The sequence below is a fragment of the Rhizobium sp. BK377 genome (genome assembly GCF_014193935.1).
Lineage (GTDB): Bacteria > Pseudomonadota > Alphaproteobacteria > Rhizobiales > Rhizobiaceae > Rhizobium.
The window spans coordinates 344,068-539,831 of record NZ_JACIAC010000004.1; the positions used below are offsets into that span (position 1 = coordinate 344,068).

At 60.0% G+C, this 195,764-nt stretch carries 172 protein-coding genes and 1 pseudogene (1 of these 173 running past the window's edge); 83 read left to right on the plus strand and 90 right to left on the minus strand.

Going from position 1 to position 195,764, the window contains the following annotated elements:
* Both FHT92_RS18750 and FHT92_RS18755 read left to right on the plus strand, forming a co-directional pair.
* Positions 1-1,477, plus strand: the final stretch of a protein-coding gene (locus tag FHT92_RS18750) for a DUF4082 domain-containing protein (protein WP_183748077.1). The gene continues 4,832 nt to the left of window position 1, outside the view; the window shows 1,477 of its 6,309 coding nt (coding positions 4,833-6,309); its start codon lies off the left edge, out of view; its stop codon occupies positions 1,475-1,477.
* 91 nt (positions 1,478-1,568) lie between these two features.
* Positions 1,569-2,753: a GTP-binding protein gene (locus FHT92_RS18755; RefSeq protein ID WP_183748079.1), complete on the plus strand. Its 1,185-nt coding sequence runs from the start codon at positions 1,569-1,571 to the stop codon at positions 2,751-2,753.
* Positions 2,754-2,763: 10 nt separating this feature from the next.
* Here FHT92_RS18755 and FHT92_RS18760 read toward each other — a convergent pair whose 3' ends face one another.
* The 5 genes from FHT92_RS18760 to FHT92_RS18780 form a co-directional block, all read right to left on the minus strand.
* Positions 2,764-3,945, minus strand: a complete 1,182-nt coding sequence (locus FHT92_RS18760; protein WP_183748081.1) for a M20 aminoacylase family protein — start codon at positions 3,943-3,945, stop codon at positions 2,764-2,766.
* A gap of 80 nt (positions 3,946-4,025) precedes the next feature.
* The gene (locus FHT92_RS18765) at positions 4,026-4,805 is read right to left on the minus strand and encodes an amino acid ABC transporter ATP-binding protein (protein ID WP_183748083.1); all 780 of its coding nucleotides are present in this window, start codon (positions 4,803-4,805) and stop codon (positions 4,026-4,028) included.
* On the minus strand, positions 4,802-5,743 hold the full coding sequence (locus FHT92_RS18770) for an amino acid ABC transporter permease (protein ID WP_183748084.1): 942 nt from the start codon (positions 5,741-5,743) through the stop codon (positions 4,802-4,804). Before FHT92_RS18770 ends, FHT92_RS18765 begins: the two co-directional genes overlap by 4 nt.
* The gene (locus tag FHT92_RS18775; protein WP_183748085.1) at positions 5,740-6,630 is read right to left on the minus strand and encodes an ABC transporter substrate-binding protein; all 891 of its coding nucleotides are present in this window, start codon (positions 6,628-6,630) and stop codon (positions 5,740-5,742) included. Before FHT92_RS18775 ends, FHT92_RS18770 begins: the two co-directional genes overlap by 4 nt.
* 47 nt (positions 6,631-6,677) lie before the next feature.
* Positions 6,678-7,649, minus strand: a complete 972-nt coding sequence (locus FHT92_RS18780; protein WP_183748374.1) for a nitrate ABC transporter substrate-binding protein — start codon at positions 7,647-7,649, stop codon at positions 6,678-6,680.
* A gap of 100 nt (positions 7,650-7,749) precedes the next feature.
* Here FHT92_RS18780 and FHT92_RS18785 point away from each other — a divergent pair, with 100 nt between their 5' ends.
* Positions 7,750-9,078, plus strand: coding sequence for a PLP-dependent aminotransferase family protein (locus tag FHT92_RS18785; RefSeq protein ID WP_183748086.1), 1,329 nt, complete (start codon positions 7,750-7,752; stop codon positions 9,076-9,078).
* A gap of 55 nt (positions 9,079-9,133) precedes the next feature.
* Here the strand turns inward: FHT92_RS18785 and FHT92_RS18790 are convergent, their stop codons facing one another.
* From FHT92_RS18790 to FHT92_RS18815, 6 genes are all read right to left on the minus strand, one after another.
* Complete coding sequence (locus FHT92_RS18790; RefSeq protein WP_183748087.1) at positions 9,134-9,337, minus strand: hypothetical protein; 204 nt, start codon at positions 9,335-9,337, stop codon at positions 9,134-9,136.
* Between the two features lie 141 nt (positions 9,338-9,478).
* Positions 9,479-10,198 (minus strand): TfuA-like protein, encoded by a 720-nt coding sequence (locus FHT92_RS18795; RefSeq protein ID WP_183748088.1) that lies wholly within the window; start codon positions 10,196-10,198, stop codon positions 9,479-9,481.
* Positions 10,195-11,349, minus strand: a complete 1,155-nt coding sequence (locus FHT92_RS18800; RefSeq protein ID WP_183748376.1) for a YcaO-like family protein — start codon at positions 11,347-11,349, stop codon at positions 10,195-10,197. Before FHT92_RS18800 ends, FHT92_RS18795 begins: the two co-directional genes overlap by 4 nt.
* 48 nt (positions 11,350-11,397) lie before the next feature.
* Positions 11,398-11,616: a hypothetical protein gene (locus FHT92_RS18805; RefSeq protein WP_183748089.1), complete on the minus strand. Its 219-nt coding sequence runs from the start codon at positions 11,614-11,616 to the stop codon at positions 11,398-11,400.
* A 10-nt stretch (positions 11,617-11,626) separates the two neighbouring features.
* Complete coding sequence (locus tag FHT92_RS18810; RefSeq protein ID WP_183748090.1) at positions 11,627-13,465, minus strand: peptide antibiotic resistance protein; 1,839 nt, start codon at positions 13,463-13,465, stop codon at positions 11,627-11,629.
* Between the two features lie 8 nt (positions 13,466-13,473).
* A complete protein-coding gene (locus FHT92_RS18815; protein ID WP_183748092.1) occupies positions 13,474-13,908 on the minus strand; it encodes a helix-turn-helix domain-containing protein in 435 nt (144 codons plus the stop codon).
* 595 nt (positions 13,909-14,503) lie between these two features.
* Between FHT92_RS18815 and FHT92_RS18820 the strand changes: the two genes are divergently transcribed.
* Both FHT92_RS18820 and FHT92_RS18825 read left to right on the plus strand, forming a co-directional pair.
* On the plus strand, positions 14,504-15,190 hold the full coding sequence (locus FHT92_RS18820; RefSeq protein ID WP_183748094.1) for a dimethylsulfonioproprionate lyase family protein: 687 nt from the start codon (positions 14,504-14,506) through the stop codon (positions 15,188-15,190).
* Between the two features lie 121 nt (positions 15,191-15,311).
* A complete protein-coding gene (locus FHT92_RS18825; protein WP_183748096.1) occupies positions 15,312-16,595 on the plus strand; it encodes a cystathionine gamma-synthase family protein in 1,284 nt (427 codons plus the stop codon).
* Positions 16,596-16,697: 102 nt separating this feature from the next.
* Here the strand turns inward: FHT92_RS18825 and FHT92_RS18830 are convergent, their stop codons facing one another.
* The 3 genes from FHT92_RS18830 to FHT92_RS18840 all read right to left on the minus strand — a co-directional run bounded on the left by FHT92_RS18830 (position 16,698) and on the right by FHT92_RS18840 (position 22,003).
* Positions 16,698-19,799, minus strand: coding sequence for an efflux RND transporter permease subunit (locus FHT92_RS18830; protein WP_183748098.1), 3,102 nt, complete (start codon positions 19,797-19,799; stop codon positions 16,698-16,700).
* A 9-nt stretch (positions 19,800-19,808) separates the two neighbouring features.
* Positions 19,809-21,053 carry an efflux RND transporter periplasmic adaptor subunit gene (locus FHT92_RS18835; protein WP_183748100.1) on the minus strand — a complete coding sequence of 415 codons (1,245 nt, stop codon included), beginning with the start codon at positions 21,051-21,053 and terminating at the stop codon, positions 19,809-19,811.
* A gap of 101 nt (positions 21,054-21,154) precedes the next feature.
* Complete coding sequence (locus tag FHT92_RS18840) at positions 21,155-22,003, minus strand: MipA/OmpV family protein (protein WP_183748102.1); 849 nt, start codon at positions 22,001-22,003, stop codon at positions 21,155-21,157.
* 223 nt (positions 22,004-22,226) lie between these two features.
* On the opposite strand from FHT92_RS18840, the gene FHT92_RS18845 reads away from it, so the two are divergent.
* The 3 genes from FHT92_RS18845 to FHT92_RS18855 all read left to right on the plus strand — a co-directional run bounded on the left by FHT92_RS18845 (position 22,227) and on the right by FHT92_RS18855 (position 24,858).
* On the plus strand, positions 22,227-22,976 hold the full coding sequence (locus tag FHT92_RS18845; protein WP_183748104.1) for a response regulator: 750 nt from the start codon (positions 22,227-22,229) through the stop codon (positions 22,974-22,976).
* The gene (locus FHT92_RS18850; RefSeq protein WP_183748106.1) at positions 22,969-24,279 is read left to right on the plus strand and encodes an ATP-binding protein; all 1,311 of its coding nucleotides are present in this window, start codon (positions 22,969-22,971) and stop codon (positions 24,277-24,279) included. Before FHT92_RS18845 ends, FHT92_RS18850 begins: the two co-directional genes overlap by 8 nt.
* A 285-nt stretch (positions 24,280-24,564) precedes the next feature.
* Positions 24,565-24,858 carry a DUF2934 domain-containing protein gene (locus FHT92_RS18855; protein WP_183748108.1) on the plus strand — a complete coding sequence of 98 codons (294 nt, stop codon included), beginning with the start codon at positions 24,565-24,567 and terminating at the stop codon, positions 24,856-24,858.
* Between the two features lie 162 nt (positions 24,859-25,020).
* Here the strand turns inward: FHT92_RS18855 and FHT92_RS18860 are convergent, their stop codons facing one another.
* The 8 genes from FHT92_RS18860 to FHT92_RS18895 form a co-directional block, all read right to left on the minus strand.
* Complete coding sequence (locus tag FHT92_RS18860; protein ID WP_183748110.1) at positions 25,021-25,833, minus strand: ABC transporter ATP-binding protein; 813 nt, start codon at positions 25,831-25,833, stop codon at positions 25,021-25,023.
* On the minus strand, positions 25,830-26,819 hold the full coding sequence (locus FHT92_RS18865) for an ABC transporter ATP-binding protein (protein ID WP_183748112.1): 990 nt from the start codon (positions 26,817-26,819) through the stop codon (positions 25,830-25,832). The genes FHT92_RS18860 and FHT92_RS18865 overlap by 4 nt, the downstream gene beginning before the upstream one ends.
* Before the next feature lie 2 nt (positions 26,820-26,821).
* Positions 26,822-27,679: an ABC transporter permease gene (locus FHT92_RS18870; RefSeq protein ID WP_183748113.1), complete on the minus strand. Its 858-nt coding sequence runs from the start codon at positions 27,677-27,679 to the stop codon at positions 26,822-26,824.
* A gap of 3 nt (positions 27,680-27,682) precedes the next feature.
* Entirely contained in the window at positions 27,683-28,687 is a 1,005-nt protein-coding gene (locus tag FHT92_RS18875) for an ABC transporter permease (RefSeq protein WP_183748114.1), read from the minus strand.
* A 115-nt stretch (positions 28,688-28,802) separates the two neighbouring features.
* Entirely contained in the window at positions 28,803-30,707 is a 1,905-nt protein-coding gene (locus FHT92_RS18880) for an ABC transporter substrate-binding protein (RefSeq protein WP_183748115.1), read from the minus strand.
* Between the two features lie 197 nt (positions 30,708-30,904).
* Complete coding sequence (locus FHT92_RS18885; RefSeq protein ID WP_183828147.1) at positions 30,905-32,413, minus strand: alpha-N-arabinofuranosidase; 1,509 nt, start codon at positions 32,411-32,413, stop codon at positions 30,905-30,907.
* A gap of 206 nt (positions 32,414-32,619) precedes the next feature.
* Positions 32,620-33,543, minus strand: a complete 924-nt coding sequence (locus FHT92_RS18890; RefSeq protein ID WP_183828150.1) for an ArsR/SmtB family transcription factor — start codon at positions 33,541-33,543, stop codon at positions 32,620-32,622.
* Between the two features lie 154 nt (positions 33,544-33,697).
* Positions 33,698-34,636 carry a LacI family DNA-binding transcriptional regulator gene (locus tag FHT92_RS18895; protein WP_246735520.1) on the minus strand — a complete coding sequence of 313 codons (939 nt, stop codon included), beginning with the start codon at positions 34,634-34,636 and terminating at the stop codon, positions 33,698-33,700.
* Between the two features lie 227 nt (positions 34,637-34,863).
* Here FHT92_RS18895 and ltnD point away from each other — a divergent pair, with 227 nt between their 5' ends.
* The 8 genes from ltnD (at position 34,864) to FHT92_RS18935 (ending at position 44,712) form a co-directional block, all read left to right on the plus strand.
* Entirely contained in the window at positions 34,864-35,778 is a 915-nt protein-coding gene (gene ltnD, locus FHT92_RS18900; protein WP_183828156.1) for an L-threonate dehydrogenase, read from the plus strand.
* A 269-nt stretch (positions 35,779-36,047) separates the two neighbouring features.
* Positions 36,048-37,034 (plus strand): D-erythronate dehydrogenase, encoded by a 987-nt coding sequence (denD, locus tag FHT92_RS18905; protein WP_183828159.1) that lies wholly within the window; start codon positions 36,048-36,050, stop codon positions 37,032-37,034.
* On the plus strand, positions 37,031-37,804 hold the full coding sequence (locus FHT92_RS18910; RefSeq protein ID WP_183748124.1) for an SDR family oxidoreductase: 774 nt from the start codon (positions 37,031-37,033) through the stop codon (positions 37,802-37,804). The genes denD and FHT92_RS18910 overlap by 4 nt, the downstream gene beginning before the upstream one ends.
* Positions 37,805-37,878: 74 nt before the next feature.
* Positions 37,879-38,946: an ABC transporter ATP-binding protein gene (locus FHT92_RS18915; protein ID WP_183828162.1), complete on the plus strand. Its 1,068-nt coding sequence runs from the start codon at positions 37,879-37,881 to the stop codon at positions 38,944-38,946.
* 144 nt (positions 38,947-39,090) lie between these two features.
* Positions 39,091-40,395: an ABC transporter substrate-binding protein gene (locus FHT92_RS18920; protein ID WP_183748128.1), complete on the plus strand. Its 1,305-nt coding sequence runs from the start codon at positions 39,091-39,093 to the stop codon at positions 40,393-40,395.
* Between the two features lie 81 nt (positions 40,396-40,476).
* The gene (locus tag FHT92_RS18925; protein WP_183748130.1) at positions 40,477-41,409 is read left to right on the plus strand and encodes a carbohydrate ABC transporter permease; all 933 of its coding nucleotides are present in this window, start codon (positions 40,477-40,479) and stop codon (positions 41,407-41,409) included.
* Between the two features lie 10 nt (positions 41,410-41,419).
* A complete protein-coding gene (locus FHT92_RS18930; RefSeq protein WP_183828165.1) occupies positions 41,420-42,319 on the plus strand; it encodes a carbohydrate ABC transporter permease in 900 nt (299 codons plus the stop codon).
* 275 nt (positions 42,320-42,594) lie between these two features.
* Complete coding sequence (locus FHT92_RS18935; protein ID WP_183828515.1) at positions 42,595-44,712, plus strand: carboxy terminal-processing peptidase; 2,118 nt, start codon at positions 42,595-42,597, stop codon at positions 44,710-44,712.
* An 85-nt stretch (positions 44,713-44,797) separates the two neighbouring features.
* On the opposite strand, the gene FHT92_RS18940 is transcribed toward FHT92_RS18935, so the two are convergent.
* Positions 44,798-45,121, minus strand: coding sequence for a GCG_CRPN prefix-to-repeats domain-containing protein (locus FHT92_RS18940; RefSeq protein WP_183748134.1), 324 nt, complete (start codon positions 45,119-45,121; stop codon positions 44,798-44,800).
* A 1,104-nt stretch (positions 45,122-46,225) separates the two neighbouring features.
* On the opposite strand from FHT92_RS18940, the gene FHT92_RS18945 reads away from it, so the two are divergent.
* The gene (locus FHT92_RS18945) at positions 46,226-47,149 is read left to right on the plus strand and encodes a hypothetical protein (RefSeq protein ID WP_183828168.1); all 924 of its coding nucleotides are present in this window, start codon (positions 46,226-46,228) and stop codon (positions 47,147-47,149) included.
* A 226-nt stretch (positions 47,150-47,375) separates the two neighbouring features.
* On the opposite strand, the gene betC is transcribed toward FHT92_RS18945, so the two are convergent.
* Entirely contained in the window at positions 47,376-48,890 is a 1,515-nt protein-coding gene (gene betC / locus FHT92_RS18950) for a choline-sulfatase (RefSeq protein WP_183828171.1), read from the minus strand.
* 408 nt (positions 48,891-49,298) lie between these two features.
* Here betC and FHT92_RS18955 point away from each other — a divergent pair, with 408 nt between their 5' ends.
* Positions 49,299-50,213: an alpha/beta hydrolase gene (locus FHT92_RS18955; RefSeq protein WP_183828174.1), complete on the plus strand. Its 915-nt coding sequence runs from the start codon at positions 49,299-49,301 to the stop codon at positions 50,211-50,213.
* 3 nt (positions 50,214-50,216) lie between these two features.
* Here the strand turns inward: FHT92_RS18955 and FHT92_RS18960 are convergent, their stop codons facing one another.
* Both FHT92_RS18960 and FHT92_RS18965 read right to left on the minus strand, forming a co-directional pair.
* Entirely contained in the window at positions 50,217-52,220 is a 2,004-nt protein-coding gene (locus FHT92_RS18960) for a CocE/NonD family hydrolase (RefSeq protein ID WP_183828177.1), read from the minus strand.
* A 21-nt stretch (positions 52,221-52,241) separates the two neighbouring features.
* Positions 52,242-53,822, minus strand: coding sequence for an ABC transporter substrate-binding protein (locus FHT92_RS18965; protein ID WP_183828179.1), 1,581 nt, complete (start codon positions 53,820-53,822; stop codon positions 52,242-52,244).
* A 121-nt stretch (positions 53,823-53,943) separates the two neighbouring features.
* Between FHT92_RS18965 and FHT92_RS18970 the strand changes: the two genes are divergently transcribed.
* Complete coding sequence (locus tag FHT92_RS18970; RefSeq protein ID WP_183828182.1) at positions 53,944-54,729, plus strand: helix-turn-helix domain-containing protein; 786 nt, start codon at positions 53,944-53,946, stop codon at positions 54,727-54,729.
* Positions 54,730-54,786: 57 nt separating this feature from the next.
* Here the strand turns inward: FHT92_RS18970 and FHT92_RS18975 are convergent, their stop codons facing one another.
* From FHT92_RS18975 to FHT92_RS19015, 9 genes are all read right to left on the minus strand, one after another.
* Complete coding sequence (locus tag FHT92_RS18975; protein ID WP_183828185.1) at positions 54,787-56,418, minus strand: ABC transporter ATP-binding protein; 1,632 nt, start codon at positions 56,416-56,418, stop codon at positions 54,787-54,789.
* On the minus strand, positions 56,411-57,238 hold the full coding sequence (locus tag FHT92_RS18980; RefSeq protein WP_183828189.1) for an ABC transporter permease: 828 nt from the start codon (positions 57,236-57,238) through the stop codon (positions 56,411-56,413). Before FHT92_RS18980 ends, FHT92_RS18975 begins: the two co-directional genes overlap by 8 nt.
* Positions 57,235-58,242 carry an ABC transporter permease gene (locus tag FHT92_RS18985; RefSeq protein ID WP_183828192.1) on the minus strand — a complete coding sequence of 336 codons (1,008 nt, stop codon included), beginning with the start codon at positions 58,240-58,242 and terminating at the stop codon, positions 57,235-57,237. Before FHT92_RS18985 ends, FHT92_RS18980 begins: the two co-directional genes overlap by 4 nt.
* 91 nt (positions 58,243-58,333) lie before the next feature.
* The gene (locus FHT92_RS18990) at positions 58,334-59,923 is read right to left on the minus strand and encodes an ABC transporter substrate-binding protein (protein WP_183828195.1); all 1,590 of its coding nucleotides are present in this window, start codon (positions 59,921-59,923) and stop codon (positions 58,334-58,336) included.
* A gap of 120 nt (positions 59,924-60,043) precedes the next feature.
* Complete coding sequence (locus FHT92_RS18995; RefSeq protein ID WP_183828198.1) at positions 60,044-60,826, minus strand: carnitinyl-CoA dehydratase; 783 nt, start codon at positions 60,824-60,826, stop codon at positions 60,044-60,046.
* Between the two features lie 6 nt (positions 60,827-60,832).
* On the minus strand, positions 60,833-62,887 hold the full coding sequence (locus tag FHT92_RS19000; RefSeq protein ID WP_183828201.1) for an acetate--CoA ligase family protein: 2,055 nt from the start codon (positions 62,885-62,887) through the stop codon (positions 60,833-60,835).
* Between the two features lie 3 nt (positions 62,888-62,890).
* Complete coding sequence (locus FHT92_RS19005) at positions 62,891-64,051, minus strand: acyl-CoA dehydrogenase family protein (RefSeq protein WP_183828203.1); 1,161 nt, start codon at positions 64,049-64,051, stop codon at positions 62,891-62,893.
* A 10-nt stretch (positions 64,052-64,061) separates the two neighbouring features.
* On the minus strand, positions 64,062-65,552 hold the full coding sequence (locus tag FHT92_RS19010; RefSeq protein ID WP_183828206.1) for a carnitine 3-dehydrogenase: 1,491 nt from the start codon (positions 65,550-65,552) through the stop codon (positions 64,062-64,064).
* A 7-nt stretch (positions 65,553-65,559) separates the two neighbouring features.
* On the minus strand, positions 65,560-66,462 hold the full coding sequence (locus FHT92_RS19015; RefSeq protein ID WP_183828209.1) for a 3-keto-5-aminohexanoate cleavage protein: 903 nt from the start codon (positions 66,460-66,462) through the stop codon (positions 65,560-65,562).
* A gap of 109 nt (positions 66,463-66,571) precedes the next feature.
* On the opposite strand from FHT92_RS19015, the gene FHT92_RS19020 reads away from it, so the two are divergent.
* Positions 66,572-67,555 (plus strand): GlxA family transcriptional regulator, encoded by a 984-nt coding sequence (locus FHT92_RS19020; RefSeq protein WP_183828212.1) that lies wholly within the window; start codon positions 66,572-66,574, stop codon positions 67,553-67,555.
* Here FHT92_RS19020 and FHT92_RS19025 read toward each other — a convergent pair.
* Positions 67,530-68,405 (minus strand): LysR family transcriptional regulator, encoded by an 876-nt coding sequence (locus tag FHT92_RS19025; protein ID WP_007822164.1) that lies wholly within the window; start codon positions 68,403-68,405, stop codon positions 67,530-67,532. The genes FHT92_RS19020 and FHT92_RS19025 overlap by 26 nt on opposite strands.
* 114 nt (positions 68,406-68,519) lie before the next feature.
* Between FHT92_RS19025 and FHT92_RS19030 the strand changes: the two genes are divergently transcribed.
* The 7 genes from FHT92_RS19030 to FHT92_RS19060 all read left to right on the plus strand — a co-directional run bounded on the left by FHT92_RS19030 (position 68,520) and on the right by FHT92_RS19060 (position 77,477).
* Entirely contained in the window at positions 68,520-69,425 is a 906-nt protein-coding gene (locus tag FHT92_RS19030; RefSeq protein ID WP_113116468.1) for a DMT family transporter, read from the plus strand.
* An 88-nt stretch (positions 69,426-69,513) separates the two neighbouring features.
* A complete protein-coding gene (locus tag FHT92_RS19035; RefSeq protein WP_183828215.1) occupies positions 69,514-71,556 on the plus strand; it encodes an NADH:flavin oxidoreductase in 2,043 nt (680 codons plus the stop codon).
* Positions 71,557-71,845: 289 nt separating this feature from the next.
* Positions 71,846-73,381, plus strand: a complete 1,536-nt coding sequence (locus FHT92_RS19040) for a sensor histidine kinase (protein WP_183828218.1) — start codon at positions 71,846-71,848, stop codon at positions 73,379-73,381.
* 231 nt (positions 73,382-73,612) lie between these two features.
* Positions 73,613-74,479 (plus strand): alpha/beta fold hydrolase, encoded by an 867-nt coding sequence (locus tag FHT92_RS19045; protein WP_183828220.1) that lies wholly within the window; start codon positions 73,613-73,615, stop codon positions 74,477-74,479.
* Between the two features lie 71 nt (positions 74,480-74,550).
* Positions 74,551-74,793, plus strand: a complete 243-nt coding sequence (locus FHT92_RS19050; RefSeq protein ID WP_183748169.1) for a hypothetical protein — start codon at positions 74,551-74,553, stop codon at positions 74,791-74,793.
* A 125-nt stretch (positions 74,794-74,918) separates the two neighbouring features.
* Positions 74,919-76,973: a response regulator gene (locus tag FHT92_RS19055; protein WP_183828223.1), complete on the plus strand. Its 2,055-nt coding sequence runs from the start codon at positions 74,919-74,921 to the stop codon at positions 76,971-76,973.
* 171 nt (positions 76,974-77,144) lie between these two features.
* Complete coding sequence (locus FHT92_RS19060) at positions 77,145-77,477, plus strand: helix-turn-helix transcriptional regulator (protein WP_183748173.1); 333 nt, start codon at positions 77,145-77,147, stop codon at positions 77,475-77,477.
* Between the two features lie 60 nt (positions 77,478-77,537).
* Here the strand turns inward: FHT92_RS19060 and catE are convergent, their stop codons facing one another.
* From catE to gcvA, 3 genes are all read right to left on the minus strand, one after another.
* A complete protein-coding gene (gene catE, locus FHT92_RS19065) occupies positions 77,538-79,676 on the minus strand; it encodes a catalase C (protein WP_183828227.1) in 2,139 nt (712 codons plus the stop codon).
* Between the two features lie 164 nt (positions 79,677-79,840).
* Complete coding sequence (locus FHT92_RS19070; RefSeq protein WP_183748176.1) at positions 79,841-80,698, minus strand: SDR family oxidoreductase; 858 nt, start codon at positions 80,696-80,698, stop codon at positions 79,841-79,843.
* 181 nt (positions 80,699-80,879) lie between these two features.
* Positions 80,880-81,767, minus strand: a complete 888-nt coding sequence (gene gcvA / locus FHT92_RS19075) for a transcriptional regulator GcvA (protein ID WP_183828230.1) — start codon at positions 81,765-81,767, stop codon at positions 80,880-80,882.
* A gap of 139 nt (positions 81,768-81,906) precedes the next feature.
* Between gcvA and FHT92_RS19080 the strand changes: the two genes are divergently transcribed.
* Both FHT92_RS19080 and FHT92_RS19085 read left to right on the plus strand, forming a co-directional pair.
* Positions 81,907-82,173: a hypothetical protein gene (locus FHT92_RS19080; protein WP_246735510.1), complete on the plus strand. Its 267-nt coding sequence runs from the start codon at positions 81,907-81,909 to the stop codon at positions 82,171-82,173.
* 12 nt (positions 82,174-82,185) lie between these two features.
* Entirely contained in the window at positions 82,186-82,638 is a 453-nt protein-coding gene (locus FHT92_RS19085) for a VOC family protein (RefSeq protein WP_183828233.1), read from the plus strand.
* A 123-nt stretch (positions 82,639-82,761) separates the two neighbouring features.
* On the opposite strand, the gene FHT92_RS19090 is transcribed toward FHT92_RS19085, so the two are convergent.
* Both FHT92_RS19090 and FHT92_RS19095 read right to left on the minus strand, forming a co-directional pair.
* Positions 82,762-83,541 carry an alpha/beta fold hydrolase gene (locus FHT92_RS19090; protein WP_183828236.1) on the minus strand — a complete coding sequence of 260 codons (780 nt, stop codon included), beginning with the start codon at positions 83,539-83,541 and terminating at the stop codon, positions 82,762-82,764.
* 261 nt (positions 83,542-83,802) lie between these two features.
* Complete coding sequence (locus tag FHT92_RS19095; protein ID WP_183748382.1) at positions 83,803-84,531, minus strand: endonuclease/exonuclease/phosphatase family protein; 729 nt, start codon at positions 84,529-84,531, stop codon at positions 83,803-83,805.
* A 98-nt stretch (positions 84,532-84,629) separates the two neighbouring features.
* Between FHT92_RS19095 and FHT92_RS19100 the strand changes: the two genes are divergently transcribed.
* The gene (locus FHT92_RS19100; RefSeq protein WP_183828239.1) at positions 84,630-85,601 is read left to right on the plus strand and encodes a lysylphosphatidylglycerol synthase domain-containing protein; all 972 of its coding nucleotides are present in this window, start codon (positions 84,630-84,632) and stop codon (positions 85,599-85,601) included.
* Here the strand turns inward: FHT92_RS19100 and FHT92_RS19105 are convergent.
* Complete coding sequence (locus FHT92_RS19105) at positions 85,539-87,044, minus strand: phospholipase D-like domain-containing protein (RefSeq protein ID WP_183828521.1); 1,506 nt, start codon at positions 87,042-87,044, stop codon at positions 85,539-85,541. The two genes, FHT92_RS19100 and FHT92_RS19105, sit on opposite strands and share 63 nt — an antisense overlap.
* Before the next feature lie 282 nt (positions 87,045-87,326).
* Here FHT92_RS19105 and FHT92_RS19110 point away from each other — a divergent pair, with 282 nt between their 5' ends.
* From FHT92_RS19110 to FHT92_RS19120, 3 genes are all read left to right on the plus strand, one after another.
* Positions 87,327-87,770: a gamma-glutamylcyclotransferase family protein gene (locus FHT92_RS19110; protein ID WP_183828241.1), complete on the plus strand. Its 444-nt coding sequence runs from the start codon at positions 87,327-87,329 to the stop codon at positions 87,768-87,770.
* A gap of 429 nt (positions 87,771-88,199) precedes the next feature.
* Positions 88,200-88,388 carry a DUF3008 family protein gene (locus FHT92_RS19115; RefSeq protein WP_183748385.1) on the plus strand — a complete coding sequence of 63 codons (189 nt, stop codon included), beginning with the start codon at positions 88,200-88,202 and terminating at the stop codon, positions 88,386-88,388.
* A 307-nt stretch (positions 88,389-88,695) separates the two neighbouring features.
* The gene (locus FHT92_RS19120) at positions 88,696-89,568 is read left to right on the plus strand and encodes an alpha/beta fold hydrolase (protein WP_183828244.1); all 873 of its coding nucleotides are present in this window, start codon (positions 88,696-88,698) and stop codon (positions 89,566-89,568) included.
* Between the two features lie 104 nt (positions 89,569-89,672).
* Here FHT92_RS19120 and FHT92_RS19125 read toward each other — a convergent pair whose 3' ends face one another.
* The 6 genes from FHT92_RS19125 to FHT92_RS19150 form a co-directional block, all read right to left on the minus strand.
* Entirely contained in the window at positions 89,673-90,788 is a 1,116-nt protein-coding gene (locus FHT92_RS19125) for a TRAP transporter substrate-binding protein (protein WP_183828246.1), read from the minus strand.
* Between the two features lie 71 nt (positions 90,789-90,859).
* Positions 90,860-92,440 carry a TRAP transporter large permease subunit gene (locus FHT92_RS19130; protein WP_183828249.1) on the minus strand — a complete coding sequence of 527 codons (1,581 nt, stop codon included), beginning with the start codon at positions 92,438-92,440 and terminating at the stop codon, positions 90,860-90,862.
* Between the two features lie 14 nt (positions 92,441-92,454).
* Positions 92,455-93,003 (minus strand): TRAP transporter small permease subunit, encoded by a 549-nt coding sequence (locus FHT92_RS19135; protein ID WP_183748193.1) that lies wholly within the window; start codon positions 93,001-93,003, stop codon positions 92,455-92,457.
* A gap of 117 nt (positions 93,004-93,120) precedes the next feature.
* Positions 93,121-93,765, minus strand: a complete 645-nt coding sequence (locus FHT92_RS19140; protein WP_183748195.1) for a response regulator transcription factor — start codon at positions 93,763-93,765, stop codon at positions 93,121-93,123.
* On the minus strand, positions 93,762-95,147 hold the full coding sequence (locus tag FHT92_RS19145; protein ID WP_183748197.1) for a cache domain-containing protein: 1,386 nt from the start codon (positions 95,145-95,147) through the stop codon (positions 93,762-93,764). The genes FHT92_RS19140 and FHT92_RS19145 overlap by 4 nt, the downstream gene beginning before the upstream one ends.
* Positions 95,148-95,427: 280 nt before the next feature.
* Positions 95,428-96,456 (minus strand): CorA family divalent cation transporter, encoded by a 1,029-nt coding sequence (locus FHT92_RS19150; protein ID WP_183828251.1) that lies wholly within the window; start codon positions 96,454-96,456, stop codon positions 95,428-95,430.
* Positions 96,457-96,990: 534 nt separating this feature from the next.
* On the opposite strand from FHT92_RS19150, the gene FHT92_RS19155 reads away from it, so the two are divergent.
* The 3 genes from FHT92_RS19155 to panB all read left to right on the plus strand — a co-directional run bounded on the left by FHT92_RS19155 (position 96,991) and on the right by panB (position 99,476).
* On the plus strand, positions 96,991-97,584 hold the full coding sequence (locus FHT92_RS19155; protein WP_183828254.1) for a transglutaminase-like cysteine peptidase: 594 nt from the start codon (positions 96,991-96,993) through the stop codon (positions 97,582-97,584).
* A 198-nt stretch (positions 97,585-97,782) separates the two neighbouring features.
* Positions 97,783-98,658 carry a pantoate--beta-alanine ligase gene (gene panC, locus FHT92_RS19160; RefSeq protein WP_183828257.1) on the plus strand — a complete coding sequence of 292 codons (876 nt, stop codon included), beginning with the start codon at positions 97,783-97,785 and terminating at the stop codon, positions 98,656-98,658.
* Positions 98,655-99,476: a 3-methyl-2-oxobutanoate hydroxymethyltransferase gene (gene panB / locus FHT92_RS19165; protein WP_183828261.1), complete on the plus strand. Its 822-nt coding sequence runs from the start codon at positions 98,655-98,657 to the stop codon at positions 99,474-99,476. Before panC ends, panB begins: the two co-directional genes overlap by 4 nt.
* Positions 99,477-99,521: 45 nt before the next feature.
* On the opposite strand, the gene FHT92_RS19170 is transcribed toward panB, so the two are convergent.
* Positions 99,522-100,472: an AraC family transcriptional regulator gene (locus tag FHT92_RS19170; RefSeq protein WP_183828264.1), complete on the minus strand. Its 951-nt coding sequence runs from the start codon at positions 100,470-100,472 to the stop codon at positions 99,522-99,524.
* 106 nt (positions 100,473-100,578) lie between these two features.
* Here FHT92_RS19170 and FHT92_RS19175 point away from each other — a divergent pair, with 106 nt between their 5' ends.
* The 7 genes from FHT92_RS19175 to FHT92_RS19205 all read left to right on the plus strand — a co-directional run bounded on the left by FHT92_RS19175 (position 100,579) and on the right by FHT92_RS19205 (position 106,989).
* Positions 100,579-101,778, plus strand: a complete 1,200-nt coding sequence (locus FHT92_RS19175; RefSeq protein ID WP_183828267.1) for an MFS transporter — start codon at positions 100,579-100,581, stop codon at positions 101,776-101,778.
* 366 nt (positions 101,779-102,144) lie between these two features.
* Positions 102,145-103,347, plus strand: coding sequence for an MFS transporter (locus FHT92_RS19180; protein WP_183828270.1), 1,203 nt, complete (start codon positions 102,145-102,147; stop codon positions 103,345-103,347).
* Between the two features lie 204 nt (positions 103,348-103,551).
* Entirely contained in the window at positions 103,552-104,112 is a 561-nt protein-coding gene (gene msuE / locus FHT92_RS19185) for an FMN reductase (RefSeq protein ID WP_183748212.1), read from the plus strand.
* A complete protein-coding gene (locus FHT92_RS19190) occupies positions 104,109-104,354 on the plus strand; it encodes a hypothetical protein (RefSeq protein ID WP_183828273.1) in 246 nt (81 codons plus the stop codon). The genes msuE and FHT92_RS19190 overlap by 4 nt, the downstream gene beginning before the upstream one ends.
* On the plus strand, positions 104,351-105,187 hold the full coding sequence (locus tag FHT92_RS19195) for a MetQ/NlpA family lipoprotein (RefSeq protein ID WP_183828276.1): 837 nt from the start codon (positions 104,351-104,353) through the stop codon (positions 105,185-105,187). The genes FHT92_RS19190 and FHT92_RS19195 overlap by 4 nt, the downstream gene beginning before the upstream one ends.
* 85 nt (positions 105,188-105,272) lie before the next feature.
* Positions 105,273-106,355, plus strand: a complete 1,083-nt coding sequence (locus tag FHT92_RS19200) for a methionine ABC transporter ATP-binding protein (RefSeq protein ID WP_183828279.1) — start codon at positions 105,273-105,275, stop codon at positions 106,353-106,355.
* On the plus strand, positions 106,336-106,989 hold the full coding sequence (locus FHT92_RS19205; protein WP_183828281.1) for a methionine ABC transporter permease: 654 nt from the start codon (positions 106,336-106,338) through the stop codon (positions 106,987-106,989). The genes FHT92_RS19200 and FHT92_RS19205 overlap by 20 nt, the downstream gene beginning before the upstream one ends.
* Here the strand turns inward: FHT92_RS19205 and FHT92_RS19210 are convergent.
* Entirely contained in the window at positions 106,980-108,341 is a 1,362-nt protein-coding gene (locus FHT92_RS19210) for an LLM class flavin-dependent oxidoreductase (RefSeq protein ID WP_183828284.1), read from the minus strand. The two genes, FHT92_RS19205 and FHT92_RS19210, sit on opposite strands and share 10 nt — an antisense overlap.
* Positions 108,342-108,546: 205 nt before the next feature.
* On the opposite strand from FHT92_RS19210, the gene tauA reads away from it, so the two are divergent.
* The 4 genes from tauA to scpA all read left to right on the plus strand — a co-directional run bounded on the left by tauA (position 108,547) and on the right by scpA (position 113,471).
* The gene (gene tauA / locus FHT92_RS19215) at positions 108,547-109,551 is read left to right on the plus strand and encodes a taurine ABC transporter substrate-binding protein (RefSeq protein ID WP_183828287.1); all 1,005 of its coding nucleotides are present in this window, start codon (positions 108,547-108,549) and stop codon (positions 109,549-109,551) included.
* Positions 109,552-109,613: 62 nt separating this feature from the next.
* Positions 109,614-110,408, plus strand: a complete 795-nt coding sequence (locus FHT92_RS19220; protein WP_183748220.1) for a taurine ABC transporter ATP-binding protein — start codon at positions 109,614-109,616, stop codon at positions 110,406-110,408.
* The gene (locus FHT92_RS19225; protein ID WP_183828290.1) at positions 110,405-111,235 is read left to right on the plus strand and encodes an ABC transporter permease subunit; all 831 of its coding nucleotides are present in this window, start codon (positions 110,405-110,407) and stop codon (positions 111,233-111,235) included. The genes FHT92_RS19220 and FHT92_RS19225 overlap by 4 nt, the downstream gene beginning before the upstream one ends.
* Positions 111,236-111,335: 100 nt before the next feature.
* Positions 111,336-113,471, plus strand: coding sequence for a methylmalonyl-CoA mutase (gene scpA, locus FHT92_RS19230; protein ID WP_183828292.1), 2,136 nt, complete (start codon positions 111,336-111,338; stop codon positions 113,469-113,471).
* Position 113,472: 1 nt separating this feature from the next.
* Here scpA and FHT92_RS19235 read toward each other — a convergent pair whose 3' ends face one another.
* Complete coding sequence (locus tag FHT92_RS19235; protein WP_183828295.1) at positions 113,473-114,633, minus strand: fumarylacetoacetate hydrolase family protein; 1,161 nt, start codon at positions 114,631-114,633, stop codon at positions 113,473-113,475.
* A 369-nt stretch (positions 114,634-115,002) separates the two neighbouring features.
* Between FHT92_RS19235 and FHT92_RS19240 the strand changes: the two genes are divergently transcribed.
* The 3 genes from FHT92_RS19240 to FHT92_RS19250 are packed head-to-tail and all read left to right on the plus strand — an operon-like array spanning position 115,003 to position 117,540.
* Positions 115,003-116,013, plus strand: coding sequence for a Gfo/Idh/MocA family protein (locus FHT92_RS19240; RefSeq protein WP_183748225.1), 1,011 nt, complete (start codon positions 115,003-115,005; stop codon positions 116,011-116,013).
* Between the two features lie 10 nt (positions 116,014-116,023).
* On the plus strand, positions 116,024-117,121 hold the full coding sequence (locus tag FHT92_RS19245; RefSeq protein ID WP_183828298.1) for a Gfo/Idh/MocA family protein: 1,098 nt from the start codon (positions 116,024-116,026) through the stop codon (positions 117,119-117,121).
* 8 nt (positions 117,122-117,129) lie between these two features.
* Complete coding sequence (locus FHT92_RS19250; RefSeq protein WP_183828301.1) at positions 117,130-117,540, plus strand: VOC family protein; 411 nt, start codon at positions 117,130-117,132, stop codon at positions 117,538-117,540.
* A gap of 41 nt (positions 117,541-117,581) precedes the next feature.
* On the opposite strand, the gene cydX is transcribed toward FHT92_RS19250, so the two are convergent.
* From cydX to FHT92_RS19285, 7 genes are all read right to left on the minus strand, one after another.
* Positions 117,582-117,704 (minus strand): cytochrome bd-I oxidase subunit CydX, encoded by a 123-nt coding sequence (cydX, locus tag FHT92_RS19255; RefSeq protein ID WP_183828304.1) that lies wholly within the window; start codon positions 117,702-117,704, stop codon positions 117,582-117,584.
* Between the two features lie 12 nt (positions 117,705-117,716).
* Complete coding sequence (cydB, locus tag FHT92_RS19260; protein WP_183828306.1) at positions 117,717-118,871, minus strand: cytochrome d ubiquinol oxidase subunit II; 1,155 nt, start codon at positions 118,869-118,871, stop codon at positions 117,717-117,719.
* Between the two features lie 6 nt (positions 118,872-118,877).
* Positions 118,878-120,458, minus strand: coding sequence for a cytochrome ubiquinol oxidase subunit I (locus FHT92_RS19265; protein WP_183748234.1), 1,581 nt, complete (start codon positions 120,456-120,458; stop codon positions 118,878-118,880).
* A gap of 78 nt (positions 120,459-120,536) precedes the next feature.
* A complete protein-coding gene (locus FHT92_RS19270) occupies positions 120,537-122,228 on the minus strand; it encodes an amino acid ABC transporter ATP-binding/permease protein (RefSeq protein WP_183828309.1) in 1,692 nt (563 codons plus the stop codon).
* On the minus strand, positions 122,225-123,931 hold the full coding sequence (cydD, locus tag FHT92_RS19275; protein ID WP_183828312.1) for a thiol reductant ABC exporter subunit CydD: 1,707 nt from the start codon (positions 123,929-123,931) through the stop codon (positions 122,225-122,227). Before cydD ends, FHT92_RS19270 begins: the two co-directional genes overlap by 4 nt.
* A gap of 4 nt (positions 123,932-123,935) precedes the next feature.
* A complete protein-coding gene (locus FHT92_RS19280) occupies positions 123,936-124,511 on the minus strand; it encodes a GbsR/MarR family transcriptional regulator (protein WP_183748239.1) in 576 nt (191 codons plus the stop codon).
* Between the two features lie 249 nt (positions 124,512-124,760).
* Positions 124,761-125,360 carry a HupE/UreJ family protein gene (locus tag FHT92_RS19285; protein WP_183828315.1) on the minus strand — a complete coding sequence of 200 codons (600 nt, stop codon included), beginning with the start codon at positions 125,358-125,360 and terminating at the stop codon, positions 124,761-124,763.
* Positions 125,361-125,604: 244 nt separating this feature from the next.
* On the opposite strand from FHT92_RS19285, the gene FHT92_RS19290 reads away from it, so the two are divergent.
* Positions 125,605-126,636, plus strand: a complete 1,032-nt coding sequence (locus FHT92_RS19290; protein ID WP_183828318.1) for a hydroxyacid dehydrogenase — start codon at positions 125,605-125,607, stop codon at positions 126,634-126,636.
* Here the strand turns inward: FHT92_RS19290 and FHT92_RS19295 are convergent.
* Together FHT92_RS19295 and FHT92_RS19300 are read right to left on the minus strand one after the other, a co-directional pair.
* The gene (locus FHT92_RS19295) at positions 126,633-127,643 is read right to left on the minus strand and encodes a Tim44 domain-containing protein (protein WP_183828321.1); all 1,011 of its coding nucleotides are present in this window, start codon (positions 127,641-127,643) and stop codon (positions 126,633-126,635) included. The genes FHT92_RS19290 and FHT92_RS19295 overlap by 4 nt on opposite strands.
* 81 nt (positions 127,644-127,724) lie before the next feature.
* The gene (locus FHT92_RS19300) at positions 127,725-128,183 is read right to left on the minus strand and encodes a YbaK/EbsC family protein (RefSeq protein WP_183748247.1); all 459 of its coding nucleotides are present in this window, start codon (positions 128,181-128,183) and stop codon (positions 127,725-127,727) included.
* Between the two features lie 222 nt (positions 128,184-128,405).
* Here FHT92_RS19300 and FHT92_RS19305 point away from each other — a divergent pair, with 222 nt between their 5' ends.
* The 6 genes from FHT92_RS19305 to FHT92_RS19330 all read left to right on the plus strand — a co-directional run bounded on the left by FHT92_RS19305 (position 128,406) and on the right by FHT92_RS19330 (position 134,027).
* Positions 128,406-129,407 carry a LacI family DNA-binding transcriptional regulator gene (locus FHT92_RS19305; RefSeq protein WP_183828324.1) on the plus strand — a complete coding sequence of 334 codons (1,002 nt, stop codon included), beginning with the start codon at positions 128,406-128,408 and terminating at the stop codon, positions 129,405-129,407.
* Positions 129,408-129,575: 168 nt separating this feature from the next.
* Positions 129,576-130,610, plus strand: coding sequence for a sterol desaturase family protein (locus FHT92_RS19310; RefSeq protein ID WP_183828328.1), 1,035 nt, complete (start codon positions 129,576-129,578; stop codon positions 130,608-130,610).
* Positions 130,607-130,918 carry a MocE family 2Fe-2S type ferredoxin gene (locus FHT92_RS19315; protein ID WP_183748253.1) on the plus strand — a complete coding sequence of 104 codons (312 nt, stop codon included), beginning with the start codon at positions 130,607-130,609 and terminating at the stop codon, positions 130,916-130,918. The genes FHT92_RS19310 and FHT92_RS19315 overlap by 4 nt, the downstream gene beginning before the upstream one ends.
* Before the next feature lie 72 nt (positions 130,919-130,990).
* Positions 130,991-131,938 carry a substrate-binding domain-containing protein gene (locus FHT92_RS19320; protein ID WP_183748255.1) on the plus strand — a complete coding sequence of 316 codons (948 nt, stop codon included), beginning with the start codon at positions 130,991-130,993 and terminating at the stop codon, positions 131,936-131,938.
* A 56-nt stretch (positions 131,939-131,994) separates the two neighbouring features.
* On the plus strand, positions 131,995-133,200 hold the full coding sequence (locus FHT92_RS19325) for an NAD(P)/FAD-dependent oxidoreductase (protein ID WP_183828331.1): 1,206 nt from the start codon (positions 131,995-131,997) through the stop codon (positions 133,198-133,200).
* The gene (locus FHT92_RS19330) at positions 133,197-134,027 is read left to right on the plus strand and encodes a sugar phosphate isomerase/epimerase (protein WP_183828334.1); all 831 of its coding nucleotides are present in this window, start codon (positions 133,197-133,199) and stop codon (positions 134,025-134,027) included. Before FHT92_RS19325 ends, FHT92_RS19330 begins: the two co-directional genes overlap by 4 nt.
* A gap of 95 nt (positions 134,028-134,122) precedes the next feature.
* Here FHT92_RS19330 and FHT92_RS19335 read toward each other — a convergent pair whose 3' ends face one another.
* Positions 134,123-134,305 carry a hypothetical protein gene (locus tag FHT92_RS19335; protein WP_183828337.1) on the minus strand — a complete coding sequence of 61 codons (183 nt, stop codon included), beginning with the start codon at positions 134,303-134,305 and terminating at the stop codon, positions 134,123-134,125.
* 582 nt (positions 134,306-134,887) lie between these two features.
* On the opposite strand from FHT92_RS19335, the gene FHT92_RS19340 reads away from it, so the two are divergent.
* From FHT92_RS19340 to FHT92_RS19370, 7 genes are all read left to right on the plus strand, one after another.
* Complete coding sequence (locus tag FHT92_RS19340; RefSeq protein ID WP_183828340.1) at positions 134,888-136,234, plus strand: extracellular solute-binding protein; 1,347 nt, start codon at positions 134,888-134,890, stop codon at positions 136,232-136,234.
* 63 nt (positions 136,235-136,297) lie between these two features.
* On the plus strand, positions 136,298-137,599 hold the full coding sequence (locus FHT92_RS19345) for a carbohydrate ABC transporter permease (protein ID WP_183828343.1): 1,302 nt from the start codon (positions 136,298-136,300) through the stop codon (positions 137,597-137,599).
* Between the two features lie 2 nt (positions 137,600-137,601).
* Complete coding sequence (locus tag FHT92_RS19350) at positions 137,602-138,444, plus strand: carbohydrate ABC transporter permease (RefSeq protein ID WP_183828346.1); 843 nt, start codon at positions 137,602-137,604, stop codon at positions 138,442-138,444.
* On the plus strand, positions 138,444-139,493 hold the full coding sequence (locus FHT92_RS19355; RefSeq protein WP_183828349.1) for an ABC transporter ATP-binding protein: 1,050 nt from the start codon (positions 138,444-138,446) through the stop codon (positions 139,491-139,493). Before FHT92_RS19350 ends, FHT92_RS19355 begins: the two co-directional genes overlap by 1 nt.
* A 3-nt stretch (positions 139,494-139,496) precedes the next feature.
* Complete coding sequence (locus FHT92_RS19360; RefSeq protein WP_183828352.1) at positions 139,497-140,270, plus strand: glycerophosphodiester phosphodiesterase; 774 nt, start codon at positions 139,497-139,499, stop codon at positions 140,268-140,270.
* Positions 140,254-141,261 (plus strand): LacI family DNA-binding transcriptional regulator, encoded by a 1,008-nt coding sequence (locus tag FHT92_RS19365; RefSeq protein ID WP_183828355.1) that lies wholly within the window; start codon positions 140,254-140,256, stop codon positions 141,259-141,261. The genes FHT92_RS19360 and FHT92_RS19365 overlap by 17 nt, the downstream gene beginning before the upstream one ends.
* The gene (locus FHT92_RS19370; RefSeq protein ID WP_183828358.1) at positions 141,261-142,076 is read left to right on the plus strand and encodes an inositol monophosphatase family protein; all 816 of its coding nucleotides are present in this window, start codon (positions 141,261-141,263) and stop codon (positions 142,074-142,076) included. Before FHT92_RS19365 ends, FHT92_RS19370 begins: the two co-directional genes overlap by 1 nt.
* On the opposite strand, the gene FHT92_RS19375 is transcribed toward FHT92_RS19370, so the two are convergent.
* The gene (locus FHT92_RS19375) at positions 142,077-142,931 is read right to left on the minus strand and encodes a glycerophosphodiester phosphodiesterase family protein (protein WP_183828361.1); all 855 of its coding nucleotides are present in this window, start codon (positions 142,929-142,931) and stop codon (positions 142,077-142,079) included.
* A gap of 236 nt (positions 142,932-143,167) precedes the next feature.
* Between FHT92_RS19375 and FHT92_RS19380 the strand changes: the two genes are divergently transcribed.
* On the plus strand, positions 143,168-143,335 hold the full coding sequence (locus tag FHT92_RS19380; protein ID WP_183828364.1) for a hypothetical protein: 168 nt from the start codon (positions 143,168-143,170) through the stop codon (positions 143,333-143,335).
* A 2-nt stretch (positions 143,336-143,337) separates the two neighbouring features.
* Here FHT92_RS19380 and FHT92_RS19385 read toward each other — a convergent pair whose 3' ends face one another.
* The 13 genes from FHT92_RS19385 to FHT92_RS19445 all read right to left on the minus strand — a co-directional run bounded on the left by FHT92_RS19385 (position 143,338) and on the right by FHT92_RS19445 (position 158,285).
* Complete coding sequence (locus tag FHT92_RS19385; protein WP_183828367.1) at positions 143,338-144,429, minus strand: pyridoxal-phosphate-dependent aminotransferase family protein; 1,092 nt, start codon at positions 144,427-144,429, stop codon at positions 143,338-143,340.
* Between the two features lie 11 nt (positions 144,430-144,440).
* A complete protein-coding gene (locus tag FHT92_RS19390) occupies positions 144,441-145,220 on the minus strand; it encodes an ABC transporter ATP-binding protein (RefSeq protein ID WP_183828370.1) in 780 nt (259 codons plus the stop codon).
* Positions 145,217-145,999, minus strand: coding sequence for an ABC transporter ATP-binding protein (locus FHT92_RS19395; RefSeq protein ID WP_183828373.1), 783 nt, complete (start codon positions 145,997-145,999; stop codon positions 145,217-145,219). The genes FHT92_RS19390 and FHT92_RS19395 overlap by 4 nt, the downstream gene beginning before the upstream one ends.
* The gene (locus tag FHT92_RS19400; RefSeq protein WP_183828376.1) at positions 145,996-146,826 is read right to left on the minus strand and encodes an ABC transporter permease; all 831 of its coding nucleotides are present in this window, start codon (positions 146,824-146,826) and stop codon (positions 145,996-145,998) included. The genes FHT92_RS19395 and FHT92_RS19400 overlap by 4 nt, the downstream gene beginning before the upstream one ends.
* A complete protein-coding gene (locus FHT92_RS19405) occupies positions 146,823-147,812 on the minus strand; it encodes an ABC transporter permease (protein WP_183828379.1) in 990 nt (329 codons plus the stop codon). Before FHT92_RS19405 ends, FHT92_RS19400 begins: the two co-directional genes overlap by 4 nt.
* A 40-nt stretch (positions 147,813-147,852) precedes the next feature.
* Complete coding sequence (locus FHT92_RS19410) at positions 147,853-149,463, minus strand: ABC transporter substrate-binding protein (RefSeq protein ID WP_183828382.1); 1,611 nt, start codon at positions 149,461-149,463, stop codon at positions 147,853-147,855.
* Positions 149,464-149,586: 123 nt separating this feature from the next.
* The gene (locus FHT92_RS19415) at positions 149,587-150,987 is read right to left on the minus strand and encodes an LLM class flavin-dependent oxidoreductase (RefSeq protein WP_183828385.1); all 1,401 of its coding nucleotides are present in this window, start codon (positions 150,985-150,987) and stop codon (positions 149,587-149,589) included.
* Positions 150,988-151,020: 33 nt separating this feature from the next.
* Positions 151,021-151,998, minus strand: a complete 978-nt coding sequence (locus FHT92_RS19420) for an ABC transporter permease (RefSeq protein ID WP_183828388.1) — start codon at positions 151,996-151,998, stop codon at positions 151,021-151,023.
* A 1-nt stretch (position 151,999) separates the two neighbouring features.
* Positions 152,000-153,019: an ABC transporter permease gene (locus FHT92_RS19425; protein ID WP_183828391.1), complete on the minus strand. Its 1,020-nt coding sequence runs from the start codon at positions 153,017-153,019 to the stop codon at positions 152,000-152,002.
* Positions 153,009-154,559, minus strand: coding sequence for a sugar ABC transporter ATP-binding protein (locus FHT92_RS19430; RefSeq protein ID WP_183828393.1), 1,551 nt, complete (start codon positions 154,557-154,559; stop codon positions 153,009-153,011). The genes FHT92_RS19425 and FHT92_RS19430 overlap by 11 nt, the downstream gene beginning before the upstream one ends.
* A 61-nt stretch (positions 154,560-154,620) precedes the next feature.
* Positions 154,621-155,631, minus strand: a complete 1,011-nt coding sequence (locus FHT92_RS19435) for a sugar ABC transporter substrate-binding protein (RefSeq protein ID WP_183828396.1) — start codon at positions 155,629-155,631, stop codon at positions 154,621-154,623.
* A 114-nt stretch (positions 155,632-155,745) separates the two neighbouring features.
* A complete protein-coding gene (locus FHT92_RS19440; RefSeq protein ID WP_183828399.1) occupies positions 155,746-156,804 on the minus strand; it encodes an ABC transporter permease in 1,059 nt (352 codons plus the stop codon).
* A complete protein-coding gene (locus tag FHT92_RS19445; protein ID WP_183828402.1) occupies positions 156,801-158,285 on the minus strand; it encodes a sugar ABC transporter ATP-binding protein in 1,485 nt (494 codons plus the stop codon). Before FHT92_RS19445 ends, FHT92_RS19440 begins: the two co-directional genes overlap by 4 nt.
* 234 nt (positions 158,286-158,519) lie before the next feature.
* On the opposite strand from FHT92_RS19445, the gene FHT92_RS19450 reads away from it, so the two are divergent.
* On the plus strand, positions 158,520-159,566 hold the full coding sequence (locus FHT92_RS19450) for a substrate-binding domain-containing protein (protein ID WP_183828405.1): 1,047 nt from the start codon (positions 158,520-158,522) through the stop codon (positions 159,564-159,566).
* Between the two features lie 77 nt (positions 159,567-159,643).
* Positions 159,644-160,852 carry an acyl-CoA dehydrogenase family protein gene (locus FHT92_RS19455; protein ID WP_183828408.1) on the plus strand — a complete coding sequence of 403 codons (1,209 nt, stop codon included), beginning with the start codon at positions 159,644-159,646 and terminating at the stop codon, positions 160,850-160,852.
* 71 nt (positions 160,853-160,923) lie between these two features.
* Here FHT92_RS19455 and FHT92_RS19460 read toward each other — a convergent pair whose 3' ends face one another.
* Positions 160,924-162,141 (minus strand): SfnB family sulfur acquisition oxidoreductase, encoded by a 1,218-nt coding sequence (locus FHT92_RS19460; protein WP_183828411.1) that lies wholly within the window; start codon positions 162,139-162,141, stop codon positions 160,924-160,926.
* A gap of 308 nt (positions 162,142-162,449) precedes the next feature.
* Between FHT92_RS19460 and FHT92_RS19465 the strand changes: the two genes are divergently transcribed.
* Positions 162,450-163,781 (plus strand): LLM class flavin-dependent oxidoreductase, encoded by a 1,332-nt coding sequence (locus tag FHT92_RS19465; RefSeq protein ID WP_183748311.1) that lies wholly within the window; start codon positions 162,450-162,452, stop codon positions 163,779-163,781.
* An 82-nt stretch (positions 163,782-163,863) separates the two neighbouring features.
* Here the strand turns inward: FHT92_RS19465 and FHT92_RS19470 are convergent, their stop codons facing one another.
* The 5 genes from FHT92_RS19470 to FHT92_RS19490 all read right to left on the minus strand — a co-directional run bounded on the left by FHT92_RS19470 (position 163,864) and on the right by FHT92_RS19490 (position 167,488).
* A complete protein-coding gene (locus FHT92_RS19470) occupies positions 163,864-164,193 on the minus strand; it encodes a DUF6665 family protein (RefSeq protein ID WP_183748312.1) in 330 nt (109 codons plus the stop codon).
* Between the two features lie 18 nt (positions 164,194-164,211).
* The gene (locus FHT92_RS19475; RefSeq protein ID WP_183748314.1) at positions 164,212-164,364 is read right to left on the minus strand and encodes a hypothetical protein; all 153 of its coding nucleotides are present in this window, start codon (positions 164,362-164,364) and stop codon (positions 164,212-164,214) included.
* A 129-nt stretch (positions 164,365-164,493) separates the two neighbouring features.
* Positions 164,494-165,135 carry a ThuA domain-containing protein gene (locus FHT92_RS19480; RefSeq protein ID WP_183748316.1) on the minus strand — a complete coding sequence of 214 codons (642 nt, stop codon included), beginning with the start codon at positions 165,133-165,135 and terminating at the stop codon, positions 164,494-164,496.
* 16 nt (positions 165,136-165,151) lie between these two features.
* Positions 165,152-166,255 carry a Gfo/Idh/MocA family protein gene (locus tag FHT92_RS19485; RefSeq protein WP_183828415.1) on the minus strand — a complete coding sequence of 368 codons (1,104 nt, stop codon included), beginning with the start codon at positions 166,253-166,255 and terminating at the stop codon, positions 165,152-165,154.
* A 33-nt stretch (positions 166,256-166,288) separates the two neighbouring features.
* Entirely contained in the window at positions 166,289-167,488 is a 1,200-nt protein-coding gene (locus tag FHT92_RS19490; RefSeq protein WP_183828418.1) for an ROK family transcriptional regulator, read from the minus strand.
* A 201-nt stretch (positions 167,489-167,689) separates the two neighbouring features.
* Between FHT92_RS19490 and FHT92_RS19495 the strand changes: the two genes are divergently transcribed.
* The 4 genes from FHT92_RS19495 to FHT92_RS19510 all read left to right on the plus strand — a co-directional run bounded on the left by FHT92_RS19495 (position 167,690) and on the right by FHT92_RS19510 (position 171,961).
* The gene (locus FHT92_RS19495; RefSeq protein WP_183828421.1) at positions 167,690-168,997 is read left to right on the plus strand and encodes an ABC transporter substrate-binding protein; all 1,308 of its coding nucleotides are present in this window, start codon (positions 167,690-167,692) and stop codon (positions 168,995-168,997) included.
* An 81-nt stretch (positions 168,998-169,078) separates the two neighbouring features.
* Positions 169,079-170,023, plus strand: a complete 945-nt coding sequence (locus FHT92_RS19500; protein WP_183828424.1) for a carbohydrate ABC transporter permease — start codon at positions 169,079-169,081, stop codon at positions 170,021-170,023.
* Positions 170,016-170,864 (plus strand): carbohydrate ABC transporter permease, encoded by an 849-nt coding sequence (locus FHT92_RS19505; protein WP_183828427.1) that lies wholly within the window; start codon positions 170,016-170,018, stop codon positions 170,862-170,864. Before FHT92_RS19500 ends, FHT92_RS19505 begins: the two co-directional genes overlap by 8 nt.
* Positions 170,865-170,887: 23 nt before the next feature.
* Positions 170,888-171,961 carry an ABC transporter ATP-binding protein gene (locus tag FHT92_RS19510; RefSeq protein WP_183828430.1) on the plus strand — a complete coding sequence of 358 codons (1,074 nt, stop codon included), beginning with the start codon at positions 170,888-170,890 and terminating at the stop codon, positions 171,959-171,961.
* A gap of 101 nt (positions 171,962-172,062) precedes the next feature.
* Here FHT92_RS19510 and FHT92_RS19515 read toward each other — a convergent pair whose 3' ends face one another.
* Positions 172,063-173,397 (minus strand): dicarboxylate/amino acid:cation symporter, encoded by a 1,335-nt coding sequence (locus FHT92_RS19515; protein WP_183748328.1) that lies wholly within the window; start codon positions 173,395-173,397, stop codon positions 172,063-172,065.
* A 206-nt stretch (positions 173,398-173,603) separates the two neighbouring features.
* On the opposite strand from FHT92_RS19515, the gene FHT92_RS19520 reads away from it, so the two are divergent.
* The 9 genes and pseudogenes from FHT92_RS19520 to dctP all read left to right on the plus strand — a co-directional run bounded on the left by FHT92_RS19520 (position 173,604) and on the right by dctP (position 186,153).
* Complete coding sequence (locus FHT92_RS19520) at positions 173,604-175,481, plus strand: sensor histidine kinase (protein ID WP_183828433.1); 1,878 nt, start codon at positions 173,604-173,606, stop codon at positions 175,479-175,481.
* Positions 175,478-176,845 carry a sigma-54-dependent transcriptional regulator gene (locus FHT92_RS19525; protein ID WP_183828436.1) on the plus strand — a complete coding sequence of 456 codons (1,368 nt, stop codon included), beginning with the start codon at positions 175,478-175,480 and terminating at the stop codon, positions 176,843-176,845. Before FHT92_RS19520 ends, FHT92_RS19525 begins: the two co-directional genes overlap by 4 nt.
* A gap of 641 nt (positions 176,846-177,486) precedes the next feature.
* On the plus strand, positions 177,487-179,430 hold the full coding sequence (locus tag FHT92_RS19530; protein WP_183748334.1) for a PrkA family serine protein kinase: 1,944 nt from the start codon (positions 177,487-177,489) through the stop codon (positions 179,428-179,430).
* Positions 179,431-179,467: 37 nt separating this feature from the next.
* Complete coding sequence (locus FHT92_RS19535) at positions 179,468-180,745, plus strand: YeaH/YhbH family protein (RefSeq protein WP_183748336.1); 1,278 nt, start codon at positions 179,468-179,470, stop codon at positions 180,743-180,745.
* On the plus strand, positions 180,742-182,307 hold the full coding sequence (locus FHT92_RS19540) for a SpoVR family protein (RefSeq protein ID WP_183748338.1): 1,566 nt from the start codon (positions 180,742-180,744) through the stop codon (positions 182,305-182,307). Before FHT92_RS19535 ends, FHT92_RS19540 begins: the two co-directional genes overlap by 4 nt.
* Positions 182,308-182,428: 121 nt before the next feature.
* Positions 182,429-182,860 carry a hypothetical protein gene (locus tag FHT92_RS19545; protein ID WP_183748340.1) on the plus strand — a complete coding sequence of 144 codons (432 nt, stop codon included), beginning with the start codon at positions 182,429-182,431 and terminating at the stop codon, positions 182,858-182,860.
* 208 nt (positions 182,861-183,068) lie between these two features.
* Positions 183,069-183,287, plus strand: a pseudogene (locus FHT92_RS29365) (alkanesulfonate monooxygenase); the annotation flags it as partial.
* A 24-nt stretch (positions 183,288-183,311) separates the two neighbouring features.
* Positions 183,312-185,138 (plus strand): TRAP transporter large permease subunit, encoded by a 1,827-nt coding sequence (locus FHT92_RS19550; protein WP_183828440.1) that lies wholly within the window; start codon positions 183,312-183,314, stop codon positions 185,136-185,138.
* Between the two features lie 16 nt (positions 185,139-185,154).
* Entirely contained in the window at positions 185,155-186,153 is a 999-nt protein-coding gene (gene dctP, locus FHT92_RS19555) for a TRAP transporter substrate-binding protein DctP (protein WP_183828443.1), read from the plus strand.
* 77 nt (positions 186,154-186,230) lie between these two features.
* Here dctP and FHT92_RS19560 read toward each other — a convergent pair whose 3' ends face one another.
* The 8 genes from FHT92_RS19560 to FHT92_RS19595 are packed head-to-tail and all read right to left on the minus strand — an operon-like array spanning position 186,231 to position 193,744.
* On the minus strand, positions 186,231-186,584 hold the full coding sequence (locus tag FHT92_RS19560) for a cupin domain-containing protein (protein ID WP_183748346.1): 354 nt from the start codon (positions 186,582-186,584) through the stop codon (positions 186,231-186,233).
* Positions 186,577-187,245, minus strand: a complete 669-nt coding sequence (locus tag FHT92_RS19565; protein ID WP_183828445.1) for a cysteine hydrolase family protein — start codon at positions 187,243-187,245, stop codon at positions 186,577-186,579. The genes FHT92_RS19560 and FHT92_RS19565 overlap by 8 nt, the downstream gene beginning before the upstream one ends.
* The gene (locus tag FHT92_RS19570; RefSeq protein ID WP_183828448.1) at positions 187,245-188,795 is read right to left on the minus strand and encodes an ABC transporter ATP-binding protein; all 1,551 of its coding nucleotides are present in this window, start codon (positions 188,793-188,795) and stop codon (positions 187,245-187,247) included. The genes FHT92_RS19565 and FHT92_RS19570 overlap by 1 nt, the downstream gene beginning before the upstream one ends.
* Positions 188,792-189,493, minus strand: a complete 702-nt coding sequence (locus FHT92_RS19575) for a cysteine hydrolase family protein (protein ID WP_183748350.1) — start codon at positions 189,491-189,493, stop codon at positions 188,792-188,794. Before FHT92_RS19575 ends, FHT92_RS19570 begins: the two co-directional genes overlap by 4 nt.
* A gap of 11 nt (positions 189,494-189,504) precedes the next feature.
* Complete coding sequence (locus FHT92_RS19580; RefSeq protein ID WP_183828451.1) at positions 189,505-190,521, minus strand: formamidase; 1,017 nt, start codon at positions 190,519-190,521, stop codon at positions 189,505-189,507.
* Between the two features lie 18 nt (positions 190,522-190,539).
* A complete protein-coding gene (locus tag FHT92_RS19585) occupies positions 190,540-191,466 on the minus strand; it encodes an ABC transporter permease (RefSeq protein ID WP_183828454.1) in 927 nt (308 codons plus the stop codon).
* Positions 191,466-192,596, minus strand: a complete 1,131-nt coding sequence (locus tag FHT92_RS19590; RefSeq protein WP_183828457.1) for an ABC transporter permease — start codon at positions 192,594-192,596, stop codon at positions 191,466-191,468. The genes FHT92_RS19585 and FHT92_RS19590 overlap by 1 nt, the downstream gene beginning before the upstream one ends.
* A 20-nt stretch (positions 192,597-192,616) precedes the next feature.
* On the minus strand, positions 192,617-193,744 hold the full coding sequence (locus tag FHT92_RS19595; RefSeq protein WP_183828462.1) for a BMP family ABC transporter substrate-binding protein: 1,128 nt from the start codon (positions 193,742-193,744) through the stop codon (positions 192,617-192,619).
* Between the two features lie 305 nt (positions 193,745-194,049).
* Between FHT92_RS19595 and FHT92_RS19600 the strand changes: the two genes are divergently transcribed.
* Both FHT92_RS19600 and FHT92_RS19605 read left to right on the plus strand, forming a co-directional pair.
* Entirely contained in the window at positions 194,050-194,757 is a 708-nt protein-coding gene (locus FHT92_RS19600; protein ID WP_183828466.1) for a GntR family transcriptional regulator, read from the plus strand.
* A gap of 176 nt (positions 194,758-194,933) precedes the next feature.
* Entirely contained in the window at positions 194,934-195,287 is a 354-nt protein-coding gene (locus tag FHT92_RS19605) for a DoxX family protein (protein ID WP_246735511.1), read from the plus strand.
* Positions 195,288-195,764 lie beyond the last annotated feature (477 nt).

Below are 195,764 nucleotides of genomic sequence, written 5' to 3' on the forward strand. Positions count from 1 at the left end.
GACCGCCACCTTCACCAACACCACGGCGAGCGGCTGGCAGACGGTGAACTTTGCAACAGCCGTCTCCATCACCGCCAACACCACCTATGTCGCCTCCTACCACACAACAGGTGCCTACGTGGCGACGAATAATTTCTATACGACCGCCGTCACCAGTGGTCCGCTGACGGCGCCGGCCAGTGGCAACGGCGTCTACGCCTATGGCGGCTCCGCCACCGCGGGCATTTTCCCAAATGCCACTTACAGCGCCGCCAATTATTGGGCCGATGTGGTCTTCCGTCCGTCGACGCCTGGCAACACAACACCGACGGCGGTTGCCGATACGGGTGACGCGACCGAGAAGGGCGGTGTTGCCAATGGTTCGGGTGGCGTGGTTGCAAGCGGCAACGTGCTGACCAACGACACCGATCCGGATGCCGGCGATACCAAGACGGTGACGGCCGTCACCTTCGGCTCGACGTCAGGCACGCTCGGTTCAGCACTGAACGGCACTTACGGCAGTCTCGTGCTCAGTGCCTCGGGTGCCTATAGCTATGCCGTCAACGAGACCAATGCCACCGTCCAGGCCTTGCGCCAGTCGACCAATACGCTGAGCGACGTCTTCAGCTACACGATGCGCGATGCCGCCGGGGCCACCGCCACGGCCAGCCTGACCATCACCATCCATGGCGCCAACGATGCGCCGGTGCTCGCCGTCCAGACGGCGACCCAGAACGGCACCGTCGGCTCCGCCTTCTCCTTCGTGCTGCCGACCACGACCTTCACCGATGTCGACAGCGGCGAGACGCTGACCTACACGGCAACTTCTGCCGACGGTACAGCGCTGCCCGCCTGGCTCGCCTTCAACGCCTCGACACGGACCTTCTCCGGCACGCCGACGACAGGCGGAAACTATGGCGTCAAGGTGACGGCAACCGATCTCGGCGGTCTTGCCGCCAACGAGAGCTTCAGCATCGCCGTATCGACAGCACCTGCGACCTACAGTCTGTTTAACGCCTCCAGTACGCCGGCTCAGACGAACCTCAACGACGGTCAGCAGCTCGAGCTCGGCGTCAAGTTCCAGTCGAACGTTGCCGGCGACATTACCGGCATCAAGTTCTATCGCAGTGCCAACGACAACGGCCAGAACGTCGTCGACCTGTGGAGTTCCACCGGCACCAAACTCGCGACCGCCACCTTCACCAACACCACGGCGAGCGGCTGGCAGACGGTGAACTTTGCAACAGCCGTCTCCATCACCGCCAACACCACCTATGTCGCCTCCTACCACACAACAGGTGCCTACGTGGCGACGGATGCCTTCTTCACCAATGCCGTGACAAATGGTCCGCTTACGGCTCAATCAAGTGCCGTCGCTGGCGGCAACGGCGTCTACGCTTATGGCGGCTCCGCCACCGCGGGGCTCTTCCCAACCAGTTCATACGATTCAGCGAATTACTATGCCGATGTGATCTTCCGCCCGCAGCTTGCCGCATGACGCATCGGGGATGGGCTACGCACGGGATTCGAATGAGGTTCATACGACATATACGTCAATTGTTCCGAGTATCCATATTCAGGACATGCCGATGAACAGGATCAAGCGGCTCCCGGTGAGCGTGCTTGCCGGCTTTCTCGGCGCCGGCAAGACGACGCTTCTCAGTCACGTTCTTAACAATCGCGAAGGCTTGCGAGTTGCCGTGATCGTCAACGACATGAGTGAGGTGAACATAGACGCAAACCTCATTCGAGCCGGCGACTGCAATCTCTCGCATACCACGGAGACATTGGTCGAGCTCAGCAATGGCTGCATATGCTGCACCCTGCGCAACGACTTGCTGACGGAAGTGCGGCGGCTGGCCGAAGAGGACCGGTACGATTATCTGTTGATTGAGGGCACTGGCATTGCCGAGCCGCGCCCCATCGCGGCAACTTTCTCCTTCCGCGACGAGAACGGGGTTTCGCTCTCCGATTTCGCCAGGCTCGACACGATGGTAACCGTGGTCGACGCTGCAAACCTATTAGCCGACTACAGTAGCGCCGATCTGCTCGCTGACCGCGGCCTGCAGCGGGATGGTGAGGACCGGCGCACCCTTATCGATCTGTTGGTGGACCAGATCGAATTTGCCGATGTCGTCGTCATCAACAAGATCTCGGATGCGACCAAAGAGGTTCGCGCGGAGGTCCGCAAGATAGTTGCGTCTCTCAATCCGGATGCGCGACAGGTGGAGACGGATCTCGGCAACGTCTCCCTGGCAACCGTCCTCAATACCGGCCTCTTCGACGAAGAAAAGGCTGCCGCGCATCCTTTGTGGCACAAGGAATTGTACAGCCCGGGTGACCATGTTCCGGAGACGGAGGAATACGGGGTATCGAGCTTTGTCTATCGCACGAGGCGTCCCTTTGATCCCAAGCGGTTTCGCGCATTCCTGGACGAGCCCTGGCCGGGAGTGCTGCGCGCCAAGGGTCATTTCTGGCTTGCCACACGCCCGCGTCACGTAGGCCTTATGTCGGCTGCAGGGGTGCAGCGACGCTGCGAACCCATGGGTCTGTGGTGGGCGGCCGTTCCGCGACAGGACTGGCCGAGCCATCAGCAGTTTCGTCAGCACCTGCAAAGCCAATGGGACAGCGCCTGGGGCGATCGCCGGCAGGAGCTTGTGTTCATCGGCGTTGGCATGGACGAGACGGGTGTGCGGACCGCGTTGGACGATTGCCTCGCCAGCGCCGATCCGCGCGACTGGGCGGCCCTCGAAGATCCGTTCCCGGCCTGGTAGGCGAAAGCCCTCAGTCGTCGAGATAGCGTTCGGTCAAGCGCGCCCACATCGCAGAGCCCGCCGTCAGGGATTTGTCGGCAAAGTCGTATTTGGCGCTGTGCAGGATCGCAGATTCCACACCATTGCCCAGCCGCAGGAAGCTGCCGGGTTTGTGCTCGAGGAAATGGGCGAAGTCCTCACTGCCGGGGATGAGGTTGCAGAGGGCTACCTTGTCGGCACCGACAAGCTCTTCTGCAACCTTGCGGGCGAATTCGGTCTCCGCCTCCGAATTGACGACCACGGGATGTCCGCGCGTGTATTCGATTTCCGCGGTTGCGCCGTAACCGTCGGCAATGGTCTCAGTAAGCCTGCGGATCCTGGCTTCCAAGGTGTCGCGCACCTTCGGATCGAAGGAGCGGATGCTGAGCAGCAGTTTTGCACTTTCTGGGATGACGTTTGCTGCCTCGCCGGCGTGGATTGCCCCGACCGTGACGACGGCGGTCTGTGTCGGATCGATGCTGCGGGAGACGACCGATTGCAGGCTGATGACGAGGTTGCAGGCAACGACCACCGGATCGACGGTCAGATGCGGCCGCGAGGCGTGGCCGCCCTTGCCCCTGATGACGATCTCGGCGCTGTCGGCAGCGGCCATCAGCGGGCCGGACCTCATCAGCCAGGTACCTTCGGGTGCGCCCGGATGATTGTGCAGGCCGAAAATGACGTCGAAGGGAAAGCGTTCGAACAGTCCGTCAGCGATCATGGCCGGCGCACCACTCACCGCGCCTGCTTCCTCGGCCGGCTGGAAAATCAGATTGACGGTGCCGTTGAAGCGGCGCGTGCGCGCCAGATATTCGGCCGCGCCAAGAAGGATCGTCGTGTGGCCGTCATGTCCGCAGGCATGCATCTTGCCGGCAACCGTGCTGGCATAGGGGCGGCCCGTTTCTTCGGTGATCGGCAGGGCATCCATGTCGGCGCGAATGGCGATGCTCTTCTTTCCGGCTCCGACCGTCATGCGCGCAACCACGCCATGGCCGCCGACATTGCGGGTCACTTCATAGCCCCAGGATTCGAGCTTTTCAGCAACGAAACGGGCTGTTTCGGTTTCCTCGAAGGAGAGTTCGGGGTGGGCGTGGAGATGCCGGCGGATGGCCGTCAGCTCCGCTTCCATAGGTTCGAAATCGGAGAGGCGGGCAAAGTCATTGTCGAGGGACATGGCAATTCCAATTTGATGGGCGCGGTATCGCCGGTCGGCTCGCGCTGAAGCCAGCCGGCAGGGCATGGGGAGCCGCCGCGCTAGATGAAGCGCGACAGGAAGCTTCTGGTGCGCGGGTGCTGCGGGTTGCCGATCACCTCTTCCGGCTTGCCCTGTTCCACGACCTTACCGCCATCCATGAAGACGACGCGGTCGGCCGCTTCCCGCGCAAAGCCGATCTCATGAGTGACGACGATCATGGTCAGACCCTGATTTGCCAGATCCCGCATGGTGGCGAGAACCTCGCCGACCAGCTCGGGATCGAGTGCCGAGGTCGGCTCGTCGAAGAGCATCAGCTTCGGCTTGATGGCCAGCGCGCGGGCGATCGCCACGCGCTGCTGCTGGCCCCCGGAAAGCTGACGCGGATAGCTGTCGGCCTTGGCCGAAAGCCCGACCCGTTCGAGCAGCCCGAGCGCATTTTCGGTCGCGACCTTTCGACTTTCACCGTGTATGCCGACCGGCGCCTCGATGATGTTCTGCAGCGCCGTCATATGCGGGTAGAGATTGAACTGCTGGAACACCATGCCGATCTTGCGCCGCTGCAGGGCAATGGCATGGTTCGACAGCTGCAGCAGCCGGTCCTTGTGCAGGCGGTAGCCGATCTGTTCGCCGTCCACCTCGATCGAACCCTGATTGATGGATTCGAGGTGGTTGATACAGCGCAGGAACGTCGACTTGCCGGAGCCGGAGGGGCCAAGGACGACGACGACCTCGCCTGGCGCGACGTCGAGATCGATCCCCTTCAGGACTTCCAGATCTGCGAAGGACTTGTGGACATTGCGTGCCTTGACGAGAGGCTCGATAGTGGCGATCTCGTTCATGCGCCTGCCCCCGTAGCCTGCGCCATGACGGCCGCCTCCTTTGCAGGCTTGGCGGCGCCCGTGCGCCGATCGCCGCGACTGTAATAGCGCTCGATATAGGCCTGGCCGACATTCAGGACCGACGTGATGAGCAGGTACCAGAGCACGGCGACGAGCAGCATCGGCACGATCTCGAAGGTGCGGTTATAGATCGACTGCACCGAATAGAGGAGATCGGCCATGGCGATGACGCTGACGAGAGAGGTCGCCTTGATCATGCTGATCAGCTGGTTGCCGGTCGGCGGAACGATCGAGCGCATGGCCTGCGGAATGATGATGCGGCGAAGCGCGCGGATGCGCGTCATGCCGAAGGCTTCCGCCGTCTCGTACTGGCCCTTGTCTACCGAGAGGAGGCCACCGCGGATGATTTCCGCCATATAGGCGGACTCGTTGAGTGCGAGTCCGGCAATTGCAGCCGTCATCGGGCTGATCACCGAATTCGTATCCCAACTCATGAAAGTCGGGCCGAAGGGGATGCCGATCGACAGCGTCGGAAAGAGCGTCGAAAGATTGTACCAGAAGATCAGTTGCACCAGGAGCGGTGTTCCGCGGAAGAACCAGATGAACAGCGAGGCGAGCGAGCTCGCCAGCCGGTCGCTCGACATTCTCGCGACGGCCAGCACGAGGCCGAGAGCGATGCCGATGATCATCGCGACGACCGTCAGGCCGAGCGAGACGTAAAGGCCGCTGATGACGGTCGGGTCGAAGAAATAGTGTGCGACGACCGGCCAGCCGAAATTCTCGTTATGCGCGACCGACCAGGCGCAATAGGCGGCGATCGCAAGTGTGATCACCCAGGCTGCGACGCGGCTTTTGGGGAAGGGTTTGTGGGCGTGGGCCACATCCCTGCTTCTTGCATCGCCCTGGGGCGATGCAAGTGTTTGCGTTTGTGTGCTCATTTCGGAAGCGTCCCACCGAGGTTGATGCCGGGCTCCTTGATCATGTTGTTCTCAAGGCCCCACTTCTTCATGATCGCGGCATAGGTGCCGTTATCCATCAGCACCTTGACTGCGTCACGCAGGACCGCGCCGAGCGGCGACCCCTTCGCGACAACCGCGCCCTGATAGAGGTTCTCGAAGCCGTTCTTCTGTCCGACACCTGTCAGTTCCAGCTGGCCGTTGGCCTGCGACACGAAATAGGTGAGCGGCGCCTGGGAGGAGAAGAAGGCATCCGACCGCTTGGAGCGGACGGCCAGGATCGAGCTCGGCTGGTCGGTGAAAGACTGCACTTCGATGGCGCCCTTGCCATCGGTCTTGCACTTTTCGGCCTGCACCTGGATGACCTTTTCGGCCGAGCCGCCGGCCATGACGGCAATGCGGTTGCCGCAGGCCGTATCGAGCGAGGTGATGCCCTTCGGGTTGCCCTTCTGTACAGAGAAGACCACGAATTCCTGCACCCAGTCGACGAAATCATTGGATTCCTCGCGGCTCTTGAAGTCGCCGACGGGACCGAAGGCAAACTGGTAACGGCCGGAATTGACGCCGGCGAGCAGCGCCGGCAGCCCACCGACGGTCTCATGCTCGATCTTGACGCCGAGGATCTGACCGAGCGCATCGGTGAGATCGGCGCTCGCGCCGGTCATCTCGGTGCCCGTGACGATTTCATAGGGAGGAAACGAGCCATTGTTGACGGAGATCATCTTGCCGGACGTGCGGATCGCTTCGGGCAACTGCGCATGAAGCGCGTCGTTGACCGAAAGCTTGGGCAGGGCCGCATCTTCAGCGAAGGCCGTTCCCGAGATCATCACGCTCGTCAGAGCAAGGCATGCAATTTTCCTGATCGACATTGTTCATTTCCCCTGTTTGGTTCGAATTTATGCGTTTCGTGTTGCGCTCACCCGATACGGCTACCGTCCACATCGAAGGAGAAGAGCTCTTCCGGCGTCATCAGCTGTGGCAGTATGCCCTGGATGTGAAGCTCGTTGGCGAAATCGGCGATCATCTTGCGGTTGACCGCAAAGCCGCTGGCCTCCCAGCCGACCGGAAGCTCGGCCGCAGACTTCAAAAGCTCGTCCATCATGAAGGGCGAGGTGTCTGCGTATTTGCGGCGTTTGCTCAGCCACATCCGCTGCGATTCATCGATCAGCTTGCTGAGTTCTTCGATCACCCACGGGTTCTCAGCGACGATGCCCGCTTTGATGCCGATCAGATGCATTCCTGGAACATAGCCCACATCAGAGAAATATCGACGTTCGGCACTTCTGAAATCGGAAAGGACCTGCCGGAACGGCGATCCGCCGGAGAAATAGCCGTCAGGCATAAAAGGCGTGAAGATTGCATCAAGGAAGCCTTCCTTGAGCAGGTCGACCATGGGACGCTCACCGGGAGCCGCTTCGATGCGGCCGGGCCGGCCGAACCCGTCCAGACGATCGACGACCGGATGCGCTTGCGTCAGGCGGCCCGCATACCACATGGCATCTTCGACGCCGACGCCATCGCGGCGCAGCGCCGCTCTGGTCCAGGTGTTTCCGGAGTCGCGCCACCCAGTGACGCCGATACGCTTTCCGGCCAGCTGACCGAGTTCGGTGATGGGGCCGTCCTTGCGGGTGATGATGCAGCGGTGACGGAAGCCGCGCATGATGAAGTTCGGAATGCCGACGACACTCTCGTCGCCATCAATGCGTAGCTGCGTGTAGCGGCTGAAGGACATTTCCGCGACATCGTAATGATCGCTCTTGCCGAGATGCGAGAGCAATGTGCCGACGCGGTCGACCCTGATGTCAAGCTTGGGAGAGGAGACATCGCCGAGGACCAGAGGCGTCATGTAGTCCCAGTCACGCAGGGCAAGTCGCAGGCTAAGGGGCATCGGCATTCACTCGCAAAGACCTTGTTTTCAGAACAATTAAATGTTCAAAATTACCTGATCAAATGTTATTACGTTATTGAACATTAAAAGTGGCGATTAAATGAGCGATACTGTCGACGCGGCGTGGTTTGCCCAAAAATTGACCGATCGGACAATTCGAGGGATTGCGATTGAAACCAGTGCCTTGATCCGGGCCGGGACGCTTCCCGTCGGAACGAAGCTGCCGCCGATCCGTGATCTTGCCTTTGCGCTCGGGATCAGTCCGGCAACGATCTCAGAGGCCTGGAGCGAGCTGAGACGTCAGAAAATCATTAGCGGCAGGGGACGGAACGGCACATGGGTGAGCGGCGACCGTTTCGTGGCAAAGCCGGAACGGCTCGGCAGTTCCGGTCGTTACGGAGCCGACGTCCTCGACCTGACCGCGGCCGTGCCGGATATCAGGCTTTTGCCACAGCTTGCGAAAGCCACGGCTTACGGGGCGTCGGCGGAAAATCTCAACAGCTATGAGCGAAGCCGCATCCTTCCGGAACTTGAAGAGGTTGTCCGAAAAACCTGGCCATACGAGCCGGAGGCATTCCTGGCGACGAATGGGGGCTATAACGCGGTCTACACGCTCATCCAGGCGCTCGTCATGCCCGGTGCGGCCGTTGCAATCGAAGATCCGACCGCCATGCGGCTTCTTGATATCCTGGAGGACCGCGGCGTGCAGATCATTCCAGTCCAGTGCGATCGGGAAGGGCCGCTGCCTGCGTCTCTCCAAGCCGCAATGAAGCTGCGGCCAGTCGCCTTCATTTTCCAGCCGCGGCTTCATTCGGTGACCGGTCAGAACGTCAGCAGCGAGCGGTTGCAACGGCTTGGAGACATTCTCGACGGCACCGACACCTTGATCGTCGAGGATGACGGTGTGGCCGACATTTCCACGGCTACGCGTCATTCGCTCGGTGGCCGGTTTGCCGACCGGACAATCCACATCCTCTCCTATTCAAAGACGCATGGTCCGGATCTGAGGCTTGCCGTGCTTTCAAGCTCGCGGGCGATCGTCGAACAGATCCAGTCCTACCGCAGCTTCAGTGCCGGCTGGACAAGCCGCATCCTTCAGGCGGCCACGGCCTGGCTGCTGAGGGATCCTGTGACGGAAGCCTCGTTGCAACGCGCTCGCGACATCTATTTCCGGCGCCGGGCTGATCTGGTCGATGCCCTGAGCGAGCGTGGGATCGAAGCGCAGCATGGCAGCGGACTATGCGCCTGGGTACCGGTCGCATCCGAACCCTTCGCAATGGTCACGCTGGCGGCGCGAGGCATCGCGGTTCATCCCGGTGCGAAGTTTTCTATCTTGCCGAGCGCACATCTTCGCGTGGCGACGGCCATCCTATCTGATCGGGTAGACGAGGTGGCCGACTCGATCGCTCTTGCCGCGAGTCCAGCCTAGTCTTCGGCGTCCTGTGACTTTCGCATAGTCACTGGCGCATCAGCGGTAGGGCTGATCAGTGCAGCTCGATATTCATGTCCGAAAGCAGGGGCTCCAGACCGGGAACATCCGCATCCGTTGCCCTTCGCAGCTCGCGCGTGACCGCCGTCAATGCCGCCTCGAGAGACTGAGCGCTCGGTTCGATCTTCAAATCTTCAGCGACCGCTTTTGCATAGGTGATCATCCGAGCCAAAGCCATCAGCTCGTCAAGATTATCCATGGCTGCCGCCGATGCGTACAGGCGCTTTCCCGACCCTATGATCGACATATCGATTCTCCAGATTGCACAGACGACAATAAGGACAGTTCGGTACTTAAGTGCGTGAAAAACGCGTGAAACATCCTATGGGTGCAATCGGGTCTAAGCCTTTGAGCGGGCCAGTTGTTCTGCCCAAAGCGTTGTTTTTCTGAATTCCCAATGGCGATTTGTCGCCGCGCGCTGATCACGCGCGTTGCCAACAGCGTCGAGAAGAGCCAAGGCATCGATCCGTTTCTGATCGATTGCGTGGGTCTTCAGCATATTCAGCCAGTACTCCTCCTGCGACGGCGGTATTGCCGCACATGCACGAACGATGAGAGCCCAGCTTCTCTTCTTGAAGAAGAGATTTGCAGCGGTCTGTTCGAGGGCCAGGCGAAAGGCCTTGTCGAAGAGCTGCAGCCTTTCCATCTCGTCCAAAGTGCTTCTCACATTGACCATCGGCACGGTCAGCGGTTTGCCGCCCAGTTCCATCGGCTCGTACAGAAGCGCGACGTCAGCGTCGTCGACGACGGTTCTGCTGACATAGTCGTGGAAAATCCGGCCAACACCGATCATTCCGAACGCTTGGCATTCTGCGGCGCGCAAGGCGCCCATACTGGCGGCGCCTAGGACCGTGACACCGAGCGAGAGCGCAAAGAGAATCTCCTTATGCCAAACCGGCGCGGTGTTTTCAAAGCCGCCGTCGACCAGGCCTATGACGTTTGCGCCATCTTCCACCGCCCTTAGCACATCTCCCTGAACAGCGGGCGGCCGCAGAGCGATATCCGTCGCGGCGTGGCTTGCCGCGTCAGGTAAGCTCGGACCGACGAACACGACTTTCACGCGCGCATCGCCCTTGCAAGCGCACGGTGGCCGAAACGATGGAGCCTGTTGCCCGAGGGGTTCTCAAGATCGGGTATGAATATCTTCACCACCGAAAACGGCAGGTTTGCAGGCGTCAGGGGGAGGGCAATCACCGAGCCGATCCCGCTTTCGCGGAGTCTTGTCAGCAGCTTATGCAATAGGATGGATATGTTCTCGGCTGGTCTTGTGGCGGCTGCAGATCCAGAAGCGGGAACGGCAAGAAAGGCACTGCGGGTTTGTGCCGGAAGCGGCATCGCGAACAATTCGGGCCAGACATCGTCGCGGGCGCCACTGATATAGGTCAATCTCGATTGAAGCGCTTCCGTTACGGCGCGGATTGCCGCCCTCACGGCCCAGGGATGAGCGCCACTGCCGCCGGTGACCTCGACAAACCGGAGCGGCGCTTTTCCGTTGACGGCTGATGGGGCGACGAGCGCGGTATAGCAGGGGATATCGATATCGCTTGTGATATCGAAGAGTTTCAAAATGAGCCCGGCAGCTTCGATCCTGTCGATCAGGCCTGAGAGCGCGGCGTCGGCAAAACTTCTCGGATCGACGCAGCAGGCGTAGCGCTGGTCATCGCTGCCGATCTGCCACAGGACATGGGCATCACGCTCGATACGCTCCAGGATACCATGAAATATCGCCTCTTCCAGCGTGTTGCCCGAGGCCAGCCCATCCGACGACATCCAGAACCGGTTCTGCCGCGTTCGATCGAGGAGAGCGGCATCCTGCGGGACATGGATCGGCAGGTCGTGAAGCAACTCGGTTGCCAGGCTCCAGGTCAGTTCCTCGTCTTCGCCCACGACCTTCTCGCCGGCTGCGATCAGGCAATCGAGGGGCTCGGCGCGATCGCCCCGCCGCCGCAGGTCTCGTGCCGACGAAACCGTCGTGATCGTGGTGGGTTCGCCGGCCACCGCACGTTCCAGGGCCTCCATCGCCGCCGACGCTTTGGCGTCGATATCCTCAAGCCCCTTGCCCTGGGCGATGACAATGGAGCGGGAGTTTGGCGTGTAGGCGCACCAGACCGGAAGACCGACACAATCGAGATCGGTCTGTCGTGACAGGCGCGTGACCCCCATTTTCTCTAAATAGGGAGCAACGCGGGACAATGTATCCCGCGGCGTAATTGTTCGGTCGGAATAAAGATCGGAATGACCGGTCAGCGTCGCTCGCCTTCAGCCATCAACGTGACCGGAGAAGACCGCCTGCGCTGACGAGACAGCGATTGCGAAATCGACATTCTTGATCAAGGTGCCGCCAGCCTCGCGCTGCTTAACGGCTGCCGCCAGATCGGTGCCTGCAGGCACCTGCAGCGGTGTCACAGTCTTCGCATCGATATCCACGAGCCACAGCCCCTTATCGCCCGATACACCCAGTACAACAACTTTTGACATGAAATTCCCCTCAGCTTCGTGAAAATCCGGCCTTGAAAAGACCGTCCCGGTAAAGTTCCTTTTGCCATCGCTCCTTGAAAGGCACTAAGGCAAGCCATTTCTCGACCTCGAACGCGGGATTGAGAAGCTCGGCGCGGTGCCGATAAAACTGTGCCCGTTTTCGATCGCCGATCATCGCGCAACTGGCAGCTGCGATACGGTAGGCTGGTGCCTTGTCTTTCATCCGATCGACATAGGCAAGCGCCTCTTCGTAACGTTCAAGGAAGTAGCTCGCCCCAGCTGCACACCAGAGGTAAGCGTCGGGTGCTATCGGATTGAGCGAGATCGCTTTCCTGATCTTGTCGAGCGCATCTTGCGGCCGCGATGCGTGGACGAGTGTGTCAGCATGGCTGTAGATCACGTCGGCATAATGCGGGCTGAGGCTTTCGGCGAGGCCAAGTGCTGCAACACTGTCATCGACAGCACCCTGGTAAAGCTTCGTTACGCCAAGTTCCCGATGCCCGGCTGCCGATTCCGGATCTCTTTCTATCGCCCGAAGCGCTTGATCTTCCGCGCGCTGCAGCAGGGCGGGATCGCCTTGAGCAGTCAACAGCCACTCGCTGGTGAATGTTCGCGCCAAGCCTGTGAAAGCAGGGGCATAGTCGGGAGAAAAATGCAGCGCGTGCTTGAAGGATTTTCGTGCGCGCCTGATGTAAGGCAGGTTGAACTTGGTAAGCAGGCCGGCGCCGACAAGGTAGGAATGATAGGCCTCTGGCTCAGCCTCGTTGCGAAGACGAACGCTTTCGTTGCGCTTCAATTGTCCCGAAACGGCGTCGGCAAGCTTCTGGGCGATCAATCGCCTTTGCGTCGGCAGCGTTTCGAGCGCCATTTCAAATCGGGCTGCCCACAAAATCTCGTCGGTGGGGAAATAAATGAGTTGCGCATAAAGCCCCTCTCCGGAAAGCCGCGTGTCCAAAAGATAGGAAATCGAATGGCGTTGAACGACGGTGGCCTTGTCAGAGTCGCGCTGAATCTGCTCGGCTGTGTGAGGTGCGACGACGGATATGTTGCGCAGGGCACAAAGCTCGATCGTGACATCCTCGATGAGGGCGTCGGCAATTGCCGCCTCTCGTGTCAGGGCCGCTGCGCCCGGCGGCAGCAGCACAAGCCGCGGCGCTGACGGCCCGGTTAAGATTTGCGGCATGCTGTCTTGTTGCTGGGAAATGCGACTGCTTGGCATTGCCGCGACTCCGGCCACCTGGGGCCGGCGCGGCGAATGGTCGTCTGCCGTGCCACGAAGGATAGAGCGGATTTGTTCGTCACCGGGAAAGGCCTCAAGAAGTTGAAGCCCCGAGCGGCGCAGAAGCCGACGCTCCTCGTCATTGCGAATATGATCCGCAGCTCTGATGAAGATGTCTCTCAAGGTAAGCAGATGTAGCTGCCGCTCGCGCTCTATCCATCCATCGATTGCTCTGGTGGATGCACTGAGACCTGGAATGAAGCCGCGTTGCACGAGGTCGCCGACGGCCGCCAATTGCGCTACCGGCTGCTCTTCCTTTCGCAATATGTCGAGATCAACCGACAGAGCTTGCTTGTTCAAGGTGACGAAAGGCGGCCCGAAATTCAATATCTGTTCGTCGGATGTCGTGGTTGTGTCGCGAATGCGGGAAATCAGTTTCCGCAAATTGAGATCGGCAAGATGATCTCCTGTCTCGTTCCACAAGAACCGTGCAAGCTCTTGTCGGCTGCGTTGTTGATCCGGCGAACAATACAGGTAGGCGAGCATCACCAGGGCCTTGACCGGGTAGCGCATCGCCGCGCCCAGGTCGTCTGTCAGTCGCAACTCGCCAAAGGTCTGGAGGTGAAGCACGAAAGCTCTCAGGCGCCGGTTTCTGAATGAATGATGTCGTCGATCTCAGGGTGTGTGTCCCTGGCCAGGCTCTTGGCAAGGGCGACAAGCTTCTGCCGGATAGCCGGGCTTTCGATCGCCATGAAGGCGCGATTGAGGGCTTGGGCATCCTTCGATGCCAAAAATGCATTCACATCATCCCTGCCGTTGCTGACAAGGCTGTAGGTTGTCGGCTCGGTGTCGTCTTCGAAAAAGAACTGAACGGGGACGCCCAATGTCTCGGCGATGGATTGCAGTCGGCCCGCGCCAATGCGGTTTGTGCCTTTTTCATACTTCTGAATCTGCTGGAAGGTGACACCTATCCGTTCGGCAAGTCCGACCTGCGATAGCCTGAGCACCTTGCGGCGTGCTCGCACTCTGCTGCCGACATAGGCATCAATCGATGTGGGCGACTTGGCCTTCATGGCTGGAACCTCCGGTCACGGATGATCATTGCGAGGTTTGCGGCAAATTGCAACCGAAAGTAAATAATAATTTTCTTAGAGCGGTGCAGCGACATTAGTAACATTCTGCCGATATTCAGATTTTCTGCATCGAAAATTATTTGGTTTGTAATGCCCGAACAAGCGTATGAGAGTAAAGAACCGGTTTGGAAAGCAGAGAAGCTTAAAAAAACTTTCAATGGTTGCTTTCGGCACAAGGAACCAAAGTTTTCTTAAAGAATAAATGCGGAAGTTAGGTGCCTGCAGTTCACGCGTGGAAAAACACCATTTTGCTATTAGGCAATTTTCTGATTCGCCCAGGCAGCCTGTTGCTTGAGCATGGAAGGACAGCCCCTTCTACCGGCCCCAAACTTTGGGCGGGTGGGCCGGAGCGAGCCATCCCGAGCCAGTCGGATACCTTCCTGGTGCCTGCGCTGGCAACGCCGACAAATCGTCAGACCAGAGATGATTTTTCAGTCTCGATTTTCCTGACAGGTTGAGGTCCAGCGGCGGATTGATCACATCCTTGCCGGATATGGAAGAGACACTGTAGGGAAGGTTCCGCACGGAGGACGCCATGGGCAGGACAATCAAACGAGAAGCAGATCTACTCATCACCGATGAGAAAGAGCCGGTGAAGCGCAGGCTGCGGGAACGGGGTGCTGCGGAACGCCCGGTGGAACTCGACAATTTCCTGAACTTGCTTGCCCGCGTGATGCTGCATGCATCGGCTTCGACGATGGCGAGCTTCGTTGCGGGAAAAGTCTTTCAGAAGCTTGAACGCACGGGAACGCTGCGCGACAAGCGGCTCCACGAAACCGGAACCCCTGCCGGCCTCGAGGACGCTCTTCGAATCGCAATCGCTGCCCGAGACATACATGCCGAGATCGCGCAGAGCGTTTGGCGCCTCGCTGAATCGCTCCTATGGATCAGGGGCAGAAGCGGACCATTTGCCAGCCTGAACTTTGAGAAAGCGCATGCACACAGCGTGATCGTCGGCCCAGGCGGTCTGGAAGACCGGGCCGATATCCGGATTGGCCTCACATACATGGAACCCTACAGCCGTTTTCCGGATCACGTGCAGCGGTTTTCGCGAGCTTTCCTGTTGCTTTCCCCCTGCGAACTTTCGATAGCCGGAGAGAGCTGGTTTTCGACCGGAATAGGCGGCGTCTTTGCCGCTGAAGCGGGCCAATCATTTGCCATGCGCTGCACCACCACTCCGCTTCTCGCGGTCTGGTGCCATGTCGAAGAGATCGGAAGGTAAGCGGCAATAAATGCTTGGTCATCTGCCAAGAGGTGTTTCTCTGTGGCTGCGGCGCACCAGATATGAGTGAGGCCTGGCACATTGTTGGTGTCGGAAAGCCGCTCATTGAGGGAGACGTTTCATGACTGCACCGCATCCTCCTAGAACCCATATCGGCAATCATCGCCTGCATCCGGAAACTCAGATGCTGAACTATGGCTATGATCCGGAACTCTCCGAAGGCGCGGTCAAGCCGCCTGTCTTCCTGACATCCACCTTCGTTTTCAACTCCGCAGAAGACGGTCGCGATTTCTTCGATTACGTCTCGGGCCGAAAAGAGCCGCCGGAAGGCAAGGGGGCAGGCCTTGTCTATTCGCGCTTCAATCATCCAAACAGCGAGATCGTCGAAGACCGTCTGGCGGTCTACGAGCGAGCCGAGAGCGGCGCGGTGTTTTCATCGGGAATGTCCGCCATCGCGACGGTCCTGCTTGCTTTCGTCCGTCCGGGCGATGCCATCCTCCACTCACAGCCGCTCTATGGCGGAACGGAAACGTTGCTTGCGAAGACCTTCCTCAATTTTGGCGTTTCCGCCGTTGGTTTTGCCGATGGCGTCAGCGAAGCCTCGATCAAGGCCGCGGCCGAGGAGGCGATGACCAAGGGCCGTGTCTCGGTCATCCTCGTCGAGACGCCGGCAAACCCGACCAATAGTCTTGTCGACATCGCGATGATCCGCCGGATTGCCGATACGATCGGCCAGAAGCAAGGCCATACGCCTCTTGTCGCCTGCGATAACACGCTGCTCGGCCCGGTCTTCCAGCGCCCTATCGAGCATGGCGCAGACATTTCCCTCTATTCCCTGACCAAATATGTCGGCGGCCATTCGGATTTGATCGCCGGAGCAGCACTTGGAAGCCGAACACTGATTAAGCAGGTGAAAGCGCTTCGCGGCGCCATCGGCACGCAGCTCGATCCGCATTCATGCTGGATGCTCGGGCGTTCGCTCGAAACGCTGCAGATCCGCATGGAGCGCGCCGACAGCAATGCCAGGGCAGTGGCGGATTTCCTGAAACAGCATCCCAAGGTCGAGACGATTCATTACCTTCCATACAGCGATCCCGTCTCCGCCGTCGGCAGGACATTCGCAGCCCAGTGCAGCGGCGCCGGTTCGACATTCTCCTTCGATATAAAAGGCGGCCAGCCGGCCTCGTTCCGGTTTTTGAACGCGTTGAAAATCTTCAAGCTTGCCGTCAGCCTCGGCGGAACGGAATCCCTGGCATCGCATCCGGCAACCATGACGCATTCGGGTGTACCGGCCGAGGTGCGCCAGCGCATCGGCGTCCTAGATGCAACGATAAGGCTGTCGATCGGCATCGAACATCCAGACGACCTCATTGCCGATCTCACCCTGGCGCTCGATGCAGCATAAGCCTCGTCGTTCACCCGCAACCGTATCGGGCCGCGTAGCGCGGCCCGATATCAGCTCGGCTGAAGTGTTCGGGGTTCTGACGGGTCGGATCGTCTCGCAGCACTAACCGCGCAAGCTGTCGGGCCTTTCGATGAGGGCGTCGCCTGAGCCATCTGCGGCAGCTCTGCCACCCGACATCTTCCGCGCCAGGCGTTTGATCGTATCGCCGAGGTCGGCGATCAGGACGTGGCTTGCAGGAACGACGACAAGCGAAAGGATCGTTGAAATCATCAATCCGCCAATGACCGCGACCGCCATAGGCGCCCTGAACTCGCCGCCGATCTCGTGGCCGGATGCCGCCGGCACCATGCCGGCCACCATTGCCAGCGTGGTCATGACGATCGGGCGCAGCCGCTCGGCACAAGCTTCGATCGTCGCTTCGATACGTGACAGGCCCGATCGCTCAAGCTCGATTGCGAAATCGACAAGCATGATCGAATTCTTCACGACGATGCCCATCAGCATGAGGATTCCGATGACGACCGGCAGCGATACAGGATGGCCGGTGAGGATGAGGGAGGCAACCACACCTGAAAGTGCAAGCGGAAGTGGGGTTATGATCGTCAGCGGTGTAAGCGGGCTGCCGAACAGCAAGATGAGCACGACCACGACAAGGCTCAAGCCCGCCATCATGGCGAAGGCAAAACTCGTAAAAACGCTGTCCTTGGAATCGGAATCGCCGGTAGCCCGCATTTCGACTTCCGCTGGCAGCGCTCGGACGGCCGCCAAGTTCTTGAGCGTTGTGATGCCTTCGCCTTGCGTAATCCCTGCTGCAAGGTCCGCGCCGATTTCAACCCGACGCTGGCGTTCCATGCGATGGATAACGGACACGCTTTCACCTTCCTCCAGGCGTGCGACTGCCTCGAGCGGCACGAGGGTCCCCGATGACGTCACGACCCGCAACTGTCGCAGCTTCTCCGACCGGTCTATCCCGGCATCTTCAACGAGGGTGCGGACCGGGATCAACCTGCCGCTGTCCTTGAATGATGGCAGCCTGGAATCGGCATCGCCCAACGTCGCGATTCTGATTGCTGTCGCGACCTCTCTCGCACTGACGCCAAGATCGGCAGCCCGCGCCGCCGACACGACCACCCCGAGTTCCGGCTGGCGCGTCGCTTCCGACGAAGCCGGATTGACGAACATCGCATTGGAGCGCATTTCGGTCAGGATTGCGCGGGCGGCGCTCGACGCCTGCTCCCCATTGGCGCTGAGGATTGCGAACGACACATCCCGGCCGCCGCGGTCGTTGATGAATTCAAAGCGAAGGTCGGGAATGGCCTTCAATAGAGCCTCAACGCTTTCCTCGATTTGCTCAAGCCCAAGCTTGCGCTGGTTACGATCGGCAATGGACATCACGATGACCGACTTGCGGATGTCGCGCACGCCGTCGGACCCTGATCCGGCACGCACGAACACGGTCTTTATGTCGTCGATCTCCTTGAGGCGACGAGCAACCAGATCGCTCACCTCTTCATTGTCGGCAAGGGTCGAGCCTGGCGGCAGCTCGATCGAAATCGTCATCCGGCCGGTATCCTGCGTCGGCAGAAACGCGCTCGGCAGGAAACCGGCAAGCAGGATCGTCAGGGCAAAGAGGCCAGCCGCCAGCCCGGCTGTGATCCATCGCCATCTGATGGCCAAGCCGACAAGCCCACGATAACGTGCGACCAGACGCCCTTCCGCGTGCGCTTTGCTCGGCGACGTCAAGAAGTAGGCGGCTATCAGCGGAGTTACCAGGCGTGCGACGAGGAGCGAGAAGAAGACGGCGATTGCGACGGTCAGGCCGAACTGCCGGAAATATTGGCCTACTTCGCCGGGCATCATACCGACAGGGGCAAAGACGGCAATGATGGCGGCCGAGATCGCAATGACGGCAAGGCCGATCTCGTCGGAGGCGTCGATCGCAGCCTTGTAGGCGCTTTTACCGAGGCTTTTGTGGCGGACGATGTTCTCGATCTCGACGATGGAGTCGTCGACAAGAATTCCCGTCACCAGCGTGATCGCAAGCAGGCTCAGCATATTGAGCGAGAAGCCGGCCAGTTCCATGATCCAGAAGGTCGGGATTGCCGAAAGCGGCAGGCTGATGGCGGCAATGACGGTGGCGCGCCAGTCGCGCAGGAACAGGAAGACGACGACCACGGCAAGGATGGCTCCTTCGATCAGCGTGCTGCGGGCGGACAGAAAGTTGGCGACTGTCAGCGTGACGCTGTCGTCGACGATTTTGAACTCCGTTCCGGGCCTCGATCCGGCTATCTCCTCAAGGGCCGCGGCGACCTTTTCGGCAACGTCGACGTCTCCCGCGCCCGTCGCCTTGTAGACCGTAAAGCCGATCGCGGGCTCGCCGTCGACGCGCGCGAAATCCTGCCGCTTCTCCCTCGTGTCGGCAACCACAGCGATATCGGAGACAGAGATGCTCTTTCCCTGCGGCAAGGCAAGGCGAATAGCCCTGAGCTCGTCGAGGGTTGAAACGGCTGCCTTGGTCGCCACTGTCATGTCCTGCGCGTCGATACTGCCCCTCCCGGACGGCAGATTGAACTGGCTTGCGGCGATCTGATCGCTAACCGAAGCCGCCGTCAGGCCCAGAGGAGCAAGTCTTTCCGCCTTCAGGAGAACATGGATTTCCCGATTGACGGTGCCGACGAGTTCGACGCGGCCAATTCCGGCCAGTCCCTGGAGTTTTCTCACGACGACGTCGCTGATGAAGAAGGACAGATCTTCCGCCGACATCGAGCCGTTACGAGCCGAATAGGTGATGACCGGCTGATTTTCGGAATCGATCCTGTCGATAACAGGTTCATCGATGGCCGCCGGCAGTCGATCACGGATCTTCGTGACCGCGTCCCTGACGTCGGAGACGGCCCGGTCGACCGGCACGCCGATTTCAAACTCGACCTTGGTCTCCGATCGACCTTCCGAAATCGTGGACTCGATGTGCTTGATATCGGGAAGGGCTGCGACGCTATCCTCGATAAGCCTGGTGATCTGGATTTCGATCTGATCGGGTGCTGCCGCGGATTCTTCGACGGTCACACCGACTGCGGGGACGTTGATGGCTGGAAAATAGGTGATCGGCAGCGTTGCGTAGCTCTTCAGCCCGAGGCCCGTGAGGATGACGAACAGGAGGATGACAGGCAGCGGCGTGCGGATCGCCCATGCGGAGATGTTCATCGGATGACCTCAGTTGCCTTCGGAAACCGGGCTTGCATCGGTCTGCACCATGACTGGGACTGCCTTGTCGCCGGCCTCCATGAAGCCACCCGACTTTGTCACCACCAGGTCGCCTTCGTTGACGCCGGAGCGGATCTGAACGAAACCGGCTTGGCGAAAGCCGAGCGAAACCGGCTTTCGTTCGATGCTGCTGTCCTTGAGGATCTTGATCGATGGTTCCTCGCCGGAAGCGGCAATCGCCGAGGCGGGCAGGAATATGCTTTTGCTGCTTCCGATCTCGATACGTGCCGAAGCAAAGGCGCCGATCGGGGCCACCAATCCATGGGGCAGGGTGATCCGGGCGCGTCCGAGCCGTGTCCGGTCGGCAAGCGCCGGCGCGACGAAGCGGACGGCGCCTGTCAAACCATCACGGCCGTCGCCGAGAAAAACATGAGCGACGGCGCCGATGGGCACTACATCGAACTGGGCCTGCGGGATTTCCGCTTCCAGTTCGAGCCGGTCGTCATTTGCGATGATGAAGAGCTGCTCGCTAGATGAGGAGGCGGTCGCGCCGACCTTGGCGGATCGGTTGATGATCCGGCCTGTTACGGGAGCGACGATCCTCGTATAGCTCAGTCGCAATTCAATATCCTTGCGCGCAGCAGCGACGGTCTTGACGGCTGCTTCTGCCGATTGGACGGCCTGCCTGTTCGCCCGCACGCTCACCTCCGCTCGTGCGAACGCCTTTTGTCGCTGCTCAAGCGCTTCTTGCGACATCAGCCCCTTTGGAACGAGCTTCTGCGCGCGCGCAAGATCCGCCTCGGCCTCTTGCTGCGAGATTAAAGCATTGTCGAGCGCGCTTGAGGCTTGCCCGAGTTGTGCTGCCGCGCTTGCCGCCTGCGCGTCGTTTTGTATAAGCTCGACATCGATCCTCGACGTATCCAGTGTCGCAAGCACTTGTCCGCGGCTGACAAGATCGCCTTCTTCGGCGGCGATCGAGACTATCCGGGCTCCAGAGAGATCGGTGTTGACGAAGGTCGTTTCCATCGCAACGACCGTGCCGACGACGGAAACGCTCTGTTCGAAAACCTGGGCTCTCGCAGCGATAACCGACACCTTCGGCGCGCCCATGTCAGCGGCGAAAGCGTGGATTGGCAGCCCCGCGGTCGCAGACAGCAGGGCGATCGATACCAGGCGACCCGTTCTGGAGTTTTGGAGCGGTCCGTCGCCCGGCGACAGGCGGGGCGTGCGAGAGAGCGGCATGAAGGAGGTCATCTATTCATTCCCTGCGCGATTCTTGTTTGACTGCCGGATGTTCAGGGCCGCGGCGTCGGCGACCCCTCGGGTTTTGAACAGGATGCTTGGACCGGCCGAGGTCAGAACCGGTAACCCAGCATCAGCATGGTTTTGGACTGAACCTTTTCCTTGACGATCGGGCTGTCTGCCGCGTCCCCGACCAGAAAGCCCACGCTTTGCTCACCCCTGACCACCCAGTTTTCGTTGATCAGATAGGTGGCCGAGGCGGAGAGATCGACGCTCTTGATCCCAGCCCCAGCCTCGTGCTGCGCATGACCGGAGCGGGCGGACTGGGCAGCGTCGACACCGAAATAGGCGTCCATGTAATTGTCGTCCGCGAAGGTGGCGGAGGCCTCGGCGCCGAGGATGAGGTGCTCCGACAGCGGCTGCGAGATCGCCGCGCCGGCCGTTGCGAGCAGGCCCTCGCTTCCGCCGATCGTCTTGTCGACCGAGACGAAGAGACTGGCAGGGCCGAACGTGTAGGTGGCTTTGCCGCCGACAGTCACGCCAAAATCGATGTCACCCATACCGCGCAGCGTATCGGCATCGTCTTCATCACGGCCGGAGTCGTATCCGATATTGACGTCGAACCGGAAAGCATCCTTTTCGAAGGCCTTTATTTCGATGCCGGTTGGATCGATCGTGATCCGGTCAAAAAATTCGGCCGAGACAAAGGGGAAGGGTGAGACTTCAAACTCATCGCTTCCCTCATATTTTGGCTTGAAGGCTGCGCCGGCGCCGATGACCACGTGCCAATCGTGCAACGCCTGGCGAACCGGACCGAAACGCTCCGGGTCCGGCGCCGGTGCGGTTTCTTCGCCGCTTGCGAAGTCGGCCGTCTGGGCAGCACATGGGGATAAGAACAGCGACGCTACGGCGATGGAACGCAGCCGGGACCGATTGGCAATCACTTTTAGAGAGGTAGACATGAAAGCTCCGAGGTTAAACCGCGTGCTTCCCCCGACATCGACCTGGAAGCACGCCACGCTTCAGCAGTGCCATGCGCGATGGGCATGGCGTATTGGATGTTGTTAAGAATTGTTTCTGCCCGGGCCTGCCGTTCTATGCCTTTGAAACATTTCTTCACAATCTCGGGCGAGGACGATCCTCTCCGTCATGGTAAGGATGGGCCGAAGAACGGAGGTGGCGTGATTGAATGACGAGCGTACACGAGCGGCTGTCGAGCGGCCGAGGATATTGATCGTCGAGGACGATCGTCAGATCGCCGAAATGCTGCGCGACAGTCTTGTCGAGCAGGGCATGGATGCGGAGTTCGCGGGCGATGGCGCAGCGATGGACGCGAAGATGCGTGTCATGCCCTTCGATCTCGTTGTCCTCGATGTCATGCTGCCTGGCGAAGATGGCCTCAGTCTCTGCCGGCGCCTGCGTGTCGGCGGCGGCATCCCGATTCTGATGCTGACGTCCTTGAGCACCGACATCGATCGGATCGTCGGGCTGGAAATCGGCGCAGACGATTATGTCACCAAGCCCTTCGTTCTGCGTGAACTTCTGGCCCGGATCAAAGGCCTCCTGCGCCGGTCGGCATTGTCAGCGCAGAGGGAGGTAAGGCCGGCCCACAGGCTTTTGCGCTTCGATGGCTGGCGGATCGATCCTGCCCGGCGTCAGGTTCACGATCCGGACCAGGCCAGGATTGCCATGACGACCCATGAGTTCGATTTGCTTTTGGCCTTTTGCCGCAATGCCGGCCGGGTTTTGACCCGCGAGCAGCTGCTTGCGGTGACCCATGCCGGTCTTGCCGGCCCGATCGAGCGCAGCATCGATGTCCATATCAGCCGGCTCAGGCAGAAAATCGAGAAGGATCCTCGCGATCCGCTCCTCATCAAGACCGTCCGTCTCGGCGGCTACGTCTTTACTGCGCAGGTGGAAGAGGCTGATGTTTAATCGCCTGCGTCGTGTCACGATGACAGTCCGAGGTCAGATCACCATCATCATTCTGGTGGCGCTGGTGACGATTGTCACCATGGGCGATGCGGTGGAGCGGTGGGCCAGAGAAGATCTTGCCGCTCCGGATCTCGAAAACATCGCCGACAAGCTCAACGCTATCGCCGGGCTGCTTGGACCCGCCTCGCCTGAAGATCGGCAGATCATCCTCGCCAATGCACGTCGCGCCGGCTGGGAGATCGAACTCACGCCGACGGCGACCGCGAACCGGTTTACACAGTCTTCGAGCCGTCAGAGCTTCCTGGACATCGTCGCTGCCCGGTTGTTTCCGCCAGACAACGAGCCGCCATTGGGTGGCTGGCAAACCTTCCTCGATGACCGGCGCGTGATTGCCGCGCGCGTCGACGACGACACGATCGTCATCACCTCGGGCTTTCCGGATTCCATGCTGAGCAGTGCGTTCCTCGGACGCGGCCCCTATTACTTCGTCGCCTTCTTCGTATTGATCGGCTTTTTCTTCATATTCGCGATCAGGGTGATTACGGAACCCCTACAACGTATTGCCCACGTGGCGGCGGTGTCCGATATCACCAGCGGTTCTCCTGTCTTCGAGGAGAGGGGAACGGTCGAGATCGTTGCATTGGCCCGGGCATTGAACGGCATGCGCCGGCGGATCCGTCTGATGATCGAAGCCCGCACCCGCATGCTGCGCGGCATCGGTCACGATCTGCGCACGCCGCTGACGCGGCTGAAGCTGCGTGTGGAGCGGATGGGGGAGAGCGGCCAGAAGGACGCCCTGCTGTCCGACATCGATCGGATCGAGAACCTGCTCGTCGAGAGCCTGAATTATCTTCGAAACGACTATGCGACCGAGGCGATCGAACTCGTTGACGTCGCAAGCATCCTGCAGACGGTCTGCAGCGAGTTTGCCGATATCGGCCACGCCGTCCGATACAATGGCCCGAACAGGCTTCTTGCCAGATGCCGACCGCTTTCCATCACCCGCGCAATCACCAATCTTTGCGATAACGCCGTTAAATTTGCAGGCAGGGCCGAGGTGACGATGGCCGAACGGCCGGAAACCGTACTGATCATTGTCGACGATGATGGCCCGGGCATTCCGCAGGAGCTTCGAGAGCGGGTACTGGAGCCTTTCTTCAAATCGGACCAGTCTCGCGCCGGAGGTGGCTTCGGCCTCGGTCTGTCGATCGTCGCAGACATTATTCAATCCCACCAGGGCACCTTGGAACTGCGCCAGCGCAGTCCGCACGGTCTCAGCGTTGCCGTGGCGATACCAAAATGAAAGGGCGAGCGGCCGGCTGGCTTTCGAAGGTTCTGCAGATCTTCACAGTGCGAAAGCAATCGCAGCCGGTACTCCAGGCAATCTCGTAGTCCCGCCTACCATTATCCCGCCGGCCGGGCTTCTTTGCCAGCATCTGATACGAACGCCATGATAAGAACCAGTCTTTAGCAGACGCGCCGGCAACGGTTCCACCTAAAGGCGTGGGAAATGCGCGCGCAGCCATTGCCCTTCGCGCGCGCAGCGCCATCTGACTGTTCCTGGCAGCAGTTTCACAGGGAGAGGCAGATGGCATCGAACGAGGACCGCATCAGGCAGCGCGCTTACGAGATCTGGGAGCAGGAAGGTAGGCCAGACGGCGAGGACCTGAAGCATTGGCTTCAGGCCTTTCAGGAAATCGCCGCCAACATCGAGGCGGATGGCCAGTCTGCCAAGAAGCCTCGCGCGCAAAAGACTGCGACGGCAGAGGCTCCGGTGAAGCCCAAAGGCGCTGCGAAGGCCAAGGGCGGTGCCCAGAGCGCTCCGACGACGACCCCACCCCCGAAGCCCACCAAGGCATCCCGGAGTGTCACCAGGCACTGACACGACCTGGGAAGTGATAGGCCGATCCGAAGTGCGCATAATGCGTTTGTGCTGACCACTTCCGGGAAAGAGTGCTTGCACTTGCGCTTGCCGTGGCTTGTCGTTTCGAATTCAGTTTGAACGATGAACCTGTTCCTGTGGCGCATTGCATTCGCCAAATCGTTACGATGGCGAAGCGAAATCGGCAGTCAGCACCGCGTCCTTCAGGGCCCGGGAGTATGCGTGCTGCGGATTGTCGAGGACCCTGCGTGCCTCGCCCTGTTCGACGATCTCGCCTTTGCGCATGATGATGATGCGGTCGCTGATATAATAAGCGGTGGCAAGATCATGGGTGATGTAGACGATCGAAAGCCCAAGCTCATGTTTCAATTGTTCGAAGAGATTGACGATTGCCATGCGCAGTGACGCATCGACCATGGATACCGGCTCGTCGGCGATCAGTAGGCGTGGCTGCGGGATCAGGGCACGAGCGATTGCAGCCCGCTGTAGCTGACCACCGGAGAGTTCATGCGGAAACCGGCCTTTTACCTCTTCAAGACTGAGGCCGACGTGATGGAGAGCCTGGTCGGCCAGCCGTTCGATCTGCTGCCGATCCGGCTTGGCCCCGCCAACCGAAAAGTTCCGCGCAGTTTCGAAAAGGTAGCGATCGACGCGCTTGAGCGGGTTGAAGGCTTCGAATGGGTTCTGCAGGACTGGCTGCACTTCCCTCATGAAGGCGCGGCGCTCGGCCTTGCCGTGAAGAGCGACCGCTTTCTCGCGGAATTGGAGTTCGCCTTGCGTGGGCGCCGTCTGTCCGAGGATCATCGCTGCGATCGTTGATTTTCCGGAACCCGATTCTCCGACGATGGAGAGAATCTCTGGCTCGCTGCCGATTTCAAAGCTGACATCCTTGACCGCCACGATCTGCCGCCGGCCAAGCATGCCGCCCTGACGGTAGATCTTCGTGACATGAGAGAGAGTGAGAAGAGCGTTCAAGCCTGATCTCCCGTCACCGCAAAGCAAGCCACTCGCCGATCCGGCTCAACTGTGATCATCGGTGGGACCTTCTGCGAGCAGATGTCCATTCGCTTCGGACAGCGCGGATGAAACCGGCAGCCGTCGGGCGGCATGGCAAGGTTCGGCGGGCGTCCCTCGAGCGAAGGCCGGGCCTTCGCATCACCGATGCTTGGCAGGCTGGCCACCAGATGCTGCGTGTAAGGGTGCAGCGGCAGGGCGAAGAGCTTGCGGGTCGGCGCTTCCTCGACGAGGCGACCGGCGTAGACGATGCCGACGCGGTCTGAAACCGTCGCATGCACACCCATGTCATGGGTGACGAACAAGAAGGAAGAGCCTATCTCGCGCTGGATTTCGCCGATCATCGACAGAACGTCACGCTGGACGATGACGTCGAGCGCCGTCGTCGGCTCGTCGGCAATGATGAATTCGGGTGTCAGGATCGTCGCAAGCGCGATCGTCATACGTTGGCGCATGCCGCCGGAGAGCTCGTGCGGATAGGCTTCGAGCAGATGCGGATCAAGCTTCAGTCTCTCAAGATGCGATCCGACTTTTGTGAAGAACTCATTCTTGCCGACCTTCATGTGACGGAAGGCGAAATCGGTAAAGGAGTGATGGATGCGCCGAACCGGGTTCAGCACATTCATCGATGCCTGCATGATATAGGACAGGTGCAGCCAGCGAAGCGCCATACGTTCGTCCGGCGTCATCGCATACATGTCCTGCGTGCCACCGCCAAAATGGAAGACCACCTTGCCCGATACGACCTTGAGCGGTGGCCGGATGGCGCCGGCAATCGTCTTGATCAAGGTTGTCTTGCCACTGCTGGATTCGCCGGCGATCCCATAGATCTCACCGCGCCGGATCGTCAGGGTAATGTCGTCGACGGCGCGCACCTCCCGGTCGACGCCGTAAAGGAAGGCGCGGTAATAGGCTTTCAGGTTCTGGACTTCGACCAAAGCATCCATGGCTAACCTCCCATCCGGTTCAGCCGGCTGCGCGGGTCATTGTATTCGTTCATCGACATGGACAGGAGAAACAGCGCCAGGAAGAGAACGACGATGACGGCAACGGGTGCAGCCACCCACCACCAGGTGCCGGCGATGAGCGCCGAATGGGCGTTGGCCCAGTAGATCATCATGCCCATGGTCGGCGTCTCGATATCGGTGAAGCCGAGCACCGACAGGGTGATCTCCATCCCGATCGACCAGATCATGTTGTTCATCGTGGTGGCGAAGACGATCGGCAGAACATAGGGGAGGTGCTCTTCAACGAGGATCTTGCTCATGCTCATCCCGGAGTAGACGCTTTGGGTGGTGAAGGGTCTCGTCTTCAGACCGATTGCGACCGAACGAATAAGACGGGCGTCGTAGGACCAGCCGAGCGAGGCCATTATGACGATCAGCGCCACCCAGGTCATGTTGTCCTTCAGCACGAAATAGAAAAGGATCAGCAGCGGAAATTGCGGGATGACCATGACGCTGTCGTTGATCGCCATCAGAACTCGGTCGACCGTGCCGCCGGCATAACCGGCGACTAGGCCGACAACCAGCGAGATGATGCGCGAGAGAAAGGCGACGCCGATGCCGAAATAGAGGGTGTTGCGAAGGCCGGTCGTCAACTGCCAGAAAACGTCCTGGCCGCGCGATGTCGTGCCGAGCCAATATTCGCCGTCCGGCGGCATGTCGGGCGGCAAGAGATAGATGTCGGTCGCGCCATAGGGCGAGAAATAGGACAGGATCACCAATCCGACGATGACGGCAAAGAGCATCAAGCCGCAGAGAAATTCCATGTTCTGGCGCGCGAGGTCGCGGATGATCGTAAACATGCTCTATTCCACCTTGATGCGCGGATCGATCAGCGGGCTCAGAATGTCGATGATGAACACGGCGGCAGCAACGCCGACGATCGACAATGCGCTGAGGCCGAGGACCAGGCTGTAGTCGCCGGCATGCACTGCCGAGATCAGCAGGTTTCCGATACCGGGATAGCCGAAGACGATCTCTGTGATGACGGTGCCGTTGAAGATCCCGCCGAGTGACATGGCAAGCCCAGTGAATTGCGGCACCATGGCATTGCGGGCGATGTAGGAGCGGAGGATTTTCCGCTTCGGAACGCCGCCGAGCTCGGCGAAGACGACGTAATCGTCGGTGATGATGTTGGAAACAAGCGCGCGCATCCCGATCAGCCAGCTGCCGGCCCCGACCAGGATCAGCGACAAGGCCGGCAGGATGGAATGTTCCAGGATATCGAGGACGAGCGCGAAGGAGAGATCCAGATTGGTGTTCATCTCGTAGCCGCCGGTGATTGGCAGCACCGGCCAGAGATAGCCGAACAGAATGAGAAGCACGAAGGCGAGAATATAATAGGGAATGGGAAGCAGGGCGATAAAGACGAGGCTGACGGCCTTCAGCACCATATCCTTCCTGTAATAGCCGGCGAGCGCGCCGATCGCATTTCCGAGCACGAAGGTGATCAGGGTGGACACCGTCATCAGCCCGATGGTCCAGGGCAGTGACCGCAGAATGATGGTGGAGACAGGTGTGGGAAAAGCCGAGAGCGAGGGGCCGAGATCACCGGTCGCAAGCCGCAGCCAAAAATGCAGATATTGCTGCCAGATCGAACCCTCCATTCCATAGAGCTCTCGCAGCGACTGACGCATCAGTTCGATCGCATTCGGATCGGATTGCCCCATCTGCGTGATGGCGCCTATGCTTTCTTCGACCGGATCGATCGGGGTCAGGTGGGTGACGAAGAATGTTATGGTCACCCCAAGAAATACGACGAGCAGAAACTGACCGAACCGCTTCAGCACAAAGATCAGATAGGACGTCATAGAGCAGTGGTTCCTCTCTGGTTCCCTTTCGAAAGGATCGACGAGCATGGCAGCTGCGGCACATGCCCGTCGATAGGGGGCCGGCGCGACACGGCCGCGCCGGCGTTGGGGAGGATTATTTCGGTTGAGCCGGTTTCAGTTTGACCATCATCAGCCTCGAATTCGCCCAATTCGGCACCGGGTCGGTATAGGGGTCTGATATCGTCGGATAACCGGTCCAATAAGTCGTATCCATCGAGGTGAAGACGTTATAGGACATCAGCGGGATCGTCGGCATGTCGCGGGCGACCAGCTTCAGATAATCGTTGCCGAGCTCGATGCCCTTCGGATCGTCGGCGCTGATGCCGCGGATGCTTTCGATGATCTTATCGAGCTCCGGATTGCTCCAACGCTGCCAGTTGCGCGGCGGCTGATTGTCACCTTTCTTTGCCACGAATTGCGAGTGCCAGCTGTCGAGGAAGAAGGACAGGTCGGGATCGCCGCCCCAGGTCTCGACGCTCCAGGCAATCGCCACCTGGAAATCGCCGGGCTGCAGCGCAACCTGCCACAGTTTCGCAACGGGCACGGCTTTTGCGTCGATGCCGAAAGAAGCCCATTGCTGTGCGATGAGCGTGCCCGCCCGGGTGAAGACGGAGCGCGTGTCGCCCTCAACCGTCATCCGGATCTTGAACGGCTGGCCATCGGGGGTCATCCATTTGCCGCCAGTTTTCTTGAAGCCGGCTTTTTCCAGAAGTTCGGCTGCTGCCTGCGGATCCGGTTTCCACCAGCCATAGCCGAATGCCGTGGTGATCGCCGCCGGATCGGTCGGGATCTGGTCCTTGAACTTCGGCTGCTTGCGCAGGATATCGGCAACCTGTTGTCCGATCGTCGGATCATAAGGTTTGATCTTCCGTTTGCCGGTATCGATCTCGAAATTCTTCAGCCAGTCCTGCATCGGCGCCTGGTAGTCTTTCATCGTGGCTGCCGTCGGCGGTACGCCGAGGGCCGACAGCGTGGCAGCGCCGCGGTAGCTCGCCATGTCTACAGCCTTGATGTCGATCAAAAGGGCAAGCGCCCAGCGGACATCGGGATTGGCAAAAGCCGGATCCTGGGTATTGAAGATCACTGCCGGAAGTGTCGGATCCGGATGGGCGAAAGGAAAGCCAGGGAACCAGGTCTCGACCGACTTGGACTTCTCCTTAAGGGTAAACATGCCCTCGGGCGTATTGTCATGAATGATATCGAGATTATGCTCGAGCTGCGCGATGGTGCGTTTATCTGGCGGGCCTGGATCGACATAGGTCACATATTTCGGGGCCGGCTCGCCGAAGCGCGCAAGCGATGTTCGCTGCCAGTCGTCACGCTTTTCCCAGGTATACCATTGGCCCTGGGGGTCATAGGCCTTGAGCTTGTAAGCGCCAAGGGAAACCGGGTTGGCGAAATCATAGCGAAGCGGATCGGCCACCTTCTCGAAGACATGCTTGGGCATGATCCAGGCACCGTTCCAGCGGACGGTGAAGATCGCATGGAAACGGGAGTTGGGCTTCTTCAGCTTGAAGACGACCGTATAGGGATCGGTCGCTTCAACGCTCGCCACCTGCACGGAAAAGGCAGCACTCCAGACCATGCCGGGATGGTCCATCTGTGTCTTGACCGTATAGACGAGGTCGTCGGCGGTGAATTCCACGCCGTCGCTCCAGTAGAGCCCCTTGCGCAGCTTCACCGTCATTTCGGTGAAGTCGGCATTATATTGCGGCTTGTCGGCGGCAAGGGAATTGTCCCAAGGCGAGCCGCCGAGACCTTTTTCCGGATCGATGTACCAGAGCGTGTCCATGGTCAACTGCTGCAGGCCGGTTGAAACGCCGCCACCGCCGTTGACCCAAATATTGAACCAGCCGGGATTCTTGATCGTGCCTTCCGGGTTTTCGACGATGAGAGTGTCCTTCCGGGGCAAGGATTTATAGTCATCCGCCTTAGCCGCGGCCATCAGGCCGAGCGTCGCCAAGGCGACGCCGAATGCAAGCTTCTTCCAATGCTGCATTTTCTCCTCCCTTTGAATGCGACGAGAGCGCGGCCGCAATGGACGCAAGGGACGTCGCGGTTTTGGGGTTCGCAGCGGCATCGGGACTTGCACTTTTCAGGTCCGATGCTTCTGCGAACCATTCCTCCGGCTCGGCTGCCTCCTCGCAGCGAGCGGATATTCTCCAGGCCAGCACGAGAGCGATGGCCGGAAAGATCTCAGATCGACAGCCGGATTACGCTGTAAGACTGAGGCTTCAGGCTCGCGCGCAATCTGCCGTCCTCGATTTTCGCGTTTTCGACTTTGATCGGGACGACAGCCTCCGGCTGCCGTGCGGTATTGACCGCTTGCAAATCAGGATGCGTCATCTCCACCTGCTCAAGCACACGGGCATCGGTAAAGCCGTCCAGCCGGGCGTCGAGATCAAGCGCGCTTTGCGGATGACGGTTGACGACAAAGAAGGTCAGCGTCTGGCCGTCATCGGAAAGGACCGCTGATGCGTCGAGGTAGGGGACGTCGTCCGCTTCGTCGCAGTCATAGGTCGGCCCGTCGGCGATGAGCTGCAAGGCAGAGCCACGGCCGTATTTCGATGCGAAATAGAAAGGGTAATAGATCGTCTGACGCCAGGCCGGACCACCATTCTCGGTCATGATCGGAGCGATGACGTTGACGAGCTGGGCGATGCAGGCGATGCGCACGCGGTCCGAGCGACGGATGAAGGTGTTGAGAATACCGCCGACCTGCAGGACGTCCTCGAAATTATAGACATCCTCCAAAAGATGCGGCGCATCCGGCCATTCGTTCTTTGCCAGGATATCCTTGTCCTGCTGGTTGGAATGATACCACACATTCCATTCGTCGAAGGAAATGCCGATCGTCTTCTTCGACCGCTTCTTTGCCTTGATATAGTCGATCACGCCGCCGATGGTGGTGATGTAGCGGTCGAGTTTGGTTGTGCGGGCAAGGTAATTGAGCGTGTTCTTCTCGCGGTTTGCGAAATACATGTGCAGGGAAATATAGTCGGCGCTGTCATAGCATTCGTTAAGGACCTGCGCTTCCCAGTCCGGATAGGTCTCCATGTCGGAATGCGATGAGCCGCAGACCACCAGCTCCAGCGACTTGTCGAAATTCCGCATGGCCTTTGCCGTTTCGTCGGCGAGCCGGCCATATTCATGCGCCGACTTGTGTCCAACCTGCCAGGGGCCATCCATTTCGTTGCCGAGGCACCACAATTTGACCTTATGGGGCGTTTCCCAACCATGCTTGCGACGCAGGTCAGACCAATAGGTGCCGCCGGGATGGTTGCAGTATTCGAGGAAATTGCGGGCCGAATCCAGCCCGCGTGAGCCGAGATTGACGGCGAGCATCGGCTCGGTCTTCGCCTTCTTACACCAGTCGACGAACTCATTGACGCCGATCTGGTTGCTTTCACGGGTGCGCCAGGCAAGATCGAGACGAACAGGGCGCTCCGAACGCGGACCGATCCCGTCCTGCCAGTCGTAGGCCGAAACGAAATTGCCGCCGGGGTAACGACAGTAGGGTGTGTCGAGTTGCTTTACGAGATCGATGACGTCTTGCCGGAAGCCGTTCGCGTCGGCTGTCGGATGCCCTGGTTCGTAGATGCCGCCATAAACGGCTCTTCCGAGATGCTCAAGGAACGAACTATAGAGTCTGGGATCAATGCTCGCGACCCGAAAATCGCGATGAACAATAACGTTCGCTTTCAACGAACCCTCCCGTAAATATCGATTTCTTCGTTCTTATACAGCTATCTTGATAGCTTGAGAGCAGGGAGTCAATTGACTATCGCGTGCGTTACGCGCTGTGGGGATATCAAAAATAATTATTATTTTTCAGCATGTTATACAAAATAAACCTGCTGCGGACGCAGAAAATAATGCGATATTGAAATCACGATTGCCGATATTCACCATTAAACATAGAGCCGCATGACGATGTCGCGGCCGTAATTTCCAAACCCGCGGCCGAATATATTCACGCCGCCGGTATGACTGGCATTCTCGGCAATGCCGACCCGCAGGCGGATCGAGGAATGCTGAGCCAGCGCAAGGTCTTCAACCGTGACGTTGGAGGTCGAGACGCCGTCGATGAATGTGCCGCGTGTGGAAATGCGCCAGGTCTTCAGCTTGCCGTATTGGGAACCTTCAAGCTTCCACCAGCCAGGCGTATAGGCGCCGCGCTTGTCGCCGTAGTCGCCTGGAGAAGTCCATGTGCCGACCGGCATTCCATTGACCCAAAGCGTGATGTCGGAGGGCCAGTCCGGATTGGTGCCCGGTACTTCCGAGGACAGTTCCATCGAGAATTCGATCGCGCGCACATCCTTATTCAGGACTTTGGCATTGTTGGGGAATTTGTATTCGACAAAGCCCCTGCCGAACCACACGAGACCTGCCTGCATGCGTTGCGGATCAAGGAAATAATCGGGAACGTCGAGCAGGCCGATTACGCTTTCACTCGAGCAGAGGCCGCAAGGGGCATGAATGTCGCAACTCGTATAGAGCCCAACCGGCATCTCGACCTCGATGACGTCGTCTGCCTTGTTTACGGACTTGTCTTCAAAGCTGATGAGGATTTCGTCATAGACTGCAGAGCAGATCTTCTGGTTGCCCTTCCGGCCTTTGGCGAGGCGGGATTCAACCAGCCCCACCTCTTCCAGAATTTGAATTCCGGTTGCGACGGTTGACTGCGGCAGCGATAGCGCTCGGGCCATGTCGTTGACGTTCAGGGGACCCTTCGAGCACAATAGTTTGAGGAGTTGCAGGCGTCCTGGCGCAGCGAGAGCTTTTATAACGGTGTCGTTGACTCCGGCTTCGATCGTCAAAAACGAGCGTTCCATGATCTCTCCAGGTTGCGTCACACATGGATTTATATCGACAATCCTGATACGGGCAAGGCGGAGGAGAAGGATATCAATCGATTTCTTTGATTTTAATCCGGGCATTCGTTTAAGAGGATGAGTGGCGGCAGCCGTCTTGTCGGCGCCGAACCCACTATTCGATGCCCATAATCTCTGGAACAAAGGCGGTGATCTTGCCGTTCGATGGGGCGTCCGTCACCATGGAACCGCGTGCCAGACGCGCTGCGACTTCGCCGATCATGCGGCGCGGCGATTTGGATGTGGCAATCCTCACGGGGAGGGCGGCCGCGAGTTCCAACCCGTTGAAGCCGGCCATCAGAATATCATCGGTTCGAGAAGCCTCCATGCCGGCGAAAGCGCCTCCGGCCGCCATGTCGTCGTTGGAGTAATAGATGCAGTCGAGGTTGGGCTCGGCACGCAGCAACTCATGCGTCAGATATTTGCCGAGACCGACTGAGGAAAGGGTGTCGCCGAGCCTTTGCCCGATGAAGGTGAGCCGATGTTCGAGCAGGACGCGCTCGAAGCCGGCCTTGCGTTTTGCAGCGCGCAGGTCCCGCTCCAGCACGCTGCCAATGTACCCGAAACGCTTCCGCCCGGCGGCAATCAGTGCTCTTGCCATCTCCTCGCCTGCCTTTCCGTGTGACAGGCCGACATTGAAATCGATCGGTGTACCATCGAGATCCATGATCTGAATGACAGGAATTTCCGCGCTTCTCAGCATTTTCACCGTGTCTTCGGGCTGGTCGAGACCGGTGACGATAATGGCACTCGGCCGCCAGGACAGCATGTCTCTGATAACATCCCGTTCCTTGCGCGTGTCGTAGTCCGAGAGACCGAACACTGCCTGCATCCCCGATCCCTCAAGCCCGGTCGAAATGCCCGCGAGCACTTCCGGAAAGACAATGTTGGACATGCTCGGCACCACGACGGCGACGAGGTTGGTTCGCTGTGATGACAATGAAAGGGCGAGTTGGTTGCCGACATAGCCCAACTGCTCCGTTGCCTTCAGCACTCTCTGGCGAGTTTCGGGAGAGACATCAGGCGCGCCACGCAGCGCCCGGGACACAGTCATCTTACTCACGCCAGCGGCCGCGGCAACTTCTTCCAGAGTGGATTTGCGTATCCCCAAAGGATCCCCCCATTCGGTGCCGACATCGGCGCGTGCGCCAGTCATAAGCCTATTGCGCGAAAAGTGGAACTGGCGGCGCTTGACATACATTACCAAAATAAGGCTTGTTACCGATACCGGTATCGATAACACCGAGCCTGTGGCTGATGATTTATCTTGGAGGAAGGGCTGTGCAGGACGTGCAGACAGCAGCGGTCATCGGTCTTGGCTCGATGGGATGGGGCGCTGCCCTGTCGCTTCTGAGAGCGGGTTTTACCGTCTACGGATGTGACCTCCGGTCTGATGTGTTGCAGCGCTTTTCGGACGCGGGCGGCAAATCCTGCGAGACACCATCCGAAGCCACCGCGGAAGCCGCCGCAGTGTTCGTGTTCGTCGTCAATAGCAGCCAGGCCGAGCAAGTCTTGTTCGGGCCGGGGGGCGCGCTGGAGACGGCTCGCGCCGGCACCGTGTTTCTCCTTTGCGCTACCATGGCGCCAAGCGCCACAATTGCAATAGCCGATCGGCTGGAGGCCGCCGGCATGCTTGTCGTCGACGCGCCGGTTTCGGGCGGCCACGCCAAGGCACTTTCCGGAGAGATGGTCGTCATGGGTTCTGGCTCGCCGGAAGCTTTCGCGCGCGCAAAACCGGCGCTCGATGCGGTCGCCGGCAACGTGTTTCGGTTGGGGGACAGGCCCGGCACCGGCTCACAGGTGAAGATGATCAATCAGCTCCTCGCCGGCGTGCATATCGCGGTGACCGCCGAGGCGATGACGTTTGCGGCCAAGACCGGGATCGACCTGAAGACGCTTTACGAGGTGCTGCGGGTTTCGGCTGGCTCCTCCTGGATGTTCGAGAACCGGGGCGAACATATCGTCTCGGGAGACTATACACCGCGTTCGGCGGTGGACATCTTCGTCAAGGATCTCGGCATCGTCGCCTCTGAGGCAGACCGGGCAGGCGCTGCCACTCCGCTCGCTTCGACCGCGCTCTTGCTCTTCCGGCAGGCATCCGAAGCCGGTCTCGGCAAGGAAGATGATGCCGCCGTGGCAAAGGTCCTTGCCGAAAAGAGCGGCGTCGTCCTGCCGGGCATGACGGTTATTCGCTGACAGGCACTAGGCAAAGGAGACATGAGACTTATGTTCGATTGCTACCACCCGCAGATCATGCAAGGTAAGTTGATCTGCAGGTTGTAGTTTTGTTTGATTTTATCTGGCCGGTAGCGTTCCTGAGTATCGGTCCGAATTTTGGAAAACTTGAAGGAATAGATGGCGTTGCGCTTAGTGTGACGCGCGGAATCCGACCGGGGAGAGCGGTTCCGATTTGACACGAGGTCGTCTCGAAGACCGAGACCGGCGGCGCTGGGAGGTAAGCCGAGATGCATGTGATGATTTTGGGTGCGGCAGGCATGGTCGGCCGCAAGCTGGTCGAAAGAATTGCCCGCGAACCTGACGCGCTCGGCACTACGATCAGTCGATTGACGCTGGTCGATGCATTTCAGCCGCCGGTGCCGGAAGCCCTTCGGTCCCTGTCAAACGCGATGACGTTCGATCTTGCCCGGGCGGGCGTCGCCGACAAGCTGATCGAGGCCCGGCCGGATCTGATCTTTCATCTGGCGGCGATCGTTTCCGGCGAGGCGGAGGCGGATTTCGACAAAGGCTATGCCGTCAATCTCAACGGGACGCGCGCATTGTTCGATGCGATCCGCCATGAGGGTCTGAAATCCGACTATATGCCGCGTGTCGTGTTTGCTTCCTCGATCGCCGTGTTCGGTACGCCTTTCCCTGATGTCATTCCGGATGAGTTTTTCTCCACGCCTCTGACAAGTTACGGTACCCAGAAGGCAATTGCCGAGCTGCTGCTTGCCGACTACTCGCGTCGCGGGATTTTCGATGGCATCGGCATTCGCCTGCCGACGATCTGCGTGCGACCAGGTGCGCCGAACAAGGCCGCCTCCGGTTTCTTCTCCAATATTCTGCGTGAGCCGCTCGCCGGTAAGCCAGCGGTGCTGCCGGTCAGTGACGCTGTCCGGCACTGGTTCGCAAGCCCGAGGGCGGCGGTCGGGTTCTTCGTTCATGCTGCAAAAATCGATACGGCAGAAGTGGGGCCGCGGCGCAACCTGACCATGCCGGGGCTCTCGGCCCTGGTTTCCGAGGAAATTGATGCCCTTCGCCGTATTGCAGGCGACAAGGCCGTCGCGTTGATCAGGCGCGAGAGCGATCCTGCGATCGAACGTATCGTTGCCGGCTGGCCGACCCAGTTCGACGCGAAGAGAGCCTCCGCACTCGGCTTTAAGGCGGAGACAAGTTTCGACGAGATCCTGCAGGTGCATATCGAGGACGAACTCGGCGGGAGGATCGGATGAGTGGAGGTTCCGGTGTGCAGCCGAAGATTGCCCTGGTGACCGGTGGTGGTACGGGCGTTGGCCGTGCGATTGCCAAAGGGCTCGGTGCGGCCGGCTACAGGGTGGTCATCTCTGGACGGCGCGCCGAGATTCTCGAGAAAGCCGCTGCCGAACTTGGGAGCGAGACAGGTGCGGAAGTGGTCGCAGTCGGTGCCGATGTCGGCGATCCAGTCTCGGTGAAAGCATTGTTCGACACGATCGCAAATCGGTATGGCCGCCTCGATCTGCTGGTCAACAATGCCGGTGTCTCGGTGCCGGGCGTACCGCTGGAAGATGTGTCTTTCGAAGACTGGAGCGCCATCGTGTCGGCCAATCTGACGGGCGCCTTTCTCTGCACGCAACAGGCGTTCAGGCTGATGAAGAGCCAGACGCCGCGTGGCGGCCGCATCATCAACAATGGCTCGGTTTCGGCAACGACGCCACGCCCCAATTCCGCGCCCTATACGGCGACAAAGCACGCCATTACCGGTCTTACAAAATCGACTGCGCTCGATGGGCGTGAATTCGATATTGCCTGCGGCCAGATCGATATCGGCAACGCGGCAAGCGACATGACGAAGAGGATCGCCGCCGGCGTCCTTCAGGCCAACGGCACGACTGCCGCGGAGGCGACCATCGACGCCGCCCATGTTGCCGATGCGGTCGTCTACATGGCGGGTCTGCCGCTGAGTGCCAACGTGCTGACGATGACGGTCATGGCGACCAAAATGCCCTTTGTCGGGCGCGGATAACCGGCGGCAGCCGTCGGAAAGCCTGAGTAGACGAATACATAGCATGTAGTGCTCGATATCTGGGAGGAGGGAGTATGGCAGGCGTTCAATTCGCGGATGTACGCAAATCGTTCGGTGCGTTTCCGGTCATCAAGGGCGTAAACATCGATATTGCGGATGGCGAATTCGTGATCCTGGTCGGACCGTCAGGCTGCGGCAAGTCCACGCTGCTGCGCATGCTGGCGGGGCTGGAAAACATCTCCGCGGGCGAAATCCGGATCGGCGGGCGGGTGGTGAACACCTTGCCGCCGAAGGATCGCGACATCGCGATGGTCTTCCAGAACTACGCGCTCTATCCGCACATGACGGTGCAGCAGAATATGGGCTTTTCGCTGATGCTCAACAAGGCGCCTAAGGCCGAAGCCGAAAAGCGGGTGAAATATGCCGCCGGCATTCTCGGGCTCGATGCGCTGCTCGACCGTTATCCACGCCAGCTTTCCGGCGGCCAGCGCCAACGCGTCGCCATGGGCCGCGCCATCGTGCGCGATCCGGAAGTCTTCCTTTTCGATGAGCCGCTCTCCAATCTGGATGCGAAGCTGCGCGTCGCCATGCGAGCCGAGATCAAGGAACTGCACCAGCGGCTGAAGACCACGACCGTTTACGTCACCCATGACCAGATCGAAGCGATGACGATGGCCGACAAGATCGTCGTCATGCATGACGGGATCGTCGAACAAGTGGGCTCGCCTCTGGAGCTCTACGACAAGCCGGTCAATCTCTTCGTCGGCGGCTTCATCGGCTCGCCGGCGATGAACATGATCAAGGGCAGGCTCGATCCCGAAAACACAAGCCGCTTCATCACCGCCGATGGCACGGCGCTGCCGGTTGCCAATGCGCCGGACAGCGCAAGAGGCCGTGACCTGATCTACGGACTTCGTCCGGAATATATCTTGCTCGATCCCAATGGCCTGTCAGGCGAAATTGTGGTGATCGAGCCGACCGGCTACGAGACGCATCTCACGCTGAAACTCGGCGGCAGCGATCTCAATTGCGTCTTCCGCGAACGCGTCAATGCGCGCCCAGGCGAAAGCTTGAATGTCGCAATCGACGCCTCGCATGTTCATCTTTTCGATGCCGAAGGCGGCCAGAGGTTGACCGGCTGACGCCTTCAGCGGAGCGCGGGAGAGGAGGAGTCTTCCGTTCATCCGTCAGCAAGCATCCCATTTCCGGATGCAGGTACCGTCGTTCATCGAGCGGGAGATGGATGTCGGAGAATCTCTCCCGCTTTTTTAATGAGGAGGAATATCATGACAATCAAGAGACGTGAATTTCTTGCTGCTTCGGCGGCCGCAGCCGGCGTCGCCGGTCTGGGCATCAGGCCTTCCTTCGCACAGGCCGAACCGACCTATAAGCCGGAAAGCGGCGCGAGCCTGCGCCTGCTGCGCTGGACGCCCTTCGTCAAGGGCGATGAGGACGCCTGGCTTGCAAACACCAAGAAATTCACCGAGGCCACCGGCGTCGAGGTCCGCATCGACAAGGAGAGCTGGGAAGATATTCGCCCGAAGGCCGCAGTCGCTGCCAATGTCGGCTCGGGGCCTGACCTCATCATGTGCTGGTTCGACGATGCCCATCAGTATCCGGACAAGCTGGTCGACTTGACGGAACTCGCCAATTATCTCGGCAACAAATATGGCGGCTGGTACGACGGCTTGAAAGGTTATGCTTCGCGCGGGGATACGTTCATTGCCATGCCGCTGACGACGATCGGCAATGCGGTCGTTTATCGCGATACCCACGTGAAGGCGGCCGGCTTCAGCGAATTTCCGAAGGATACGGCAGGCTTCCTCGAGCTATGCAAGGCGATGAAAGCTAAGGGCACCCCCGCCGGCTTCCCGCACGGGAAGGCCGTCGGCGATGGCAACAACTATGCCCATTGGCTGCTCTGGAGCCATGGCGGCAAGATGGTCGACGAAGGCGGCAAGGTGACGATCAACAGCCCGGAAACGCTGGCTTCGATCAACTACGCCAAGGAGCTCTATGCGACCTTCATTCCGGGCACGGAAAGCTGGCAGGACGTCAACAACAACCGTGCCTTCCTTGCCGGCCAGGTTTCGCTGATCGCCAACGGCGTTTCGGTCTATTACACCGCTAAGAACGACCCGAAGCTCGCCGACATCGCCAAGGACATCCGCACGACGAACTTCCCGATCGGGCCTGTCGGCAAGAGCGTGGAACTTTTCCAGACGAGTTCGCTGCTGCTCTTCAAGCACAGCAAATATCCAGAGGCCGCAAAGGCCTATATCAAGTTCATGATGGAAGCCGATCAGATGAACGCCTGGATCCAAGGCTCCAGCGCTTATTGCTGCCAGCCTCTGAAGGCGTTTGCCAAGAATCCGATCTGGACTGCCGATCCGGTCCATGCGCCTTACGCGCTTGCGTCCGAAAAGCTGCGTCCGAACGGCTACGCCGGACCGCTCGGCTATGCCTCGGCGGCGACTATGGCGGACTACGTGCTGGTCGACATGTATGCCGCCGCTGTCACCGGCCAAAAGTCGCCAGAGGATGCGATGAAGGAGGCCGAGCGCCGGGCAAACCGCTACTACCGCGTTTGATCCCATCTTTCCAAGACTTGCGGCATGCCGGAAACGACGTGCCGCAAGCCCCTAGGGCATATCGCAATCTGGAGATAAGCAATGTCGACGGTGAATTCCGGAGATACGCGCGGATCGGCATCCTCGCTCCTGCAGAACAACAACGTGCTCGGCTTCCTGTTCATGCTGCCGGCGGCGGTCTTCCTGGTCTGCTTCCTGACCTATCCGCTTGGGCTCGGTGTCTGGCTCGGTTTCACCGATACCCGCATTGGCCGCGATGGTATCTTCATCGGTCTGGAAAACTACCAATATCTGATGGACGACAATGTCTTCTGGCTGTCGGTCTTCAACACCGTCCTTTATACGTTCATCGCATCGCTGCTGAAGTTCGCGCTCGGCCTGTGGCTTGCGCTGCTTTTGAACCAGCATCTGCCGTTCAAGAGTTTTTTCCGGGCGATCGTGCTTCTGCCCTGGGTCGTGCCGACCGTGTTGTCGGGCCTGGCCTTCTGGTGGATCTACGATTCCCAGTTTTCGATCATTTCCTGGTCGCTGATGCAGCTTGGCCTGATCGATGCGCCGATCAACTTCCTCGGCGATCCCACCAATGCGCGCATTTCAGTCATTATCGCCAATGTCTGGCGCGGGATTCCCTTCGTGGCGATCTCGCTGCTTGCCGGTCTGCAGACCATTCCGGCTTCGCTGCAGGAAGCCGCCTCGCTTGACGGGGCGACCAGCTGGCAGCGTTTCCGCTATGTGACGTTGCCGATGCTGACGCCGATCATCGCTGTCGTGATGACGTTCTCGGTGCTCTTCACCTTCACGGATTTCCAGCTCATCTACGTGCTGACCAAGGGCGGGCCGGTCAACGCCACGCATCTGATGGCGACATTGTCGTTCCAACGCGGCATTCCCGGCGGCCAGCTCGGCGAGGGTGCCGCGATCGCAGTCGCCATGATCCCGTTCCTGCTCGGCGCGATTATGTTCAGCTTCTTCGGTCTGCAGCGCCGCAAATGGCAGCAGGGCGGTCAGGACTAGGGAGAAAGATATGTCGACCAATTCCAACACCGCCAATGCCGCCCTGACCGACAATGTCGAAGGCATGAGTTATCTGAACCGCCTGCCGCGGCGGGTGGTGATGCTCTATCTGCCGATGGCGGTCTTCGTCTTCGTGCTGCTCTTCCCGTTCTACTGGATGGCGATCACCGCGGTGAAGCCAAACGAACAACTGACCGATTACAGCAATTACAGTCCGTTTTGGGTTGTCGGGCCGACGCTTGCCCATATCAAATATCTGTTCCTCGAAACGTCTTATCCGGGCTGGATGTGGAACACGATCCTTGTCGCCGTCTGCTCGACCTTCCTGTCGCTGGTGGCATCGGTCTTCGGTGCCTATGCGATCGAGCGTGTGCGCTTCACCGGCTCGCGCTCCGTCGGTCTCATCATCTTTCTGGCCTATCTCGTGCCGCCATCGATCCTGTTCATTCCGCTTGCCTTCATCGTTTTCAAGCTCGGCATCTATGACTCGCGCCTCGCGCTGATCTTCACCTATCCGACCTTCCTCATTCCCTTCTGCACATGGCTTCTGATGGGTTACTTCCGCTCGATTCCGTTCGAGCTCGAGGAAAGCGCACTGGTGGACGGCGCCAATCGGTGGCAGATCCTGACGAAGATCATCCTGCCGCTGGCGGTACCCGGTCTCATCTCTGCCGGCATCTTCGCCTTCACCCTGTCATGGAACGAGTTCATCTACGCCCTGACTTTCATTCAGTCGTCGGAGAACAAGACGATCCCGGTTGGCGTGCTGACCGAACTGGTGCGTGGGGACGTGTTTGAGTGGGGATCGCTGATGGCGGGAGCGCTGTTCGGCTCGCTGCCCGTCGTCATCCTCTACTCGTTCTTCGTGGACTATTACGTCTCGTCGATGACGGGGGCGGTCAAGGAGTGAACAAGGACTAGAAGCTGCCCTCACGCGCTGACCGACCGTTCTTCTTCCGCCAATCCGTGAACGCTTACCGGCGCTTCGCTGGTCGCCGGGCAGAGGGCTCGTGACGGTCGAATTGCCGGGTATTGTCCTGGTTACGCGGGATATTGTCATTGACGAAGGGACGAATTTCGCGGCTTTGCAAACCATGCAATTAATTGGTCGGTTGCCAAAAAACCATAATTGCCCCACCTAGATCGCACATCGACAACAGGCATTATGAATTGGATCAACGCCGGATGCGCATAGCCTACGTTTTTTTTGGTGCATTTCTTGCAATCGCGCAGTCCGCCTATGCTGAAGTCGCGGCACTGCCTGTCCTGGCGCCGCAAAAGCAACAGGCGCAAGCTGCTCAGCTGAGCGCACAACTTCTCACGCGATACAGCTACAGACCTATTCCACTCGACGACGCCTTGTCTGCCAGGATCATGGACCGGTTCGTCAAATCACTGGATCCGGACCACATGCTCTTCCTGCAAGCGGACATCGACAAGTTCATGTCTGACCGCAGCGAGATCGACGATGCCATCGATCGCAAGGATTTGAAGATCCCGTTTGCCATCTTCGCCGCGTACGAGCAGCGTATCGTCGACCGCATGAATTACGCGCGCAGTCTGCTTAAGCAGGACTTCGATTTCGGTGTGCAGGAAAACTATTCCGTATTGCGCGACAAAGAGCCCTGGCCGCAGACGGAAGCCGAAAGCAATGAGCTTTGGCGCAAGCGCGTCAAAAGCGATTGGTTGCTGTTGAAGCTCGCCGGAAAAACCGATGCCGCTATTCGCGAAACGCTCGACAAACGTTACGCAAACGCTATCGAGCGAGCCTACCAGTATAAAAGCGATGACGTCTTTCAGTCGTTCATGGAGGCCTATGCGACATCGATCGACCCGCACACGGACTATTTCGGCGCAACGGCTTCGGCCGATTTCAATATCTCGATGAAGCTTTCGCTGGTTGGTATCGGCGCTGTCCTGCAGGAGCGCGACGATTATACGACGATCCGTGAGCTCGTACCTGGCGGTCCGGCCCAGTTGTCCGGCAAGCTCTCTATCGGAGACCGTATTACCGGCGTCGGTCAGGGCAAGGACGGTGCGATAAAAGAAGTGGTCGGCACGCGCCTCGATGAAGTCGTGCAATTGATACGCGGAAAAAAAGGCTCCGTCGTGCGCTTGGATATCCTGCCGGCGGATGCCGGAGCAGATGCCACGCATCGCGTCGTCAGCCTTGTGCGCGATAAAATCAGTCTCGAAAAGCAGGCTGCCAGGAAGACTGTGCTGTCGGTAAACGTCGGCGAGGCCACCCGCAAAATCGGGGTGATCACGCTGCCGACATTCTATGAGGATTTCGAGGCGCGGCACAAAGGGGACAAGGACTACAAAAGTGCAAGCCGTGATGTCGCGAGGCTTCTCGATGAACTGAAGCAAGAAAAGGTCGACGGCGTTCTCGTTGACGTGCGCAACAATGGCGGCGGTTCATTGGATGAGGCGATTGATTTGACCGGTCTGTTCATCGGCAATGGCCCGGTCGTCCAGCAACGCAGTAGCGATGGTAAGGTCGCGGTCAGAAGCGCTGAGTTTGCAGCGCCTGTCTGGACAGGCCCGATGGGTGTTCTGATCAATCGCGGTTCGGCATCGGCGTCGGAGATTTTCGCCGCGGCAATCCAGGATTACGGTCGCGGCGTGATCGTCGGCGAACCCAGTTTCGGAAAGGGCACGGTTCAGACCGTCGTTGATCTCGATCAGATGGTTCACAACAGCAAACCCGAATTTGGCGAGCTGAAAGTAACGATCGCGCAGTTTTTCCGAATCAACGGCGGTACGACGCAACTGCGCGGCGTGACGCCTGATATCAGTTTGCCTGGACTGTCCGACCCGAAGAGCTTCGGCGAGACCAGTTATGATAATGCCCTGCCGTGGGCGCAGATCAAGCCCCTGAACTACGCCCCCGCGGATATGATCTCGAAATGGCTGCCGACATTGCAAAGCCGCCATGACGCGCGGGTCGGGAGCGATCCGGATTTCCAATCTTTCGTGAAAGATATCGCCGACCTCAAGGCGCAGCGCGAGAAAGGCGTCGTTTCCCTCAACGAAGCCGAGCGTCGCAAAGAAGCGGCTGCGCGAGAAAATCGCAGGAAATCTCGAGCGCAATTGAGCGATGGTGAAGATCCCGGCGCAGATGATGGCCTGGAATCAAACGAGCGCAGCCTGAGTGCTGACATTGCCATTGAAAATGCCCGCAAGAAGGCAAAAGACCTATTGCTGAACGAGGCATCCGCCATCCTTGCCGACGTGGCGGATTTGCAGGAAGGCGTGCTGAGGGCAGCCACGAAACAATCGGGAGACACAGTCGGGAAGTAGTCAGGCTCGAGCGCTGCAAGCGCACTTTCGACGATGGCGACCGGCCGAAGCGATCTCAGCTTCGGCCAGCCGGCGAAAGGATTAATTACCGCCAGTCACCATCGCGGTCCCAACGGTCGTAGCGTCTGTATTCACGCCAGTCGCGATCGCGATCCCAACGACCGTAACGTCTGTATTCCCAGCCGCGATGCGGACGATCCCAGCCGTAAAAGCGTGGCGGCGGCGGTGCCCATCGATTGGGTCGGCAAAAGCCGCGCGGGCTCAGATGGTAACCGCGGCCACATGCATAATCGACCGTCATGACGTTTGCGACGGCTGGCGCCGTGACACGGCCAACAGGCGCGGCATTTGCGGCTCCAGCTGTTACTCCGGCTGCGAGAAGGGCCACCGTGACTAGAAGTTTTCGCATCTTCGTTACTCCGATTGTCAGGGGATTTAGCACCCGTCCTGGTGAACCGATGCTGAAAGCGTCGTTCACCTGAGTGACAGCTTCAGCTGCTAGTCGCGCTCCCAGCGATCACGCCGGTAATCGCCCCGTCGATCGTTGGTGTCAGGATCGGACGTCCGCAAATGTTCCAGCACTTGCAGAACTGCGTCGGTGCAATCCTTGGTAGAATCCCCGTCGGCACACCTGATGTCGATCCTGGTCTGGCCGTTCTCGATGTGAAACCGGGCGCCGCGCTCCCGCGGCTGCGAACGCCAATCATGGTCCACACGCTCTTCGTTCTTGCTTGAGACATTTGGCGGAAGTGGATTTTCTCTGCCGGATTCTGGCGCTGGGGATGGAGGCGGCGATGGTTCAGATGGGGCCTGAGCAAAGGCGCAAGTAGCAATCAACCCAAAGACTGCCGCCGGTAGTCCTATGATTCGTTTCATGACGTCACCTCGCTTTGTGCGAAGGTAACGAAGGGTCGAGGCAATAGTTCCTATTGTGGAGCTGCGACAGGGGCCTCCTGGCGAGAAACTTGGCTGCACCGCTACCAACGGCACGACGTGATCAGATACTCAATGAAGGCCCTGCAGCCGGTTCCGTCGCTCACTCAACAATTCATGTTGAACCAAGTCTCTCGCTTCCTTCGAAAGACCATTCGGCCCGGATAGTCCGAGCTCGATTAGCCTCGTCTCGATTGGCTGGGGAACTCTATCCGCTTCATGCTGGCAAAGCCTCACAAGCCACTTCCATTCGTCGCTTGTCATGTCCCTTCGCGCGACCATCAACTGCCTCCCACCTCACAACAATCATCTTTTTTAGGAATACCACAATTCTCGCCGAAAGGCAGCCATGTTAGCCGCCTCACAAGCGAGCTTTGGGGCTCGTTCGACCGAAGCTGTTGCGAGATTGCGAGGTTATTCCGACTTCATTCTCGCCCCGCTCGGCGGGCGGGGCTCTTCGTGTCAAAATATTCGGCAAGAAGTTCAAATTGAAAGAACATGCTCAATTAGATTTTTATGGGCAGGCTGCTTCAATAACCGAGGATGTAACGGCTCCTGTGCATATCGGAAGGACTATCTCATGCGGCTCTCCAGGATTATCGGCGTTCTCTGTCTCTCCACGACTCTGGCGCTGGCGCCTCTTAATGCCATCTTTACCGATCTCTCGCCTGCCTTCGCCAAGGGCGGTAACGGCGGTGGTGGCGGCAACGGTGGGGGTAACGGCGGCGGAGGTAATGGCGGTGGCGGCGGTAACGGTGGAGGCAGTGGAGGCAGTGGCGGTGGTGGGGGCGGCCATGGCAGCGGCAACAGCGGCAGTCACGGCGGCGGGAGCGGCGGTGGCGGGAAGGGGAGCGCCCGCTCTGCCGGCAAGACCGAGAGCGGCCGCACTGCAGAAAACTCGGGCAAAACCACGAAGTCGACTAAACACACCGTCAGCGCGAAGAATACGGCCAGAAAGACGACCGTCGCTACAGCGCCTGCGACAAGGCCAGCAAAGAAACCGGCAGCAGAGCTTGCTGGACTGAACTCGCTGAAGCGTAACTATCACGCGTTGATGAACACCGCGGATCCCAGGATGGCCGCGATCTCAACTTTCGCCAACGCCTACGCGCAGTATGAATTGGCAAATGGCGTTGCCCCGCCGGCTGACGATCCGGTTTTGGGCGACGCGGCTCTGACCGCAGCGCTGGCTTCGGCGACAAAGACGGGCACCGTCAGCCCCGAAGCTTTGAGTTGGGCAAAGGATAGGCTCGGCATCGGCACGGCTGTTGGAACGATCGACCAGATGAGAGAGGCGATGGCCGCCGCAGCCCCGGCGGCAGAGACGCCAACAACCGAACCGCCGGCTGGCGAGACGGCTGAGGGTAGCGAGACGGCTGACCCTGCCGTGGCTGCGGAAGGCTCCGAGACCGGAACGGAGAGTACGGCGACAACGACCGAAGCCGCACAAAGCGTGGATGCGACAGAGACCTCCGCCACGAGCAGCGAGACAACGAACCCCTGATCTTCCCTAGGGGATCTTTCGGTCTCGCTGGCTTCATTGCCCCTTGAGTGACAAGGGGCAATGTCGGCTCTGTCCTAAGGGCTTGCTACGGCTCAGCTTTGGCAATCGGAAGCCTGCGCCTTCCGCACGGTGTTGTGCCGGAGGCTCTGCCTTTCGGCCGCCGCAAGCGCTCTTCGAACTCTCTCACGGGACGGCTGTCGCTCGAGTCTCAGGCAAAGGCTAGCCGTCATTCGCCCCGCGGAAACCGCTGGTTCTCCTCCAGCACGTTCAGATCCATGTGATTGCGCATGTAGCGCTCGGCAGCCTTTTGCAGGGGTTGATAATCCCAGGGATAATAGGATCCTTCACGCAACGCAGGATAGACGACCCAGCGCCGTGCTTGGCTTTCTCGAACCGCCGCATCGAAACTTGCGAGGTCCCAGCGCAGTTTGGTTTGATTGAGGAGCGCGTCCAGCGTGTTCGCATGGGCCGGATCGTCGGCCAGATTGACGAGCTCGTGAGGGTCGTGCTGAAGATCGAACAACAAAGGAGGATCCTTTTCGCAAACGGTAAGCTTGAAGCGGCCGTCGCGAATAGCCACCAACGGTGCGATCGATCCTTCGGCAGCATATTCCATCAAGACGGGGCTGCGCCTGCCCGAGCCATCCACCAGTTGCGCCAGATTCTCGCCATCCGTCCAGTTGGCAATCGCCGCGATATCGAGACCGGCAAGGCCGGCAAGTGTCGGCGTGATGTCGAGCGTCGAAACCGGTTGATCAATCACCGCGGGTCGCCAACCGGGCGCGGCGATCATCAGCGGCACGCGGGCAGACCCATCGAAAAAACACATCTTGAACCACAGGCCGCGCTCGCCGAGCATGTCCCCGTGGTCCGAGACGAACAGGATGACGGTGTTGTCGCGCATGCGTCCGCGCTCCAAGACGTCGAGGATTTCCCCGACTTTCTCGTCGACATAGGAGATATTGGCGAAATAGCCGCGCCTGGCCCGGCGAATCTGCTCGGCGGTAATATCGAAGGCCGTATGGTCGCAGGCCTCGAGCAGGCGTTGCGAATGCCGATCCATCTCATCGAAAGGCAGTGGCGGAACGGTCGGGTCGAGGGCTGGGCAGTCCTCGTAGAGATCCCAGAATTTGCGCCTGGCCACATAAGGATCGTGAGGATGGGTGAAGCTGACAGTCAGACACCAGGGACGGTCGTCTTGACGGCGCGACAGGTCGTAGAGCTTTCGGGTAGCGTTGTAGGCAACCTCGTCGTCGTATTCCAGCTGGTTGGTAATTTCCGCAATTCCGGCACCCGTGACGGATCCAAGATTATGATACCACCAGTCGATGCGTTCACCAGGCTTGCGGTAATCGGGAGTCCAACCGAAATCGGCCGGGTAGATATCCGTCGTCAGGCGTTCCTCAAAGCCATGCAACTGATCCGGTCCGACGAAATGCATCTTGCCCGACAGGCTGGTGTGATATCCGGCCGCCCTGAGATGGTGTGCATAGGTCGGAATGTCCGAAGCAAATTCGGCCGCATTGTCGTAGACGCGCGTCCGGCTCGGCAGCTGCCCCGACATGAAGGACGCGCGCGCCGGCGCGCAGAGAGGGCTTGCCGTATAGCTATTGGCAAAACGAACCGACCGTGACGCCAGTTCCTTCAGGTTCGGCGCATGAAGGAACTCTGCCGGTCCGTCGGGAAACAGCGTGCCATTCAGCTGATCGACCATGATGATAAGAATATTGGGGCGGGCCATGTGTTGCGACTGCTCGTTGCTTGAAGGGCTGAAGGGTCTAGGGATGCATTCGCCGCCAGTTGACGACCACTTGACGGAACCGCTTGTCGGCGGCGGTCAGCAGGCGAGCGCCGGTCAGATCTAACATTATCATCAGAAGCGGCACTGGTCGTCGCATGAGTGATCCTCTGGGCAGCGTGGATGCACCGGATGCTGTAAGAAATAGCCGAATTGGGGACGACGAACTATCGCCCCGCCGACATCAGTTGTTCCGGCCGCTCGGGCAGCCGTCTTTTCCAGCCACGGACCTGTCGGCGACACGAACGGTCGCGGCAGGACAGGCGTCATTGCGGAGCGTGTGCATGATGCAGTGTTGGCTGTTTGGCCAGCCGCCTCGACGGTGCCTTGCGAGCACGCGGAAGGAACTTGATGTCGATTGCCCGACCGATGCCCACAGAAGAGAGCATTCTGGAATTCCTGGAGATCTGCGAAGGCTTTTATCCGCCTGATGCGGTCGAGGCATCGATCGAGCAGCAACGGCAATGGTACGATGCGCTCTGCGCGCGGTTTGACCACGCTCTGCCGCAGGGGCTGGTCTATGCCGATGGTATGGTGCAGCGCATCGCGATCCGCCGCTATCGGCCGCGGACGATCACGACATCGACCGTTCTCCTCTATCTTCACGGCGGCGGTTTCGTTGTCGGCTCGCTCGAAAGTCATCATTCGATCTGCGCTGAAATCGCCGATTTTTCCGGCGCTGAACTCGTTTCCGTCGACTACCGGCTGGCACCCGAATACCGCTGGCCAGCGCAGAGCGAGGATTGCTTCCTCGTCTTGAAACACCTGCTGTCGTCCCCCGGAAGCAAGGTCGTCGTCATCGGCGATAGCGCCGGCGCCAATCTGGCGGCGGGGCTCGCCATCAGAGCGCTGGAGGAGGGCCTACCCGGTGTCGCCGGTCAGGTCCTCGTCTATCCGGCATTGGGCGGCGACCTGCAGAAGGGCTCCTATGTAGAAATGGCAAATGCACCCGGCCTGACCGCGGCTGATGTCGCCTATTATCGCGAAATCCTGCAGGCTCCCTCGCACCATCCCGTCGCCGCGCCGCTTCACGCGGTATCGGTCGAGGGGCTTGCACCTGCCTTCATCACGGTCGCGCGGTTCGATCCGTTGCGAGACGACGGGCGCACCTACGCTGCCCGGCTTGCCCGGGCTGGCGTGGAGGTCTGGTTCCGCGAGGAACCGCAGATGGTGCATGCGTGGCTGCGAGCTCGCCATATGAGCGAGGGTGCCCGGGCAGGCTTCAAGGCGGTCTGCGAGGCAGCACGGCTCTTCGCATCGCGCTGACGGCTACATCAGGTCGCGAGCGATTGCCGTCTCGCCAAAATCCTTCTCAAAGATCTTTATCCCGCCTTCATGGGCGACCACGGTGGCGGCGATGATCCAGTGTGTTGCCGTGCAGGCAATCGATGCTGTCGCAACCGTCGTCACGGACCAGCCGGGGCGCTGCATGTCGCAGGTCCAGGTGGATCGGCCCGTCATCGATAGCGGGTCGTCCGGCGCGATTGACCAGGTTTCTTCGCGCAGCTGCCGGGTGGAAAGACCGGTGCCGGGATGCTCGAAAAGGCCGGTATCCTCATGGATTTCATAGCGCGTGACGCCGGCCGAGAGATCGCGCACCACCTGCCGTTTTGTGGAGGCGGGTGCGTGTTCGATATATTTCGGCAGGGGATCGGGATTGTCGGGCTGCTTGATGTCGATGATCTCATGCGCGCCGAGCTTGGGCAAAGCCAGACCAATGGAGGCGATGTCGATTGTCAGCCCCGGATCTTCCGGAGGGGGCAGCACCATCGGCCAATAGGCCGTTGATAGCGAGAGGCGGATACGGTGTCCCTTGCGGAAACGATAGCCGCAGGCATCGAGCGTGATGGTAATGATCGTCAGCTCCCCCTTGTTCAGCGGCTCCGGTGCAGCATTGCCATTGCGATGAGCGAGATTGAGCACGCCGAAGGAGACGCGCGTTGCCGTGCCGTCTGGATGGACATCGACGAGTCTTGCGCAGAGATTGGCGGTTTCGGCGTCGCATCTGAGCCTCAATGTGACGGCGGGGCGTCCGAGATAATCATGGTCTTCGACCAGTGGCGCGGTCTGGAAGGTCAGCGATCCGGCGTCATCGAGGCGCTGATCGATCGCCAGCTCCGCATCCGGCTTCAGAGTGAACCATTCGCCTGAGGAAGTGCCCGTATCGAGCGGCGAGCGCAGATAAACGGGATGTTCCGGCGCATGTGGGATCGGCATGCCTTCCATCAAGGCGCCGAACTGCTCGACATAAAAGCACTGCATGTCCGGCTGCTGCCAACTATGTTTGGCGATCCAGAAACCAGGGTCGAAATCGCGGCGCGTGGCGGGCTTTATCGCATCGAGAATATAGGCGCGTAAAGATGGCGTAGCCTCCGCCCCGTTACCCTCGCCGCGCAGCCAGCGGTTCCACCAGGCGATGGCTTCGCCATGAAAATCGGCCCGCGGCTTCGGCCAGGCGAAATGCGGATATTTGTGGATCCACGGACCGATCAGCGCCTTCGCCTTCTCGCCGAGACCCTCAACGGCCAGCAACGGCGTGTTGCGATAGCCATCCGCCCAGCCGGCGATGACGATGGCGGGAATATCGAAGCCCGCGAAGCCTTCGCAGATCGATCCATGCCGCCAGAAATCGTCACGGCGCTGATGCTCCAGCCATTCCTCCAGAAAAAAGGGTTCCTGCTCCAGGCGCTGTAGCCACATATCGCGCCAGTCGTCGCCGACGATGGCCGGATCGGGGGCGCGCGATTGGTAGGCAAGCATGGTCGCCGCCCAGGAAAGCTGGGCGGAGAGATGGCAGCCGTTCTTGTAGTGGATGTCGTCATTATAGCGGTCGACCGTGGACGCGATCGAAATCACCGCCTTGAGCGCCGGGGGCTTCAAGGCTGCGACCTGCAGGCAGTTGAAGCCGCCCCAGGAAATGCCCATCATGCCGACAGAGCCGTTCGACCACGGTTGCGCTGCGATCCAGGCGATCAGCTCGCAGGCATTGGCAAGCTCGAGTTCGGTATATTCGCCATCGATGATGCCGCTGGATTCGCCGGAGCCTCTGATGTCGACACGCACGCCGGCAATCCCGGCTGCAGCGAAGACGGGGTAGGTGGATTCATCACGCAGGCTTGTCCCGTCGCGCTTGCGATAGGGCAGGAACTCGAAGACCGCCGGCACGGGATCCTTCTCCGCACCGTCGGGCATCCAGATGCGTGCGGCGAGCCGCGTGCCGTCCTTCAAGGTGATCCACTGATTTTCGATGGTCGTGAAGCTGCGGTCTGACATCGTCATATATCCAGGAGAACTTTAGGCATTAAGCCAGACACGGCTGCCGATGTAGCCGTTGGACATATCATTGCCGATATCATCGTCATATCCTTTCAGCGTTTTCGATGAGGCCATGATGTAGTCGTTGAAGACGGGCAGGATCAGACCGCCATCGTCCCGCACCATCAGCGCCAATTGCCGATAAAGCGCCTTGCGCTTGGCCTCATCGAGTTCAGACCGTGCTTGCAGAACCAATTTGTCGAAGTCCGGGCGCTTGAAACGCGTGTCGTTCCATTCTGCGGTCGACAGGTAGGAGGTGGAATAGCGCGAATCCTGGGTCGGACGACCGCCCCAGAATGAGGCGCAGAAGGGCTGCTTGTTCCAGACATTGGTCCAGTAGCCGTCTTCCGGTTCGCGCTTGACGTCGATCGTGATGCCGGCTTTGCGCGCGCTTTGTTGGAACAGGATCGCCGCATCCACTGCGCCCGGAAAGGCTGCGTCTGACGTGAGCAGCTGGATCGAGCGGTCGAGACCCGATTTCTTGAAGTGGAACGCGGCCTTGTCCGGATCATAAGGGCGCTGCTCGATATCGGTCGGGGCGAGGGCGTAGTTGGAATTGACCGGATAGTCGTTGCCGATCGTTCCGTAGCCGCCCAGAACCTTGTCGAGGATCGCCTGACGATCGATGGCATATTTCAACGCAAGCCGAAGATCGGCATTGTCGAAGGGAGCCGTGTCGCAATGCATCAGGAAACAATAGAAGCCCTTGCCTGCATTACGGAGGATGTCAACGGTCGGTGCTCGCTGCAACATCGCGACGGTTTTGGGGTCGACATTGTTGACGAAATGGACCTGGCCGGAGGCAAGTGCGGCAACGCGGGCGGTGTTGTCGTTGATGACGAGGATTTCGACGCTGTCGACAAAGCCGCGGTCGGAACGCCAATCCTTCGGGTTCTTCTCGAAGGTTGCGCGAACGCCCGGTTCGAAGCTTTTTAAAATGTAAGGACCTGTACCGATGGCCGCCGCAGGCTTGTCGACCCCGCCCTTCGCCTGGATGATGAGGTGATAGTCTGTCAAAAGCAAAGGCAGGTCCGCATTGCCTTCCGAAAGTGTGAGGACAAGGTCGCCCGCTTTCTCTTCGATACCGGTGATAGAGGCCATGAGCCCCAGAGCACCCGACTGCGAATTCTTGTCCGCATGTCGCTTCAGTGTCGCGACGATGTCGGCCACGGTCATCTTGCTACCGTCGTGAAACTGCACGTCGTTCCTGATCTTGAAAGTCCAGACGGATGCATCCGCCGATGGTGTCCATGACGTCGCCAGCGACGGCAAGGGTGCACCGGTCTTGGGGTCGGATTCGACGAGTGTGTCGCCCCAGAGACGGCCAATCACGAACAATACGGAGGCGCTGTAGGTCGCAGGGTCGAGGGCATCGCTGGTGGCGCCGCCTTTGAGGCCGAGCTTCAGATGACCACCGCGCTTCGCTTCCTGCGCGCGGGCATCGTGCGGCATCAGGAGGCCGGAGGTGAGGGCAGGCAAAGCGCCGAACGCGACGGCGCCGCTCAGGAAGTGACGGCGGCCGATACTCAGAGGCGAAGATTGATCCTTTTGACGTATCATTGCAGTTCCCTTTTTCAATTTTATGAGAAGGGAACGTAGAGATCAGGGTGCTTCATGCAATTTCGCGACTTGACGCGTCTTTAAGCGAGTTTACGCTACTATCATTAAGACGGAGCCGCCGATGCCTCACCTCGTCGAGAACCTCAAGGTTGCCTGTGCCACGCAGCGCTCCATTTCGCATCTGTGCCGCGCGATCGATATCAACAGGCAGCAATTCAATCGATATATCAACGGCCAGACGAGGCCATCTGCCCATAATCTCGCGCGCATAGCCAAGTATTTCGATCTCGACGCAGCCGACTTTAGTCTCGCTCCCAGGCTCTTTCGCGAGCGGCTTCGCAAACCGACTCTCGACCTCAATCAAAGTTCCGAACTGCTAAAGGCGTTCCCAGGAGATTTGACCTCGCTCCGGCGCCACATCGGCTATTTCCAGACCTATCATCGCTCACCGTCCTGGCCGGGAATGATTGTCTGTTCGTGCAGCCGCATTCTGGAAAAAGGTGGGCTTGTGCATGTCAAATCAATGGAGCGTCTGCGTGACCCTGGAAACGGCATCCAGCAGTTTTCAAAATACATTGGCCTTGCGGCCTTTTATCGAAACCGGATCTTCATTACGGAGCGAGTCGTCGGCCCGAACCCGATACTGTCACAGACGATCCTCCTGCCATTCGACGCGTACCAGCGCATCTACCTGCGCGGGACGACCATGGGAGTCTCGTGGCGAAAGGAAAACCTTCCCTATGCGTCGCGGATGATCTGGCGCCATGTCGGCGCCGAGCCCAACCTGCGCGAACTTCTGTCGCGCTGCGGACCAGTGCCGCTATCTTCACGCCAACTGCCACCGACGGTGCGCTCATTCCTCGCAGATCCATCCGCGGAAGTGTATGCGGTGCCGGCAGAGTATTGATGACACCGATTTGCGACGAAGCGATCAGATGCGGATGAGCGCGGCAAATTCCAGCCTTCAATTTCCAGCGCTTGCCATCTTCCGCGTCGTCAGTACCCGCTCCAGCCAGCCAATCTCCATCTCGGGCACAGATTTCAGCAACAGGTCGGTGTAATCGTCGAAGGGCGGCGATAGCGCTTGGGATTTGGGACCGAAGCGGACGAGCCTGCCGCGATGCATGACCGCGACGCTGTCGGCGATTGCGCGCACGATAGCGATGTCGTGAGTGATGAAGACGTAGGAGAGATGTTCCTCTTCCTGCAGCTTCAACAGCAGCTTCAGGATGCCTTCGGCAACCAGCGGGTCGAGTGCCGAGGTCGGCTCGTCGCACAGAATAAGCTCGGGTTTGGCGGCAAGAGCACGCGCAATCGCCACCCGCTGCTTTTGGCCGCCTGAGAGCTCTGCCGGGTAGCGGTTCAAAAAGCCGTTGCCCATCTCGATCTGGTCGAGCAATTCCTTCACCCGAGCGGTCTTTTCGGCGCCTCTGAGGCCGTAGTAGAAGGTAAGCGGCCGCCCGATGATGTCGCGCACGGTCTGTCGGGGGTTCATCGCAGTGTCGGCCATCTGGTAGATGAGCTGGATGCGGCGCAGGTCATCGCGCGGGCGGCGTCTGAGGTCGGGCGTCAACGGCTTTCCGGCGAAGGAAATCTTGCCTGCGGTCGGTGCCAACAGCCCGGTGATGGCGCGGGCGAGCGTAGACTTCCCTGAGCCCGACTCGCCGACGATTGCCAGCGTCTGCCCCTTCGGGACATGCAAGCTGACATCGTTGAGGACCTTGAAGCCATTGGAATATTCCGCACTGACGTTTTCGACTTTCAACAATGCATCGGACTGATCGGCCGCTTCCTGTCGCAGCGTCTGGCGCACGTTGACGAGGGCGCGGGTATAATCCTCCCGTGGTTCTTCGATGATCTGCTGAACACTGCCGTATTCCACCGTGTTGCCATGGCGCAGCACCATGATGTCGTCGGAGATCTGAGCGACGACGGCGAGATCATGGGTGATATAGAGGGCAGCCGTATGGGTTGCCTCGATCGCATGCTTGATTGCCGCCAGCACGTCGATCTGAGTGGTGACGTCAAGTGCCGTCGTCGGTTCGTCGAAAACGATCAGTTCGGGGTTGGAACAAAGCGCCATCGCCGTCATGGCGCGCTGTAACTGGCCGCCCGAAACCTGATGCGGGAAGCGTTCGCCAAAACTTTCGGGATGGGGAAGGCCAAGCACCTGAAACAGATAGAGCGCTCGCTTTTTCGCCTCCTGTTTGCTCATCAGCCCGTGTTTGACGGAAGCCTCGATCACCTGGTCACCGAGCCGGTGGGCAGGATTGAAGGCGGCCGCGGCCGACTGAGCCACATAGCAGACGCGGGCGCCGCGGATATGCCTGATGCCACTCCTGCCAAGGCCAAGAATATTGTCGCCATCGAGCAGCACCTCTCCGCCGGTGATCTCGGCACCGCCCCGACCATAGGCAAGTGCCGAGAGCCCGATCGTCGACTTGCCGGCACCGGATTCGCCGATCAGACCGAGCACCCGGCCTTTCTGCAAATCAAAGGAAACGCCGTCGACGATGGTCACGCGCTTAGGTGCCTCGCCCGGCGGATAGCTGGTGGCTTCGATCTTGAGATTGCGGACGGAAAGAAGATCAGGCATCGCCACGCCCTCCCTTGAGGCTCGAGGTTCGTTTCAAAAGCCAGTCGACAACCAGATTGACGCAGACGGCAAGGATGGCAATCGCGCTGCCCGGCACGAGCGCTGCCGAAATACCGAATATGATGCCGTCCTTATTGTCCTTGACCATACCGCCCCAGTCCGCCGATGGCGGCTGGATGCCGAGGCCGAGGAAGGACAGCGTCGACAGAAAGAGGATCGAAAAGGCAAATCGCAGGCCGAACTCGGCCAGCAGCGGCGTCAGCGTGTTCGGGAGGATCTCGCGGAAGATGATCCAAAGTTTTCCTTCGCCGCGAAGTTTGGCCGCCTCGACGAATTCCATGACCGCGACATCGAGCGCCACGGCGCGGCCGAGACGATAGACGCGGGTGGAATCGAGGATTGCCATGACGAGGATCAGCACGATGATGTTCTGTGGCAGCACTGCCAGGACCACGAGTGCGAAGATCAGCGTTGGGATCGACATCATCAGGTCGTTGAAGCGCGAGAAGACCATGTCGATCAGCCCGCGCGAGACGGCTGCCGTAAAGCTCAGGATGACGCCGAGCGAAAAGGAGATGACGGTTGCGGCAAGCGCGACGAAAAGCGTCGTACGTGCGCCGTAGATCAGCCGCGAGAGGATATCGCGGCCGAGATTGTCGAGGCCGAAGACATATTGGGCATCCGGCATCTGCCAGACGCTACCGACGACTTCGGTCTCCCCGTAGGGAGCGATGAAGGGTGCGAAGAGAGCGAAGACGAAGGCAATCGCGATGCCGCTCATGCCGATCCAGGCGGTGATGGGGATATCTCTCAATCTCATCTTGGATGCCTCAGCCGGGGGTTGGCAATGATGGCGAGAATGTCGGCCAGCATGTTGAGGAAGATATAGACGGCCGCAAAGATCAGACCGCAGGCCTGAACCACCGGCATGTCGCGCACCGTCACGGCATCGACCATATACTGGCCCATGCCGGGATAGACGAAAACCACCTCGACGACGACCACGCCGACCACCAGATAGGCGAGGTTCAGCGCCACGACGTTGATGATCGGCGCAAGCGCGTTCGGTGCGGCATGCTTGACTATCGAGCGAAACGCCGAAAGGCCCTTCAGCTCTGCCGTCTCCATATAGGCCGACGACATGACCGAGAGGATTGCTGCGCGTGTCATGCGCATCATGTGGGCCAGCACGACGAGAACGAGGGTCGCTGTCGGCAGGGCAATCGCCTTCAGCCGGTCGGCGAAGCTCATGCTCTCATAGACGGTGGCAGGAAAGGTGGCGACGCCGAACTTCACTGCAAAAAACATGATCAGCAGGTAGCCGACGAAGAATTCTGGCAACGAAATCGCCGCCAGCGAAATGATGTTGATGATCTTGTCCGGCAGGCGGCCCCGAAAATGCACGGAAACCATGCCAAGGCCGACGGCAAGCGGCACGGAGATCAGTGCGGCAAAGCCCGCCAGAAACAGCGAATTGCCGAGCCGCTTGCCGATCTGTTCGCTGACGGAGTTCTTGCTGGCCCAGGATGTACCGAAATCCCCTTGCACGGCATTGCCCAGCCACTCGACATATCGTGTCGTCACCGGCCGGTCGAGGCCGAGATCCTTGCGGATATTGGCAACCGCCTGCGGCGTTGCCGACTGGCCGAGATAAGTCGTGGCGAAATCGCCGGGAAGGGCTTCCAGACCGCCGAAAATGAGGATGGAGACGGCAAAGAGCAGGATGATGCTGAGCACGAAGCGCTCGAGAATGAGGGCAAGCAGCGGAAAACGCTGCCGGAACCTGAGACCGGGCAGGATATTGCCTGAGGTCGGACTGGACATGGTGATGGCCTCGCGCTGAAACGTCAGGAGGACCGCAGGTTTTGTCCCACGGTCCCGGCTTGCCTGGAGATCGGAAGGCAGACGCCCGGCGTCAGGCCTCCAGCCAGACGCGGGTTGCGACATAGCCGTTCGACATGTCGTTGCCGATGTCGTGGACGTAGCCCTTCACCTGCTTGGTGGAGGCGTTCACGAAGTCGTTGAACATCGGCAGGATGACGCCGCCCTCGTCGCGCACCATCATCGCCATCGACCGATAGAGGTCCTTGCGCTTGGCCTCGTCGAGTTCGGAGCGCGCCTGGAGAAGCAGCTTATCGAAATCCGGACGCTTGAAGCGGGTGTCGTTCCAGTCGGCCGTCGACAGATAGGCGGTGGAATACATCTGATCCTGCGTCGGGCGACCACCCCAGTAGGAGGTCGAGAAAGGCTGCACGTTCCAGACGTTCGTCCAATATCCGTCGCCGGGCTCGCGCTTGACCTCTATCTCGATGCCGGCTTTCTTGCAGCTTTCCTGGTAAAGCACGGCCGCATCGACGGCACCGGGGAAGGCAACCTCCGAGGTGCGCAGCAGAACCGAGCCGCTATGGCCGGATTTCTTGTAGTGGAAGGCCGCCTTGTCCGGATCGTAGGCGCGCTGCTCGATCCCTTCGGGAAAGAGCGCGTAGGTGCTGTTGATCGGGAAGTCGTTGCCGACTTTGCCGTAGCCGCCGAGGATCTTCTGCACCATGGTTTCGCGGTCCATGGCGTATTTGAGCGCGAGACGCAGGTCGTTATTGTCGAACGGCGCCTTGTCGCAATGCATGATGAAGACATAGTGGCCGCGCCCGGCAGTCGAAAGGATCTCGACGTTCGGTGCGCGCTTCAAAAGGTCGACCGTCTTCGGATCGACGCGGTTGATGTAGTGCACCTGGCCGGACGAGAGAGCCGCGATGCGCGCCGTGGCGTCGTTCATGCCGATGATTTCGATGGAATCGACGTAACCACGATCGGTGCGCCAGTCGTCCTTGTTCTTTTCGAAAGTGGCGCGCACGCCAGGCTCGAAGCTCGTGAGTTTGTACGGACCGGTACCGATCGAGGCGAGCGGATCGTCGACACCGCCATTCGGCTGGATGACCAGATGATAGTCGGTCAAGAGCAGCGGCATATCCGCATTGCCTTCCGAAAGCGTCAGTACGAGGTTGCCGCCGTCGGCCTTGATTTCCTTGATCGAGCCGAGGACTCCGAGCGCGCCGGATTCCGATGCCTTGTCGGTATGACGCTTGAGTGTCGCAACCACGTCATCGATCGTCATTTCCTTGCCGTTGTGAAACTTGACGCCCTTGCGGATCTTGAAGGTCCAGGTCGCCGCATCCTTCGACGGTTCCCAGGATTCGGCAAGCGCCGGTACGGCAGCACCCGTCAGCGGGTCGGATTCGACAAGCATGTCGCCCCAGCAGCGACCGACGCAGAACATGAACTGCGACAGAAATTTCGCCGGGTCCTTGGAATCGGTTGCAGCCCCGCCCTCCAGGCCAAGCTTTAGGTGACCGCCACGCTTCGGTTCGGCGGCTTCGGCACTTTCGGTGAAGAGCTTGTCGGCAACGGCAAGCGTCAGGCCGGCTGCCATGGCGCGCCCCAGGAATTCGCGGCGGCTGAGGCCACCGGCGGTCACCCGGCTTGCGAGATATTTCGTGTAGTCGTTCATTCCCCTTCTCCTTCTTATGGTGCGTTGACTTCGATTTTTGGGCATAATCCCCGAGCGGTTTCCTCTTCCGTCCGGGTGCCCGCACGCTTGCGGGAAGATGATGCGGTTGCCGCCGCCTTATTACCGTCCTTTCCAGATAGGGCTTCGTTTCTCGGCGAAAGCCCGTGCGCCTTCTAATTGGTCCTCGCTCGAGTAAAGCCGGTCGACCGTTGCAAATTGCCGTTTGGTGATCTTGTTCATGGCAGTCTGGAAGGTCGAACCCTCCGATTCACGGACGATTTCCTTGATTGCCGCGTAGACAAGCGGCGGCCCGCTTTCGAGCAGGCGGGCAAGATCCCAAGCCCGGTCCATCAGCTTGTCCGCTGGCAGGATTTCGTTGACGAAACCCCAGCGGTTCGCTTCCTGAACGTCCAGCCAGCGGCCGGTCAAAAGCATGTCCATGGCGATATGATAGGGGATGCGCTTCGGCAGCTTCACCGAGGCGGCATCGGCAACCGTGCCGGAGCGGATTTCCGGAAGTGCGAAGGTCGCATGTTCGGCGGCGAGGATCAGGTCGGCAGAGAGAGCGATCTCCAGCCCGCCGCCGCAACAGATGCCGTTGACGGCACAGATGACCGGTTTGTTGAGGTCGCGCAGTTCCTGCAGCCCGCCGAAACCGCCGACGCCATAGTCTCCGTCGACCGCGTCGCCTGCCGCGGCAGCCTTCAGGTCCCATCCGGCGCAGAAGAATTTCTCGCCTGCGCCGGAGATGATTGCGACGCGGAGCGCGGGGTCGTCGCGGAAATCACGGAATATCAGTCCCATGGCGCGGCTGGTCGCAAGGTCGATGACGTTCGCCTTCGGCCGGTCGATGATGACTTCCAGCACTGCGCCGACCCGTCGGGTCCGAATGGGCTCGCTCAACCTATGCTACCTCCTCCGCCGGATCAGGGCATCGACTGCGGTCACGCCGTGACCTTCGGGAAGAACCATCAAGGGATTAATGTCCAGTTCCTCCAGCCGTGCCGCATTCATTACGACATAATCTGCCGCCCGCGCGACAGCCGTCACGGTCGCTTCAAGATCTCCCTTCGGGCGTCCGCGATATCCCTCGATCAATTTTGCGATCTTGAGACGCGAAATTGCCTCGGAAATTTCCAATCTCGTCGTCGGCAACGGCAAAACGAGGGAATCCTCCAGCAATTCGACGAAAATTCCTCCGGCGCCGAGCGTTAGCGATAATCCGAAAATCGGGTCACGGGAAGCGCCGACGATCAGCTCGGCGACGGGCGGGTCGATCATCTTCTCGACCAGAAAACCGTCTGTCGCAGCCATCTTTGATGCGGCATCCGATACGGCCTTGGCATCCTTCAGGTTGAGTGCGACGGCGCCTGCTTCGGTCTTGTGCGCGACGCCAAGCGCTTTCAGGACAACAGGAAAGCCGAGCCGCTGGGCATAATCCGCCGCCTGAAGCGGCGAACTTGCAACCCGGCCTTTGGGGATCGGAAGGCCGGCGAGGTCGAGTTCGGTCTTCGCATCGGCCTCCGTCAGCGTTTCGATTGCACCTTCGACAGACGCCATATTGAGAAGCGGCAGGGAAGGCGGCTTGCGCCAGGTATCGCCGATGCCGGCTGCGACTTCCGCGGCGATCAGGGTTTCATCAATGCCGCAAAAGGGAACGACGCCTTCGGCGACCAGTCGGTCGGCGACAGCCTCCGGCATATTTTCGGGCAGGGTCGCCAGGATTCCGGCGAGCGCGCCTGTCGCAGACGCGGCAGCGGTGACCGCGTCAGCCGTCGTCACCCAATCTGCGGCCTCGCATCGATCGGCGCGGGGAAAATCGAGGACGACGAGATTGAGGTCGTAGCTACCCTCGAACATTGCAGTGAAAGCCTCTGTCTGACGCGCGAGATCTCCCCACACAAACGTATGGTAATCGAGCGGATTGGCGAGCGTCACCATATCGCCGAGGATGCCTCTCAGGCGCGGCGGTTGCTTTGGTTCGAGATCTCGAAACGTGACAGCATGTCCGATGGCAGCGTCAGAGATCAGCGAGGCTTCGCCACCCGAGCAGCTCATCGAGGAGATCGCGGCACCTTGCAGCGGGCCTGCTATATGCAGGAGTTTCAGCGTTTCGAGCAGCGCCGGCAGCGTTTCGACGCGGCCAAGACCGAGGCGGGCAAGCACTGCGTCGGCCACGGCATCGCCGCCGGCAAGGGATGCGGTATGGGAAAGCGTTGCCTGTCTCGCCTGTTCGGACTTGCCGACTTTCAAGACAATAACGGGCTTTTTCATCTGGCGGGCTGTGGCGGCAAGGCGCTCAAGCGCAGCTTTGTCGCCAAAGCCTTCGACATGGAGGCCAAGCGCCGTCACGCGCGGGTCGGCAAGCAGGCCGTAGGCGACATCGCAGAGCGAGGTTTGCGCCTGGTTGCCCGAGGTCACGACATAGGCGATCGGCAGGCCGCGTGTCTGCATGGTCAGGTTGAGCGCTATGTTCGACGATTGGGTCAGGATTGCCACGCCGCGCTCGACGCGCCTCATGCCGTGCTGATCGGGCCAGAGAAGCGCGCCGTCGAGGCCGTTGATGAAGCCGTAGCAGTTCGGTCCAAGGATCGGCATATCGCCGGCGGCGCCAACCAGCGCCTGTTGCAGGTCGCTGCCATCGGCGAGTTCCGCCACGGCCTCGCTGAAGCCGGAGGCATAACAGACCGCACCGCCGGCACCCGCTGCCGACAGGCTGCGCACGATCTCGACGGTCAGCATCCTGTTAACACCAACGAAGGCCGCGTCCGGCGGAGAGGGCAGGTCGGAAACGCTTCTGTAGCAGCGCCGCCCGAGAACCTCGTCGTGCGTCGGGTGAACGGGCCAGAGCTCACCCTTAAACCCCATTCGGTCGCACTGCTCGATCACCCGACGCGCCTCCCGGCCGCCGAAGACGGCGATCGTTTGCGGTCTGAACAGGCGGTCGAGCGCACGTGATGCCATCGGTTACGCTCCCAGAGGCCGCAGAAGATCGCGGCTGATGATATGACGCTGGATTTCCGACGTGCCGTCCCAGATGCGTTCGACGCGTGCATCCCGCCAGAAGCGGGCGAGCGGCAGGTCGTCCATCAGGCCCATCCCGCCATAGATCTGGATCGCCTCATCCGTGACGCGGGCAAGCATTTCGGAGGCGTAAAGCTTGGCCGAAGCGATTTCGCGATCGGAAGTCAGGGCTGCATCCAGTCGCCATGCCGCCGAAAGCGTCAGCCAGTCGGCAGCGTCGATCTCGGTGATCATGTCGGCGAGCTTGAAGGAGACGCCCTGATTGGCGCCGATCGGTCTGCCGAACTGCTTGCGCTCGGCGGCATAGGACAAGGCCATGTCGAAGACGCGCCGTGCCCTGCCAACGCAGGTGGCGGCGACAGTGAGCCGCGTGCCATAGAGCCATTGATTGGCGAGTTCGAAACCGCGATGTACCTCGCCCAGAACCTGGGAGGCCGGAATCCGGCAATCGGCAAAGCTCAGGGTGCAGTTATGATAGCCGCGGTGGGAGACGGAATCATAGCCCTTGAGGATTTCGAAGCCTGGCGTGCCGCGATCGATCAGAAACGCGGTGATCTTCTTCTTGAGACCTCTCGGTGTTTCCTCCTCGCCGGTCGCGGCAAAGACGATGATGAAATCGGCGGCATCGGCATGCGAGATGAAATGCTTGGTGCCATTGAGCACGAAATCGCTGCCGTTGCTGCGAGCGGTGCATTTCATGCCGCGCATGTCAGAACCGGCGTCCGGTTCGGTGATCGCCAGCGCGTCGGTCCTTTCCCCGCGGACGGCAGGAAGCAAATACCGTTCGCGCTGCTCGCCCTCGCAGGCCATGAGGATGCCGGAGGGACGACCGAAAAAGACCGTCAGCGCCATGGAGCCGCGGCCGAGTTCCCGCTCGACAAGCGTGAAGGTGACATGATCGAGGCCGGCGCCGCCCGCCTCTTCGGGGAAATTGCAAGCGTAGAAGCCGAGTTCGATGCACTTGCGCCGGATCTCAGCCGCCAGATCCGGCGGAACGAAACCCGTGCGCTCGACTTCGTTCTCATGCGGATAGATTTCGGTTTCGACGAAGCCGCGGACCGTTTCAACGATCATCTTCTGTTCTTCGCTGAGGCCGAAATCCATGTCGATCTCCCTATCGTTTCTGGCCGATATGGCGGCCAACCCCATCGGGGGGAGGCAGCTTTGCATGGGCCGCGGCAATCAGATTCGCCTTGTCGAGGACTGCGACTGGCGCCGGTGTCGCCCTGGCGGCTTCGGTATCGACATGCAGCAGCATCTGCTCGGCAGTGGCGAGCAAGGCGCCGCTTTCAGTGTCGCAGATCGTGTGGAAGAGGTGCAGCCGCTTCTCATCGACTGCGAGAATCTGGCAGGTCGAATGGATCGCCTGCCCGAGCTTGGCCTCGCCGAGATGGCGGATATGGGTTTCGACCGTATAGTAGCTCTGCCCGGCCTCGACATAGGCAAGATCGACCCCGATCAGCCGGAGAAGCGCGTCGGACGTATCGCCGAAAACCTGCAGATAGCGATGCTCCGTCATATGGCCATTATAGTCGACCCAGGCGGGGCTCACCTTTGTCTCGACGAGCTTGAGGGGACCAGAAGGATCGGCCGTAGCGGTTTTCCCGCCGCCTGCGGCCCACAGGGACCGTTCGAAATCCTTCAGCAATTGGCCGGCGCCCCAGCCCTTGCCGTCATTTCCGACCTTCAGCGCCTGCAGGATGCCGACGAGATTTTCGTCGCGGATGCGCTCAAGTGCACGGATCGAAAGGCCGGCGGCCTGTTCGTCCGACTGTTTTCCGATCTTTTCGATCAACGCGTCGTCGAGGTCGACGACGTCGGTCAGTTTCGTCCAGGGCCAGGCTAGGCAGGGTCCGAACTGCGCGAGGAAATGGCGCATTCCGGCCTCGCCGCCGGCAATGCGATAGGTCTGGAACAGGCCCATCTGCGCCCAGCGCAACCCGAAGGAATAGCGGATGACGTCGTCGAGCGTCTCGACGGTGCAGATATCGTCATGGATAAGCCAGAGCGCCTCGCGCCAGAGCGCTTCGAGCAGCCGGTCGCCGACGAAGGCCTCGATCTCCTTGGCGATATGAACGCCCTTCATGCCGATTGGAGCAAGCCGCTCCATCGCTGCCTCGATGGTCGCTTTCGAGGTTTTCTCGCCGCCGACGATTTCCACCAACGGCAGCAGGTAGACGGGGTTGTAGGGATGGGCGACGAAGAGGCGCTCGGGATGTTTCATGTCGCGCTGCAGGTCGCTTGGCAGCAGGCCGGAGGTGGACGAGCCGATCAGCGCGTCCGGTCGTGCCGCAGCATCGATTTCCGTCAATACGCGGCGCTTGAGGTCGAGCCGTTCGGGCACGCTTTCCTGGATCCAGTCTGCACCGGAGACAGCCTCTTGCAGCGACGTTTCAAAGGTAAGCCGGCCGCGCGGCGGCAGCGGCGCGCCGGTCAGCATCCCATAGGCCTTCTCCGCATTGGCAAGAACCTCACCGACGATACGGCTTGCTTCCGGATGCGGATCGAAGACGCTGACATCGATGCCGGCAAGCAGAAAACGTGCAATCCAGCCGCCGCCGATGACGCCGCCGCCGATACAGGCCGCTTTGGTAATTCCTGTCATGCCGTCCTCAGCGCTTCGTCAGCTTCAGTTTCTTGCGGACGTCCTCAGGACCGATGATCCTGGCACCCATGCCTTCAACCACCTGCACTGCCTTTTCGACGAGTTGCGCGTTGGTGGCGAGAGCGCCTTTGCCGATATAGAGATTGTCCTCCAGGCCAACGCGGACATTGCCGCCCGCCAGAACCGCGGCGGCCGGATAGGCCATGGCGTTGCGACCGATCGAAAAGGCCGAGAAGGTCCAGCTGTCGGGCACGTTGTTGACCATGGCCATGAAGGTGTTGAGATCGTCAGGGGCACCCCAGGGAATGCCCATGCAGAGCTGGATCAGCACCGGATCTTCGATCAGGCCTTCTTCGGCGAGCTGCTTTGCAAACCACAGATGGCCGGTGTCGAAGGCTTCGATCTCGGGGCGCACGCCGAGATCTGTCATTTTCTTGGCCATTGCCCGCAGCATGGCGGGCGTGTTGGTCATGATGTAATCGCCGAGATTGAAGTTCATCGTGCCGCAGTCGAGCGTGCAGATTTCCGGGAGGCATTCGGCAACATGGCTGACGCGCTCCGTTGCCCCTGCCATATCCGTTCCCGCCGTCTTCAAGGGAAGGGGGCTTTCGACATCGCCGAAAATCAGGTCTCCGCCCATGCCGGCCGTCAGGTTCAGCACCACATCGACGTCGGCCGAACGGATGCGGTCGGTGACCTCCCTGTAGAGGTCGTTGCGGCGGCTTGCGGCACCGGTTTCCGGATCGCGGACATGACAGTGAACGACTGCCGCCCCAGCCTTGGCGGCGTCGATCGCGGAATCCGCGATCTGCTTGGGAGTAATGGGAACGTGGCTGGATTTCGAAACCGTATCGCCGGCACCGGTGACGGCGCAGGTGATGAAAACATCGCGGTTCATCGCAAGAGGCATGTTTGTTGTTCTCCCTCGTCTTGAGGGCATTACGCGCCAGGACGGGCGAGGATGCTTTGCAATTTCGGAATCGATCGATACATTATCGGAACACCAGAGGGAGGGGACCGTGCTGGAGCGATCGACCGAACGGCTCGACATCGATCTTCTTGTCCTGCCGGACACCAACCTCATTCTCATTGCCTCCGTTATCGAACCGCTGCGCGGGGCAAACCGCATTTCCGGCAGCGAGCTCTATCGCTGGCGCATCTTCACGCCTGATGGAGAAGCTGTGCCCACAACCAGCCACATTGCCATACCGACGCAGGGAACGTTCCAGACCACGGCATCGGATACGCCGCTCTTCGTGCTGGCGAGCTACAACTGGCGGCAAAGTGCGACAGCGGGCCTGAAGATGCAGCTATCGCAGGCGGCACGCCACCGGACGATGATCGCCGGCATCGAATCCGGCACCTGGCTGCTTGCGGAAGCCTGCCTGCTCGACGGCTTGTCGGCGACCGTGCATTGGGAGGATTACGAGGATTTCGCGCTTGCCTATCCGCAGGTGTCGGCCGTCAAGGACCGGTTCGTCATCGACGGCAAGCGGCTGACGACATCGGGCTCGCTGCCGACCGTGGACCTGATGCTGGAGATCATCCGGCGGCGTCAGAGCTATTCGCTGGCGCTCGAGGTCAGCCGGCTGTTCCGCTACGAGCAGCCATCCTTTCATGCCGACGAGGCCTTGTCGGCAGGTTTGCGCATGGATGATCCGCGGGTGGCCCACGCAGTGCGGCTGATGGAGGACAATATCGAGCAGCCGATCGTGCTGGCGCGTCTTGCCCGTAGGGTCGGGATCAGCGCCCGGCACCTGCAGGATCTCTTCCAAGCCTCGATCGGTGCGCCGCCCCATATCCATTATCTTGCCCTGAGATTGAACGCGGCGCGGCGCAAGGTGATAGAGACGACGGCGTCCTTCGCCGACATTGCCGCCGCAACCGGCTTCAACTCGGCCTCTGCCTTCGCGCGAAGCTATCGGGCAAGCTATTCCGAAAGCCCCTCGGAAACGCGGCGACGGCTGCGGCGTCCGGTCAGGCCATCGGAGGCCCGGCCATAGGCTGGAAGGCATCGCGCACCATCTCGGCTAGCTCGCGAACCGCTTCGCTGGACCGAAAGGTATTGCGACGAAGCACGACCCTTGAGGAATCGACCGGCGGAAAGCCGTCCTCGGTCGTCAGCTCCCGGCAGCCGGGTGGGATGTTGCTGCGCGACAGCGTGGTGACGGCGAGACCGGCAGTCACGGCGTTCTTCAGTCCGGAGCTGGTATCGGCAATGAATGCGACCCGGTAGTTGCGCCCGAGCTGGTGCAGCGACTTCAACGCAAAATCGCGACACCAGCTCGAGTCTCTGTAGGTTGCGATCGGCAGCGGGTCGATGTCGTGCAGCCGGTGGACGATCGAGGTCACCCAGACGGTCGGATCGATGCATAGCACCTCACCACTCATTTGATCGCTCCAGTCGAAGACGACGGCGAGATCGAGCTCGTCGCGTTCCAGGGCGGCGATGTTGCGGACAGTATAATCGCAGGAGATCGTCACCTCGACAGCCGGATGACGCACGGCGAAGGCCGCAAGTGCTGCGGGCAGCACGGTCTGGCTATATTCCTCGGGAATGCCGATGCGAACCGGTCCGCCGAGCGGTTTACTGCGGATCGTCGCCGCCGCCTCGCTCAGGAGATCGATGACACGGCGGGCATAGGGAACGAGCTGGACGCCCTGACGTGTCAGCACCACCCCTCGGGCGCCGCGTTCGAACAGTGCTTCGCCGATCGTGTCTTCCAGCTTCTTGATCGCAGCGCTGATCGCAGACTGTGTTCTGCCGACGCGCTGTGCGGCCGCAGAGAAATTGGTGGTCTCGACGACGACGAGGAAGGTCCGGAGAAGATCACTCTCGATGGGCTCGCGCATGGATAGCCATAGAAAAAATCGATGACATCCATCTCTACTATTCGTTTGCCTGATGTCAATTGCGGGTGCAGAAAGGAGGTGCGTTCGACTTTTCCTCCTTCGAGACTGACTTGCGTGACCATTGACCATCCGGCCAGGCACCTCGGTGCCGGCGAGCGCGAGAAAGGCATCCTTCTCGTCATCGCGGCGACACTTGCCTGGAGTGCCAGCGGGGTCTACTCGCGGCTCCTGACGACAGACGTCTGGACGGCGATCGCCTGGCGTTCGTTGTTCGGCGGACTGTTCCTGCTGATCCCCTGCCTGTTCCTCGAAGGCGGGATATCACGAAAGCAATGGCGTTCAGTTCTGCATCCGTCCGGCCTGGCGATGATTGTCTGCCAGACGGTCAGCCAGGGCTGCTTCATCGGCGCGCTCTATATGACCAGCGTCGCGAATGTGACGATGATCTATTCGACCGCACCCTTTATCGCCGCCCTGTTTGGATGGATCATCCTGAAAGAGGGTGTCGGAAGGCGCACGCTGATTGCCGGGGGCATTTCTCTTCTGGGTGTCGTGGTCATCGTCGCCTCGTCGATCGGCGGGGGCACCGGGGTCGGCGACCTGCTGGCGCTTGGCATGACGGTCTCCTTCGCGCTCGTCATCATCATCCCGCGCATCAATCCCGAGGTGCCGAGCCTGCCGCCGACTGTTGTCAGCGCCTTCCTCACACTCGTCATCTTCGCTCCATTCGGCTCGGTCGGCTCCCTTGATCTTCACAACTGGATCGTGCTTGCTGCTTTCGGTGCGACCAATTTTTCGCTGGCGCTTGTGCTCTTCCTGGCCGGGGCCAGGCGAATGCCGCCGGCCGAAGCTGCGCTGATCGGGACGATGGAGATCGTGCTGACCCCGTTCTGGGTCTGGCTTCTGTTCTCCGAGCAACCGCCTGTCGCCACCTTCTTCGGCGGCGCCATCATCTTCGCAGCCGTTCTCTGGCATACCGCCGTCGACCTCAGCCGCAGCCGGCGGACGCATGCCGGCTAGAAAGCGACGCCGATCGGATCGTCATTTCAGGCGGCATGGGTCAGAATAGCGGTTCGATTGCCACTCCCACCCAAGCAAGAGTGCGGACATGTCCTCCAAAGACCCCCTGCTGCAGCCGTTTCAACTCAAGCACCTGACGCTGAAAAACCGCGTCATGTCGACCGCTCACGAGCCGGCTTATTCGGAAAACGGCATGCCGACGGATCGCTACCGGCTCTATCACAGGGAAAAGGCGAGAGGCGGCATCGCACTGACCATGACGGCGGGATCTGCGGTCGTCTCGTCTGACTCTCCGCCGTCCTTCGGCAATCTCCACGCCTATCGCGACGAGATCGTGCCCTGGTTGAAGAGACTTGCCGACGACTGTCATGAGTTCGGTGCGGCGGTCATGATCCAACTCACGCATCTCGGCCGCCGCACAAGCTGGAACAAGGGCGACTGGTTGCCGGTGCTGTCAGCCTCGCCGATCCGCGAGCCTGCGCACCGGGCTTTCCCGAAAGAGGCCGAAGACTGGGACATCGAACGCATCGTCGCCGATTATGCAAGCGCCGCGCAGCGCATGCAGGAAGCCGGCCTCGACGGTATCGAAATCGAGGCCTACGGCCATTTGCTGGATGGTTTCTGGTCGCCGGCGACCAATCGGCGCGACGATGAATTCGGCGGTTCGCTTGACAATCGCATGCGTTTTTCCGTCCTTGTCACGCAGGCGATCCGCAAGGCGGTCGGACCGGATTTCATCGTCGGCATGCGCCTTGTCGCCGACGAGGACTGGGAGAAGGGACTGTCACGCGAGGAAGGCATAGAGATCGCATCACGGTTTGCCCGGTCCGGCGACATCGATTTTCTCAACATCATTCGCGGTCATATCGACAGCGATGTAGCGCTCAACGAGGTCATTCCGATCCAGGGCATGGCATCTGCCCCGCACCTGGATTTTGCCGGCGAAGTGCGGGCGATAACCAAGTTTCCCGTCTTTCATGCCGCGCGTATCGGCGACGTGGCGACGGCCCGTCACGCGATCGCAGAGGGAAAGCTCGACATGGTTGGCATGACGCGCGCCCATATCGCCGACCCGCATATCGTGCGCAAGATTGAGGGCGGCGAGGAGGCACGTATCCGGCCCTGCGTCGGCGCCACATACTGTCTTGACCGTATTTATGAGGGCGGCGAGGCGCTCTGCATCCACAATGCGGCGACTGGCCGTGAAGGGCAGATTCCGCACGAGATCGAAAAGGCAGACATCCGCCGCAGGGCGGTCGTGGTTGGTGCGGGTCCGGCCGGCCTCGAGGCCGCCCGCGTGCTGGCCGAGCGTGGGCATGCGGTCGACGTTCTGGAGGCAACCGGAAAAGCCGGCGGTCAGGTCAATCTTCTGGTTCGCAATCCCCGCCGCAAGGAGATGATCGGCATCATCGACTGGCGGCTGGCGGAGCTGGAGCGGCTGGGCGTTCGAATACGCTATGATGTCTACGCAGAGGCGAGTGATGTGCTTAGTCTCGAAGCCGACCTCGTCGTCGTTGCGACCGGCGGCATTGCCCAGCAAGCTGAACTCGATTCAGGCGAGGAACTCGTAACCTCCTCCTGGGATATCCTTTCGGGCGGAATCAGAGTGGCCGATACCGTCCTGCTCTTCGACGACAATGGTGGGCACCCAGGCATGTCGGCGGCTGAAGTGATTGCCAGAACCGGTGCCGAGCTCGAGCTCGTTTCACCCGAACGCTTTTTCGCGCCTGATGTGGGAGGCATGAACCACGTGCCCTATGCCCGTGCGTTTGCGGAGCGGAACGTCAGAGTCACCATCAACACGCGTCTCAAGTCGGTGCGACGTGACGGCAATGTCCTTGTTGCTGTGCTCGGGTCGGATTTCGCAGACGGCACACAGTGGGAGCGCCGTGTCTCCCAGATCGTTGTCGAGCATGGCACAATTGCCAATGACGAGCTTTATCGTGAGCTAAAGCCGCTCTCGCGAAATCGTGGAGCCGTGGATTATGCCGCCCTTATCAATCGTCGGGCGCCGCTGCCAACGCGCAACAGCGAAGGACATTTCGACCTTGTACGGATCGGCGATGCGGTTTCCAGCCGCAACATCCATGCGGCCATTTATGAGGCTCTGAGGTTCTGCTCGCTGTTTTGAGCTCTTTATAGCTGAGCTCGGTTATCCTGATGGCGCCGCTCAAAGGTGCGGGATGCGGTCGGTGCGAGGATCGATAGACGAACTAGGTCTTTGAGTGTCGTCGATCATGTCGGCATCGCCCTTTGGGGCCTGATTCAACGAGCGGAAGCCTATCAACAAGCTCGGCAAACGCGTGTCAGCGAGTAAATTGTATAGCGGAGGACGGGGAGAGTGGGGTCGGCTGCAACCTATCCTTGACTCCAATAGCCTGCTATCCGACAGTGTCGCCTGTTAAATCCATGGGGATTCGATGGGCCTCACGAAAGGCTTCACGATTGTCGGCAGGGCTGCGATTGCCGCTATCGTGTCAATGTTCCTTGCACTCTCGCTCGTCTTGGGCTTTTGGCTGCATTCGAGCTACATCTCCGCGATCATGCGTGGAGAAGATCAGGTCACGGCCACGGCCAAGATCGTTGCCACCAACGCGATCTGGATCAATTCGCTTGCGCGCCAGACCCTTTTCCGCATGGATGATGCGTTCGGAACGACGGCGGCCCTGCCAGCGGAGGAGCGCATTCGGCGGTTCAACGCCGCGACGGCCGAATTGCCGACCACGGCGACCGCCTATGTGGTGGCTGCGGACGGGAAGCTGCTCTATTCGACCGACCGGGAAAGCAGCCCAGCCGACATTGTCGACCAGACCTATTTCCGCCGGCTGGCCAATGGCGCAGAGGACCATACGTCGGCGATGACGATCATGCGCAACACCGATCGCCATATTTTCCTCTCGGCTGCGCGCATCGAACGGAACGATAGGTTCGAAGCCGTGGCGATCCTGGCGTTTGATGTCGGGATGCTGCGATCGATCTGGGACGCTGCCTCGCTCGGGCCGGGCTCTACGGTGAGCTTCCTGAGGCGGGATGGAAAGCTGATCGCCAGGTATCCCGAGCCGAAAGAAGCCGTCGATCTTGGCAGCTACGTCCTCTTTACCGACTATATGCGTAAGGCGACATCAGGTTCTTATGTGTCTGTCTCCCCCGTCGACCAGGTCAGAAGGCTGGTGGCATACCGCATCGTCGAGCGGACGCCGTTCGTCGCCATCGCGTCAGCCGACACTGCGGCAATACTCAAGCCCTTCTGGACCGATGTCTCGATTGCCACGCTGATCGTTCTTCTGGCTCTTTGTGCGGCTGTGATCGGCGGATTGAAGATCCTCAGCCTGGCGCATGCGGACGCGCGCCACACCGGAGAACTTGCCGAGGCGCTTCGAACCAATCAGGTGCTGATGCGGGAAATTCATCACCGGGTGAAAAATAACCTGCAGACGGTGATGGCGCTCATCCGGCTGCAGGGCCTGCGGCCTGAAACCGTCCAAAGGGTGAACGAGCGGATCGTCGCAATGTCGGCGGTGCATGAGCAGATGTACGGCTTCGATCAGTTCAGCAGCGTCACTGCACGGCAGTTCGTCCCGAGCCTGGTTCGCACATTGGTCGGGCTGCACGATCGCGAAATCAAGCTGACCTTCGAGATCGACGATATCAGGATCGATGCGGACAAGGCCACGCCATTTGCATTGCTTTTGAACGAACTTCTGACAAACAGCATGAAATACGCCTTTGTCGGCCGGACCGGCGGACATATTCGCATAAGGCTGCTTGAGCGTCCCGACGGCAAGGTCCTCCTTGAAGTGGCCGACGACGGCATCGGATATGAGCCGGCTGCAGCGAAAGCCGGGATGGGAAGCAGGTTGATCAAATCCTTCGTCAGCCAGATGGATGGGACCTACGATACCGAGCGAGCTCAGGGCACCGTCTTCACCGCCCTGTTGGCGATTGCCGTACGATGACGCGTCGGCCATGTGGCCGGACGCAACGCTTGCAGGACATTTAGAGCGGCAGACAACATCGCGATGGTCCAGCGCCACTCCCTTTGACGAAATCCCGAAGCGCCGCTTTACGGACTTTGCCGGAGCGCTACCGTCGGAACTCTGGCGCGATCCGTGAGTTCCTCTCCGTCGCCAGGGGTGAACGGTTGAACGACAAGCTTATATCAGACGTGCGAATGTGCGGGAGGGGTGATGTTCGAAGGTTTCGAGCTTCAATATGTCGCGATTGCCGAAGGGGCGATCCGTCTGCGCATCGGTGGCAGCGGACCGCCGGTTCTTCTCCTGCACGGACATCCGAGAGCCCATATGACGTGGGGAAAGGTGGCCGACCTTCTGTCGCCGTTCTTCACGGTCATCTGCCCGGATCTGCCGGGCTTCGGACGGTCCTACATTCCCGCCGATACCCACGACAGCCGCCATTCGTCCAAGCGAGCGAAGGCTGCGGCGCTCGTCGACATGATGAAGGCGCTCGGCTTCCGGAAGTTTGCCGTGGTTGGCCATGATCGCGGCGCCCTGAGTGCCTTTCGCATCGCAATGGACCATGCAGACCATGTCGACAGGTTGGTGATCATTGACGGCCTCCCCGTGCTTGAGCATCTGGAGCGGGCGAACTGGGAGTTCGCCCGTGATTGGTATCATTGGTTTTTCTTTGCCCAACCCGACAAGCCCGAACGTGCGATCCTGGCCGATCCGCTCGCCTGGTACGACACGCTGCGCCCGGACGCGATGGGACGGCAAGCCTATGATGATGTCCTCGAGGCGATCTCCAATCCGCTCGTCGTCCATGGCATGATCGAAGACTACCGTGCCGGCATCCGCGTCGACCATATCCACGACCGGCAAGATCGCGACGCAGCTCGCAGGATCGCCTGCCCGACGCTGTGCCTGTGGTCGCAGCGCGACGACCTTGAACAGATCTATGGCGATCCGCTGGCGATCTGGGAGACATGGGCACATGACCTGCACGGTTTCGGCATCGACAGCGGCCATCACGTTGCGGAGGAAAATCCGTCGGCGCTAGCGCAGGCGATTTCGGCCTTCCTGGGACAAGAAATGTGAAGCAAAGCGCAAGCGCGCACGGAACAGACGCCCATGGGTTTTGTTTTCTTCTCGTAACCAGAGGTTTGGAGATGGCCGACCGTCCCCAACACGATCCCTATGGATCGACCGAGACGCAAACCGCCTATGACGCCAAGGAACGTCCCGGCTCGAGCCGAGGTCTCGCCTTGTCCGCCTGGGCAATTATTGCCGCCGCTATATTCCTCGTTCTGTGTGTCCTGGGCCTCGTGCTGGCGCCGGAAGCGCCCTCGGAGTCGCCAGCAATTGGCTCCGCCGCTCAGCTACCGCCATCGCGCGATGCGGGACACAACTGATGCATTCGGGATTCGGCTCCGCAGCCCTTATTCAGGGGGAAAGGTCAGCCTTGTCCCAACTTGGCATTGCAAGTTTCCCGCTCTGGATTATTTGATAGGGCTCGAAGAACACATCCGGAGGTCCGTTGAACAAAACCCGGCCAGCGCTCCTTCTCATTACCGCCTCGCTCATTCCGGTCATCATACTGGCGGCGCTGATGGGAAGGTTCTTCATCAAGGAGCAGCAAACAGCTCTTGACGACGACATTCGCGGCCGGGCAGCGACGTTGGCCGCCACTCTTCAACGTGAACTCAAGAGCCAGGCTCAATTGCTCGCGGTCGTCGCCGATTCCCCGCGCCTCGACCCTCCAATCCCGCGCGCCGCCTTTGCCGAGACTGCGCGGCGTTTGCTCGATCGGGTGCCTGAATGGGAGCAGATCAGGATTTCGAACGAGAAGGGCGAAGTCGTTCTGGCGTTTCCCCCGCTCGATCCGTCGGCAGACGCGCCTGTTGCGGACATGGAAAGCCATGACGCGGTCGTTCGCACAGGTGCCGCCGTGGTCGGCAATATCGCCATTGGACCCAACGGACAGGCGGCCTTTGCGTTGCGCGCCCCGATCCAAAGGAACGATCGTTTGAGGGCCGTCCTGTCGGTGGTGATCCGTCCGGCGATGGTGACCAAACTGCTCTATGCCAACGGACTTCCAGGGTCCTGGTCGGCTTGGATCGTCGATGGGCGCGACCGCCTTGTGGCATCGACCGGCGCTCCCGCCCTTGCCGGTAATCCGGCCAGCGAATTTGCAAGCTTTTCCGGCGAGGATTTCGGCGCGGCCACCCTCAAGGACGGGATGGACCTTCGGGTCGCCGAGGTCGCGCTCGCTGACACCCCTTGGCGGGTAAGGGTTGGTCTGCCGGTCTCCGACTATCAGCGGCTGGCGCGCAAGGCCACCGTGCTGCTTGTGACGGCGAGTTGTTTTACGCTCCTGTTGTCCGGCTCGGCTGTATTTCTCTTTTACAGGGAAGTGCGCGCCAGAAACCGTGAGCGGGAGAGCATGGCCAACTGGCAGCGGATGGATGCGCTTGGAAAGCTGACGGGGCAGGCCGCCCACGATTTCAACAATCTCCTGATGGTCTTCCAGTCCGGAGTTGAGGGCATCAAGCGACGGCGAAACGACGAACAGCGCGTGACGCAGCTTCTGACGCATATGAGCGATGGCGTGGTACGAGGAAAGGCGATCACCCAAAGGCTGTTGTCGTTTTCAAGACGTTCCAACCAGGGCGCCTCCCAGGTCGAACTGGACGTCAGGCTTGCCGAACTGTCTCCGCTGCTGCGCCAAGCCGTCAATGACACGATCCTGATGGAGATCAGGGTGCCGGAAGATACCTGGCCGATTCACGTCGATCCTGCTGGGCTTGAAATTGCCCTGATCAACATCCTGACGAATGCGCGCGAAGCCATGACGGGAGGCGGACATGTGATCATTTCCGCTCGCAATGTGCTCGACGCGTCGACGGAGGGTTCCGGCCTGAAGGGGCCGTTCGTCGCGCTGACGATTTCTGACACCGGGACCGGCGTTGCCCCGGAAAATCTTGCACGGGTGTTCGAGCCGTTCTTTTCCACCAAGAAGAATGGTGGCACGGGTCTCGGCCTCACGCAGGTCCATAGTTTCGCCAGCGGCAGCGGCGGTGCAGTCAAGGTCGCAAGTCTGGCCGGCCACGGCAGCGCCTTCACCTTGCTTCTGCCGCGATCAAACGAGCCGCGGGCGGTGCGTGCGGAGCCGGCCCCTTCGGCAAACCTTCCCCGTACGATCATGATCGTCGACGACACGCCGGCATCGCTGGAATCCGTACGACTAGTGCTCGACGGCATCGTGCCGACGATCTTCGCAGCCGCAGGTGGACCCGAGGCGATCGAGATCCTGGACCGTCATCCTGAAATCGAAGCGGTCGTCAGCGATATCATGATGCCAGGCATGTCAGGCATCGAGCTTGCCGAGGAGATCCGCCGCAGAAACCCGTCTCTGCCCGTCGTGTTGATGACCGGCTATAGCGACAGGCTGGAGGCAGGTACGGAAGTGGGATGTCCGGTCGTCCCGAAGCCCTTCAAGATCGAGGATCTGGCCGCCTGCTTCGAGGAGGCGAAAATCCCGGTCGTCCAATCGGCAAACGTCGTGCGTCTGGAAATTCCGACGAAGGGCTGATCGGCGCTGACGCCGCATATCTACTCCTTCGATCGATCGATACGCTGATATCATCAGCTCTTATCCTTTCGAACGGAACCCCGGTCAATCTTTGCCGTTTGCCCTTGAAGACAAGGCGGTCACGGATCACTGAGCCGCTCTGTCAGACAATTCGGTTGGAGCTGTAGTATTATGATTACTAGCCAACAGCTGCGTGCAGCGCGCGCGCTATTACATTGGGAACAGAAGGACCTTGCCGAAGCCGCGCGGGTTTCATTGCCGCTGATCCAAGAACTCGAAGCCGTGCCAGGACAGCTGGAGGCGGAGTCGCGCGCAATTGACGCGGTCGTCAACGCTATCCAATCGGCCGGTGTTTCGTTTCTCGACGGAAACTACTCAAGCCCGGGCGGACCCGGCGTGCGGTTCAGCCAGCCGGCTGGGACGAACGTCGATACCACCGAAGACGAAACGATCCAGTACCGTGAGTTTTACGAAAATGATGCTCCGCCCGGCGCAGGCGGCTGAGACCGCCGGCGTCGGGGGGACCTGACGAAGGTTCGGACAGGCCGATGCCGCGATTTGTCCTCATTTTGTCGGCGGCGAAGCTTTGCCAAGCTTCACGGCGGGCTCCCGGCCCCAGACCCTCAGCTTGCCGAGTTCGGTGACGAAGGCGGCGATGCCGTCTTCCCCAGGCAAGCTCAGCACGCCCTCGTCGATGTTTTCGGAAATTCCAGCCTTTTCGAGCAGCGGCAGTGCCGACGGGTCGTAGCCTATGAACTTGCAGTGCTGGAAGGCATCGGCGACGAAGTCGCGAGCCGTCGCCTCCTTGACGAGATCCTCGATGGCCGCCGGCGAGGTCAAAAGTGCTATCGCATCGAAAAGCACGGAGGGTCCGCCATCGATCATATGCTGTGCTTCGACCCAGGTGCCGTCCGAAATGGTCACGCCACCGACCTTTGGAGCGATGAGTTCGAAGACGGCTTTCTGTTTGACGAGCGCCGCCGTCAGGTCCTGGAGCAGTTTGGCATCGGCACCGTCGGTGATCAGGATACCAAGCTTGCGGCCCTCGAAGCGACCTGGACCGCGTTTCAGGATGCTGAGCGCCGGCGAGGGCTCCAGGTCCTGACGCGTTGGAACGGCGGCATCGGCCGGCTTCGGCAGCGACTGCAATCCAAGCTTTTCTGCAACGGTGGTCGCGAGCGTTTCATCGATATTGATAAGATGAGATACCATCCGCTCGCGGATGACAGGGTTTTCGACCTTGCTGAGTTCGAAGGTCAGCGCCATGGCGATGTGGCGCTGCTCAGGCGGTGTCTGGCTGATGTAGAACTGGCGCGCCTGGCTGTAATGGTCGGCAAAACTTTCCGGACGCAGCCTGACCTTTGGACCCTGTTCCTCAGACGCGAAGTGTCGAAAGCCTTTCTGAGGCGATTCCCGCGGACCCTCGCCCCAGGAGTTCGGCTGGTAGTTCACCCGGCCGACCGGATTGCGCATCGCCATGTGGCCGTCCTGCTGAAAGGTATCGAAGGGACATTTCGGCGCATTGATCGGCAGATGCGTGAAGTTCGGCCCGCCGAGACGCTTGAGCTGGGTGTCCAGATAGGAGAAGTTCCTGCCCTGCAGAAGCGGATCGTCGCTGAAGTCTATCCCTGGCGGAACGTTCTGCGTCATGAAGGCGACCTGTTCCGTCTCGGCGAAGAAATTGTCGGGCATGCGATCGAGGACAAGCCGACCGATAGGCTGAACGGGAAGAATTTCTTCGGGGATAATCTTCGTCGGATCGAGCACGTCAAAATCAAAGGCGTCGGCAAACTCCTGATCGAAAAGCTGGACGCACAATTCCCATTCCGGAAAGTTGCCCGACTGGATTGCCTGCCAGAGATCGCGACGATGGAAGTCAGGATCGGCGCCGTTGATCTTCACCGCCTCGTTCCAGGCGACAGACTGCAGGCCGAGTTTAGGCTTCCAGTGGAATTTGACGAAGGTCGATTGATCCTTGGCGTTGACGAAGCGGAAGGTGTGGACGCCGAAGCCCTCCATGAAGCGGAAGGAGCGTGGGATCGCCCGGTCCGACATGACCCACATGATCATATGCATGCTTTCCGGCGTCAGACTGATAAAATCCCAAAAGTTGTCATGGGCGGACTGTGCCTGCGGGAATGCTCGGTCCGGCTCCGGTTTCACGGAATGGATAACGTCGGGAAACTTGATGGCATCCTGGATGAAGAAAACGGGGATGTTATTGCCGACGAGGTCCCAGTTTCCCTCCTTGGTGTACATTTTCACGGCAAAGCCGCGCACATCGCGCGCAAGATCGAAAGACCCCTTGCTGCCGGCGACCGTCGAAAAGCGCACGAAGACGGGCGTCTTCTCGCCAGGGCGCTGGAAGACGTCGGCCCGAGTATAGTCAGCAAGGGACTTATAGGTCTCGAAGAAACCATGCGCGCCGTAGCCGCGCGCGTGGACGACGCGTTCGGGAATGCGCTCATGGTCGAAATGGAAGATCTTTTCCCGGAAATGGAAGTCATCGATCAATGCCGGTCCGGGTGCTCCGATGTGCAGGCTGTTTTGATCGTCGGCTACGGCTCCGCCTTGGGCGGTGGTCAGGGTCGGATAGCCATCTTCGGCGAACTGATGAAGCTCGCCACCTTGACCGCGATGGAGTTTCTGGTCGTGGACCGCCGCTGTATTTGCTTTGGCAGTCGTCGACGTTTTCTTGGCCATTGTCTCAATCCCTTACGATCTGTGTGAACAATGAAAGATACCTGGCCGACGGTCGCTTCGCCGCCCAAGGATGTCTTGGGGTGAACCTCGAACCAAGCTGGAATGTCAAAGGCTGGCCTTGCCGCCGGCTGTTCGACAGTCTTGCCGGCTCCAGGTAGGCCAGTTCACAAGATCGGTTTGCCGCCCGTCACGGCAATCGTTGCTCCGGAAACATAGCTCGACAGCGGATCGGCGAGCATTACATAGGTGGTAGCGAGCTCGGCGGGTTGGCCAGGGCGCTGCATCGGGACCTGCTTGCCGAAATTCCTGACCGCCTCATCGGGCATTGTGGAGGGAATGAGAGGCGTCCAGATCGGGCCGGGCGCGACTGCATTGGCGCGGATGCCCTTCTCAGCCAGCATTTGCGCGAGACCGGCCGTGAAGTTTTGGATAGCGCCCTTGGTCGTCGCATAAGCGAGCAGATGAGGACTCGGGCTGTCGGCATTGATCGACGCCGTGTTGATGATGGCGCTGCCGGCTTTCATATGCGGGACCGCCGCCTTGGTCAGGTAGAACATCGCATGGATATTGACCTTGAACGTCAGTTCCCATTCGTCGTCGCTGATCTCGCCAATATCTTTGAAGCTTGCCTGATGGGCCGCATTGTTGACGAGGATGTCTATGCCGCCAAGTTCGCTGCGTGCGGTTTCGATGATGTGGCGGCAATGCTCCGGATCCTGCAGATCTCCTGGAACGAGGACTGCCTTTCGCCCTGCCTCTTCGATCCACTTCTGAGTTTCGCGCGCGTCGTCGTCCTCGTCGAGATAGGCAACAAGAACATCAGCACCTTCCCGGGCATAGGCAATCGCAACAGCGCGTCCAATGCCGCTGTCGCCGCCGGTAATGACGGCTTTCCTGCCGGTCAGCCGCCCAGAGCCGCGATAGGTCCGTTCGCCGTGGTCGGGTATCGGCGACATCGCCCCAGTGGTGCCCGGCATGGGCTGATGCGGCGTATCGAAGGGCGGGGTCGGATAATTGGCCATTTTCTGTTCCTCCAGGTATTGATGGGGCGGACTGGCCGACATCAGCCGACGAGCCTTCGGCCTTCGTCGCCGCGGCTGGGCGGTCGGTCCGGTACAACAACTCGTCTGGGGTCCGACAGTTCCCTGTCAGTTCGTGGCAATGGACGGTTTCCTGGCTGAAGCTCGCTATATGGACGCTCAGTCAGCCGGCTGCCATTTCGCTGAATAGCCAATTCCGGAATGTCCTGACTTTCCGTTGCCGCAGTGCGCCATCTGGATAGACGACATAATAGTTCCACCTTGACTTCAGCGTCAGATCAAAGGGACGCACCAGTCGGCCAGCCGCCAGATCGGCAGAGACGAGCGCGCTCCTGCCCAGCAATACACCTTCGCCTTGCACTGCCGCCTCGACAGCAAAGGCGGCAGATTCGTATCTTACCCCGTTGCTGGGGTTGATATCGTCCAGACCCGCTGCCCGGAGCCATGTCGCCCAGTCGATGCGGAAGTTGTCGTGAATGAGCCTGTGATGTCTCAGGTCCTCCGGTGTTCGCAGCGCATGCTCCCCTTGCAGCAGTTCCGGACTGCAGACAGGCGAGACCTCTTCCTCAGCCAGGAACTCCGATGTCACGCCTTCATACCCTCCGGCGCCATACCGGATCGCGATATCAATTCCGTCCCTGATGAAATCCGAAAACGTGCCGGACGTCGACAAGCGCACGTCGATATCCCTGTTGGCGCGATGGAAGCGGTGGAGCCGCGGCACAAGCCATCGCCCTGCAAAGCCGTCCGACGTGCTGACATTGAGGACGCCTGCCGACTTGAGCGCAGTTGCCGCGATTGTCGCAGCACCGATCCGATCAAGGGCCGCGCCGATCTCCGCAGCATAGGCGGCACCTTCCGGTGTGAGTTTGACAGATCGGGTTCCCCGCTCAAAAAGCCGGCTGCCGAGCTGTTCCTCCAAGTTGCGGATGGCACGACTGATGGCTCCGTGCGTCACATGGAGCTCTGCGGCCGCCTTGGTGAAGCTCAGATGACGAGCCGCGGCGTCGAAGGCTGGAAGCGTGGTCAGAGGTGGAAGTCGTCTGGGCATCGGATTACCTGTGATCTCTACTCACAAATCCTGCACGAATATTCGATTGTCGTCTAGCCAGGAGCCATGCACTCTCCGAGCATCGGGAAGGCTTTTCTCGAACCTATTGATACCAGTGTGCCGCTAAGAGGAGATCGTCATGAGTGTTACTTTCGCTCACAATGCAGATTGCCGCATCACCACGCCAGGCTCTGCGCGCCTGCCTACGGTTCCCGTTGACCTGTTTTGCGCAATGGTCATCGGACAAGCAGCCCAATTGTTCGCGAGCGTTCGACGCCGCTGGACGATGAGACATATTGCACGCTTTTCCACCCATCGCCTGCAGGACATCGGCTTCGAGCGCGACTGGGATGGATCGCTGATGCAAATCAGCAATGGCCGAGTTGCCGGTCACCTCGAACACTGAAGGAGAAGCGACATGAAGATCTATCCCCATCTTTGGTTTGCGTCTCGTGCCGAGGAGGCCATGGAGTTCTACACTTCAGTGTTCAAGGACTCTCGAATCCTCGGACGCATCGATCTCCCCGATCCGGAGCTGTCGGTTGTCCGCTTCGAATTGGGAGGTTTGCCGATCGCTGCCCTGAACGCTCACTCCCGTGTGCCATACAATGAAGCATTCTCTTTTCTGGTCGAGACGGGCGACCAGACGGAAACCGATTATTATTGGAACGCATTGACGTCCGGAGGCGGCAAAGAGCAGCCATGCGGCTGGCTGACGGACAAGTTCGGCGTCTACTGGCAGGTTACGCCGACGATCCTGCTGCGGATGGTCGCCGATCCCGACAAGGAGAAGGCGGGGCGAGTGCTGCAGGCGATGTATAAGATGAAGAAGATCGTCATCGCTGATCTTGAGCAGGCCTACCGAGGCTAGCGAAGATCAGCGCTTTCGGTGGAGACAGCGCCTGTTGCGTGGCGCGCAGGCTTCCGGTGCACTTCGAATTCGGCATCGTTTCATCTCGTTGTCCTTGAGACCTCCGGTTGATCGATCCCGCCATCAACTGCGTTGCCCCGCAGCCTCCAGAATGAGGCCGGTTATCTCGTCTGGATGAGAGATCAGCGACAGATGGCTGGCCTGCAGTTCGATGGTCTTAGCGCCCATGCGCTTGGCCATGAAGCGTTCGAGATCGGGGTTGATCGTACGATCTTCCGTGGAGACGGCATACCAGCTCGGCTTGGAGCGCCAAGCCGCCTGGGTCGTCCTGCCTGCAAGAAGCGCTTTCTGGAACGGTTCCTGAACGGCGTAGAGAACCTTTGCCTTTGCTTCCGGAAGGTCGCCGGCAAAATCGCGAAGGAACGCTGCTTCAGTAAGGCGTCCTTCGTCGCCATCGAAGACGATGCCGGCTGATGCTGGCGGCGTCGGATAGGTCTTGGCCAACGCCGTATAGTCCTCGTCGGCATCCGGGGCACGCGCGGCCACATAAACGAGCGCGGAAACGTTTGGATGTACGCCAGCTTCCGTAACGATCATTCCGGCAAAGGAATGGCCAACCAGAACCGTTGGGCCGTCCTGTCGCGAGAGTACCCGCTGCGCCGCGGCGACCGCATCAGGCAAGGTTGTCAATGGATTTTGTACTGCTGTGGCATTCAGCCCAGCGGCCTGCAAGCGCGCGATCACGTCGGACCAGCATGAGCCATCAGCAAACAGCCCGTGCACCAGAACGACGTTGCGAGCCTTTGCCGGCGTGGGAGTCGCTGCTATCGCGCGAGTGGAGACGAGAGAAGCGGCGGCGCCGGCAACTAGGGCGCCGGTGAACATACGTCTGTTCATCATCATGATTTCGTTTCCTTCTAGGTCAAGTGATTTCAGTGAGCCAATACGCCTGAATAGAATTCTACGGTGATCGCGGGTCGGCGGAAGCAACTCTGGAATCGGAGCAATAACATCGCAGTATTGCTGTTGTGTCGCCGCTTCCTCTCGCACGACCATCTCAGCTTAGGATAAATAAAAAAATCGAGGCAGCTATATTCAGGTCTAGGCTCCTGCCTACCAATGGCTAGTCAAGCTGGTTGCAAGAAGCTTGACGGAGGTTACGGATCAACTGAAACCGATGTCCGCAAGAAGAGGGAGGTGGTCCGAGGCGATCCTCGCGAGCCGTGTTTCAAGGACTGCGGCTTTTTTTACGATCAGTTCGTGACTTACGAAGATGTGGTCGAGGCGCATAAGCGGGTAGCGGGAAGGGAAGGTAGGTCGCGGCGCCGCCGCACCGGTCAATTGGGCATCCTTCAGCGACCGTGTGGCCAGACGATAGGTCGCGGATGCCGGGATAGCATTGAAATCGCCACAAAGGACACTCGGAACGGACTCCTCTGCCGTGCCACGCAGCCAGCCGGACTTCAGCAGCGTGGTCATCTGCTGGATGCGCTCGCGCCCGCGAAGGCCGAGATGCGTGTTGACAACGAGCAGTTTTCTTTCGCCAACCATTATTTCGACGGAAAGTGCGCCGCGCGTTTCGCCAATAGACGGCAACGGGCCGGCCTTGACCGCGCCTGTGGGCAACGCAGTGATGATTGCGTCGCCGTATTGCTCTTCGGCGACCGACAGAGCCGGATGGAAATGCGCCTGCATCTTCAGAAGTGATGCGATCATGTGAGCCTGATCGACACCACCTGTCCTTCGCCTGCCGACGTCGACTTCCTGCAGGGCAACGATGTCGGCCTCGGCCTCGGCGATGACATTGGCGATGCGGCCGGGGTCAAGCTTGCGGTCAGTACCGATGCAGCTATGCACATTGTAGGTCAAAAGTCTGATCGGTTTATCCGGCATGTGCCTGCTGAAAGGTTGCTGCTGCAAGGAACACAAAACTCGCTCGTTCGTTCCCGGAGATCGAGCAGCAGCCCTTACACCTCGGATATGGATGATCGATGACATTGAAAAGCATAATCTGGAACGGACTGCTCATTGCAGCCCTCTGCCTGGCATTCTTTCTCCTCTACCGGATTTTCGAGCAGTATAGTTTCGACCAAGTCATCCAGTCGATGCGCAGCATACCCCTTTGGAGGGTTTGTCTGGCAGTTCTTTGTGCTGCTGCGTCCTATCTATGTCTGAGTTGCTTCGATTTCCTGGCAATCCGTTCTCTCGGAAAGTCCTTGCCCTACCCAAAGGTGGCGCTGGCTTCCTTCGTCAGCCTTTCGCTCGGCCACAATATCGGCTTTGCGGGACTAAGCAGCGGAGCCATTCGCTACCGTTATTACACACGCTGGGGACTGACGACCGAGGATATGGCAAAGATCATCCTCTTTTGTGGCGTCACAGTCGGGTTCGGACTGATCACGCTGGGCGGTCTTGCAATGATCCTCAATCCCGTGGATGCGGGGCGTCTGCTGCAGATCGAGACGACAAGCAGCCGACTGTTCGGCCTGTTCGCTCTCGCGGTGCCGGGCATCTATGCCGCGCTGGCTTTTTTCGTCCGCGGCAAATTGCAGGTCTGGCGCTGGTCGTTTCAGTTGCCGCAGTTTTCCATTGCGGTTGCACAGATCGCGGTTGGAACGATCAACTTCATCTTCGTTTCAGCCTGCCTTCACCAGATGCTCTCCGCTTTCGGCCACATCGCCTTCTTCCAATCGGCGACGGCTTTCGTGCTCGCCAATTCTGCCATCCTCGCGACGCATGTTCCAGGCGGCCTCGGGGTACTCGAGGCGACGGTTGCCTATGTGCTGCCGAAGGAGGCGTCCATCGGCGCACTGATCGCATTTCGCTGCGTCTATTTCTTCATTCCGCTGACGCTCGGCACCACCTTGCTGATCATCAGCGAGGCAGTGTTCCGACGGCGCTCACGCGGGGCGAGCGGTGAGTCCGATGCGCTTGAAAAACGAGCGCAAGCCCAGTCTGCGTAGCAGCGAAAAAGGCTGGGCGGGGTCGAAGATAGTTGTACCGGCAATCGGAGTGGTGCTGCCGAACGGCTGGACCTCAAACTCCCGCAGGCCGCGCGGCCCGGTGTTGAACGCTGCGATGGCAGCGATCATCGAGCCGGAACGGGTGTTGGCCGCGGCAAAACTCTTTATCCCAGCCCCGAGGAATTCCGCCAACAGCCTGTTGCGCAGCTCGGCGATCGCCCGGCGGTGATCTGCATTTCCGGCTTCGAGAAGCATGTCGCATTCCGAGTCCAGCCCCTCGGAACGATTGTTGAGATTGGAGGAGCCGATACGGACCACGTCGTCGTCGGCGATTATGAGTTTGGAATGGACAAGTACTTCCACCTCAGCCTTCTTCCCCGGCACGACTGGATAATAAACGCGCAGCCGGTTCTTGTGATCAACTCGCTTGAGCCGCCGAATGACACGATCACGATTATTGCCCATGACGATCTTTTCGATCAGCCCATGGGAGCTGCGCGTGCAGATGACCACTACTTCCGGCCCTTCTTCCTCCTGAAGACGCGCTGCAATGGCGTCGGCGACGCGGAAGGAGGAAAAATACTGCGTCTCGATGTAAAGCTGTCGCTTGGCTCCAGCGATCACATCGAGCGTCATGGCGATGCCTTCGCCGGCGCCGGACCGAAAGGCCGTCGACGGCTCTGTCAGAGCGAAGCTGACTGGGCAGTTGGCCATTGAAATGGAAAGATCGTCCGGCCAGGCGAAATCGATGCCCTCGGCAACCGACGCATGAATCTCACCGGTAGCCTGTTCCCAGCGCCGTCTTGCGATTTCGCCGACGCGCCGCGCGGCATCGCCGGTGACCATCGCCTGAACGTCGTGCAGCGGATCGTAGAAGACACCTTCAGGCGCTCGTCGCAGTTTGTCGTCGGCGCGATGGCGTCGGGTATCCCACCGCCGTGACGTCAAGTCCATTCCACCAATGAAGGCGACAGCGTCATCGATGCACACGAGTTTCTGATGGTGGCTGCCACGTATCGCACTCTGGATATCGAAGCGCAGATCGATTCCCGGGCTTTTCGGGAAGGCCTTCTTTCGTAACAGCTTTACGGATTTTTCCGAATAAATCGGGCCGAGTGTCCAGATGAGGATGCGTATTTTCAGCGCCGGATTTGCCGCGCTTAACGAATGCAGCATGTCGCCCAATGTCTCATCGGACTTTTCCGGCTCCAGTAAGATATCGGGATTGAAGTCCCAGCCGACGATCCAGATGGTGCGCTTAGCTTGTCGCAGGGTGCGCGCCAGTTCCGCGAAATAATTATTGCCATTAACCAGGAAGGCAGTCTTCGCAGCGATGTCTCCAACGTGGAAACTTCTCGCCCTGCGTTTTTTGCCGCTGCTTCGCCGCTGTTCCTTTGCCTGGGATAACGTCGGGTGATGGTATATATTTTTAGATATGGTCATGATTGCCTTGGCCTCTGAACTGATCACAAACGCTCAGGATTTCCTCAGGTTCCCTAGGCCCCGTGTCGACTCGCCGACAGCAGAAACGGCCCCAATGCCGATCGGCGAGGTGGTGCGCAGGACACCCTCGCTTCGCCGCATGCCAAAATTCACAATTCAAACTGCGATCATCGATCGGCCGAAAGGCGGCAACCTTCAGTCGGATTGCAACATTAAAAGCAGCAGTTGCGTTAACTCCATTCTGACGATCGGAGAGGCCAAACTGCGTAGGGGCCGGCCCGGATGACACGGAACGTCTTTGCTTTCGGAACTCTGAAGAGAGGCTTTCCTCTTCATGAACAGGGGCTTTCCTGCAGCAGTTTTCGCGGGATTTGCAGGACATGCGACCGTTATCCGATGCTGATTGCCGGTCCTTGGTTCGCACCGATGATGTTCAACGAACCGGGCGTCGGATATCGCGTCATCGGTGAACTCTACGAGGCTGACGAAGACACGATAGCAAAGCTGGATCGGCTGGAATCCGTCGGCAAGCCGGGCAACCTGCGAGTGGCGATAGAAGTGGAGCCGGTCGTCGGCGGACCAGCATGGTCCGCACTTGTCTACCTGAAATCGCGGCAACTCGCCGACCCAATTCACTCGGGTTATCTCCGAATTTACGAAGACAGGCGGTTTATCCCATTCGACCGAAGAGACGAGCATCGCTGCAACTCAGTATCGGATCTCTGAAAGGATCAGAGGTTTTCCGCGGCATCGCTCTCCCGAAGCAGGCAGGCGCTTGAAACTCTGCATTACCCCATTCGGGTCCGCTGTTGGTAACATAGGTTTTGCCGCTCGAGATTGCCGGCATCGATCGTTTCGTAAGGAACGATTGGAATGACAATGCGTTGGACAGACAACCACCTTCTCCGGCATGTGCGGCTCAGGATGCCCCATCACAGAGATCATCCGTGCTGTTGCTGCAATTGCCAGGTGAAATTCGATGAACCTCGAAGGAGAAAGACCATGGCTCGTGCTTTCCGAAAGGGACAAAGCGTAGCATTCGGAGGAGAGGGTCTCGACAGCAAGAATTTCGAGACGGAACAATATCGGGATCATGCCGCTAACCGGTGCATCGATCCCTAGTGTCAGGGGACTTTTGGCTGAAGGAGCTTCATGATGCCTGCAAAATCAAAATCCCAACAAATGGCTGCCGGCGCAGCCCTTGCCGCCAAGCGCGGCGAGAAGAAGAAGAGCGAACTGAAAGGCGCTTCAAAGAGCATGGTCGATTCCATGAGCGAGAAGGAACTTCACGACATGGCGTCCACTAAGCAGAAGGGAAAGCCAGCGCACTCCTCTAATTCTTGAGGCCCACTGATCGCTTTCAAGAGCGGGTTGCGGCGGAGTCTTTGCCGGTTTTGCGGGGATAGACGACAAGTTTGTCACTGGCGGTGTTTCCCGTGAATGGTGACTGCCGCCATGATGGTCACTTGGACCAAAAGCGTGGCCTCCTAGCTGGGCGGAGTGAGAGGGTCGATGGTGTCAACGTCTACTGCGGCCCTGCGGTGACGGCGCTCGTTCATCTGCGTGAGCGCCTGCGATGACAGCGGATGGATCAATTGCCGCGGGTTTTTGATGATCGGCCTGCAGGAATCTCACTGGTCAGGAGGTATGTGTGCAACCAACGATCCATAGATATGTGACCGTCAACGGTATCGATGTCTTTTGCCGCGAGGCGGGGCCGGAAAACGCCCCTGTGGTCCTGTTGCCGCACGGTTATCCATGCTCGTCGTATGAATTCCGCAATCTGATGCCGAGGCTGGCGGATCGCTGGCGGCTGCTTGCGCCGGATTTTCCAGGTGCCGGCTATAGCGCGACCCCTGATGACTTCGACTACAGCTTCGACGGCTATGCCGACTTTCTGGACAGCTTCGTGAAGACGGTGGGCGTGGAGCGCTTCGCGCTGTATCTCCACGACTTCGGATCTCCGATCGGCGCGCGGCTGGCCATCAAGGCGCCGGAGCGTATCGTGGCGCTCATCATCCAAAATGGCGATATCCCTTACGAAGATGCGTTGGGATCGAAATATGCCGAGATCGAGAAGACCTGGCAGCTACCGCGGTACGATATGAGGGCGAAAGTGGCGGAGGCGATCAACGAGGAGACATTCAGGGAGGAATTCCTGAACGATGTTAGGCCCGATCTCGCCAAGCAGATTCCTCCCGACCTCTGGAAGCTGCATTGGTCGTTGATGACGCCGAAGCGCAAGGATATTGCGATTGACCTGATCGCCGGCCTGAAAGAGAACCGTGCGTGGTTTCCCCAACATCGAAACTACCTTGCCAAATATCGTCCACCGACGCTGATTGTATGGGGGCCTCAGGACGGCTACATGCCGGAGAAGTCGGCGCGTGCCTATCTCCGGGATCTGCCCGACGCCGAACTGCATCTGCTGGATGGGGGTCATTGGCTTCTTGAGACTAATCTCCATGAGGTGTTGTCGCTCATCCGCGATTTTCTTGGCCGAGTTCACAAGAGCACGCCTTGAACAGAGGTCTTCAATGCATGCCCGATGATGTTCAGAAAATCTGTCTGATGTGAGCGCTCCCGATCGCAAAGAGAAGAGCCGGGTTGAACCCGGCTCCGATATGATCACTTCTTCGCGGCCTGAGCGGCGTACATGTAGCTGTCATAGCTGTATTCGGCGACACGGAACCATTCAAAGCTCTCGTCGCGGAACTTCTTCCAGCCCGGATAGATCTTCGCCCAGGTCGGGTGCTTCTGGCTATACTCACCGTAGAGTTCGAAGGAAGCCTTGTAGGCGGCGTCCATCACGTCACGCGGAAGGGGGCGCAGTTTGACGCCCTTGCCGACGAGCGAGCGGATCGCCGCAGTATTCTTGACGTCGTAGAGCGCCTGCATGTTGACGTTCGCCGCCTTGCAGGCGACATCAAGAGCTGCCTTATAGGTGTCAGGCAATCCTTCATACTGCGCTTTGTTGATGAAGAAGTGGATGGTCAGACCGCCTTCCCAATAGGCCGGGTAATAATAGTTCTGGGCGATCTGGTAGAAGCCGAGCTTCTCGTCGTCATAAGGGCCGATCCACTCGGCGGCGTCTATCGTGCCACGTTCGAGCGCAGGGTAGATGTCGCCACCCGGAAGCTGCTGGGGGACGACGCCGAGACGCGACATGACTTCGCCGGCAACGCCCGCGATACGCATTTTGACGCCTTTCAGATCGGCGACCGACTTGATCTCCTTGCGGAACCAGCCGCCCATCTGGGCGCCGGTCGCGCCACCCGGAATGCCCACGACGCCATAGTCCGAAAGGAACTCGTTATAGGCTTCGTTTCCGCCGCCGTGATAGAGCCAGGCGTTCTGCTGGCGGCCGTTCAGGCCGAAAGGGATTGTGGAGCCAATAGCAAACGTTGGATCCTTGCCCGTGAAATAGTAGCCGCAGGTATGAGCAAGCTCGACGGTATTGGCCTTGACGGCGTCGATCGCCTGGGCACCCGGCACGAGTTCGCCGGCCTGGAAGACCTGGATTTGGAACTTGCCCTCGGTGATCTTGTTGAGTGCGTCCGCCATGACCACGGCACCGCCGTAGATCGTGTCGAGATTGTTTGGGAAACCCGATGTCAGGCGCCAGCGCAGCGTCGGCGCGCTTTGGGCGATTGCCGGGGCGGCAAGCGACGCCCCCGCCACGGTTGCGGCGCCGGCCAGCGCACCTTTCGTCAAAAATCCTCTGCGGCCTATATCTCTCGTCATGATGCTCCTCCTCTGTGGGTTGGCGCGGCCGCGCACTGCGGCTGCGATCTGGCTATGTGTTGGGCTTGGAATCAGGGATTGCTTCCGTTGTGTTCCGGGTTCCCGAAGCTTGGCGTCGGTGATCCGAAATCCGGTGCCGGTGCATCGAAGGCGGGCGGCGCGGTTTCGCCTTCTGACGGCTCGGCTCCGAACGGTGCTGCCGGTGCGCCGAAGGGATTTGCCCCGCCCTCGCCTGGCATTGGAACATTCAGTTCTATCGTCGACGGATCCACTGCCACGCGTCCGGACTTGTAATGGGTCACCAGTTGAGGGAACGCGATGACGACGATCACCATGGCTAGCTGTATGCCGAGATAAGGCAAAGCACCCATGTATATCTGACCGGAGGTAACGGGCTGGATCGTCGTGCCTGTGATCCTGTCCCTATAGGCTCGCGTTGGCGCGACCGAACGCAAATAGAAGAGCGAAAAGCCGAACGGCGGGTGCATGAACGAGGTCTGCATGTTGATCGCCAGCATCACGCCGAACCAGATGAGGTCGATGCCGAAGCTGTCGGCGACCGGTGCAAGCAACGGAATGATGATGAAGGCCAACTCGAAATAGTCGAGGAAGAAGGCCAGGAAAAAGACGAGCAGGTTCGCTACGATCAGGAAGCCGACTGCGCCGCCAGGGATCGACGTCATCAGATGCTCGACCCAGACGTGGCCGTTGACGCCGTAGAAGGTCAGCGAGAAGACGCGGGCGCCGAGAAGAATGAAGATGACGAAGGACGACAGTTTTGCCGTCGCATAAAGCGCCGACTTGATCATCGCCAGATCGAGACGACGGTTGATGGCTGCGAGGGCAAGTGCACCAACCGCGCCCATCGCACCGCCTTCCGTCGGCGTTGCAAGGCCGATGAAAATCGTGCCGAGGACGAGGAAGATCAGCACCAGCGGCGGGACGAGCGAGATAATCACGCGGTGCAACAGCTTCCAGCCCTTGAGCGTGCGCGCCGCCGCGGGCAATGCCGGAACACTCGGGGGGCGAATGATCGACATCGTGATGATGTAGAGGGCATAGGCGGCAACGAGCAGCAGGCCCGGGATAAGCGCGCCCTTGTACATGTCGCCGACGGAACGACCGAGCTGGTCGGCGAGGATGATCAGTACGAGGCTCGGCGGGATGATTTGCGCCAGTGTGCCGGAGGCTGCAATCGTCCCGGCGGCGACACGCCGATCATAGCCGTAGCGCAGCATGATCGGTAGCGAAATCAGGCCCATGGAGATAACCGATGCGGCAACAACGCCAGTGGTGGCTGCAAGGATTGCACCAACGAAGATAACCGCAAAAGCAAGACCGCCGCGGACAGGCCCGAAGAGCTGCCCGATCGTGTCGAGCAGGTCCTCGGCCATTCCGCTTCGTTCAAGGATCAAGCCCATGAAAGTGAAGAACGGGATGGCAAGCAGCGTCTCGTTCGACATCTGTCCGAAGATGCGATCGGGGATTGCACCGAAGAGATTGACGGGCAGCAGCCCCATTTCAATGCCCACGAAGCCAAAGACGAAGCCGACGAAGGCGAGTGCGAACGCGACCGGATAGCCGAGCAGCAGCACCACGATCAGCGACAGAAACATGATCGGCGCGAGGTTTTCCGCAAAGAAAGCAAACATGATGTGGTTCCGCCTTAGAGAGTCTGCGCTTCCGCGTCAGCAAGGGCGACCGCGTCGGGCAAGTCGCCGCGCAGGATTGCAATGCGCTTGATGAGCTCAGAGAGGCCCTGGAGAGCAAGTAGCCCGAAACCCAGAGGGATCATCGCCCAGACCGGCCAGAGGATAAGGCCACCGGTATTGTTGGATATCTCGCCCGTAGAAAATTTCTCGATGACGCTCGGCCAAGAGAGGTAGATGGTGATCAAGCAGAAGGGGAAGAGAAAGAAGATCGTGCCGAAAACTTCGATCCAGAGCTGAACCCGGCGGGAGAGGCGACCATAGACCAGATCGACCTTCACATGTTCGTTGCTCATCAACGTCCAGGCCGCCGCAACCAGAAAGGCTGCGGAGAAAAGGTACCATTGTGCTTCCAGCCACGCATTGGAGCTGAGATTGAACAGCTTGCGTGTCGTTGCGTTGATCGCGCTGATCAGGACGGCGAGCAGCAGTAGCCAGGAAACGGCTTTGCCAAAGAAAGTATTGATCGCGTCTATCGTACGCGACAGCGTCAAAAGTCCGGCCATGGAATCCTCCCGAGGCCGCACGAAGCGGCCGCAAAGGACACCTACGAACTGCTTTTTGCAGGCGCAATACGAGAGAGCGGTAATCTGACGGTCCCTACCCACTACTGGGTAGAGCGCTCAAACCGCCGGGGTCAGTCCGTGCTCGATCGCAATACGCGTCAGATCAGCCGTCGTGGAAACACCAAGCTTGCGCTTGATCGTCTTGCGATGTGTTTCGACGGTTGCAACCGACAGGTCGAGCAATCCGGCAATCTCTCGGTTGCTCCGCCCGATGGCAAGATGCGCCAGGATTTCCCGCTCACGCGTCGTGATCGGCAGATCGTTCTCTTTCGTCTGCTTGCGTTGCATAAGAACGTCCGACACGCCGGTGGAAAAATAGGTTCCGCCTGCAGCGACAGTTTCAATTGCCCCGATGATTTCTTCGTTGGGAACATCCTTGAGGATATAGCCGGAGGCACCTCTGACGACCGATGCCGAAATATATTCGCGGCTGTCATGCATCGACAGCATCAGGATTTTCGTCGACGGTGCCGCCTTCTTGAAGATCTCGATCGCCTCAATGCCACTGATCTGCGGCATGTTGATGTCCAGGAGAACGATATCTGGGGCTTGTCGTGCCGCAATATCCAAACCCGGTTGAACGGCTCCAGCGGTGCCAACGACATTTATATGCTCGTAGGTTTCGAGGATGGCGCGCAGGCCTTCAAGAACAAGCGGGTGATTGTCGACAAGGACGACGGAAATTGCAGGTTTTCTGTTCATGCTGCCTTCGGCGCTGACGTCGCCGCATTTGCGGATTTCGGGAACATCGCAGTCAATGTCGTGCCCTTCTCATTCGTCTGAACGATCAGAATTCCCCGGAAATGCGCCATACGTTCCTGCATGTTTCTAAGCCCCAGTCCCCCCGAGTAATTTGGATTGCGACTTTCGGTTTTTTCAGTGAAACCGATCCCGTTATCAGCAATCGACATACGCACGCGTCCCTTCATGCTCCATATCCTGATCGTGACCTCAGAAGCGCCTGCATGCCGCTCGACATTCGACAGAGCTTCCTGTGCTATCCGATAGAGGGCGGTGTTAGCCTCGGATTTGAGCGTGTCCGGGCTTGAGGATTCGACCGATACGGAAATCCCCGTCCGCTCTTCGAAGTGGTTTCCAAGCGATGTTAAGGCGGCGGTCAGCCCCAGATCATCGAGAACGCGTGGCCGCAATTCATGCGACAGGTCCCTGACTTCCTTGATTGCACCATTCAATGCATCGATTCCTCGATCGATTGCAGCACCAGCGTCGGCGGCGCTTGCCCTGACCTTTCGAGAGGCGAGATCAAATGCATAGCGGACGCCGATCAGGTTCTGTGAGACACCATCGTGCAGTTCTCGTGCCAGTCTTGCCCGCTCTTCTTCCTGCGTGTCGATGATACGCTGCGTGAGCAGTTTCTGTTTTCCGTCGGCCAGCCGCCGTTCATGCAGGGTGATCCACATGCAGGTCGCAAAGACCAGGAGAACAGACGGAACAGCAATCAGAGTGACGACCACAAATGTACGCCTGATGCTCTGCTTCAGGTCTGCTTTGGCCGCTTCAGTTTGGGAAAAGACATCGTCCAGATAGACCCCTGTGCCGATCATCCAACGCCATTTATCGAGGCCCGCTGCAAAGGAGAGCTTGTCGGCCATCGATCGGGAAGAAGGCTTTTCCCATTTATATTGGTGTAGCCCCCCGCCTTCCTTCGCTTTGGCGATCAGGTTGGCAATGACCTTGTCGCCGTCTGGGTCGACAAGATCGAACCAGTTGTGTCCCGGTCGGAACGACTGGCGTGGATGGACGACATTGTTACCGTCGTAGTCGTAGACGAAGAAATACCCGTCTTGCCCGTAATCGAGTGAGGTCAATATCTGCCTTACCCGTTCCTTTGCCGCCTCGTCGTCGGGGCCAGCATTGTCGTAGACATCTTTGATCGCCGACAGAGCAAGATTTGTAAGATTGAGAAGCTCGGTCTCTTTTGCCTTCAACAAATTGCGCTCGAAGGTATCAATGCTGCTCTGGGCCAAATTGGACGACTGCCACGTCGTGAATGCCGTTATCAGGGCAATCGTCAGCACCAGTGGAAGGATCGCAAGCGCGAGAATTTGATGACGAAGTTGCAAGATAACCGCCTCTCATAAAGCAACGAGTTTAGTCCGTCTCGTCCATTCGGCTCAAGCTTTGAGTTCGGCGCGTGACAAAGGGCATAATCTGCACGCCGCGGAACTGATCTCGCCAATGACGTCCAGCGCGATATCCGACAAACGTTCGCGATGCAGGCGCAGCATGAGGAAGGCGGTTGGCTGGTCGACGAGATTGCCGGTCTTTTCCAGGAACTGGCCCTTATAGGTGGCATGCGTTGAAGTCGTTCGAAGGACCTTCTGGATCTCTGTCTTCAGCTCCTCAAAGCCAGTTGATCCGCTTGAGGACCATCAGGGTCGCGACGGAAATGATCGCAACGAAAGCAACTATGATGATAAAAGCCCAGGTGTCGTTGACGCCGGGGATGCCGCCGACATTCATGCCGAAAAGACCGGCCACAACGCTCGGCGGCAGCAGCAGCGCGGCGAGGGCGGCGAGGCGATTGGAATTGCGGGCTATCCGCTCGCTGATGACCGTCGAGAGATCGTCATGCAGAATGCCGGTACGGTCGCGGATGGCGTCGAGATATTCGATGAAGCGCATCAGCTTGTCGATGACTTCGCGCAAGCGCAGCTTATCACGCTCCTTCAGAAAGGGTGCGTCGTCATGCTCGATACGGTTCAAGGCGTCGCGCTGAGGTGCGAGATAGCGCCGAAGCTGCACGGAGCGCCGGCGAAGTTGCTTTAGCCGCTCGCGTACTTCACTGGCTTCGCCGTGAAAGATCAATTCGTCCAGTTCATCGACCTCTTCGTCCATTGCGTCGAGCACAGGCTCAAGGTCGCGCACCAGCTTTTCGCTGACGAGAGCGAGCAGTTCCCCCGTCTGCTTTGGACCTTTGCCTTTATCCAGGGCGAGACGGATATCGCGCAAGGCGGTTATATAATGGCCGCTGTCGCGCAGGGTTACCAACCTGCGCTGGTCTGCCCATATGTGAAGAGGAACGAGATCGATTTCGGCAGGCCTGTCTTTTGCTTCTTCCGGGGGCGTGGCGCAGACGCCGCGAAGGATAATGAGCAGGCCGTCATCGATGCTCTCAACGCGCGGGCGCGTTTCTTCCTCCAGCAAGGCTTCCGCAACGAGCGGATCGAAGCCGCCTCTCGTCGCCACCCATTCCGCAGCGGCTGGATGATCACGCTCGAAATGCAGCCAGACGACGCCGTCATCTGGCGCCCATCGACGCACCGCTTCCATGTCAAGGGTGCGGCAGCCGCCATTTCCGTCAAGGAGCACCGCGAAACGCAAACCCGGCTCTACGCCGTAACTCGCAACGTTCATGGCCTGCTCGTGCATGAGTACCTCCAGCCGCCGCGCGATGTCGGCGCGCGCTATCAGAACGCTATTGGCACGAAGGCGAATTTTCAACAGCAGAGAAACTGAAGCTGTTGCTGCGAAAGCGATTTCGCTGATGAAGATCGTAGTTCCCAGTTAGCAGGCAATCCGACGATCACCACGCCGATCATCGGCGCCAGCCCGAGCGGATCAGCCGTTCAGGACGACGCACCCCAACATCTTGCGGGTGACTTTTTCCAAATCAGCACGCATCGCGGCAATTGAAACGGCTGTCCCGCCGCACTAGTTTAAATTGTCAAGCCGTTGGCGGCATGCGTCTGGTTGCGATGGGCATTCTGTGACTGAATGACAGGATACGCCCCAGAACTTGGATGCGTCCGGGTCGCAAAGTGAAACACGCATATAGCTACGCATTTGAAAATATTATCGTTTTCGGAAATAAGGATCGCGATCAGGCGCCAGCCGTGCGAATGAGGCGCCAGGGCTTCATCGCGGCTGGGCGAAGCTCAATCAACCCCCACACGGAAGTAGAAGATGCGTAAGCATAAACTGGTTATCGTGGTGACGCTTGCATCTCTGTTCGCGGTTCAGACTGCTCACGCGGACGGTCCTGCCGGTGCAGCCCGTGGCCTGAAGACGGCGCCTGTAGTCAGCTATATTTCTGAAAAGCGCCGGACTACAGCACCTTTCGCGCATGTGATGTTTTGCGCTCGAAATCCAGATGAGTGCACTGCTCGCGGCGATGTTTCCGAAGTTTCCTTGAGCCCACTGGCGGACGAGCAGCTTCGCGCTGTCAACACCTCCGTCAACCGCTCGATCCGCTCACTCGACGACCGGCCGGATCAAGGCGATGTCTGGCAGGTGAACGTGGCGGCGGGCGATTGCGAAGATTTTGCGTTGACGAAACGCGATCACCTCGTCGCTATGGGCTGGTCGACGAAGGCGCTGCGTATCGCAGTGACCAAGACGCCCGATGGCAAGGGCCACGCGGTTCTCGTCGTCAGGACCGATCAAGGCGATCTGGTGCTCGATAATCGTACGAATGCGATCAAGAGCTGGAAGGATACGGATCTGCGTTGGCTGATGATCCAGTCGGGCGACAATCCGCGGACATGGTACGAACTTTAGATGCCCGGACATGCCACGCGGGGCGGAAACACCATTAATTTGCCGTCGGCCCCTGTCGCGCAGTAAGCACTATTTGAACACGCGCTGATGGACGTTTCCTCATCTAATCGGTCCTATCGAAAAGAATCCATTGACCTGTGACCCAGCTTACATCTTCTATCCGCCTCCAAACGTCAGGAAGGCGGACAGGGAGGGCACATGCAGGTCCTATCGAGCATTGACGCGGTGCGCGCAGCGCTTGCCGCGGTGAGAACAAATGGCGGTGGCGTCGGTTTCGTGCCGACGATGGGTTATCTTCACGCGGGGCATATGGAACTTGTTGCGCGAGCCCGCGCTGAAAACGAAATCCTCGTTGCCTCGATCTTCGTCAATCCGCTCCAGTTCGGGCCGACGGAGGACCTGACCCGATACCCGCGCGACCTGCAACGCGACCGAACGATGCTGGAAAAGGCTGGCGTCGATATTCTCTTTGCGCCCGGTGTCGAAGATATGTACCCGCACCCGATGAAAACTGTGGTTGATGTGCCGGAACTTGGCTGCGAGCTGGAAGGCGCTGTTCGGCCGGGGCATTTCGCGGGGGTTGCGACCGTCGTCAGCAAGCTCTTCAATATCGTCCAGCCGAGCAACGCCTATTTTGGCGAGAAGGATTACCAGCAGGTCGTCATCATCAAACGGATGACAGACGATCTGGCGCTGCCAGTGCGCATCGTTTCGGTGCCGACGATCCGGGATGCGGATGGCCTCGCTCTATCTTCTCGCAACGTTTATCTCAGCGAGGAGGAACGACGCGCAGCGGTCATCATCCCGCGCGCATTGGAGGAGGCAGAACGCCTCGTCGCTCAGGGCCTCACCAACCCGCAGGTCCTTGAAGCGAAGCTGGTCGGCTTCATCAGCCGGGAACCCCTGGCAACGCCGGAAGTCGTTGCTGTAAGGGATGCTTCGACGTTGAAGCATGTCTCGAAAATCGAGGACCCGGTGGTTGTCGCATTGTTCGTGCGGATTGGCTCGACCAAGCTTCTCGACAACCGGGTGATTGCGAGGAAAAGCTTATCCGGAAAGGGAGAAGCACAATGAGCGCTGTCGGCTCTGCAAAACGCCTGACGCCAACACGAATCCGGATGATGAAGGGCGGAACTCCGGTCGTGTGTTTGACGGCCTATACTACGCCGATGGCGCGGCTCCTGGACGAACATTGCGATCTCCTGCTGGTTGGGGATTCGCTCGGCATGGTTCTCTACGGCATGGAAAGCACCGTGGCAGTGACGCTCGACATGATGATCGCCCACGGCAGAGCGGTGATGCGCGGCGTCGCTAGATCCTGCGTGGTCGTCGACATGCCCTTCGGCAGCTACCAGGAGTCGAAGCAGCTGGCCTATCGCAACGCAGTACGCATTCTGCAGGAAACGGGGTGCGATGCGGTCAAGCTCGAAGGCGGCGAGGAGATGGCCGAGACAATTTCCTTCCTTACAGCGCGCGGTATTCCGGTTCTCGGACATATCGGCCTCATGCCTCAGCAGGTTCATACCGCCGGCGGCTATCGATCCGTTGGACATTCCGAGACGGAGATTGCCAAGATCCGGCGTGACGCCGAGGCAATCGGCAACTCGGGCGCCTTTGCGGTCGTTATCGAGGGAACGGTCGAGACATTTGCTCGCGAGGTGACGACGGTAATTCCTGTTCCGACGATCGGGATTGGTGCTTCGGCCGCCTGCGACGGCCAGATCCTGGTTTCGGACGACATGCTCGGGCTGTTCAACGACTTCACGCCGCGCTTCGTCAAACGGTACGACGAACTTGGAAAGAGGGTCGGGGCGGCGGCTGCCGCTTATGCGGGCGAGGTGCGCTCCCGCGCATTCCCCGCGGAAAAACATACATTCAAGCGCCGGTCTTGATTGGGCGGCCTGTTGACTTGCAGAGCCTGGCGACCCACGCCGATCTCAGGATGCGAGCTGACCTCTGGGACGAGTTGCATCCAGAGTGCGCGTGCGAAAGGTTACGGGCGGAGCGCCAATGATGCGCTTGAAGGCACGGCTGAACGACGCTTCGGATTCATAACCCAGCCGTTCGGCAATCGCGGCGACACGCTGTCCTTCGCGCAGCCACTGATGCGCCTGGTGCATGCGCATGCGGGCAACGTAACGGGCAGGCGTCTCACCAACTGCCTTGGCGAAACGTTCGGCAAAACCCGATCGGGATGCCCCCATCTTCCGTGCGAGTTCTTCGACCGTCCAATCATGGGCAGGATCGAGATGGATGGCTGCTAGAACCCGTCCTACCTCGGGATTGCGAACCGCCGTCAACCAGCCGGAAGAGTCGCCGCACCCGTGCTCGACCCATGCTCGAATGATCGTCGCGGTGAGAACATCTGCGAGGCGGGCCAGGATGCCGCCAGCGCCGACGCGGTTCATATCCACTTCGCGCATCATCGCATCGAGAAGGGCAGGGATAGAGGGCTCGCTCACCGAGAGGTCGCTTGTCCGCATCACGTTTGGCATGAGTTGCAGCAGCGGATGACGCTTGTCGACGTTGAACCGCATGACAGCAAAGAACAAGAGGTTTTTGCTGTCCGCGCACGGACACTGCAGGTCGACAATGCCGTCGCAGACCGGTCTGCGCGTCATGCACTCGACCGGCGTCGGAGTTATTCCAGGCTCGCTTGCAAGCACGTGGGCATCGCCCCGCGGCAGAAGGACCGCATCGCCCGGATGCATCTCCATCCAATCTCCGTCCGGCGTCTGCACAAACGCCTTTCCGGCAGCCAGAAAATGGAACTGCGCTTCATGCTTCATCGGAAACGCCGTAGCCCACGGGGCAGAAGGCTGACAACGGCCATAATCGACCCCGTCCAGGCGAAGTCCCCGCATCATTTCCGTCAATGCATCGCTCATGGACACTTTCCTCATTTGGACGAACGGTCATGATTTATGGATTTTCTAGCATAGAAGCACCAGAACGAGCCGTCTAGCCTTACTGCAACATGTTTGGAGATGGCATATGAATCTCAATTCCAGTGGATTCCATAAAAAGACCAAAGAATCGGAGCCCGCCTGGGCCGGCGTCGTCTCGCTTTCGCTCGGAGTCTTCGGTCTCGTCACGGCCGAGTTTCTGCCGGCCAGTCTGCTCACCCCGATTTCCCATGATCTCAATGTCAGTATCGGCGCTGCGGGTCAGTCGGTTACGATGACGGCGGTCGTCGGCGCTTTCGCCGGACCCGCCGTGGTCATCGGTACGAGCCGGATCGACCGCCGCATAACCCTTCTCGGCTTGACGAGCCTGCTGATTCTGTCAAGCCTCCTCGCAGCGTCTGCCGGTGGGCTTATCGCGCTTCTCATTGCCCGTGCGCTGCTTGGTATCGCGCTCGGCGGCTTCTGGGCCTTATCGCTGGCGCTCGCCATGCGGCTTGTTCCGGAGCAACTGATGCCGCGGGCGATGGCAATCATCATGACCGGTGTTTCCGTTGCAACGGTTTGCGCTGCTCCCGTCGGTGCGTGGGTAGGGGAGGCCTATGGTTGGCGCTCCGCTTTCCTGATTGCCGCCGCCGTTGGCGGCGTCGCACTCGTGGTGCAGATCCTCACCTTGCCTGCGATGCCAGCCACCGGTTCTGCGGGATTGGCGACAATGGCCGCGGTGCTGCGCCGTCCGGCCATCCGCCTCGGCCTGCTCACGGTGCTGCTTGTCGTGGCCGGCCATTTTGCAGGTTTCACATTCATTCGTCCTTTCCTGGAAACAGTTCCGCATCTGCAAGTCGAAGGCATTTCCGGCGCGCTCCTGGCCTTCGGGATCGGTGGATTTCTTGGCAATCTGTTCGGTGGCTTTGTCTCGGAGCGAAGCACGAGGTTGTCCATCGTGATTGCAGCAGGCGGAATCGCCGCAACGACACTGCTTTTGGCACTCGCCGGCATCCTACCGATCATTGCTTTCGTTGCCACTGCCCTTTGGGGTTTCGCGTTCGGAGCCTTGCCTGTAAGCGTCCAGAGTTTTGTGACGCAAGCTGCATCCGATGAGGCAGAAAGCGCCGGCGCTCTGATGTTGACGACTTTCCAGGTTGCGATCTCAAGCGGGGCAGCAATCGGCGGCCTGATTGTCGACGCCCAAGGGCTTGAAGGAGTGTTCGGCTTCGCAGCCCTTTCGGCTCTTTGTGGAGCGATCGTCATCGGTGTTCGCGGCCGAAGAACTGTGGAAACGGCTTCGTAGCACGAAGTTTCTCGAAGTTCCGAGCTGCTAAGATAGGCGATGGCAAAGACATGGCCTATCCACAGTCTTGCTGGAGGCGCACGGGTCCTTCAAGATTCTATGGTCGTAGTTCGGATCCTTTCACGAAGCCCTTCGTTTCAATCCGCAATCCGGTTGCCAGCAGGGAATTTGTTGCGGGATCGGGAGCAAGAATCTTACAATTGCGTACCGATCCATGCAGAACTGGGCTGTAATCGTCTCTGTTCATACGATAAACGCTTTTTCAGCGACCGCCGCTGACAATTGACTTTCCAAGCCACGATCGCCTTAAAAACAGCCGCACCAAAAACCGACGACGGCCTGTTCCGGCCGCGCAGGAGGAGACCCATGGCGTCCGTTGCCGAGAGCGCGCCCCGTTTTGAAAAGACCGCAATGTCTATCCTGGTGGCCGTCAGCTTCTGCCACATGCTCAACGACATCATGCAGTCGCTGCTTGCTTCACTCTATCCGCTCTTCAAGGCCAATTACGACCTCGATTTCGTGCAGATCGGCCTCCTGACCATGACCTTTCAGGTCACCGCTTCGCTGCTCCAACCGCTTGTCGGTATCGTCACCGACCGCTGGCCGATGCCCTATTCGCTGCCGGTCGGCATGGCGAGCACCTTCTGCGGCCTGATCCTGCTCGGCAATGCCGGCAGCTTCGAGCTGCTGCTCGTTGCCGCAAGCCTCATCGGCTTCGGTTCGGCTGTCTTCCATCCGGAATCCTCGCGCGTCGCGCGTCTTGCTTCCGGCGGACGCCACGGCTTTGCCCAGTCCTTCTTCCAGGTGGGCGGCAATGCCGGCCAGGCGATTGGCCCTCTGCTTGCGGCCTTCATCGTGCTGCCGAACGGCCAGCACAGCGTTTCCTGGCTGTCCGTGATCGCTATGATTGGCATCGTGGTCCTGAGCTGGGTCGGCAACTGGTACATGAGCCACCGTCGTAAGAATGCCAGCAAGCCGGCGCCGAGCCGCACGCTGCCGCTACCGCAGAGCAAGGTCGTCTGGGCGCTGCTCATCCTCGTGTTGCTGACGGCGACCAAGAATGTATACATGGCAAGCGTCTCAAGCTATTTCACCTTCTACGTCATCGACCGTTTCCAGCTCGATGTGCAGCAGGCGCAGCTGATGCTCTTCCTGTTCTTGGGGTCGGTTGCCGCCGGCACCTTTCTTGGCGGGCCGATCGGCGACCGTTTCGGTGCACGCTTCGTCATCTGGTTCTCGATCCTCGGCGTGATCCCCTTCGCACTGCTGTTGCCCTATGCCAACCTCTTTTGGACGGGCATTCTCAGCGTCGTCATCGGCCTGGTCTTCGCGTCTGCTTTCTCGGCCATCGTCGTCTTCGCACAGGAATTGGTGCCGGGGCGCGTCGGCCTGATCGCCGGTGTTTTCTTCGGCTTCGCCTTCGGCGCGGGCGGTCTCGGTGCGGCCTTGCTCGGCGGTTTTGCCGACTCGCATGGTATCGCCTTCGTCTACCGCATCTGCTCCTACCTGCCGCTGCTCGGACTGCTCACCATCTTCCTGCCGCGCATCCCAAAGCATCGAGCGGTTTAAGTTCGCGCTCAGAAAGAGGCGCCGAAATACGTTTCGGTGCCTCTTTGGCATTCGCAAGCGCCCGGCGAGACGTTGCGTTCGGATGAATATTTTTTCTCCGGCCTTCGGCGAAGACAGATCGTCATTTCTTTAATCTACTATTTTGATAGATAATATCCGTCTCATGATGGAGCCATCGACGGCGCGATAGCGGAAGGAAATGATATGTCTGCACCCAAACTAGTCGGTCTTGCCGGCAGCTTCAATCGTCCCTCGAAGACCTTTGCGCTGGTCGAGAACATCGCCGGCCTCGCCGCCGAAAAATATGGTTTCGACAACACCATTTACGACCTGACGGATGTCGGGCCGTCGCTCGGCCAGGCGTTGCGTCGCGACGACCTCGACAGTCGCGCCAGGGAAATCATCGCCGATGTTGCCAATGCCGACGTCCTCGTCGTCGGCGCGCCGACATTCAAGGGTAGCTACCCGGGTCTCTTCAAACATCTGATCGATCTCATCGACCCGCATGAACTGCGTGCCAAGCCGATCGTCATCACTGCGACCGGTGGCGGCGATCGTCATGCGCTGATGGTCGAGCATCAGCTGCGCCCGCTCTTCGGCTTCTTCATGGCCCATACGCTGCCGACCGCCGTCTATGCCTCGGACCGCGATTTCACTGACTATCGCGTTTCCTCCGAACAGCTTTCCAAGCGCATCGGAGAGGTCATCGGCGAACTCGCAGCCTTCTTTCCGGTCAGAAGCTCAAGGCTGATCGCGGCGGAATGAACGATATCCAAAGACGGATTTCAGCGGCGCCTTCGGGCGCCGTTTTGTTTGAAGCGCGCCTAGCAGCTGGATTAATCCATAATTTTGATGGAATTTTATCCTGCTGGTCTCGAAGAGGCGGCAAGAGTTTTTCCGGTGATGAGAAGACATCAGACGTTCGTGCTTCGCTCGCCATGCCCGTATTTGCAATTATCCGCCTGCTCGGGGCTCGGCCTCATCAAGTCAGACGGGATAAAAAATGACTAAGAAAAACAATTTCGGCGCCGTTTCGCTTTCGCGCCGCGCGGCTCTCACGATTGCCGCCTCTGCGGCCGCACTCATCGCCTTTGCCGCGCCGGCTCCTTCCTTTGCCGAAGACAAGTCGATCAAGGTCGGCATCATGAGTGGCGAGGATGAAGATGTCTGGCGGGTCGTCACCAGCGAAGCCGCCAAGAAGGGCCTCAAGATTGAAACGATCACCTTCAACGATTACACCCAACCGAACGAGGCTCTGGAGCGCGGCGAAATCGACGCGAACGCCTTCCAGCACCAGCCCTATCTCGACAACCAGATCAAGCAGCACGGCTATCATATCGTCCGTGTCGGCTACACGGGCGTCTGGCCGATCGGTCTCTATAGCAAGAAGCACAAGTCGGTTGCCGAACTGCCCGCGGGCGCCGTAATCGGTGTCCCGAACGATCCGTCCAACGAAGGCCGCGCCCTTCGCGTTCTGCAGAACGAGGGCCTGATCAAGCTCAAGGACGGCACCGGCATTCTGGCAACGATCGTCGACGTCTCCGAAAACCCGAAGAACATTGAAATCCGCGAACTCGATGCCGGTATCGTCGGCCGCTCCATCGATGACCTCGACGCCGGCGTCGTCAATACCGACTGGGCGCTGAAGAGCGGTCTGTCCCCACAGGAGCGCATCGCGCAGGAGCCGATCGCCGACAATCCTTACCGCAACTTCATCGCCGTGAAGGAAGAAAACAAGGATGCCGACTGGGTAAAGACCCTCGTCTCCTCCTATCAGAATGAGACTGTGAAGGCCGAATTCGATAAGGTCTATAAGGGTACGGGCCTCAGCGCCTACTGATTTCGCCGCCCTTAGTAGGGCGTTAGCAACCGAGGCGGCCCGGGCCTTTGCCGGGGCCGCCTTCAGCGTTTGTAAAGGAACGAGGATGAATTCAATTGTCTCCGCCTCAGGGATCGAGACGCGGCCGGGAGAGGCCGAAGAGGTCGTGCGCCTCAAGGATGTTAGGCGCAAATTCGGCGTGACGGCAGCGCTCGACGGCGTTTCGCTCACCGTGAAAAAGGGCGAAATCCTTGGCATCATCGGCCGCAGCGGCGCCGGCAAATCCACGCTGATCCGCTGCCTCAACGGCCTCGAAAGGGCCGATAGTGGCGAGATCGTCATCGAGGGCCGCAATGTTGCAGGCCTTGCGGAACGGGAATTGCAACCCTTGCGCCGCCGCATCGGCATGATCTTTCAGCACTTCAACCTGCTCTCATCCAAGACGGTCGAGGAGAATGTCGCCCTGCCGCTGAAGATCGAGGGTGTCGTCAAGACCGAACGGCTGAAGCGGGCGCAGGAGCTTCTGGAACTCGTCGGCCTTTCCGACAAGGCTAGGGCTTATCCGTCGTCGCTCTCAGGTGGCCAGAAGCAGCGTGTCGGTATTGCCCGCGCACTCGCCGCCCGGCCGGCCCTGTTGCTGTCCGACGAAGCGACCTCGGCCCTCGATCCGGAAACGACGCGTTCGATCCTTGCCCTGTTGAAGGATATTAACCGTAAGCTTGGGCTTACTATCCTGCTGATCACCCACGAGATGGAAGTGGTGCGCAGCATTGCCGATCGCGTCGCCGTCATCGATGCGGGGCGTATCGTGGAAGAGGGCCAGGTCTGGTCGATCTTCGGCGATCCGCAGGCGGCGATCACAAAAAGCCTGCTCGGCGGCATCCGTCCGCAGTTGCCCGTGCATATTGTCGCGCGCCTGTCGCGGAAGGGTGGCACGGAAGCGATCCTCAGCGTCGATCTCTCCGGTCCGCAAGCGCAAGGCGCGCTTTTTGCCGATCTCTCGGCAGCGCTGCCGCATTCCTTCCGCCTCGTGCATGGCGGCATCGACCACATCCAGAACCAGCCTGTTGCGCGGTTCTTTATTGCCGTTCCGGCGCGCGATTCCACGCTTGCCGAAGCGGTCGAACAGTTTCTGAAGGCCCGGTCGGCCCGGGTGGAGGTGCTTGGCTATGTCACCGATCATGATTAATCTACTTTTGCGCTCCCTCTGGGAGACGGTGCTTATGACGACTGCATCCGGCCTGATTTCGCTGGTAGCAGGCCTGCCGCTCGGCCTGGCGCTGGTGCTGACGAACCGCGGCGGCATTGCCGAAAATCTCTGGATCAACCGCATTCTGGGCGCTGTCATCAACGGTTTCCGCTCCGTGCCCTTCATCATCCTCCTGGTGGCGCTGATCCCGCTGACGCGCCTGATCGTTGGCACGGCGATCGGCACCTGGGCGGCCATCGTTCCGCTCGCAATCGCGGCCACTCCCTACTATGCCCGCATCGCGGAAGTCTCGCTGCGTGAGGTCGATCGCGGCCTCATCGATGCCGTGCGCGCCATGGGCGGCAATCGCTGGACGATCATTCGCGAGGTTCTCGTGCCCGAGGCGCTACCCGGCATCGTCGCCGGCTTTACCGTCACGCTGGTGACGCTGATCGGCGCCTCGGCCATGGCCGGCGCCATCGGTGCCGGCGGTCTAGGTGATCTCGCCATCCGCTATGGCTACCAGCGCTTCGAAACCAACGTGATGATCGCGGTCGTTGTCGTGCTCATCGTTCTCGTTTGCGGTATCCAGTGGCTGGGCGACCGGCTCGTCGCCCGCCTGGATCATCGCTGACATCTGAACTGCGCGGCGGGGTGGCTGGCCGGCAGCCGGCCATTGCCTTTGAACAGCTTCTGGCGCAGCGGTCCTTCCACATAGTCGGCCTTGAACAGGCCGCGCTCCTGCAGCACAGGCACGACGAGATCAACGAAATCATGAAGGCTCTCGGGTGTCACAGTGCGTGCGAGATTGAAGCCGTCGATGCCGCCTTCCTCGATCCAGCGCTGCAGGGTATCGGCAATCTGTTCCGGCGATCCGACAATCGGTTTCATGCGGCTGCCGAGCACCATCTGGTCGATGATCTGCCGCTTCGTTACCGGCTTTGCCGCCTGCTTGGTGATCGCCGCCAGCGCCGACTGATTGGCGTTGGTCGAGTTCTGGTCGATCGCGTCATCGAGCCCGTATTTCGAAAAATCGACGCCGACGGAGGCCGAATAATGCGCAAGCGACGCCTCGACGCTCGCATGCCGGCGATAGTCTTCGAGTTTCTCCTGCGCTTGGGCTTCGGTCTTGCCAACGACGACGGTAATCAGGCTGAGGATCTTGATCGCATCCGCACCACGGCCGTTTGCCAGCGTCTTGGCGCGAAGCGCGTCGGCGGTCGGCCGTGCCGATTGCGGCGTCGGTCCGGCAATGAAGACGCATTCGGCATGGCGGGCGGCAAAGTCCTGCCCTCGTGCCGAGGCGCCGGCCTGGAAGAGCAGGGGCGTGCGTTGTGGTGAGGGTTCAGCAAGATGGACGCCCTCCATCTTGTAATATTGTCCCTGATGGCTGACTGCACGGACCTTGGAGGCATCGGCAAAGATGCGGCGTTCTTTGTCGCGCAGCACCGCATCATCGTCCCAGCTTCCCTCCCAAAGCTTGTAGAGAATTTCGAGATATTCCTCGGCGGCGTCGTAGCGCGCATCATGTTCAGGCAGCTTCTCGAAGCCCATGCTTCGGGCGGCGCTGTCGAGATAGCCCGTGACGATGTTCCATCCGATGCGTCCCTTGGTCAGGTGATCGAGTGTCGACATACGCCGTGCCAAAAGGAAGGGCGGCTCATAGGTCGTATTGACGGTGACGCCGAAGCCGAGGTGCTCAGTGACGTAGGCCATGGCCGAAATCGGCATCAGCGGATCATTGACCGGGATCTGGGCGCCCGTCTCGATGACCGGGGCTGGGCTACCTTTGTAGACATCGTAGACGCCGACAATATCGGCAAGAAATACGCCGTCGAGCTTGCCGTGTTCGGCCGTGCGGGCAAACTCTGCCCAGTAGTCGAGATCGGTATAGTTGACCGAACGATCCCGCGGATGCGTCCACATGCCGTGGTTTATGTGCCCGACGCAGTTCATGTCGAAGGCGTAGATCTGCATTTTCTTCATTGGGTACAGTCCTGAGATTCCGTCGGGTACTTTGTGGATATTATCGGCCGGGTCCGGAACTCACCGCTTCTTCCACTGAAATTAGAAGCAAATTATCTCGCATGTCCGATTCCGGGAATTTTCTATCTCTATAAAATCTATGAATTTTACAATGATCTAATCACATTCCGGGGTGGAATGATTTTGAACATTGCGGGAGAGGGATATGAAAATCAACCGACGCAACCTTCTGGGCACGGCCGCAGCCGCTGTCCTCACCTTTACCACCTATGCGGCCTATGCTGCCGACGTCACGCTCAATATCGGCTACCAGCCAATCGTCGAGCCGTCGCGCGTGCCGCAGGCCGATGGCACCTATGAAAAGGAGACCAAGGCCAAGATCAACTGGCAGAAATTCGATGGCGGCGCCGACGTCATCGCTGCTATCGCTTCCGGTTCTATCGATATCGGTTATGTCGGCTCGTCGCCGCTTGCCGCTGCCGCCAGCCGCGAATTGCCGATCGAGACGATCTATGTCGTCGGCCTCATCAGCGACGCCGAGGCGCTCGCCGTCAAGAACATCGCCAAGCCCGAAGACCTGAAGGGCAAGAAGATCGCCACGCCCTTCGTCTCGACCGCGCATTACAGCCTGCTGACGGCGCTGAAGCATTGGAAGGTCGATCCTAAGTCGGTGCAGATCCTCAATCTGCGTCCGCCGGAAATCGCTGCTGCCTGGGAGCGTGGCGACATCGATGGCGCCTATGTCTGGGATCCGGTCCTGGCGCAGCTGAAAAAGAGCGGCAGCGTGCTCGCCACTTCGGCCGATGTTGCCAAATGGGGCGGCCCGACCTTCGATGCCTGGATCGTCAGCAAGAAATTTGCCGAGGCTCATCCGGAAGTCGTCACTGGCTTCGTGAAGGTCACGGGCGCGGCTTACGCCTCCTACCTCGCCAATCCGGATAGCTGGAATGCGAAATCACCGGAAGCCGAAAAGATCGCCAAGCTTACCGGTGCCAAGACCGACGAAGTGCCGGCGCTTCTCAAGGGCTACACTTTCCCGAGCCTGCAGGAGCAGGCCAGCGCCGATCTTCTCGGTGGCGGCACGGTCAAGGCCGTTGCCGAAACCTCGGCATTCCTTCTGGAGCAGGGCAAGATCCCCGGCGTTCTGAAGGATTACAGGCCCTATGTTTCCGACCGCTGGGTCAAGGAAGCAGCCAAGGCAGGTCTTTGATCCTCCCAAGGGTCCCGGCGCAGCTTCGGCTGCGCCGGTTTTTTCTCAAACAGGTGATGCCCATGAGCATACTTTCATTACAGTCCCTGTCGCTCGATTATGCCGAGGCAGGCAGTCGTCGAAAGAGACGTGTGCTTGATGGCGTCAACCTCCATATCGCTTCGGACGAATTCGTGGTCGTCATCGGCCGTTCCGGCTCCGGCAAGACCAGCCTTCTCAATATTGCTGCAGGTTTCACGGAGCCGAGCGAGGGACGCGTGCTGGTCGACGGCAAAGAGATAGACGGGCCGGGCGTAGACCGGGCTGTCGTGTTTCAGGACGATGCGCTCTATCCCTGGCTGACCGCTGCCGGCAATGTGGCTTTTCCACTGAAGCTTCAGGGCATCCCGAAAGGGGAGAGACAGCGCCGCGCCGAAGAACTGCTGGTGAAGGTCGGGCTCGATGGCGCGGGTCACAAGAATATCTGGGAACTCTCAGGCGGTATGCGCCAGCGCGTCGGCATCGCTCGCGCGCTCGCCTCCGGCCCTCGCTTCCTGCTGCTGGATGAACCGCTCGGCGCGCTCGACGCGCTGACACGCAGCCGCATGCAGAAATTCCTGCTGGATGTCTGGGCAGAAAGCAAAACGGGTGCCCTGCTGATCACCCACAGCATTGACGAGGCGCTGTTGCTTGCAACACGCGTCATCGTACTGGCGCCGAACCCCGGCCGTATCGTCGCCGACATCAGGACCGAGTTTGGCAAGGCGTTGCTCGAAGGCAAAAGCGTCAAGGAGATCAAGGCGCTCACTGCGTTCAAAAATCTCCACGACGAGCTGACCGCACTCATCCATGCGGATGAAGAGGAGATTGCCGCATGAGCGTCGAGGCGGAAGCACTCGCAACCGCGGTGTCGGATCAACCGGTAGAGGCACGGCCGAAACGCCGCGGCACGCTGCCGATCTCGCTAACAACCATTGCCGTCATTATTGCCGGCTGGAGCCTTGCTTCGGCCTATGGTGCCGTCTCGCCGGTCTTCCTGCCGTCGCCGCTCGTAGTGGCGAATTCGCTTGTCAATGTCGCGGTCAACGGCTTCGTCGATTCCACGCTCGCCGAGCATACGTTGGCAAGTCTGCTGCGCATCTTCGCAGCGCTCGCCGTCTCGCTCCTCATCGGCGTGCCCGCTGGTCTTGCCATCGCCACCAGCCGCATCGGGAAAGGCATCCTCGATCCGATCGTCGAATTCCTGCGCCCTCTGCCACCGCTTGCCTATCTGCCGCTGATCATCATCTGGGTCGGCATCGGCGAGGCGTCGAAGGTTACGGTCATCTCGTTCGCCATGCTGCCCCCAATCATCCTGTCGACGACATCAGGCGTCAAATCCGCTCCGGCTGATTTCGTCAACGCCGCCCGCTCGTTTGGCGCGAGCCGGCTGCAGGTGCTGCTGCATGTCATTCTTCCAGGCGCCATTCCGTCGATCTTGACCGGCACACGCATCGCGCTCGGCGCCGGCTGGTCGACGCTGGTCGCTGCCGAGCTGGTGGCGGCAAGCCAGGGCCTTGGTTTCATGATCCAGTCTGCGGCGCAGTTCCTGGTGACCGATATCGTCATCGGCGGAATCATCGTCATCGCCGCCATCGCCTTCCTGCTGGAGATACTGGCGCGTCTGATCGAACGGGTCCTCGTGCCCTGGGCTGCGCATCGCTGAACGTCTATCATCGCCTTGCCGATCAAATTATCCTAAGGCTGTATCGCGCCGCGCGACCGCATGATGGTAGCGTGGTGCGCAGACAAGGCCGGAGGATGAGATGACGAAGAAGACGCTGTCGGACTGGGAGGCGCTGGCGGAAAAGGAGCTGCGCGCAGCACCGGAGACGCTGACTTGGCACACACCCGAAGGCATCGACGTCAAGCCGCTCTATACGGCAGCCGATCTCAATGGTGTCGATGCGGACAGCTTACCTGGCTTTGCGCCCTTCACCCGTGGTCCGCGCGCCACCATGTATGCCGGCCGGCCCTGGACGATCCGGCAGTATGCCGGCTTCTCGACCGCGGAGGAGTCCAACGCCTTCTACCGCCGTAATCTCGCCGCGGGTCAGAAGGGCCTCTCTGTCGCCTTCGATCTCGCTACCCATCGTGGCTATGACAGCGATCATCCCCGCGTCGTCGGCGATGTCGGCAAGGCGGGTGTCGCTATCGACAGTGTCGAGGACATGAAGATCCTGTTCGACGGCATTCCGCTGCAGGACATGTCCGTTTCCATGACCATGAACGGCGCCGTCATCCCCATCCTGGCAAATTTCATCGTTGCCGGCGAGGAGCAGGGCGTTTCGAAGGCGGAGCTTTCCGGGACCATCCAGAACGATATTCTCAAGGAGTTCATGGTCCGCAACACCTATATTTACCCGCCGGAACCCTCGATGCGCATCGTTGCCGATATCATCGAATACACGGCAAGGGAGATGCCGAAATTCAATTCGATCTCGATCTCCGGTTATCACATGCAGGAGGCGGGGGCGACGCTGGTCCAAGAGCTTGCTTTCACGCTCGCCGACGGGCGCGAATATGTGCGCGCGGCGATTGCCAAGGGGCTAAACGTCGATGATTTCGCCGGCCGTCTCTCCTTTTTCTTCGCGATCGGCATGAATTTCTTCATGGAAGCCGCAAAGCTTCGCGCCGCCCGCCTGCTCTGGACCCGCATCATGGAGGAGTTCGAGCCGAAGAAAGCGTCTTCGCTGATGCTGCGCACCCATTGCCAGACCTCGGGCGTGTCGCTGCAGGAACAAGATCCGTATAACAACATTATCCGCACCGCTTTCGAGGCGATGTCAGCCGTACTCGGTGGCACGCAGTCGCTGCACACCAATTCCTTCGACGAGGCGATTGCACTGCCGACGGAGTTTTCCGCGCGTATTGCCCGCAATACGCAGCTCATCCTGCAGCACGAGACCGGCGTTACCAACGTCGTCGACCCGCTCGCCGGCTCCTACTATGTCGAGAGCTTGACAAAGGAACTGGCTGACAAGGCCTGGGCGTTGATCGAAGAGGTCGAGGCGCTCGGTGGCATGACGAAGGCCGTCAATGAAGGCCTGCCGAAGCGGCTGATCGAGGAAGCCGCCGCCCGTCGCCAGGCCGCGGTCGACAAAGGCGAAGAAGTCATCGTCGGCGTCAACAAATACCGGCTGGAAACCGAACAGCCGATCGACATTCTCGAGATCGACAACAGCGCGGTGCGTGCTGCGCAGATCCGCCGGATCGAGGAGACCAAGCGTCGCCGTGACGGCATGAACGTGAAGGAGGCGCTAGCCGTGCTTTCTGACATTGCCCGCAGCGGCAACGGCAATCTGCTCGCAGCCGCTGTCGAAGCGGCGCGCGCGCGCGCGACCGTCGGTGAGATTTCCGATGCGATGCGTGAGGTCTTCGGCGATCATTTCGCCACGCCTAAGGTCATCGGCGGTGTCTACGGAACGGCCTATCGCGACGAGCCGGAGCTGGACGTCCTGAAAGCCAGGATGGCCGACGTAACCGAAGCTATGGGCCGCAAGCCGAAGATCATGGTCGCCAAGCTCGGCCAGGACGGGCACGACCGCGGCGCCAAGGTGATTGCCTCGGCCTTCGGTGATGTCGGTTTCGACGTGCTCGCCGGCCCGCTGTTCCAGACGCCGGAGGAGGCGGCTGGCATGGCGCTCGGCGAGAAGGTCAATGTGATTGGCGTTTCGTCGCTGGCAGCCGGTCACCGAACGCTGCTGCCGCAGTTGATCGATCTGCTGAAAGAGCAGGGCGGTGGCGATATCATCGTCGTTTGCGGTGGCGTCATCCCGCGGCAGGACTATGAATTCCTGCACGAACACGGCGTTGCCGCCGTTTTTGGACCGGGTACCAACGTGCTGGAGGCCGCGAACTCAGTTCTCGACCTCCTGCAGGGCATCAGGCGAAACCAGTAGCTTAGAGCAGCCCGCGCTTTGCGAGATTGCTCATTAGCGCGGAGATGCCGAAAGTCCACGGCGGGCATTCCGTCGACAGCCGGACGGTGTTGACTAGTGCGCCCAGGCCGGCGGACGAGATTTCCACGACATCGCCGGTCTTGTGGGTAAAGCCCTGATTCTTTGCATCGCGGTCCTGTGTCGGCGCAAAGAGCGTGCCGAGGAACAGCATGAAGCCATCGGGATATTGATGGTGGGCACCGACGGTCTGCCTGACGAGATCGGTCGGGTCGCGGCTGATCTGCGACATGGAACTCTTGCCGTGCAGGACGAAGCCGTCCTGCCCGGTGACCTTGAGGTCGAGTTCGGTCCTGCGCACGTCGTCGAGGTTGTAGCTCTGGTCGAACAGACGAATGAATGGGCCGATGGAGCAAGAGGCGTTGTTATCTTTCGCCTTGCCGAGCAGCAGCGCCGAGCGACCCTCGACGTCGCGCAGGTTTACGTCATTGCCGAGGGTTGCTCCCTTGATCTCGCCACGGCTGTTGACGGCGAGCACGATTTCCGGCTCCGGGTTGTTCCAGGTCGAGATCGGATGAAGGCCAACGTCCGAGCCCCAGCCGACGGATGAGAGGACCGGCGACTTGGTGAAAACCTCTGCATCCGGGCCGATGCCGACTTCGAGGTATTGCGACCAGATGCCTTCCTCGATCAGCGCCTGCTTGACTTTGGCAGCCTCTGGCGAGCCTGCCTTGATGTTGGTCAGGCTGCCGCCGATCAGCGTGCTGACGCGTTCGCGAATAGCGGCTGCACGGTCGGGATTACCGGCTGCTTTTTCCTCGATGACGCGCTCGATCATCGATTGGGCAAAGGTCACGCCGCAAGCCTTGATCGCCTGCAGATCGGCAGGGGCGAGAAGATAGGTTTTGCTCGCATCCGGCTTGCCGGTGCTATTTGCCGCGATCTCCTCTAGCGTGCCGAGCGACTTGCCGCTCGCTCCTCGAACGAATTCCGCCGCATCGGCTCGCTCCAGCAGCGCGCTCAGCGTGGGGGCTACCGGAGAGGTGATATCGATGAGGGCGCCGTCGCGCGGCGTTACGATGCTCGGACCGGAGACTTCCGGATTCCAAACGCGGCCGACAAACAGGCCGCCCGAAGCGCTAGCATCGAGGGGGGAATGGGACATGGCGATCTTCCGTCACAGGTGGAGCGGGGAGCGCTCCTGCAGAAAGGGATGGCGGCCGTCCTCCTATTTGACGGCTCCCGAAAATCGAACACATTCATCGGACAAGAGCAAGTCTCAACAAGCGGAAAACGGGTCTTTTCGGTCTTATGTTCCAGCGAAGCAATAGAAGAACAAAGCGGCATTTTGTTATAACTTATAACTATTTAGATACAAAATAATCTTTTTATTTCATATATTTACCTATGCGATAAAACTCTTTTGCCACCGATCTCGCCTTGACAGGACCTCTCTTTCGTTATCTGTTTCGCCTCATGGAGGATGGGTCGGCGGATGGCGACCTGGAAATTTCCCCGGGAGGATAATATTGCGATGCTGAGATTTGCCGTCGTCGGAATCGACCATGGGCACACGTTCGATCATGTGAAGGGATTGCTGGCCGCAGGCGCCGAATTCGTCGGCTATTGCCCGCAGACGACTGTGCCCGCGATCCGCGAGATGTTCGAGAAGACCTATCCGGATGCACCGCAGATCGACCGGGAAAAGATTTTCACTGATCCCTCGATCGACGTCATCTGCATTGCCGCCATTCCGCGCGACCGCGCGGGCCTTGCCATCCGCGCTATGAAGGCCGGCAAGGACGTCATGACCGATAAACCGGGTGTGACGACTTTAGCCCAGCTAGAAGAGGTCAAGCGCACCGTTGCCGAAACCGGCAAGATCTTCTCCATCTGCTTTTCGGAACGCCACTGCGTTCGTTCTGCCGTCAAGGCTGGCAAGCTGGTGAAGGAAGGCGCGATCGGCAAGGTCATCCAGACGCTTGGCATGGGGCCGCACCGCCTCCAATTGCCGACGCGCCCGGACTGGTTCTTTGATCCGGAAGCCTTCGGCGGCATCATCGTCGATATCGCCTCGCATCAGGTCGACCAGTTTCTGTTTTACACTGGCTCGACGACCGGCGAAGTGGTCGCAAGCTCGGTCGGCAATTTCGGCATGCCGGAGAAGCCCGCCTTCCAGGATTTCGGTGAAGTGCTGCTGCGTTCCGACAAGGCGGCTGGCTATATCCGCGTCGACTGGTTCACGCCGGAGGCGCTGCCGACCTGGGGTGACGGACGTCTGACCATCCTCGGCACCGAGGGCTATATCGAACTGCGCAAATATATCGATATCGCCGGCCGCCCGGGTAAGGATCATCTCTTCCTCGTCAACGGCAAGGAGATGACGCATATCGATTGCAGCAGCGAGAAGCTTGACTATTTCGACGCCTTCGCCGCCGACGTGCGCGACCGCAGCGAAACGGCGATGAAGCAGGATCACGTCTACGAGGTCTGCCGCCTGTCGCTGGAAGCACAGACGAAGGCCGCCCACATCGGTACCCGCTGAGGAAAACATCATGACACGGAAACTGCGCGTCGGCGTTCTTGGCGCAGGCATTGCCGAACGGCATCTGACAGGCTTTCGTTGGAACAGCGATTTCTTTGAGGTTCCAGTTCTCTGCTCTCTCGACGCGGATCGCGGACAACCACTTTGCGAGGAGCACAAAATCCCCGAATATACGCAGGATACGGAATCGCTCTTTGCCCGCGACGATCTCGATATCATCGACATCGCCACGCCGCCGAGTTCGCATTTCGAGCTTTGCAGGAAGGCGATCGAGAGCGGCAAGCATGTGATCTGCGAAAAGCCGCTTTTCGGCTCGATTGCCGAAGTCGACGAAATGGCAACGATCCTTGCGCGCTCGAACGGGCGGAAGCTGATGCCAATCTTCCAGTACCGTTATGGCAGCGGCCTGCAGAAGCTGAAGCTCCTGATCGAGCGCGGCCTTGCCGGAAAGCCCTTTCTCACCACGATCGAAACCCATTGGTGGCGCGGGCCGGACTATTATGCCGTGCCCTGGCGCGGCAAATGGGCGACGGAGCTCGGGGGTGGCCTTCTCGGCCACGCGATCCATGCTCATGACATGCTGAACTATGTGCACGGCCCTTGCGCCGAGGTATTTTCCTATGGCGCGACACTGGTCAACCCGATTGAGGTTGAAGACACTGCCTCGCTGTCGGTGAAGATGAAGAATGGCTCGCTCGCCACGCTCTCCATGACGCTAGGTTCCCGCAAAGAAATCTCCCGCCTGCGCTTCTGCTTCAGCAATCTGGTCGCCGAAAGCATTCTGGAGCCCTATACGATGGGCCGCGATCCCTGGACTTTCATCGCCGGAACCGAAGAACATCAGGCCCGTGTCGATGCCGCACTTGCCGGCTACGAAGTCAAGGAGGATGGGTATACGCGTCAGTTCGAGCTCTTTCATCGGGCGATCGTCGAGGACCGGGATCCGCCGGTGACACTGCAGGATGCGCGCAATTCGCTGGAGCTGGTAACCGCCGCCTATCATTCGCAACGAACCGGCCGGCCGACACCGATGCCCATCACGGCCGATCATCCGCTCTACGGATCCTGGCTTCCGGAAGAAGCACGACTGCCAGCCGCCAGCGCGTAAAGAACGAAATGCTGAAATCATTCGAACATATCGGCATGACGGTCAACAATATGGACCGAGCGATCGAATTCTATTGCGGTCTGCTCGGTCTCAAACTGCATCTGCGCAAGCAGATGCCCGATGGCATGCAGGTCGCCTTCCTCGACGCCGGCGGCGGCATGTTGGAAGTCTTTGCGCCGCCCGGCGGTGCCGCGAGAGCTGTCGATGTTCCCGATGGAACGGCCGGCGTCAAGCACATCACCTTCCATTTCGAAAACGTCGAGGAAATCTTTGCGCGACTTGAAGCTGTGGGTGTTGAAGTCAAAGAACGGCCACGCTTTGCTGTCCATTCCGAGATGTTGAACAGGATCGCCTTTGTCCGAGATCCCGACGGTATCATCGTTGAACTTGCGGAGCGGTCACAGAACCGGTTCGGCTGAACTTAGGAGGACGGGCGCGGTGTGAACCGCGCCTTCGATTTCTATCGGCGTTCTCCCGACGCTTTTTTCTTGGCTTCGTCATCAATCAATTCGTACCACATGGCGTTGAGGACGGCGAAGGCGGCTGCCAGCGGCAGGCCGAGTATCCAAGCGAAATACCACATCGTTTCGTCTCCTCAGTAAGCGTGGCTGTTCTTGTCGGTGACGCTCTTCTCGTCGACCTTGCCCCACAGCACTTTGTAGACCCAGGCGGTGTAGGCAAATATGATCGGCAGGAAGATCACCGTGACCACCAGCATGATGAACAGCGTCTGGTGGCTCGACGACGCATCCCAGACCGTCAGGCTTGACTTCGGATCGAGCGAGGAGGGGAGGATGAAGGGAAACATCGATAGACCGACCGTCGAGATGATGCCTGTTATCGAGAGCTTGCTGAAGAGCAGGGTAACGACCTCGCGGCGGGCCTGCAAGGCCAGGAAGGCGGCAGTCGCACCCAGGAAGCCGAGGATCGGGGCGACGATCATCCAAGGATAGGTGCCGTAATTGGCAAGCCATGCCCCGCCTTCAAGCGATGCGGTCTTCAGCAGCGGGTTCGACGGGCCTATCGGACTGATATCGCTGGTGATGCGATAACCGGTGATACCCATCCACAGGAGCAGGCCGCCGAGCGCAAAGAGCACGATGACGGCAAGGGCTGCGATGCTGCCGAAGCGGCGTGCGCGATCGGCAACCGGTCCCGTTGCCTTCAGCACCAGCCATGCGCTGCCATGCATGATCAGCATGGCGACGGACAGCAGGCCGCAGAGAAGGGCATAGGGGTTGAGAAGAGCGAAAAACGAGCCTTCGTAGAAGATGCGCATGTCGTCCGCAAAGCGGAAGGGTACGCCCTGCAGTACGTTGCCGACGGCAACGCCGAAGATCAGCGACGGTACGAAGCCGCCGACGAAGAGCGCCCAATCCCAGCCGTTCCGCCAGCTTGCGCTGTCCCGCTTGGAGCGGTACTTGAACCCGACCGGGCGCAGGATGAGCGCGAAGAGGATCGCGAACATCGCCAGGTAAAAACCCGAGAAGGAGACCGCATAGAGAGGCGGCCAGGCGGCGAAGATGGCGCCGCCGCCGAGGATAAGCCACACCTGGTTGCCTTCCCAGGTGGCACCGATCGTATTGATTGCGATGCGGCGCTCCGTATCGTTTTTGGCGACGAAGGGCAGAAGCGTGCCGACGCCAAGGTCGAAGCCGTCGGTTGTGGCGAAGGCGATCAGAAGCACGCCGAGCAGCACCCACCAGATGATGCGCAGGGTTTCATAATCGATGAGTTCGTGAAGGATCATGACGGGTCACTCCGCGGCTGGAACGAGGGTTTCGGAAACAAGTTTTGCTTCCGGCTCGTGGTCCGGTTCCGGTCCTTGCCGGATTCCTTTGAGCATTAGCTTCATCTCGATGATGATCAGCGTCGTGTAGAGTACGGCGAAGCCGAGGATCGTCAGGAGCACTGTGCTGGCGCCCAGGCTGGAGACGGCGACGGCTGTCGGCAGCACGCCTTCGATCACCCAGGGCTGACGGCCGAACTCGGCAACGACCCAGCCCAGCTCGATTGCCACCCACGGCAACGGGACGGCAAAGACCGCGATGCGCAGAAGCAGCGGATACTTATCCAGATGCCGGCGGGCCGACAGCCAGAAGAAGGTTGCCGTCAGAACGATGAAGAACATGCCGAGGCCCACCATGATGCGGAACGACCAGAAGAGCGTCGGCACATGCGGGATGGTGTCGCGTGCCGCCTGGGCGATCTGTTCGTCAGTCGCCTGGCGTGGATCGTCGACATAGCGCTTCAGGAGCAGGGCATAGCCGAGATCATGGCCAAGGTCCTCGAAGGAGCTCCGCACTTCCTGGGCAACCTGATCTTGAGCCGGTGCAGAGCGGATTTGCATCAACGCGTCATAGGCCTTGATGCCGTCGCGGATGCGGCTCTCGGCTTGCTGTTCCAGCTTGTCGATACCGGGGATCTCCGTTGTCAGCGAGCGGGTGCCGATCAGACCCATGGCCCAGGGGATATGGATGGCGAAATGGGTTTCGCGCGCTTCCTGATCCGGGAAGCCGAAAGCGGTGAAGGCGGCCGGTGCAGGCTCCGTCTTCCACATGGCCTCGATTGCGGCGAGCTTCATCTTCTGGTTTTCGGTGGCGAGATAACCGCTTTCGTCACCGAGCACGACGACCGACAACGCCGAGGCGAGACCGAAGGAGGCAGCAACCGTCATCGAGCGCTTTGCAAGCTCGATATGCCGGCCCTTGAGCAGGTACCAGGCAGAAACGCCAAGCACAAAGATCGAAGCACAGACATAACCCGCTGAAACCGTGTGGACGAACTTCGCCTGGGCGACCGGGTTGAAGACCACGTCGAAGAAGCTTGTTATCTCCATACGCATCGTCTGCGGATTGAGAGCCGAACCGACGGGGTTCTGCATCCAGCCGTTGGCGATGAGGATCCAGAGCGCGGAGAAGTTCGAACCGAGCGCCACCGCCCAGGTGGCGACCAGATGGCCGACCTTCGACAGCTTGTCCCAGCCGAAGAAGAAAAGGCCGACGAAAGTCGCTTCGAGGAAGAAGGCCATCAGGCCTTCGATCGCCAGCGGCGCCCCGAAGATATCGCCGACATAATAGCTGTAATAGCTCCAGTTCATGCCGAACTGGAATTCCATGACGATGCCGGTCGCGACGCCAATGGCAAAATTGATGCCGAAGAGCGTGCCCCAGAATTTCGTCATCTGCCGCCAAATCTGGCGGCCGGTCATGACATAAGTCGTTTCCATGATGGCAAGCAGAACGGAAAGGCCGAGCGTCAGAGGCACGAACAGGAAGTGATAAAGCGCAGTCAGCGCAAATTGGAAGCGCGATAGCGCAACGATGTCTAGTTCCATTGTCTTTCTCCCACGGTCCCACGCGGTATCAAGAAGTTTCCGCATTGCCGGCTGGCCGTGCGGGGCATGCCTGTTTGCTCAATCCGGCCGAAGCCGATCGAGCGCCTTTTCGAACGCCGCCTCTCCACGGCGCGAAACTTCTGAGATGCGGCCGTCCGTGACGACGGCGATCAAGTCTGCAAGCGCCGCCTCGCGGCGAATATGCGTAGCGATGACCAACGCTCGGCCTTCGGCTCTTAGCGCGAGGCGATGCAGCACATCGCGTGCGGTGCGGCCATCGAGCCCCTCGGTCGGCTCGTCGAGTAGCCAGAGCGGCGTGTCGCGCAGGAAGAGCCGCGCGAGTGCCAATCGGCGCGACTGGCCACCGGAAAGGCCCATCCCGCCCTCGCCGAGCGGAGTATCGAGACCTGATGGTAGCGTATCGACGTCGGCAAGTAGGCCGGCGGCCGCAAGCGCATCTCGCAGCCGGTCATCATCTGCATTGGGCGCTGCGAGCAGCAGGTTGCCGCGCAGCGTATCCTGGAAAAGCTCGGTGCGCTGGGTGAGCAGCGTTGCGTCGAGCGCCGCGGCCACGCCGGCACTCGGTGGCAATTCGCCTGAAAGCAGCGACAGCAGGGTCGATTTTCCGGCGCCGCTACTGCCGACCACGGCCATGTGCTCGCCGCGGCGAAGTTCGAGCGCCACCTCCCGCAAAGCCGGCGATGCCGCGCCGTCATGGCTGACGGTCACATTTTGCAGCGCGAAGGCAAGCTCATGAGACGGAGCCTTGGGCGTGAAATCCGCTTGAGCGGCCGAAAGGCGTGGCGCGATACGCTTGGCTGCCAGCATGGTCCTGCCGAATTCCATCGCGCCGCGGCGCAAGGCGGCAAAGGGTTCTGTTGCGGCAAAGGCGACGAGCACACTGAGTGCCGCAACGGGCGCGGTGATCGTGCCCGTTTGCATCAACGTTGCGGATGTCAGCAATGCCGCGACCAGCAGGGCGGTCGAGACGAGCCCGAAGCCGATAATCATGCCGGTCTCGATCCGGTTCAGCCGGTCGTCGGCTTTTGCGGTATAGGCGTCCGCGGCGGCGATTGCCTGCTGCTGTGCGGCAAGCCGGTTTGCCATGAGAAGATCGGTCTGCCCGGCAACGAGATCAATGGCCCGCGACCGGATGATTTCGATGCCGTAAGCGCGGCGGCGAGCATGCTTCAGTGCCAGCCGGCCTGCCGCGATGGGCAGGCCAAGTCCCGTCAGAACGAGGCAAAACCCGAAGAGTGGACCGGATAGCGGATTGATCAGACCGAGTGTTGCGCTGGCAACAAGTGCCGTGCCGACTGCTACGGCCGCTGGCACCAGCACGCGAAGATAGAGCGAATCCAACGCATCGATATCAGCGGTCAGCCGGAAGAGCAGCCGGGCAGGCCTGTTAAGAAGCGCTCGCGCCGCACCGGGGGAAGCCCAGCCGCGGAACAGGCGCTCACGAAGGGCGGCGAGCACTGCGAGCGCCGCATTGTGGGTTGTCAGTCTTTCGCCGTAGCGTGCAGCCGTACGCAGGATGGCAAGGAAACGGATGCCGGACGATGGCGCAAAGACGTCAAAAGTTGCGGCAGTGGCTGCGGAGAGACCTGCAAGCGCGGTTGCCGTAATGAACCAACCGGATAAGCCGAGCAGGGCAATGCCAGCCGTGACAGTCGCAACCGACAATGTGGCGCCGAGCAGCAATTCCCTGCGGCGCGTTTGCAGGAACAGGCGCAAAACCGGCTTGATATCTCCCAGGAAGGTGATCATTCCGCAGCCTCCTGAAGACGCTCCGTATCCAGGCGGATGGTGCGGTGCATGCGTGAAGCCAGCAGCGGGTCATGCGTTGCGACGATCAGCGTGCGTTCTTTCGCAAGAGCAAGCAGGCTCTCGGTGATCCCGGCGGCAGTGTCGGCATCGAGATGGGCGGTCGGCTCGTCGGCGAGGATGATGCGGATATCTGGGTCGCAGGCGGCTCGTGCGATCGCAAGACGCAGCGCCTCGCCGCCGGAAAGGCCGATGCCGCCTTCACCGAGTGGGCTATGTTGATAGGCCTTGGCGACACCGCCAAGCTTGGCGAGATCGAGCGCCTTGGAGATTTCTGTCTTTCTGATGCCAGGTCGTCCTAGTGCAATATTGCCGGCAACGGTGCCTGCGAAAATATGCGGTTTCTGACCGATCCAAGCCATGTGGTCGCGATCTGCCGATGCTCCGCCGATTATAATCCGGCCTTCGTCGCACGGGGCCAGGCCGGCGATCAGCGACAGCAGCGTTGATTTGCCAGTACCGCTTGCGCCAAGCAGCGCGACATGTTCGCCGGCTGCAAGATCGAGATCGAAGCCGTCAAAGATAGGAGGTTGGTCCGGCCGGTAGCGAAAGCTGATATTTTCCAGGCGAAGAGCGAAGGCCGCGTCAACGGCCAGTCCCCCTGTCTTGTTGCGGTCGGCAAGCGTCATGCCTTCAGCAGCGATTCCATCCAGCGCTTTCAGCGCGGCCTCGCCCGAGGCACGGTCATGCCAGACGGCGGAGAGTTCACGCAAGGGTTCGAAAAAGGCAGGTGCCAGCAACAGGACGAACAGGCCTTGCGAAAGGTCAAGGCCGGTCGACCAGGCGCCAAAGCGGATTTCTCCGAGCAGGCCGAAGCCGACATAGACGGCGGTCATTGCCACGCCGAGTGCCGAAAAGAGTTCGAGCACGGCCGAAGAGAGGAAAGCGATCTTCAGCACGGCCATGGTGCGGGTACGAAGCGATTCTGCTTCCGAGCGAAGTCTCAGTGCCGTGGCATCGACCGCGTCCAGAGAGCGGATCGTCGCAAGACCGCGCAGGCGGTCGAGCAGGAAGGCGTTGAGGCTACCAGTTGCGATGAGCTGCTTTTGACTCGCGGCCTGCGCGCGCCAACCAATCAGCGCCATGAAGATCGGAATGAGCGGCGCTGCAAACAGCAGTACGAGCGCGGCAATCCAGGAGATCGGAAAAATGCAGGCGAGGATGACGAGCGGTACGAAGCTCGCCTTCATTCGCGCCGGGCGGAAACGGGAGAGGTAGGGCACGATCAGTTCGGCCTGTTCGCCGAGCACACTGGCAGCCTTGCCGGAGGCCGGGCGGCCGGCGTCAACAGGCGAAAGACGGGCAAGCAGGCGAACGGCGTTGGCGCGTTTTTCGCTGAGCTCAGCGCGTGCTGCGCGAAAGGCAAGGCGGCCGCCAGCCGCATCGAGACAGCTTTTGACGATGCCAAGCAACAGGATGAAGACAGCTGGCCAAAGCATGTCGCCGAGACCGATGCCATCGGCCAATCGGCCGACCGACCAGGCGAGTATGCCCGCCTGAGGAATCCAGAACGCAGCCGCGAGGGCCTGCAACATCGCGGCATAGCGCAAGCGACGGTTTGTGTTCGCCGGCTTGCGAGCCCCGACCCCGACAGCGGGCGTCTCCGCCTGTTGCTGTTCTCTCACATCGAAGAAAGCACTGACCACGGCGCTAACTCTTGTTCGCAGAATTGGGACGGCGGCGGCCAAGCGAAACGACCTTGTCCTTGGCCTCCAGCAGCTTGGTCACTTTTGCACCTAACGAGAGTAATGTCGCAAGCCTTTCTGTTTCAAGTTGTTTTACGTCTTCATACCAATGCGTCAGTTGCTCGATGAGCGTATGCATCTCGCTCATGCGCTCCTGGGCATGGCGTTCGGCCTCGCTCGCCGGGCGCTGCATGAGGATCTCGCGCAGGACGGAAAGTGTCGGATCGACCTCGCGCTTTTTGCGCTCTTCAGCGAGCGTCCGCAGGATCGCCCAGACATCGTCGGGTGTGGTGAAGAAGTCGCGGCGGTCATCCGGCTTGTGGCGCAGAAGTACCAGGTTCCACGCCTGCAATTCGCGAAGACTCATCGAAACGTTCGAGCGTGATATGCCGAGCGCATCGACAATCTCCTCGGCGCAGAGGGGCGAAGCCGAGACGTAGAGCAGGGCATAGATCTGGCCGACCGTGCGGTTGATGCCCCAGCGAGAGCCCATTTCACCGAAGTGCAGGACGAAGGACTGAACGAGAGGCGGAAGGTTCATCGTCGTTTCCGTTGCGTCTGTAATTTCAGAAATTTCTGAAATTACTATACAGACTTCCCCGTTTGTGCCGCAATTGTGAAGGCGGGGCCTGCGTCAATTTGGACGCACGCTTCGACAACCTGCTTCTTAGTAAACGGACCCCGCCCGCCTGGAATTGACTTAAGTCAAATCTCGCAAACGCAAAACGCCCGGCGGACATCTGGCCGCCAGGCGTTTACGCAGGATAAATTATTAAAAGAGACCCGAGCCTCAGATAAGTCCGGTCAGGAGACCGGCGCCCGCAACGGCAGCTACGCCGCCAGCGCTACGCACCACGACGGCGCCCCGACGCTGGCCGAAACGGGCGATCATGAGGCCGAGGCCTAGGCCGGCCACATGCAGCAAGGCGGTCGCGATCATGAAGCCAGCAGCATAGGCAACCCCCGCTGCAGTTTCGGGCATCTCGGCGCCATGCGCGTGACCGTGGAAGATCGCAAACAGACCGACGATACCCATGGCGACTGACGTCGAGGCGCGGATGTTCAGCGCAATGATTGCGCCGAGCACGATGACGGAAAGCGCGATGCCTGTCTCAACGAAAGGGACATTAATGCCGGCGATGCCAAACGCTCCACCGAGAGCCATGACGAGAAGGAAGGTTGCAGGCACTGCCCAGACGGCCCGGCCGCCGAGCTGGAAAGCGAGTATGCCAACCATGACCATAGCAAGGATATGATCCAGGCCGGAAATCGGATGACTGAAACCATGGGCAAGACCGGCCGCTTCGCCGACACCGGTATGGGCGTAGGCGGCTACCGGAAGCGCTGCGGCGGCGAGCGCAAGGACGCTGCTCTTGAAGACTGATTTCATGATGGAATTCCCTCTGTTTTATAGATCCTGCGGCCGCCGATCGCTCAGTCCCGGTTGCAAGTCGCTTTCACAAACTAATCCAACGAAATTTCTTCGTCAACGGAAAGCGAGAGAATAGTTAGTAATTTCAAGTGCTTATATCGTAGGCAATTGCCGTTTTGAAGGGCGTCTTCACAAGCGCCCGCCAACGGTACTATCAATCACGTTGCGGCGGTGGGAGCCATCGCATCTTGAGGAGGATTCCATGACGAATACCGAAAGGCCGCTGGCGATCAGTGCGCCGGAGCCGCGTACGCTCGACCTGATCTTCAGCGATAAGGCACGCGCCGAACTCAATGCGAAATATGAGATCATCGAAGCCGATCCCGAAAACATCGCCGGTCTCGGCGACAATATTCTCGGCAAGGCGCGCTACATCATCGGCCAGCCACCGCTTTCGGCTGAAACGCTCGGCCGTATGCCGCAACTGCGCTCGATCCTCAATGTCGAGAGCAATCTCCTCAATAACATGCCCTACGAGATCCTCTTCCAGCGCGGCATTCATGTGGTGACGACGGGGCAGGTCTTTGCCGAGCCGGTGGCGGAGATCGGCCTCGGTTTTGCGTTGAGCCTCGCGCGGGGCATCGTCGATGCCGATGTCGCTTTCCGGGAGGGCAACGAGATGTGGGGCGGCGAAGGCAATACAAGCGCCCGGCTGATAGCGGGCTCCGAGATCGGCATTATCGGTTTCGGCGACCTCGGCAAGGCGTTGCGGCGGGTTCTGTCAGGCTTCCGGGCCAGGGTCAGGGTCTTCGATCCCTGGATGCCACGCTCGATCCTGGAGGAAAACGGCGTGGAGCCTGCGACCCTGAGCGACGTGCTGACGCACAGCGATTTCGTTTTCGTCGTCGCCTCCGTCACCAGCGAGAACAGGGGCTTCCTCGGCGCGGATGCGTTTGCCAGCATGCGAAAAGGCGCCGCCTTCATCCTGCTCAGCAGGGCTGACGTCGTGGATTTTGATGCGCTGATGGCCGCCGTTGCGTCAGGCCATATCGTCGCGGCAAGCGATGTCTATCCGCAGGAGCCTCTGCCATCAGACCATCCGGTGCGCCGCCTCAAAGGCTTCATTCGCTCGGCCCATCGTGCCGGCGCGCTCGATGTCGCGTTCAAGAGGATGGGCGATATGGTGCTCGAGGATATGGATCTGATGGACCGCGGCCTGCCGCCCATGCGCTGCAAGCGGGCGGAGCGCGAAACGGTCTCCCGTATGCGCTCCAAACCCGTTTCGGTCAATTAAGCGGCGCGTTGGCCAGTGCCCTGGATGGCAGCAAGCTTCCAGTCGGCCCCTGGCTTGCGCACGAAGGTCCAGATTTCCGTGCTTTCACTCGGGCGGCGGTCGTCGCCCGAGACGACACGGCCGCTGCCGCGCTCGACCATGGCGTCGATCGAGGAATAGCGCATCGCCAGCGTCGCATATTCTTGACCGTTCTCGCGCCAGGCTTCGGCAATATCGCCCTGCAGCAGCTTAACGTCGGAAACCTGGTTGCGCACGCCATTGGTGGCATTCTCGCCAAGCTCTTCGGCAAGGTAGGACATGGCTTCCGGCGTCGTCAGGCGGCGCAGCGTGCCATAGTCCTCTGCCCCATAAGCGGTCTGAACCTTTGTCAGCAATTCTTCGAATTGGTCGAGGTCAGCCTGGGCAAGTCCGATCTCATCGTTCGGGCGCGCATTAGGCCGCTTGCTGCCGGAGCCCGACCCGATTGCCGGAATATGGAAGGACGAACCGCCGTTGGCCGCCGACATGCCGTAGGACTGCGGTCCGCCATAGCTCTGGCCGCTTGCGCCGTAGGACGGTTGGCGGCGATTGGCGAAGAAGCGCATGGCTAGGGTGATCGCTCCGAAGATCAGCGCGATCTGGAGAAGCATGCCAAGGAAACCGAAGCCGCCGCCGAAACCGTGGCCGAGCAGCATGCCGAGCAGACCGCCGGCAATCAGACCGCCGATCATCGAACGGCCGAAGCCGCCAAAAAAGCCGGGACGCTGCTGGGCATAGCCGGGCTGTTGCGTGTTATAAGGCGCAGTTGTCTGCGGGCGTGGCGTCATCGAGCGCTCGATGGGTGCGACCGGGGCAGGGGCAGTCTGCGTGGCCGGAGGCGCGCTGAAGGTACGCGTGCCGCGGCTTCCGAATCCGCCAAAGCTGCCGGCACGGCGCGCGTCGGCGTCTCCGATCGAAGCAAAGACGGTGGCGCTCGCAAGAACGGCAATCGCCGCGATCCTGGCAAAACGCGAAACGGCAGTGGGCATTCTTTCATCTCCTATCATGCGCTGAATGGCATGTCGGGACCTAATATAGGTATTCTTTCTGCGCTGTGTAGTTGTGCGCCGCTACTGACAGACGTCGACCCATTCGGCTTGGGTGATTTCTGCCAGTCTCTCGGTGGGGATGCGCACCGCGGAATTGGTCGAGCCGGCGGCCGGAACGACCTCATCGAACTGCTTCAGCGACATGTCGCAATAGATCGGTAAGGGTGCCGGCAGGCCGAAGGGGCAGACGCCGCCGACCGGATGGCTCGTTACCGCCAGCACTTCCTCCGCGTCGAGCATGCTCCCCTTGCCGCCAAAAGTGTCCTTGAACTTCCTGTTGTCGAGACGCGCCATGCCGCTCGCCACGATCAGCATGATGCGATCACCGACGCGCAGGCAGATCGTCTTGGCGATCTGTGCCGGCTCGACGCCATGGGCTTCTGCGGCGAGGGGGACTGTCGAAGAACTGCCGGCCGTTTCGATGATGGCGATGTCGGGGGCATTGGCGGCGAAGAAGGCGCGGACGGATTCGAGGCTCATGGGTGGATACTTGTGAGAGGACAACCGGTCTGGGCCGCATGATGCGGACGTGGGAATTCACGCATTCGCGGCCTAACTTAATATTTAAATTTCAGAAAATTCAATCGCTTAGTTCCCGATAGATTATTTCCATACTTTCGAACAGGCAACCTGGATTGTTCCCGATTTCTAAGTCATGGATATTGCTGGAAAAACTGGCAGTTTCGCGGCGAGGATAACATAGTGGGCAAGCCGAACTATCGGGATATCGCCCGCCAGGCGGGCGTGGGGACAGCAACCGTGGAACGCGTTTTGAACGGCCGCGGCGGTGTCCGTCCCGAACTGGTCGAGAAGGTGATCATTGCTGCGCGCAGCCTGGAGTACCCGCGCACGCTTCCCGATACCCATCGTGGTCTGTTGCGCATAGAAGTACTGATGGTACGACCCGAGACGACCTTTTATCAGCGGCTGTCCAAAGCCTTCGAGCGGATCTCGGCGACGCTGGATCCGTTGGTCGTTGTGCACCGGAGTTTTACTGAAGAGATGAGGCCAGAGGAGATTGCCCGGCGCATTCTCTCGACGGACCTTCCGCGCGCGGGGCTCATTCTTGCAGTGCCTAGCAGTCCGATGATCAGGGCGGCTGTGGAGAAGGTCATTGCGCAAGGCTTGCCGGTGGTCCACGTCGTTACCCGCGCCTCGAATCGATCAGGCGAATTCGTCGGCATCGACAATTATGCCGCCGGCCGGACGGCGGCGCTCTTCATCAGCCGCATGGCCCGCAGGCAAGGCCCGGTCGTTGCAATCTGTCACCCGATCTATCAGGTTCACCGTGATCGCATCCGCGGATTTTCGGAGTATTTTCTGGAGCATCCCGGCGCCACCAGCTTCCAGTGGCTGGGCTTCGGTCTCGATGAGGAACACCATAGCGCGGAGCTATTGGCTTCGGCACTGAAGACCTATCCTGATCTCGCCGGCCTCTATAATGCCGGAGGCGCCAATTCCGCCCTCATAGAAGTGCTTCGACGCCAGGCACGCGAGCGCAATATCTTCTTCGTCGGTCACGAACTGACCGATTACACGCGCAAAGCCTTGCAGGACGACATCATGGACGTCGTGCTCGACCAGGCGCCGGAAGCGCAGGCCAGGCGATCGCTCGATCTCGTCCTGCGCCGTATCGGGCTGACCGATATCGAGCCGGATCGTGCGCCTATCCGTTTCATCACCATCACCAAGGAAGGGCTTTGATCTGATTTGATCAAGAATGGCTTCGGCGACGCGACGGACCCCTGTTAGTTTCAAAGCAGGGAGGAGAGCCGGAGCGCTGAGAGGAGCGACACCGGATGGGGCACACCAGGCGCTCTCCTTCAACAGAACATGTGCGACACGATTTCTGTCCGCCTGAAGGAGAATGCAATGGACGATCTGAAATTCGGCACGCGCAACAAGCGCGGCGACTGGGCGCCAAACCAGCCGGTTGAGACCGCGCCGCTGTTTGTGTTCCCGCCGCGGCTGATGGCCATCCTGAAATGGCTGCCGCATTATTTCTTTCCGTGGAATGCGATCTTCGCCGCTTCTGCCGTTGCCTATTGGGCCTGGGTCATTCCGCCAATGGAAACGATGCGGACATTCAGTGTCGGCTGGATCTCCTGGCTCTACGCCGTCAATGCGATCTGCGTGCTGCTGTTTTATGGCGCATTCGAGCTGCATCTCTACGTGCTGAAGCGGCAGGAAAACCGCTTCAAGTATAACGGCAAATTCCCTTCCGAGCAGAAGAACAAGGCGTTCTGGTTCGAGAGCCAGAATATCGACAATATATTGCGCACTTTCCTTTCAGGCGTGACCATCTGGACGGCGATCGAGGTGGGCATGTTATGGGCTTATGCCAATGGCTACGCGCCGTGGCTGAGTTTTGCCGAGCATCCCTGGGCGCTTGCCGTCGTAGCGCTGGTCGTGCCGATCATCCACGAATTCCACTTCTTCTGCATCCACCGGCTCATCCATACGCGCTTGCTCTACAAGTGGGTACATTCGGTCCACCATAACTCGGTCAACCCGTCGCCCTGGTCGTCACTGTCGATGCATCCGGTCGAGCATCTGCTCTATCTCGGGACGGCTTTCTATCACTTGGTCCTGCCGTCAAACCCGATCCTCATGCTCTACCAACTGCATTATGCGGGCTTCGGCGCCATTCCGGGTCACGTAGGCTTCGACAAGGTTGAGGTGGGTGAGGACAAGCTGGTCGATAGCCATGCCTATGCACATTACCTGCATCACAAATATTTCGAGGTGAATTACGGCGATGCGCTGATCCCGCTCGATAAATGGTTCGGCACCTGGCACGACGGCTCGCCGGAAGGCCAAGCCCGCATGCAGGAGCGCTACCGCCGCCGCAAGGAGAAGCTCGCCGCCCGCAAGGCCGGCATGGCAATCAAGGGAGCCGCCGAATGAACTGGATCACCGCCTGCAAACTCGATGACATCGAACAGGAAGGTGCAATCCGTTTCGATCATGGCAGCCGCACCTATGCTATCTACCGCGGTCCTGATGACAGCGTCTATTGCACCACCGGCCTTTGCACCCACGAGGCAATCCATCTCGCCGATGGGCTGGTCATGGATTTCGAAGTGGAATGTCCCAAGCATTCCGGCGCTTTCGATTACCGCACCGGGGAGGCGCTGCGGCTTCCGGCCTGCGAGAATTTGAGGACCTATCCCGCCGAGGTGATTGACGGGGAAGTTCGAGTGGCTCTCGCCTGAGCCTACAACGTCAGCAGGCCTGAGCGGCCTCCGGAATTCATCGGGTGGCCCGGCACCCATTGGGAGGAAATCATGAAGTCATTTTGTGTGGCGGCTATCCTGGCCGCCCTGACGGCAAGCGCTGCCTCGGCCGAAACCATCGGCGTCTCGATGCAGAGCTTCGACAATAATTTTCAGACGTTGTTGCGTGACGGTCTGAGCGCACGGGCATCCCAGGTAGGCGGGGTCACTCTGCAGATCGAAGATGCGCAGACGGATGTCTCCAAGCAGCTCAATCAGGTGAATAACTTCATCGCCGCGGGCGTGGATGCGATCATCGTGACACTGGCCGATACGTCAGCTGCGCCCGGGATCAGCGCGGCAGCCGAGAAGGCCGGTATTCCGCTCGTCTATCTCAATCTGCAGCCCGATAATGTCGGCAGACTTCCCAAAAACCAGGCCTATGTCGGCTCAAAGGAAACTGATTCCGGACGGCTGGGGGCCGAAGCCGCCTGCGAAATCCTGAAGAAAAATGGAAAGGCCGGCGATGCGCAGGCCTATATCCTGATGGGAGACCTTGCGCATCAGGCCTCGCGCGATCGAACTTCATCGGTAAAGGAAACGCTCGCGGCCGGCGGTTGCAAGGGCGTGACCATCGCCGACGAGCAATCGGCTGCTTGGACGCGCACCAATGCCATGGACCTCACCACCAATTGGATCACCGCTGGCCGTCCGATCGATGCGGTCTTTGCCAATAATGATGAAATGGCGATCGGCGCGATCCAGGCGCTGAAGGCCGCAGGTGTTCCGATGGACAGCGTCGTGGTCGTCGGCATCGACGCGACGCAGGATGGCCTCGCTGCCATGGCAGCCGGCGATCTTGATGTGACGGTATTCCAGAACGCCAAGGGGCAGTCTGCAGGTGCGATGGATGCGGCGGTCGCCCTTGCCCGTGGCCACAGCGTCGATAAGCAGGTCATCATGGTGCCGTTCGAACTCGTCACGCCGACCAACATGGCCGGCTACGCCCACCAGAACTGATCCTCCCTGGCTGGCGTCTCCTCCTCACGAGCGCCGGCCCTTTTTATGGAGAGCTTATGAGCGGAATTGTCATCATCGGTGCGGGAGAATGCGGAACACGCGCGGCATTCGCTTTGCGGGAAGCGGGATATTCCGGATCGCTAACCTTGGCGGGCGCCGAACCGCATCTGCCCTACGAACGGCCGCCTTTGTCGAAGCCGATGGATGGCGCAGTGCGGATGAAGTTGATCTGTGCCGAAGAGGTGCTGGCAGCCGCCGGCATCGACTATCTGAAGGGAGTTTCAGCCTTAAAGCTGGACGCTGATGCTGCTACCATCTTCTTGAGCGACGGTCGGGTCCTGACCTATGAAAAGCTGCTGATGGCCTCCGGCGCGCGCCCAAGAAGGCTTGCTTGTCCGGGCGCGGAACGCGCGCTCGACTTTCGCACCCATGCCGATGCCGAGGCGATTTTCGCCAATGCCCGGCCAGGCCGAAGCGTCGTCATTATCGGCGGCGGCCTGATCGGCATGGAGCTCGCATCCGTCCTTCGCGGAAAGGGTATCGCGGTCAGTGTCATTGAAGCAGCGCCGAAAATTCTGGGACGCGCCGTTCCGCCGCGATTTGCCGAAAAGCTGCATGTCAGGCACATCGCCGAATGCGTAGGCTTCCACCTCGATCGGGGTGTTGCCGCCATCAGCGATGACGGTGTCCTTCTGACGGATGGCAGCATGGTTCGTGCGCACGTCGTCGTCAGCGCCATTGGCGTTATGCCGGAGATCACTTTGGCGCAGGAAGCCGGGTTGGCGACAGGCAATGGCATCCTGACAGATGCCCATCTTCGCACCAGCGCGCCAAATATCTTCGCGGCAGGCGACTGCGCAGCCGTGAGCCAGCCCGGTGGCGGTCACACCCGGTTCGAAAGCTGGCGGAATGCGAGAGCCCAGGCCGAGGTTGCGGCGCGCAATATGACCGGTTCAGCAGAGGCTTTAGCCGCGATCCCCTGGTTCTGGTCCGATCAATATGACCTTGGCCTCCAGGTGGTTGGCCTGCCGCAGCCGGCGCATCAAAGCGTGGTCCGTTCGCTTGGCGATGGTGAGCTTGAATTCTATCTGGAAGGCGGCCGTCTCGTCGCCGCAGCCGGACTTGGTGTCGGCAACCGTCTTGCCAAGGATATCAAGCTTGCCGAGATGCTGATTGCAGCCGGCGTTCATCCCGATCCCGCCGCTCTCGCCGATCCGAGCCTGAACCTCAAGGCGCTCCTGAAGAGCGCAAGGGCGGCATGATGCAGAAGCTCATGATCTTCCAGTCGCTCTGGGCCATGGAGCGCCGGCACACGGACGGATATGAGCGCAGTCTCGATGAGAGCATCGCGATGATCGCGGAGGCCGGTTTCGATGGCATCAGCGCCCACTATACGAACCGCGCCGACGTTATCAGGCTGAATGATGCGATCCGCGGCACCGGATTGAAGATCGAAGGCGTCTGTTTTCCCTGCACAGTCGAGGATTTGCGCCTGCCGCTCGCGCTTGCCACGGAATTTCCCGTCAACCATATCGACCTGCAGCCCGATATCCGCCTGCGCCGTGTCGAGGATTGCCTGCCGGTCCTGGATGGCTGGATGCAGCTTGCAGAGGATGCCGGCGTTCCCGTCTTCATCGAGACCCACCGCAACCGGATGACGACGGATCTGTTCTTTACGCTCGACCTGCTGGAGAAGAGGCCGGATCTGCCGCTGCTCGCCGACCTCTCGCACTTTACGGTCGCACGCGAGTTTGCCGATCCGGTTGATGCCGAAACCCACGCCATGATCCGTCGCATCCTTCGGAATGCTCATGCCTTTCACGGCAGGGTCGCATCATGCGAACAGGTGCAGATCGAAATCTCTTTTCCTCACCATCGGCCCTGGATCGACCTCTTCCTTCAATGGTGGGACTACGGCATGCGCGATTGGCGCAGTCGCACCGCTTCGAATGCCGAGCTGGTCTTCACCTGCGAGTTGGGGCCGCAGCCCTACGCGATCACCGGGCGAGACGGGAACGACACCACCGATCGATGGGCCGAAGCTCTACTGCTTCGGCAGATGCTTCGTGATCTCTGGGCTGGGATGTGATCGCTATGGCTCCTTTGGCCGCAACCCGGCATGGATGATCTCGTCTCGAAATCATCCATGCCGGATATGCCCGCGATATTGGCGGAGGAGCCCATCTATTCATCGGGCAAAGCGAGGTCACGGCGCAGCCAGGACGGGAAGGTGTCGAAGCCGTTCACCATGCGATGACGTCTCCACCGGGCAACGATCGTTGCGACGAGAATCTCTCTGAAACTGAACCGCGAGCAAAGCTCGCCCATGGATGTTGCCAGGCTTTCGCCGGCGTGTTGATTGGTCATGATTATCAGCGGTCAGAATTCCAGACCGCCCCTCTTTCAAGCTGAGAGTGCGTAGCGCCGTGCGCAAACGTTGCCGTGCCCAGACGCCGCGAGCGAAAATGGGTGCCATCTCTGGATGGTGAAGCTTGAAAGGTCTCGGAAATGATCGAGGGTTAGGAGCTTCGAAGGCCTATGCCAAAGAGGCGTTGGACGAAGAAATAACTGTCATTGCACGCCTCCATTGTTGAGTTGCTCCGGCGCAATCATTAGCCGATTGCAAAAGTACAGGCAAGAGCGCGGTCTCGCATTTGAAAAGCCGACGGCGTGATCGTGGCGAGAACATGTCGCGGTTCTTGACGTTGCCCCGGCATCGCGATTGCTGATTTTCACTGACAACCGATCTGGCTTTTCCGTCGGCGATTGACCGCGCCGAGAACATCGTCATAATAAATTTGCACACGTGCTCAATTTTGTCATTTGGCCGTTACGTTAGCCCCCTAGAGCGGGACATGCCACGTTTTCGTGGGGCTTTCGGAGCGGCCGTCAACGCCAGTGATGACCCGTCAAGAGGCCTCACACTGCTCTTCTGGGGAGATGAAGAAAATGACTCTTTTGCCGAACCTGAAATCCCTTACCGTCGCGGCCGCCATCCTGGCTTCGACCTCTGCATTCGCGCTTGCCAAGGATGTCCACATAAGCGTCTGGGCCGGAGGCACCGGCCCGAACGACGTCTATCGCCTCGACGCCATCGAGATCGCAGCCCAGCAGTTGCAGCGCGAAGCTGCGTTGAAGGGCGAAGACCTGAAAATCACCGTCGAGAAAAAGCCCTATTCCGCCTGGGAAGATTTCAAGCAGGCGCTGACCCTTGCTGCAGAAGCCAAGACCGCTCCGAACATCGTCGTCAGCGGTCATGAAGACATTGCGCCCTGGTCGCAGGCCGGTCTCATCGTTCCGATCGAGGACTATGTCGATCTCGACTCCTGGCCGCTTAGCGACATCTATGAAAATCTGTTGAAGATCGCCTCCTACAACGGCACCGTCTATGGCATTCCGCAGGATGCCGAATCTCGGCCGATGTTCTTCTGGAAGCCCTACATGAAGGCGATCGGTTACAGCGACGCAGATCTCGATGCCTTGCCCCAGAGTGTCCAGGACGGCAAGTACACGATGAAGAACCTGCTCGAAGACGCCAAGAAGATGCAGGACAAGGGCCTCGTTCAGGCCGGTTACGGTTTTTATCCGCGCGCCAGCAACGGTCCTGATTACTGGCAGTTTTACACCAGCTTCGGCGGCACGATGGAAGAGGGCGGCAAGCTCGTCTTCGACAAGGCAGCGATGACTCGCACCTATCAGTTCTTCGCCGATGCAGTTAAAGTAGGCGTCACCAAGAAGAACCACATCGGCATGCCGGGCGATCAGTGGTGGAAGGAAGTCGCCACCGGCAAGGCCGGTATCTGGGATGGCGGCACCTGGCACTATGCCCGCCTCGTCAACCAGGAAGGCCTCAAGGACTTCTTCGGCAACGTGATCTTCACGCTCATTCCGGCCGGCGAAGGCGGCAAGGCCAACACGCTGACGCATCCGCTTGTCTACCTCCTGACCGCAGGTCACGACCAGGAAGACACTGAGATCGCCGCTCAATTGGTCAAGATCGCCTCCGAGCCACGCACCAACGCCTTGCATGCGATCAAATCAGCCCATCTCGGCATCTCCAAGTCGGAATCCACCGTGGATTTCTACGCGGCCGACCGATGGACCCGCGAAGCCACCGAGCGCCTGCTGCCGCATGCCAATGCGATGCCGAACAATTCCGATTTCGGCAAGTACTGGAACATCATGTGGAAGAACCTGGAAGCATCCTGGACCGGCGCCAAGACCGTAGACGCCGCGGTCGGTGATGCCGAGAGCGAGCTGAAGAGCACGCTCGGCGACAAGATCGTCATCCGCTAAGATCGAGGCACTCTGCCGGGCGGCGGCACCGCCGCCCGATCGGTCCGCGATGAGGGGGCTTCCATGAAATCGTCCAGAGCGCTCGGACTGGTGATGATCGCGCCTGCCGCGATCATGATCGTCTTGTTCTTCTTGATGCCGGTGGTTCTGACGGCGGTCTTCTCGATGACCAACATGACAACCGCGACCGGCATTTCCGGCGGCGTCTACCAGATCGCACCCAACTCTCTGATCGCGCTGAAAACGGCGATGCCCGAGATCGCGGCCGAAATGGCCGAACCGCGCTATACGATCGACGAGGCGGGCCTCGCGGCCGTCGAGGGTCTCGGGCTTGCGCCGGGGATTGCCGCCGAATTGCGCACCAAACATATGGGCGAGGTCTTTCCGACACGCCGCGACGTCGAGCGGATGATCAAGGATCTCGCCGACCGGCCTTCAACCCGCGACGTCAAGCAGATTTCCGAACAGTTCAATCGTTCCGTTCTCAACACCCGCTTCGACAGCAAGGAGCAGCTCTTTTCAGCGCTGGACAATCTGGGTTTCAAACTGACGCCGGAACAGAAAGAAACTGTCGCCAAGACCACCTATACCGGCTGGGTGTGGACATCAGACAATTTCTCGCGCATGACCGCTTCGCCCGACATGGCGCGGGTGCTTTTCAACACCGCGCTCTATGTCGCGCTGGTGCTGATACTCTTCAATGTCGGTTATGCGCTGCTGCTCGCTATTTGGACGCATTACATGCCGCCGACGCTGGCTTCGATCTTTCGCGGCATTTGGCTTCTGCCGCGGATTACCCCCGTCGTCATCTACGTGATGCTGTGGAAATGGCTTGCCTGGGATACGGGCTTCATTTCAATCCTGATGGGCAAGTTCGGCTATCCGCCGAAGAACTACCTGCTCGACAGCGCTTACAATGCCTGGTTCTTCGTCGTGCTGATCAACGGCTTCATCGGCGCCTCGATGGGCATGCTGGTCTTTTCCTCGGCGATGAAGGCCATTCCGAAGAGCCAGTTCTATGCGAGCGAGGTGGACGGCGCCTCGCGCTGGCAGCAGATCCGCTACATCATCCTGCCGCAGATGCGTTGGCCGATCCTCTTCGTCACCTGCTATCAGACGCTGTCGCTGCTTGCATCCTTCAATGAAATCCTGCTCGCCACCAATGGCGGACCGGGCAACGCGACCGAGGTCTGGGCGCTCTCCGCCTATCACACGGCGCTCAGGAATTATGCCGGCAATCTCGAATACGGGCTGGGTGCCGCCATGGCGCTGGTCCTCGTCGTTATCGGCGTGGCGCTATCGCTCCTTTATCTGCGCGTCTTCAACTATGGCACGCTCGTCGCCAAGCCCTTGATCGAGGATTGACCATGGCCGAACGATCACAGCCCTCGGCAAATTATCGCAGCTGGCCAGTCATATCGGCGCTGACCATCGTCAGCCTGCCGCTGATCTTGATGTATGTCTATCTCTTCCTCGACACGGTGACAGTGAAGCAGCCGGATGCGCTTCTGCCCTCCGGCTTGACGCTCGCCCACTGGCGTTTCCTGTGGCAGACGACGGCGGGCAAGGCGAACATCTGGCATGTGACGCTGAACACGTTGTTGTTTTCGGCCTGCACCACCAGCCTGGTGCTCATGGTCTCGTCGATGGCAGGCTACGTGCTGTCGCGGCTAAACGTGCCGGCGCGCGGCTTCTTCCTCGCCGGCGTGATGGTGCTGCACGCCTTCCCGTCGGTGACGCTGATCATCGCGATCTTCATCGTGCTGCAGATGATCGGCCTATACAATTCGCTGATCGGCGTCATCCTGGTGAAGGCGGCGATCGACCTTCCGCTCGGCATCTGGCTGATGAAGGGTTTTTACGACACCGTGCCTTGGGAAATCGAAATGGCCGGCGTCGTCGACGGCGCCTCGCGTTTCCGCGTCTGGCGAAGCCTCGTTCTGCCGCAGGTCAAGCCTGGCATCATGGCGCTCGGCCTGTTCTCCTTCCTTGCCGGCTGGGGCGAATTCATCCTGCCGCAGGTGCTGGCGCCGGGCAATCAGGTGCAGGTGCTCTCGGTCTATCTCGCGGCCTTCCTCGCCGACGACAACAATTACGATTTCAACATGTTCAAGGCGGTTGGCCTCTTCTACCTCATTCCGGTGCTGATCGCTTACGCGCTCTTCAACAAATATCTCATGAACATCTACGGCGGCGGGAGCAAAGGCTGATGCGCATCCTCCTCGACAATTTCTCGAAGAGCTTCGGCTCCACCAAGGTCATCGAGAACATGAATCTCGAAGTCGGCAGCGGCGAGATGCTGGCCCTGCTCGGCCCTTCCGGCTGCGGCAAGTCGACGACGCTCTTTTCTGTCTGTGGCATCCATAGGCCGAGCAGCGGGCGCATCCTCTTTGGCGACCGCGACGTGACGGACCTGCCGAGCCAGGCCCGCAACGTCGGCGTCGTATTCCAGTCCTATGCGCTCTATCCGCACATGACGGTTGCCGAAAACATCGGTTTTCCCCTCAAGGTGAAGGGCGTCAACGCCACAGAAATCCGCAAGCAAGTCGACCGCATTTCCGGGCTTGTTCACATCAGCAACCTCATGGAACGCCGGCCAGCCGAGCTTTCGGGCGGTCAGCAGCAGCGTGTGGCACTTGCCCGCGCCCTCATCCGCAAGCCGGATGTGCTGCTGCTCGACGAACCACTCGCCAATCTCGATGCCAAGCTGCGGCTTGAAATGCGTTCTGAAATCCGTCGAATCCAGCGCGAGACCGGTATCACCGCCATCCTCGTCACTCACGATCAGGTGGAGGCGATGAGCATGTGCGACCGCATCGCCATCATGAAGGAAGGCGAGATCGTGCAGATCGCGACACCAGCCGAAATGTACAACGACCCGCGGACGTCCTTCGTCGCCGGCTTCCTCGGCAATCCGCCGATTACCTTCCTGCGCGGCGTCATGAAGGATGGCGCTTTCGCCATGCCGGAGAGCGAAATCCGCGTGCCGGTATCGGTCCAGGCTGCCGAGGGCACAAAGCTGACGCTCGGCGTGCGCCCAGAGCATTTCCATCCTGCCGGTGACGTCCCCATTGCCGGGAAGGTCACCTTCGCCGAAACGCAGGGCCGCGAAAACCTTTACGACGTGCAACTCGCCGGCGGTTGGCTGCTGCGCTCCATCCAGCCGGTCCGCAATGACATCACCGTCGGCGACGAGGTGAAGTGGGCGATCGACAGCAAGGGCCTGTTCGTCTTCGACGAAGAAGGCCGGAGGCTCTGAGGGATGCGTGATTTTTGCAGTTTTTTCGAACGTTACGGCTGGCCCCGCGACAAGGGATATCTCCCTTTCTGCATCGGCCATCGCGGCGCGAGCGGGCATGAGCGGGAGAATACGCTCGAAGCCTTCCAGCGTGCCGCCGAACTCGGTGCGGAGATGTGGGAACTGGACACGCAGCTTACCCGGGACGGCGTGGTCGTCATCTCTCACGACGATCATCTTGAACGCGTCTTCGGCGTCGACAGGCGCATTTCCCAAATGACGGCCGCCGAACTTGCCACTCTCGAAGGTGTCAATGTTCCGACCTTCGAGGCGGTCGCCGCTCTGGGACGGCGGACCAATACGGGCCTATATATCGAGCTGAAGGAGCCCGGCACCGGACTTCTGTGCTGGAAGCATCTTAGCGAAAAGAACCAGCGCTTTGCCTGCCTCGGCTCCTTCGATACCGCACAAGTGCGCGAACTTCGCGATGCGGGCTGCGATTATCCGCTCTCGGTGCTCATCCGCGTTGGACACGATCCGCATGCGGCGGGTGACGAGGCTGGCGCTAATATCCTGCATCTCTGCTGGGAACGAGCCGGCGAACGGCCGCAGGATCTCGTAAACGAAGAGCTGATGCAGCGCACTTTCAGTAAGGGCCGCGAGATCGTGCTGTGGCATGAAGAGCGGCCGGCCATCCTTTCCGACATCATGAAACTTCCGGTGCTCGGCATCTGCACGGACTTGCCCGATCTGATGCGCCCGGCCCCAAGGGACGAAAGACATGGCAGACAAGGATAACAAGGGACCGAGAAAGGTCACGTCTTTCGACGTGGCGCGTGTGGCGGGTGTTTCGCGTGCGGCCGTCTCGCGCGCCTTCACGCCGGATGCCAGCGTTTCGCCGAAGACGCGCGAAAAGGTCTACCAGGCCGCCAAGGATCTGGGTTACCGGGTAAACTATCTCGCCCGCAGTCTCACCAACAAGCGCTCCGATCTCGTCGGCCTCGTCGCCGCCGGCCTCGATAACCCGTTTCGCACATTGCAGATCGAGCATCTGGCGCGTGTGCTGATTGCACGCAATTTCCGACCGATCCTATTGCCGACTTCGAAGGAAGCGGACACATCCGCCGTTATCGGTCAGCTTCTGCATTATGCCGTTTCCGGCGTCATCGTCACGTCGGATGCTCCACCGACTGAGATCTGTGAACAATGCGCGGCTGAAGGCGTGCCGATCGTGCTGATCAACAAGGGCGATGATATTCCTTTTGTCGACCGCATCATTTCCGACGATCGCATGGCCGGCCATCTCGCCGCCACGCATCTGATCGAAAACGGCGTCAAGGCGCCGGCGGTCATTGCGGCACCTGCCATTTCTTATACGGCAAGGCGGCGCAGCGAAGCCTTCATGGCGGCCTGTCGGCAGCTCAGCCTCGATCCACGCATGATAGAGGTGAAAATCAATGATTATCAGAGCGGCTATGACGCAGCCGCTAATCTTACCTCGCTCCGTATCGACGGCCTCTTCTGCGCTAACGACTATATGGCTTGCGGTGTGATCGACCGCATCATGAAGGGACTCGGTCGCGAGGATCAGCCGCCGTTGCGCATCGTCGGCCATGACGACATTCCCCAAGCAAGTTGGGCGGCTTACGGCCTCACGACTATCCGCCAGCCTTGTGATGTCCAGGCCGAACAAACGGTCGATCTGCTAATGAGCCGGATCGCCGAGCCGGATATGACGGCTCGTGTCGAATTTACTCCCGTGACGCTGATAAAAAGAAGGACTACCTGATGAATTCCGCATTCGATGCTTCAGCCCTGACCGCGCGGGCGGAGGTCGCAATCGAGGTGGCCCGCGGGGTTGGACGCGAGGCCGCACGCTTCAGACGTGAAGGAAATCCGGCCGCACTGCACGTCGAAAACAAGGGGCTGCAGGATTTCGTTACCATCGCGGACAAGCAGGCGGAACAGGCAATTCACCAAGGCCTGCTGGCGCGCTTTCCTGACGATACTTTCATGGGTGAGGAGACCGGCGGACAGTCCGGCTCTGCCGGCACCTGGGTCGTCGATCCGATCGACGGCACGACCAATTACATCAGAGGCTTTCGTCACTGGGGCGTTTCCATCGCGTTCGTCCTTGGCGGAACGGTGGAGATCGGCGTGGTCTATGATGCGGCCAACGATCAGGTTTTTTCCGCGATCCGCGGCAACGGCGCCTTCAAGGAAGGCCAGCCGATCCAGGCCGCTCCAACGACTGATCCCGCCAATGCGATCGTCGTGCTCGGCCATTCGCGCAAGACGAGTTTTGACGACTATGCGGCGCTTTCGAAGCGGCTCCATGAACGCGGCATGGATTATCGCCGCATGGGTGCAGCGGCAGTCGATCTCGTACGTGTCGCGGAAGGCGTTTCTGATCTATTCTACGAACGGCATCTCAATGCCTGGGATATGCTGGCCGGCGCGCTGATTGCCGCCGAGGCCGGTGCCAAGGTCGCCATTCCGCCTGTCGACATTCTGCTGAAGGATGGCGGCCCGGTTATCGCCCATTCGCCAGGCCTGGCAGAGGAGTTTGCCTTTCTCATCGAATTCGAGGGATTGGCGGGCTGATCAGCCCGCCATGCGCGCCAGCCACGCTCGCTCTGTCGCTGGGGCCTCGTCTGTGGTGACCTGATCGGGCTTCAACGCCATCAGCGCTGAGAAATTCGTCCATTCGGCATCGCTGAAGCCGCTGTCTGGGTTCTTCAATGTGAAGGTCCAGGCATCAACCCGTTTACCCTCGCTGTGGCAGAGCGCGATCATGTCGAGGCCGGCCTTTGCAGCATCGAGCAGCATCTGCCAGTAGAGATAGACGGTTTCCGGTGCGGTCGGGCCGCGCAGATCGGCAAGCAGTTCCTTTTCGACCGCTTTCCAGCCTTCGGCCCTGTAGATATTGCCGAGCTTGTCGGTCGGGTCGATTCCGCGGCGCAGATGCGGCAACTTCTCCTTGACCGCCAGGATCAGCTCCAGACTGCTGGCGCTAACGATGACGGAGGCAGAAATCTGCTGCAGGCGTTCAGCCAGGTGGGCAATGCCCTTTTCACCGATCGCTTCGTAATCGTCCTTCATATCGAACTGCAGCAGCGCATCCGGATGGGCCGATTGCAGCATGGCGGCCAGATCTTCACTGTAGAGGAGGGGACGATCGCCGTCCTTCATGCGCAGGCCGCGCAGCTCCGCGAGGCTCTTTTGGGCGATCAGACCGTGCCCCGTCGTCTCGCCTTCCAGTTCCTCGTCATGCAGCACGACAAAACCGCCATCGGCGCGCACCCTCAGGTCGAGCTCCATCGAGGCGCCGAGTTTGAAGCCTTCCGCCATCACCTCCGCCGAAAAGAGCGGATCGGCCATGCGTCGGCGCAGCCGGTGCCATTTCAGCAGGGTCGCATGGCCCTCGAACACGATCTGAAGTCCGCTTGCATCCGACATTCTGTCATCCTCGGCATATTTGTCTTCGATCCTTAGTGCATTGGAAAAGCCCGATTCTCAAGAGGAGTTCGCAAACCCGGTCAAGGTCGAGATGAAGCCTTTTTCGCAGGCCGCTCCTAAAGCGGCATCTTGATGCGATGCAGTCACGCAAATTAGAATACAATTTTTATAGATAATATATCCCGGCGGCGCGATCCGTGGGAAAATCGCCACTCGGTTTTCCCAGGAGGTGGCGTATGTTTGCAGCGTTCAAAACGTTCCTTGTGAGGTTTTTCCCGGGCCGCGAGCGACCAATGTTTGAAACAATCGCCCGTGCGACGGCAGAGGATTCGGAAAGCCGCATGCACAGTCTGCGGGAGGAGGAGCTCTTTTTCTGGCAGCCGACGCCGTTCTCCTGGTATTGAAGTTAGGCGTTATAAGTCTTGGCGACCGCCTCCGATGCGTCGCCGACATCCGCCGGCAAGCCGGCCTGCCGCAAGGCCTCGCCATAGGCTACGACACCTGCGAGGACAGTCTGGAACGTCGCTCGTGGTCCTGTATGGTTCAATCGAATGAGATGCGACAGGTTGGTGCCGACACCGGCTGTCAACTCAACGCCCAGCCTCGCCGCAAAGCGGATGACGAATGCCGCTTCTATGCCTGCCGGTACGGAGACCGTGGTCACCAGATTTGACGCCTGTTCGGCAGGCACCCAGAGGTTGGCTCCCAGCGCTGACAAACCGGCCCGGCTTGCGGAAGCAGCCTTCTCATGGCGGGTGATGATTTGTTCGATGCTCTCTGCCTCGACCCGATCGAGGGCCGCTTCGAGTGCGAAGAATTCCAGCGGCGCGGGCGTTCCGGGCAGGGCGCCGTGGCCGTCATCCAGCCATGCCTTCAGGTCGGCCAGTGACAGGATGGAATCGCGCGGCGCATCGTCACGCAGGATCAGTTCCCAGGCGCGCGGGCTGACCGACAGAGCGGAGACGCCCGCAGGTCCTCCAAGCGCCTTCTGCGGGCCGATGACGGCTATATCGATGCCCGATCTATCGACATCGAGTCGATGACCGCCAACGGACGCAACTGCATCGACCACCGTAGCAATGCCCCGCGCCCGTGCCAGGACTATAATCTCAGGCAGCGGATTAAGAATACCGCTGGTCGATTCGGCGTGAACAAGCGCCAGTACATGGATGCCGGGATTGGCATCCAACGCTTCGGCAACCGTCTCGGCGTCGATCGGCAGGCCGGGTTGAGCGCTGATGTCGATGACATTAGCGCCGCCACGCCGCAGCCATTGTCCGAACCAGCCGCCATAGGGGCTGGTAACGATGTTCAGCGCCGAAAGGCCGGGCCTGGCAAGGCTGGTCGCGACAGCTTCGAGCGCTACGACGGCTTCGGCTTGCACCAGCAGCACGTCGTTGTCCGTCTTCAGGGCGGCGCCGATGCGGTGGGCGAGAGTGGCGTAACGTTTGGCCGGATAGACCGGCGCACCGTAAAGCGGGTTCCAGACTTCGGTCATGGGCGGCTCCTTCAATCGGGTTCGGTCACGAGGCGCGGCACGGCTGCGACGAGCCGGCGCGCCGCATCGGATCTTGGTGTCGTGACGATATCGGCTGCCGGTCCTTGCTCGACAATGTGGCCGGCATCCATGACTGCGATACGATGCGAGATGGCCCGCACCACTGCAAGATCATGGGAGATGAAGAGATAGGCAAGGCCGCGCTCGCGCTGCAGCGCGACCAACAGTTCGAGGATACGGCCACGAATGGTGACGTCGAGCGCGGAAACGGCCTCGTCCAGCACCAGCAGAGATGGCCTCGGGGCAATGGCCCGGGCAATGGCAACGCGCTGGCGCTGCCCTCCCGAAAGCGTGTAGACCGGGCGTGAGGCAAAGGCGGCGGGGAGACCGACACGTTCGAGCAGCGTGAGGATTTCTGTCAGCCGTTGCCTGCTGTTGGCGATGCCGTGGATGCGTAGCGGGTCGCCCAGAACTGAGGCGACAGAGGCCAGCGGGTTAAAAGCCCCAAGCGTATCCTGAAACACCATCTGCATGCGCGCCCGCCTGCGCCGCAGTTCTGCGCCGCGAAGTGAAAGCCAGTCTTCTCCCGCAAAGCGGATGGAGCCGGAATCGGGCTGTATCAGGCGCAGGAGCACGCGCGACAAAGTCGATTTTCCGCTGCCTGAAGCGCCAACCAGTCCCAACGTCTCGCCTGCTGCAATCCTGAGAGAAACATTGTCGAGAGCGGCAACATGCCCGCCTGTCGTGGAATAGGCCTTCGACAATCCGTCGATATGCAAAAGCTCGCTCATGGGGCCACTTCTGCAATCAGCGGCGGCGTGGAAAGATCGCGATGGCTGGCAATAAGGGCGGCGGTATAGCTTTCTGCCGGCGACGACAGTACCGACCGGGTAGTGCCGGCTTCGACCAGTTCTCCATTACGGAAGACGGCGATGCGATCGACGAAACCGGAGGCGATCGCGATATCATGGGTGATGAACAGCAGTGTCATGCCTTCTTCCCGCACCAGTCCATCGAGCAGGTCGAGGATTTCAGCCTGTACCACCACGTCGAGTGCGCTGGTCGCCTCGTCGGCGATCAGCAAGGCGGGCTTGGCTGCAATCGCCGCGGCAATCGCCACGCGCTGCCGTTGGCCGCCTGAAAGCTGGTGCGGGAAAGCGCGCATGGCCCTTGCGGGCTGCGGCAAGCGCACCCGCTCCAGAAGTTCTTCGGCATGGGCATAGGCTTGTTGCCAACCGAGGCGGAGGTGTCTTTCGGCAGCTTCGGCAACCTGTTCACCGATGGTCAGCACCGGATTGAGGCTGGTGCCTGGATCCTGAAACACAAAACCGATATCGCGGCCGGGCACAGGAGCGCGGCCGAGTGCTGGCCATGTTATTTCGCCTTCGATCCTGGCCCGTTCCGGCAAAAGATCGGCGAGCGTCCGGGCAAGCGTGCTTTTGCCGGAACCACTCTCGCCAATAATCGCCAGCCTCTCCCCCCTGACAATGTCGATGTCGACGGCTCTCAGCGCCGCCTCCCGTCCATAGCGGACCGAAAGGCTTCTCACGCTGCAGAAGGGCGGGCTCATCGGGAGCCTCCGTCAGAACCAAGCACTTTAGTCAGGCCCTCGCTGAAGAGGTGGACGCCGAGCACGGTGATCGCCAGCGCCAGGCCAGGCAGAACCGAAAGATAGGCGGCCGAGCGCAGTACGCTGCGGCCTTCGGCGATCATCGAGCCCCAAGTGGCGAGATTGGGATTGCCGAGACCGAGGAAGGAAAGGGCTGCTTCCGTGAGGATTGCGCCGGCAACGATTGTGGCCGACAGCGCCAGCACCGGTGGAAGGGCATTCGGGAGGATTTCCTTGAAGGCGATCTCGGCTGGATGCATTCCAATCACACGCGCGGCTGCGACATAATCCCGCTCTCGGATGGACAGCACCTGTGCCCGCGTCAGCCGTGCCGGATCGGCCCAGGTGCCAAGCGCAATGGCAAAGACGACGACGGGCGTCGACACGCCGATAGTGCTGACGAAGGCGAGCGCCAGCAGAAAGCCCGGAACGATCTGGAAGGCGTCAACCACACGCATCAGTGTCTCGTCGACCAACCCGCCGGCAAAGCCCGCGGCCATGCCGACAAAGAGACCGAGCACCATGGCGGAGAGGGCGGCGGCAATACCGACAGCAAGCGAAGTCCGCGCGCCGTGGAGAAGGCCGGCGAGCACATCGCGGCCCAGTCGGTCCGTGCCGAGTGGCAGGCCCGGATCGGAGAAGGGCGTAAGCAACGCCCGGCCAGCAATACGCAGCGGATCCCCGGGGGATATTGTCGGGGCCAGCAGGCCGGCAATGAACAGAGCCGCCAGGATGAAGAGCCCGATCGTGCCTTCTGGGGTCCGCAGGAGACGCCTTAGCAAGGTCATACGCAGCCCTCCGACGCGCCGATGCGCGGATCGAGCGCCGCATAAACGAGATCGACGATGAAATTGACGCAGATGACGAGAACGGCGCTCGTGACGATGATACCCATCAGGAGAGGCGCATCGCGTCCGTTGACGGCCTCCTGTGCCAGCCTGCCGAACCCCGGAATGGCAAAGACGCTCTCGATGACCACGCTACCGCCGAGCATGGCGGCGGACTGCAGGCCGAGCATGGCGACAAGCGGCACGAGCGCATTGCGTGCCACGTGCCGAAGCACGATGCGGCTGCGCGATAGGCCTTTTGCCCGGGCAAACAGAATGAAATCGAGCTTCCACGCTACCGCCATGCCGGATCGCATGACGCGCAAGAACAGCGCGAGGTAGATAAAGGCGAGAGCTCCTACAGGCAGTGCAAGATGTTGCGCGATATCGAGAGCGCGTGAAAACCCGGTCTTTCCGGAGGCAATGGTTTCGATACCGGCGATCGGCAGCCAACGCAGCTCGACCGAAAAGAGGATGCTGAACACCAGCCCCAGCCAGAAGCTCGGGATGGCATAGACGATCAGCGAGCCGATCGAGAGAATACGATCCCGAAGGCTGCCTGGCTTCGCGCCGGCGAGGATGCCGAGCGTCGAACCCAACCCGAAGGACAGGGCCGTGGCACTGCCCATCAGGAGAAGCGTGTTCGGCAGCCTCTCGACGATGAGATCCCGGACGGGACGGTTGAAGGCCACTGACCAGCCGAGATCGAGGCGGCCGAGTGAAGACAGATAGAGCCAAAGGCGGGCAAAGACCGATTGGTCTAGGCCGTAACTCTCCCGCAGCGACTTGATGAGTGCGGCATCACCGCCACCGATCGAACCAAGATAGGCGTCGACGGCGTCGCCGGAGGCGGATTCCAGCAGGAAGAAGCTGAAGATCACGACGATCAACAGCACCGGGATGCTGCTGATGATCCTGCGTCTCAGGAGGAGAAGTGCACGTTTCACGCCGGACGAGGCCTCTGCCGCAATTGCGCCTTCGACACTATCACGACTGCAGCGCGGTATCCCCCCAGTTCGAAACTGCCCATCGCGGATTGTCCGAAACGTTCAGCACCGTGTCGCGGGCGACCGTGATGAAGCCCCATTCGGCGACATTGATCAGTGGCAGTTCGGCCACCACAAGCTGCTGGAACTTGTAGTAGAGGTCGGTGCGTGCAGCCGTATCAACGGTCTCGGACGCCTGCTTAATGATCTTGTCGAGCTCGGCGCTGACATAGCCGCCCTGGTTGGAGAAGGGCACGCCGTCAGGCGTTCCGGACTGGACAAGGATCGTCGTGGAGATGGCAGGATCACCGCGGAAGACCGGCGGGCCGACGGCGATGTCGAAATCGTGGTCGGTATAGACTGCCTTTTGATGAGCCGCCGCATCGGCATTGACGATAACGGCATCGATACCGACGGCCGCAAGCGCCTGGCGCAGATAATCGCCGAACTGGCGCGTCTCGTTGAAATAGGGTGCTGGACGCAGCTTGAGCTGGAATCGATTGCCGTCGGGGCCTTTGGTGTAGCCGCCCTGGTCCAGCAGCTCGTTTGCCGCCTTCACGTCGAAATTATAGTTGGCGACATCGGCGGTGTAGAATTCCTTCGAATTCTTCGGAACAGGGCCGGTGGATTCCGTCGCATAGCCGAGGAAGATCGTATCGACGACGAACTTCTTGTCGATCGCATGCGCAATCGCCTGACGGACCCTGAGATCGGAGAGTTCCTTGCGGCGATGATTGATCTCGATGACGAGCTGATAGGTGAGCGCCTCATAGCCCTTGGAGATCACCTTAATGCCCGTAACCTTGGAGATGCGGTCGAGATCGGCAAGCGGTACGGCCGAGAAGGCGGCGAGATGGATTTCCTCGGCTTCGAGTGCGGCTCCGGCCGAATCACGATCCGGCAGCACGCGGTAGATAATTTCGTTGAGCTTTGGCTCGCCCTTCTGCCAGTAATTCTCGTTGCGCGTCAGCCGGTAATATTCGCCCGGCTTGTATTCGGCGAACTTGAACGGGCCGGTGCCGACAAGCGTGTTGTTGGCCGGGTTCTTGGCGATATCGGTACCTTCAAAAATATGCTTGGGAACGACGCTGGTGACGGCTGGAAGCGCATTGCGGATGAGCTGGAAGGGCGTCGGCTTCGAGAAACGGAAGATCGCCGTGTGATCGTCGGGCGTATCGACTGCTTGCAGATTGGCGAAGACCAGGCGGCCGAGGTTCTGGAGCGGTTTCCAGACGTTGAGCGCCGAGAAGGCGACGTCGGCCGAGGTGAATGGTTTGCCGTCATGCCAGGTGGCGTTGTCGCGCAGCTTGAAGGTGACGGAGAGACCGTCGGCTGAGCCTTCCCAGGACGTGGCGAGACGCGGCGCAAGACCGTCCGAGCCTTGGTAGGAAGCCTCCGCGAGCGGCTCGATCACCTTGCTCGCGATGAAGAAGACGCCGTTCGAGGCGACGATTGCGGGGTTGAGGTTCTTCGGCTCGGAATCGGCTGCAACGATCAGGCGCCCGCCGGCCGGCACGTCCTGCGCCAGCGCAATACGCGACAACGCTGTCGTTCCGAGAAGCAACGCCGTGCCCTTCAGCAGGCCGCGCCGAGAGATATCTGCAATAGTCATGCCCGCTCCTGATATCCAAGAAATTCAATGATCTATATTCGAGTTGAAACGTTAATTGTGACAGGAATTAAATTCGAACAGGATGGCCAGGCGAGATATTTTTTGTCACCCAGCCATTATTTTTCAGCGGTTGCCAGCAACGAGCCGCGGCGCGTCAATGCCGAGGTTGCGATAGGACGCTCCCGGATGCGGCGCAACCAGCCGCGGTCCCGCGCCACCAAGCTTTTCGCGCAGCGTACCCTGCCGGTATTCGGTCTTGTAGACGCCGCGCTTCTGCAGTTCAGGCACCAACAGGTCGACGGTGTCTTCGAAGCTCTCGGGCGTCACCGCATAAGCGAGGTTGAAACCATCGACGTCGGTATCCTCGATCCATTCCTGCATCAGATCGGCGACTGTCGACGGTGAGCCGACGAAGACTGGGCCGAAGCCGCCGATGCCCACCCAATCGGCCATTTCGCGCACGGTCCATTCCTTATCCGGATCGATGGTCGTGAAGGTTTCGACAGCCGATTGCACGGCATTCGTATAGCGATGGCGCAGAACCTCGTCCGGGCCGAACTGGCCGAAATCGATACCGGTCCAGCCTGATATCAGCGTCAGCGCACCCTCGAAGGAGGCGTATTGGCGGTATTCGTTGAACTTGCGCTGCGCCTCGGCATCGGTCTCGCCAAGCACGACGGTCTGCAGGTTGAAGGCGAGGATTTCGCGCGGATTGCGTCCGAGCCGCTCGGCCGCCTGGCGGACATTGGCGACATAGCGCTTCAGTACTGCCTTGGAGGGAGCCGCAACAAAGATGCATTCGGCATGCGCGCCGGCAAAATCCTTGCCGCGGCTGGAGGCGCCGGCCTGATAGAGCACTGGCGTGCGCTGTGGAGAAGGCTCGCTCAGGTGAATGCCGGGAACGTTGAAATATTTGCCCGAATGGTTGATCGGGTGGACCCTTTCCGGATGCGTGAAGATGCCCGTCTCGCGGTCGCGCACCACGGCATCGTCCTCCCAGCTTCCTTCCCAGAGCTTGTAGCAGACCTCGAGATACTCGTCGGCCAGATCATAGCGGTCGTCATGGTTGGTCTGCGCGGCCTGGCCGATATTGAGCGCACCGCTGTTCAGATAGGAGGTGACGATGTTCCAGCCGACGCGGCCTTTGGTCAGATGATCGAGCGTGGAGATGCGCCGGGCGAATGTATAGGGGTGTTCGAAGGAGAGTGAGGCCGTCAGCCCGAAACCGAGATGTTCGGTCTCATACGCCATCGTCGGGATGAGCGGCAACGGGTCGTTGACGGGCACTTGCGCCGAATGGCGGAGCGCGGCATCGACATTGCCGTTCAAGACGTCATAGACGCCGAGTACGTCGGCGATGAAGAGACCGTCGAACTTGCCGCGCTCCAGCGTCTTTGCCAGATGCACCCAATAATCGAGATCCTTGTAGGTCCAGGATTTGTCGCGCGGATGCCGCCATAGCCCCGGCGACTGGTGTCCGACGCAATTCATGTCGAAGGCGTTGAGCCTGATTTCACGGGTCATGTCATTCTTCCTGCGTTGTCGGCGAGGCGCGGTTCAGGCGCCGACGGTTTTTCTGTTGATGAAGCTGAGGGCGAGCACGGCAAAGATGAGCGTGCCGGTGCCGACCTGCTGCCAGTAGAAGTTCAGGCCGGTCAGCAGCAGGCCGTTGGCGACGATGCTGAGGAGCAGGACGCCGAGAACGGTGCCAAGCACATTGGGCCGGCCGAGCGGTGACAGCGTCGTGCCGATGAAGGTGGCGCCGATGGCGTTGAGCAGGAACGCATTGCCGGAGGAGGGGATGTAGACGGTCACCGTCGCCGTCAGGATGAGACCGGCAACGGCGGCAATCAGCCCTGCGAAAATGAAGGTGGCGGCAACAGGCGCGCCGAGACCGATGCCGGAATAGCGCACCACGCTCGGCTGGATGCCGATCGAGACTACCACGCGCCCGAAACGGGTCCGAGCGAAGACTGCGGCTGCGCCCGCGATGACGATGGCAGCGATCACCAGTGGCACCGGAACGTTGGCAATCGTGCCGTGGCCGAGAAAGCGAAAGGCTTCCGGCACTCCCGAGGGCGGAAGATAAACCGGGTTGCCGCCATTGGTCAGCAATTGCTGGACACTGCGGCCGATAAAGAGGGTGCCGAGAGTCGCAAGGAACGGTGCGACGCCGATCACGGATATGAGGACAGCGTTGAACGCGCCGACCAGCGCGCCGGCTGCAAGCCCGGCGATGAGCGCGAGCGGCACCGGCTGTCCGGTGAGAACGAGGGAGACGAAGGCAAAGCTTGCAAAATCGACGGCGGTGCCGACCGAGAGATCGATGCCGCCTGCGGAGACGGCGAAGGTCATGGCGATCGAGACGATGGCGAGCAGGGTGAAATTGTTGACGAGAATGCTCTGCAGATTGCCAGGCGTCAGGAATGTCGGCGCCAGGATCGAGAAGACAGAGAAAACCACGATGAGCGCCATGATCAGGCCAAAGCGCGCGAGGCCGGCGAGCGATCGTCCGGCTGAAGTCGAGGCGGACATGTCAGATCTCCCGCTTGCGCAGCAATGTCGTGGCCGAAACGACCATCAGGATAAGAAGGCCCTGCACGCCGCTGACGAGCGTGCTCGGCAGGTTCAGGAGCTGGAAGCCGTTGGTGAGGAAGCCGATGAACAGCGCTGATACCAGCGTTCCCGTAACGGTCGGAACCAGACGGCGGGAAAAGACCGAGCCGAGCAGCGCGATGACGACGACAGGGAGCAGCGCTTCGCCCGAACCGGTCGTGCTGCCGCTGAGATAGGAAACCGAGAGAATGCCGGCAAAACCACCGCAGAGCCCGCTGGCAATGAAGGCGCCGGCAAGCAACCGCCTGAGCGGTAGGCCAGCGGCGCGTGCCGCATCCGGAAACTCGCCGACAGCATAAAGCCTGAGCCCGATCGGCGTATATTGCACGATCGCCGTGGCAATTGCCGTGAAGCCGAGCAGCACGTAGGCGAGAATGGGGATGCCGAAACTATCGGAGGCCGAAACAGCCGTCAGAAAATCGGTCGAGGCAGGTACGACAGTGTTCTGCGTCAGGACAAGTTCGAGGCCGGCGACGACATTCATCACTGCGAGCGTTGCTAACAGCGGGACGACGCCCGCGAGTACGATGGCGACAGCGTTGACCGCGCCGATCGCAACACCGGTCAGCAAAGCAGCTGCCGTCGCTATTGCGTCCCCGTAGCCAAGCTGGATCAGGGTCGCATAGACTGCAGCGCTCAGACCCATATTGGCCGCCAGGGACAGGTCGATGCCGCCGGTGACGACATTCGAGCCTCCGGCGATCAGCACGACTGTCAGGCCGATCGCCAATACGCCCGAAATGGCGGACTGGCCGAGAACATTGCCGATATTGCCGACAGACAGAAAATAAGGCGCGGTCAAAGAGAACACGACAAGGATGGCCGCGAAGGCAAGCAGCGAGCCGAAGCGGAGCACCGCGACGGTTGCTGTGCCCTTCGATTGTGGTACGGGCTCCGAGTGAGTGGCAGGAAGGGGCGCGAAATGAACGTCAGCCGACATGGCGCAGTCCTTCCGAAGCGCCGGTCGAGATCGACAGGACTTCATCTGTTGTGGTTTTGGAGGAGTCGAGCTCCCGGATCAGCCGGCCGCGGAAGAACACCAGGATCCGATCTGTGATGCCGACGAGCTCCGACAGGTCGGAGGAGAGAACGATAATGCCGGCCCCACGTGCGGCCAGTTCGCCGATCAGCGCATAAATTTCGACCTTCGAGCCGACGTCGACGCCGACGGTCGGTTCATCCAGCAGATAGATTTCCGATTGGCGGCTCAGCCATTTGGCGATCGCCACCTTCTGCTGGTTGCCGCCCGAGAGTGTGCGGACCAGCGCATCGCGCCCGGCCGTCTTGATCTGCAGCCGCTTGATCAGATCCTCGGTATCGGAGCGTTCACGCTTGCGATTGAGGAAGCCGAAACGACTGTAGCGGGCAAGGCTCGGGAGCGTGATATTTTCGGTCACGCTGAGATCGAGACCGACGCCGTGCCCGCGCCGATCCTCGGGAACAAGCGCGAGCCGGCGGTTGACGGCCTTTGCCGGACTGCGCGGCTGCGCTGCTCGGCCGTCGATTTCAATCTCGCCGCTTGCGGAGTGTTCCAGTCCGAAGAGCGTGCGGATCAGATCTTTGGCGCCGGAGCCGAGGAGACCGGTGATCCCGAGCACTTCGCCGCGACGGAGACTGAAATTGACATTCTCAAACTGGTTGGGCGCTGAAAGCCGGCGGATATCAAGGATCGCTTCGCCGAGATCGACCCGGCGCTTGGGGAACATTTCGGCGATGTCACGCTCGATCATCAGGCTGGCGATCGCCTTGGCTGAGGTTTCGCCTATCGGCAACGACGCCACATCCCGGCCGTTGCGCAGCACGGTAACGTGATCGCACAGTTCCTCGATCTCATTGAGGTAATGCGAGATGTAGATGATGGTGACCCCTTCGCCACGAAGGCGGCGGATCAGGCGGAAGAGGATTTCAGCCTCACGCCGCACGAGGGCAGCGGTCGGCTCGTCGAAGACGAGAACTTTCGGCTGATGGAGTAAAGCCCTGGTGATCTGGACGATCTGCCTTTCGGCGGTCGATAACTCACTTATAAGAGCGTTCTTCGGCAGAGTGATCCCGAAATAATTGGCAAGCAGCTCGCCGGCGCGCTTCTGCATCGCCCGGCGATCGAGGAAGGGCGTTTTCGCAAGCCGCGTCTCGCGGCCGAGAAACAGTGCCTCGCCGACGGTGAATGTCGGAACCAGCAGCCTGTCCTGATGGATGAAATGAATGCCGAGCTCTTCGTTCAGATGCGGTGTCAGCCGATCATAGGCTTTGCCTTCGATTTCGATCGTGCCTTCGTCTGCGACATGCAGCCCGGCAAGCAGCTTGATCAGCGTCGACTTGCCGGCTCCGTTCTGGCCGACGAGGCCGTGTACGGTGCCACGACGTATGGCGAGTGATGCGCCGGCCAGTGCCTGGGCGCCGCCGAAGCGCTTGACGATATGATCGAAGCGAATGATGACATTATCGTCGGCTGTCGCTTGCGTCGGGACGGGTACAGTCATGATGCTGCTTTCCGGGGACATGCGGGACCCTGTGGCATCAGCCGCAAGGTCCGCCTTGATATCAGCCGATACCGAGCTTCTTGATGATTTCGGAGACGTTATCCTTGTTGGCGAGCAGCGCCGGGACGTAGGTCTCGCGCGGCAGCGTCTGGCCGGCGAGCAGCCTGGCGACGTTGCGGACTGCGACACGGCCGATCTCCGCCGGCTGCTGGGCAGCATCGGCGCCGGCCGGTGAATTCTTGTCGGCAACGAGCTGGAGAACCTCCGGGCTGCCATCGACGCCATAGGTGCGGATTTCGTTGCGGCCGGCGGCGGCGATCGCCTGCGTTGCGCCGAGCTGCGGAATATCCCAAGCCGACCAGACGGCCTTGATCGAGTCCTTGTCCGGATATTTGTTGAGGATCGCAGTGATCTGCGTGAAGGCATCCTGGACCGTATTCGGGATGACGTCGCGCAATTCCGGCTGGAGGATCTTCACCTTCGGGAAATACTTGACGACGTTGACGAGCTGGTCGTAGCGGATGGCGCAGGGCGTGACACCGTAGAAGCCGTTGAAGACGACGATATTGCCTTCTCCGCCGATATCGGAAACGAGCTGCAGGGCGAGGTCCTTGCCGATGCCCCAATTGTCCGACGTCGTGTTGTTGATCGAATTGGTCGAGCCGACATCGACGGTCAGTACCGGAATGCCGGCGTCACGAGCCTTCTTCAGCCAGGGATCGATGACGCTGAGCGTGCCGAGGATCTGTACCAGCGCATCCGGCTTCTGGGCGACGAGCGTCTGCAACTGGGCGATCAGCTTGCCGTCGTTACGGCCGGCATCGACTGCGATCGGTTCGCCGCCGAGCCGCTTCACCTCTTCGATCTGGGCATTATAGACCTGCAGATCGAAATAGTGGTCCGTGCCGGTAGCGCTGATGGCGATCCGCTTGCCTTTCAGGGAAAGCCCTTCGTCGTCGGCCCTTACAGCCGGTGCGGTCAGCATGCTGGCGCCTGCAAAGGTGGCACTTGCGACGGCCGCAAGTTTCAAGATTTCACGGCGTCCGAAGCCGCCTCCAAGTCCTTCATTCATCACGATACCCTCTCAATTGGATAGGCTATAAATTATATAGATTTAAGGCGCATAAGAGGTACGTTATTCCAAAAGCATGCGGTCACAGGAAATTTTCTGAAGCTAAAGCTGGCTTCAGCGATCGCTGTTGCGACCGAGCCCATAGGTCAGGGCGAGGGCTCCGACGAGCACGGCGCCTTTGACGAAATCCTGCGTGTAGTAGGGAGCGTTCAGCATCGTCAGGCCATTCAGTAGCACGCCGACGAAGACGGCGCCGGCAATGGTGCCAAGCACGTTGGGTCGGCGCAGGTTGAGGACGGCAAAGCCGATGAGGGCGGCAGCAACCGAGTCCATTAGCAGCGATCCGCCGGAGGAGACATCGCCGCGGCCCACACGGGCCGCGATCACGATACCGCCAAGGGACGCCAGGGTCCCAGAGATAACATAGGCGAGCGTCTTCAACCGTGTGGTGGAGGCGCCGGCAAGCCGTGTCGCCACCTCGTTGCCGCCGGTGGCAAAGAGCAGCCGCCCAATGCGAGTGCGCTCGGTCAACACGAACAGGACGATGGCAACGATGGCCATCAGCACCACGGAGACGGGCAGGGTGGCAAAGAGGCTGTAGCGGCCGATCAGCAGGAAAGCCGGATCATAGGCGCCGGTCGCCTTGGAACCGTCTGGCAGGACAAGGCCTGCCGAGATCGACCGGCCGGCCGTCGGAATAAGCTGCAGGCCCGAGAGCAGGAACATCATGGCAAGCGTGGCCAGCAGGTCGGGTACGCGAAGCCGCACGATAAGCAAGGCGTTGACGAGCCCGACCGCCGCGCCGAAGGCAAGGACGACCGGCACTGTGGCGAAGACATCGAGATGCCAGACGATCATCGCATAGCTCGCGGCCATGACGCTGGAGGCGGCGACCGCTCCGATTGAGAGATCAAAACCGCCGACGGCCAGCGTCACCGTCACACCGGCGCCGAGGATCGCGACAACAGATACGGCCTGGAGGATGCTCATCAGGTTGCCGATATTGACGAAGGCCGGTTGCGCGATCGTGAAGCCGACCATCATCAGTCCGAGCAGGATGAACACCGCGCCGGCGCGCAGAAAGCCGCCGAGCGCTGGGACGCCGGCCCCCTGGCCGTGGTTCTGTGCGGTCGAGCCTGCCTTTGGCAAGGCCTCTTCATCGATGGTTGTCATGCGGAAAGTTCCTGTCGGGATGAAGAAGAGGCATCGTCGATAAAATCGGGCAGCAAGGTGTGGTGCTCGATTGTCAGGATGCGGTCAGCGACCTCGTAGGCCTCTTCGGGATCGGATGTCGCGATCAGCGTCGCGCGGTCGGTGCGCGCCCGGATTGCCTGGATGATGTCGTGGCGGGCGCCGACATCGACGCCCTGGAACGGCTCGTCGAGCAGCAGCAGCCGGCTTGGCTCCGCCTCCCAGCGAGCGATGACAGTCTTCTGCTGATTACCGCCCGACAGTGACCAGATCGAAGCGAGCGGACCGGCGGCCTTGATGCCCAGCCGGGAAATGGCCTGTTCCGCCTCGCGCCGCTCGCGACCGCCGAAAAGCAGGCCGCTCGGATACCATTTAACAAGATGCGGAAGGCTGATGGTGGCTGCGAGCGAATTGCCGGGCCACGCCGCCGGCATCAGCGAGGAGCGATGGCGATCCTCGGCTGCCATAGCGACGCCTGCAGCAATTGCCTCAGCCGGCGATTTCGGCCGATAAGGCTTGCCGTCGAGTTGCATCGCGCCGTCAGCCATGTCTCGAATGCCGAAGATCGACGACAACAGGCGGCTTTTGCCGGCCCCCAGCACGCCTGTGATGGCAACGACCTCGCCTTCATGCAGGGTCAGGTCGAAGGGCTTGCTTGACGGCAGAAGGCGAATGCCATGCATTTCGAAAATGGCTGAGCCCGTCGCCGGGCGGGCGTCTGGCCGCGCTGCTTCAAGCCTGCGACCGATCATCGTTTCGATGGCGCTGGAAAAGTCGATCGGCCGGTTGAAGCTGCCGACGATGCGGCCGCCACGCATGACAAGCGCCCGGTCGGCGATTGCCTCCAAGTCGGCGGTCCGGTGAGAAATATAGAGGATCGCAAGACCCTGCGCCTTGAGGCCAAGCAGGATGTCGAACAGGCGCCGGCTTTCTTCTGCCGAAAGACTTGCGGTCGGCTCGTCGAGGATCAGCAGCTCGGCCTTGTTGGCAAGCGCCCGGGCGATAGCGACGAGCTGCCGGTCGGCGGCACTCAGATCGCCGAAATCCCTGTCGAGCGGCAGCGAAAAGCCGGCGGCGTCGAGCATGGCAAGCGCTTCGCGGCGCACGCTTGCCCGGGAGAGAAAGAAGGGCGTGCTGCCCTCCGCAAAGCGATGCAGCAACAAAGCGTCGGCAATGGTCAGTCCTGCCGCTCCGACAAGATCCGTCGATTGGTGCACGGTGACGACACCGGCCTTTGCCGCCTCGGATGGCGTCTTGGGTGAGAAAGACCGGCCATTCAGGCTGATTATGCCCGCGTCTGCAGCAAGTACGCCCGAGACTATTTTCACCAGCGTTGATTTGCCGGCACCATTTGCGCCCATGAGCGCGACGATCTCGCCCCGCTCGATAGAGAAACAGGCGCCGGAAAGCGCACGGGTGGACCCGAAACTGCGGGTAATATTGTCAACGTGAAGGAGCGGCATCGGGCATATCCGGGTCTGCTTTTGAGCCGCGATATTGGCCTGACCGATGCCCGAACTGCGAGGCAAGCCTTGCCCCGGTCGCGCGGCGATGGGAACAAAGAATCTCCTGAACCCGCAAAAATCGGATCATTAAATCTACTAAAAACATAGAGTTTATATCTAATAATTTCATGCGTCGCAGGGAGCTGCCAACCTGTCAGACGACGCTCCCGATCGACCGGAAGGACCGCGACGATGAAATCCCTCGCACGGCTGGCGCTCTCTGCAGCCGCAGTTTCGTTCACTCTCTATCAGCCGTCCTTTGCGGGTGGTCTCAATGGCGCTCCGGCCCCCTTTGACAAGGGCGGTGTCAAGGTGGCGCTGATCAGCTATATCTCGGCCGGTGACTTCTTTCAGGCCTATCAGGCCGGTGCGGAAGCCCAGGCCAAGGCGCTCGATATCGATCTGCGTGTGTTTCCCGGCCGGCAGGATGCCGCCGAGCAGCGTGAGCAGATCTTGCAGGCGATCAATCTCGGCGTAGCAGGTATCGTCGTCGATCACGGCCTGCCGGAATCGCTCGGCGATGTCGTCCAGCAGGCGCTGGACAAGGGCATCAAGGTCGTTGCCTTCGACGTCAACCTCAACAATCCCAAGGTGCCGCAGGTGGAGCAGAGCGATCATGAACTCGCTCAGCTCGGGCTCGAACAGGTAGTCAAGGACAATGGCAAGAGCTTCAAGGCCGGTTATGTCTATGTCGCAGGCTTCGCGCCGCTCGACCGTCGTAACGAGGTCTGGGAGAAGTTCAAGTCGGAGAATTCCGGCGTCGTCGAGAAGGCCCGTTTCGGCAATGTGAGCGATACGACGGCGACCTCGACGGCCGATCAGGCGAAAGCCGCGCTGACCGCCAACCCCGATATCAGTGTCGTCTTCGCTCCCTATGACGAGTTTGCTCGTGGCGTGAAGCTCGCCGCCAATGACCTTGGCATCGCGAGCAAGGTGAAGATCTATTCGGCAGATGTCTCCACTGCCGACATTCAGGAGATCACTGAAGAGGGCAGCCCCTGGGTTGCGACCGTCGCCACCAATCCGGCCGTCGTCGGTGCCGTCTCCGTTCGTGCCGCCGCTCTCCAGATCGCCGGGCAGGAAATCCCGCATCAGATCACAGTCAAGCCGACGCTCCTGACGCAGGAAAGCCTGCGTGCCGCCGGCGTCAAGACGATCGAGGATTTGGCACAGAAAATCTCGGCCTTCAGCACAAGCGACGCGGCAACCGCGAGCTGGATCCCGGACAAGCTTTTCTAAGCTGCCTGCCTCGATCTTCCGGCGGGGGTTGTGCGGCCCCCGCCGGCCCATTTTCCAGGAAATCGGAGTTTCGACCCATGAGCCAGTCCAATGTCGTCTTCGCAACCAATCGCAGCACGACGCGAGAGGACTTCTTTGCCCGCGCCGAAGACATCTCGGCCGATCTTTCCAGGCGCGCCGCTGAACTCGACCGCGAAGGCCGCCCGCCGCTTGCCGAGATCATCAAGTTGAAGAATGCCGGGCTACTGAACGCACTGCATGACCAGAAGATCGGCGGCGGTGGCCTTGATTGGGTGGATGGCCTGCGGCTCGTGCGCATCCTGGCGCGCGGCGAAAGCTCGATCGGCCAGCTGCTCGGCTATCACTTCGTCAACAGCCAGTATGTCTACTGGGCGCTCAAGGAAGCGCGCGCTCATGCGCTGGGTTCCGAGACCGTCGCGAAAAACCTCTATTGGGGCGCTGCTGTCAATCCGCGCGATCCCGGTCTTGTGCTGACTCGTCGTGGCAACGGCTATGTGCTGAACGGGCGCAAATCCTTTTCCACCGCCGCCCATGTATCTGACTACATCAATGCCAACGCCGCGCTCGACGACAAGATCGTCGGTTTCGCGGTGCCGACCAACCGGCCCGGCTATCAGGCGAATGACGACTGGGACAATTTTGGTCAGCGGCTCTCCGACAGCGGCAGCGTCGAGTTTCACGATTTCCCTGTTCATGAGGAGGATTTCGTTAGCGCTCCGGCTGCTCCCGATGCCGCCCCGCCGGTGCTTTCCACCTTCAACACGCCGCTCATCCAGCTCGTCTTCGTCAACTTCTATCTCGGCAGCGCCGAAGGCGCGCTCCAGGCCGCTGTCGACTATGTGCGGACGACGACGCGTCCCTGGGTCACTTCGGGCGTCGAGCGGGCTGCGGACGATCCCTATATCCTAGAGCGGGTCGGTGAGTTCACCGCCGCGCTGAAAGCCTCCGCCGCCCTGGCCGATGCGGCAGCGGCAGCTGTCCAGGCAGGACTTGCAAAGGGCCATGCTGTCACCGCCCGTGAGCGCGGCGAGGCGGCGGCGGAAGCCTATGCCTCCAAGGTGAACGCCACCCATGTCTCGCTCGATATCACGTCTCGCGTCTTCGAATTGACTGGCGCGCGCTCCACGGCGGAGAAATATCGCTTCGACCGTTTCTGGCGCAATGTGCGCACCCACACGCTGCACGATCCGGTGTTCTACAAGGCCAAGGAAGTCGGGGAGTTCGTTTTGAACAACAAGATCCCCGACGTCAGCCTTTACAGCTGAGCCTAGGAACATAGGCGAAAAAGAACCCCATTTCCGGTGACGGAAATGGGGTTTTTTGTTGAGGAGTGGGTTCAGAGTGCGCCGTTCTTCGGCGGGATCACGCCGTTCAGGTGATAATTGCCGATGACGTGATACTTCCAGCGCACGGGATCGTGCAGCGTGTGGGTGCGTGCATTGCGCCAGTGTCGGTCGAGATTGAGTTCGGCCTTCACAGCGGAGGTGCCTGCGAGCTCGAAGAGCGTGTTGGTCGCTTCGATGGCGATCTCGGTCGTCAGCACCTTGGCAGCGGCGACAGCAAGCGTGGCTTCAACGACGGTTGCTTCCGTCGTCTCGATCTGAGCCGCATCGACTTTCTGGCCGGCACGTTCGAGGAGTGCTGCGGCAGCTTCCAGCCGGATGGCGATCTGTCCGACCTTCGCGATCGTCAGTGGATCTTCGGCGGCGCGCTCTGCGCCGCTGTCCATCCAGGGGCGGGATTTGGTCCGCACGAATTCCAGTGTCTCCGCAAAAGCGGCCCGCGCGATGCCGAGATCGATGCCTGCATGAACGATCTGCCCGACCGAGCCGATTGTCGTCGGCCGCTCGAAACCCTTGTGGTGGCGAACGATGGAATCGGCGTGGACATAGACATTGTTGAGGATGGTCGTGCCGCTGCCCGTTGTGCGTTGGCCGAAACCGTCCCAGTCGTCGATGATCTCGACGCCCTCGGTGCCCTTCGGCACGAAGGCCATGACAAGCCGGTCTTCCTCATCGAGCGCGAACACGGTGACCCAGTCAGCGAACAAGACGCCCGTCGAGTAGTATTTCTGGCCGTTGATGCGATAGCCCGGTCCGTCCCTGACAATGCGGGTATTGTAGTGGCCGACGGTTTTCGTGCCGCGCTCCGAAAGCGCATTACCGAAACGGTCACCGGCAAGCGCCCTGCCGAAGAAATACCGCTTCTGCTCGTCGCTGCCATCCACCCGCAAAGCTTCCAGAATGTAGAAATGGTTCTGCGGGATCTGGCCGATCGAGCCGTCTGCTTCCGCCAGGATCGCGGTCACTTCGGCCAGAACGGCATTCGAGACATCAAGCCCGCCATATTGCGCGGGAACGGCAATCGCCAGCAGGCCGGATTGTGCGAGCGCGTCGAGCTCGGCGAAAGGTAACCGGCGTTCAGAATCGCGCCCGGCGGCGGTGGCGGCGAATTGGGTGGCAAGGCTGCGGGCCGTCTCAAGTGCCTCCTCGTCACTGGCAATGCGGGCGGCCACGGGCCGAATCTGGTCTTGTTGCCTGAGTACGGTCGTCATCGATTTCTCCAGTTCTGACCGTCGTATGGGTGAAAGAAATCGGCATGATAGGTAAGACTATAAATTCTATAGATGGGATAGAAAATAAAAAGTGCTTGCTTATTTGGAACTCGCGTCAGCGGCTAGCCTATGTCTTCCTCCATCTCACTGGGAATTGACCGTTTTGCCGATGAAATCACCGCCGGAAAAACGCAGACCAATCTCGAATAACGGCGCGCGAACCCCTAGGTAACGGCACATACGTCATTCCGGCGTCCGCGTTCAGCAGAGGGCAGGCGGTCGCTTCGCCCCGATCCACGAGGAAAAACATGACCCGTTCACGGCAGTTGCGCCTCGGCGCCTTCATGCGTCCCGTCAGCCTTCATACAGGCGCATGGCGCTATCCGGGTTCCTATCCAGACGCCAATTTCAATTTCGCTCATATCAAATCCTTCGCGCAGAAGCTGGAAGCCGCGAAATTTGACGCCTTCTTCATGGCAGATCACCTTGCAGTGCTCAACATGCCGGTTGAGGCGCTGAAGCGCAGCCATACCGTCACCTCTTTCGAGCCCTTCACACTGCTTTCGGCGCTCGCTGCCGTTACCGAGAGGATCGGGCTTGCGGCAACGGCATCCACCACTTTCGACGAGCCCTATCATGTCGCCCGCCGCTTCGCTTCGCTGGATCACATCAGCAACGGCCGCGCAGCCTGGAATATCGTCACCACGTCCAACCCAGACGCTGCCCTTAATTTCGGTCTCGACGAGCATGTGGAACATGGCGAGCGCTACAAGCGGGCGCGCGAATTCTACGATGTCGTCACCGGCCTCTGGGACAGCTTTGCCGACAACGCCTTTATCCGTGACCGCGAGAGCGGAATTTATTTTGATCCCGAAAAAATGCACGTGCTCAACCACAAGGGCGACGAACTGAGCGTGCGCGGGCCGCTGAATATCGCCCGCCCGGTCCAGGGCTGGCCCGTCATCGTGCAGGCTGGCCAGTCTGATCCCGGTCGTCAGCTTGCTGCCGAAACGGCCGAAGTGGTCTTCTGTTCGCCGCGCGATCTCGACGGCGGCAAAGCACTCTATGCGGATATCAAGGGGCGGATGCAGGCTATAGGCCGCAACCCTGACCACCTGAAAATGTTGCCCGCCGCTTTCGTCGTCATCGGGGACAGTATTGAGGAGGCACGGACTAAACGGCTGTCGCTCGATAGCCTCGTCCACTACGATAGCGCCATCGCGTCGCTTTCGATCGCGCTCGGCCACGATGCTTCCGCTTTCGATCCGGATGCGGCGCTGCCCAAAGATATTCCTGAGACCAACGCCAGCAAGACCGGTCGCGCCCAGGTCATCAAGCTGGCGCAGGAGGAAAACCTCACCGTCCGCCAGCTTGCCCAGCGTTATGGCGGCTACTCGGGCCTCGCTTTCGTCGGTACGCCCAGGAGCATCGCCGACGAGATGGAGCGCTGGCTGGACGAGGAAGGATCCGATGGATTCAACGTCGTCTTCCCCTACCTGCCGCAAGGGCTCGACGACGTGACGACACGCCTCGTGCCTGAACTGCAGCGGCGTGGCATATTCCGGAATGAATATGAGGGCATGACATTACGTGAGCATCTCGGCCTGCCGCGGCCGAAAAATCGTTTCTTCTCCGATTAAGGCCGTTTCTGAAGTCTTCGCATGCCACCGCGTTGTTTGCTGAACGGGCACCATCGTGTCGACACAAACCGGCTAGTTGCTTCTACTTCCTGACGATGCCCACCCGCGCCAGCACTTCGCCAGGGATGCCATAGCGCTGGATAATATCCTTGTTGTTGCGCAGGCCGCAGATCTCACGCTGAACAAACAGGCCCCAGACGGCGTCGGATGCTTCGTTGATAAGCGTTTCCCGCTGCTCAGTGCTATGGCGATCGGGGTTCCACGCCTTTAACGCAGCGAGCGCCGACTCGACTTTCAGCCCGTTGCGTCCAAGCGAGCTCGCCCGCTCCGACATCATCTCGTATTCGAGCACATTCACCCCGCCTTCGGCCGAAAACGACTGCCTGAAGGATTGCGGCGGGCGAAGGCTCATCGGGCTATCCCTCGCTGGTTATGGCGCCGGCGCGCCCGTGACCTGGAAATAGGCCCAGGCGGCGGCAAAGACGATGATCACGATTGCGATAATCATCAGCTTGCGAAGCATGGGGTTGGGTGCTTTGCGCGGGGGCTTCGGCTTGCGAAACTTGATAACGTTGTCGCTCATCGTCTTGCTGTTCGGTTCGTTCTTCCCACAGCAGTAACGCATATCGACGGGCTTTGGCACCCGTGTCCCATCCAAATATACGCTTTTATGTGAGAGCTGCCGGCGGACACCGGCAGCTTCGAAACCCAATCAGCGGGCAGCCCAGTTGGCGCCGCGGCGGAAGATCGTCTTCATCTGCGGCACGTCGAATTCCTTGGCGACATGGCCGAGCGAGGAGTAGAAGACGCGACCCTTGCCATATTTCCGCTTCCAGACGACCGGCATGGTCACGCCGTCGATCCAGTAGGCATGTTCGCCGGTGAAGGTCGTCGTCGCGAGCACCTCGTTCGAGGGATCGACATGCATGTAATACTGCTCGGAATTATAGGGGAAATCGGTGATCCCCTCCATCAGCGGGTCGTCCGGCCGGGTGATGTTGACGGTATAGTCGATGATATTGCCGGGATGAGCAACCCATTGGCCGCCGATGATGAACTGGTATTCCGTCGATTCGCGGAAGCTGTCGCCGGCACCGCCGTGATAGCCGGCAATGCCGACGCCGCCTTCGATCGCAGCGGCGAGGTTCTTCACCTCTTCCTTCTCGATCTTCGACATGGTGACGACGGGAACGATGAGGCTCAGATCATGGATCGACGGGTCAGCGAAGGCCTCCGTGCTGTGCTCTACATAGACTTTGAAGCCGTCCTCCTCGAGCATGTCCTTGATGATCGCGGCGCATTGTTCCGGTTCGTGGCCTGCCCAGCCGCCCCAGACGATCAGTGCTTCACGCATGTATTCCTCCTGAATGTTACTTGCCGAGCATTCCGTCGACGAGGGATTGAGATAGCGGAGCAGGGCGCTCCGTTGTCGTGGTGAGTGTCACCGTGCTGCCCGTGTCAGACGCCTTTTGAAAGGCTTCCATCACTTCGAGCACGTGCAGCGCCAGGTCGCCGTTTGCGCGATGCGGCCGGTTCGACCGGATGGCGTGGGCTAGATCGGCGACACCGAGTGAACGATAATTGCCGTCGGCATAGGGCAGGGTTACGGGCTGGTCCTCGAACTGGCCGCCCTTCTTCAGATATTCGACTGCCCCGCCGAAATGGTTCGGGTCGGGCACGATCAGCGTGCCTTCGGTACCGTAGACCTCGAGCGGCACGTGCTTGTGGCCGGCGACATCGAAGCTCATGCCGATCTGCACGACAGCACCGTTGGCGAAAGCCATGACGCCGGTCACGTGGGTCGGGATATGCACGGAAATGCGCTCACCGTTGCGCGGCTCGCTGGTGATGATGCGCTCATTGCGCGGCGTGACCGCAAAGCCGGCGACCTTGGCGACCGGCCCCAAAAGATTGACGAGGTCGGTGATGTAATAGGGGCCCATATCGAGCATCGGGCCACCGCCGACTTCGTAATAAAAGGCCGGATTGGGATGCCAGCGCTCGTGGCCAGGGCACATGAAGGTGGCGGTACCGCCGACCGGAATGCCGATGACGCCCCCGTCCATCAAGGCGCGGGCGGTCTGATGGCCGCCGCCGAGGAAGGTGTCGGGTGCTGCGCCGATGCGAAGGCCCTTGGCCTTGGCGGCATCCGCCAATTTTTTCCCTTCCTCGAAATTAATCCCGAGCGGTTTTTCCGAATAGGTGTGCTTACCAGCGTCCAGCGCCTGCAAGCCGACGGCGACGTGAGCCTTCGGAATGGTCAGGTTGACGATGATCTCGACCTTGGGATCGGCGAAAAGTTCTTCGGCCGTCCTGGCCTGAAGGTTGAATTCGGTCGCCTTTGCCTCTGCAAGATCACGATTGAGGTCGGCCAGTCCGCGGATGTCGAGGATCGGGAATGCCGATGTCATCGCCTTCAAGTAGGCGCCCGAAATATTGCCGCAGCCAATAATGCCGATGCCGACTTTTTCCATCATATCCTCCGATAAATGTTGGGGTTTTGCGCGTCAGAGCGCCGGTCCCGTCGTACTCCAGGGCGATTCGTAGAGTTCGTAAAGGGCAACAGCGGCGGCGCCCCGCGCCCAGAAGTCGTCGGTCGAGTCGTCGAAAACGAATTCACTGACGCCTTTCAGGGATGGCGGGATAGCGAGTTCATAGGCCTCCCGCAGGCTGTTGAGGAAGGGCTCGCCCAGCGCAAGCGAGGAGCCGACGAGAATGACGCGCGGCGGCGCAAACAGCGTGACAATATTGGCAACGGTCAGCCCTACCGCCTCGCCGGCGCGCACCGCCGCAGCGATCAGCCGGTCGTCGTCAGCCTGAATCAGCGCCTTCACATGCGTCATGCCTCGGCCGAGGCGTACTGCTTCGGCAAAGCGCCCATCGGCCTGCTGTTCGCCGAGAATGGCGCTTTCGCCGGCTTGGCTGGAAAGGCGCACCACGCCCTGTTGTCCCATGCCGAGGACGAGATCGCCGAGATTGTGGCTGAGGCCGCCGGCACCGCGGAAAAGGTGATTGTCATGCAGCACGCCGAGGCCGAGCGTCTGCTCCAGCGCGATCAGAACCATGTCTTCCAGATCACGGGCCTTTCCGAACCAGTGATGGCCAAGCGTGATAGCGTGGGCGTCGCTTTCGATAATCGTCGGCGTCGACAGGCGGCCCGACATTTCCATAGCGAAATCAATGTTGACTTCGCGGAATATCGGGCTCGAACGGATATGCCCAGTACGGTGCTCGATGACGCCGGGAAGCGCCAGGCATATGCTGTCGATATCGTCGAGCGATAGGCCGATATCGACGACACAGCGCCGCACGCCATCCTCGATGAGATCGGCAATAACGGCGATCGGCTGGCGATCGATGCGGATTGGCAGCGTCAGCTTGGAGAGCACGTCCCCGCGGAAATTGGTGACGGCGAAAACCATACGGCTGGCCGCGATCTTGGCGCCAACCACACGGGCGGCATCCGGATTGAGCTCCAGCATTACGCGCGGCCTTCCGCGTACGGCCTCATTGCGGATATCGCCTTCATGACGCGGCAGGATCAGCCCATCATCGAGCAACGAGGCGGTGATGGCGGAAACCGTCGTCGTCGAGAGCTCCGTACGCTCACTGATCTGGATACGGGAGATCGGACCGTGACGCCGGATCGTGTCGAGCACATTCAAGCGATTGATCGCACGCATTAATTCGGGATCTGCAGTCTTCATGAAAACGAGCCAGGCAATCGTTATTGGGCAAAAGGACCCAATATTTTTAACGGGTTACGAAATAAATAGCAGCCAATTGCGGCACGCTGTCAAGCCAATTAGGTGAAAAATACAGCAGTTGGGTTGACAATAGGCAAAAGCTCCGCTGAATTAATCCGCATAGGGGAAAAATTGTGAGGATAGGTCCCCTGGGAGGAAATCATGAATTTCATACAAAAGCATGCCGCCCTCCGTGGCCGGCACATCGCATCTATGGCCGCGGCAGTCGGCATTTCGCTGCTGTTGGGCGCAAGTGCTGCCTCGGCGACGACGGTGGTCAAGTGGCTGCATCTCGAGACCGATCCGAAAAATGTCGCGGCCTGGGAAGATATCGTCAAGAAATACGAAGCCCAGCATCCCGACGTTGATATCCAGATGCAGTTCCTCGAAAACGAGGCTTTCAAGGCCAAGCTTCCGACATTGCTGCAGTCTGACGACGTACCGGATTTCTTTTTCAGCTGGGGCGGCGGGGTCCTAAAGCAGCAGTCAGAGACGGGTGCGCTACAGGATGTGACGGCAGCCCTCGACGCCGATGGCGGTAAACTGCGCAATTCCTATACCCCCGCTTCGGTCGATGGTCTGACCTTCGACGGCAAGACCTGGGCCATCCCCTACAAGGTCGGCCTGGTCAGCTTCTTTTATAACAAGGCGCTGTTTGCCAAGGCCGGCGTCAAAGCCGAGGACATCAAGAACTGGTCCGATTTTCTCGACGCGGTGAAGAAGATCAAGGCAGCCGGCATCGTGCCGATTGCCGGAGGCGGCGGCGAGAAATGGCCGATCCATTTCTACTGGAGCTATCTCGTCATGCGCGAGGGCGGCCAGAAGGTCTTCGAAGCGGCCAAGAACGGCGAAGGCGAAGGTTTCCTAGACCCCGCGATCATCAAGGCCGGCGATGACCTCGCCGAGCTCGGCAAGCTCGAGCCTTTCCAGCCAGGCTATCTCGGCGCAACCTGGCCGCAGACGCTCGGTGTCTTCGGCGACGGTAAGGCGGCGATGATCCTCGGCTTTGAAGCGACCGAGGCCAACCAGCGCAAGAATGCCGGTGACGGCAAAGGCCTTGCACCCGACAATATCGGCCGTTTCGATTTTCCCGCGGTCGACGGCGGCGCCGGCAAGCCGACCGATACACTCGGCGGGTTGAACGGCTGGGCCGTCACCAAGAAGGCATCCAAGGAAGCGATCGATTTCCTCGCCTTCCTGACGAGCGCCGAGAATGAGCGGGCGATGGCCAAGTTGGGCATGCTTCTGCCCGTTGCTGTCGGCGCCGATGACGGCGTCGTCAACCCGCTGCTCGCTGAATCAGCAAAAGAGCTTGCTGCGTCGACCTGGCATCAGAACTTTTTCGACCAGGATCTCGGTGCGGCCGTCGGTCGTGTCGTCAACGACGTGGCGGTGGAGATCGTCTCCGGCCAGATGAATTCCAAGGACGGCGCTCAGATGATCCAGGATGCTTTCGAGCTGGAGCAATAACCAGCGCCTGCAGAACCTTCCCCGGCGCTCCCGAAAGCGGAGCGTCGGCACCGCTGCCGACGAGATACGAAAGCAGGAATCATGGCCAATATTTCAGTCCCCTCGATGTCAGCCACGGCAAGTCCGGCAAGACGAGCACGAGCCGCACAGCGGAAAAGTTCGGTCGCCCACGACCGGCTGACCGTGCTCTTACTCTTTCTGCCGCCGGCGCTGCTGCTCTTCACGCTGTTCGTCATCATGCCGATGGGGGAGGCCGCCTGGTACAGCCTCTACAAGTGGAACGGCTACGGCACGCCGACCGACTTCATCGGCCTGCGCAATTTCGAGGTCCTGTTTCGAAACGCCGCTTTCACGCAGGCGCTGGTCAATAACGGCCTGATCATCGTGATCTCGATCTGCATCCAGGTGCCGCTCGCCATCTGGCTGGCGACCATGCTTGCCCATCGCATTCCAGGCGTCGTCGGCTTCCGCCTGATTTTCTTCCTGCCTTATGTGCTTGCCGACGTTGCGGCGGGACTCATCTGGCGCTTCGTCTATGACGGAGACTACGGCCTATTTGCCGCCGTCTCGAATTTCTTCGGCTTCGCCAATCCCTATGTGCTCGCCGACAAGGATGTGGCGATCTATGCCGTACTCGGCGTCATCGTCTGGAAATATTTCGGCTTTCACATGATGCTGTTCATCGCCGGCCTGCAATCGGTCGACAAGAACGTGCTGGAGGCCGCCGAAATCGACGGCGCCACTGGTTGGCAGAAATTTCGTTACGTCACCCTGCCGCTGCTCGGCTCGACCCTGCGTCTTTCGATTTTCTTCGCCGTCGTCGGCTCGCTGCAGCTCTTCGACATGATCATGCCGCTGACGGGCGGCGGCCCGTCCAATTCCACGCAGACGATGGTCACCTTCCTCTACACCTATGGCGTCATGCGCATGCAGGTGGGCCTGGGCAGCGCCGTCGGCGTCGTGCTCTTCATCATCTGCGTAACGCTCGCCTTCGGTTACAAAAGGATATTCATGCGTCATGACTGATATCAGCTCTTCCATCCGCGTGAGCGCGTCCACACGCATCTATCTCTACGTGTCGCTGAGCCTGATTGCCGCGATCGTGCTCGTGCCGCTGGTGACGACGGCGCTCGGCGGCTTCAAGACGCTGGGGGACCTGCGCATCAATCCCTTCGGTCTGCCGACGGAATGGCAGTGGGCGAACTATACGGACATCCTCTTCGGCGAACGCTATTGGCTGCAGATCGGCAATTCACTTGTCATCGCAGCCCTCACCGTGCTCCTGACGCTGATCGTCTCGTCCATGGCGGCTTTCGCCTTTGCCCATGTCCGCTTCTTCGGCTCGTCCTTCCTGCTCAATTATTTTCTGCTGGGTCTGATGTTTCCGGCGGCGACTGCGATCCTGCCGCTCTTCATCCGCATTCGCGATCTCGGCCTGTTGAACACCTATTGGGGCGTGGTGCTGCCGCAGGTGGCCTTCGGTCTCGGCATGAGCATCCTGCTGTTCAGGAACTATTTCCGCAACCTCCCGGAAGAACTGTTCCAGGCCGCTTTCGTCGATGGTTGCGGTTATCTGCGCTTCTTCTGGCATATCTCGCTGCCGCTCTCCCGCCCGATCGTCGCCACCGTCAGCATCGTTTCCTTCGTCGGCAGCTGGAATAGCTACATCCTGCCGCTGATCATGCTGAACTCGGAATCCAAATACCCGTGGCCGCTCGGCATCATGGTCTATCGTGGCGAATACGGCACCGAGTGGCAATTGGTGCTGGCCTTCATCACGCTCACCATCCTGCCGACCATCATCGTCTTTTTCGCTGCCCAGAGGCACATCATCGCCGGACTGACCGCCGGCGCCGTGAAGTCCTGAGCCGAACCATTGGAGGTGCAATCATGGCATCCGTTTCACTGAACGATATTCGTAAGGCCTATGGCGCCGTTGGCGTCATCCACGGCATTTCGCTTGATATCGAGGATGGGGAATTCGTCGCCCTCGTCGGGCCGTCCGGCTGCGGAAAATCGACGCTGCTGCGGATGATCGCCGGCCTCGAGGAGATTACTGACGGCGAGATCGCGATCGGCGGGGCTGTCGTCAACGGCATGACGCCGCGCGAACGCAACATCGCCATGGTCTTCCAGTCCTACGCGCTCTATCCGCATATGACGGTCGCGGAAAACATGGGTTTCAATCTGAAGCTCGCCGGTGTCGGCAAACCGCAAATCGAGGCCCGCGTTGCCGAGGCCGCCCGCATGCTCGATCTTGCCCAGCTTCTCGACCGCAAGCCGGCCCAGCTTTCCGGCGGTCAACGCCAGCGTGTCGCCATGGGCCGTGCTATCGTGCGAAATCCCGCCGTCTTCCTGTTCGACGAGCCGCTGTCCAATCTCGATGCCAAGTTGCGTGTGCAGATGCGCTCCGAAATCAAGACGTTGCACCAGAAGGTCAGGACCACCTCGATCTATGTCACGCACGACCAGATCGAGGCGATGACGCTTGCCGACCGCGTCGTCGTGCTCAACCAGGGCAGGGTGGAGCAGCAGGGTACGCCGCTCGAACTTTACAGGAAACCGGCCAATCTCTTTGTCGCCGCCTTCATCGGATCGCCGGCGATGAATATGCTTGACGGCACGGTGGACGGCGAAAACGGTGAGCCGGCAGCGCGCCTTTCGGACGGCACTGCAATCCGTATCGCTGCCGATCGCAAGGTTCGTCCTGGCCAGGCGGTGACTATCGGCCTGCGCCCCGAGCATCTGACGCCGGGTGGCAAAGATGGAAGTGCGCTTGCCGGGCAGACCCTGCTCGTCGAACCGACCGGCGCTCAGACGCATGTCGTCTTCGATCTAGCCGGCCAGCCTGTAACGGCCGTCGTGGATGGAAATTATGCGGCCCGTTACGGCGCCCGTTTCGAGGCCAACATCGCCAGCGAGCAGATCCATGTCTTTGACCGCGGCACCGGTCTCGCTCTTTAAGCGTGAGGCATTGCGGACGGGCCGGCGTGTTTCGGCACTGCCGAAATCACATAAATGCGCCGCCGATCGTATGACCGGCGGCGCATTTGCCTTGTCAGCGCTTATTCGGCCGGCTGTGCGGCGGAACCGAGCAGATCGCTGTCGTCCCGCGGGTTGCCGGCCATTGCGGCGGTAAAACGGGTCTGGTCGAGTTCGTTTTCCCAACGGGCGACGACGATTGTGGCAACCGCATTGCCGACGAGGTTCGTCAGTGCCCGGCACTCCGACATGAAGCGGTCGATGCCGAGGATGAGCGCCATGCCGGCGATCGGAACCGAGGGAACGACAGAGAGTGTCGCGGCAAGTGTGATGAAGCCGGCCCCGGTGATGCCTGCGGCACCCTTGGAGCTCAGCATGGCCACCAGAAGCAGTAGGATCTGGTCGCCGAAGCTCAGATGCGTATCCGTCGCCTGCGCGATGAAGAGCGCTGCGAGCGTCATATAAATGTTGGTGCCGTCGAGGTTGAAGGAATAGCCGGTCGGGATGACGAGCCCGACGACCGAGCGCTTGCAGCCGGCACGTTCCATCTTGTTCATCAGGCCGGGCAGGGCAGCTTCCGATGACGAGGTGCCGAGCACCAGCAGCAATTCTTCCTTGATATAGCGCAGCAGCGCCAGGATGGAGAAGCCGTTGTAGCGGGCGACCGCGCCGAGCACGACCAGTACGAAGAGCAGCGACGTCAGGTAGAAGGTGCCGATCAGGAAAGCGAGGTTGGCGATCGCGCCAATACCATATTTGCCGATCGTGAAGGCCATTGCGCCAAAGGCGCCGATCGGCGCGAACTTCATCAGGATCGCGACAAGACGGAAGACCGGGGCTGTCAGGACCTGAAAGAAGTCGAGGACGGGCTTGCCGCGCTCGCCGACGGAGCCGAGCGCAATGCCGAAGACGACGGAGAAGAACAGCACCTGCAGGATGTCGCCCTTGGCGAAGGCGCCGACGATCGTGTCCGGAATGATGTTCATCAGGAAGCCGACGATCGTAGCGTCATGGGCTTGGGCGGCATAATTGTTGACGGCCTTTGTATCGAGCGTTGCCGGGTCGATGTGCATGCCGGCGCCGGGCTGCAGCACGTTGGAGACGACAAGGCCGACAACGAGCGCCAGTGTCGAGAAGACGAGGAAGTAGCCGAGCGCCTTGCCGACCACGCGGCCGAACTTCTTGAGGTCGGCCATGCCGGCAATGCCGGTCGTGACCGTCAGGAAGATGACGGGCGCGATCACCATGCGCACGAGCTTGATGAAGGCATCGCCTAGCGGCTGCAGCGAAGCGCCAAGAGAAGGGTAGAAATGGCCGAGCAGAATGCCTGCGGCGATGGCGGCGAGAACCTGCACATAGAGGTGCCGGTAAAAGGGCGTTTTGCCGCGCTCTGCGGCGGCGTTCATTGCAATATCCATTGGTGTCCTCCGCTGTGCCGGACGCCGACGCGCCGGCGGCAAATCATGATGGTCAAACAGCCTCCCGACTGATGAGGAGTGGTTTGCAATGCGCGTGCCAGTTTCTTCCGCTTGTCTAATTCATTGATATTCTTGGATGCACATGCTTGTCGCAGGCTTGATAGTGCGATTTTCCGCACAAAGTGATTTGCCGTCCGTGCGAAAACATGCACAACTGCGCCATGCTCCAGAAGACAGCGAACGAAGGTTTCCTGACGCCTGAACAGCTCGGCCGGCGCTCCCGGTCGGTCTGGCTGATCTTTGCGGCGCTCGCTGCGGTCCTCATCGGAACAGCCCTTTACGGCGCCGGCATCTATGGCCGCCTGCAGGCAATTGCAGCGCTGGAAGATCAGGGGCAGACCGACGCCAATCTCAAGGTGGCGCTGCTGCGTGCCGTGCTCGAAGGGCCGCGGGCTCTGCCGCTGCTCCTTGCCGATGACCAGCAGGTGCGAGACGCTTTGGCCTCGGGGCAGGGAGAGGCCGTCATGGGGCTTGACCGCAAGCTCCAGAGCCTTGTCGCCGGCACCCGCGCCTCGGTTCTCTATGTAACCGGCAAGAACGGCATCGCGATCGCTTCCAGCAACTGGCAGGAGCCCCTGAGTTTTGTCGGCAACGACTATTCCTTCCGCGATTATTTCCGCCGCGCGATGGAAACGGGCACGGCTGAGCATTTCGCGCTTGGCAATGTCAGCAACCGGCCGGGCCTCTATATTTCCCGGCGGGTCGGGGATGCCGAGGCTCCGCTTGGCGTCGTCGTCGTCAAGATGGAGTTCGATCAGCTGGAATCCGACTGGCGCGATGCGGTCCGGCCGGCCTATGTCATCGATGAGCACGGCGTCGTGCTCATCACCAGCCTCCCGTCTTGGCGTTTCATGACGACGAAGCCTCTGCCGCAGGAAAGCCTTGCGGCCATCAGAAGCAGCCTGCAATTCGGTGAGGCGCCATTGCTGCCCTTGCCGATCGAGGAGCGACAGACGCTGAAGCCAGGCGCCGCCATCGTCCATGCCATCATGCCGGGCGCCGGGGAGGGCGAGTTCCTGCGATTGCGCACCGAGGTGCCGTCGACATCCTGGCAACTCGAATATCTCGTGCCGACCGAAGCGCCGATCGCCTCTTCGGTGCGCGAATGGCGGCTGCTGACATTGGCCGCCCTCATTCCCGTGCTGGCGATCATGACCTTTCTGCTGCGCCGCCGCCAGATCGTTGTCATGCGCATCGCGACCGAGCGGGCCGCCCGCGAGGAGCTGGAGCGCCGGGTGCTGGAGCGCACGCAGGACCTCAGCCGCGCCCGTGACCGGCTGCAGGAGGAGATATCGGACCACCGGTCGACCGAGGCGCGGCTGCAAGTCGTGCAGCAGGAGCTCGTGCAGGCGAACCGCCTGGCGATCTTGGGGCAGGTCGCCGCGGGAGTGGCGCATGAAATCAACCAGCCGGTCGCGACCATCCGCGCCTATGCCGACAATGCCCGCACTTTCCTCAAACGTCAGCAGCCGGAATCAGCCGACGATAATCTCGATGCGATTGCCAGCCTGACGGAGCGCATCGGCACCATCACCGAGGAGTTGAAGGCCTTTGCCCGCAAGGGCCGCACTGCGGCGGAACCGATAGAACTGCGCGCCGTCATCGAAGGCGCGGTCGTTCTGCTGCGAAGCCGGTTTGCCGGCCGCTTGGATGCGCTCGATATCAGGTTGCCTTCGGCCGATCTGAAAGTGAGCGGCAATCGCATCCGGCTTGAGCAGGTGCTGATCAATCTCTTTCAGAATGCACTGGAAGCCTTGGATGGTAGGGAAGGCGCAAAAGTTGAGGTCTTCTGCGATGAGAAGGACGGCGAGGTGGCGGTAACCGTCGTCGATAACGGCCCGGGCATATCGGAGGACATCCTCGGCTCTCTCTTTTCGCCGTTTAACACCTCGAAGGAAAAAGGCCTGGGCCTCGGGCTCGTCATCTCCAAGGATATCGTTGCTGATTATGGCGGCCGTATCGAGGTCGAAAGCAACGGGAGCGGCACTCGCTTTACCGTTTATCTGCAGAAGGCACAGACATGAGCGAAGCAATCCCGGTCTTCCTTATCGATGACGACAAGGATCTCCTTAAGGCGACGAAACAGACACTGGAGCTCGCCGGCTTTTCTGTTTCGACCTTTTCCGCCGCCACGGAAGCGCTGAAGGATCTGAGCGCGGAGTTCCCGGGTGTCGTCGTTTCGGATATCCGCATGCCGCATGTCGACGGATTGCAGCTCTTCGACCGCATCCGCCGGCTCGACGAAGACCTGCCCGTGATCCTGATCACAGGACACGGTGACATCCCGATGGCCGTCAAGGCGATCCAGGATGGAGCCTATGACTTCATTACCAAGCCTTTTGCCGCCGACAGGCTGGTGCAGAGCGTGCATCGTGCCGCCGAAAAGCGCCGGCTCGTACTCGACAACCGGTCGCTGCGCGAAGCGGCCGAGCAGGCGCAGGGCGATCTGCCGCTGCTCGGCCAGACGCCGGCCATCGAGCGCTTGCGGGCAACGCTCCGGCAGATCGCCGACACCGATGTTGATGTGCTGGTGACCGGGGAGACCGGCAGCGGCAAGGAAGTGGTCGCAAGCCTGTTGCATCGCTGGAGCCGTCGCTCGAAGGGAAACTTCGTTGCGCTGAATTGCGGCGCCCTGCCGGAAACGGTGATCGAAAGCGAGCTCTTCGGCCACGAGGCCGGGGCCTTCACCGGTGCCCAGAAGAAACGCATCGGCCGCATCGAACACGCAAGCGGCGGAACGCTGTTCCTCGATGAAATCGAAAGCATGCCGGCTTCCGCGCAGGTGCAGATGCTGCGCGTCTTGGAAATGCGCGAAGTCACGCCGCTCGGCACCAACGAGGTGCGGCCCGTCGATCTGCGTGTCGTCGCCGCCGCCAAGATCGATCTCGGCGATCCGCGTGAGCGCGGCGATTTCCGTGAGGACCTTTTTTATCGCCTCAATGTCGTGACGATCAGCATTCCGCCACTGCGCGACCGGCGCGACGACATCCCGCTGCTCTTTGCCCATTTCACCGAGCGGGCTGCCAGCCGTTTCAAACGTCCCGTTCCCGCGGCTTCGCCCGAGCTGCTCCGCCACCTGAAAAGCCATGACTGGCCGGGCAACGTGCGCGAGCTCTCGCATTTCGCCGAGCGCTTCGTACTCGGCCTTGAAGCGATACCGGCGGAAACGCCGCAAAACGGGATGGAGGACAAAGAGGCTTCCCTGCCTCTGCCGGCGAGGATCGACCGCTATGAGGCCGATATCATCCGCGAAACGCTGACTCGGAACGACGGCGACGTGCGCCGGACGATCGAAACACTCGGCATTCCGCGCAAGACCTTTTATGACAAGCTCCAGCGCCACGGCATTGAGCGGGCCGCGTTCACCTCTTCAAAGCCTGAGAACTGACATGTGGATTAGCCGGCGGTGACGAGGCGGAACCCATATAAAGTGCGAGACCGTGACAAGACGTCAGGCCGCGCTAGATCGATCAGTGCCTCGCTCTCGGGGTGAGATGCGAACGAACCTCCATGCCGTCGCGCTGACAGTCGATCACTCCCGGAAAATTGCCCCCGTGCTCAATATCCGCATCCGGGCCAAAGAGGTCGCAGCAGAGATCGCTACCTCAAGGGAGATGCGGGCGCAAATCCTGTAGTTGCATTCATGGGTGAATTTCTATCTAGGCTGGGTGCCTTCGGCAGAATCCTGTGACGCGCGCAATCCGATTGCGGTGACAGAAAGCCGCTTGTGGCGAATCAGATTGGGCTTGTTCAGCGGCGACACATGTTCACGTCATTGGAATGACTGTGGATTAGCATCCTTTCGAAACCGCGCGCGAATAATACTCCTGGCGCAGTTTCAAAGCTATAGAGCCGGTAAATTTTCAGAGATCAAATTGCCGCGCTGTTCGCACTTTTTTGTGTAGCGATGCTGGAATGCCGGCCATGTCTTATTTCCGACGATGAGGACCTTGATCTTTCGAAACATTGGCGCACCATCTTAGTTAGCGAAGGCGAAAATCGCTGAGGCAGACCTTTATAGGAGGGCCTATGCTGAACAACTCCCTATTTGATGCGTTTACCCGTAACTACGAGTCCCGCCGGGAGACGGATATGTCCATCGCGGACTATCTGTCCTTGTGCAAAGAGGATCCGATGGCCTATGCCAATGCCACCGAGCGGCTGCTTTCGGCAATCGGCGAACCCGAGATCATCGATACAGCGAAAGATCCGCGGCTCGGTCGGATTTTCATGAACAGAACCATCCGAACCTACCCCGCCTTTGACGGGTTTTTCGGCATGGAGGAGACGATTGAGCGGATCGTTTCTTTCTTCAGACATGCTGCCCAAGGCTTGGAGGAGCGCAAACAGATCCTTTACCTGCTCGGCCCGGTCGGCGGCGGCAAGTCTTCGCTCGCCGAGCGCCTGAAGCAGCTGATGGAGGTCAATCCCATCTATGTGCTGAAAGCCGGTGACGACCTAAGCCCGGTCTTTGAAAGCCCCCTCAATCTTTTTGATCCCCTGACCATGGGTCCCTTGCTGCTTGAAGAATACGGCATCCCGACTCGTCGTCTCAGCGGCCTGATGAGCCCGTGGTGCCTGAAACGGCTTGATGAGTTCGATGGTGACATCTCCCGCTTCCGGGTCGTCAGAATCCAGCCGTCGAGGCTGCGGCAGATCGCGATTGCCAAGACAGAGCCGGGCGACGAGAACAATCAGGATGTCTCATCGCTGGTGGGCAAGGTCGATATTCGCAAGCTCGAGCACTATTCGCAGAACGATCCTGATGCCTACAGCTATTCCGGCGGCCTCAACCGCGCCAATCAGGGCGTGCTGGAATTCGTCGAGATGTTCAAGGCGCCGATCAAGATGCTGCATCCGTTGCTGACGGCGACGCAGGAAGGCAATTACATGGGCACCGAGAACATCGGTGCGATTCCCTTCTCCGGCATCATCCTTGCGCATTCGAACGAAGCGGAGTGGCAGACCTTCAAGGCCAACAAGAACAACGAGGCCTTCATTGACCGCATCTGCGTCATCAAGGTTCCCTATTGCCTGAGAGTGATGGAGGAACAGAAGATCTACGAAAAGCTGATCGAAGGATCGGAGCTTGCGGATGCGGCTTGCGCGCCGGCGACATTGGAGATGCTGGCTCGTTTCTCCGTCCTGTCACGGCTTCGCAAGCATGAGAATTCCAATCTCTTCTCAAAAATGCGCGCCTATGACGGCGAAAGTCTGAAGGAAACCGATCCGCGTGCCAGGAGCGTGCAGGAATATCGGGATGCCGCCGGCGTCGATGAGGGCATGGACGGAATATCGACACGTTTCGCGTTCAAAGTTCTTGCGTCGACGTTCAACCACGACACGACGGATATCGGCGCCGATCCTGTGCATCTGATGTATGTCCTGGAACAAGCCATCCGTCGCGAGCAGTATGGCGAGGAAACGGAAAAGCGTTACATGGAGTTCATCAAGGCCGAATTGGCGCCGCGTTATGCGGAATTCATCGGCAACGAGATCCAGAAGGCCTATCTGGAATCCTATTCCGACTACGGTCAAAACCTGTTCGACCGCTATGTGGATTACGCGGATGCATGGATCGAGGACGTCGATTTCAAGGACCCGGATACTGGTCAGTTGCTCGACCGTGAACTTCTGAATCAGGAACTGACGAAGATCGAAAAACCTGCGGGCATCGCCAACCCCAAGGATTTCCGCAACGAGATCGTAAAGTTCTCCTTGAGGTCGCGCGCGGCCAATGGCGGCAAGAATCCTTCCTGGACGAGCTATGAAAAAATCCGGGAAGTCATCGAAAAGCGGATGTTCTCACAGGTCGAGGATCTGCTGCCGGTCATCTCCTTCGGATCGAAGAAGGACAGCGAGACCGAAAAGAAACATAGCGAATTCGTCTCGCGCATGGTGGCGCGGGGCTACACGGAACGGCAGGTTCGCCGGCTGGTGGAATGGTACATGCGCGTCAAGCAGGCGAGTTAGGTAGGCTGTCCGAGCGAGTACCCAGGTAGGAGCAAACATGCACATCATAGACCGGCGGCTTAACCCGCGCGGTAAAAGTTTAGAAAATCGACAAAGGTTTCTCCGGCGTGCCAAGGACGCCGTAGAGCAGGCGGTTAAACGATCTTTGCAAGACCGCAGCATCCGCGATGTGCTTGATGGCGGTGAAGTCACTCTTCCGATCGGCGGCATGGCCGAACCCGGCCTTCACCGGGGGGGAGGAGGAATTCAAGATCGCGTCCTTCCCGGCAACCAAAAATTCGTCGAGGGCGATTTCATCAAGCGCCCGCCGGCATCGGGCGGCGGGCGTTCGTCCGAGGCGGGGGAGGGCGATGGCGAAGACGGTTTCCGCTTCATACTAACCCGAGAGGAATTCCTCAACATCTTCCTCGAAGATCTGGAGTTGCCTGATCTCGCCAAGCGCCGGCTGAGCGAAACCGAGGAGGTGACGCCGCAAAGAGCCGGCTTTTCTGTCTCCGGCTCCCCCTCAAACATCGCCGTCGGGCGCACGACACGCCTTGCCATGATGCGGCGCCTTGCGCTTCATCGCCCTACGGCAGAGGAGATCGAAGCGCTCCAGAAGCAGATTGACGAATGCGACAATGCGAAAGAGCGCCTCGTTCTCGAAGACAGGCTGAGGACACTGACGCTCAAGAGCAAGCGCATTCCCTATATCGACCCGCTCGATGTCCGCTACCGGCGCTTTGAAAACACGCCAAAGCCTGTCGTAAAGGCGGTGATGTTCTGCCTCATGGACGTTTCCGGTTCCATGAGCGAGCATATGAAGGATCTCGCAAAGCGCTTCTACCTGCTCCTCTACCTCTTCTTGTCGCAGCGTTACGAAAAAGTGGAGATCGTATTTATCCGCCATACGGAAAAGGCGGAGGAGGTCGATGAGGAGACTTTCTTCTATAGCCCGGCGACGGGCGGCACGCTGGTCTCCAGTGCGTTGGCGGTCATGCGCTCGATCGTTGCTGCGCGTTTTGATCCGACGGAGTGGAATATCTATGCGGCGCAGGCCTCCGACGGCGACAATTCCTATTCAGACGGAGCTTTGACCGGCCAGCTGCTGCAGCAAGAAATCTTGCCGGTCTGCCAGTACTTCGCCTATATCGAGGTCGGTGAGGAAGACGGAGATTCTTCGATGTCGAGGTCACCGCTTTGGACGCTTTACCAGGAAATCCGCTCTGCAACACGGCCTCTTGCCATGCGCAAGGTCTGCCGCAAGAACGAGATATTCCCTGTTTTTCATGATCTGTTTCAGAAGAAGGCTGCCACGGCAGGGGCTACGCCATGAAGACCGGCACGCGGCAAAAGGAAGGGCTTCTGTTCGAAGGGGCTGACTGGGATTTTCCGATTTTGCAGCGCATTCACGACGCCTGCGAAGAGATTGCGCTTGGAGAACTGGGGCTCGATGTCTATCCGAACCAGATCGAGGTCATCACGTCGGAACAGATGCTCGATGCCTATTCCTCGACAGGCATGCCGCTCTTCTATCGCCACTGGTCCTTCGGCAAGCATTTTGCCCATCACGAGGCCTTCTACCGCCGTGGGATGCGCGACCTCGCCTACGAGATCGTCATCAACAGCTCGCCCTGCATCTCCTATCTCATGGAGGAGAACACGGCGACCATGCAGACGCTGGTCATTGCGCACGCCGCCTTCGGCCATAACCACTTCTTCAAGAACAACTATCTGTTCAAGCTCTGGACCGATGCCGAAGGTATTCTCGATTATCTCGATTTCGCCAAGAGCTACATCTCCCGCTGCGAGGAACGATATGGGGAAGTGGCTGTGGAGCGTACGTTGGATGCTGCACACGCATTGATGTCACACGGTGTGCACCGCTACGCCGGCAAAACCCAGGTTGATCTCCGGCAGGAAGAAAAGCGGCTGCAGGAGCGCCGCGCCCACGAGGAGAAGATCTTCAACGATCTGTGGCGCACCGTGCCGACCAGCCTCAAACGCAACAAGTCGGATCGCGATCTCGAGCGTAGACGTGCCGCTCTCGGTTTGCCTCAGGACAATATCCTGTACTTCCTCGAAAAGTCGGCGCCCCGGCTGCATCCCTGGCAGCGCGAGATATTGCGCATCGTCCGCCACGTCGCCCAATATTTCCATCCTCAGCGCCAGACCAAGGTGATGAACGAGGGGACTGCCACCTACGTCCATTACAACATTATGCAACGCCTGCATGAGCGCGGGCAGATCAGCGACGGCAACTTTTTCGAGTTTTTGAAATCGCACACGAATGTCGTTTTCCAGCCGATGTATGATGATCGGCGTTTCTCCGGCTTCAATCCCTATGCGCTTGGCTTTGCGATGATGCAGGATATCGAGCGCATCGTGACGAAGCCCACGGGCGAAGATCGTGAGTGGTTTCCGGATATTGCCGGGCGGGGCGACTCTATGGCGGTTCTGCGCGATATTTGGGCCAATTATCGCGACGAGAGTTTCGTCAGCCAATTCCTGAGCCCAAGCCTCATGCGCCGGTGGCGCATGTTCCAACTCCACGATGATCCGGACATTAAGGAAGGCATTCTGGTTTCAGCGATCCACGACGAGCGCGGCTATCGGCGCATTCGCCGGCAACTCTCGCGTAGTTACGACATAGGCCACACCGATCCGGCGATTGAGATCGTCGACGTCGATCTGGCCGGCGACCGCAGACTGCTTTTACAGCACCGGGCCAGCAATGACGAATTCCTGGAAGAGGAGGACCTGAAGCTCGTCCTGCAGCACCTTGCCGATCTCTGGAGCTATGACGTACTCCTAGAAGAGCTCGACAGTAAGGACAGTGTCGTCCGGAAGCACGTCGCCCATCCGCGGGCTTTTGCGAGACAAAGCGAATTCGCCTGATTGGGCGGAATTCTGCCATTGAAGAGACGCGATTCTTCAAACGTGATTGGACAGGCCGCGCAGTTGGGATCAACGTTGTCGATGGGGGCGTGCAGTCTATTTTTCCAAATAGGAGGCCGTCATGGAACAATACGCAGTCGATCAGCTCAAGGCTATAGCCAAGGTTAGCCGCACCACGCCACAACTGTCTCGCGCCGAGCGGTTGAACCGGTGGGCGGAGCTTCTGGAAAGCGATCCTGCGCGTTCGCTCGTTACCCTTCGGGAGACCGAATATCTGCCCCGTGACCAGCGGATAAAGATGAGAATCACCGGGTCACCCATATCCGTAGCCTATGCCGATCCGGTTCTGCGTGCCGCCGGTCTTGAGGGCGATACTTATGGAGATGCCCTGAGTTTCTTCGACCTTAACGATCGGCAACTGCATGGTCTCGTTTGCTCCTGCCATTTCGGAGCACGGGTTGATTCAGGTGTCGTCGCCCGCCATCTGAGAGCCGCCTCCATATCGGGTATGAAGGGCATTCTGGCGCGTATGCGGCTGATGTTTACGCGATAAGCCGGCTGCCTAGCCGAAATCATTGACTAGGCGTCCGCTGCAGCAGAACCCGGCCGATGAAGTGCGGCACGTCATAGCCGCGCTTCGCCTGCGGCTGGGCAGCAAATACAGATCTCAGAGTGGCGGCATCTGCCTATGTCGCCTGTTTGGGACGGCCCTTTGCAAATGCGCCGCTCTTCATAGCAAGCGGTTGCATCTTCTTGTCACAGTTCATTCCCCCGCTGTCGTCGCCCCAACGCTGCGGCCTATCAGAAGGCCAGCGTCGAAACCTTTTATTATTTCCGGCATGCCCCTCCTTGAGGAAGCCTATCGTTTCGGCGAAAAGGTTCTGCCGCGTCTCGATGTCAGCAGGAAAATATAAAAAGGCGCGCAACTCACCTGGTCGACACTCTTCGATCGTGACCTTTCCACCGCCGAGAGCGCCTGAGGACACGGCAAGAAAGCAAATTCTGTGGCAGCAAGCGAATTCCACCCAGCCGAACAGGAGACAGATGGCGGATTTGCAGCCCGCATCCTGAAGGCGATCGAAGCCGTACTTGGCGTTGCTGCCGCGTCGGTGCTTGCCGCGCTGCTCTTCATGGTGCTGGTCACTGTCTGCATGCGCTATTTCTTCGCGACCGGTTTTCTCGGCGCCGAGGATCTCGGCATTTGGCTGCATGTGCTGCTGATAGCGCTTGGTGCGCCGCTTAGCCTCAACAGTGCGCTCGCCATGCGTCTTGATGTCTTCGTCAAGATGATGCCTGAGCGGCTGCATTCGGCAACACAGGTCGCTGCCGATGTTTTCACCGTGCTATCGGGGCTCATCTTGAGCTTCGGCGGCAGCGAGATTATGACCATGCTCGGAGGCATTTCCCCGACGCTCGGCGTACCGGAATGGCTCCGCTTCGGCTTTCTCGGCGCCGCCGGCGTGCTGATCCTCGTCGTACTTCTGCTGCAACGTATCGTCGAAGGAAAGGTTTGGCCGGTCCTTCTTTCCATCGCTATCGGAGGCGCGCTCTATGCCGGCATCCCCTTCGTCTCCGTCGAGCTCGACTGGCCGCCGAGCATCTTTCTCGGCCTGATCGCCGCGATCGGCCTGATGCTCGCAGCACCCCTGCCACACGCCTTCCTGGCCGCCGCCTATGTCGTGATCGCCTTCGGCAGCAGCCTGCCGGAACCAGCGATCGTCTCTTCGACAGTGACTGGCATTTCGAAATTTCTGCTGCTTGCGATCCCCTTCTTCCTGCTTGCCGGCGGACTGCTGACGGCATCCGGCGTCGCCAACCAGCTCGTGCGATTTGCCGCCGCGATGGTCGGTCATCGCCGTGCCGGCCTCGCCCAGACGACACTGCTCACCAGTGTGCTTTTTTCCGGTGCCTCCGGTTCCTCGGTTGCCAATGCCGCTTTCGGTGCGTCCACCTTCCAACCGGAGCTCGTCCGCCACGGTTATCCGCCCGCCAAGGCCGCAGCGATCATTGCAGCGACTTCGGTACTCGACAATGTCATTCCGCCGTCGATCGCCTTTCTGATCCTGGCGACCGCCACCAATCTTTCGGTCGGCTCCCTGCTGGTCAGCGGTTTCTTTGCGGGTGGTCTGATGGCCAGCTGCCTTGCGGTCGCGATCCATCTGACGGTTCGCGACCAGGCGCCTCTGGCGCGGGCCACATCTGCACAGCGCTGGCAGTCGGCTGTCCAGGCAATCCCTGCCTTCGGCCTCGGCGTCATCGTCGTGGTCGGCATCCGCATCGGTATCGTCACGACTACGGAGGCCGCCGCCCTCGCCGCCTTCTACACCTTTCTGCTCGGCATCGGTGCACGGCTTGGCGTCCTCTCACTTTACACCGCCTTCCGGCAGGCAGCTGTCGAGGCCGCCGCGATCGGCTTGCTGATCGGCACGGCTGGCCCCTTTGCCTTCCTGCTTGCGGTCGACGATGTCTCAGGCCTGATCTCACACCTGACGACGGCGCTCGGCGGCAGTGCGCTCGCTGTCATCCTGCTGTCCAACATCATACTGCTGGTCGTTGGCCTCGTCCTCGATATCGGCGCTGCGATCCTGCTCTTCGGGCCGATCCTGCTGCCGGCCGCCGTTGCCGCTGGCATCGATCCCATTCATTTCGGCGTCATCATCGTCGTCAATCTGATGATCCACGGACTGACGCCGCCGCTCGGCATGCTGATCTTCGTCGTCAGTGGCGTGACCCGCATACCCGCTTCCGCCCTTTTTAAGGCGGTTGTCCCCTATCTGCTTGCCCTTCTCGTCTCCCTCGCAATCCTTTGCGCCTGGGCGATCATCTTCTAACGGACAGGACTTATTCATGGACAATCTCAACCGACGCAATTTCCTGAAGACTACCGCGATTGCCGGAACAGCCCTTGCCGCCCCGGCCTTCGTTCGCACGGCGGCTGCCCGCACGACAACGATCACCATCGCCTCGCTGCTTGGCGACGACAAGCCGGAGAGCAAGATCTGGGTGAGGATCAGCGAGCTGGTCGAAGCCAAGCTGCCCGGCCAGTTCAAGTTCAACATCGTCAAGAACGGTGCGCTCGGCGGCGAAAAGGAAGTGGCGGAAGGCGTTCGCCTCGGCTCCATTCAGGCAAGCCTTTCGACGGTCTCCTCGCTTTCCGGCTGGGTGCCGGAACTGCAGATTCTCGATCTTCCCTTCCTGTTTCGCGATGCCGATCATGTGCGCCGCATCGTCGGCGGCGATGTCGGCACCGACCTTAAGGGCAAGCTGCAGGCGCAGAATTTTGTCGTCGGCGATTTCATCAATTACGGCGCCCGCCATCTGCTGACCAAGGAACCTGTGACACGACCGGAACAGCTCAAAGGCAAACGCATCCGCGTCATCCAGAGCCCGCTGCACACCAAGCTCTGGAACTCCTTCGGCACGGTGCCGATCGGTATTCCGATCACCGAGACCTATAATGCGCTGGCAACCGGTGTTGCCGACGCCATGGACCTCACCAAATCGGCCTATGCCGGCTTTAAGCTCTATGAGGTCGTGCCCTACATGACCGAGACCGGCCACATCTGGGCCTCTGGCGTCGTCTATTATTCCTCGACCTTCTGGGGCGGCCTGAATGACGAGCAGAAGGCCGTCTTCCGGCAGGCATCGACCGAAGGTGCAGCCTACTTCAACCAGCTCATCGTCGATGATGAGGTGGCATCGGTCGAAATCTCGCTGAAAAACGGCGGCAAACTCCTGAAGCCGGAAGCCTTTGACGAATGGCAGAAGGGCGCTCAGGGCGTCTGGAGCGATTTCGCCTCTATCGTCGGTGGCCTCGACCGCATCAAGGCTATCCAATCGGCCTGAAAAAGGCCTGAACGCGAGGCTGGCCTGTCAGCCAGCCTTGCTCAGTCGTTGAATTGGCGAAGCAGGTACTGTCGAATTTACGCTGCTTCCTCTTCCAATATTTTTACCGGCCGGTCCCACTGGATCAGCACGACACAACCGGTATCGCTCCAGACCGAATGTTCGGTACCGGGTGCATTGACGATGTAGCTGCCGCGGCCGTAGTCGCCCGCCTCGTCGGATTGCACTCCATCGAGGACGAAAATGGTTTCAAGCCCTTCGTGCCGATGGCGGGGGACGGACGCGCCGGCCTCATATTTCAGCAGCGCCACGCCCGGCTGATCGCCTTCGAAAGGCCTAATCCAGTGGATGGTCACCTCATCGCGGAAAGGGCCGAATTTCAGCTCCTTCCAACCGCCCGAGGTGAGCAGTTCGCGGGTGGTTTCAGGCATGGGCGATGCTCTCCAGGATATCGTCGACACGGGCCGTCCAGCCGACGATCGCGCCTTGGGCGCGGATCATGGCGATGGCGGCCGCCTTGAATTCGGGGAAGTAGCTTTCCGTTGCCTCCTCGGCGAGCAGGCATTCGTAACCGCGGTCGTTCGCCTCGCGCATGGTTGTTTGGACGCAGACTTCTGTCGTCACGCCTGCGAATACGAGCTGCTTGATACCCTTGTCTTGCAGAACTTCGCCAAGTTCGGTGGCATAAAAGGCGCCTTTGCCGGGCTTTTCTATCACCACTTCGCCCTTCAGCGGCGCAAGTTCCGGCAGGATTGCGGTGCCGGGCTCGCCAGAAATCAGAATCCGGCCCATGGGGCCTTCATCGCCGATCCTGAGTGCGGGGTTGCCACGGTCCCTTTTTGCCGGCGGCAGATCCGAGAGGTCGGGCCTGTGACATTCCATCGTGTGGATGACCGGCAGACCGGCATTGCGGAAGCCCTGAATGAGACGTTTGACATCTGGCACGATCTTGGTGATGCGGCTGACATCGTTGCCGAGGCTGGCGCCGAAACCGCCCGGTTCGGCGAAATCGCGCTGCATGTCGATGACGACAAGGGCAAGCTGGTCGTGCTTCACCGGAAAGGCGAAAGGCTCTGCCTTGATCTCCGCCATCAGTGATGCCCCGCCATATGCGCGCCGATGACGCCGATATCGGCGGACCGCGCCGGGGTCTCGTAGACCAGCTTGCCTTCGGAAATCACCATGATGCGGTCGGACATTTCGAGCAACTCGTCGAGGTCTTCGGAAAGCAGCAAAACGGCCGTACCGGAATTGCGCGCTTTCATGATGCGGGCGCGGATCTCCGCAACGGCCGAGAAGTCGAGGCCGAAACAGGGGTTCGAGACGATCAGCAGGTCCACCTCGCCAGTCAGTTCGCGGGCGAGCACAGCGCGTTGTACATTGCCGCCCGAAAGCGCTGCGATCGGGGACGAAGAGGATGTCGTCTTGACCTTGAAATCGGAGATCAGATCTGTTGCGCGCTTCTTCATCTTGCCCTTGTTCAGCCAGATCGCATCCTTGCCGTCTGCCTTCAGATCGAAGGTGCGGAAGGCGAGGTTTTCACTGACCGTCATGCGTGGCGCACAGGCATTCTGCAGAGGCTCTTCCGGGATGAAGCGAACATTGTTCTTGCGGGTTTCCGGACGCGTTGCGCCGTAAATCTCGCCCTTGACGCTGACGCGGCCAGTATCGGTCGGCCGTTGGCCGGCAAGGATCTCAGTCAGTTCCTTCTGGCCGTTGCCCGATATGCCGGCAATGCCAACGATCTCGCCCGAGCGGACGGTGAGATTGTCGATCTCGATGGTCTTGAGACCGGAGCGATCCGGTGCCTTGACCTGCTCGACTGTGAGGACCGGCTTGGCGCCTTCGGAAATCGGAACGCGGGTATCGAGTTCGGCAAGCTTGACGTCGCCGATCATCATCGCCGCCATGTCGGCCGTGGAAAGCTCACCCACCTTGCCGCTACCGACGAGCTTGCCGCGCCGCAAGATGGAGACGGCATCGGCGAATTTCGTGACCTCGTGGAATTTGTGGGAGATCATCAATACGGTCAGCTCGCCGCGCTCGGTCATGCCGCGCACGAGGCCAAGCATCTCGTCAGCTTCGGCAGGCGTGAGCACCGAGGTGGGCTCGTCGAGCACCAGGAAGGAGCGGCCGAGATAGAGCTGCTTGACGATCTCAAGCTTCTGCTTTTCGCCGGCGGCAAGCTCGCACACCGGCCGGTCGAGCGGGATCTTGAAGGGCATGCGCTCCATGAATCCGGCGAGATCCTTGCGTTCCTTCGCCCAATTGATGATGGCGGGTACTTCGGCGCGGCTGATGACGAGGTTTTCAGCGCCGGTGAGCGAAGGAACGAGCGTGAAGTGTTGATAGACCATGCCAAGCCCATAGGTCGCGGCGTCCTTCGGTGACGCGATTGCCACTTCGCGACCATCGACGGAAAGCGCACCCGATGTCGCGTGGTAGAAGCCCATGATGCATTTGACGAGCGTCGATTTGCCGGCGCCGTTTTCGCCGAGCAGCGCGTGGAAGCTGCCGGCGGGTATCTTGATCGACACGTGATCGAGGGCGGTGAAGCTGCCGAAGCGCATCGTCATGTCGATCGTGTCAATGCCAACGGCCTTTCCGGCTTGCGGAAGAGGGGTGTCGCGGACTGTGCTCATAGCAGCTGGCTCACGAGGGTTTGAGAGTTGGAGACGGAGCCGAAGACGCCGCCCTGCATCTTGACCATCTTGATCGCGGCAAGGTGGTTGCCGTAGTCGGTCGCGCCGCAGCAATCTTCCAAGAGCAGGCATTCATAGCCGCGGTCGTTCGCCTCGCGCATGGTGGTGGAAACGCAGACGTCGGTGGTGATGCCGGTCAGGATTATATTTTCGATACGCTTCTGGTTGAGGATCAGTTCGAGATCGGTAGCGCAGAACGAACCCTTGCCGGGCTTGTCGATGATCGTTTCGCCTTCAATCGGGTAGAGTTCGGGAATGATGTCCCAACCGGGTTCGCCGCGTGTGAGGATGCGCCCGCAAGGCCCGGGATCGCCGATACCAGCGCCGATGCGCAGCGAACGCCAACGCTTGTTGGCCGGCAGGTCGGCAAGATCGGGCCGGTGGCCCTCGCGCGTGTGGATGATGTGATAGCCCTTGGCCCGCATGGCGGCCAAGACCTTCTTGATCGGCTCGATCGGGGCTTGCACCAGCGACAGGTCGTAACCCATGTGATCTACATAACCGCCCTTGCCGCAGAAATCCGTCTGCATGTCGATGATAATGAGGGCGGTATTATCGGGCCGCAGCGCGCCATTATAGGGCCAGGCATAGGGATCGGCGTCGATATAATGTCCTTTGGTTTCGACCATGGCGTCCATCGTCTTTTCTCCTATTCACCCGCGAGTTTGAATGTTTCGCCGTAGCGACGCGCCGGCTTGTCGAAGCCGCACGATGTACCATCCGTGACCTTCACCTGATCTTCCCAGGGGAGGCGGTATTTGCCGGCGATGAGATCGTGCATGTAGGTATAGGGCGCATCATCAGCGCCGCCGGCAACGGCGACATAGCCGCGATGGCCAAACTGGTAGATGTTGTTTTCGACGCCCCAGCCAAGGCGGGCTTCGCGTACGAGATCGGGGCGGACTTCCGCGGTGATGATCTCGTTGACGCGGCCCGATGTGCCGTGAGCGATGATCGAGCCGTCAAAATTGCAGATCATGCCTTCGCCCATCGAGTCGAACGTGCCGTCAGAGCCGCACATGCAGACGCTTGCGGTGACCATAAGATTGCAGAAGGCGTTCGACTGGTTGGTGAATTTCCAGCTCTCGCGGATCGGCGCCGTGTAGCCGGCCGTGCGGATCATGATTTCTGCACCCTTATAGGCGCATTCACGCGCCATTTCCGGGAACATGCCGTCATGGCAGATGATCAGTGCGAGTTTCGCGCCCTTGGGGCCATCGATGACGGGAATGCCGAAATTGCCGGGCTCCCAAGGCTCGACCGGCACCCAGGGGTGCATCTTGCGGTAATAGAGCTTCAGGTCGCCCTTGTCGTCGATGACGATGCCGGAATTATAGGGCATGCCCTCCGGGTTCAGCTCCATGATCGAGAAGCAGCCCCAGATTACGTTCTCCTTGCAGGCCTTCTTGAAGGCTGCGACCTCCGGCCCGTCGAGCGTGCACATGATCTCCGGGTTGATATCCATCGACAGGCCGTGCAGGGCATATTCCGGAAAGACGACCAGATCCATGCCGGGCTGATTGCGTCGCGCCTTGGCAACGAGATCGATGATGACCTGAGTCTGGCGCACAAGGTCTTCCCGTGTCACGGTGACAGGAAGCTGAAGCTGGACGAGGCCGATTCCGACGCCATGTTCCGACTTGTTCAATCCGCCGAGGCCATTCATGGCTTTGCTCCTTTCATGCTATTTCGTCAGGGAAAGCGCGCCGGGCGCACCAGCGAGCGAACGTGTGGGCGAGGAGGTCGCGATCATGATGACCAGCGTCAGCACGTAGGGAACTGCGTAGAAGAGGTAGTAGCCCTGCGTGAGGCCGACCGATTGCAGCGCCGGACCGAGCGCGCCGGAACCGCCGAAAAGCAGGGCGGCGAGGAAGCAGCCAATTGGGTTCCAGCGGGCGAAGATGACGAGCGCCACGGCCATCAAGCCCTGGCCGGAAGAAATGCCCTCGTTCCAGGAGCCGGGATAATAGAGTGACAGATAGGCGCCGCCGATGGCCGCCAATGAACCGCCGACGGCGGTGGCGAGCAGACGCACGCGATCGGGATCGATACCCATGGCGCGGGCGGCATCGGTGCTGTCGCCGACGACGCGCAGGATCAGGCCGACGCGGGTATTCCTGAAAGCCCACCAGAGGATGAAGGCGAGGGCTGCGCCAAGCAGGAAGAGCACGTTGATGTTCAGCGCCGCCTGGATCTGGGGCATGCTGGACCAGAAGCCGAGCTGTATTGCCGGCAGATGCGGCGCTGCCGGCTGGATGAAGGGCTTGCCGAGGAAGAAGGCAAGGCCGAGCCCGAACTGCATCATGGCGATGCCGATGGCGATATCGTTGACCTTCGGCCACTTACAGATCCAGCCGTGGACGAGGCCGAAGACTGCGCCCGTTGCCATGGCCGTCAGCACGCCGAGCCACGGCGAATTGGTCATGACGGCGACCGCGTAAGCCGTCATCGCGCCGAAGACCAGCGTGCCTTCAAGCCCGAGATTGATGCGGCCGGACCGCTCGGTGATCGTCTCGCCGAGGCTGACGAAGATGAAGGGCGTGGAAACGCGGATGGCGCCTGCGAGGATGGCAAGGGGAACGCCCCATATGCCGATTCCGGTCTCTTCCATCAGAGGCTCCTTTTCCAGAGATCGGGATTGAAGGTCTTGAAGCGGCCGTAAAAGGTCTCGCAGAAGAGGATGACGATGAAGAGCGTGCCCTGCAGCACCAGAACGGTAGCATCAGGCAAGCCCATACGGCGCTGGATGAGGCCGCCAGAAGCATCGATGCCGCCAAGCAGGATCGCGACCGGTATGATCGCCAGCGGATTGTGACGGGCGAGGAAGGCGACGAGGATGCCGGTATAGCCATAACCCGCGGCAAGCGAGGCATTGGCACTACCTTGCACGGCGGCAACTTCGATCATGCCGGCAAGCCCCGCAAAACTGCCGGCAATAGCCGTAAAGCCTGCAATAAGCTTGCCGACCGGCAGGCCCTGAATCTGGGCGGCGCGCACATTGCCGCCGGCTATGCGGGCGGCAAAACCGAAGCTCGTTACCTCGATGAGGATCCAGGAGAGGATGCAGGCGACAATGCCGATGACAAGGCCCCAATGCACGTCCATGCCGGGAATATTGCCGAGCATATATTCTGGGGGCAGCGGCTTTGTGGAAGGCTTGTTGAGACTGGCGGGATCACGCAATGGCCCTTCGACGAACTGGTTCATCAGGGCGATGGCGATATAGGAGAGCAACAACGAGGAGATCGTTTCATTGACGCCGCGATAGTGGCGGAGGAAACCGGCAAGGCCGATCCAGATGCCGCCGACCACCATGGCGGCAATGCCCATGAGAACGAGGGTCAGGAAAACAGGCGCAGTGCCGGCAAGCGGCATGGCCATCGCCGCGGCGGCAACGCCGCCCAACACGACCGCTCCTTCCCCGCCGATGATGACGAGGCCGAGGCGGGCGGGCAGGGCGACGCAGAGTGCCGTCAGGAGAAGGGGTGCGGCACGGCTTAAGCTGTTTTGCACCGAAAACCAGCTGCCGAGGCCGCCGGTATACATAAGCTGGAAAAGCATCGCTGGCGATTTCCCGATCGCCAGGATGAAAAGGGAAAAGAGCGCAAGACCGATCAGGATGGCCGCAAGGCCGATGACAAGAGGTTCGGCGTGTCGCGCGATCCATTCGAGGAAGGGGCGCAGCGACGCCGGTTTTTCCGAAACGACTGATATTGTGGGATCATTGGCCTGGACAGTCATGGCGCTTCTCCCTTGTCGGTTTACGCGGTAGACCCGACGACACCCTCGACCAGATAATTCATGCTCTCGAGCTCGATCGCGTCTTCGGCATAGCTCTTGTCGGCGGTCACCACTGAATTGCCCTTGTTATCCTTCAGCGGTCCCTTAAAGACCGAGAAGCCGCCCTTCATCATCTCTGCATGGGTTGCTTCGAAGGCCTTGCGGCCCGCCTCGGAAACGCCCGGTCCAAGTGCGCTCATCTTGACGAAACCGTCCTTCAGGCCGCCGCGCACGAAATTGCCGAGCTTTTCGCCGGCCTGTGCCTTCTTGACGAAATCGCTGTAGACATTGCCCCAGGCCCATTCCGCACCAGTGAGGTACTTTTCGGGAGCAAGCGGGCTCTGGTTGGCGTGATAGCCGCAGACAAAGGCGCCGCGGCCGGCGGCCGTCTCGACGACGACCTTCGGGCTGTCGACATGGCAGGTGATGACATCGGCGCCCTGATCGACGAGCGCATTGGTGGCTTCGGCTTCCTTGACGGCGAGCGACCACTCTCCGGTGAAGATCACCTGGCAAGTGATGGTCGGATCGACCGTGCGGGCGCCGAGCAGGAAGGCATTGATATTCTGCAGAACCTGCGGGATTGGCTTGGCGGCGACGAAGCCGAGCTTCTTGCTCTTCGTCGCATGGCCGGCGGCGATGCCGTTCAGATACTGGCCCTGGAAGATATAGCCGAAATAGGAGCCGGTATTGGCCGGGTTCTTGCCCTCCTGCCAGAGGCCGCCGCAGTGGCGGAACTGGATATCGGGATATTTGGCGGCCATGGCCAGCATGTGGGGATCGAAGTAGCCGAAGGAGGTGGGGAAGATGAGCGTCGCACCGTCCAGATTGATCATCGATTCCATCGTCTTCTGAACGTCGACGGTCTCGGGTACGTTCTCTTCTTCGACGACGGTGATGCCAGGCAGCGCCTTGACGGCAGCCGCGCCCTCGGCGTGCGACTGGTTGTAGCCATAGTCATCCTTTGGGCCGACATAGATGAAGCCGACGGTCAGCGCAGTCTGCGCAAGAGCGCGCGAGGAGAGGAAGCCGGGGGTTGCGCCGATCAGGGCAGTGGCAGCAGAAGCCTGAAGGAAACGGCGGCGGTTCATGGAAAGGAGTTTGGTCATCGGAATGCTCCCCTTGCGGCGGTTTTGCCGGTTCAATTGGTTACGGAAAAGTGTATGCAATGGCCGTGCCAGATTTTATTCTATTGAATTCATTGGATGTATTCAGGGGCCCGCAAGACATTGTAAAAAGTGTATGCAAATCTTTGCCGCGTAAGATTAAAAACTATGCAGAGGCTATAAAATCAGCTAATTTCAGCGTCATATGTCTCTGTCCTGTATATATAAATATAGTTCGCTGTCATTTTATGTGTTAAAACAAAGGCTTGTTTCTATATTTGACTTTGCGGCGCCAGCAATGCATGTGTATGCAGGCAGTTAAAGGACAGAATCATTCCTTGAAGCAGGTCAGGCGCAGAGAGATCATCCGGGCAGGAACGACCGTCGAACAGATGGTGCGGGCTGTTGCTGATATGATCGTGACCGGGCGGATTCTGCCAGGCGACAAGCTTGACGAGATCTCACTAGCGACCCGGTTCAACGTGTCGCGCACCCCGGTGCGCGAGGCGCTTCGCGAACTCGGCGCAATGGGGCTCGTCGATCGCGAGCCGAACCGCAGCGCTGTCGTCACCAACGTAACCGAGACCTATCTGCACTCGATGTTCGAGGCGATGGCGGAACTCGAAGGCGTGTGCGCGCGTCTAGCCGCCGAGCGGATGACTGTTGATGAGCGGCGCATACTGGAAACGGAACATCGTGCTTCCGCTCGCCTCGTGCATCAGGGTGCGGAAGAAGACTATGCTGCTCACAATACCGAGTTCCACACGCGCCTCTATCGCGGTGCGCATAACGAGCATATCTATGAACTGGTAACTCAGAGCCGGGCTCGGCTTGCGCCTTTCCGCCGCGCGCAGTTCCGGCTGCCGGGTCGGCTTGCGAAATCCTATGACGAGCATGACATGATCGTGACCGCGATCATGCGGGCAGATGGCGCAGCCGCTGCAAAGGCTGCCTATTCGCATGTGGAAATCGTCAGCGATGCCAGCGTCGTCTTTGTTTCGTCGAGAGAGAAATAGCTTCCGCGGGTGTGCCGCCGACCGCATAGTGCAGCAAGCCCGACCCGTACCGTTTGGAATTGCAAGCGAGACCAGACGCGGACGGCCAAATCCCGATTGCGAGGTCGCTGCCGATTGACGATATCCAGGCGACATTATAGTCCGGGTTATGGCCGGCAATTGAAAAGGCAGTGATAATGTTGATTTGGATCGGGCGAATTCTGTCAGCGGTGGTCGTTGTTCTTCTCCTCGCCGATGCGGGCACCAATCTTCTTGCGCCTGGTTTCATACGGACGGAAATGGAAGCGACCGGTTTTCCCATCAATCTCGCCCCGGTGCTCGGCATTATTATAGCGATCTGCACGATCTTTTATGCCGTTCCGAAGACAGCCTTCCTTGGTGCGATATTGATAACCGGTTTTCTCGGTGGCGCTATCTGCACGCCCTTTCGCCTGGGTGAGTATTTTATCCCTCCCCAGATCGTCAGCCTGCTTCTCGGCATCGCCGCCTGGGTGGCCTGTATCTGCGCGACCCGAGACTGCGCCAGTTGATGCCGCTGAATATGGTTTGAGCGCGTCGCGATCCCGCCCTGGAGTGAAAGCGGCAGGCTGTCGCTGCCACCTTTTCGAAGGCAGACGCGCTAACTCGATCTGCGGCCAGGGCGACCATCACGTTTGTCGGTTGCAATTTTTCTCGATGGAAGTCGACGATTGGGTTCTTCAGGCTGTCGGACGCCAATACAGTCCTGCCAACCAAAAGCTCGCCCTCGGGTGAGGGCGAGCCATACCATCTACAGGAGTGGAGTTCTGTATCGATGGGTGAGGCCGATCCAGCAGGGAACCGGACCGACCTCTTTCTTCTGAATTGGAGGTCACCAAACCAGAAGCTCGTGATGAAAAACCCCGAGATGTGATCCCGGGGTCTTCAGTGTCTAAATTAGAACGAGCGCTGCAGACGGAAGTAACCGGTGGTTACGTCGTCGCCATCTTCCGGATCCAGGTACTGGACGGAAGCCTTGGCGTAGAAGT

Excerpts from the sequence above, each read along its gene's own strand:
- FHT92_RS18755 (WP_183748079.1), top strand. The coding sequence starts at position 1,569 with ATGAACAGGATCAAGCGGCTCCCGGTGAGCGTGCTTGCCGGCTTTCTC.
- FHT92_RS18760 (WP_183748081.1), bottom strand. The coding sequence starts at position 3,945 with ATGTCCCTCGACAATGACTTTGCCCGCCTCTCCGATTTCGAACCTATG.
- FHT92_RS18765 (WP_183748083.1), bottom strand. The coding sequence starts at position 4,805 with ATGAACGAGATCGCCACTATCGAGCCTCTCGTCAAGGCACGCAATGTC.
- FHT92_RS18770 (WP_183748084.1), bottom strand. The coding sequence starts at position 5,743 with ATGAGCACACAAACGCAAACACTTGCATCGCCCCAGGGCGATGCAAGA.
- FHT92_RS18775 (WP_183748085.1), bottom strand. The coding sequence starts at position 6,630 with ATGTCGATCAGGAAAATTGCATGCCTTGCTCTGACGAGCGTGATGATC.
- FHT92_RS18780 (WP_183748374.1), bottom strand. The coding sequence starts at position 7,649 with ATGCCCCTTAGCCTGCGACTTGCCCTGCGTGACTGGGACTACATGACG.
- FHT92_RS18785 (WP_183748086.1), top strand. The coding sequence starts at position 7,750 with ATGAGCGATACTGTCGACGCGGCGTGGTTTGCCCAAAAATTGACCGAT.
- FHT92_RS18790 (WP_183748087.1), bottom strand. The coding sequence starts at position 9,337 with ATGGATAATCTTGACGAGCTGATGGCTTTGGCTCGGATGATCACCTAT.
- FHT92_RS18805 (WP_183748089.1), bottom strand. The coding sequence starts at position 11,616 with ATGTCAAAAGTTGTTGTACTGGGTGTATCGGGCGATAAGGGGCTGTGG.
- FHT92_RS18815 (WP_183748092.1), bottom strand. The coding sequence starts at position 13,908 with ATGAAGGCCAAGTCGCCCACATCGATTGATGCCTATGTCGGCAGCAGA.
- FHT92_RS18820 (WP_183748094.1), top strand. The coding sequence starts at position 14,504 with ATGGGCAGGACAATCAAACGAGAAGCAGATCTACTCATCACCGATGAG.
- FHT92_RS18825 (WP_183748096.1), top strand. The coding sequence starts at position 15,312 with ATGACTGCACCGCATCCTCCTAGAACCCATATCGGCAATCATCGCCTG.
- FHT92_RS18830 (WP_183748098.1), bottom strand. The coding sequence starts at position 19,799 with ATGAACATCTCCGCATGGGCGATCCGCACGCCGCTGCCTGTCATCCTC.
- FHT92_RS18835 (WP_183748100.1), bottom strand. The coding sequence starts at position 21,053 with ATGACCTCCTTCATGCCGCTCTCTCGCACGCCCCGCCTGTCGCCGGGC.
- FHT92_RS18840 (WP_183748102.1), bottom strand. The coding sequence starts at position 22,003 with ATGTCTACCTCTCTAAAAGTGATTGCCAATCGGTCCCGGCTGCGTTCC.
- FHT92_RS18850 (WP_183748106.1), top strand. The coding sequence starts at position 22,969 with ATGTTTAATCGCCTGCGTCGTGTCACGATGACAGTCCGAGGTCAGATC.
- FHT92_RS18855 (WP_183748108.1), top strand. The coding sequence starts at position 24,565 with ATGGCATCGAACGAGGACCGCATCAGGCAGCGCGCTTACGAGATCTGG.
- FHT92_RS18865 (WP_183748112.1), bottom strand. The coding sequence starts at position 26,819 with ATGGATGCTTTGGTCGAAGTCCAGAACCTGAAAGCCTATTACCGCGCC.
- FHT92_RS18870 (WP_183748113.1), bottom strand. The coding sequence starts at position 27,679 with ATGTTTACGATCATCCGCGACCTCGCGCGCCAGAACATGGAATTTCTC.
- FHT92_RS18875 (WP_183748114.1), bottom strand. The coding sequence starts at position 28,687 with ATGACGTCCTATCTGATCTTTGTGCTGAAGCGGTTCGGTCAGTTTCTG.
- FHT92_RS18880 (WP_183748115.1), bottom strand. The coding sequence starts at position 30,707 with ATGCAGCATTGGAAGAAGCTTGCATTCGGCGTCGCCTTGGCGACGCTC.
- FHT92_RS18890 (WP_183828150.1), bottom strand. The coding sequence starts at position 33,543 with ATGGAACGCTCGTTTTTGACGATCGAAGCCGGAGTCAACGACACCGTT.
- FHT92_RS18895 (WP_246735520.1), bottom strand. The coding sequence starts at position 34,636 with ATGACTGTGTCCCGGGCGCTGCGTGGCGCGCCTGATGTCTCTCCCGAA.
- denD (WP_183828159.1), top strand. The coding sequence starts at position 36,048 with ATGCATGTGATGATTTTGGGTGCGGCAGGCATGGTCGGCCGCAAGCTG.
- FHT92_RS18910 (WP_183748124.1), top strand. The coding sequence starts at position 37,031 with ATGAGTGGAGGTTCCGGTGTGCAGCCGAAGATTGCCCTGGTGACCGGT.
- FHT92_RS18915 (WP_183828162.1), top strand. The coding sequence starts at position 37,879 with ATGGCAGGCGTTCAATTCGCGGATGTACGCAAATCGTTCGGTGCGTTT.
- FHT92_RS18920 (WP_183748128.1), top strand. The coding sequence starts at position 39,091 with ATGACAATCAAGAGACGTGAATTTCTTGCTGCTTCGGCGGCCGCAGCC.
- FHT92_RS18925 (WP_183748130.1), top strand. The coding sequence starts at position 40,477 with ATGTCGACGGTGAATTCCGGAGATACGCGCGGATCGGCATCCTCGCTC.
- FHT92_RS18930 (WP_183828165.1), top strand. The coding sequence starts at position 41,420 with ATGTCGACCAATTCCAACACCGCCAATGCCGCCCTGACCGACAATGTC.
- FHT92_RS18935 (WP_183828515.1), top strand. The coding sequence starts at position 42,595 with ATGCGCATAGCCTACGTTTTTTTTGGTGCATTTCTTGCAATCGCGCAG.
- FHT92_RS18940 (WP_183748134.1), bottom strand. The coding sequence starts at position 45,121 with ATGCGAAAACTTCTAGTCACGGTGGCCCTTCTCGCAGCCGGAGTAACA.
- FHT92_RS18945 (WP_183828168.1), top strand. The coding sequence starts at position 46,226 with ATGCGGCTCTCCAGGATTATCGGCGTTCTCTGTCTCTCCACGACTCTG.
- betC (WP_183828171.1), bottom strand. The coding sequence starts at position 48,890 with ATGGCCCGCCCCAATATTCTTATCATCATGGTCGATCAGCTGAATGGC.
- FHT92_RS18955 (WP_183828174.1), top strand. The coding sequence starts at position 49,299 with ATGTCGATTGCCCGACCGATGCCCACAGAAGAGAGCATTCTGGAATTC.
- FHT92_RS18960 (WP_183828177.1), bottom strand. The coding sequence starts at position 52,220 with ATGTCAGACCGCAGCTTCACGACCATCGAAAATCAGTGGATCACCTTG.
- FHT92_RS18965 (WP_183828179.1), bottom strand. The coding sequence starts at position 53,822 with ATGATACGTCAAAAGGATCAATCTTCGCCTCTGAGTATCGGCCGCCGT.
- FHT92_RS18970 (WP_183828182.1), top strand. The coding sequence starts at position 53,944 with ATGCCTCACCTCGTCGAGAACCTCAAGGTTGCCTGTGCCACGCAGCGC.
- FHT92_RS18975 (WP_183828185.1), bottom strand. The coding sequence starts at position 56,418 with ATGCCTGATCTTCTTTCCGTCCGCAATCTCAAGATCGAAGCCACCAGC.
- FHT92_RS18980 (WP_183828189.1), bottom strand. The coding sequence starts at position 57,238 with ATGAGATTGAGAGATATCCCCATCACCGCCTGGATCGGCATGAGCGGC.
- FHT92_RS18985 (WP_183828192.1), bottom strand. The coding sequence starts at position 58,242 with ATGTCCAGTCCGACCTCAGGCAATATCCTGCCCGGTCTCAGGTTCCGG.
- FHT92_RS18990 (WP_183828195.1), bottom strand. The coding sequence starts at position 59,923 with ATGAACGACTACACGAAATATCTCGCAAGCCGGGTGACCGCCGGTGGC.
- FHT92_RS19000 (WP_183828201.1), bottom strand. The coding sequence starts at position 62,887 with ATGGCATCACGTGCGCTCGACCGCCTGTTCAGACCGCAAACGATCGCC.
- FHT92_RS19005 (WP_183828203.1), bottom strand. The coding sequence starts at position 64,051 with ATGGATTTCGGCCTCAGCGAAGAACAGAAGATGATCGTTGAAACGGTC.
- FHT92_RS19010 (WP_183828206.1), bottom strand. The coding sequence starts at position 65,552 with ATGACAGGAATTACCAAAGCGGCCTGTATCGGCGGCGGCGTCATCGGC.
- FHT92_RS19015 (WP_183828209.1), bottom strand. The coding sequence starts at position 66,462 with ATGCCTCTTGCGATGAACCGCGATGTTTTCATCACCTGCGCCGTCACC.
- FHT92_RS19025 (WP_007822164.1), bottom strand. The coding sequence starts at position 68,405 with ATGCGCGAGCCCATCGAGAGTGATCTTCTCCGGACCTTCCTCGTCGTC.
- FHT92_RS19035 (WP_183828215.1), top strand. The coding sequence starts at position 69,514 with ATGTCCTCCAAAGACCCCCTGCTGCAGCCGTTTCAACTCAAGCACCTG.
- FHT92_RS19040 (WP_183828218.1), top strand. The coding sequence starts at position 71,846 with ATGGGCCTCACGAAAGGCTTCACGATTGTCGGCAGGGCTGCGATTGCC.
- FHT92_RS19045 (WP_183828220.1), top strand. The coding sequence starts at position 73,613 with ATGTTCGAAGGTTTCGAGCTTCAATATGTCGCGATTGCCGAAGGGGCG.
- FHT92_RS19050 (WP_183748169.1), top strand. The coding sequence starts at position 74,551 with ATGGCCGACCGTCCCCAACACGATCCCTATGGATCGACCGAGACGCAA.
- FHT92_RS19060 (WP_183748173.1), top strand. The coding sequence starts at position 77,145 with ATGATTACTAGCCAACAGCTGCGTGCAGCGCGCGCGCTATTACATTGG.
- catE (WP_183828227.1), bottom strand. The coding sequence starts at position 79,676 with ATGGCCAAGAAAACGTCGACGACTGCCAAAGCAAATACAGCGGCGGTC.
- FHT92_RS19070 (WP_183748176.1), bottom strand. The coding sequence starts at position 80,698 with ATGGCCAATTATCCGACCCCGCCCTTCGATACGCCGCATCAGCCCATG.
- gcvA (WP_183828230.1), bottom strand. The coding sequence starts at position 81,767 with ATGCCCAGACGACTTCCACCTCTGACCACGCTTCCAGCCTTCGACGCC.
- FHT92_RS19080 (WP_246735510.1), top strand. The coding sequence starts at position 81,907 with ATGAGTGTTACTTTCGCTCACAATGCAGATTGCCGCATCACCACGCCA.
- FHT92_RS19085 (WP_183828233.1), top strand. The coding sequence starts at position 82,186 with ATGAAGATCTATCCCCATCTTTGGTTTGCGTCTCGTGCCGAGGAGGCC.
- FHT92_RS19090 (WP_183828236.1), bottom strand. The coding sequence starts at position 83,541 with ATGATGATGAACAGACGTATGTTCACCGGCGCCCTAGTTGCCGGCGCC.
- FHT92_RS19095 (WP_183748382.1), bottom strand. The coding sequence starts at position 84,531 with ATGCCGGATAAACCGATCAGACTTTTGACCTACAATGTGCATAGCTGC.
- FHT92_RS19100 (WP_183828239.1), top strand. The coding sequence starts at position 84,630 with ATGACATTGAAAAGCATAATCTGGAACGGACTGCTCATTGCAGCCCTC.
- FHT92_RS19105 (WP_183828521.1), bottom strand. The coding sequence starts at position 87,044 with ATGACCATATCTAAAAATATATACCATCACCCGACGTTATCCCAGGCA.
- FHT92_RS19110 (WP_183828241.1), top strand. The coding sequence starts at position 87,327 with ATGACACGGAACGTCTTTGCTTTCGGAACTCTGAAGAGAGGCTTTCCT.
- FHT92_RS19115 (WP_183748385.1), top strand. The coding sequence starts at position 88,200 with ATGCCTGCAAAATCAAAATCCCAACAAATGGCTGCCGGCGCAGCCCTT.
- FHT92_RS19125 (WP_183828246.1), bottom strand. The coding sequence starts at position 90,788 with ATGACGAGAGATATAGGCCGCAGAGGATTTTTGACGAAAGGTGCGCTG.
- FHT92_RS19130 (WP_183828249.1), bottom strand. The coding sequence starts at position 92,440 with ATGTTTGCTTTCTTTGCGGAAAACCTCGCGCCGATCATGTTTCTGTCG.
- FHT92_RS19135 (WP_183748193.1), bottom strand. The coding sequence starts at position 93,003 with ATGGCCGGACTTTTGACGCTGTCGCGTACGATAGACGCGATCAATACT.
- FHT92_RS19140 (WP_183748195.1), bottom strand. The coding sequence starts at position 93,765 with ATGAACAGAAAACCTGCAATTTCCGTCGTCCTTGTCGACAATCACCCG.
- FHT92_RS19150 (WP_183828251.1), bottom strand. The coding sequence starts at position 96,456 with ATGCACGAGCAGGCCATGAACGTTGCGAGTTACGGCGTAGAGCCGGGT.
- FHT92_RS19155 (WP_183828254.1), top strand. The coding sequence starts at position 96,991 with ATGCGTAAGCATAAACTGGTTATCGTGGTGACGCTTGCATCTCTGTTC.
- panC (WP_183828257.1), top strand. The coding sequence starts at position 97,783 with ATGCAGGTCCTATCGAGCATTGACGCGGTGCGCGCAGCGCTTGCCGCG.
- panB (WP_183828261.1), top strand. The coding sequence starts at position 98,655 with ATGAGCGCTGTCGGCTCTGCAAAACGCCTGACGCCAACACGAATCCGG.
- FHT92_RS19170 (WP_183828264.1), bottom strand. The coding sequence starts at position 100,472 with ATGAGCGATGCATTGACGGAAATGATGCGGGGACTTCGCCTGGACGGG.
- FHT92_RS19175 (WP_183828267.1), top strand. The coding sequence starts at position 100,579 with ATGAATCTCAATTCCAGTGGATTCCATAAAAAGACCAAAGAATCGGAG.
- FHT92_RS19180 (WP_183828270.1), top strand. The coding sequence starts at position 102,145 with ATGGCGTCCGTTGCCGAGAGCGCGCCCCGTTTTGAAAAGACCGCAATG.
- msuE (WP_183748212.1), top strand. The coding sequence starts at position 103,552 with ATGTCTGCACCCAAACTAGTCGGTCTTGCCGGCAGCTTCAATCGTCCC.
- FHT92_RS19190 (WP_183828273.1), top strand. The coding sequence starts at position 104,109 with ATGAACGATATCCAAAGACGGATTTCAGCGGCGCCTTCGGGCGCCGTT.
- FHT92_RS19195 (WP_183828276.1), top strand. The coding sequence starts at position 104,351 with ATGACTAAGAAAAACAATTTCGGCGCCGTTTCGCTTTCGCGCCGCGCG.
- FHT92_RS19200 (WP_183828279.1), top strand. The coding sequence starts at position 105,273 with ATGAATTCAATTGTCTCCGCCTCAGGGATCGAGACGCGGCCGGGAGAG.
- FHT92_RS19205 (WP_183828281.1), top strand. The coding sequence starts at position 106,336 with ATGTCACCGATCATGATTAATCTACTTTTGCGCTCCCTCTGGGAGACG.
- FHT92_RS19210 (WP_183828284.1), bottom strand. The coding sequence starts at position 108,341 with ATGAAGAAAATGCAGATCTACGCCTTCGACATGAACTGCGTCGGGCAC.
- tauA (WP_183828287.1), top strand. The coding sequence starts at position 108,547 with ATGAAAATCAACCGACGCAACCTTCTGGGCACGGCCGCAGCCGCTGTC.
- FHT92_RS19220 (WP_183748220.1), top strand. The coding sequence starts at position 109,614 with ATGAGCATACTTTCATTACAGTCCCTGTCGCTCGATTATGCCGAGGCA.
- FHT92_RS19225 (WP_183828290.1), top strand. The coding sequence starts at position 110,405 with ATGAGCGTCGAGGCGGAAGCACTCGCAACCGCGGTGTCGGATCAACCG.
- scpA (WP_183828292.1), top strand. The coding sequence starts at position 111,336 with ATGACGAAGAAGACGCTGTCGGACTGGGAGGCGCTGGCGGAAAAGGAG.
- FHT92_RS19235 (WP_183828295.1), bottom strand. The coding sequence starts at position 114,633 with ATGTCCCATTCCCCCCTCGATGCTAGCGCTTCGGGCGGCCTGTTTGTC.
- FHT92_RS19240 (WP_183748225.1), top strand. The coding sequence starts at position 115,003 with ATGCTGAGATTTGCCGTCGTCGGAATCGACCATGGGCACACGTTCGAT.
- FHT92_RS19245 (WP_183828298.1), top strand. The coding sequence starts at position 116,024 with ATGACACGGAAACTGCGCGTCGGCGTTCTTGGCGCAGGCATTGCCGAA.
- FHT92_RS19250 (WP_183828301.1), top strand. The coding sequence starts at position 117,130 with ATGCTGAAATCATTCGAACATATCGGCATGACGGTCAACAATATGGAC.
- cydX (WP_183828304.1), bottom strand. The coding sequence starts at position 117,704 with ATGTGGTATTTCGCTTGGATACTCGGCCTGCCGCTGGCAGCCGCCTTC.
- cydB (WP_183828306.1), bottom strand. The coding sequence starts at position 118,871 with ATGATCCTTCACGAACTCATCGATTATGAAACCCTGCGCATCATCTGG.
- FHT92_RS19265 (WP_183748234.1), bottom strand. The coding sequence starts at position 120,458 with ATGGAACTAGACATCGTTGCGCTATCGCGCTTCCAATTTGCGCTGACT.
- FHT92_RS19270 (WP_183828309.1), bottom strand. The coding sequence starts at position 122,228 with ATGATCACCTTCCTGGGAGATATCAAGCCGGTTTTGCGCCTGTTCCTG.
- FHT92_RS19280 (WP_183748239.1), bottom strand. The coding sequence starts at position 124,511 with ATGAACCTTCCGCCTCTCGTTCAGTCCTTCGTCCTGCACTTCGGTGAA.
- FHT92_RS19285 (WP_183828315.1), bottom strand. The coding sequence starts at position 125,360 with ATGAAATCAGTCTTCAAGAGCAGCGTCCTTGCGCTCGCCGCCGCAGCG.
- FHT92_RS19290 (WP_183828318.1), top strand. The coding sequence starts at position 125,605 with ATGACGAATACCGAAAGGCCGCTGGCGATCAGTGCGCCGGAGCCGCGT.
- FHT92_RS19295 (WP_183828321.1), bottom strand. The coding sequence starts at position 127,643 with ATGCCCACTGCCGTTTCGCGTTTTGCCAGGATCGCGGCGATTGCCGTT.
- FHT92_RS19300 (WP_183748247.1), bottom strand. The coding sequence starts at position 128,183 with ATGAGCCTCGAATCCGTCCGCGCCTTCTTCGCCGCCAATGCCCCCGAC.
- FHT92_RS19310 (WP_183828328.1), top strand. The coding sequence starts at position 129,576 with ATGGACGATCTGAAATTCGGCACGCGCAACAAGCGCGGCGACTGGGCG.
- FHT92_RS19315 (WP_183748253.1), top strand. The coding sequence starts at position 130,607 with ATGAACTGGATCACCGCCTGCAAACTCGATGACATCGAACAGGAAGGT.
- FHT92_RS19320 (WP_183748255.1), top strand. The coding sequence starts at position 130,991 with ATGAAGTCATTTTGTGTGGCGGCTATCCTGGCCGCCCTGACGGCAAGC.
- FHT92_RS19325 (WP_183828331.1), top strand. The coding sequence starts at position 131,995 with ATGAGCGGAATTGTCATCATCGGTGCGGGAGAATGCGGAACACGCGCG.
- FHT92_RS19330 (WP_183828334.1), top strand. The coding sequence starts at position 133,197 with ATGATGCAGAAGCTCATGATCTTCCAGTCGCTCTGGGCCATGGAGCGC.
- FHT92_RS19335 (WP_183828337.1), bottom strand. The coding sequence starts at position 134,305 with ATGACCAATCAACACGCCGGCGAAAGCCTGGCAACATCCATGGGCGAG.
- FHT92_RS19340 (WP_183828340.1), top strand. The coding sequence starts at position 134,888 with ATGACTCTTTTGCCGAACCTGAAATCCCTTACCGTCGCGGCCGCCATC.
- FHT92_RS19345 (WP_183828343.1), top strand. The coding sequence starts at position 136,298 with ATGAAATCGTCCAGAGCGCTCGGACTGGTGATGATCGCGCCTGCCGCG.
- FHT92_RS19350 (WP_183828346.1), top strand. The coding sequence starts at position 137,602 with ATGGCCGAACGATCACAGCCCTCGGCAAATTATCGCAGCTGGCCAGTC.
- FHT92_RS19355 (WP_183828349.1), top strand. The coding sequence starts at position 138,444 with ATGCGCATCCTCCTCGACAATTTCTCGAAGAGCTTCGGCTCCACCAAG.
- FHT92_RS19360 (WP_183828352.1), top strand. The coding sequence starts at position 139,497 with ATGCGTGATTTTTGCAGTTTTTTCGAACGTTACGGCTGGCCCCGCGAC.
- FHT92_RS19365 (WP_183828355.1), top strand. The coding sequence starts at position 140,254 with ATGGCAGACAAGGATAACAAGGGACCGAGAAAGGTCACGTCTTTCGAC.
- FHT92_RS19370 (WP_183828358.1), top strand. The coding sequence starts at position 141,261 with ATGAATTCCGCATTCGATGCTTCAGCCCTGACCGCGCGGGCGGAGGTC.
- FHT92_RS19375 (WP_183828361.1), bottom strand. The coding sequence starts at position 142,931 with ATGTCGGATGCAAGCGGACTTCAGATCGTGTTCGAGGGCCATGCGACC.
- FHT92_RS19380 (WP_183828364.1), top strand. The coding sequence starts at position 143,168 with ATGTTTGCAGCGTTCAAAACGTTCCTTGTGAGGTTTTTCCCGGGCCGC.
- FHT92_RS19385 (WP_183828367.1), bottom strand. The coding sequence starts at position 144,429 with ATGACCGAAGTCTGGAACCCGCTTTACGGTGCGCCGGTCTATCCGGCC.
- FHT92_RS19390 (WP_183828370.1), bottom strand. The coding sequence starts at position 145,220 with ATGAGCGAGCTTTTGCATATCGACGGATTGTCGAAGGCCTATTCCACG.
- FHT92_RS19395 (WP_183828373.1), bottom strand. The coding sequence starts at position 145,999 with ATGAGCCCGCCCTTCTGCAGCGTGAGAAGCCTTTCGGTCCGCTATGGA.
- FHT92_RS19400 (WP_183828376.1), bottom strand. The coding sequence starts at position 146,826 with ATGACCTTGCTAAGGCGTCTCCTGCGGACCCCAGAAGGCACGATCGGG.
- FHT92_RS19410 (WP_183828382.1), bottom strand. The coding sequence starts at position 149,463 with ATGACTATTGCAGATATCTCTCGGCGCGGCCTGCTGAAGGGCACGGCG.
- FHT92_RS19415 (WP_183828385.1), bottom strand. The coding sequence starts at position 150,987 with ATGACCCGTGAAATCAGGCTCAACGCCTTCGACATGAATTGCGTCGGA.
- FHT92_RS19420 (WP_183828388.1), bottom strand. The coding sequence starts at position 151,998 with ATGTCCGCCTCGACTTCAGCCGGACGATCGCTCGCCGGCCTCGCGCGC.
- FHT92_RS19425 (WP_183828391.1), bottom strand. The coding sequence starts at position 153,019 with ATGTCGGCTGACGTTCATTTCGCGCCCCTTCCTGCCACTCACTCGGAG.
- FHT92_RS19430 (WP_183828393.1), bottom strand. The coding sequence starts at position 154,559 with ATGACTGTACCCGTCCCGACGCAAGCGACAGCCGACGATAATGTCATC.
- FHT92_RS19435 (WP_183828396.1), bottom strand. The coding sequence starts at position 155,631 with ATGAATGAAGGACTTGGAGGCGGCTTCGGACGCCGTGAAATCTTGAAA.
- FHT92_RS19440 (WP_183828399.1), bottom strand. The coding sequence starts at position 156,804 with ATGACAACCATCGATGAAGAGGCCTTGCCAAAGGCAGGCTCGACCGCA.
- FHT92_RS19445 (WP_183828402.1), bottom strand. The coding sequence starts at position 158,285 with ATGCCGCTCCTTCACGTTGACAATATTACCCGCAGTTTCGGGTCCACC.
- FHT92_RS19450 (WP_183828405.1), top strand. The coding sequence starts at position 158,520 with ATGAAATCCCTCGCACGGCTGGCGCTCTCTGCAGCCGCAGTTTCGTTC.
- FHT92_RS19455 (WP_183828408.1), top strand. The coding sequence starts at position 159,644 with ATGAGCCAGTCCAATGTCGTCTTCGCAACCAATCGCAGCACGACGCGA.
- FHT92_RS19460 (WP_183828411.1), bottom strand. The coding sequence starts at position 162,141 with ATGACGACCGTACTCAGGCAACAAGACCAGATTCGGCCCGTGGCCGCC.
- FHT92_RS19465 (WP_183748311.1), top strand. The coding sequence starts at position 162,450 with ATGACCCGTTCACGGCAGTTGCGCCTCGGCGCCTTCATGCGTCCCGTC.
- FHT92_RS19470 (WP_183748312.1), bottom strand. The coding sequence starts at position 164,193 with ATGAGCCTTCGCCCGCCGCAATCCTTCAGGCAGTCGTTTTCGGCCGAA.
- FHT92_RS19475 (WP_183748314.1), bottom strand. The coding sequence starts at position 164,364 with ATGAGCGACAACGTTATCAAGTTTCGCAAGCCGAAGCCCCCGCGCAAA.
- FHT92_RS19480 (WP_183748316.1), bottom strand. The coding sequence starts at position 165,135 with ATGCGTGAAGCACTGATCGTCTGGGGCGGCTGGGCAGGCCACGAACCG.
- FHT92_RS19485 (WP_183828415.1), bottom strand. The coding sequence starts at position 166,255 with ATGGAAAAAGTCGGCATCGGCATTATTGGCTGCGGCAATATTTCGGGC.
- FHT92_RS19490 (WP_183828418.1), bottom strand. The coding sequence starts at position 167,488 with ATGAAGACTGCAGATCCCGAATTAATGCGTGCGATCAATCGCTTGAAT.
- FHT92_RS19495 (WP_183828421.1), top strand. The coding sequence starts at position 167,690 with ATGAATTTCATACAAAAGCATGCCGCCCTCCGTGGCCGGCACATCGCA.
- FHT92_RS19500 (WP_183828424.1), top strand. The coding sequence starts at position 169,079 with ATGGCCAATATTTCAGTCCCCTCGATGTCAGCCACGGCAAGTCCGGCA.
- FHT92_RS19505 (WP_183828427.1), top strand. The coding sequence starts at position 170,016 with ATGACTGATATCAGCTCTTCCATCCGCGTGAGCGCGTCCACACGCATC.
- FHT92_RS19510 (WP_183828430.1), top strand. The coding sequence starts at position 170,888 with ATGGCATCCGTTTCACTGAACGATATTCGTAAGGCCTATGGCGCCGTT.
- FHT92_RS19515 (WP_183748328.1), bottom strand. The coding sequence starts at position 173,397 with ATGGATATTGCAATGAACGCCGCCGCAGAGCGCGGCAAAACGCCCTTT.
- FHT92_RS19520 (WP_183828433.1), top strand. The coding sequence starts at position 173,604 with ATGCACAACTGCGCCATGCTCCAGAAGACAGCGAACGAAGGTTTCCTG.
- FHT92_RS19525 (WP_183828436.1), top strand. The coding sequence starts at position 175,478 with ATGAGCGAAGCAATCCCGGTCTTCCTTATCGATGACGACAAGGATCTC.
- FHT92_RS19530 (WP_183748334.1), top strand. The coding sequence starts at position 177,487 with ATGCTGAACAACTCCCTATTTGATGCGTTTACCCGTAACTACGAGTCC.
- FHT92_RS19535 (WP_183748336.1), top strand. The coding sequence starts at position 179,468 with ATGCACATCATAGACCGGCGGCTTAACCCGCGCGGTAAAAGTTTAGAA.
- FHT92_RS19540 (WP_183748338.1), top strand. The coding sequence starts at position 180,742 with ATGAAGACCGGCACGCGGCAAAAGGAAGGGCTTCTGTTCGAAGGGGCT.
- FHT92_RS19545 (WP_183748340.1), top strand. The coding sequence starts at position 182,429 with ATGGAACAATACGCAGTCGATCAGCTCAAGGCTATAGCCAAGGTTAGC.
- dctP (WP_183828443.1), top strand. The coding sequence starts at position 185,155 with ATGGACAATCTCAACCGACGCAATTTCCTGAAGACTACCGCGATTGCC.
- FHT92_RS19560 (WP_183748346.1), bottom strand. The coding sequence starts at position 186,584 with ATGCCTGAAACCACCCGCGAACTGCTCACCTCGGGCGGTTGGAAGGAG.
- FHT92_RS19565 (WP_183828445.1), bottom strand. The coding sequence starts at position 187,245 with ATGGCGGAGATCAAGGCAGAGCCTTTCGCCTTTCCGGTGAAGCACGAC.
- FHT92_RS19570 (WP_183828448.1), bottom strand. The coding sequence starts at position 188,795 with ATGAGCACAGTCCGCGACACCCCTCTTCCGCAAGCCGGAAAGGCCGTT.
- FHT92_RS19575 (WP_183748350.1), bottom strand. The coding sequence starts at position 189,493 with ATGGACGCCATGGTCGAAACCAAAGGACATTATATCGACGCCGATCCC.
- FHT92_RS19580 (WP_183828451.1), bottom strand. The coding sequence starts at position 190,521 with ATGAATGGCCTCGGCGGATTGAACAAGTCGGAACATGGCGTCGGAATC.
- FHT92_RS19585 (WP_183828454.1), bottom strand. The coding sequence starts at position 191,466 with ATGGAAGAGACCGGAATCGGCATATGGGGCGTTCCCCTTGCCATCCTC.
- FHT92_RS19590 (WP_183828457.1), bottom strand. The coding sequence starts at position 192,596 with ATGACTGTCCAGGCCAATGATCCCACAATATCAGTCGTTTCGGAAAAA.
- FHT92_RS19595 (WP_183828462.1), bottom strand. The coding sequence starts at position 193,744 with ATGACCAAACTCCTTTCCATGAACCGCCGCCGTTTCCTTCAGGCTTCT.
- FHT92_RS19600 (WP_183828466.1), top strand. The coding sequence starts at position 194,050 with ATGCAGGCAGTTAAAGGACAGAATCATTCCTTGAAGCAGGTCAGGCGC.
- FHT92_RS19605 (WP_246735511.1), top strand. The coding sequence starts at position 194,934 with ATGTTGATTTGGATCGGGCGAATTCTGTCAGCGGTGGTCGTTGTTCTT.